This is a genomic window from Marinomonas sp. UCMA 3892 (assembly GCF_012726345.1).
Classification (GTDB): domain Bacteria; phylum Pseudomonadota; class Gammaproteobacteria; order Pseudomonadales; family Marinomonadaceae; genus Marinomonas.
On the sequence record NZ_PTXN01000004.1, the window covers coordinates 1 to 230,686 of the forward strand.

Consider the following 230,686-nt stretch of genomic DNA (forward strand, 5'->3'; position numbering starts at 1 on the left):
GTCCAATATTCCCCACTGCTGCCTCCCGTAGGAGTCTGGGCCGTGTCTCAGTCCCAGTGTGACTGGTCATCCTCTCAGACCAGTTAAAGATCGTCGCCTTGGTAGGCCTTTACCCTACCAACTAGCTAATCTTACGCAGGCTCATCTAATAGCGGAAGGCTCCGAAAAGTCCCCTCCTTTCCCCCTTAGGGCGTATGCGGTATTAGCATGCGTTTCCACATGTTGTCCCCCTCTACTAGGTAGATTCCTACGCGTTACTCACCCGTCCGCCGCTCGTCAGCAGGAGCAAGCTCCCCTGTTACCGCTCGACTTGCATGTGTTAAGCCTGCCGCCAGCGTTCAATCTGAGCCATGATCAAACTCTTCAGTTAAAAAGTTTGCTTACTCAAAATCTATTACACTAACAATAACTTAATCATTCCATCGTCCCGAAGAACAACAAAACAACATAAAGCGAATTGACGTGTTAGACGTTTCGCAAGACTTCAATTTTTTTGATCATCTCGAATCAGTTAAAAACTGATCCGGACAATCTTCTGAAGCCTCCAGCGAGCGCCCACACAAATTATCTGATTATCTATTTTAAAGAGCGGGCTGACTTGAATACTTAACCAGATCTTAATCTAGTTAGTTGAACTTGGTCTTCGTTGCTCTGAAGCCTTGTCCGTGTCAGCGAGGGCGTATATTAAGGATCTACAGATTTTGTGCAACCCTTTTTTGAGTTTTTTTATCATTTTGTCATATTTATTTGCTTCGCCCTCAAAAACTGATTAAGTAGCGATCAAAAGACACAAAAAAGGCCATTATTCGTACAAATAATGACCTTTCGATTTCAAATCTCTCTCTATTTCATTATGAATTAGTAGAAAGCTCTCGACGACGTTTTACCTCATACAGAATCGCCAACAAAATAGTGATAGAAATCATCACCAGACCTAATGCATTTACCGCTGGTGTTAAGCCCGTTCTCACTTTAGATGCTATATAGACAGTCAGCGTTGTGTCGTAACCTTTAACGAATAAGGTTGTGTTGTAGTTTTCAAACGATTGCAAGAAGGCAATTGCTGCCGCTGAGATAATAGCTGGCTTTAAATAAGGCAACAAAATTCTGCGAAATGCTTGCCATTGTGTCGCCCCCAAGCTTAACGCTGCATTTTCTAGTGTCCGATCAAAACGTTGTAATCGAGCCAATACCATCAGCATGACATAAGCAGCAATAAAGGTGGTTTGCGCAACAACCGTTAAAAACACACCACCACTTACAGACAAGCCTTTCCAAAAGATCAGCGTTGAAATACCTACGATCACACCAGGTGTTAATAGCGGTGACATCATCAAAGTATAAATAAAGGTTTTCCCCTTACCTTGCACAGTCGATAAAAACAAAGCACAGCAAATACCAATTGGCACGGCAATCACCAACACACCAGCCGCAACCAAGACGCTTGTCCATAAGGCAGTCCACATGGCGCCATCTTGAGCAAGCGCCTCAAACCATTTAAGCGTTGCTCCTTTCCACGGTGAAACGGTAGGAAAACGGCTGTCGTTAAAAGTCGCCAGTCCCATAATAATAAGCGGTGTAAATAGATAGACAAAAAACACACCAATATAGAAGCGCACGGCAAAGCGCATAATAGTTTCAGATTTCATTTTGCAATGTCCCCCAAACCTACTTTAAAAACGCGCATTACCAGGGCGATAAAGCCAATACAGATAATTAGCAACAAGAAGGCATATGCCGCGCCTTGGTTCCAATCTCCGCCCTCAAAAAACCAGTTGTAAATAATCTGTGTAAACCAACGACTACCTGGCGATCCTAATAACGCAGGAACAGCATAACTCCCAGCTGCCAACATGAAGGTCATAATACAACCTGTCGCAATACCCGGTTTAGCATGGGGAATAACTACACGCCAATGTGTCCGAATCCAACCCGCTCCCAAGTTACGCGCGGCTTTAATCTGGTTGGCATCCAAACTTTCAATGGCGTTATAAATAGGAAAGATCATAAATAAGATATAGGCGTAAACCATACCAATCAGCACACCACCATCACCCGATAAGAATCGAATGGGGCGGTCAATGATTCCAAGGCCTAATAGCAAAGCATTTAGCGGCCCTTTATAGGCGAGAATGATATACCAAGAAAACGTACGTAAAATTTCATTAATCCAGAAAGGAATAATCAATAACAACAAACATAACGCAGCTTTTTGAGGCGTGGCAACTTTGGCAAGATAAAAAGCAATCGGATAACTTACCACTAGCGTCAACGACGTCACCAACACACTAGACCAGATGGTTTTGAAGAAAATGGCCAAATGTATTTTATTACTAAACAAGGTCTCATAATTCATTAAGGAATACGTATCATTTGGCCCACCAATATCGGCAGGTAATAGATTCGGACGAAATGAGTAATCCACCATTAATATCTGTGGCAAAATGACCAAGCCAATCAGCCAAATGGCGATCATACCTATAATGCCAACTGCCAAGCTGCTACCAAATCTCGATTTTAGCTGACTAAACATGGCCGCCTCCGGCAATCACAATGGCATCCTGTTGATTATAAGAAAGACTAACCGGCGCGCCTTTTTTCAACGACTCAGAAAACTGATGTGTACCAAGCTGAATAGACAAAGGTAAGTTAGCAGGCGTATTGGCATTAAGAGTCAAATACGCGCCCTCAAAATTCACTTCATCAATAGTAGCTCGCAGAGTATGCATTCCGTCCTCTGCTTGTAATCTGAAGTGTTCAGGACGTATAAAAAGTGTGGCATCCGTCCCAATAGCTATATTGCCTTGCGAACGCCCTGTCAACTTACCAAGTGGCCCACAATCTAAAACGACAAGACCAGAATTGGCTTCGATTACTTTTCCTGGTACACCATTGTTTTCTCCAACAAACGAGGCGACAAACGCAGTATGAGGATCACGGTATAAGGTAATAGGATCGGCTACTTGTTGAATTCGTCCTGCAGACATAACCGCTACTCGATCAGACATGGTTAGCGCTTCGCCTTGATCATGGGTAATGTAGATAAAGGTAATGCCTGTTTTTCGTTGAATCGCTTTTAATTCAGTGCGCATATGTTGTCGTAGCTTTAAGTCCAACGCGGACAATGGCTCATCCAATAGCAAAACTTGTGGTTCAACAGCCAAGGCACGGGCAATGGCAATACGTTGCTTTTGTCCGCCAGATAACTCAGATACTTTCTTATTGCCACTACCTTCCAAAGCCACCAGCTCAAGCAATCGATCTGATGCTTTTTTGCGCTCACTTTTCGAAACACCGCGAACCTCTAAGCCAAATTCAATATTTTCGGCGACTGTCATTAAAGGAAAAAGTGCGAGGTTTTGAAAAATCATCGATGTAGGACGTTTATTCGCTGGCACGCCACGCATGCTCTTACCGCCAATTTTAATATCACCCTGTGTCGGATCTATAAAGCCACTTATCATGTTGAGGATTGTGGTTTTGCCACAACCAGAAGGCCCTAAAAAGCTAAAAAATTCGCCAGATTTTATTGTTAAGTCAGTTTGTTGTATGGCGGTAAACTCACCAAATTGCATAATGGTATTATCTAGATGAACACTACTATCCATATTTCTCTCGCTGATTGATTTTCTAACACAATCGTCTCGATACAAAAAAGCCCCTCGTAAGAATCACAAGGGGCTTTCGAGGTTTATGCAGACAAGTAACGGTCTTGGTATTCGTTACGTAATGCTACGTACCATGGTTCTTGGATTGGCCACCACCAAAGATTGGCAAGATCTTGTTTACTGTAAGAGTCTTGGAAAAACTGCTTAGTTTCCGCTGGCAATAGAGCATCGGCACCTTTCGCCGTGGAGTTGTATCCTGTCGCTTTGACGAACATAGCGCCCGCTTCTGGCGTGTAATACCAATTAATGAATTCATATACCGAATCCACATTATTCGCATTCTTTGGAATAACAAATCCTTCCATCCAAGCCAACGCACCTTCTTTTGGTGCGCCATAGGCAATAGGTTCCCCTTCGGATTGCAGTTTAAACGCGGTGCTGTCCCAAGTTTGACCTATGATAGCGCCATTAGTCCGGAAGGCACCTTGCGCTTCATTTTCTGTAGACCAGAACTGAGCAATCGCACCTTTATGTTCAACCGCAGTTTTCAGAATAACATCGAAATTCGCACGCATGGCTTTTTCGGTTTTATAGGAATCTAGCAATGGATAAGGAAGCTTACCCGCTTTTTCTAACCACAGACCAATACCAACAAGAGCTGAGTGGCCTCGAACCGTTACGCCACCAGAGTTTTCAGGTAACCAAAGATCGCCGTAGCTTAGCTCTTTACTGATTTTTGCATCATTCTTATTGTAAGCAATCGCTTCCGTACCCCAATCCGATGGTGCAAAATAACGCTTACCTTTTACAATCCCACCAACATCTGATCCTGACAGCGCGCTTTCTAAACAACCACTCCATTTAATTCTTTTAACATCAAGAGGCTGTACAAGCTCGTAGTCGACATAACCTGGTACGCGGTCAACAGTCGGCATAATAATATCGAAGCCCGTTCCATCTGTAGCACGTAGAGAGTTCATCAACTCATCGTTGGTGCCATATGGCGTAAACGTAGCATTAATGCCCGTTTTGGCTTTAAAATCCGCTAGCATTTCATCGGTAATGTAACCAGCCCACGCATAAATACGTAGCTCTTTATTAGCGGCAATGGCTTTATTAATGGAAAACGGGGTAGCGGCAACAGCACCTGCGATAGAGGCGCCTTTCACGAATTGGCGACGGGAAAGGGTCATTCTTGAGCTCCTTTATATTTTTATATAATTAATTGCTATTTCATGAGAAAAGCGGCTTAACAGCCAAAACACTCTTTTATTAAACGCTCGTTTAATATCCGTTTAAATCTAATACAAAATAATGACGAAAAAGTGACCATGGAAGGTTTTTTTTCCAATTAGACAGGATTCATTCCAATCAAGACGCAATTAGTCATTAACAAGTCGTTTTCAGATACATTAAGACTTTCTATGCTTCATCTGTTTCATATACCCCACACAATCTCAGTCATATTTTTGTCACATACTCATATTAAGGTAGTCGCATTCATCGATTTATGTAAATTAAAGTAGGCTCTGAATTGAAAATTTCCCATGTGACGCGCACCACTACCGTAAGTTATTTCATTATTGCCGCCATGTTGGTCGCGCTACTTCTTTGGAGTTTGATGAAATTTCGCAGCGCTTTTGAGCAAAGTGATACCTACACTCAAGTTTGGGAATATGCCTCTATCGACTTAAAGCAGCAAATTGAAGGCTATTTATCATCAGGTGAAGCGTCCGCACTGCAAACAGCGCAAGAGTTTATTGATAAAAAAATTCGCCCCGCACTTAGTTCACTTCCCAATACCATTAAAGACCCAATAAATGGACAATTAATTGAAATAGAAAAAAGTCTTCAATCTGATGTGAGAGCCGCTGGCAAGCTATCCGGAAACCCTTATGCATTGATTGAAAATAATGAAAGACAAACTTTGTTATCACTGGACACTCTAGCTGATAAAGTTGCTTTATTTCAATCACACCATGACCTACAGTCCGCAGCGATTTACTTAGCAAGCCAAGCATTGTTATACGCAGACCTTGCTCATGTGAGTGATGCAAAAGACAATTACCTAGCAAAAAGCACGCCTGAGAATAAGCAGCGCTTAGTTCAATCCATTGAAGTCTTTAAATCTCATATTGCTGATTTCGGTAAGCTTCCCATACTAGAATTAGACGAAAAACAAGACACAGAGTCTGCTAACGATTTATCGTCATTAATGGGGTGGGCAAGCGATTCAGAGAGCTCAACGGAAGTGGTTGATCCTCTTGAAGAAACCAAAAGTGAGCTGCACACTTGGTCAAGTCGCTATTTAAAAGACGTTGATTCTAGCCTAATTAATATCCAACAAGCGGTTACCGCCCAAAATAAGATTCGCTCACTTATCAATCAACTTGAAGAGATTTTAAAGGCTGGTACTGAAGACATTCAAAAAAGCGCTCAGGCCACTCAAGAACAAACTTTAGTCGCATTTTCTATCTTCGTCATTTTGATGATTTTAACTACTATCTCAGTACATATTTTTCAAAATAAGGTCGTGGTAAAAAGCGCTCTAGACTTATACACAGCGGTAAAAGATTTAGTCGAGCACCAAAACATCAACACCCTAAAAGTCGGCAAGAATAAAAACGAACTATCAGACGTAGCCCATTACTTAAACCGCTACTTGGAACAAATTGCTGTACAACGGCAACAACGAGATACCGAGTTAAGCAATATCTCAATCTCACTCAATGAGATGCTGAATGCCTTTGGACAAGTACACGAACTGAGCTCGGCTTCTAGACACGAACTGGACGACACACTGAACATGTCGAACCAAGTCGAAACGCTAGCGAGTAAAGCAGAAGTACGCGCTCAAGAAGTAGCAAATTATGCCTCTGAAACCAATACCGCTATGTCACACAGCGTGAATCAGGCAGCATCTCTGGCACTTGCTAACCAAACTACGGTTGAGCGACTTAATAGCAGTAAAAAGGCATTAACCAGCTTAAGCTCATCCGTTTCGAGCGCCTCCTCTATTGTTGGCGGCATCAGAGATATCTCAGAACAAACTAACTTACTTGCACTCAATGCCGCTATTGAAGCAGCACGAGCAGGTGAACATGGTCGAGGCTTTGCGGTAGTCGCCTCGGAAGTACGAAGCTTATCAACCAGAACCCAGCAATCCCTAGAGGAGATCACGAAGATATTTTCACAACTCACATCAGCAACTAATAAACTCACTCAGAATATAGATTTGATTGAAACGGCCTCAATTGAACAAATTGATTTGACCCACGCTCTTGGTCAATCGGCACAAAATATCTTGGAAAAATCTAAGCAATCTAGTCATTTAGCGAAAAAAGCAACCGGCTATGCTGCTGAACAGAAACTCGGTATGAACAAGTTAAACACCGCCGTCGTCAAAGTAAGAGAGCAAGCCAATGAATCGGAAGAATTTATGTCGGCCGTAACAAAGAACATCAAGCAAAAAATCCAAGACATTACGACAACCTTGGGTATTAGCTAACGCCCAAGGCCAACTGATCACCCAAAATGAAGAAGTCACAGATACAAAAAATCCAGCCGTAGCTGGATTTTTTAACAGTAAGAACCTATAGAAAGAGCTTAAAACAAAACGCGCGCTTTAATAGTTCCTTCCACTTCTCTCACTTTCTCAAGCGCCAATTCGCCCTCTTCTGCATCCACATCCATTACCATATAGCCAAGTTTCTCCGTGGTACGAAGGTACTGGCCTGTAATGTTAATGTTGTTTTCAGAAAAGATCGCGTTGATCTTAGAAAGCACACCAGGACGGTTTTCATGAATGTGAAGAATACGGTGGTTATCAGCTTGTGCAGGCAATGCTACTTCTGGGAAATTAACCGCCGCAGTAGTAGTACCAACATCAGAATATTTAATAAGCTTCTCAGCCACTTCAATACCGATGTTTTCTTGCGCTTCCATTGTGCTACCGCCGATATGAGGCGTTAGAATCACATTGTCTAAACCACGTAGTGGTGATACGAATTCTTCATCGTTGCCTTTAGGCTCAACAGGGAATACGTCAACAGCTGCGCCACCTAGATTTCCAGACTTGATCGCCTCAGCCACTGCATCAAGATCAGCAACTGTTCCGCGTGAAGCATTGATGAAGATAGCACCTTTCTTAATTTGAGAAACTTCTTTCGCACCAATCATCATCTTAGTGGAATTGGTTTCTGGCACATGCAAGCTGATAATATCACTGGTAGATAGCAATTCTTTCAGGCTCTTAATTTGACGCGCATTGCCCAATGGTAATTTGGTGACGATATCGTAAAAACACACTTCCATGCCTAACGATTCAGCTAAAACACTCAATTGAGTACCAATGCTGCCATAACCAATAATACCTAAACGCTTACCACGAGTTTCGAAAGAGCCCGCAGCAGACTTAATCCAACCACCACGATGACATGCCGCGTTTTTCGCAGGAATGCCTCGAAGCAATAGAATCAACTGACCAAGAACCAACTCGGCAACACTACGAGTATTTGAGTATGGCGCGTTGAAGACAACAATACCTTTCTCACTTGCCGCATCGAGATCTACTTGGTTTGTCCCAATACAAAAACAACCAATGGCCGCAAGTTTGTTAGCATGTTCTAAAACATTCGCAGTTAACTGAGTACGAGATCGAATACCAATGAAATGTGCTTCCGAGATTTTCTCAATCAGCTCATCTTCTGCTAATGCAGTTTTGTGGTATTCAATGTTGGTATAGCCTGCGTCATGCAATGCATCCAATGCAGATTGATGAACGCCTTCTAATAACAAGATTTTGATTTTGTCTTTGTCTAGTGAGTTATTACTCATGGCTCGTTCGACTTCTCTTTAGTGGTGGGGGAAATGTGTGCTTATATGTTACCACAGAACATTCTGTGTCGTATTCAAGATACAAGAATGTCTTTCATTATGATAAGAGCAAAACTCATACAAGGTTTGCTGCAAATAAACTCTAGAAACATTCAAAATCACAGTACGTGGCTCACTGTACTCGCTATAAACTCGCTGTATTCTATATAAAAAAGAGGCTTCTCAGCCTCTTTTTTATATTATCAACTTGCCTTACGTCGTAAAAAAACGCCTGTTTCCACGTGATGGGTATAAGGAAATTGATCAAACATCGCATATCGAACCACTTCATGGGTGTTCGATAAGGCTTCTAAATTCGCTTTCAACGTTTCAGGATTACAAGAAATATATAGAATAGAATCTATCTTGCGAATCAATTCAACCGTCGCATCATCTAAACCTGCTCGTGGTGGGTCCACTAACACAACCGAAGGAGTAAGTTCGCTAACTCCAGCTTGAACCAAGCTCTTAGGTAACTCTACGTCGCCATTCAAAGCCGCAGACACATCTTCACTGGCCATTTTTACCACTTGAACATTGTGCATACCATTAATAGCAATGTTAAGCTGAGCAGAGTTTACTGACACTTTGGAAATTTCGGTTGCTACCACTCGATCAAAACGACGAGCTAGCGGAATAGAAAAGTTACCATTACCACAATACATTTCTAGCAAATCGCCAGATGCTTCTTTAGTCACATCCAACGCCCATTCCAACATTTTTTCACTGATGCCAGCATTAGGCTGCGTGAAGCTATTTTCAACTTGTTGATAATGGAACTTTTGACCATTAACCGTTAGCGTCTCCATTACAAAATCGCGAGTGATAATTTGTTTTTTCTTACGGCTACGACCAATAAAATGACAAGCAGGAAAGGCGTCGTTTAACTGCTGGACAGCAGCATTCCATTCAGCATCAATTGGTTTATGGTAAAGCAAACTAATCAAGGCTTCACCAGTAGTCGTCGTTAAAAAATCCACCTGAAAGAGCTTGTAACGTAAAACGGGGACATCGCGAACTGCATCAAGCAGTTTTGGCATTAACTCATTTATCAGTCTCGACGCAGCCAGAAATTGATCAGTACGAATCGGCGTTCTAGGGTCTGCAGAATCAAACATCGCATAATATAAATCATCGCCATCATGCCAAATCCGAAATTCAGCTCGCATACGGTAATGAATCGGCTGACTTGCAAATACTTCCATCTCAGGCAATGACAAAGTCGCCATTAATTTGGCTAATTCAGCTTGCTTATCTTGCAGCTGCTTTTCATACATTTCTGGTTGGATTTGATCCGGTCTCATGGCTGATTCTCTTGGAGGCAATAGATACTTATAGAGCGCGGCATTATACGAGTTCCCCGTATACAAATCTAATCGCTTAGGCAAAAACAAATAAATAGAAGAGCTTATTAACGCAAACTCTTAACGCAGGTACTCAGGTCCAAGCAAAATGGCTAAAGACAAGGTAAGAGAAAACTTACCATCATAGTTATCCTCTGCTTCGTGGGTAAACTGAGGCTTAATTTGGCCAATTAGCCAATCTTTATAAAGCAGACGCTCATATTGAACATTGTATAAAAAGCTGTCTGACCCAAGAGAATGCTCTCCTGACTGCAGAAAACTCAATTGATACCCTAGACGGTTTTTTTCATCCAATCGATGCTGGATCGAGAAGTTTTCACGGGCATAAAATAACCCTTCTCTATCAAGCCAAGTCACGCCAAAATCTGTACCGAAATTTAATCTAGGGCTCACCGCGTAGCCTAATCCAACGCCATAACGAGCACCAATACCTTTGGAGTAATAAGCAAAGGCCTCTTGATTCTGCCACCAGCTCCATTGATCGGTAACTTCACCTTGCTTAAGGCGCAAGCGCAAAAAGGGATCAAGTGGAAAATCCACTCTTATACCTGCATCAATATCTAATCCTATATCGTCTTTTATATAACGTACGGCGGCCGAAATATTCGATTTCAAAGCAGAGTCAACCACCCCTTTTTGCTGAGATGATTCACCTCTCAAGCTCTCAGGAGCCAAAGAATCAGGCTCAGACTCAACAACTAAACGTAGTCGATCTTGAGTATTCGGCAATTTAAGCCGTGTACGAAAATCAAAAAAACCGGACCGATCACTGCCACTTAATACAGAACCAAATCGTATCTCAGCATAACTATCTGAAGGTTTGCTACTTTGTTCACCCGATAGAAAGGAATCTATATTCGTCGACCAATTACCAATCGTCTTTGAAATAGTTTCATGGGAACTCAACCACCAAGGAACTTCATCTCTCTCTGCTTGTTGACTAGCTTTTGCTTGAGTGTCGATATCTCTCGTTTCTTCTGCAGAAAGAGCGAACAAGGGCCAAGAAGTTACTAAGCAAAACGCAGTAATATAACCCTTGCTCCATGGCATACTTTAGTTGCCTTTCAGCATTTGTTGGATCATTAAAGAAGAGTTCTCAGCAGCAACTTTAAGGTATTCTTCAAAGCTTTGAGGGGATTCTTTACCTGCAATATCCGACAAAGAACGTACCACAACAAATGGCGTTCCAAATTTAAAACACACTTGAGCAACGGCTGCAGCTTCCATCTCAACAGCAACTAACTCGGGGAAAAGCGCTCGCACAGCTTCCACTCGAACAGGATCATTCATAAAGCTATCGCCCGTTCCAATCAATCCCACTTTTGCTTGTACTTGAGTGACTTTTTGTAAGGCTGCTTTAGCTTCAGCGACTAACGTTTCATCTGCAGCGTAAGTAGCGGGCATATTTGGAACTTGTCCCATTAGATAACCAAATCCGGTCACATCCACATCATGATGCACCACTTGATCGGATATCACCACATCGCCAACCTGTAACTCTGGATCAAAACCGCCCGCAGAACCAATGTTAATCACATATTCAGGCTCAAACTGAGATAACAACAAAGTAGTCGATACAGCTGCATTTACTTTACCAATTCCGGATTTAAGCAAAACAACGTCTTTACCTTCAAAACGCCCAACAAAAAAATCACAACCAGCAATAGTCTGTTCACGGACATCTGTCATCCATGCTTTGATAACAGCTACTTCTTCGTCCATGGCTCCAATTAATCCAATTACACTCATTCATTGCTCCTCAGGTTTGTATTCTGTTGTATAACATTTTGTGTAAATAACCGTATTTGATCACCAGAATAAGGCAATGTCATACTAAAAAATGACACATTATCCGGCATTTCAGACCACTTTTGCACCGAAAAAAAACGAACTTTCGGAAAAGCGGCCTGAATTGATAACAAAAGAGCTCGAGGTTGGGGCTCTAGTAATACGATAACAGCATCAGGGTGGTATGACAGCACTACGCGATAATTAGATAAATCTACCAACCACTGTGTCGCCACCTCATACTTTTCTAATTCGACATACCAAATTGCTTTTGTGATTCGACTGCCACCAATCATCACCCAAGATAATGCCTGCTCATGTGAATGAGTGGGGATAACGCCCTCCAACTCACAGGCTTTGACTAGCACTTGATGTAAATTGTAGTCGAAAGAACATCCTTGCAAAGTAAAAACATCTGGATCCACCTCCGACAGCAAGGTGCTATTAAGCCAAACGATAGGAAGCTCATCACGATTGTATTTAAGTTTAAGGGCTCGGGTCATATCTGCTTGTGCTTCAACGTCTTTATCACAACCAATTAAGACCGCATCAAATTTCAACACTGCACTGGATTGAGTAAAAAAGCTATCAGTTGAGACATATTCCTCCACCAGCAATCCAAGTCTAACTAAAGCCGCTTTGATAATATTGGGATTGGGGTAATCATTTGCGACCCAAGCCACAACCTGGTTCGGTCTTAACGGTTTGACTATCGGCTGATATTTCAACTCTTCCATGATCAAATTAATCTGCAAAGCATTATTTTGTAAGGTCTTTTGCTGCCCTCCAAGAGGTGCAAGTAACATTTTAATCATCCAGTAAAAAAGAGGCCTGAATGCCATATCATTCATCGCAATCATTTCAAGCTCTGCGCCATTGAAGCGAACAGTCAATCGACGTTCAGCCATATCATTCGACATTACCATCATGAGTAAAACACGAATCAGTCCTCTGAAACTTGCATCCACCGCAATGCTTTTTGCACCTACTTCGACAGAACAGTCCAACAGCGCCCTATTAGCCTCTACCCCCATTGCAGCCATAACTCGAGCACTTTCCTGACAAAAGATTTCTCCTATGGGCAAATAAGATACCTTACTGTCTAAGGTACTAATGTCATCTAATACAGATATTAATAACGCAAGCCAGCCCTGAAGATGTTTACTATCAATATAACCTGGCAGTGAAGAAAGATACGTCAACTCACTCAATATAGCGTCAGTATCTACTTTCTTTTGCTGCGCAGACGACAATGGCTGCAACTGCTCCAGTTGCCACATTAAACTAATTTCTTGAGTAACATTTCGCCCTACTAATAATAAGCCGCGGTAATTACTCTCGTTTTTAAAGGAATGAACTTGCCATTGATATATTCGACCTAAACTACTGTCTGTTAACTCAAAGGCAACACCAACTTCGCCCTTTAACGCTTCTTGAATCGATTGATGACAAGAAATAGGCATAAAATCAAAAAGCGTTCGCGCTTTATCAGCGTCAGGAAAAAGCAGCTTTGCTTCCGAATTGATTAACTCAACTTCCGCCACTTCGGTACAGAAAATAATGGCACTGTGTATCGATTCTGCAAGAAGCTTAAACCTATGCTCTTTGGACTCTATAAAGGCTTTATATTGATTGCTTTGCAACTGTATAGGCTGTAGCTCAGTATATGGCAATAGACCTTCCTCATGACGATAAACAATCGATTCAAGAGGTTGGAAAATAAGTGTTTTAACTTGGCGAAATAGCAGCAAACAAAAGCTAAATAAAACAAACCCAATCCCAGCAATCAAAGGCAATGCATTAGTTAAGATCGTAGAAGAAAATATACGTTTTTGGATAATATCTAATTGCAAATCTGCCTGAATAGGCGATACCAGTGGCAAGCGAGACTGTAATGTTTCTCCAGACAGATCTACACCAACTTTATGCTCTTCAAGCAAGACACGATTATGCTCTTTATCATAAACCCGCACAGCACTGACTTGGGCGCTCTCAAGTAACTCATTAGCTAAAGTTAAGTTATCGTTTAATGAAATAAAGCCATATAAAAAACCAATATTTTCTTGATCTGGCGAAAGCAGTTTCTTTTTAAACATCAGCAAAATGGAATCATCTGTTGTCACTATAGACGTCCATCGATTAATAAACCCTTCTCCCAATACTGACTGTAGATCCACTTTGGTAAATAGACGCGCTCTAGGATCCATCGAATACTTGCCATTTGCCCATTCAATATAGAAAAAATCCAACCCGCCAAAAAACAACACTTCGTGGTGGCTGAACAACAAATCCAATTCACGTCCAGCCGCATAATTACTCAATGAAAGATCCTGACCAATAAATTTCATTTCATCTTCAGCACGAGCCAAATAGCCATTAAAAGCTTGTTCAACAACACGATGCTTTAGTGCTAGGTTTTTTTCAGCGGCGGTTTGATTTAATGCTTCAATAAAATATAAAGACATAAAAGTCACAACTAAAAAAGCCACACAAGCTAATATAAGCACCTTGGAGCGTAATCGATGCTGCAAACTAACCGTTACTCCTGCCATAGTTCCACCGAATAATGATGAGCTTGCTGTACCATCAAGCGTAGACTTTCTGAATCTAACTCTGCGGGCACAAGCATAGAGTTAGCAACATAAAGGGTGGGCATATTTCTTCCTTCAAGATCCAACTTAATCGCTTCTGCTATCGCAATAGAAAGATCATCCTTCATAAAAAGCACACTCGCTTTTACTTTTCGACTCTCTAAATCTGCAATACCACTCGAAGATCCCCCCCATGCATTAGTCTGAATTTGCGTATCAAAACCTTCGGCTTGTAATGCTTCAATCACGCCTTCAGAAATATTCTGCGAGCAGCTAAAAATGAAGTCCGGTGAATTTTCTTTTAATATAATTCGAGCTGCTTCAAATGCACTACGCCTATCATCCGATACAGCCCTAATCCGACTGATATGGCGCTTATACTTCGCCATCTCATCAAGAAATAAATCACAACGCATATGCCCCAAATAGCCTGTCGGCAAAACCAATGCAGAAATCTTTGTCTCTTCAGGTAACTGGCGTTCAAGATAACTAGCAAGCATAGTCGTTGCCTTTTTTTGATCAAAACCAACGTACATTAATGGTGGATGATTCATCCAATGGGTCAATGGTGAGGCAAAGTCGTACAAAATAACTTTTGGCTTGCCTGAGTATAAAAAACGCTCCAAAAATCGGCGTTGAACAGAGCCCAATTTGGTCATAATAATATAATCTGGCTGAGCATTAGCCATCTTAAAATAAGATGTTAAATCACCATTAGACTCAAAACCGTCCATATAAGTATCTAGGCGATAATCAATATTTAGTTCACGCATTCGCTTTCTAAATGTTACTAAGATGGATCTATTTTCGAGGGAATTCATATCACCAAATAATAACAAAGCAATACGTACAGCCCGCTTTTGAGACACTCGTATTGGATTAGGAGGAGAATTAACTATCGTAGTGAACTGCTCAGCCAAAGGGCCTTGTCTTGGCGTCGACAGATAAAAATCTTGACTGTCCATAAGATCAAGCGCCATGTTGGCGGCTTGCACAGTGAAAGCAAGGCTCCCTAGCACAACCCATATAACAAAAGAATGTAGTCTTCGCATTACCGAACCCGATGAAACATCATAGAAAAAATCATTCTAACCAAGTTAACGAACTTTGGTGATAACAGGAACAAGAAAATACGCTTCAGTATGATAAATGTGCGCTGAATAGGCTTATATAACGAAGAAAATGGCCTGCAGTCCGTTTTAAAAACGGCTGATATAAAAAAGACAAAAAAAAGCTGACATAAAGTCAGCTTTTTTTAAATTTGGTGCGGAAGGAGAGACTCGAACTCTCACGCCGTGAAGCACTGGAACCTAAATCCAGCGTGTCTACCAATTCCACCACTCCCGCAAGGAATGGCGAGCATTATAGGTAATTGAATTTTCCGGTCAATAGTTTTTTTTGCTTTTTTATAAAAAAAACTAAAATATTTTTCTTTAACCTATATCTACCCACCATTTTTTAAGCCTTATTCTTTTCAAAGCAAGGCTTAAAAAACGCGACCACCAGAATATTCACCGCGCTCGTAACGAACAGCCATCTCTTCAAGATCCATAGTATGAATACGAGAAGCCTGGCCTGCAGAACCGAAAGCTTCATAACGATCAATACAAACCGCCTTCATCGCTTTGATACTTTCGGTTAAGTATTTACGTGGATCAAAGTTACCTTTGTGTTCAGCCAAGCTGCGACGAATAGCACCTGTTGCTGCCAAGCGTAAATCTGTATCAATGTTCACTTTACGAACACCGTAACGGATCGCCTTAACGATCTCATCAATCGGCACACCGTAAGTTTCAGGAATGTCGCCACCAAATTCATTGATAATAGACAACCAATCCTGTGGAACAGAAGAAGAGCCGTGCAACACAATATGTGTATTTGGTAATAATTCTACGATTTTCGCAATACGCTCAATATCAAGAATGTCACCTGTTGGTGGACGAGTAAACTTATATGCACCGTGGCTAGTACCAATCGCCACAGCTAATGCGTCAATACCGGTTGCATTAACAAAGTCTACCGCTTCTTGTGGATCAGTTAGCATTTGATCATGAGAAAGTGTGCCTTCTGCACCAACGCCGTCTTCTTCACCAGCTTGACCAGTTTCTAAAGAACCCAACACCCCCAACTCGCCTTCTACTGATACGCCACATGCGTGTGCGAATTCAACAGTACGACGAGTCACATCAACGTTGTAGTCATAGCTAGCCGGTGTTTTACCATCGGCCATCAAAGATCCATCCATCATGACCGACGAAAAACCAAGCTGAATAGAACGCTGACAGATAGCTGGAGACGTACCATGGTCCTGATGCATCACAACAGGAATATGCGGGTAATCTTCAATTGCAGCGGCAATCAAGTGACGTAGGAAGTGAGAACCAGCATATTTGCGAGCACCAGCTGACGCTTGCATGATTACTGGAGAGTTTACTTCGTGAGCAGCTTCCATAATCGCCTTAACTTGCTCCATGTTATTCACGTTGAAGGCTGGCAAACCATAGCTGTGTTCTGCTGCATGATCGAGCAGTTGACGCATACTAATTAAAGGCATAAAAGATTTCCTCTGACAATTTGTCTTATATTGTATTTATAACGAACAGAGTTATGGTGTTAGTTAACTCTATAATCTTGTAATCATGACGTTGCTTATCGCAGGCCATGTGGCTTACGCCTTATCGTTATTGTCATACCCGACTAGCGCCGAGTAGGTCACTCTCTAGTTTTGTTTTTCGACAACACCGTTTTCAGCACAAATCAGCTTCTAACGGTATTAACGAAATAGGCTTTTCGCCTTTTTATTACTTATAAAGTGCTTTAGAACGATCTTTGTCATTCTTTGATACTAATTTTGCGCGCGTGACTCCAACATCGCAACCGCTGGTAACACTTTTCCTTCAACAAATTCAAGGAACGCCCCACCACCAGTCGAAATATAAGAGACTTGGTCCGCAATATCATATTTATCAACGGCCGCTAATGTGTCACCACCGCCGGCAATTGAAAAGCCTTTGCTGTTCGCAATGGCCATCGCAAGCGCTTTAGTTCCGCCACCAAACTGGTCAAATTCAAAAACACCCACTGGACCATTCCAAATAATCGTCTGAGACTCTTCAAGCAAAGCCGCGAACGCAGCCGCCGCTTTAGGCCCGATATCCAAAATCATATCATCAGGTCCAACATCTGCTGCATCTTTTACTGTCGCCACAGCATCTGGCGCGAACGCGGTAGCTACAACAACGTCTTCAGGTAATGGGATACTAGTTTTTGCCATCAAAGCTTTGGCCTGAGGAATCAAATCTTCTTCGTACAACGACTTGCCCACAGGAAAACCAGCAGCAGCCAAGAAAGTATTGGCTATACCACCACCCACTATCAACTGATCAACTTTATCAGACAAAGATTCTAAAACAGTCAACTTAGTCGATACCTTTGAACCACCAACAATGGCCGCCATTGGACGAGCGGGTTTCGCCAAAGCTTTTTCTAATGCTTCAAGCTCAGCTGACAATAATGGGCCAGCGCAAGCGATTGGTGCAAATTTCGCGACACCGTGAGTAGACGCTTGGGCACGGTGAGCTGTACCAAATGCATCCATCACGAACACATCGCACAAAGCCGCCATTTTCTTAGACAAAGCTTCATCATCTTTTTTCTCGCCAAGGTTAAAACGTACGTTTTCAACCAAAACAAGCTGACCAGATTCAACTTCAACACCATCCAGCCAATCTTTTACTAACGGTACATCTTGTCCTAACAAACCAGCAATATGTGTCGCAACCGGTTGAAGCGAGTATTCTTCTTCGTACTGACCTTCTGTTGGACGACCAAGGTGAGACATCACCATGACTTTCGCACCTGCTTCTAACGCCATCTTAATGGTTGGCAAAGCAGCACGAATACGTGCGTCACTGGTTACTTTGCCGTCTTTTACTGGCACGTTTAGATCTTCTCGAATTAACACACGTTTATTCGCCAGATCTACATCTTTCATATTAATTACGGTCATGTACGATGTCCTCGTTATTTAACATTCGGGTGAATCAATCCAATTTTGATTGCTTAATCACACCAGCCCAATACTTAGCCACATCCAACATACGGTTAGCGTAGCCCCATTCATTATCAAACCAACACAATAACTTCACCATTCGCTGATCAATTACTTGAGTTTGCGTACTATCGATAATCACTGAACGCGGGTCATGATTAAAATCCACCGAAGCATGTGCTTCTTTGGTAAAGCCCATTAATCCTGCGTATTTCGAGTTAGCCGCTTGTTCTAACTGCGAATTGATTTGCTCGGCAGTAACATCTCGCTCTGTACGTAAAACGAAATCAATTAAAGAAACATTTAATGTTGGCACACGCACTGCGTTACAACCCATTTTTCCGTCAAGTTCTGGCATCATCCGTGTAATACCTCTCGCTAATCCCGTATCGACAGGAATAATCGAACTCAAAGCAGCACGCGTTAGACGTAGGTCTTTCGTGTGATAGCCATCAATCACTGGCTGATCATTCATCGCCGAATGAATTGTCTGTGTCATACCATGAACAACGCCTGAAAACTGCTTAACGATGTCCAAAACTGGAATCAAACAATTAGTCGTACAAGATGCAGCTGAAACGATATTGTGATTCGCCTGAATATCATGATGATTAAAACCATAGACAATCGTCGCATCAACATCTGCTGCAGCCGGCTGAGAAAGCAACAATCGCGGCACACCAGCATTCAGGTAAGCTTGAGCGCCTTCTCGCCCAGAAAAACTACCAGAGCACTCGAGCACCATATCTAATTCAAGAGATGCCCAATCAAGTTCATCGGGTGTCGCAGAAGAAAAACATAAAATAGCATCATCGCCGATAAGCAATGCATTGCCCTGAGTCGAAACAGGCAGAGGAAAGCGACCATGAGTCGTGTCATAGCGCGTAAGATAACTGATTGTCTCAAGATCAGACAATTCATTAATAGCAACCACTTGAATGTGATCACGGTAGCCGTTTTCATAAAGCGCTCGTAATACCGAACGCCCAATACGACCATAACCATTGATAGCGACTCGCAACATATTCCTACTACTTCATCGCAAAGAAAGTGACCTGAAAACCATCACCCTCTACCTTAATAAAGGGAAAAAGAGGCATACATGCGTACACCTCTTTTCTTATCAAGCAACGAGATTACGCGGCTAGAATTTTCTCAGCTGTCGCAACCACATTATCGACCGTAAAGCCGAAGTATTTTAGAAGATCGCCACCAGGAGCAGACTCACCGAAAGTCGTCATACCCACCATAGCGCCTTCAAAACCAACGTACTTGTACCAGTAATCAGTATGAGCCGCTTCGATAGCAACACGCTTAGTCACATTGCTTGGCAATACAGACTCTTTGTAAGCAGCATCTTGTGCATCAAATGTATTTGTTGATGGCATAGATACCACACGAACGTTCTTACCTTTCGCCGTTAGTGCGTCAGCAGACTCCATTGCTAGACCAACTTCAGAGCCAGTCGCAATCAAGATAAGATCTGGCGTACCAGCACAGTCCTTAAGGATATAAGCGCCTTTAGCAACATTGGCCAATTGCTCGGCATCACGTGATTGTGCTGGCAAACCTTGACGAGAGAAAACCAATGACGTTGGACCATCACGGCGTTCGATACCTGCCTTCCAAGCAACAGCAGTTTCTGCTGCATCACATGGGCGCCACACAGACATGTTTGGTGTCATACGCAAGTTAGCCAATTGCTCAACTGGTTGGTGAGTTGGGCCATCTTCGCCCTGACCAATAGAGTCATGAGTGTAAACAAATAGGTTCTGAATACCCATCAGCGCTGACATACGAACCGCATTACGCGCGTATTCCATAAACATCATGAAGGTCGCACCGTAGTTAATAAAACCACCATGCAAAGAAGCACCGTTCATAATGCCGCTCATACCAAATTCACGAACGCCGTAGTATATGTAGTTACCCGCTGGATCGTCTTGAATACCTTTAGAACCAGACCATAGCGTCAAGTTAGAACCAGCAAGGTCCGCAGAACCACCTAGCAACTCTGGCAGCATAGCGCCAAAGAAACCAATCGTATTTTGAGACGCTTTACGGCTAGCGATGTTTTCACCTTTGTCTTGGCACTCTTGAATGAAAGCTTGTGTTTTCGCTTCAAAATCGGCAGGCAATTCACCTTTAATGACGCGACGCTCAAATTCTGCAGCCAATTCAGGGTAAGCCGCTTTATACGCTTCAAACTGAGAATTCCACTGAGTTTCACGAGCAGCACCCGCTTCTTTAGCATCCCAGCCAGAGTAAACATCAGCAGGAATTTCAAAAGGAGCATAAGGCCAACCTAGGAATTCACGGGCCGCAGCAATTTCCGCATCACCAAGCGGTGCACCGTGACAGTCATGGCTACCAGATTTATTAGGAGAACCAAAACCGATAATAGTTTTACAGCAAATTAGTGTTGGCTTGGTCGTTTCTGCTTTTGCCGCTTCGATAGCCGCTTTAATGGCTTCTGGATCGTGCCCATCAACATCAGCAATAACATGCCAACCATATGCTTCAAAGCGTTGTGGCGTATTATCGGTAAACCAGCCTTCAACATGACCGTCAATAGAGATGCCGTTGTCATCCCAGAAAGCAACCAACTTACCTAAGCCTAACGTGCCTGCTAGTGATGCAGCTTCATGAGAAATACCTTCCATCAAGCAGCCATCGCCAAGGAAGCAATAAGTGTTATGATCAACGATGTTATGACCTTCACGGTTAAACTGTGCCGCCAACGTTTTCTCGGCAATTGCCATACCTACCGCATTACTGATACCTGCTCCCAATGGCCCCGTTGTGGTTTCTACGCCATCGGTATAACCGTATTCTGGGTGTCCTGGAGTTTTGGAATGAAGCTGACGGAATTGTTTTAACTCTTCGATAGGCAAATTATACCCAGATAAATGCAACAGTGAGTAAATCAACATCGAACCATGGCCGTTAGATAACACAAAGCGGTCGCGATCAACCCATTTTGAATTATTTGGGTTGTGCTTTAGGAAATCATTCCATAGTACTTCCGCAATATCCGCCATACCCATAGGTGCACCTGGATGACCTGAGTTGGCTTTTTGTACGGCATCCATACTTAATGCACGTATGGCGTTAGCAAGTTGTTTACGAGACGGCATGGTTATTCCACTCCTGATAGCTTAACGAACAAAATAGAAGAAACATTCTCTACAGGATAGAGCCACCTTGCAATGCTGGCACCACCGTGACACCCAAACATTGGGCAAAGAAAATGAAAATACATAAAAATCTGCACCATCGTAACAAAAAAATCGTCCTTTGCCTCATTAAAATCCACAGATCGGGTTGATATTTAAACAGCTCTAGTCCATTATTCTTGCCACTAACAGCGTCGATTTGTTTCGGCTTGCGGACGCTATATAAATTCAGCTAAACAGAAGCAGTATCACCTGTTTAGCTTTTTTGAAATATAAACATTGCTAAGCGGGTTTTTTATACCTATTTAGCGCTTATCCATCATTTTTGATAGAGGCACTAAACATGTCAGAATATTCTTTATTTACTTCAGAATCTGTTTCTGAAGGTCACCCAGATAAAATCGCGGACCAAGTTTCCGACGCTATCCTTGATGCCATTTTGGCAGAAGACCCAGAAGCACGTGTTGCCTGCGAAACCCTAGTAAAAACGGGTATGGTTCTAGTTGCAGGTGAAGTTCGTACTAACGCATGGGTCGACATTGAAGAAATCGCTCGTGGCGTTATCCGTGAAATTGGCTACAACAGCTCAGACATGGGTTTCGACTGGGAATCTTGTGCTGTTATGAACGCTATTGGTAAGCAATCTGCTGATATCGCAGTAGGCGTGGACGAAGCTGGCGAGCACGAACAAGGCGCTGGCGACCAAGGTTTGATGTTTGGTTTTGCCACTAATGAAACTGACGTGTTAATGCCTGCACCAATCACTTACGCGCATCGTTTGGTTCAGCGCCAAGCGGAAGTACGCAAAAACGGCACGCTCGATTTTCTTCGCCCTGATGCGAAAAGCCAAGTTACCTTCCGTTACGACGAAAATGGTAAACCATGCGCGATCGATGCTGTTGTGCTTTCGACACAACACAGTGCGTCCATTAAACAAGCCGATCTTCGTGAAGCTGTCATGGAAGAGATCATCAAACCTGTTCTTCCTGCTGAGTGGTTATCCAAAGAAACCAAATATTTCATTAACCCAACAGGCCAATTCATCATTGGTGGTCCAGTTGGAGATTGTGGCCTAACAGGTCGTAAAATCATCGTTGATACTTACGGCGGTATGGCACGCCACGGTGGTGGTGCTTTCTCTGGTAAAGATCCATCCAAGGTTGACCGTTCTGCTGCATACGCTGGTCGTTATGTAGCGAAAAACATCGTTGCTGCAGGTCTTGCAGATAAGTGTGAGATCCAAATCTCTTACGCAATCGGTGTGGCAGAGCCAACATCCATCAGTATCAATACTTTTGGTACGGGTAAAGTAAGCGACGCAGTAATTTCTCAATTGGTTCGTGAGCACTTTGAGTTGCGTCCAGCAGGCTTGATTAAGATGCTAGATCTAAAACGCCCAATTTACCTACCAACAGCGGCTTACGGCCACTTTGGTCGTGAAGGCGAAAACTTCACTTGGGAAAAAACAGACAAAGCCGACGCGCTACGTAAAGCCGCAGGTTTATAATTTTCTGATTTTCCGTTATAAAAGCCTTCTTCTGCCTTATTCTTTTATTAGATAAGATCTGCAGAAGAAGGTTTTTTTTATTTCTATCTTTATTACACTCGAAAACATAAGGCAAAGCATGCGTATTCCACGAATTTTTATCGACTCCGAACTCAATGAGAATACGACTATTCCCCTTCCTGACTCTGCCTTTCAGCATCTCTGCAAAGTACTGCGCTTAAAGTCAGACCACCCTATTCGCGTGTTTAATGGCCAAGAATTTAATGGTAAAAGCGGTCAATTTAACGCAACCCTGTGCGATGTCGAAAAACGCTCTGCTAATATTCACGTAGCAGACTTCGAAGCACTAGATAATGAATCCCCAATCCAAGTCACTATTGGACAAACTTTATCTCGTGGCGAACGAATGGATTACGCCATTCAAAAATCCGTTGAAGCTGGCGTGTTTGCTATTCAGCCACTTTTTAGTGAACGTTGTGAAGTAAAACTACAAGACGGCCGCGCAGAAAAACGCCAACAGCATTGGCAGCAAATAGCGATTAGTGCCGCTGAGCAATGTGGTCGAGGCGTCGTTCCAATAGTCTATCCTCCTATGGGGTTAAGCGAGTGGGTTGCCAATTGTAACGAAATGTTAAAACTTACACTCCACCATCACAGTGCAAAACCGATTCGACAATATGAAAAACCTGCTAACAATCAGGTTGCTTTATTGATTGGCCCAGAAGGTGGTCTGACCGAAAAAGAAGTGCAACTCTCTGAAAAATCAGGATTTAATGCAATCACTTTAGGTCCTAGAGTATTAAGAACAGAAACCGCACCTATTGTTGCGCTCAGTGTAATTAATGCTCTATGGGGTGATATCTAACCTATTCTTTGATAAAGCCCTAACTAACAGAATCGCTACATATTAAGACTATGAATGGCTTTACCATTCAAGCAGGACTTAATAAAGGACATATGATCACATGTTTAATCGAATAGTTTTGACTTGCACGGTTTATATAGGGGTAGCCCTTCTACCAGCAATAGCGCATGCAATCACTCTCGAAGAAGCGACATATACGGCAATAGAAAACAATCCTGCTGTAAGACAAGCTGTCGCAAAATATCGAGAGTCCAAAGAAAATGCAGATATTGCTCGTCGCTCTGGCTATTATCCAAGCGTGGATCTTTCCGCAGGCATAGGCCGAGAAACAACTTACGCCGACAATAGCAAACCGAATGATATTGATCTTACTCGTCGCGAACTGAAACTTGCGCTGAACCAGCCATTATTTAACGGGTTTTCAACAAAAAATGAGATAGAACGATTAAACAGCGAGGCGGAAGCCGATCGTTGGAGCGCACTAATTTCTGTTGAGAATACAGCCCTAGAAGTGGCTCAGGTTTATGCTAACATTCTACGTTACAGAGAGCTTGTCGGCCTTGCCGAACTGAACTTAAAAACCCATGAGCGAATTTATGGACAAATTAAATTAAAAAGCGACTCAGGTATTGGGCGTCAATCTGATCTTAGCCAAATAACCGCACGCCTCGCTAAGGCCCATGCCAATCACTTTGCTGCAATTAATAATCTCCAAGATGCCGAAAGTAACTACAAAAATATTGTCGGAGAAATGCCGCCGGAAGACTTAATCTATCCGATGCCAGATAAAGACTTGCTACCAAAAAACCTTGAGTCGGCAATCAATGAATCATTAAAGAAAAATCCGGCAATTGAAGGTGCACGATGGGACGTTGCTGCAACAGAAAGCTCTCAAAAAATTGCCGATGCAGACAAATATCCAACGATTAGTTTTGGCTTAGAGCGCACATGGAACAACAATATAGATGGTGATAGAGGCCCAAGCGAAGATTTATTAGCCATGGTGCGGTTGAACTACAATCTTTATAGCGGCGGCACACACAAACGCAAACAAGAAGTTGCCGTTCAACAGAACCTCCAAGCGTCTGAAATACGCCGTAACACAATAAGAGATACTGAACTCACTGTGCGATTAGCTTGGGCAGCGTTTGAAGCAACCACAGGTCAAAAAGAACAAATTCGTAAATATGTCATTGCGACAAAAGAATCACAAATTGCTTACGAAAAACAATTTCGCTTAGGCCGCCGTACTTTACTTGATGTATTAGATAGTGAAAACGAACTTTTCCAAGCACGCCAAGATTATGTCAATGCGGACTACGATGAACTTTTTTCAGAATTCCGTTTATTTAACGCTAAAGGTGAACTTATGCGCGCATTCCGTATTTATCGCCCGCAACTCCTTGGTTTTAATGACGAATTTGATAAGGCAAAAATACCTCCAACCCCAGAACCTAGCGCAACAGAAGAGCTGAAAGCAGCTGAAAGTACGGTGAAAGTTGATGATGTCTCCCTGTCACCTGAGGCTCCACCTGTGGACGACTCAGAGAAAGCACAAGAAAGTGAGCTATTCTTAGACGCTAATGGAAACACTGGAAACTGGTAGACCGAGAATATTCTTTTCCTAACAGAATCATTGGTAAAACATACCATTTTTACGACCAATGATTCTGCTTTTTAATGATCAAAATATAAGGCATTGAGTCGATAGTATTACAAACTCATTTTTCTATAGAGCCCACTCATTGTCATATTCTTATCCACCTAAGCAACTATCTTAAAATCATGGGTGTTTTTTCTTCTCAGCGCCCCCATATTTCTATAGCATCAACACCTATTAACAGATTAAACAAAGCACTAAAACGTTGCTTTCGCTTTTAGGAACCGCCTTATGACTATCAAACTCGGCATTGTTATGGATCCCATTTCTTCCATAAACTACAAAAAAGACACTTCTCTCGCCATGCTATGGGCTGCAGCAGAAAAAGGCTGGCAACTTATTTATATGGAACAAAAAGACCTGTTTCTAGACAATGGCAAAGCCTACGCAATGACGCGCCCATTAAACGTTTATAAAGATCCTGCGCACTTTTACGATCTTGGTGAAGAAACAAAAATGGCAATGGGTGATATGGATGTGATCTTAATGCGTAAAGATCCGCCATTTGATAGCGAATTCGTTTACAGCACCATGATTCTAGAACAAGCAGAAAGAGATGGCGCACTTGTGGTCAACGACCCTAAAAGTTTACGTGACTGCAACGAAAAGCTCTTCGCCACTCAGTTCCCTCATTGCTGCCCACCAGTCTTAGTGACTCGACGTGCAGACTTGCTGAAAAGTTTCCACAAAGAACATGGCGACGTTATTTTCAAGCCTTTGGACGGCATGGGTGGCAGTTCGATTTTCCGCATTAAACCGGATGACTCAAACATCAGCGTGATTATTGAAACCCTAACAAACATGGGCGTAGAGCAAATCATGGCACAAAAATTCATCCCAGAAATCAAAGATGGCGATAAGCGCATTTTGGTTGTTAATGGTGAACCTGTGCCGTTTGCACTAGCACGCATTCCGGCATCAGGTGAAACCCGTGGCAACTTAGCTGCAGGCGGACGTGGTGAAGGCAGACCTCTTACTGATCGCGATCGCTGGATTTGCGAGCAAGTGATTCCATCATTGAAAGAAAAGAACTTAATGTTTGTTGGCTTAGACGTAATCGGCGACTATCTCACTGAAATCAACGTTACCAGCCCAACTTGCGTTCGCGAACTAGATACTCAATTCGATCTGAATATCGCTATGATGTTGATAGAAGCCATAGAAAAACGTCTTCAGTAATATTTACATGCGAGTAACAGATAAATTTTCTATTGCGCTTTTCATCGCCATTAGCTTTCATGCGCTAATGGTGATGATTATTGGCTTCGATTTCGAGCTTCCCTCTCCCAAGTCTAAAACGCTAGAGGTGACGCTCGTTCAACACACGACAAAAGCACCAGTTGAGGCTGACTTTATTGCACAAGCCAACCAGCAAGCAAGTGGCACTGAACTACGTAAGCAAAAGCTCACCACTACAGAAAATGCGCGTTTTTTATCTGACACCATTCAAGAAATATCACCTCCTGTCCAGCCCCAACTTGCCTCTGCCGAACCTATTGACGAGCCAAGTCTACTCGCAACCAGAAACCAAGAAGCGGTATTTGAGATTATCAATGAATCAGAAAATGAACCCAAAACACTAGAAGAAAAATTCCGTGGTGAAACCCAGATCCCTAGTCATATATCCAACGATATAGCGACATTAGAAGCGTTATTGGATCAACAACGACAAGCCTACGCCAAACGCCCAAGAATCCGCCGTTTAACATCTGTCTCTGCCAAAGCCGCCATTGATGCCCAATACCTAGACGATTGGCGACGCCGCATTGAACGAATCGGCAATATTCACTACCCAGAAGAAGCAAAACGCAATCACCTTTATGGAGAGCTACGTCTAGCCGTTATTATACAGCCGAACGGTTATGTCGATGATATTGAAGTTCTGCACTCTTCAGGGATTCGTGTTTTGGATGATGCCGCCATGCGTATTGTCCGTCTAGCTGAACCTTTTCAGGTCTTCCCAAGCGAACTAAAGAAAGAAGTGGATAAACTGGAAATCATTCGAACATGGCGATTTGTTCCTGGCAATCAACTACAAAGTCGGTAAACACATAAAAGCCAGAGAATATAAAAATCAATAGACATAAAAAAGCCCTCCAAAGCGAGGGCTTTATTGCTTTTGCATGCTAACGATAACGATCAGTCAAACTGACCATCACCCATTGCAAGACGAATTTTCTTCATTGCGTTCTTTTCAAGCTGGCGAATACGCTCAGCAGAAACACCGTATTCATCGGCCAATTCATGCAAGGTAGATTTTGCATCAGACAACCATCGTTGCACTAGAATATTTCGGCTACGCTCATCAAGATCCGCCATAGCGACTTCTAAGCGCTGATTGGAATCTTCCTCCCAGTTACCATTTTCAAGCAAGGTTGCAGGATCTGAACGATGGTCCTCTAGATATTGAGATGGCGCTTGAAAAGCACTGTCATCATCGTCATCTGCAGAAGCATCAAACGCCATATCAGAAGAACTTAAGCGCCCTTCCATTTGACGAACCACTTCAGGTGTCACTCCTAAATCACTAGCAACCGACTCTACTTCTGAATTACTAAACCAAGACAAAGACTTTTTCGCGCTACGCAAATTAAAGAACATTTTGCGTTGTGCTTTTGTCGTCGCAACTTTAACAATGCGCCAGTTTTTCAGAATAAACTCATGAATCTCGGCTTTAATCCAATGCACAGCAAAGGAAACAAGGCGAACACCGACTTCTGGGTTAAAGCGTTTAACCGCTTTCATCAAGCCAACGTTACCTTCTTGAATAAGGTCGCCTTGCGCTAAACCATATCCAGAATAACTTTTCGCAATATGTACAACAAATCTTAAGTGCGACATAACCAAGGTACGCGCAGCTTCAAGGTCTTCTTGATAATAAAGACGTTCCGCCAACGCTTTTTCTTCGTCTGCGGTTAAAATCGGAATTCTGCTGACGGCTTGTATGTAAGACTCTAGGTTCTGACCAGGAATCATCATATCCGTAGGCTGGAGAGCTTTACCCATCTCTATTTCCACCTTTCTAATTGTTCATACTGTATATGACAAAATACTAACAAGTAAATTCTGCTTGTGTGTGACATAAATGTGAATAAACCATGGCTATTATCTTAGTAGTAATATTAGCCTTTCATTGTCACTGCAGTTCAATAGTCGCGATATGTCGGTTAACGGCAATCCAAGCACCAAACACACCAATAAATGCACTAATAGTTAAACATAAAATAATTTCATCCGCATTAAAAGTTTGCAGTTGAAATCCGCTTTGATAGAGATCAATCAATCGTTCTGCAGGAGCACTTACCCACCAGCTAAGCACGAGAATACAAAGGCTGGCAAAAAAGCCGCCCAATACCCCGAACCAAAAACCCATGTACAAAAATGGTCGGCGAATATAAGCATCGGTTGCACCAACCAATTTCATAACCAACACTTCATCACGACGACTTTCTACCGCCATGCGAATGGTATTGCCAACAATCAACAACACAGCAACGACTAACAAAACCGACAACGCATAGACAAATCGCTGCCCAAAACTCAGTATATTCGCAAGACGCTGTAACCATTGTGCATCAAGTTCTGCATATTCCACTTCTTTTTGTGCCGCTAGCTGGTTTCGTAAAGCCTGCAAACTCGATAACGTCGTAATATCTACCGTTTGTCTAGGAATAACTCGCAGTACAATTGGCAAAGGGTTCTCTGGCAAAGCAGACATAATCTGCTCGTAACCACTGGAACGCTCAAAATACCGAAGCCCTTCTTCCTTAGAAATATACTCAACTGACGCAATATCGGCTTGCGCAGAAAGTCGATGCGACAAGGCAAGCGCTTGCGTGTCTTCTAAGTTAGGAAAAAGGTACAAGGTAATAACCGATTGCTGTTCCCATTGATCCGTCACAGATTGCACATTTTTCAGCAAAACATACAAACCGCCCGGTAGAGACAAGGCAATCGCAATTACCATCACCGTCATCACACTGGCCAATGGATAATGCACTAGCCGCATAAAGCTTTCAGTTAAGGTCGTTTGATGCTGACGAAAATATTTACTCGGACTAAAAGACGTTCGCGTCGGCCAATTATGCTTAGTTGCTTTAATCGATTCCCTAGTCGCACCGCGTTGATTCGGCTTCTGTGCCATTTAGCCAAACCCTCCATCATTCACCATTCGCCCCTGGTTTAAAGTCAAAACACGATGACGCATGCGCGCAACCAGAGCTAAATCATGACTGGCAACCAAAACGGTCACTCCAACACGATTAAACTCTTGGAATAGATTCATGATTTCTGCTGACAATTTAGGATCCAAATTACCGGTCGGCTCATCGGCTAACAACAATTGCGGTTTATTCACCACGGCTCGCGCAATACCAACGCGTTGTTGCTCGCCACCAGATAACGCCATTGGATAGTACTTTTCTTTATCCAACAACCCAACTTTATCCAGCGCCGCACGTACTCGCTTAGCAATTTGTTGGGGATCCGCTCCGCTCACCAACAATGGCAAGGCAACGTTATGGAAAACACTTCTGTCTAATAATAACTGATGATTCTGGAACACGACGCCAACACGACGCCGATGATGAGGAATCGCTCGGCGGCTCAACGTACGTAGATCCACCCCATCGACCAAAATTTGGCCCGAGGTTTGACGCTCGATCATCATCATGAGTTTCATCAAAGTGCTTTTACCTGCACCTGAATGCCCAGTAAGAAAAGCCATTTCACCTTGCTGCAAATGAAAACTCACCTGAGACAGTGCTTCTTGTCCGCTCTCGTACTTTTTACCCACTCGTTGAAATTCGATTTCCACGCTAATCCAGCATCCTTAAATTAGAAAGAAGAAAGGTCTAATCACCACTTACTTTACCATCAAGCAGTTGACTATCGAGCTATTCGCTATCAAACAAGGCATCGACAAACTCTTGAGCGACAAATGGACGTAAGTCATCCGCTTGTTCACCCACACCAATATAACGTATAGGAATGCCGAACTGTTTAGCGATGGCGAAAATAATACCGCCTTTTGCGGTTCCATCCAGTTTAGTCAGTGTAATACCACTTACACCAACCGCTTCGGAAAACAGCTTAGCCTGACTGATAGCATTTTGACCAGTACAGGCATCCAAAACCAACATAACTTCATGTGGCGCGTTTTCATCTAGCTTTTTCATTACACGAACGACTTTAGACAGCTCGTTCATCAAATTCGCTTTGTTTTGTAGACGACCAGCAGTATCTGCAATAACGATATCGACGCCTTTCGCTTTGGCAGACTCAATCGCATCATAAATAACCGACGCCGAATCAGCACCAGTGTGCTGAGCCACAACAGGAACATTATTACGCTCACCCCATACTTGAAGCTGCTCAACTGCCGCTGCACGGAAAGTATCCCCTGCCGCCAACATAACACTTTTACCTTCAGCCTGATATTTTTTGGCCAGCTTACCAATAGTTGTCGTCTTACCGACACCATTCACGCCGACCATTAGAATAACAAATGGGCCATCTTTACTAACAGGCTCTAGCATTTGTTGTGATTGGCTAAGAATACCATTCATATCGGCTTTTAAATGGCTCAACAAGGTCGCTGAGTCTTTTAATTCTTTACGGTTTAACTTGTCTGTTAACGCACTTATCAAGGTCTGCGTGGCATCAATACCAACATCCGCCATCAATAACTGAGTTTCTAGCTCTTCCAGCAGATTATCATCTACTTTTTTATGACCGCCGATAACGGAAGACAAGCCGTTACCTAATCCGCTGCGGGTGCGAGACAAGCCCAATTTAAAACGCTGTGACCAAGATAACGCTGGCTGCACTGGCTCTGACTCTCTTGGTATTTCTTCGACTGCGTGTGCTTTAGTAGTTGTCGCCACTTCATCTGCAAGTTGTGCGTCATTAGCCACTGTTTCCGCTGAGATGGCTTCATCCTGAACTGAATCGGGCTTATCTATATCCTTTTTCTTAGCTGCGGCAATATCTGCATTCATTTTGTTCACAAAACGACGGCGAACAACGAAAGCAATAATGGCTAAAAGTGTTCCAATCGCAATAGGAACATAACGCGCATATTCACCAAGATATGGTGTAAAAAAAACAATAATTTGGTTAACAACTTCCATTAAATCAGTCTCTTTATTTTGACTGATGCGATAAACATCAGTGAAATGCTATGATTAGACACAACGCCACATACATGGACACTTAAAAACGGTTATTTTAACATCATTCTGGCTCGCAAACAGGCTTAGTTTTAACCAAAATATTCTTAACACGCACCACTCAAGGCTCATTATGTCCGACGATAGCAAACCTCTATTTAGCCGACCCGTTCTGGCGGCGGTCATGTTGTTCTGTACTTTGGCTATTTGGCTATTAAATTTAACCGCTCCGAGCAGTAAATTCCCCACACCTCAGATTGAGAAATGGACAACCACGTCAGGTATTCCTGTGATCTGGATAAAACAAACAGAATGGCAAGATAGCAACAAACTGGAGCTTCGTTTTTCATTTCGCTCAGTCACGACTAACATAACATTGATCCAAACCACGCTGGCCATGTTAATGAGCGACTCTTTACCACTTAGTACTGCTTCAATTAACCAAAGGCTCGCGCCCTTAGCTGCCAGCGCAAACAGCTATTATGATCATGAAAATCAAACCATTGGTTTGACTCTGAGTAATGAACCTAAGTATTTGGTGCCGACGCTGTCCTTAGCAACCAATTGGCTTAGACAGCCAGATTTCAAACCTCGCACTTTCGATGCTTGGCAAACCCAACACCAAGCTAATCCTCCTGTGCAACATGAACTAGAAAATGTTTTATTTTTCGATAAGACTAATAATCAAAACAACACCACAACTACTGTCTCTTTAAAACAAGTTTCCGACTATTACCAGAGCTTAAAATCGTCTGCCGCTACTATTTTTATCGTGGGTGAAATGTCTCCAGAAACTAAGCAAACCGTCAAAAATGCTATTAATGCTATCAGCCAAGATTATCAGCTTTCCAATGCGTCTGCTGAGGCTATTCATTACGAGTCTATTAGTTCAACAATTCAACAAAACGAAGGCGAACTTTGGCAAACTCGTAGCGCCATTGCATTAGTGCCAGTGTCTTCTATCAAAGAATGGATCAGTCTGCAAATTTGGGGCGCCGACTTGGTTTCTACACTCAACCAGCAACAGCATATTGATTTTGTTCAGCTCGCTTTTACGCTTTCACCCCAGCGCCCTTGGGCGTGGTGGAACATCCAATATGCTAACAGCATCACAGAAACAGTAAGCCAACCTAGCTATGATGCAAATCGCTTCATTAGTGCTAAAAGCCTAGTGTTTGTAGAACAAGTCCCTTCAGTCAATGACAAAAAAGCCTTTGACACGCTACTGGATAATTTTAAACATCAACTCGAACAACAAACGCTATCACCAACTTGGTGGAGCTATATTGCCACACAAGTCACCCATGAAGATGGCGCGCTCACCGTGGAACAGTTCGCCGAAGGTTACAAAGATGCCATCGACAGCTTCACCATAGAAGATTATCAAACGGCTCTGCAACACCTATTAAAACCATCGTCCTATCAAGAGATTCAGGTTTACCAATGAAGAAAAAAGTTCTAAGTAACGTCTCGAATAAAAGCAAAGCGAAGGCATCGAGACTTCGTATCATCGCCGGTGAATGGCGCTCTCGCCAATTGCCGATTCCAGATATTGAAGGCTTACGTCCAACACCTGACAGAGTACGAGAAACCTTGTTCAACTGGATTAATGCTTATATTCCAGGTGCTGTTTGTGGCGACCTGTTTTGTGGTTCCGGTGCGCTTGGGTTAGAGGCGCTATCACGCGGTGCAAAACACATGACCTTTGTCGATAACTCACGTGTAGTATCGCAGCAGATGCAAACAAACTTAGCGACATTAAATGCAACGGATAAAGCCAATGTGATCGCACAAAACGCGGCTGTCTTTCTTGATAGCGTAACACCACACGCTATGGATATTGTGTTTTTAGATCCACCGTTCCGCAAAGGCTGGTTAGCACAGATTATCCCTTTGCTTGAAAAAGGCTGGCTCGCAGATCGTGCGCTTGTTTATATCGAAATGGAAAAAGAAGCCGATTTACCCGCACTACCAAGCCACTGGTCTTTATTGAAAGAAAAAATCGCTGGCCAATTAGTTTATCGATTATTTGAAGTGTCTAAATAATTAAGTATTCAAGCCCTATCCAAAATAGGGCTTTCTGGCTCCCCCACACAAACATCGCACCAGAAATAAGCAAAACAATATTTCCCCTTCTATAATGTCTTAATCAAAACAAACCATATCAGCCGTTTTGATTTGAGCACGATACTTGCATAACCTAATAAAATATGTGCCATTAATGAGCACTTCACTTAAACATTGCCTCGCGATGGAAGGTACCTATGCTGTCAAACCTATCCTTTAAGACCAAACTGTTCATACTTCTTATCACTGCGATTACGGGGTTAATTATCGTCACCGCTGTAGCCATGACAGGGCTCTCATTCCAACAAAGCGCCAACAATGAGCTGAGAAACCTCTCAAAAATTCAAGCATCAAATGATCAGCTGAGCATTCACATGCTAGAAATAGCTGACAGTCTGCGCTCCATTTCTGTGGACAATTACCAAGATTACGTTGCAAGCGCGAAAGAACAAATTGCGCAGAACGCCAACACCATAGCTACAAATATTGAAAAAGCTCATAGCCAAAACTTGAAGCAAACTCTCGAAGAAAACCTAATAGAACTTAACGACTATAGCCAAGCACTCATCACGCTGATCGAAAAACGCTATGTTATTGGTTTCGATTCCTCTTCAGGTTTACGCGGTAGCGTAGATCAAATGGGGACAGAAATAAGCGAAGATATCCAAAAGCTTAGCTTATTAAAACGAGAGTTCACCAATGTGCGTAAGGCTGAGGCTGGCTATTTATCAGATCCAACCGAAAGCAATTTAGAAGAGTTCACCGCCAGTTTCGACCGCTTCGATAACCGAATTGAGAACTTTGGCTTTCAAGACACTCATGGTGTAAAAGCCCATGCATACCGCGATGCCATTCTGCAATACGGTAAAGAATACAAATCACTTAACGAGATTGAAAATTCTTTCACGACGCAAAAAAATCAATTTACCGAAAGCCAACTTAAAGCGAATCAACTGATTGAGGACAAAGTTCAGCAAGCAGAAAACAGCACAGAAAAAAGCTCTACTCAAGCCAACGCAACCCTACTGAGCGTTAGTATCGCAGTAATTCTAGTAGCTGCACTACTCATGCTTGCCATTGGCCGCAGCGTCAATAGCACGTTACAAAACATTATTACTGACCTTAATAAAGTTAAAAAAGGCGATATGTCATCAAAAGCGTCGGTTAACACTAAACGTAACGATGAGTTCGATCAATTGAGCCAATCCCTCAATGAAATGACTAGCGGCTTGGGTGACGTATTAAAAGATGTTGTTTCGACAACTGACAATGTCAGTACTATGTCTACTGATTTAAACAACACCATCAGCAGCATTGCCAACAGTAACCACTTAGTCAACCAGCGTACGCATTCATTGGCTTCTGCAACGGACGATATTTCTAGCCGTTTAACCGAATTGTCTAGCACCACAAATACACTTCAAGCGCACTCCAATGAAACCTACCAATCAGCTAAATCTGGCGCGGATACGATTAAATCAGTGTTAAGCAGCATCACCGACACAGTAAATATAGTGAATATGACAGGGCAACAGCTTGATGAACTAGGCCGTTTATCCAAAAACATCGATAGTGTCATTGCCATGATTAATGACCTTGCTAGCCAAACCAACTTACTCGCGCTGAACGCCGCGATAGAAGCTGCTCGCGCAGGAGAAGCGGGACGCGGATTCTCTGTGGTCGCAGATGAAGTTCGTGCCTTGGCCGAAAAGACCGTCGATGCCACCTCGAAGATCACAGACATAGTCAATACTATTCAGCAATCAACTCAAACCGCGATTAGCACTATGGAAAGCGGACAATCTAATCTAAAAATCATCAGTGAAAATGGCAGTAAGGCCGAAGAAGCAATGCGCGACATAGAGAGTAACGCCATGACCGGATCGAAATCTACTGATTCAATGGCAAGTGCTATTCAAGATGTTGCCAGTACCGCCATTCAAATGAGCACAGAGATGGAGGAAATTGCTCAACAATTAAACCAAGATACTCGCTCTATCGATATTTTGGCGGATAAAACTAAACAGATTCAAAAAATTTCCGAGCAACTTGCTGTTAAAACTCAGGTATTTACTCTCGTTTAACAACTTACCGCTCTTCGGATATCACTAATAAGTAAGACGCTCCTGCCATCAACTGATGACAGAAGCGTCTTACTTTCAAACTTCTAACGCCATACACAGATCGATGGCGGCATCCGCCTCTTGATGACACTGTGCACAAACGCTAGACTGTGTCACATCTTTCATCGATGAGCCTTCCCACGTTTCTGCACGGGAATTTGAGCACTTTCTTTAGGACTTTACTTTAGGATATAAACAAACCTATGCCGGACGTCATCCCAGCCGACTCTGTTGGTATTGTTACGCCACAGATTGCGCAATTCGACACACCATTGGCGCTTTCCTGCGGACAATCCTTGTCATCGTACCAGTTGATTTACGAGACTTATGGCACTCTGAACCAAAGCGCTTCTAATGCTATTTTGATTTGTCATGCACTCAGTGGAGATCATCACGCAGCGGGCTATCATGCCATGTCGGATAGCAAACCGGGTTGGTGGGACACCGCTATAGGGCCAGGAAAAGCCATCGACACCAATAAATTTTTTGTGATTGCTCTTAATAATCTAGGTGGTTGCTGCGGTTCAACGGGCCCTACTAGCATCAATCCAGAAACAGGACAGCGCTGGGAAGCCAGCTTCCCGATTGTCACAGTAGAAGATTGGGTCGAAAGCCAAGCACGCTTAGCCGATTTATTGGGCATCCAAACCTTTGCCGCTATCGTTGGCGGCAGCCTAGGTGGCATGCAAGTACTGGAATGGAGTATCCGTTTCCCCACTCGTTTGCAGTCTGCCGTAATTGTCGCGTCAGCGCCGAAACTATCCACACAAAACATTGCTTTCAATGAAGTAGCGCGCCAGTCCATTCGCCGCGATCCTGACTTTTTTGATGGCAACTATATAGACAATAATTCCGTACCAACCAACGGTCTTGGTTTGGCCCGCATGCTTGGCCACATCACCTACCTTTCAGACGATGCCATGGGCGCTAAATTTGGACGTCAGATGCGCCATGATAGCTACCAATACAATTACGGCATTGAGTTCGAGGTAGAAAGCTATTTGCGTTATCAAGGCGAAGCATTTACCAAACGCTTTGATGCCAATACCTACATGCTGATGACAAAGGCGCTGGATTATTTTGATCCCGCCTCACAAACCAATGGCGATCTTTCTGCTGTATTAAGCCGTGCGCAATGCGAATTTTTATTGGTTTCCTTTACCACCGACTGGCGCTTCTCTCCAGAACGTAGTGAAGAAATCGTCAACGCACTTGTCAAAGCCGGTAAATCAGTTTCTTACGCTAAGATCGAAGCAACAGAAGGCCATGACGCCTTTTTATTCCCGATTCCTCGTTACATGACTGTGTTAAACACCTTTTTAACCCGTGTTGCCAATCGCTTAACCACGGAGATCAAATAATGCGTTCTGATTTAGAGATAATCGACGAATGGGTTCAGCCCAATATTCGCGTGCTTGATTTGGCTTGTGGTCCCGGCGAATTGCTCCACCACCTTATTAAAAATAAGCAGGTGAACGGCTATGGTTTGGAAATCGGCCATGACGATTTGAATATCTGTATAGAAAAAGGCATTCCAGTTTTAGAGCAAAACATCGACGAAGGTTTGCAAAACTTTGATGACCAGAGTTTTGACTTAGTTTTGATGACTCATGCTTTGCAACAATTCCGTCGTCCTGATTTATTGATCGACGAAATGCTACGCATCGGCAAAGAATGCATTATCACTTTCCCGAACTTCGGCCATTGGCGCAGCCGTTTACATTTGGCGTTAAAGGGCAGAATGCCAGTGTCTGATTTCTTGCCATACAACTGGTACGACACACCGAACATTCACTTTTTTACCTTCCAAGATTTTGAGCGTCTTTGTAAAGAAAAAAATATCAAAGTGTTACGTTGGGCTGCCGTAGATGGCCAACTAAAAGACCATTGGTGGATTCGTTCTATGCCTAACTTATTCAGTGAAACGGCGATTTTCCATATCAGCCGTTAAACCACGGTCAATAACATAAATCGAACGATTAAAGATGACAACAAGGCGGCGAATCAGCCGCCTTTGTTTTAGAAAATGAAGGAAAAAACCGATGAACAAAACCATCGTATTAGCCAGCAACAATGCCGGAAAAATCAAAGAATTCAATGCGTTGCTTGGCGACATGGGCATTGATATTAAACCGCAAAGCGAGTTTAACGTCGAAGAAGCCGAAGAAACAGGCCTAAGTTTTATTGAAAACGCCATTTTGAAAGCCCGTAATGCCTGTGCTCATACAGGATTGCCAGCCTTAGCGGATGATTCAGGCATTGAAGTGGATTATCTTGATGGCGCGCCGGGCATTTACTCCGCTCGCTTTGCTGGTGAGCATGGTGATAATGATGCTAATAACAAGCTACTACTAGAAAAGCTAGAAGGTGTGCCTGAACTAGAACGTACTGCTCGTTTCCATTGTGTATTAGCCTATATGCGTCACAAAGACGACCCAACACCTCAAGTCTTTCATGGTGTTTGGGAAGGCCGCATTTTGACCTCCGCAGAAGGCCAAGAAGGCTTTGGTTATGACCCTATATTCTATGTTCCAGAATGCGCTTGCAGCGCCGCTAGCCTGCCAAAAGAGGTAAAAAATCAGATCAGCCACCGTGCCAAAGCCTTGAAACAACTTTTTGCTAACTTCCAGCAGTCTCAACAAGGTAAGCCATTTTGAGCACGCAACTTCCACCACTAAGTCTGTACATCCATTTACCTTGGTGTGTGCGTAAGTGCCCATATTGTGACTTCAATTCCCATCAAGCAGACCGCTTTGAAGACAATGGCAAGCTTCCAGAAGACGCCTATTTGGCACAACTTCTAGCTGATCTAGACGCCGATTTACCTTATGTTGCTGGACGAGAAATCCAAACCGCTTTTATTGGCGGCGGTACGCCAAGCTTAATGAGCGAAGACTTCTATTATCGTTTGATGGATGCGTTACGCGAAAAACTGGTTTGGGCAGACAACGCTGAAATCACCATGGAAGCGAATCCAGGGACGTTTGAGCAAGAAAAGTTTCGCCATTTTCGTCAGGCTGGTATTAATCGTTTATCGATTGGTATTCAGAGTTTCCAGCCAAACCTGTTGAAAACCCTAGGAAGAATCCACAACCGCGAAGAAGCAATACACGCTGTGGATAAGTCTAGAGCCGCTGGTTTTGACAATATCAACCTGGATTTGATGCATGGTCTACCAGATCAAAGCTTAGAAATGGCGCTGGAGGATCTGTCTCTCGCTATCGAATTGAACCCTGAGCATTTGTCTTGGTATCAATTAACGATTGAACCCAATACTGAGTTTTATCGCCGACCTCCGACGCTACCAGAAGACAACACCCTATGGGGCATTCAAGACGCAGGACAAGCACTATTGGCTAAACATGGTTACGTCCAGTACGAAGTTTCAGCAAATTCAAAAGAGAACCGACAAGCCGCACACAACCTTAATTATTGGCGTTTCGGCGATTACATAGGAATTGGCGCTGGCGCCCATGGCAAGATAACATTGATTAATGGTCAAATATTTCGTACACGAAAGACTCGTCATCCAAATCATTACCTAAACAATCTAGCTGAAGCGTTAGTTATCAAAGAAGCTATAGAACAAGAAGACCTGCCTCTTGAGTTTATGATGAACCGTTTACGTTTGTTCGAAACCTTTGATTTAAAGGATTACGAGCGTTTTGCCTATCAAAAAGTGCCGAATTCACTGGTCAAAGCCTGCGAAATAGCGCTAAAACAAGGCTTGTTAGATATAGACGAATGGAAAAAACAACGCATCAAAACAACCGAAAAAGGCAAATTATTTCTCAATGAATTGCTTGAATTATTCCTTCCATAGCACATCATTTTATTTACCATTATTTGACATCTAAGCATTTAGGTGTAACTCTTGTCTCGTTAAGAACAAAAAAGGCCATTCTTTAATGGCTTTTTTTGTTCTTAACGGCAACACAATATCTAGCGACTTTTTGACAAAAACAATCTTTTTAAACGAAAGGAATCGCCCATTTTTTCTTTCTAATTCAATAATTTATAGCACTCAATCTCTCGCATTCTTGTTGAATTATTGAGATGCAAGAAGACGCGTGCCGACAAGCAAACTTGTCAAACTAGATTATGCATAAATTGTGAAAATAGAACAAAATACGTCGTATTAAGAACAATCCAGAAATACGAATTCTTTTACGGTTAGGTAGCGGAATTGTGTAAAAAAACGCTCATGTTGATTTTCGTTTAAAAAGATTTGCAAAGACCTTTATTAAGTTCAGTAATTCAACAAAGGTCTTGGGAAAGTTTTCACTAATTCGGGAGAATGTTTATGAGTAATAAAGTACCTGACAATGGTCGGGCAGAATACAACACGTCGTATAAAGTAGGACAAGATAACATCCAGTTTCTTGGCCTAGACGTATTAAATCCAGTGTTTAGTACCAGCGCGCTTATTATTTTTGCATTCATCATTGGCAGTATCTTATTCCCTGCTGATGCGAGTGTAATTTTATCTGGTGCAAAAAATTGGTCGATCAATAATTTTGATTGGTTCTTTATGGTAGCTGGTAATATTTTCGTGATCTTTTGTTTGCTACTGATTCTCCTTCCTCTCGGTAAAATTCGCCTTGGTGGAACCGAAGCAAGTGCAGAACACTCAACTATTACTTGGTTCTCAATGCTATTTGCAGCGGGTATGGGTATTGGTTTGATGTTCTGGAGTGTGGCAGAACCTGTTGCTTATTATACAGGCTGGTACGGTACACCTTTTGATGTGGTTAAAAACACACCAGAAGCACGAGACCTAGCAATGGGGGCAACCATGTTCCATTGGGGTCTTCATCCTTGGGCTATTTATGCTGTTGTGGGTCTGTCATTGGCGTTCTTTGCATACAACAAAGGCTTGCCTCTTACTATTCGTTCTGCTTTTTACCCACTATTCGGTGAGAAAGTTTGGGGTGGTATCGGTCACGTCATCGACGTTGTCTCTGTCATTGCAACAATCTTTGGTTTAGCAACCTCTCTTGGCTTTGGTGCGCTGCAAGCGACTAGTGGTCTTAACTTCCTTTTTGATATTCCTAATACGCTAGCGACACAAATTGTTGTGATTTGCGTAGTAACTGCCGTTGCAATTATTTCGGTGGCACGTGGTCTAGAAGGTGGCGTAAAACTACTATCTAACGTCAACATGATCATCGCTGCGGTGTTGGCAATCTTCATTGTAATCGTGGGTAACACTGGTGCTATCTTTGCAGCAATGGGTTCTTACTTGCTGAACTATGTTGAATACATCATTCCTTTAAGTAACTGGATCGATCGAACAGACACAACTTTCTACCATGGTTGGACTGTGTTCTATTGGGCTTGGTGGATTTCCTGGTCACCATTTGTCGGCATGTTTATAGCGCGCGTTTCTCGTGGTCGTACTGTTCGTGAATTCCTTGTAGCAGTTCTATTGGTACCAACGGTTGTTTCTCTTATATGGATGTCTATTTTTGGTGGTTCAGCTCTAGATCAGTCCGCTAACGGCGTTGGTGCATTGGCAAACGGTATTACTGACTCGTCGTTGGCTATGTTCCAAATGTTTGCAAGCTTACCTATGACGTCTGTAATCTCCTTCATTGGTATTATTCTAGTATTGGTATTCTTTGTAACATCCTCTGACTCTGGCTCTTTGGTTAGCGATGGTATTACCGCTGGCGGTAAAACTGACGCACCAATGATTCAACGTGTCTTCTGGGCGGTTTTAGAAGGTATCATCGCAATTGCTCTGCTAGTGGGTGGTGGTTCCGAAGCTCTTGGCGCAATCCAAGCAGCAGCGATTACTATTGGCTTACCATTCACACTGCTTATGCTAATCATGTGTGTAAGCTTGTGGAAAGGTTTGCGTAGCGATATGCATCTTTATAAAAAAGCATAGATTTCTAGTAATTCCGTAGAGATCTATTACTACTAAAAACAACGTGAGTGGCTGTAACAGGGCATTCACGTTGTTTTCTTTTTGTAAATACTCTATTATCGGCGTCCTCTTAGGGGAGTAATCTTCTTTGCGTATACCAAGTGTATTGCAAAGATTCTTTGTCAACATAATCGAGCCTCAAGCTCGTGGCAAAGAAGTCCTGATCCGATAATATATCGCAGGGTTGATGAGACTTAAGACAATGACTTGGCTCAGGTGGGCTCAGGTTCGTTGTCTTTCGTTTATTGCCCACCTAGGACCTATCAAAAATGGAAGCACTACTCACTTCTATCTCTACTGTTGCTCTTGCTGAAATGGGTGATAAAACCCAGCTTTTAGCTTTATTCCTTGCTACGCGTTTCGCATCTAAATCTTCTATTGTTCTAGGTATTCTTGCAGCGACATTACTCAATCACGCCCTGTCTGCATGGCTTGGTGTCGAAATAGCTCAATGGATCCCCGAAAGTGCGATCAGTTGGGTAGTGGGTTTAAGCTTTATCGCTGTAGGCCTGTGGTTATTGATCCCAGATAAAGACGACAGTGAAGACAATAGCATGCTGAAATACGGTGCGTTTGGAGCAACGTTTGTCTTGTTTTTCCTCGCCGAAATCGGTGACAAAACTCAAATCGCGACCGTCTTATTAGGTGCTCACTATGGCAGTGTCTGGATGGTCTTGCTAGGCTCAACAATAGGGATGATGTTGGCTAACGTACCTGTGGTATTTGCTGGCAACTGGATAATGGAGCGAATCAATGCTAACCGTACGCGTCTACTTGCCTGTTTACTTTTTCTGATCATGGGAATCGTGACAATAGCGACACCTCTACTTCAATAGATAGATAAATAAATTGGCATTTCATAAACTTGCTAGGTAAACGGCCTCTTAATAAATAGGAATGGAATAATGGATGTTGAATTAACTGAAATACTCGAAGCACTTTGTCAGCATGCACCATTCAATGAAATTGCCGACGATCCGCAACTCAATGATATGACCAAAGAAATTGAAATACGTTATGTGCGTACTGGGGAGTGGGTCATTGCCCCAAGCGCACCTAACAATACTCTGTTTTTTATACGTAGTGGTGCGATTGAGGTTCTCAGTAAAGAGAATAAATTAATTCAACGCATGAACGAAGGTGAGTTATTTGGCTACTACTCACTTTTGCGTAGTGGTAAGTCTTCACAATCCATGCGCACCATCGAAGACAGTTTGTTGTATTGCATTCCGGCTCGCTGGTTTCTCAAACTATATGAAGAAAACGATATTTTTTCTGACTTTTTTGAATTGGCTCGCGAAGTACGTTTGCGTGCTGCGATGGAGTCGCAAAATTCCGATGTCTCCTTAATGACCTGTCCTGTGGTCAGCTTACTAAGACGACCTCCAATTAGTACAGACATCAGTTCAAGCATTCGTAATGCGGCTCAAATTATGGCTGAACACCGTGTCTCTAGCCTGCTAATCACAGATAAAGATGAACTAATTGGAATTGTTACCGACCGAGACCTACGCACTCGAGCTGTTGCCGAAGGACTTGCCTACGACACGCCTATTTCAGAGATCATGACCCGTGACCCGATAGTCATGGACAGTGGTGATTATGCATCAGAAGCGGTATTGAAAATGATGGACCGCAATGTCCATCATATCCCAATTGTGAAAAATGGGCGCCCTATTGGTGTAGTAAGTACTGGAGATATCATTCAGAAAGAAAGTCACGGCAGTGTATATTTGATCAGTGATATTTATAAACAAACCAGTATAGAAGGCTTACAAAGTATCAGCCGTAAGATGACGCATACTTTCACCCAACTTGTGCTTGCAGATGCCAATACACAAATGATTGGCAACGCTATGTCACACATCGGCACCGCTTTTGTAAAAAGGCTATTGCAGTTGGCCGAAGAAAAATACGGCCCACCACCAGTACCTTATTGCTTTATCGCCCTTGGTTCACAGGCAAGAGAAGAGCAAACCATTAAAACAGACCAAGACAATGCACTGATTTTAAGTGACAAATACAATAAAAAACTGCATGGCGAGTATTTTGAAGCATTGACAGATTGGGTTTGTAATAACCTAGATAAATGCGGTTATGACTTATGCTCTGGCGACATCATGGCATCGAATCCTCGCTGGCGCCAGCCACTAAATATCTGGAAAAATAACTTCAGCGAGTGGATACAAAAACCCAAGGCTGAAGCCTTACTACGACTGTCTATCTTTTTTGATCTACGTGGTATTTATGGCGATAAAACCCTTGCCCTACAACTAAACCAACACATACGCCAAGAGGCTCAAAAGCATTCTGGCTTCTTAACCTTTATGGCGCGAAATGCCAACCAGCGTAAACCGCCTCTGGGGTTTTTCCGACAATTTGTACTGGATGGGGAAGGCGAACAGTCACGTACTTTCAATCTAAAAGAGAGAGGTATCGCGCCAATTATCGATATTGTTCGAGTGCATGCCCTAGCCTGTGGTAGCGACAAGCTCAATACCTTAGAACGCATTGAAGATATTGAAGCTGCAGGCTTGTTGCCTAATGGACGCGCTAAAGACCTGACTCTTGCTCTAGAAATGATTGGCATGATTCGTATTCAACACCAAAAAGAACAAATAGAGAATGGTGAACAACCGAATAACCACGTAAACCCTGAGAATTTGTCCTCCTTTGAAAAGCGTAACCTTCGCGATGCTTTTCATATCGTTGCACGTCAACAGGAGTTTATTAAATTCCGTTACGCAGGGAAGCGCAGCTAAATGACAAAGCCTTTATTAAAGAAGCAAGAAGACCTTCAAGACTGGCAAGAAATGTTTGCCCAATGGGCAGAAGAAGCGCCTGAAGGCCCACTGAAACGCTATTATCAAGCGGGGATGATTGCACCACAAACAGCACTGCAAGATACACCTTTGCTGGCCTTAGATTTAGAAACAACGGGGCTTGATCCAAGCCAAGACGAAATTATCAGTCTTGGTTTAATTCCTCTCAATCACAAAATCATTCGTTGCCAGGGCGCAAAATATTGGATGGCAAAACCTGAGTGCTCATTGAATGCCGAGTCCGTTACGATTCACGAAATCACTCATTCTGAATTGGAAGAAGCACCTCGACTTCATGCTATTTTAGATGAAATTTTATTAGCACTCACTCATCAAGTCATCGTCGTGCATTGCGTTGCGATTGAACGTCAATTTTTGCTAAAAGCATCAATGAAAATTTACGGCTATCCGCTGTATTTTCCTGTGCTCGACACCATGGACATAGAACGCCAAGTCACCTTTAAACCTTGGTGGAAACGCTTTGGTAGACGCCCGTCATTACGCTTAGATGCATGCCGTCAACGCTACAAACTCCCGCGCTACAAAGCCCACCATGCGCTCACCGACGCTTTGTCATCCGCCGAATTACTACAAGCGCAAATTGCCTATCACATGGACCCTAAGGCCGATATTTCAAACTATTGGATTTAATTCAAGCCACCCAGCCTGCTTTTAGCAATTATACAAATGCAGGCTCGGCAAGCGTTGATTCAGCCACTTCAGAGAGTAAGGGACAGCTTTCACGAATCACTAATTCGGTTTCCAACACCACGTCTTTGGCTTCTCGAAGCCCTAAAAATACCTCAGCGGCAACACGGCCTTTTTCCACCGTGTGTTGATGTATGGTGGTGATCGAAGGATGAATATTGGCACTTTCAGGAATGCCATCAAAACCAACCACCTGCAAATCTTCCGGCACACGTAAACCTAAATGCAAGGCTGCTTGCACCGCTGCAATAGCAATACAATCACTCATGCAAAGTAATAATTGTGGACGCTTAGCCATAGTCAAAGCTTCACGGGCAGCCTGATAAGCTAACTTATGATTGTTCTCTGGGATATTCCAAATATGCTCAGATGCGACAGACAACTGATGCTCTTCCAATGCCTGAAAATAGCCATACAAACGCTGGATCGAAATAGACGCCGCGCGATCAAACAATTCGTCTTCACGGATACGACACACCCGATCTGTCGCCAAAAGGCTCAAACCTAAAATCGCTACGGCTTCAGGTTTATGTTGCAGAGCGTGAATGGCGATTCTATAGGCACCGCTGTGGTTTTCGATGTTGACAGAGGTAGTTCCAGGAATAAAGCTATCTACCGTAATGATGTTCTTATTCGGCATCAACCAAGGCGCATTAATACATTGCTGTGGTTTATGACCATAAACGATAAAACCATCTACCATAGAAGATTGCATACGGCTCTGAGCATCTTGCTCAACTTGGTCTGAAGACAACAACAACATATTGTATTCATTGGCTTCAAAGACTTCCGCCATGCCTTTTAGAAATTGATTGGCAACAGGATCGGTTAAGCTGTAACTCAAGTCATCAGACAACACAATGCCAACTATTCCCGTGCGACCAGTGCGTAAACTACGAGCAGCGGCATTAGGGCCAAAATAACCCATTTTTTCGCATTCGCTCAGAATGTTTTCACGCAAAGCGGCCGACAACTGATCAGGACGATTAAAGGCGTTTGAGATGGTTGCCGTGGATACTTCTAATCGTTCAGCAACGTCTTTTAAAGTCAGTTTTTTTATGTTTTTTGTCATACTAACTACTCGCAAACCAAAAGAACTTCGACAAACAAGCCGATTCACACAAAACGCAAATCGGCTTGAGATGACAAATGCCCAATTAAAAACTCAATTAACTGCGTAATACGACTTAAGACAACTTAGCAAAGAAGGCTTGATAAGCTGGCAAAGTCAATCCTGTACCGTCTAAAGTCGATTCGAAACCATGACCTTGCAACACTTCAGCAACACCCGTTTTTAATGTCGCATGCTGCTCTTCGCTCGTCATGTTTAACACAACCAAAAGTCGAACACCCTCGTATTCACGCACCAAAGCAATTAATTGCTCATTACCAAGATCAAGCTGAGACAATTCACCATTCACTAAAGCAGGTTGTTGCTGACGCCAATGAATCAGCTGACGCACTTTATGCAGCAAGGCATCTGGATTCGCTTCTTGTTCTGCAACACTAAGCGGTAAGTGATTTTTATCGACCGGCAACCAAGGTTCGATTATAGAAAATCCACCTAATGCAGATTTATCCCATACCATCGGCGTACGACAGCCATCACGGCCTTTAAATACTGGCCACAGCGGAATGCCATAAGGATCTTGAATGCGCTCAAACGGCACCTCAGCCTCTGGTAAGCCAAGTTCTTCACCTTGATACAAACAAACACTGCCACGTAGAGACAAAATCAACGCCAAAGCAATCAGTGGATAAGCTTTGCCATCTTCGTTTGCGCCCCAACGTGTGCGCGAACGCACCACGTCATGGTTCGATAACGCCCAGCAAGGCCAACCATCGCCCACGATGTTATTCATATCCGCCAAAGTTTTGCGAATATATTCTGGAGAATGAGGCGTATTCAGAAAATCGAAGGTATACGCCATATGTAGCTTATCGCCACCAGACGTGTATTCCGCCATGCGTTTCAGAGGAAAATCGTCACCAATTTCGCCTACCATAGTGCTACCCGGAAACTCATTCATCATGATGCGTAAATCTTTTAAGAAGTCCAAGTTTTCTGGACGGCTAAGATCGTACACATGACGCTGATAAGTGTAAGGATTATCGTGTGGCGCTCCCATAGTTTTTGGCTCCCCAGCTGGTACTGGAGGATTGTCTTCCAAACCTTGGCTGTGGAAGTAGAAGTTCACCGTATCCAAACGGAAACCGTCGACACCCAACTCTAACCAAAAACGCATGTTATCCAAATGAGCCTTACGGACTTCGGGATTATGGAAGTTGAAATCTGGCTGAGATTCTAAGAAGTTATGCAAATAATACTGCAAACGACGACTATCCCATTTCCACGCACTGCCACCAAAGATAGACAACCAGTTATTTGGCGGTGAACCATCAGGCTTAGGATCAGACCAAACATACCAATCTGCTTTCGGATTGGTTTTATCTTGACGACTTTCTTCAAACCAAGGGTGAACATCAGCTGAGTGACTAATTACCTGATCGATCATGACTTTCAATCCCAGTTCATGGGAACGATCAACCAAGACTTTAAAGTCCGCTAACGAGCCAAACATAGGATCAATGTCACAGTAATCGGATACATCGTAACCAAAATCTTTCATTGGAGAAGTAAAAATAGGCGACAGCCAAATCGCATCGACACCAAGGGAGGCAACGTAATCTAACTTACTTGTAATGCCCGCTAAATCGCCAACGCCATCGCCATTTGCATCCATAAAACTACGTGGGTAAATTTGATAAATAATCCCACCTTTCCACCAGTTCAGATTGGTTGTCATCAGACTCTCCAAAAAAGATAAAACGTGGGGCAACGCCAAAGCATTGCCCCATTTAAATACCAATATTACTAACTGCTCAATAACATACTAGCCAGTTAGCCTTTGCGTAAATAAGACTGCTCGTGCTCATCAAACAAATGCATTTTTTCAGCCGGGGCGGACAAATACACTTTATCCCCACGCTTAATGTTCAAGGTACCAGCTTGCTTCGCAATCACCATGTCGTCTGCGCCAGGGATTTTTACATAAAGCAAAGTCGCTTCGCCGAGAGATTCCACGAAGGATACTTCTCCCGAGAAAAGGCTTTCTTGTTCCGCAGACACAACCACCAAATCTTCTGGGCGAATACCGAAGAAAGCTGGTTTCGCTTGTTCACTTGATTCCGTCACGATAGGCGTTTGAATGGAGGCAGAAGCCGACAAAGACACCAAGGTTTGTGCGCCCGTTTGCTCAATGCGGCAAGGCACAATATTCATCGCTGGCGAACCAATAAATTTCGCCACAAATACATTCGCAGGATGCTCATAAAGATCCAATGGCGAACCCACTTGCTCAATATCACCGCCCGACAACAACACGATGCGATCAGCCAAGGTCATGGCTTCCACCTGATCATGGGTCACATAAATCATCGTAGAATCCGGCATGCTGTCTTTCAGATTAGCAATTTCCATTCGTGTCGCAACACGAAGTGCCGCATCCAAGTTAGACAAAGGTTCATCAAACAAGAATACTTTAGGACGACGTACAATCGCACGACCAATCGCCACACGTTGACGTTGACCGCCAGAAAGCGCCTTTGGTAAACGATCTAAATATGGTGTTAGTTGCAGCATATCAGCGGCTTTACGCACCTGCTGATCAATATCTGCTTTGCTAACCTTAGCGATTTGTAAACTGAACGCCATGTTGTCATAAACCGTCATGTGCGGGTACAAAGCGTAGCTTTGGAACACCATAGCAATACCACGCAATGCAGGCGGCACGTCATTTACCACAACACCATCAATCTCTAATGTGCCAGCAGAGATGTCTTCTAAACCAGAAATCATGCGCAATAACGTGGACTTACCACAACCTGATGGCCCGACGAAAACAATGAATTCGCCCTGCTTGATGTCCAAATTAATGTCTTTTAATACTTCAACATTATTGGAATAAATTTTCTTAACATTGGTGAGTTTTACATCAGCCATGATTCTACTGCCTCAATCTAAATTCATACCCTAAGTGAGGAGCAAATGCTCGACTCACCTGCCTAGGTTTTGTTATTTCACCGAGCCTGCTAGCAAACCGCGTACTAGATAACGCTGTAAGCCAAAGAAGACACATAAAGGAATAATGATCGTAATAAACGCCGATGCCGTCAGAATTTCCCAGTTACCACCGCGAGAGCCAAGCAATTCGCGAAGCTGGCCTGTTAACACCATGTGATCTGCATCATTACCTAGGAATACCATGGCAATCAGCAAATCATTCCATACCCATAAGAATTGGAAGATGGCAAATGACGCCAATGCAGGAAAAGACAGCGGTAATACAATCTTACGGAAAATATCAAAATCGGAAGCACCATCAACACGGGCGGACTCAATAATTTCTCTTGGTAGACCAACAATATAGTTGCGCAGTAGATAAATCGCCAACGGCAAACCAAAACCGGTATGCGCTAACCAAATCCCTACATAGGTTTTTGATCCGACACCAAAAAACTCACCAATCAGATTATAGGTTTTCAACAGCGGAATCAGTGACATCTGTAACGGAACAACCAATAAACCAACCACAGCCGCAACTAGCAATGCACGCCCAGGAAAACGCATCCAAGCCAGTGCATACGCGGCAAACGCAGCCACTAAAATAGGAATAATGGTCGCAGGTATGGTAACCGTTAACGAGTTAATAAAAGACTTACCCAACCCTTCGGCATTCAATACTTCGCGATAGTTTTCTAGCGTAAAACGCGGTGGCGTCTCGGCCGTATAGAAAATGCGGTCGCCACGGGAACCTTTCCACTCCACAGGAGAAGAAAATGCGTAGTCGCCGTTTTCCATGACTTGCAAAGTCTCACCTTTTTTAAGCTCAGCCACCGTTCCAACATCGAATTCATCGGGTCTTAATGAACTAGAGCCAAATTTGGTAACTTCTCCCGCTGAACCTTCGAATAGGTTACCGCGAATAACAAAGCGATCACCCTCTTGAACTTGTTTTTTCGGTTCATGGGCACGGGCCACTAAACGCTGTTCAGAGGTCGATAACGCCGTCCACCAGCCAGAAGTTGATAGCTGGTTTTTATCTCGAATTGAAGAAATAAACAAACCCGCTGTCGGAATAGTCCAGATAATCACCAGGAACAAAACTGTTGCATGAACTAAAAAAGTTAACGGAGTGCGTTTAGATGACGTAATCATATTAACGACCCTCCATTTCGGCATTAGCGCGGCGAATATTCCACACCATAATTGGGATAACCAGAACCATAATAACCAACGCAATCACCGCGCCACGACCAAAGTCGCCACCGCCATTAAACATCCAACTAAACATCTGATTGGCCAACACTTGAGTGCCCCATTGGGCGTTCGTCATAGCCAATACGATATCAAATACTTTCAATACCAAAATGGTAATTGTGGTCCAAACCACTGCAATGGTTCCCCAAATTTGTGGCACCATAATTTTGTAGAAGATTTGAAAGCCATTGGCACCATCTAACACAGCGGCTTCAATGGTTTCATCAGGAATACCACGTAGCGCGGCAGACAAAATCACCATAGCAAAACCGGTTTGAATCCAAATCAGGATAACCATCAAAAAGAAGTTGTTCCAAATTGGAATCGTCAGCCAGGTCTGCGGTTCACCGCCGAAGAAGACAACCAAGGCATTCAGCAAACCGATTTGATCTTCGCCACCTGTGCGAAAATCGTAAATGAATTTCCAAATAACCGACGCACCGACAAAGGAAATAGCCATCGGCATAAAGATTAAACTTTTGGCGATATTGCCCCACCAGATTCGGTCGGTCATGGTCGCGATAATCAAACCAAAAAATGTTGCCGCTGTTGGTACAACAATCAACCACAGCATGTTATTACGGAAAGATTCATAGAACTCATCACTGCTAAATAGCCATTTATAGTTCGCAAGGCCAACAAAGTCTTCACCGCTGCGTCCATAAAAAGACAAGCGAATGGAATCAATAACAGGATAGAAAAGGTAAAATGTCAGTAATAAAACGGCTGGCCCCAAAAACAGCCAAGGACGAATATTGTTCGCCACACGTAAATTACGAGCAACATCAGCAGCTGCGCCACTTTTTGTTGGAAAAATTTTATCTAAAAGGAAGTTTGAGCCGTAGAAATACGCGGCACACCCCATAACACCTAGAATCATGGTAACTAACGCCGAGGCAAGCTGTCCCATAGAATCTCCAAAATATATCAATGCAGTGACTATTAAAAAACGGCAACCGCTTTACTTATAAAACCAATACAAAAAGCCCCAGAGTGACGAAGCACCCTAGGGCTTAGCAAAGAATTACTTCAAGGCATCCCATGTTTTCTGGATGTCGTGAGCCACCTCTTTGGCATCTTTACCGCCAGTGTAGTCAACCATTCCTGTCCAGAAAGAACCGGCGCCGATTTTACCAGGCATCAAGTCAGATCCGTCAAAGCGGAAGGTTGTCGCGTAGCGTAAGATCTCGCCTTGTTTTTTCGCTGCTTCACTTGAGTAAACTTCAGGGTTTGCTTTCAAGTGTGCAGAGATAAAGCCAGTTTGCGCCATCCACAACTCATGAGCGATTGGCGAACGAATGAAATCAATAAACGCACGGGCGCCTTTAGAATCATTTGTCACACTCATCAAGGTTCCGGCGCCCAATACTGGGTTACCTAAATCCTTAGACGCATAAGATGGGAAGTAGAAGAAATCAGCGTCTAGACCCAACTTCGTTCCTTCAGGGAAGAAAGCAGGAATAAACGACGCTTGACGATGCAAGTAGCATTTAGGTGGTGAAGTGAACAAACCTTTTGGGCTGTCACGGAAATCCGTAGAGGCAACCGCTCCAGCGCCACCATCAACGAACTTGTCATTACGCGCGAACCAACCAAACTCTTCGATAGCACCTACGATACGCGGGTCATCAAATTTAATTTCATTGGTTACCCATTTATCGTAAACAGAAGCCGGTTGAGTACGAAGCAATAAGTCTTCTACCCAGTCAGTTGCTGGCCAACCTGTCGCCGCACCGGAACCTAAACCGATACACCAAGGTGTACCACCATCAGCGACGATTTGCTTAGTTAAGGCTTTTAAGTCTTCCATTGTCTCAGGTACTTCATAACCAGCATCTTCAAAGTTGTCTGGTGAGTACCAAACTAATGACTTCAAATCTGCACGGTAAAATACACCGTAAAATTCTTTTTCGCCTTTTTTATCTTTAAAGGTCGCTAGATCCACCCAAGACTGACCCGCTGCATAATCTTTTTTCACGCCTTCTTTTACCGTGTCGCTAAGTGGCGTCAAAAAGCCCTTAGCAGCTAAATCTGCTGCCAAACCTGGTTGAGGGAAAACAGAAATATTAGGTGCGCTGCCCGCTTGAGTATCAATAACGATTTGCTGTTCAAAAGAATCAGAACCCGCGTATTTCACTTTAGCGCCAGTGGCTTGTTCAAAGTAAGCAGCAACTCGTTCGAAATTAGTTTTCTCATCACCAGTCCAAGGACCAAAAATAGAGATGGTTTCACCAGATAGCTTATTCGATTTCAGAGCCTCATAGCTGCTCCAACTAAAACGAGAATCTTCACCAGGCTTAAACAAGAGGTCTGCTGCATGAACAGCATTTGCGGAAAATGTCAGGGCGACTGCCATAGACAAAAGAGATTTTTTCATCATTGCTCCTTACAGGCCCGCTTGGGAAACCCCTAGCACGCCTTTGTTTTTATTATCGTAGGTCGAAACAAGGTAAAACATGTCTTCTATAAGGATTAAGAAGGAATTCGATTATTAACAAACAAAACCCGCGCTTCAAGCACTTCGCCTCCTTAATATTGACTTAATTATTTTTTAAATTTAGTAGAACCTTCTAAAAATGCGAATCTTATTTACTCCACCTCATCTGTATAAAAAACCAACAATATAGGGTTTTTATCGTAAATTCAGTAAGTTGCTGAGCAATTTTCAATCATTATTTGTTTATTTTGTTCTTTATTTTTACTCATTTAGACCGCTTTTTTTAGCCATAAAAAAAGCGTGAACTAGCACGCTTTTCGTTCTAACAAACAGGCTTAATACTTTCTTAACCGTTTAACAAAAGTATATCCAGAAAGTAAAATCATACTATTAAAGCTTAAAACTGGCTTAACTGCGCTTCAGCTTCGCTCAACGAAGGCAAAGAAGGATAGGCACCCAGCTTTGTCACAGAATCTGCACCACAAGCCGCAGCAAAGCGCACAATATCCACTAGCTGCTGTTGAGATAAAGCCGCTAACGCTGCGCGATCGCCACCTTGTTCTGCCAATTTATAAAGCAAGCCGCCAACAAAAGCATCGCCAGCTGCAGTGGTGTCTTTTACTTCCACTTTTGGCGTAATCACTTCACTTACGCCATGAGTCGCCGTATAAAAACGAATCGGGTTGCCACCATCCGTTAATACAAATAAGGTCACACCCGCAGCAAGAGATTGTTCGATAAGAGCAAATGGATCTTCTGCTAACACTGCCAATTCTTCTAGACTGGCTTTCACTACATCACCACTTTGCATCCAATCAATAACACGCTTAATATCCACTTGCCCATTCGGCCAAAGGTTCATACGCAAGTTCACATCAATGCTGACGATCCAGTTTTCCGCACGAGCCATGCTCACTCCAGCCAAAGTAGCTTTGGTAATATCCGCATCGGTCAATGTATTAGAACAGGTATGGAACACTCCTTGGCTATCAGCAAACCAAGTGGCATCAAAATCACTTTCGCGGAACAAAATATCCGCAGAAGGACTGCGGTAAAATTCAAAGCTACGCTCGCCAGTTTGATCTAAGCTTACAAACGCCAAGGCCGTTTTGGCTTCCTTGGTCATCAGCATATTGCTCGTATTCACACCGTAACCATCAAGAGACTCTTTCAAAAAATGACCAAACGCATCGTCACCTACTTGGCCGACAAAATGACTGTTGCCACCTAAACGTGCCACAGCTACCGCAACGTTTGCTGGCGCACCGCCTGGGAACTTAGTAAAAGATTCAAGCTCTCCTGCTTTGGTTGCTCCATTAGAAAGGAAATCGATCAAGGCTTCGCCGAACGCCATTACTTTTGTTGTCATTATTGTGTTCTCTTTTTGGTTTGCAGACAGTATCTGCGCAGATCTAAATAAGGGTAGACGAAAAATTATGCAGGGGAGAAAGCATTAAATCAATTTAATTTATTTAAAGACTGTTCATATCAAGTCTATATGAGCAATTGGTTCACTGTAAGTTTCTTGCTAGACTCGAAACTTACATAACAATTTTATAATAACTAACAGACCTCAACCTTCCACTGAGCAAGATAATGACCCAAGCAAAATGTATCTATGTTGTAGATGACGACGACGAGATTCGCACCCTGCTCAAAACTTACCTAGAAAAGCACCAATTCACGGTGTTAACCGCTGATTCTGGTGAAACGTTTTTAGCCAATTTCCGAGCAGAGCAAGAAGTTGATCTGGTGATTTTAGACATCATGCTTCCGGGACAAGATGGCTTTGCAGTTTGTCGCTCCCTACGAACGCAATCACAGGTTCCGGTGATCATGTTAACGGCAAACTCCGACGAAATGGACCGTATCATCGGTTTGGAAATTGGCGCAGATGATTATCTTGCAAAGCCCTTTAACCCGCGAGAGTTACTGGCGAGAATCAAAGCTATTTTGCGCCGTATGGAACACACCGAAGTGGTCGAGATAGCACCGGTTACCCATCGCTTCTATCGTTTTGCGCAATTTACTCTGGATACACTGTCGCGTGAGTTGCACTTTAAAGACGAAAAAGAGTCGTTATCCGGCGCAGATTACAACCTGTTAATGTTGTTCTTAACTCATCCTGGCGCGGTGCTCACACGCGAACTTATCGCTGAAAATACGCGTGGACGTGATAGCGCTCCGCTTGATCGGTTTATTGATGTGCACGTTAGCCGCTTACGCCAGCGTTTACGCGAAGATGCCCGCCAGCCACAGTTGATCAAAACCATTCGTGGTCAAGGTTATATATTAACCGCTAGCGTCGAAGCCATTAGTGATGCCCGTTAATACACCGATCAGTAAACGCTCACGAATCAAGCGCTGGTCCCAGTCTCTGACAGGGCAAATTCTGATCATTATGGCACTGGGCGTGGCCAGCGCTCAGTTCATCAGTTCATCCATTTGGTTGCGTCAACTCGAATCCGATACCGAAGAAAACGTACGTGAAGTATCTAAACACATGGCATTTCGTATTGCTGCCACCGTTAGCTACTTCACTTCTTTGCCAACCAATTATCGCCATATCGTCATCGATCAATTACAAGACATGGGCGGAACACGCTTCTTTGTAACACTCAATAAAGAAGAGATTCTCATCAACAATATTCCCGACTCGCCGCTCAAAGACATTGTCAAAAACGAGGTTCAGTCGACGCTGGTCAAACAGCTAGGTATTCACAACGCAAAGATTGCATTTTCCAGCCCCAGTGATTTACACGTGATCAACAACCATACTCGCCTTGTGGATTTACCAGAGCGCTGGGGACATCACAGTTTATTAGTAAAGCCTCTCACGCCCCCCATTATCGTGATTCAAATTCCAATCAATGATAAAGACTGGCTGTATTTAGCAAGTCTGATGCCTGACCCTTACTTTTTGGATGGCACCACAGCACTCAGTGGGGATCGTTTGTTTTCCATGGCGATGTCAGTGATTACCGTACTGCTGCTGAGCATTCTTATTTTAAGGCGCGTGACACGACCGCTGGCCACCTTGGCACGTGCGGCGGAACGTTTTGGACAAGGCGATTGGCAACCAATAAAAGAAGTCGGCAGTGTCGAAGTGCGCAATACAGCCAAGGCTTTTAACGATATGCAGCGCCGCATTCAGCGTTATCTCAACGACCGAGAAAGGCTCTTTGCCTCCATTTCTCACGATTTAAAAACACCTATCACACGCTTACGATTACGCGCTGAAATGCTAGACGAAGATGATATCCGCGACGCCATGATTCGCGATCTAGAAGATTTAGATATGTTACTAAAAGGCGCATTGCAAAGTGTAAAAGAAACCGATATTCATGAAAATCGCGTCGAAGTGAATATTTCAAGAATGCTCAGAGACATGCAATCTACGGCCAACTTACATGGTGTAAAGCTGACCGTTGTCGGCGAGTTACAACATCCATTTATTGGCAAACCCTTTGCCATAAAACGCTGTCTTGGCAACCTTGTCGATAACGCCTTGTACTATGGCAAAACCGCCACCGTCTTCATTGAAGATGATGAAAATGAAGTCTGTATTCGGGTTTGTGACCAAGGCCCAGGCATCCCGATTGATAAAATGGACAAAGTTTTTCAACCTTACACGCGCTTAACGCCAGACCATTCAGGTCATCCTGGCGGCATGGGATTAGGTTTAAGTATTGCACGCAATATTGCCCGTGCTCATGGTGGTGAAGTCACCCTGGGTAACCATATGCCACAAGGCTTAGAAGCCAAACTTTGGTTGCCAAGACATTAATCTATCGTCACCAAAATGACGGTTTGTTCTTCACTGAAAAATGCATCAAATCGTCATTCAATAAGCAAACAAAAACCATTTCACCCAGTCATTTGCAAGACTTTGTTACAATAGGTTGCTCTACTTTACCCTCCCTTGTCAGATCCTTTGCTAAATTCTATCACTCGAACATTCGCTTAAGCTGATCTTCAGACCGCGAAGTCGATACAAAAATAACGCAACATCAAAGCCTATAAAATGTCTTTGGTTGGATGACATAACAATAACAAAGGTTCCTATCATGAAAAAAATTGCTTTCGGTTTAACCACAGTTGCACTTTCTCTAGCAGCGGCTACGGCTCACGCTGGTGAAGTAGAAGTTCTACATTGGTGGACATCAGGTGGCGAAGCCGCTGCGATCAATGTACTTAAAGAAGAAATGGTAGACGCTGGCCACACTTGGAAAGACTTCGCAGTCGCTGGTGGCGGTGGTGAATCTGCTATGACCGTTCTAAAATCTCGTGCCATTTCTGGCAACCCACCATCTGCTGCTCAAATCAAAGGCCCAACCATTCAAGAATGGGGTGACCTTGGCTTCCTAACAAATCTTGATGATGTTGCTAAAGCGGGCGAATGGGACGTTATCCTTCCTCAAGTTGTTAGTAACGTAATGAAGTACGACGGCCACTACGTAGCGGCTCCAGTAAACGTTCACCGTGTAAACTGGATGTGGGCAAACCCTGAAGTATTCCGTAAATCAGGCGCGTCTATCCCAACCACTTGGGAACAATTCATTGTTGAAGCGAAAAAAATTAAAGCTGCTGGTTTCACACCACTTGCTCACGGTGGTCAAAACTGGCAAGACGCTACTCTATTCGAAGCAATCGCTTTGGCTAAAGGCGCTAAATTCTACAACAGCGCGTTCATCGGCTTGTCTGATAAGACACTACGTAGCCAAGACATGATCGACGTATTTGATACCTTCAAACAAATGCGCGAATTCGTTGATCCAGGTTTCTCTGGCCGCGATTGGAACGTAGCAACCTCTATGGTTATCAATGGTGATGCTGCGATGCAAATCATGGGTGACTGGGCGAAAGGCGAGTTCACAGCAGCAGGCAAAAAAGCCGGTATCGATTACGTTTGTTACCCAGCGCCAGGCACAAGCGGTGCTTTCACTTTCAACATCGATTCTCTAGCGATGTTTAAAGTAGATGGCAAAGACAAACAAGCAGCTCAAAAAGACCTTGCTCGTTTGATCCTAGAACCTAAGTTCCAAGAAACCTTCAACTTGAACAAAGGCTCTATTCCAGTTCGTTTGAATATGCCTCGCGAAAAATTTGATACTTGTGCACATTCTTCAATGGATGCGTTTTTAGCAAGTTCAACGACTGGCAACCTAGTACCAAGTATGGCTCACGGCATGGCTGTGAACTCTATGGTTCAAGGCGCTATCTTTGACGTGGTGACTAACTTCTTCAATGACGAATCTATGACGTCTAAAGAAGCAGTCGACAAGCTAGCTCGCGCAGTTAAAGCCAGCATGTAAGATCTAAATCTGCAACGTCTTAATTTGCAGTAAACATAAGAGGCTGGTCATCTAGCCAGCCTCTTCTTAATCTCTCCAAATAGTGAAGCATCAACTATGAATACTAAAGCCGCCAATTCTGGGTCAGGACAGACTCAGTCAGGACGTCCTGCGCGCCTAAGCTTGGCCGATTGGATGCCTAAAATCGTCATGGCCCCAACGGTACTGGTTACCTTGGTGTGCATATACGGCTATATGATATGGACTGCCGTACTCTCTTTCACTGGCTCTCGTATGTTGCCGTCTTACAAGTTTGTCGGCTTCGAACAATACGAGCGTCTATTTAACAACGATCGCTGGATGGTAGCCCTATCCAACCTTGGGATTTTCGGCGGCTTGTTTATTGCTATCTGTTTGTTCCTTGGCGTGACTCTCGCCATCTTCTTGGACCAAAAGATCCGCGCAGAAGGCGCAATCCGCACCATTTACCTGTATCCAATGGCCATCTCTTTCATCGTAACGGGTACGGCTTGGAAGTGGTTACTTAACCCAACTAACGGTCTGGAAAAAATGATGATCGACTTTGGTTTTGTAAACTTTAAATTCGATTGGTTGATCAATCCAGACATGGTTATTTACTGTTTGGTTATCGCGGCTGTTTGGCAAGCATCTGGTTTCGTCATGGCGCTTTTCTTAGCAGGCCTTCGTGGCGTTGATGGTGATCTGATCAAAGCCGCACACCTTGATGGTGCCAGCACTTTTACCACTTACCGTCGTATTATCCTGCCTTCTTTGAAACCAGTATTCTTTAGCGCCTTGGTTGTGCTTTCACACATTGCGATTAAGAGTTTCGACTTGGTTGCGGCTTTGACCAATGGTGGACCGGGTTATTCGTCAGATTTGCCAGCTAACTTCATGTACACCTACACCTTTACTCGTAGCCAAATCGGCTTAGGTTCAGCGTCTGCAATGGTGATGCTAGGCTGTGTATTGGCGATTTTAGTTCCTTATTTGTACTCTGAATTGCGAGGTAAACGCCATGAGTAATAAAGCTGTTGGCCGTAAAACTTCTGGCCTAGACAAAGTATTACGCATTGCCTTGTACACGGTATTAATCGTCGTTGCGGCGTTTTATCTGATGCCGTTTATCGTCATGTTGATTACATCGCTAAAAGATGTGGAAGAGATACGCACAGGAACTCTGCTTTCTTTGCCTGCTTCCTTGCATTTCGATTCTTGGTCAAAAGCGTGGTCAAGCGCATGTACGGGCAGTAGTTGTGGTGGTATCTCACCTTACTTCATGAACTCCTTCCAAATCGTACTGCCTGCGGTTGCTATTTCAACGCTGGTAGGTGCTATTAACGGTTACGTTATTTCCCTATGGAAATTCCGTGGCAGTGACTTTTTCTTTGCGGCCATGTTAGTGGGTTGCTTTATTCCATTCCAAGTAATCTTGTTGCCAATGGCGCAAACACTGGGTTGGTTAGGTATTGCCAATACCACTTCAGGTTTAGTCTTCGTGCACGTGGTTTACGGTGTGGCATTTACAACCTTGTTCTTCCGTAACTTCTACCAGTCCATTCCTGGTGAATTGGTAAAAGCAGCTCGCCTTGATGGCGCAGGCTTCTTTACGATTTTCTACCGCATCATTTTGCCCGTTTCGACACCGATTATTGTCGTCACAGTCATTTGGCAGTTTACGCAAATTTGGAATGACTTCTTATTTGGTGTGGCCTTCTCTGGTTTTGATACTCAGCCAGTCACGGTTGCTTTGAACAACTTGGTAAACACCAGCTTTGGTGGTAAGGAATACAACGTTGATATGGCCGCGGCCATTATTGCGGCCCTACCGACACTAGCGGTTTATGTGTTTGCCGGAAAATACTTCGTCCGAGGCTTAACAGCTGGCGCAGTCAAAGGCTAATAACGCCGTTCAGCAACCTAGTTAATAAAGACAAAATGCACTCGTGCCTTTTTACCTAACACAGCACGAGTGAACTAAAAAATTCGGAGTAATAACATGGCAAACCTAGTCATTGATAATGTTAAAAAACGCTACGGCGAGACGGAAATTTTAAAAGGCATCAATATTTCTATCAAAGCAGGTGAATTCCTGATTTTGGTTGGGCCTTCTGGTTGTGGTAAATCCACGCTAATGAACTCCATTGCAGGCCTTGAAGACGTAACCGAAGGTCGAATTCTTATCGCAGATAAAGACGTGACTTACACTAGCCCTAAAGATCGTGATATCGCGATGGTGTTCCAATCTTACGCTTTGTACCCAAACATGACGGTAGAGCAAAACATCTCATTCGGTTTAGAAATGCGTAAAGTGCCAAAAGCAGAACGTGATGTGGAAGTTCAGCGCGTAGCGGAACTATTACAAATCAGCCATCTACTCGACCGTAAACCAGCGCAATTGTCTGGTGGTCAGCGTCAACGTGTTGCCATGGGTCGTGCCTTAGCGCGTCGCCCTCAGCTTTACTTGTTTGATGAGCCATTGTCTAACCTAGACGCTAAATTGCGTGTAGAGATGCGTACAGAGATCAAGAAGCTGCATAAAAAGCTGGGCACAACCATCGTTTACGTAACCCACGATCAGATCGAAGCCATGACCTTGGCCGATCGCATCGCCGTAATGAAAGATGGACAAGTTCAACAGCTTGGTACACCACAAGAAATCTATGACAACCCAGCAAACTTGTTCGTTGCAGGATTCATGGGCTCACCAGCGATGAACTTCATTCCAGCCAAAGTGATCGAACAAGATGGCGTGCCTATGTTGGAATTGGCAACAAGCACAACCGTTGCACTGCCATTCCCAAAACCAGAATCACTAAAAGATTACGTAGGCAAAACCATCCTGCTGGGCTTGCGTCCTGAGATGATTACCGAACCTCAGCCACACAAAGAAGGACAGCCTTTTGTCACCACAACCGATGTTGAAGTGGAAGTAACGGAGCCAATGGGTGCCGACACCATGATTCTGACTCGTGTTAACGATGCCGAGATCAACTGTCGTTCTAACCCAATGTACCCAGCAGAAGCAGGCTCAATTATCAAAATGATGTTTGATACCTCCAAAGCGGTGGCTTTCGATAAAGAAACGGGGCGTCGTCTAGATCTTTAATCATTTGCCAAGCTAAACGGTTAACCTTTTAAGCAAACCTGTCACAACCTTTTTACTGTGACAGGTTTTTTTGACTGAAAAATAACAAAAAATTAACTCAACCCTTACACCACCTTTCATTTACTACACAATTCCTTGCAGGGTAAAATCGTCCCCATTTCTCATATTTGATAATGAATGACAAGGATTTGTCCATGACATACCGTTTGATTAAGCTGGATAGCTTAATGGCAATGGATTTTGCGTACGTTGAAGGTCGCGACTTAGCGCATATTGATGAGCGCGAGCTGCAACCCGCCTTACCCAAAGGCTGGGATACCGCAACCCTGATCGATAAGATTCATTCTGGCGAATACGCTCTACTCACCGATCATCCCGCCCAATCGTTACTGGTTCAAGAGCGTAAGAAGTTTGGCAAGAGTGAGTGGCAAATTAACCCTGACACAAAAGACACTCTGCCAGCAGGATTATTAGGTGCGGTGACGCAACGCCTTAGCATGATGGGTCAAGGGTCAGGATCTTCCGAAGCCAATAATCGAGGCAACCTGCATTCTGCTATCGAACCTGATTACACTCCCGAGCCCGTTATTCGCGCACGGGATTCTTCACACGAGTCCACCGAGCCCGTTGCCGAATACAATCTGGAAATTACTTTTTCTAAGGACAAGCCCAAACATCCCGTTGAGCTCAGTGTGACGCTCTACGACACCAAGAACAAAATGACGAAAGAAGATTGGCAAGCCACCCCAACTCGATACGGCACCCGATACACCATCACCACTACGAATAAAAAGCCTCATCATTTACAGATCCAAGCGGTTCATCGGGCCATGGGAACCTCACGCAAAAACGTGGCCTTGGTGCCCATTGGTTCAGGTAAAATCGGGGACGCCTTTATTCCGGTCATGCCGCAAGTGCAACTTGGCGAGCGTTTGGCCTTTGCCACCGCGGGGTATGTGTACCATTTCAAAGGCACCGAGCTGGTTCAAAAATACCAATGCTTGGACGATGGCACACTAAGCCCTTTGCCGGATAACAAGAACACAGACGCCTTTCGTCACGCCAGTCTCTATCTACTCATCTATTGGAAAATCGCGGGTCAGGTCGTGACCGATCAACATCTGTTGTATCGAAGCGAATCCTTAACGGATGACGAGTTAAACCACCTTTCCAGCGACTGGCTAGACGAACAGGGAGTAAGACTGGACCCAGAAGCCATTTTAGCGGCTTCCGAAGCTGCCGAATTACCACGAGACGCTTACCAAAAAGCCGCCCCCAAAAGTAACCTGATTTATCATACCGTGGCAGAAAATCCCGCTACTCAGCAGCGTGAAACCTGGCCTGACATCGCCAGCCAATACGGTTTATCCGCCAAAGCACTACTTGAGCAGAACCCCAGTTACAATGCCAACCCCAGCGCGCTAAAAGTAGGCGATGTACTGACCATTACCCAAAATGAGGCCGAAGCGCCGGTCGAGTTCGAGCGTTTTGAAACGCCACCCGAAGCCCCCAGCACTTACAACAGCGCACAAAACAGTCATTACGTCAGTGATAAAAAACGCTTCACTTTCGCCTATGGCGCGCCGCTTCTGCCCTTAGAACAACGTAAGGTCAAAAAAGGCCTACCCTTAGTCAACGTCAAACCGGAACACATCTTACGCATCGGCGTTTTTTTTGATGGCACAGCGCAAAACAACCGAAATGACGCGTATAAAGAAGAACATGGCGACAAATCCCGTACCAACATCGCTAGGTTATTTGAAGCCTACCCAGAAAAAACAGGCGAATCGGCAAAGATTTATGTCTCGGGAGTCGGCACGGTGGATGGAGCATGGCAAACGCCCCAAATGATCGACGAAGGTAAAGACGAAAGTCGCTTGTCTGGTGCAACGGGTCTTTACGATGACAATGGCGCCTTTCAGAAATGGCAGACTTTACTCGATCAGCTACAACAAATTATTGTCGATTTGATCGATAAAAAACGATATCAATCGATTACACACTTTTCCTTTGATGTCTTCGGGTTTAGCCGTGGGGCTGCGTTAGCACGACACTTTGTCAATGCGTTAAAAATGGGATTGCCCGATTACACTAAGCATCGTTCAGGCAAAGATACGAACCGGATTACGCCTAATTTATTGGGCACAACGGAAGGGGATAAATACAATCCAAATACGGGTTACCAAGCGGACACCCAACGCAGTGCCAGTGTGCGTTTTTTAGGCTTGTTTGATACGGTAGGCTCATTTTACTTGCCAGGTAATAAGGATAACGGTGTATTTAACTTGCATATCAACTCCGCGGATGTGGGTCATGCGTTGCAGATCTGCGCTCACCATGAATACAGAATTAACTTCCCTCTTACTTCCTTGAAAACCCGCGGGCAACTCGCACCCAACTTTTATGAAGAAGTCTTCCCCGGGGCTCATACGGATGTGGGCGGTGGTTATCCTTTTGTGGAGCAATATAATAAGACCGATCTGCCAAAGCGTTACGGAATCCCTATAAAGAGTACCTACAACAGAGAGCTTATTAAGACCCTGTCTTATCAAGATCAAAAAGAGGAATATGCYTACAAAGGCAGACTTGTAGACTTTGATAAGTGGTTTTATCAAGAACAACTKCGCCACCAAAMAGAGTGGTCAACAGAATGCAAAGCCACCTATAAACAACATGGCAAAGTAGAGCAAGAAGACGCTACTTTATACTTCTACCGCCTACAGCCCATCGATGCCAGCCTTGCTGGATTGGCTCAAGAGCGAATGAAGCAGCAGGCGGAGCGTTTTGGAGTAGAATGGTTCGAACATGAATACAGACTACCGCACGATTATGAAGATAACTCTGCTCAAAAATCATTGTGGAATAAATTAGCGGCACGGCCTATAGGAAAAATTGCACCACAAGATTGGCTGACAAATCTACCCGATAACTGCATCCACCGTTCCCATGATAGTGTTATCAACCCCGGTTGCAGTGACCCAATCGATAGTCAAGTGAATGGTATTGCCAATGTTAAGGCCTTTAAACGCTATCAACCCAATGCGCCATTGAACACACCTACGAGAGAAATCTATGACAATGAATAAGCTACTCTTAATCCTCATCACGTTACTTATGCTTACAGGATGTGAAGAGAAACCCTTCTATGTCGCTAGCATTGGCAATGCGGGCAGTTTAGATGGGCAATACGGTATTCGAGATATGTCAGTGTCCGATGTATTAGGCGGTGGTGCAGGATTTGGTTATGGTGCGGTTAATGGCTATCCAGGAGCCAGTGCCGATATTGGTCATATGGGAGTGCCAAAATATATTGAGGGTTTTTGGGCCAAATATGAAGAGGATGTAACTACGTATTTTAGAATTTCCGCCGACATCGACAGCGAGTTAGCGGAGAAAAAGATTCGGACTCTACGGAACTATTATGAACACTTTGAACGAAAAAAAGGTACCATGCAGGTATTAGTTGAAAAAGAAAGAGTTCGATTATTCTATACACTTTACTGCTCTCCTAATCTGAATGATTGCACTCCCAAACCTGATGCTGACCCAAACAACTGGGTGGAAAAAGCACCGGAATCGGTTCGAAATGTAGTCGTCCTGTTCGACGGCAAAGGCGAGATGTCTCTTACCCCGTTCCCAGATTCGCCGTATGAAAATTAAGCTGCTCTTAATCCTCGCCACTTTACTTATTCTGACAGGGTGTGAGGAAAAAACCTTCTATGTCGCCAGTATTGGCAATGCGGGCAGTTTAGATGGCCCTTATGTTATAGGACCGATTAGTGTCGCTGATGTGTTAGGCGGTGGCGGCGGCTTTGGTTATGGCGCTGTCAATGGTTACCCTGGAAAAAGTGCCGATATTGGTCGTATGGGAGTCCCCAAGCATATTGAAGGCTATTGGGCGAAACAAAATCCCAATGCGCGTGGCTATGTCGCTTTTTATCGTATTTCCGCCGACATCGACAGCGAACTGGCGGAGAAGAAGATTCGAACTCTTAGGAATTATTACCAAAACTTTAAAGGCAAAACCGGCTCAATGCAGGTGCTGGTAGAGAGAGAGAGTTAGAGTTTTTTATACATTATATTGCCCTTCTCATCGTGCAGATTGTAGCGGTAAAGAAGGTGCTGACCCGAATGGTTGGGTGATTGACTCCCCAATAAAAGGTTTAGATGTCGTCGTGCTATTTGATGGCAAAGGCGAGATGTCACTTACCCCGTTTCCTGATTCACCTTATGAAGATTAAGTTTTTTTAACCCGCTTATTTGTGGTGTCCCAATTGATAGTCAATGCCATTGCTAATGTATCGGCCTTTAAACGTTATCAGCCTCATGCGCCACTCAACTTACCGACAAGAGAAATTTACGACAATGAATAAGCTGCTCTTAATCCTCACCACTTTACTTATGCTGACAGGGTGTGAAGAAAAACCTTTTTATGTTGCCAGTATTGGCAACGCCGGTAGTTTAGATGGCCCTTATTACTTAGTTTCTATTTCTGTGAGCGATGTGCTAGGCAGTGGCGGCGGCTTTGGTTATGGTGCGGTGAATGGTTACCCAGGTAAAAGTGCTGACATTGGCCGTATGGGGGTGCCCAAGCACATTGAAGGTTTTTGGGTAAAAGGCTGGAATAAAGAGGAAGCCTATTATCGCATTTCCGCTGACATCGACAGCGAACTGGCGGAGAAGAAGATTCGGACTCTTAGGAATTATTACCAGTTTTTTAAAGGTAAAACCGGCTCGATGCAGGTACTGGTAGAGAGAGAAAGAGTTAGAATTTTTTATACATTATATTGCCCTTCTCATCGTGCAGATTGTAGCGGTAAAGAAGGTGCTGACCCGAATGGTTGGGTGATTGACTCCCCAATAAAAGGTTTAGATGTCGTTGTGCTATTTGACGGCAAAGGCGAGATGTCACTTACCCCGTTCCCAGATTCGCCGTATGAAAATTAAGTGACCTTTAATCATTTGCCACGCTAAACGGTTAACCTTTTAAGCAAACCTGTCACAACCTTTTTACTGTGGCTGGCTTTTTTTAAACAAAAATGTCAAGTTATTGCACAAATGGTCAAAATTACTGCACAGTCTCTCGAACTTGTCACAAATTTGAGATACATTTTAGAACCGTAATCAAAAAAGCAACTCCATAGTGGCATTTGGTTATCTCGAATCGAAGAACTGCCGACTAATATCATGTAAAGGAATCAAACCATGAATTTTACCAAGCGTTTTATCACGCAACTGGCCATTACTGGTGTCGCATTATCTGTGACTGCGTGTTCTATGATGGGACCGCAAAAACCAGATTGGCAAGAAGACAAAGAATATCGAGTCACTATTTTGCACACTAATGACCATCACGGTCGTTTCTGGCAAAACGGCAATGGCGAATACGGCATGGCCGCTCGTAAAACCTTGATCGACAACATTCGTGAAGAAGTCGCGCTAGACGATGGTAATTCCCTATTGCTATCCGGCGGTGACATCAACACAGGTGTGCCAGAGTCTGATTTACAAGACGCAGAGCCAGATTTCCGTGGCATGAATATGTTGAAATACGATGCCATGGCATTGGGTAACCACGAGTTTGACAACCCGCTTTCTGTACTGAAGAAGCAACAAGAATGGGCAGGCTTCCCTTTCCTTTCTGCAAACATTTTGGATGCGAAAACTGGCAAACCTTTGTTTGAAGCCTATAAAATTTTCCAAGTGGATGATCTAAAAATCGCTGTCGTTGGTTTCACTACAGACGATACGGCGAAACTGGGCAACCCTGAGTTCCTAGATGGCATCAAAATCGAATCACCTATTACTGTTGCTAAAAAGTTGATCCCTGAACTGCGTAAAAAAGCTGACTTAGTGGTTGCGGTTACTCACATGGGTCACTACCAAGATGGTAACTACGGCGGCAACGCACCAGGTGACGTAACACTTGCACGTACTGTTCCTGGTATCGATGTGATTGTCGGTGGTCACTCTCAGAATCCTTTGTTCCAACCTGATGAGCAAAATGGCACTTTGATTCTTCAAGCCCATGAATGGGGTAAATACGTTGGCCGTCTAGATTTCGTCTATAAAAATGGTGAAATTGTTTGGTCTCAATACAAACTTATTCCGGTTAACCTGAAGAAAAAAGTCACTAATGCAGACGGTAAATCTGAACGTGTTTTCATTGAAGACGAAATCGCCCAAGATCCAACCATGCTTGAAATGCTAACGCCGTTCCAAGAAAAAGGTCAGAAGGAGCTTAATATCGAGATTGGCTTCTCTGACACAGACTTCGTTGGTGACCGCAGCGTGGTTCGTAATCAAGAAACCAATCTAGGTAACTTGATTGCTCTTGCCATGAAACAAAAAGTCAATGCTGATATCGGTGTAATGAACTCTGGCGGTATCCGCGACAACTTAGAAAAAGGCATTGTTACTTATAAGAGCGTATTGAAAGTTCAACCTTTCGGTAACATGGTCTCTTACGTTGACTTCACAGCTGACGAGCTAACTGATTACCTTTCTGCTGCCGCAGCAAAACAAGCAGGAACAGGTGCATTTGCCCAATTCAGCGGTGTATCTTTGACGCTTAAAGATGGCAAAGCGACGAACATCATGGTGAATGGTAAAGCGCTAGACACTAGCAAAACTTACCGCATCGCGATGAACAACTACTCTGCTTCAGGCGGTGATGGTTACCCTAAAATTGTTAATCATCCAAACTACGTTAACTCAGGTTATGTAGATGCAGACGTTCTAGTGGAATATATCCAAAAGAACTCACCACTTGATGGCGCTAAATTCGCTCCAAAAGGTGCTGTGAAGCGTTAATAGAAAGACAAAGCCCACTAGAAAGCCCCAATAGACATCTATTGGGGCTTTCTTATTAGTCACCTTAAGAGAAACAGCTTAGCAAAAGAGTTACTCCTTTTTATAGGACAAGGACCATGTCAAAGGTGTCGGTAGCTTTTCAGATTCTAATTTAACGGTGAACAGCAACTCGTTCTCGCCAACCTGTTTCCAGGTATTGGTGCGCTTGCCTCGCTCGGACTCAAGAATCACCACCACGGAATCTGCTGTTTGCTGGTAGGTGCCTGATATCTCAATATCTTCCTCGTCTTTCTTAATCACTTCGCCATTAGCGGTAAGCGGTATGTTATCGGCTTTAGCATCGTCACACTGCCACTGGAACTGTTCGGTTTGCCAACCTAAAGTCCATTGCTGACAAATTTGCGTTTGCTTTTTCAACACAGGTCGCGCCAAAGCACGAATAAAAAAATTCATCTCTTGCGCCACATTTTCAACCGCTTCGTCCAACTTGGCCTGCGTGCTATCTGCGTCTTGCAATATCCACTTCCCTGCCAAAACATCGCCCGATGCTTGCGCACCTGAACTAAGCGCCATAGCGGCAACTATTCCAACACCAATCAGTTTCTTCACCTTGCTTCTCCTTATTTTTATTGTGAATAGATAATCGCAGAGTCAATGAAACTTGTAAGGCGCAAAAACGCGCACAATGACTGACATTTAACGCCATTCTTGCTGTTAAACGTTTTGGTGATGTTACGGAAAAGTGATATCGCTAGAGAGATATTGAGTTGCCGTATCAGCTTTTACAGGTTTAGAGAAAAAATAACCCTGATATTTCGCGCAGCCCATGTTTTCCAGAATGTCTTTTTCTACCTGATGCTCTACGCCTTCTGCAAGTACTGACAAGTTCATATGTGTCGCCATAGACACTATCGTATTAATAATGACATGACTCTGAGGATCGCTAGTCAGATCTCGAACAAACGACTGATCAATTTTTAGCTGGTTAATAGGAAAATGCTGTAAATAGCGCAGCGAAGAATACCCAGTTCCAAAGTCATCAATAGAAAAACGGATATTATGCTCTTTAAGTCGCCACATTTTCTCAGCAACAGAAGCAATATTTTCGACCAACATACCTTCGGTGATTTCTAAATCGAGCAAGCTTGAGTCCACTTGAGTCCGGTCGATCACATCGCAGACGCTTTCAACAAAGCACTCCTTGGCAAACTGATACGGGCTGATGTTTATCGCCACACCTTTAAATGTCGGCGGAAGGCCAATATCTTGCCACGCCTTTAATTGCTGACAGACATTTTCTAGAACCCAGTTTCCAACGTCGTAAATTAAACCAATTTCTTCCGCTATTGGAATAAAACGATTTGGCGGCACTAATCCCAGCTCTTCATTACTCCAACGAATGAGTGCTTCAAAGCCTATCAATTGGCCATGCTCATTCACTTGAGGCTGATAAACTAAATAAAACTCATCGTTGCTAATCGCACGGTGTAGAGCTTTTTCTAACGCAGCTCGCTCGGCAACTTGCTGCTGCATTTCTTGTCGATAAAAACGGTATGCATTACGGCCGCTTTCTTTCGCTTCGTACATGGCAGTATCAGCTTGACGTAATATCTGCGCATCATTCGCACCATCAAAAGGAAACAAACTAATACCAATACTCGCAGAGATAAATAAATCCGTTTGCTCTAAACGAAACACCTGACATAGCTGTGACAGCAAGGTTTCTGCCAATAAAGTGACTCTGCTTTGAGCTTCTTCGGCGTTATCTCCCAATACAGGAATCAATAACACAAATTCATCACCGCCCATGCGGACCGCAATATCAGCTTGTGACAAACAGGCTAGAATACGTTTTGAGGCTTCCACCAAAAGCGCATCACCAACGTGATGCCCCATGGAATCATTGATATTTTTAAAGCGATCCAAATCGATAAACAACAAGCCACCAATATGGCCATTATTCTGCGCCGTGGTGATGACTTTCTCGATATTCTGATTTAAAAATCGTCGATTAGGCAAATTGGTCAAGGCATCGTAATAAGCCAAAAACTTAACCTGTTCTTGGTCTAATTTACGTTGTGTAATATCCCGAAAAGATGCCAAAAAATGCGCCTCATGATCCAGCGTAATAATGTTTCCGCACACTTCAACCGGAAAACTTACACCACTACTGCGATGATAGTGCGCTTCAAATATTTTGGGATCACCCAGTGAATTATCCGCCCACTCTCTAAGTAAATTAGGCGTTTGCTCAGGATCAATATCTTGAATGGTTAACATTAATAAAGTGGGCTTATCGTAAGCTAATAAACGGCACGTCTCGCTATTACAATCTAATATCTGGCCTTTCAAGTTCGTCAGCAACATACATTCACTGGACTGATGCAAAACCGCTTTAAAGTACGCCTCGCTTTTCGCCAGCTCAGTTTCGACCTTCTTCCGCTTATGCCAAAGCGCGGTAATAGTACGGGCTAAAATCCCTAATTCATCCTCTCGAGCCGTTTGTTTAAATTTCAACTGTGCGGGATCATTATCTTCTCTTTCTAACTGGCCCAATTGATCAATTAGTCGTGATAGTGGATGCGATATCTGCACATAAAACAGCATAAACATCGCTGCACCCAGTAAAAAGGCCGATATTAATGACGTTGTTATTAACCGAATATTGCGACGGATAAAGCTATTGGTTACCGTACCGCTGTCAATGGTTACCATAAGAGTTCCAACAGACAAATGGTTGTTACGCATCAATGGCAAACTAAAGTGTTGAGGTAAACCGCTAAATACTTTTTCAGATAACCAACGTAACGACAAAGGGTCTAAAGAGCGATATGTACTTGCTAATTCAGTACCTAAATCATCTTCCAAGCGCGCTTTATAAAAACTGTTTGAATGCATTAATCCAGTCAGTACTTTTTTAGCTAGCTCTTCATCTAAAGAATATGCCGCTTCCGTCGCGGCATTTTCGACAATATGTAAAGTCGACATGACTTGATTCTGGATAGTGGCTTTTTCATCCTGCCAATCAATAAAAATTTGAAAAGTACTCATCGACAGACTAAGCAACAATATCAGCACTAATGCCCATTTAGCTTGTTTGTAAGATAGACGTTTGTGCAGTGGTAGCATAATCCCTCGCGGTGTATAGGCTGCTAATTAGGCAAAGATGAAAATCCATATCGCTTGAATATTTCATCCCTTTTGCCGCTCTCATCCAACTCTTTCAACCCCTTATTTAATACATCACGCCATTTTTCAGCATCTGGATATTTTTTACTAAAACAGCCGGAGTAATAATCCAGCCCCAACTCAGCAACATCATAAAAACTAAGCTGATCTATTACACCCATGCGCTGGGCTGCAAAAATAGCACTGTCGCGTTCTGTCATGAAAATATCTTGGTTGCGTCGCAACACCAGATTAATCCCCTGATCCAATCCAGAAACAGAAGAATAAGGTATTTTGGCGCTGTCCAAGATATCGGTCTGAGACCAACCATTTACGGCAGATACATGGAATTTTTTTAAAACAGCTAAGGTCGAAACATCATCATCCAAGAAAGAACGACGAGTCACAAAGGCATTAGCTGAATCACTAAGAGGCGTTGAAAAAAAAGCGAATTTTTCACGTACAGGAAGCTGTCTACAGGACACAGCGCCCAATATTAAACCTTCCTCAACGTCACGCATAATACGCTTCCAAGGTGTTAACTCAATTCGCACTGTAACGCCTTGCGTTGCATACGCTGCGCGCAACACATCCACATCAAAACCATATACAGCTTCCACTTTCCCAAAATCTGATGGCGGTGGTAATTCAGCAGAATCAATAATATGAGGTGGTAAATGTATAGTATGTAAAACAATTTCTTCAGCGAAAAGAGAGCTAGCAGATATTAACAAACCGCCAAAAATACCAGCAATGAACAAATTATTAGCTCTTTTCATGAAACTCTACTTTCCTCTCTAATTCTAGGGAAGACTAGGTACTCTATCGTCGTTCAAATATGAAGCAGAAATCAAAGTGACTCAAGCTTTATACATCGTCCAGCTTGCTTCGTTGCAAATTGTTACATTGCAAAAGACTAACCACCAAGCCATATAACAGGCAAAAAAAATCTAGCCGTAGCTAGATTTTAAAAAAATGAATTAGAGTCCCGACTTTTTAGTCGAACACTTATATATCAACTTTTATTTGCTAAACAAAGCCACACGCTGTGCTTCCATGATTTCTGCAATGCCTTTACGAGCCACTGCTAGCATACCCATCATATGCTCGTCGCTGAAGGCTTCACCTTCTGCTGTACCTTGGATCTCAATGAAACCACCTTTGTCGTTCATGATGACGTTCATGTCCGTTTCGGCGTTTGAATCCTCTGGGTAATCCAAATCCAATACTGGAACGCCTTTGTAGACACCCACAGATATCGCAGCAATTTGTGACACGATTGGATTCTCTTTTACTTTTTTGTTCTCAACCAATACACGCATAGCATCAGCCAAAGCAACAAAGCCACCAGTGATAGACGCTGTACGAGTACCGCCGTCGGCTTGAATCACGTCACAGTCAATCGTGATCGTGTTTTCACCCAATTTCTTAAGATCCACAGCCGCACGCAAAGAACGACCAATCAAACGCTGAATCTCAACCGTACGGCCACCTTGCTTACCGCGAGCCGCTTCACGATCCATACGGCTGTGTGTAGAACGAGGCAACATACCGTATTCCGCTGTGATCCAACCTTGGCCCTTGCCTTTCAAAAAACGCGGCACACCAGAAACCACAGTCGCAGTACAAATAACTTTCGTGTCGCCACATTCGATCAGCACCGAGCCTTCGGCATGTTTGGTAAAATTACGTGTGATTTTAAGTGGACGTAATTGATCTGCTTCTCTTCCGCTTGGACGCATACTTGCTCTCTCTGTCGATAAACCATCATAAAGGCGCAATTATAACGAACCCACACAAAATTGCGCCCCCAGCGATGGGAAAACATGACATTTAGCAAACCTGTCGAACACAGTCTCATTAGGCTACAATATCGCCTCTATTTTTAACAAAGTATTGGCACGCACGGTAATCGTGCAAAGGTCTCTCTATTAATTTTTTACTTAGGTACTCAAGATGACAGCAAGCATGACAGCCTTCTCTCGCCAAGAAGCCGTATACGATTGGGGCACCATCAGCTGGGAAATACGCTCAGTCAATCAGCGTTACCTAGAACCTAGCTTTCGTCTACCAGAAAATTTCCGCGAGCTTGAGTTTGCTTTTCGTGACGTGCTGCGCAAAAAAATAAACCGCGGCAAACTAGAGTGCCAACTGCGCTTCCAAGGCATAGACAAAGCGGCTACCAACTTAACCATTAATCCAAGTAATGCCCAAGCCTTAGCAAATGCCATCGAAACACTTGGTACTTGGTTTAAAGATCTAGATCCTGCCAATCCACTCGATATCCTTCAATGGCCTGGCATTCTAAGTGACGAAGGCAGCGACTTTGAGATAATAAAAAAAGCCGTCGTAGAGCTATTTAATAAATCTGTCGATGAAATGATCCAAGTTCGTCTACGCGAAGGTGCGCAGCTGAAAGAAATCATCGAACAACGCTTAGACGCCATCGATGCCATCGTCATAGAAGTACAGGCCAAACTGCCAGAGATCATCGCTGCACAAAAGCAAAACTTACTGGATAAACTTGAAGCCGCCAAAGTCGACCTAGACCCAATGCGCGTCGAAGCGGAAATCGTCCTACTGGCCCAAAAAGCCGACGTGGCCGAAGAACTGGATCGCCTAGCGACGCACACCAAAGAAGTCCGCCGACAGCTACAACAAAAAGGCCCCATCGGCCGCCGACTCGACTTCCTAATGCAAGAACTCAACCGCGAAGCCAACACCCTATCGTCAAAATCCATCGTCGTGGAAACCACCCAAAGCGCCGTTGAATTGAAAGTGTTGATTGAGCAAATGAGGGAACAGATACAAAACATCGAATAATCATGCTCTGGGGAATGTAATCTGAAATGCAGATATTCCCCATACCCTTCTTAATTGTAGTGGCATAGTTAATATTTCCCCCTGTAAAAATTCATAGCAAGCGATAAATCTTTATAGGGGGCTTAATATTAGTAACTCATAGACGCATACAGTCCATATTGTTTACCAGAGACAATAGGCGCTATGACTAGATTTCTAGCGCTAAGCCCCATCTCTGTAATAACGTATTGAATTCCAACCGCCAATGCTGCACCAGCCGCGACATCATGCCAGTAATGGTAGTCACCATGAACGCGTGAGTAGCCCACAAAGCCAGCAGCTGCGTACGCTGGTAAACCGTATTCCCAACCGTAGCGCATTTGTAGAAAGGCTGCGCCTTGGAAAGCAGCAGATGTGTGTCCAGATGGGAAAGAATTATTATCATTTCTATTTGGACGTTCTTCGTCTACCGCAAGTTTCAATGTGTGCGTTGCAACCGATGTCCATAAAGCGCCCTCTGCCCACTCCCCCGTGCCAGCGAAATCACCTTTCATCATTGAAATCACACCAGCAACTATCGGAATCCCTATCTGTAGATTGTCACCAGCACGAATAATGCTGTCATCAGCATGAACTACACTGATATAAGAAACCGGAAAAACTAGTAAAGCGATCTTAGATATGACCTTAAAACCATTAAAAATGATGTTTTTTCTATTTTTGTTGAATTTTAGGCGCAAAAATCCGCCCCAGCTAGCCTCAGCAGGGTTATACAAAGAGAACATTCTAGTTACCTTATAAGGTTAAGAAATTAAGATTTTGAATATCACTTGGTCAGTGTTGTGAAATCATATCTTTAAAATCTTGTGAGATCAACAAAGATCCCACAAAATGATTTCACAATTTATTCAAAATCATTTTTACCCCTATGGAAATGGTGTAATAATGACAAAAGAATGGTTTACAGCTGCCGAATTGGCGGGAAAAAAAGGTATGCCTGCGCATGCCACAAATGTGACACGCAAAGCGAAAAGCCAAAATTGGGAATATAGGCAAATCACAGGGTTAAGAGGTGTAAATTTTGAATATCACGCAAGCAGCCTCCCCCAAGAAACACAAGAAGCACTTGGTTTAGAAGGCGTAAGCAAGCCTGTACAGGCTGAAAATAACGATTCAAATATGGTTACTATTCAAATCTACTCAGCAAAAGCTAAGACTTGGAGCAAAGCCAAGCCAGAAACTCACATGGTTCTGCCTAAAGGATATTTACCTAAATCTTTGTCTGAGCAGGAGCTTAGTAACCTTTTCGCTTTAGAAGTACCTGACAACACAATGCAGCCTACAATAAACGTAGGCGAAGTCGTTCTAGTTTCCAGAGTGGCTAACAAGACAGCTATATCTACTGGTGTCTTCGTTATTGAAACGAATATAGGTATTACGATAAAAAGGCTAAAGCCGAACCTTGCAGGAACAGAGATAAAGGTGTGCTGTGATTCAGACAAATTTGATGATGAGACATTGAAGCGGGAAGACTTTGATAAATCGATTAGATTAGTAGGTAAGGTAGCGGGGGCAGTCACCACAGAAATAAATTAAGATGATGACAATTCAAGCTCATAGCCACCACTTTTCTCTCATCGAAGCACAGCAATAATTGGCGCAAGCCGTTGACGGGAATACCTTCACCCTCTACAGAGGCCAAATGAACAGAGCAAACATCTACGTTAATAAACTGGAAATACTCGAAAGAGCGAAGCTACTCAAAAACGCTTCAACACCAGCCGAGGAATTAAGGCGAACAGCTCGAGCAAACCCCATGAAACAATGTCGTTATACAACATTGGAAATAGAGCATATTGAGGTGCTGACAAGGAATAAACTGAGCTACATCTGGAAGAGGAGCTAATGAGGTAAAGACCCCCCTATAAAAATCATAACAAGTGCTGAATCTTTTTAGGGGACTTAAAATTTAAATAATTCATGAATGAGAAGTAACATGATTGCTAAATAAATTGAACTCTACTCAACCTTTCGGGTTCTGCTCTACGATAAATTTAGAATTAAATAATTTTCCTAAATAATTTTTGCCCCATTCCAAGCCTATGCAGTATTACGCTGATAATTTCTGTCAGAAAATAGTCTGACTTTTACTAATAGCAGACCGCGCAAAACTGATATACGGAATCCCACATTTTTTAATGCCATCAACATTTAAGTTGAAAATTATGTTGACATAACAATAATATGAAATTGTTTGAGGATATAAGGGAATAATAGACAGAATGTGGCTATGAGTTAACTAAATTTTTATAGATAAATTACCTTATGTATAGCACTTAAAAGTGCGCAATAAATTCATTTAAAAAACGCATCCTATTTCATTATTTTTTCAAAGGGTTTATCAGTATAGTTGGTATATATTAAACGATTGATGATAAAAACGTCATCTCTCATCTGATAACCCAACTCAATGAGAAAGGGAATCAACATCTGTAAGCATAGGACCATTCAAATGAATTCGATAAAAATGACTGCGCTATTATTAGCAGTGTTTATGACAGGTTGCTCAACCATAAATTATTCAGATACGGCTAAAAGAGAATACTTTTCAGAGCCTCCAGTTGAGGAAGTAGTAGAAGTGTATGTAGGTGACTATATGCTAAACCAAGGGCTATCTACTACATCTGATTATCTAATTTTAGAGCGCTTTGTTGATGGTATTGCTTATAACATACCACAAGGAGCTTATAGCCGTATTGGTGACTATAAAGGTGTCCCTTACTTCTCTGTAACAACGACCACTGGACGAACTATCATTTATGCTGCTGGTCTAATCGACACACCTATTGCATTACACTCTAAAACAGGAGGAGAAGAACTTTGTGTTACATCCGTCTCCTACCAACAAGCCTCTTGTTATGATGCTTTATTTAAAATTGAAAAACGAACGATAACAGATAGCCAATCATTTCAGCAGACATTAATTTATAATGGCTCTGTAGGTAAGAAAATTAATATCTCGTATCGAGAGTTCGCTAAAGGTACAGCACGTGATGCATTTACCAATAGCGTAGAGTACGACATGAGTAAATCAAACATCATAAACTACAAAGGCGCTCGTATAGAGGTATTGGATTACGATAACTCCTCTATAAAATTCAAGGTACTCAAACACTTCCATGATGATTTCACTGCTGGTATCTAAATAAATTTTGGGAACCATTAGTATTTAATGGACTCGTCAAAGTCAACGTCAACCTATACGACTGAGGAAGTTGTCGGTTTTTCAATGAAACAGTTACTTTATCTAAAGTGGTGACATAAACGGTGACATATATTAAAAATAATCCTTATACATCAACATCATATTTAAATTTTAAACATTCAGATACAAAACATCGAATAATCACGCTCTGGGGAATGTAATCTGAAATGCAGATATTCCCCATACCCTTCTTATTATCTTCTTAATAACAGCGCTACAAATACAAACAATTCACACACGATCTTTTTTTGATCAATCGGTTAGAATGCATTCCTCAACGAACAATGCACAACACAGCTCTCGTTACGGAAGATGATTCATGACGTTTAATCGCCCACTACTTTTTACCCGTTTATTTATAATGCTGTGGTGCGTTTTGGTTTCTGCTGTGGCTCTGGCTGATATTCCTACGCAAGTCATTCAAGGTTCATCTGTAAAATTAGAGCAATTTCAGATGGGATACTTTGTTGATAAAACAGAGAAAATGCTTTTCTCGGATATACAAAAACAAGAGTTCCAGTTATCTCCAAATGGCGTGTCATTAGGCACAACATCAAGGATGACGTGGGCGAAAATCGAAATTGAGAACGAAAATACGACGCCAATTAAAGTGTATCTTCACCATCCTTATGCGTATCACAATCACAAAGTAGAACTTTATGAAATAGTAAACGGCACGCTAACCCGCGAGCGCGTACTTGATATGGACCGCAAAGAGACACAACAGTGGATGTATCGCGGTAGCGCTGTGTTTGATATCACATTAGAGCCGAACCAGCACAAAACATTGTTTGTCAAAAGCCAGTCTTTTTCGCATCAATGGTTCACTCTTAATCTATACGATGAAGACCAGTCTAAAAGAGCCTTATTGGGTTTATACACAGACATCGCCTTGCTCGTCGGCATGTTATTAGCACTGATAATCTACAACTTCCTGCTATTCTTTTCTTCGCGTTTAAGAGAGCACTTCTTTTACGCCTGCTATCTAGTTGCTGGTGGTTTTTGGGTTGCGCTCTCTTATGGATTACTCGCTGACCTTTTTAATGTGTACGGCTCGATCACCTTGAAATGGCATTTGTCGTTAGTTGCTATGCCTATATTCTTACTGCTGTTCATGATCAATATTTTTGAAACTAAGAAGAAATACCCCATAGAGCATTGGGCACTGCTGTCGATTCTGACCTTACTAATCTGTGATTTTGTTTATGGCATGTTTGATATGATAACGGCCCTTAACTACTCCAGTACTTTGGCAGCTATCATGATGGTCGTCAGTGTTTCTGTGACTATTTCTATGCTGATCCGAAAGCATCCTATCGCGCCTTTCTTTTTACTGGGTCACGGACTATTCGCCATATTTAGCACCATGGCCGTGTTATTTTACAAAGGCAAAGCCGAATTTACTTATATCAATAGCCACGGCGTTGGCATCGGTATCATGCTTGAGGCGCTGGTATTATCTCTCATCATTGCGCATCGCATTCGTTCATTGGAAACCATGAAGGCTGCACAAGATGAGCTGAAATTATTAGCGTCGACAGATTCACTCACTCAACTATTTAATCGGCGTCACTTCAATACCGAAGCAGAATATCTATTGCAGAAAGCCAAACAGCTCCAGCAACCCGCAGCCATAGCGATGCTTGATATTGACCACTTTAAGAAAGTCAATGACACACATGGGCACAGCTTCGGTGATAAGGTCATTATTCAAGTGGCCAATACCTTAATGGCGGAATGTCGGCAACAGGATGTATTAGCGCGTTATGGCGGCGAAGAATTTATTATCTTGATGACCAATACATCAATAGGAGAAGCATTCAACTTGGTTGAACGGATACGACAAGAACTAGCAAAAGCAACCGTAATACTCAATAACAATCAATCCGTTAACTTCACCATTAGCGCGGGTATTGCAGCTATAGATTTAGAAAACCCCATTCTAAAAAACAGCATAAACCAAGCTGACAAAGCCCTTTATCAAGCTAAAGAAAACGGCCGAAATCAATCTCTAGTATATAAAGTTTAGAGCCCCAACACGTTGAGAAAAGCGGCCTTACATCAAACATCCAATAAGTCGTAATAGCCTACAGATTTAATTTGGCTCGCCTTGTTATTCCTGCGGTTTATTAATGTCTCGACGCAATGCCTTTAATTCGAGTTGGAGTTGTTGCATTTGCTCCAATAGCTGTTGCTGGGCGGCTTTTTCTGTGTCGATCTCTTCTTTGTGTTCGTTGTCGTGCATGGTTTGTACAGCGTTAACTATGACGGCGATGAAGAGGCTGAACAGGGTTGGTGTATGGCTAAGTGTTGTTAACGAAGGATTTGCCCATACTGCCCCAAAAGCCCAAGGGATGGCGTACTACTTGGAAGCTTCCTACTCAAAGCCCAGTGTCGGTGAGTCGTATGGATTGAGCTTTGTTATGTCGATACCATCGACATAACAAGCCTTCATGTCGAAATTCTCCAACTTTTTCGACATGAAAATAAAAAATCCTGATGACATGTCTATTTTTTCGTATTTTTTATACATAACCCAGCAAACATTAATCGCTTCTTGTTTAGCAAGTTATTCGCTGAGGCGGATGCCGAGCTGGTTTGTGATGCTTTGCCATCAAAGTGCAGAGCAATGAACGGTTTCTCTCCGATAAGCTATTGATCTTGTGAGGATCTAGACCACTACGTTATGAGCAGCTCCAGAATATTGAGTCATTATTCTCTTGGCCTGTTCATTTCCCGACGCAGTTCCTTCAACTCCAGCTGTAGTTGTTGCATTTGCTCCAATAGCTGTTGCTGGGTAGCTTTTTCAGCGTCTAGCTCTTCTTTGTGTTCGTCGTCGTGCATGGTTTGTACGGCATTAACGATGACGGCGATGAAAAGGTTGAGCATGGTGAAAGTGGCAATAAGTATAAACGGAATGAAGAACGCCCAAGCGTAAGGGAAGGCTTCCATCACTGGTCGTGCGATGCCCATGGACCAGCTTTCTAGGGTCATCACTTGGAATAAGGTATACAAAGAAGCCCCTAGGCTGCCAAACCACTCTGGGAAAGCCTCACCAAATAGCTTGGTTACCATCACCGCAGCCACGTAATACACGAGTCCCAATACCATGGCGATGGACAACATGCCATTCAGAGATTTCACTAAGGCACCGACAATCTTTCTCATGGATGGCACGAAAGTAAGTACGCGTAATACACGTAATACTCTGAGCGCGCGCAACACAGCAAAAGGACCACTAGCAGGAACTAACGCGATCCCCACGACAATAAAGTCGAAAACATTCCAACCGTCCTTGAAAAAAGCAAAGCGATGTACGGCTAAACGAATCCCTAGCTCAACTACAAATACGGCCAGGATCGCCTTGTCCAATGCCATTAAAAACGGACCAGCGGTTGTCATCACCTCAGGCGAGGTTTCTAACCCTAGAATAACGGCATTGATTAAAATCAAGGCCAATAAAATACGTTGTACTAGCAAATTTTCAATAAAGGCCTTTAAACGCTGACGCATGGAATTCGTTGCAACCGCTGTTGAACTGGGCATCTATCACCTCAATACTAAATCATCCCTAAATAGGGCTAAATTGACGTCATTCTATGCTAGAGCCCAATAAGATCAATCTATTTTGATGTCAATACATGGACCTGCTTAAGAATTTTTCCTATAAGGTTTACAGTAAGCAGGGAATAGAAAACAGTCTGTAAAAAAACCATATGTTCTAAGTTAAATCAAAATAGTGGACCATTCTTTACAAAACTTTTTGCTAATCTGTAATGACTCATATTAAAGAGAGGTTTAAACATGAAGTTTCCATTATTAGCAATTGCGGTAACACTGGTACTAGCTGGCTGCTCCAATACTTGGGAAGGTGTGAAAGAAGATTCCTCAAAAGCCTACGAAAGCACAAAAGAAACGATTCATGACGCCACTGAATAAGTCGTTCTTTTAAGCAAAGCCACATTCTAAAAGCCCGCTTTTACACCATGTAAAAGCGGGCTTTTTCATCATCTACAGCACCAGCATGGTTTCATAAAGTAGCTGCTCAATGCTTTGTCGACTGTCTATCACAGCAATAAGTACAACCTTGTTCGCCTCTTCATCGACTCGATAGATAATAAAATTTAATTGTCGTTTTAAACACTGGCGTGGCGACAACTTGGAAAAGCTTAGACATCAAATGCCTCATCCAAAGACAGTTCACCCTTTTGATTCAAACTCCGCTCAGAAAGGTTAATCAGCTTAAGCAAAGCAATGGTTTCTCGCTGCTCATAGTAGGCCTTCGAGTCTTGTACAACATACACTTCTTTTCCGTTCTGAGTGATGTGCAAAGGATCATCTAAAGAGAGATTATTGGCGTTTGCTTTCAGGTATGACAGGGTTTGAATATTCATAAAGCTTCCACTAGCCTGCTTGAAAAGTTGTAGTGCTCTCGGTATTTGCAACAACCTGCAAACCAAACAGTATTCCTATTTGGTGTTCTTCATGGAAAGTACCCTCTTGCCCAATTCGGTTAGGCGATATTTTTGCAAACGGCTTTTTGGTTTATCAGGAATAGTCATTTCAATTAAGCCCAGTTGAATGGCGGCTTGCTGATAATATTCTCTAAAGTGTTTTTCATCTTTTAAACCCAACATGACCATCAATTCAGACCGACCCATTTCACCTTGGAGTACATTTAAAAGACGAGTGACTTCGGGGGTGACTTCGGGGGTGACTTCGGGGGTGACTTCGGGGGTGACTTCGGGGGTGACTTGCGGGGTAGTTGTTGCAACTTCAGTAAATCCCTCATGGATAGGCAGACGAATCAAGAAATAAGTCCGATCTTCATCTGTTTCAAACACTGGCGTGGGTGAGGCATTCGCCTTCATCACACGTAATATTTTAGGCACACCAGTAGAACGCCCCTCGGTCAAATCTAGCTCTTTTAGAAACTCACCAATTCGGCGGTTACGATAACGTCGACTCACAGCATTACCCGCCTGTAAATCAGCCAATCGAATGGATCGATCTGGGCCAGGGAAACTCAAAACAACCAGTTCTTTAGCATCGATACGAATTTCAATCGGCTCTCGTATTTCATAAGAGCGATGGTACACAGCATTCACCACCGCTTCTTCGATAGCCGCTAACGGATAATTCCAAAACCGCTCAGCTTCTGGTCGGTCTGGATGTTTAACAACGGCTTCTTTAAGATAGTTTCGGCCAATATAATCCAAAGCATCTCTGGTAATACGCCCAAGAGGGCCTTTGAATATTTTCTCTTCAAAGCGATCTCCACCAGCGCCATCAGGGAAATACACAACATCAATTTGAGTAGCAGGAAAAAACTGATCAGGCTGCTCATTAAAAAACAATAACCCTACATTTTTAGGAAAAGCCATTTCAGCAGGCCCACCAACCACATTCATTCTTCGACCTAACGATTCAATATCTAATTCACGGGCCTCGTTAGCTAACTCACTGTTAATGTCGTGCAAAAAATCGCGAATCAGATAAGGAGAGAGATCATTGAGTGTAGCCGTTTGTCTATAACGGTCATCAAAGGGAACCTTTGCCGCTAAGCTCAATAACTCTCGCTCATCTTCTCCAGAAGCTTTAATCGTACTAGTATGCTTTCGTAGATAATAAGCCCAGTCACTTTTCTTTCCACTTAAGCTAGTTTTAGCTTTATAAGGTCGTGATTCTCCACCCGGCGCCCATAGCACCAAAATGGTTTTTCCTTGGATCTCGTAAGTCGCCGTTAACGGATGGAAATGTGGTGCTATGGAGGAGTGACCAAGGTTCAACAATTCTTTTTGAATGGCATCAATGTGTGCAGGCTCTAAACCAACAGGAGGCAGCTTGGGTTGGCCATTCTCTTCAGCGACACCAATGACCACATAACCGCCGCCTAAGTTATGAAAATCGTTCGCGAAAGCGCATAAGGTATGCAAAACCACTTCAGGATTCCAACCTTCCTTGTACTCAATACGCTCACTCTCAACAGTACGTCGTCGAAGTAGATCGTCAATATTAATGGGAAGTTTAGGTGTCATGTTTTATCTACCTCTCGATTATTTGCCTTCAACCTCTCTGGGAATAACAAATTAAATGGCACCGGATAACGATAATGTCGGCAAGCCATCAAAACTAATGGCAAGTACCCTTGCTTCACAGCTGAAAGCTCCCAGAAAAAATTGGAATATTGGCTCTCTTCCTCAACATGCTCTAAAGCTGCTTTGCCATTTATGGGGAAATCAGTTGTTGCCACTCCGTGCTGATCTGTTCCTGAAAAAACATGCTCTTCAGAAGCTTCATTTGGATACCAATATTGAAGTGTACAATGCTTCAAATGCTCTGAGCTGAAGCCCTCTAGCTGCTTCGCTGCTTCCTCTCTGCCATACAACTCACAAAGTATCGTTAAAGTCGGATAGAGAATGCTCGCTTTTGTCACTGACTCTTTATAAGAAGAATCCGTTTTATCTTTATTTCGATGCTCTAGTAGTTGCTCATAAGAATGTAAGTTTGTGGGATACATACCATTTGTAATAAAAGAAAAAGTCACTCTATCAACCACTGCATCCAACCAACTTTCCGCAAACCCATCATCATTATTATCTTGATACAGAAGATGAAGTGCCATTGCTAACTCGATAGCATGCTCATCTTTGTAAGGTGAAAGCAGCAAAGGATTATTAATCACTAATTGATTTATCGCTCCTTTAACTTTTCGAAGCTGCTTTTTTATCGCCTTTTGTTCTTCACTCTCATATTTTTTCGATACGTCTTTTTTATACAGTTCAGATAGTTCAAATAGTAGCCACTGACCTTTGATGGTTAAACGTCCTAAAATATCGAATAATTTAAGATTGATACTGATAGAGCATGGCGCTGAAACCAACTGAGAAATAGCATGCTTTTTATCAACAAAAGGAAAGATACTTTTTTCTAAATAAGCATCAGAAATCGTATGGTAAGTTTTTAAAAAATTCTCAAAAGCACTTTTCACCGTTGTCTTTCGGGGGAATTTTTTGGCTGAATCCCACGCTAATAAAAGCGAATACTCAGCTGATATGTAGGCTGCCTCAAGGTTTTCTTCATCTCTACACCACGAAAAAAAAATCCAAAGCACTAAATTTAACTGTATTAAACTCTTAACTATTTTTTTATCTGTATCATTTTCGAGAATTAACCGGACTAATTCACAAAAATGACGACTTGATACAATAGGTTCTTCAATTAACGCCAATGATTTCCTCATTAGCGAAGACTGTCTATCCCAAGGCAATAAACTCCCTGACAGTAGATACTCAGAAACAAATGAAGCTAAAACATCCCCATTCCATATTTCATACGCAATACACTTTGTTGTATTTGACTTAGTATAAGAAACTACCCTATCAACCATTGACGATGGCATATCGCCACCAAAACAAATGCCAATAACAATAGGTTTATCTTTGTGTTGCTCTGGAATCCTATTTTCAATAAAAACATCTTTAATATCATTTAAAGATGGTCTTAGAGCTTGGTCGCCAGAATCCCAATGCGCTCTTGTTAAATCCCCTGACTTTACTGAGAACAAATAGACCTTTTCTTCCTTTCCTTTAAAAGAACCAACAGCTGCAATATCAACCCCATACTCAGGAACACCTCGCGTTGGAGATATAATTACATTTAGCCCCATTTGGCTAAGCAGATCAGGAAGGATAGCATCCAACTCTTCTCTTTCACGCAAAGATGCTAAATACTCCTTAAGAATCAGTTTCATTTTTTAGCCTCTTGGTACGAAAAACCCTAAGCATGATATCTAATCCTTCAGGATCAATAACACTAAGCTTGGGAAGTTCAGAAGAATGAGAAAAAGAATGCATTGTATTGATAGATCGCTTAGTTTCACTTCCCATATGGATATGACTCATTACATCATGACCATAAAGAATAGTCTGAGTCCCAATAAACTCCATTATTGAGCCTTTTTTAGACTTATCGATACTTTGAGACATTTTTGTATTAAAATTTTTCCAATAAAGGTCAATTTCTCTTTGCGGCGCTCTCAACTCCTTTACTTCAGAAGCATCTTTAATATCAGAACAATAGCCGTCTAAGTCTGAGAGAAGTTTATTTATGACTATCTGAATATCATCATCAAAACTCTCTAATTTTTCTACAAGGTAATCTTTTCCTTTTCCCATATAGCTAAGAAGTATTGGGTCATAAATTAACGTCCCTATTTTTGACTTTATATCTGGTGTTCCATGAGGAATTATTGAAAGTAAGTAGCTGATAGTCGAAATAGGGTGAAGATAAAAATAACCTACAGTTTTCTGAGCTAATAACATAAGCTCATTATCAGAGAGTGGTATAAATGACTTATCAATAGATAATTCACTGCCATTTAAGCCAGTATCTAAAACAATATCATGTAATGCTTTACAAAGTTGGACCTCTCCAATTAAAAACCATTTTGTCGTTATTCGGTTTAGAAAGGCCGAGCTTTGCTCATTTACAAGCTCATGAGTTAAAAACTGAAAATCGTCAATTCGAAGCTCTTCGTTTTTTAATAGTAAGGCTTCAAGTAATTCTTCTGCCATAGAAAAGTGATTCGCTTTTATTGCATCACTTATAAAGTAGGAAAGATTATTTAATATGCCACCGTGATTAGGTGAGGTTTGCTTTAGATAGGATAGCAATAATTGAACAGTGTCATCAGGAACGTCTTTCCTGCCATGAGCTAGCAAGTAGGAGGCCTCATACAAGAGTTCAACCTCTAACGCTTCAAGGCACTTGTCTAACAATAGATCAACGTGAGGCCAGAGAGATGGCGTTTGCTTTGCCAAAAAACCTGCAGCTCGAAAAATTCCTGACTTTGCTTTTGCCTCTGTCTCGTTAGTAAACGCTTTTTCTAATAACTCCAAACGTATTTTTGGTATCTCACCATCAGTTAGAGATACAAGCCCCGTTGCCAAATACGCTTGCCACCTTATGTCTGTACTGTGATGTTGAGCTAATACTGAAAGCTGATCCATTACCCACGTAGAATCAAACTCTTCCGCAGCCATTATAGTGTTTGATACCAACATATGGCACTGTTCTGATAGCTCTAAAAGATGGGGTAATGCAACTTTTGATCGATCTATATTTTGTTTACAAAATAGGAAAAAGGCTTGCTCAAAATCAGCATCAGGAATATTTTCTCTTTTAAGGCGGAGAAAGACGCTCACTACATCGGTGACAGAACAGTTTAATCTAGGAAGAGCCGAACAATAAATGAATATCAGACTATAAAAGTCTTGCCTATCCTCAGACCTCTTCAGCTCAAGAAACTGTGCATTTAAGTCCAAAATCGACTCATTATGCAGATTAACCAAAGCCTCAATTATGACGCTTTCTGCCACATGAATTGCTTTGAACTCAAACTCATCAAGTGTTTTGAAAAAACAATCTTTTTCAATCCCATCTATCAAAGCACTTCTTACTTCCGATTGTTCCATAAACAAATCCCTTATAAACAGGAGCGCATTCAACATTCCGTAGATAATGACATCGACATAACACGTTACCAAGCTGAAAAGCTCATGTCGAAATTATTCAACTTTTTCGACATGAAAGAACCAAATTCTTATGACATGTCTATTTTTCATGCTTTTTATACATAACCTAAAATCAGCCCAATAAACCTTTATTGTCTTGCCAGCAGGCATCCAGTTGTTTCTCTATCAGACGCACAGTATCGGCTTTCACACCTAGTGATAAAGCGGTATCACGAAAACCCGAGAGAAATTCTACAATTTCTTGTATTGCTTGTTGGGCTTGGTGCCAGTTCGCGAAGCTGGCGGTGGTGGCAAGTTTTTGAATGGCTTTTAACGGTGGTTTCTTTCCATAACCCATAAATGACGTAGCTTGTTCTCCAAACGGATGTGGGCTGAAGGTAACGTCATAGAAAGGCGCCGGCTGCCAATTGCCAGCGTCATCTTGTAAGAAGGCCCAGTTTTTACTGTGGTCGTCTTGGTTACAGGCAAACAGGTTAAACATGGCTCGACGAAATTGCATTTGGCCGATCATAGGCGACTTACAAAGATGTCGGCTCAGTTTGATTAAGTCTTCATAGTCTAAACTTGGTACTCGAAAGTCGGCGTCTAATAAGCCACAAGCGCTGTGCATATGTAAACGCCCCAAAGTCCCTTGTTTGTTTAGTACTCTGTCGAAGCGTTTTAAAGCTAGCCAATGGCTCGCACCGGATTTCGCAGGCGCTTCTATTAGTTTCCATTCCTGCGATTGAAGTCCTGCTTTTGCTGCTAATGAAAGATAAACGGCTTCACATAAGCCTTCTTCATGACCCAGTGCTAGGTTTTTTGAGGTGAACTTAACGAGCCAAGCTTCGTCATTTTTTTTAGCTTGAGTCCGCCAATGAGCCGGGTTATTTGAATCAAGATACACTTGGGCTTTTGGTCTTGCGCCACCTGAGCTACCAGCAGAGACTAAAGCCATCAACACATCTTCTGCTTGTCCATCAAACACACTCTGTGCTTCCAAGCCTAGCGTATGAATATCTATATCAGCGTCGTCATACTGTTTGAAATTCGATTCAGGGCTGAATGAAAGCGCGCCCATCGCAGAATCGCCGACAAACGCTAGCCGATCCATTGCGGTAATTTGCGCAGGTAAAATATCATTCTGACGAAATATTCTGTCTTGTAACAACAACCCCCAACCATCAGGTAAGCTATCGCCAAATACTCCATGAATTCCATGATGAGGTGCTTTTGGTGCCCGTTGTAAGTCCGTATTAGGCTTAAGAGTAATCGGAGATAAGTTACCAAATTGCTGAAGATAATCAGCCTTGTACTGAAAAAAAACGCCTTGTTGATTTTGAGCTAACATACCAACATCCATAATTTCTCCAGTTGAGAGTGTGCGCTGAACAAGCAGTTTTTGGATCGGTTTAAAAGCCATCTTTTAACACCTCTTCAATAGACGTTGGCATACTAGATTGATTATTTGCTGTATTTTGAGTCAAGGCAAAGAGCCGCGATAGATCATCTAGACTTTGCCAGAGTAACAGTAGCTGACGAAAGGAAATCTGCCCTGTCAGTTCGAACTTTTTGATGGTTGGAGCGGGGACGCCACTGCGAGCGGCTAACGCATCGCGAGACAGTTTTTCTTGTTCTCGCAATCGACGAAGATGAGCTGCAAAAGCTTGCTGTACATCGCTATCATCAAGCAATAGGAAATGACTCATAGAAACACCTCTTCGCATAAAAATAGACACCATGGTATCTAATTTAGACTAAAATAGAAATTTTTGGATATTATTATATCTATTTTATAAACATCACTCCCTCCCCCATCTCTCAATCCGATATTGTCTTGGAGATTTGCCCAATGCTTTTTTAAAGAAGGTGATAAAAGCGCTGACGGAGTCGTAGCCGAGTTCTTCGGATATGGTTTGGATGGGCTGGTTGATGGCGAGTTTTTGCAAGGCCAAGACTATGTGCAGCTGACTGCGCCATTGACCAAAGGTAAGTTGTACGTGGCGTTTGATCATACGGGCTAAAGTGCGTTCGCTCATGGCGAAGTCGCTGGCCCATTCACCTAAGGTACGTTTTTCATTGGGCCTGGCGATGAGTTCCAATGCCAAACGATTCAGGGTGGGTTCGTCTGGGATGGGGAAATCAAACTCTTCTCGCTCTAGTTGAATAAGTTGGTCGAGCAAGACATCGACGAGTCGATCGGTTGCCGGATCGGTTTTTTCGTAATCTTGCTGCGTATGCAGGTGCAGTATCAACTCGCGGACAAAAGGCGTGATCGTCAAGGTGCAAGTGATCTCTGGCAAAGCTAAATTGGTGCTGTCGACGAAGAGCATACAAACATCAGCATTCGGCGAAATCTGATTACGATGCATGACATTGCTGGGAATCCAAACTGCGCAACGTGGTGGCACAAGCCACATTTTGTCATCGATAAAACTGGTCACTACGCCAGTTAAAGGCAAGACAAGCTGGCCTTTTTGATGATGATGCCAAGGCGTTTCTTCACTGTGCGGTACCGATTGGGAACGCAATACCAAAACTCGATGCGGATAGTGATCAGCAAAGCAAAGGTCGGTAAGGGATTCAAAAATGGTTTTGTCTGTATTTCGCAATTTATTGTCCAAGTCTCTAAATTCAGCAAGCAGAGTAACTTATATAATAGCGAATCGACAATCTCTCACGACATCACTCTTTTTCTGAATGGACACCATGAAACGATTACATAAACTAGCGCAACACGATGCGGCATTTTTACTCTTGTTTATATTTTTGGTGGCGCTGAGTTTACGCGGCCCAGTGACGGGTCTTCCGCCATTATTAGATAGAATCAGTACAGACCTGCATTTAAGCAGCTCCCAATCAGGTTTGCTCACCAGTTTACCCTTGTTGGCGTTTGGCTTTTTTGCGCCTGTGGCGTCTTGGCTAACACGACATTTTCGCATTGAGCGTATTTTGGCTTCGGGCGTAGGCTTGATTGCCATTGGTATGATCATCCGTACTTTTGGTTCGATCAGTACCCTGTATATCGGGGCGATTTTTATTGGCGCGGGGATCGCCATCGGTAATGTATTATTACCGAGTTTGCTGAAGCGGGAATTCCCTAATTACGTTGTCCAGCTTACGGCGATTTATGTGCTGATGATGAGCATAGGCGGCTTTTTAATGTCGAGCCTTGCGGTGCCATTGAGCCTGTATGCGGAACAGCCCTCTTTTAACTTGCCGATGAGTGGTTGGTCGTTTGCTCTGGCTTGCCAAAGTGTGTTGATTTTGTTGCCTTTAGTAGTCTGGTTTAGCTGCAAAATAACTCAGCATCAACCGCCGCAAACCGGCAATGTCGAGATACCTACATCCGTTTGGCGTTCCATCACCGCTTGGCAAGTGGCGGGATTTTTGGCGGTCAATTCGCTGGTGAATTACGTAGTGGTGGCTTGGGTGCCTGCTATCTTGATGAACAACGGCTACACGGATTCCACGGCGGGCTTGTACCAAGGCTATTTGCAATTGGCCGGTGCGATTCCCTCACTAATTTTAGCACCCTTTATTAATCGCTTAGGCAGCCATCGACGACTCTGTTTATTCGCCACAAGCTTGACAACATTAAGCTTGGCTGGCTTTTTATTCATACCAAGTTGGTCTGGTGTTTGGTCAGTGTCTTTTGGGTTTGGTGTCAGCATGGGGTTTATCTTAGGCTTGTCTTTTGTCAGCTTACGAACCAACAGCCCAAAACAGGCAGCCGCGTTGTCAGGAATGGCGCAGTTAATCGGTTACACGCTCGCTGCGATTGGGCCTGTGTTGATTGGTGCGCTTTACGACTGGCAGCAATCATGGACGGCATCACTCTATGTCATGTTGAGTATTGGCGTAATTTGGATGGGATTAGGCTGGATGGCAAGCCCAAAACCAGACCGTTCCTAGCTCAAGGCGAAGTATAAGCTTGAGTCGTTCGGCTCAAGCGCCATAGGCCTAAACCACGAGCGGCAAATATTCCGCTGCATAAGCCATAAAGCAGAGATAATCCACCAACAACAAATGACAGAGTGAGAAAAGGACTCTGCATGCCTTCCATCACGCCAACCGTGTATTTAATAGTAAAAATACCCAAAATCAGAAACAGAGGTCGCCAGCTACCTTGAATAAAAAAGCATTGTATCGACTCATCAAAACGAGCCTGCTGGGGTGGGAAAATCAATACTCCAATCAATAACGTCGCCACAAAGCTAATGCCCCAAAACAACAAGGAATCAAAACTGCCACCAAAGCTTGATATCACTCCATGCAATGAAAATACGATCATCACGATAGGCAGAATAAAGGCTTTGTTTTTCGATACTTGACGGTCTCGGCTTTGTGTCACACCCAAATATATAAGCAAGATTAACAACAACCAAACCCACACTGGAGTATGAGTAAAAATAGCTAACATCTTAGACTCCTATAGAAAAACCTTATTTAAGAGGTAAATAAACATCGGTAATCAATTCATACTCAGCCACTTCTGGGAAATGGTTGTGATATTGAAAAAAACATGGCGCATCTCTCGGCTCTTCTCCACTCTCGGGTAACCATTCCCCATAAAGGAAGTACAAACAGCGACTGATACTGTCATAAGGACCAAAGTGGCGAACAACGGCGTAGCGACCACCAGCTAAGGTACTATTAATGACGCCGTACTCATTGTCATCCACTTCCTTCATCACTTCCGCTGCTAGGTCACAACGAAAGTCTTCTGCGACCACCACAGCTGGGTCTTCATAGATAATATTGAAGGTTCGACTTTTCGTTATGGGTGATAAGCCCGATGATTTGCGCCATTCTCTAAATATTGCGACCGATTCCATAATTCGACTAGGTGCCCCTCGGTGTTTTAACAAGGCAATTTTGGTGGTATCGAAATCGACAATATTCACCGTCATGCTGGGGGAAAGCTGTTTATCTGGTTTGTAGAAGTTCAAACCTAATTTTTCTAAATTGGGATGTCGACGAAAATCACTTGGGGATTGTGAATAGGCTTTTTTGAAAGCTCTGGAAAAGGACTCTGGATGATCAAATTTCGCACTCATGGCAATATCAATGATGCGCTTTTTTTCCATAAACACTAACTCATAGGATGCTCTTTTTAAACGTAGCTGCTGGACGAACTTAAACACCCCTACCCCCATAAAATGGGTGAACTGCCGATGAAAATGGTATTTAGAAAAACAGGCAACATCACATAACGCTTCGACGGTAAGATCATCGTCTAAATGCTTATATATGTAATCACATACTGCTAGCATGCGTTTTTCATAATGCTTTATTGATGTCACGCTCTTTGCTCATTCCGCCAATTCATTAAGTGTCGACAGAATAACCTGTTTCCAACAAACGATGCATGACAGAAGTTGCTAAAATTCGTCTGCTCGCTTACTTATCATCTTCATGTTGTTTTAGGGGAATTGTTAGAGTATATGTCGTTCCAACACCTAGCTCAGACACAACAGCTATACGTCCATTCATTAATTTATTAATCCACTGGTTCACTAGATGTAACCCTAATCCCGTATGTTGCTTAGTTCTACCTGTAGTAAAAAAGGGGTCAAATATATGCATTTTAATTTCTGGAGAAAGACCTCTGCCATTGTCACTAATAACAAGAATGAGGTTTTCTTGTTCTTTTTTAGCGATAAGGGTAATAACGCCTTTATCCAATCGCTGGAAAGCATGGTCTAGCGCATTGTCGATAAGGTTCTGAATGACCTGAGACATTGCTCCAGGATAACCCAGCATATCAATGTCATCTGGACATTCAACGTCAATACAAATACTAGGACGTTTTTTTAATATAGGTTTATAGGTAAATAAGATGTCATTGACGACATTATGAAAGAAAAAGGCCTGAACCTCCTGAGCGGTCCTATCAGACACAATACGCTTAAAACTAGAAACTACATCTAAAGCACGAACCAGATTTTTTTCCGCTATTTGCAAAGAGCTATCCATTTTTTCAAGCCCTTCGGAAGGCCGTTGCTTGGCTTCTTTATCCAACCAAACCTTACATGAAGATAGAGCCATTCTGACACCACCAAGCGGTGTATGCATTTCATGAGCTAAACCAGCCACCATAAGTCCTAGAGAAGATAATTTGCTGGTTTCTACTAACTCATCCTGAAGATCCACCAAGCGCTTATTCGTTAGATTCAGTTTACGGTTAACCTGCTCTGCTTGTGCTTTTTCTTGCTGAACTAGTTTAAGTAATCGATAGGTCTCAAATTGAGCTGTAATTTGCCGCCAAACTAACCACGCAATCACAGAGAAACTAATAACAGCAATACCAGCAATGGAAAAGATCAACTTGGTCCGCCATGACGCAAAAGCATCCGAATTTGAGCGCGCCACAAAATACAGAGATGGTGTTTGTGAATTCTGGATATCCGTTTCTTCATCTATATGCAGCTTCAAGAGGCTCCATAAACGACTACCATCAAAGACTCGTTCTAATCCATCCGCCACATCCATTTGTCGCCAAATAGCAGGGAAATGCGTTTTGATATTAAAATTCAAGTCATCAGAATGTAGAATCCCGCCCCATTCAAGATTTCTGTCCGCTGCTAATACCCAATCTCCATTAGTGTCTAATATTTCTAAATACACGCCGTCACTACTAAAAGTACGTACTAGTTCAAACAGTTTGCTCAAATCGTAATTCACTACCAAAAACCCAGGCATCTCACCATCAACTCTGACGACACCACGCACTGTTGGCTGAAAAGGACGGACAATTTCTTTATTTTCTATGTTCAAATCTAAAGAGGAGATGTATACATCATTGCTGTTAGTAGGTGCATTTTGTACATAATGCCTATCCGATTTGTTTTGCAGTTGTTCCTCTGGTACACGAGTAATGACACCAGCCTGAGAATTGATTCGAATGTGCTCTTGGCCATCTGGCATAATCCAGCGAACTTGGGAAATAAGGCTAGATGTTCGAGCAAATTGATTGAATTCATCCACCACCTGAGCCTCCCAATCAGCGGGAATTGATTTTTCGTTCTGTGGTAATGACAAGCCTTGAACCGGGGCTGAGTTTTTAGAAGCGGCATTCTGAGAAGATAGGCGAGCATTAATGCTGTTGCGTAGCAGCAAAGTAACTCGCTTAATATGCCCCATTTCACGGCTAAAAACACTGGCACTACGAGACAATACTTCTGATTCATTCCATGCTAACTGGCTAATTTTATTGTCTAAAAAAAATCGATAACTGCCCCAACTAAGCAAAACTATAAATACAAAAATACCCGACAAATAAATGCAAAGTAATGATTTTTGTGACATCCGTTTACCAAAAGCCATATTGTTACAAACCCGCTTTAATCCAACTAATTGTATCGTCTAATGACATAGGTTTAGCAAATAAGTAACCTTGGCCATCCTCACAGCCCAAAGCCAGCAAATGCGTTTTTTGTTGCTCAGTCTCAATACCTTCAGCAATAACACTTAACCCCAAAAAGTTTCCTAGTTCGATGATCATCTTCAGTATTTCCCAATCTTTCTCGGATTCTTCCATGCGCCACACAAAGCTGTGATCAATTTTGATAGTTGAAACCGATAAAGTAGATAAATACGCTAAGGAAGAATAGCCCGTCCCAAAATCGTCAATATTGACTCGTATACCTAATGTTTTGAGGTTCGATAAATGCTTGTTAATATTAATTTTTTCTTCAATGATTTGGGACTCAGTAATTTCTAACTCGATCATTTCATTCGAAACACCTTCTTCTGCGAGCAGTCGTTTAAAGTTTTCGAAGTAATTAGGACGAATGATTTCATTGCCTGCAACGTTCACAGAAATAGGCACGTTAATACCTAAATTTTTAAGTGTATTAATCGCTTTACAAGACTGCCGCAACATCTGCTGATCCAATTTATCAATCAGACCGCTGCTCTCAGCTAGCGCAATAAATTGATCTGGCGGAATAAACTGCCCATTTTTATGTACCCATCGCGCCAAGGCTTCAAATCCAATCAGCGTGTTATCTTTTAAGCTAAATTTAGGCTGGAAATAAGCGTGAATCTGATTATCCGAAATGGCTTCTCGTAGATCTTTTAATAACTCATAACGCCCAAACATCTCCGACGCAAGGGTTTCAGAAAAAGCCAAGTATGAAACACTTTCGTATTTTGCTCGTTCTAAGGTACTTTTTCCGACACTGACCAATTGCTCTGGTTCATAATTAGGAAAGTCTGAAAACTTCACCAAACTTACAGTCAAATCAAGAGAATGTAAGGAGTTTTCCACTTCAATGCTGGTGTGAATAATGTTCTCGAGTGATGCTTCGTTGTAATCCTGATCGTCATATACAATCAACACCAGGGTATCTCTCTCAAGCAAGGCTATATCGACCGTTTTGTCAAAAAAGTGGTTCAAATAATCGTACAGAGAAAGCGTTAGTTGATCGCAATACTTAGAACCTAAAACAGACTCGGTATAAGCCAAATCTTCCACGTAAAGCATCAACAAGGTAGCTTTTTCACGCTCCCACGAAAACATATTGCGTATTTCACGAACCAGCCAGTTTTTATTATGTATCCCTAAAGTAGGCTCAACATAAGCCAGTTCGGTTAGCTTATTATGTAAGGCGACATTGCGGAAACCGGCACTAATATTTTCACAAAATACCTGGAGTAAATTAATTTCATTGGCAGCAAGGTTTCGATCAAGCTTTACTACCACCATATATTCTCGATCTTCCAACTCTTTATTCGAAAAATACAGCACAGAAAAACCATCCTGAAAAACATGACTTTTCTGCGTATTAGCCAACTCTACTGCATCTCTTAACACACACTCTTGGATTGCCGATAAAAAATATTGATGAATATGAGACGAGAATTCCCCACAAGCCGCCACAATTAAGGCTTTTTCTAAATGTTCTTCTTCTGGGTGAAAAAAGCACACAATACCGCCACTGCTCATTTTTAGCAGCACCCCAATTTCTTCTAAAATAGAGTGTGTATAGTCAGTAATGTCGCTCTTTGAGGCGATACGTTGACTGGAAGCCAACAATAGTTGCATACCATGACGGGCTTCTTTCATATCAGAAAGGTGCTCCCAAGTACGCAAATTACTTAGCACTATGGTTTGTAGGTGCGCCTGTGTGAGATCGGATTTACACCAATAGTCGTCGATATCATATTGGCCAATAAGATCATCCACTGGTGCCATACCCGGTTGACCAGTTAACAAGACAATACGCACCAAGTCATTGCCAATAACGTCACGAATAGTACGAATTAAGCGCAACCCTGCTACATCAGTTTCCATGACAACATCAAGAAAAATAACCGATATATCAGGATTGGCGGCAATAACTGTCGCCGCTTCACTAGCGGATGATGCGGTAAGAAACTCCACCTGTTTACCGTCATAATTGAGCGCACTAAGGCCGTTCATTAGCGCTTCTTGGTAATCAGGGTCATCTTCAACGGATAAGACTTTACAGTAGTTTCTTTTTGTGGAGATTGCTTTCAGTGATTTTTTTTCATAGGGTAAATCCATTGCATTTCCCTTCCTGGTCTTCCATCATTTATCTGTTGAATGCTTATCATTGAAGCTTAGTCTTGTTTAAAAAAAATGCATCTAGAACAAAGAAAAACTTTGTAACGAATTATTACTGATCATCAAATCAATAGAATATTGTCAGTTAAATTCAATACTCGGCTTGAACATTCGACAACATACCTGTCAAAAAAAACTAATATCGACAATAATACCCAACTAACTAGCAGGCATTTTGTTTGTGATATAGTAAAACGCAACAAAGTCAAAAAGGCGGATTAAAAGAACCTCATGGACAAACATAAAGGCAATTTATTCATCTTATCAGCCCCTTCTGGAGCCGGTAAATCAACTTTATATAAGGCACTTCTTAGCCAAGACAATAACGTGCGGATTTCTATTTCTCATACCACACGTACGCCACGAACCGGCGAAGAACATGGCCGAGAATACTATTTTATCGATGATGAATCCTTCTTGGACATGATTGCTGAAGATGCTTTTTTTGAGCATGCTCAAGTGTTTGATCATTATTACGGCACATCAAAAGAGTCCATTTTTGGTATGCTGGAACAAGGCTTAGATGTAATTTTAGAAATAGACTGGCAAGGCGCTCGCCAAATACGTCAACTCTACCCTGAAGCCATTGGAATATTCATTTTGCCGCCGTCATTGCAAGCGCTAGAAGAACGTTTAAGAAAACGTGCCACAGACTCAGATGAAGTCATTCAGCGTCGTATGGCAAAGGCGGTTAATGAGATGTCGCATTATCACGAATATGATTTTGTTATTGTAAACGACGATTTTGATGAAGCACTTTCACAAATTTCGGCGGTTTTTACCGCAATGCGCTCAAAAACCCCAGTTATGCAGGAAAAATATGGCAATCTTATAAATGATCTCTTGTCATTGTGAGAAGCCGTTAAGTAGAATTACCCTTGGAAAAATAGATAACCGAACACAGAGGTCAAAATGGCTCGAGTTACCGTAGAAGATTGTTTAGAGAACGTTGATAACCGCTTTGAATTAGTTATGGTCGCCTCAAAACGCGCCCGTCAACTTGCTACTGGTGGTGAAGACGCAAAAGTGCCTTTAGAAGGCGACAAAGTTACTGTAGTTGCACTACGTGAAATCGCGGAAAATTTGATCAACGCAAAAAATGTTGATCAGCAAAAACGCCCATTGCACGAGTTTTAATCTTTATGGTGTCGCTCATAGCACAGCTGTCGCGCTTCCTTTTTGCCTTAGTGAGGTGAGCGATGTATACCATTGAAGATTTAGCCCTGACCTTGAGTCAGTATTTACCTTACGAGCAAATTGCTAAGGTAAAACGCGCCTACTATTACGCCGAGCAAGCCCACGATGGGCAGCGACGTAAAAGTGGCGAGCCCTATGTCACCCATCCTCTCGCTGTCGCCGAAATTCTGTCGGAACTTCGAATGGATTGTGATGGTTTGACAGCGGCACTTCTACACGATGTTATTGAAGACACAGGCATCAGCCGTGAAGCGCTTACCGAACAATTTGGTGAAGGCGTTGCGGGACTTGTGGATGGTGTTAGTAAACTAACGCACCTTGAATTCAATAGCCAAATCGAAAAACAAGCCCATAACTTCCAAAAAATGGCCATGGCCATGGCTGATGATATTCGCGTCATCTTGGTTAAGTTGGCTGACAGACTACATAACATGCGCACATTAGATGCCATGCCGGCCCACAAAAAACGTCGTATTGCCCGCGAAACATTAGACATTTATGCACCTATAGCAAATCGTCTGGGTATGTACAATGTGAGAGTCGATTTAGAGTCTCTCGCTTTTCAAGCTTATTACCCGATGCGTGCTCGCATGCTGCAAAAAGCCATCCATAAAAAATATGGTCAGCAGCGTATTAAAGACACGCAAAAGCTTGAAGACACTATTCGCTCGGAACTCGCAGCGGATTATATTGAAGCGACCATCAGTGTTCGAGAAAAACACATTTACAGCATTTATCAGAAGATGGACAAAAAGCGCCGCTCTTTAGATGAAATCATGGACGTAATGGGCGTACGTATTGTTACGGACCGCCATGACAGCTGTTATCGTATTCTCGGCGTTATTCACGCTCTGTTCAAACCTATCGAAGGTCGTTTCAAAGATTACATCGCCGTTCCTAAATCCAATGGCTATCAATCTCTTCATACAACAGTATTAGGCACCAACGGCATTCCGATGGAAGTTCAAATACGCACTGAAGAAATGGATTTGGTTGCTAACAATGGTATTGCGGCTCATTGGGCTTACAAGGTCAGTGGTACTTCTAGCATGCCAAGTAATCATGACCGGGCGACCAAATGGGTGAAAAGCTTATTAGAAATTCAACAAAAAGCACGTAACCCCGTGGAATTTGTTGATAACGTAAAAAGCGATCTATTCCCTGATGAGGTGTATGTCTTTACGCCAAATGGTCAGATCATTGAACTGCCTTCCGGTGCGACACCAGTGGATTTTGCCTATGGCGTTCATACGGAAATCGGCAACACCTGTATCTCTTGCCGAATTAATCGCCGACTCGCACCACTAAGCACACAGCTAGAAAGTGGGCAAACGGTTGAAATCATTACTGCGAAAAATGCACAACCAAATGTTGCTTGGTTAAGTTTTGCGATTACCGGCAAGGCACGCACCAACATTCGCCATTATTTGAAAGACAAACAGCGGGAAAATGCGATATCTATCGGCCATCGTCTGTTAACTCGTTCCTTAAACGCATTTAAAACCAACGTTGAAGAGCTAACAGCGGAGCAAATTGCACAAGTATTAGCAAACCACCAGCTAGAATCCATGGATGACTTATTAGAGTCCATCGGTAAAGGCCGTCATGTTGGTTATCTGGTTGCTCGTGAGCTATTTCCGAATATTGATGAAGACTCCTTGGTGACGCCAAAATCCTTTAAGGTGAATGGCTCAGAAGGTATGCTGATTTCTTATGCTAAATGTTGTGCTCCAATTCCTGGCGACCCAATTGTTGGTTATGTTCAGGTTGATAAAGGAATCATCATTCATCACCTCAACTGCCCTAACGTTCAAGATCATTTATCTAACCCTGAACGCTTTATCCATATGGCATGGGGCAAAGAGATCGAAGAAGAGTTACATATCAGCCTTATTGTCACCTACATCAACGAGCGTGGCGCTGTGGCAAAAATTGCCAGTTCGATCAGTGATACCGATTTCCAAGTATCAAATCTAGATATTATCGAACGCGGCCGCGTCAGTCGTTTACGGTTAAGCATTACTATTTCTAGTCGTATAGGATTGGCAGATGTTATGCGCCGTATTAAAGCAGTTCGTTGTGTAGAAAAAGTCTCACGCGAAACCATCGTTGGGCGCTAATCGGTATTAGTTTATTCTGTCACTTACCATTTCTTAGATGAAGGATACTTATTATGTCAAAGCAAGTGATTCACACTGAAAATGCACCAGCAGCAATTGGTCCATACTCACAAGCAGTACGCGCTGGCAACACTGTGTATTTGTCAGGTCAAATTCCTTTGGTTCCTGAAACCATGGAAATCATCAGCGAAGACATCGTTGAGCAGACAACTCAAGTATTCAAAAACCTACAGGCCGTTTGTGAAGCCGCCGGCGGTTCTTTAGAAAACGTTGTGAAATTCAACATTTTCATGACTGACTTGGGCAACTTTGCTACGGTAAACGAAGTAATGACACAGTTCGTTAAACAACCATACCCAGCTCGTGCTGCGATGGGTGTTCGCGCATTACCAAAAGGCGTTCAAGTAGAAATCGAAGGTATCATGGTGTTAGAAGACTAATCTCTTCACGCTAATGCGCACAAAATAAAAAAGAGGCTGCGGCCTCTTTTTTCGTGTCTATTTTTTATTTGGCGTTTATCGCTCTACTGATTTATCGCAAAGCATTAAACTCACACAACAGCTCATGATAGCCCGCCACATAACTCGGATATTGCAAACGCCAACCTTGTGACAATAAATATTGTCCTTGAATGCGTTTTCCTGAAGTAGGAACAAAACCTTCACCGCTGCTCACGGCAATTTCTGCTGCAAGGCAAGTTGCCAGCCACAACTTTACTTCCCACATAGAAACGGGTGTTTGATCCGTCACGATGATATGTGCTGGTATGACTTTCTTACTTAAAGCGCAGTTCGCCAATAATACCAAAGCAGAAACAACGTCATCTCGATGAATGCGATTAGTCCAGCTATTAGCTTCCCAATCTTTACCACTTAATACGGTTTCTAATAACCTAAAGCGGCCAGGGCCGTAGATACCTGAACAACGCACTGCCACGCTAGAAAATGCAGCCGCTAAAGCTTGTTCGGTTTCAATTAGAATCTTAGCGGTGGCTGAGATTGGTTGTGCTGGTGTGGTTTCATCAATCCACTCGCCTTGGCTTTGCCCGTAGACACTAGTACTTGATACAAAAAACACCTTCGGTTGCTTAGCCATGTCTCTGTAGCGGCGAATCAGCACCTGCGCTGTATCAAAATAAGCCGCACGATACGCCTCTTCATTGCGACCATTAGGCGTCATTATTAGAAACACCAGATCCACATCCGGCAAGGTGTGGTCGCTCATTTCAACAAGATCACCTGTTATGCCCATTACGCCATTAGGGAAATCATTTTTTGTGCGACGAATACCCGTAACTGTGTGGCCTTGTGAGACTAACTCAGTTGCCAAGCCAGAACCCAAGTCACCGCACCCAGCGATTAGAATCTTTGCCATTTATCCTCCCCAAATAACCTTAGACATTCTCACTAACTAAAGAACGAGTATACTTTATCAAATTATGTATTATCATAGTTATTAACAATGAATCAGCCCAAGTAAAAGGTGTGCTATGACATTAACGGAATTGAAATACATTGTAATGCTCGCCGAAGAGAAACATTTTGGTCGAGCCGCAGATCGCTGCTATGTATCACAACCAACGCTCAGCGTCGCGGTGAAGAAGCTGGAAGAAGAGCTTGGCACGGCGATTTTTGAGCGCAGTAAAAGCTCCGTTTATATCACGCCACTAGGTGAGCAAATCATCACTCAGGCCAAGCGAGTACTGGATCAAGCCAACATGATTAAAGAACTGGCGACCTCTGGTAAGAATCAATTAAAAGGTCCACTCAAAGTCGGTGCGATATATACCATCGCCCCCTACTTATTCCCTTTTATGATTCCAGCCTTGCATAGCGCAACATCTGGCATGCCATTGATCATTGAAGAAGATCTAACTGAAAACTTACGCCCTAAACTGCGTAACGGCGAGTTAGACGCCATCATAGTGGCGCTGCCATTCCGTGAACCAGATGTGGTGACACAGCCGATTTACGAAGAGGAATTTGTGGTTCTTATGCCAAAGAATCACCCATGGACAAAGTTGTCGCACATAGAAACGGATCAACTATCCACAGACAATTTATTGTTACTTGGCAAAGGTCACTGCTTTAGCGAGCAAGTACTAGAAGCTTGCCCTCTCGTAACAGAAGGCGAATTTAGTGATGGTAGAACTATCGTCAACGGCAGTTCGTTAGAAACCATCCGTTACATGGTAGCATCTGGTTTGGGTGTCACTGTGTTACCAAAATCTGCCGTCACCAATATTAATCACGACATGTTAGAAGTACGTCCTTTTACACACCCAGCGCCAAAACGTACCGTGGCTTTAGCTTGGCGAGCCAGTTTCCCGCGACCAAAAGCCATTGAAGCGGTAAGTCAGTCTATCCGTGATGCGTGCAAACATCTGAATTTATAGAGAGCCACATGATCAACGGATTAGACACTCAGGATGTTCGTGAGCTAAAAGGCGTTGGTGATGCGATGGCCGAGAAATTGGCCAAGCTTCATTTAAACACAGTGCAAGACCTGCTGTTTCATTTGCCTATTCGCTATCAAGATCGAACTCGCGTTGTTCCAATCGGCATGTTGCGCTTTGGTGACGAAGCCGTTATTGAGGGACAAGTGACTGGCGCTGAAATCAAAATGGGCAAACGTCGCAGCTTGCTGTGTCGTATCAAAGATCACACCGGCACACTATGTTTGCGTTTCTTTCATTTTTCTGCGGCGCAAAAGAAACAATTAGAATCCGGTAAGCGCGTTCGCTGCTTTGGTGAAATCCGTCGAGGCAGTACAGGGTTTGAAATCTATCACCCAGAATACAAAGTCATTGGTGAAGACGAAACACAAGAAGAAACTGCGCAACTTACGCCCATTTATCCGCTAACCGATGGCTTAACACAAACCAAGGTTCGCCAGTTGTGTGAGCAAGCCCTAGAGCGATTAACCCCATACAATCTGCAAGAATGGCTACCGGATGAGATTCGCAGCCAGTTCAGTTTACCACCACTAAGCGATGCCATTCATTTTCTGCATCACCCATCGCGAGAGGCCAATCTCGAATTACTAAGATCAGGCACTCACCCGGCGCAATATCGTTTATCTTTTGAAGAGCTTATGGCGCATCAGCTTTCCCTAATTGGTAAACGCATGAAGGCTAAGCAGGATGCCGCGATCAAAGTTCAAGCCGCCGGCGAATTAAGCCAACGACTCTTACAACAATTGCCGTTTTCTCCAACCAATGCTCAACAACGCGTGTTTCAGGAAATTCTCAATGACCTTGCTACAGGTCATCCGATGCTGCGCTTGGTACAAGGCGACGTAGGATCAGGGAAAACCTTAGTGGCTGCGTTAGCTGCGGCATCTGTCGTCCAGGCTGGCTATCAAGTTGCCATCATGGCACCGACGGAAATTCTTGCTGAACAGCATTATATTAACTTCACTCAATGGTTTGAGCCGCTTGGTTTAAAGGTGGCTTGGATGATCGGCAAACTCAAAGGCAAAACCCGCGAGAAAGAACTCGCCGATATTGCTTCTGGCGCAGCACAAATTATCGTCGGCACCCATGCATTATTTCAGGACACGGTTGAGTTTGACCGATTAGCGCTAGCCATTATCGACGAGCAACATCGCTTTGGTGTGCATCAGCGTATGGCCTTGCGTGAAAAAGGCATGAAACACGGTTTTCAGCCCCATCAGCTCATCATGACGGCAACTCCCATTCCTCGCACATTAGCCATGTCTGCTTACGCTGATTTAGATTGTTCCATCATTGACGAGTTACCACCAGGCCGCACGCCGGTAAACACCATAGTGGTATCGGATCAGCGCCGCCAAGAAGTGATTGATCGAGTAAAGAGCGCCTGTGAAGAAGGCAAACAAGCCTACTGGGTCTGTACCTTGATTGAAGAATCAGAAGCACTGCAATGCCAAGCTGCAGAAGACACGGCAATATTACTACAAGAACAATTGGGTAATTTATCCATTGGCTTGGTGCATGGGCGGCTTAAAGCTCAAGAAAAAGCCGACATTATGGCCAGATTTAAAGCCGGTGAGATTCAATTGCTTGTCGCCACGACAGTTATTGAAGTCGGTGTAGATGTGCCAAACTCTAGCCTGATGGTAATAGAAAACCCAGAACGTCTTGGCCTTGCTCAGCTTCACCAGTTACGTGGTCGTGTTGGTCGAGGTCAAACCGCCAGTCATTGTGTGCTACTTTATAAAGCACCATTAGGACAACAAGGCAAAGAGCGACTGTCCACCATGCGAGAAACCAGTGATGGTTTTAAAATTGCAGAGAAAGACCTTGAATTACGAGGTCCAGGCGAGCTACTCGGTACGAGACAAACTGGCCTTTGGGAGTTCAAAGTAGCGGATTTACAGCGCGATAAAAACTTGCTCGATGATGTCCAAAAAGCAGCGGCTCTGCTGCACAGCCGTTATCCTGATCGTGTCTCGCCTCTTTTATCTCGATGGCTGCCTAATCACGATCAATATTTAAATGTCTAAATACTCTTTTCATCTAAATAAACGGTATTTGCTTGCACATGTGTAAAATTTAATCAAAAATTCCATAAGCTAAAACGCCCAACTTAATCGATTCGCAAGAAGGAACTGACATGAATGCTTACAATCAAGCACATCTAACGATCCAAGGCTGCGGCTACCGAATCGAAAATGACAGAGTCATCATTTCCATTCAACGCATCTCTAATGATAGAGACGAAGGAAATCTTAGTGGCACGTTGCAACTACAGTTGTGTGCATTTCATCAAGGTATTGGGGATTCAGAAAAAATAGTCCTAGCGTCGACTATTCTTGGTGAAATGAAAGGGCAGCATTTTCTTTCCGATTGCTATTACGATTTGTTTTTTCAACCTCCACAGGTTGGCTCTTGGCAATTGGCACTGCAACTTAGCGAATGGAACGGAGTAGATTACACCTTGTGTGACTCAGCTTATTTCGACATGGCTTATCAAGTTGAAGCACCATCCGATCTCTCTGTCCCAGTGATGCAAATTAATGAACCAGAGAATGAAAAAGCAGCATCTACGCCGAAAACAGCAACAGATAACCTTGTCGCCAAAAAAACGAAAGAAGTAAAAAAAAACGCCACTGGTTACGCCGATGGCTATCTCGCCATTAATAAATCAAAAGTGAACAAGCTTCTAAAGGTGAAAGGCGTACCGAAAAAAGTACTAGAAAAGCTGGTAGCAGAGCGCCCTTTTCACTCAGAAAAAGCCGTACTCAATGTAAAAGGGATGGGGCCAGTAATGATGGGAAAAATACTTGCTGAATTAACAAAATAAGTAGCACTCAGCCTGCATAAGCAGGCCATTCACCAAGGTTATTCTTTAAGGGATATTAACCACAGTCGTATTCTTCACTTCTTCCATAGCTACATAAGTACGAGATTCTCGAACATGTGGCAGTGTCAGTAAGGTTTCTCCAAGCAAAAGGCGATAAGAGTCCATATTGGATACACGTGCTTTTAGCAGGTATTCAAAATCACCAGCTATCAAGTGACACTCCAAAATTTCAGGAATTTCAGTAACCGCTGTTTTGAATTCATTAAAACCTTCTGGAGATGTTGTCTTTAGACGAATTTCGACAAAAACAAGTAATCCGGCATCCACTTTCTTTGGATTAACCAAAGCACAATAACCCGTAATATAACCATTACGTTCTAAGCGGCGCACTCGCTCCAAACAAGGAGTAGCACTTAGCCCTACTCGACTAGCCAACTCTACATTCGATAAACGGCCATTAATCTGCAGCTCTCGAAGAATTTTTTTGTCTAAGCGATCAAGCGGTTTTGCTGAGTTATCCATCTGATGTGGATCTCCTTACATGACTTCAATTGATGCTTAAGTCTACCATGCAGATTACAAATTATGGAAAGCGCTTTATTCAATATATTGCGTATGGGTATTCAAATTAAACACAACAAAGCACATGAAAGCACCAAAATGATGCAAAAAAATCATCTAGCACAAAATAGATCCATCAACTTGATTTTATGCCCTATATTTGTGCAAAAAAATAACCTGCATTATCTCACAGAGCCTTGTTTTCCCTAGCTTTAATAAAAGAGGATATTCAACTAAGCTAATTAAACAGTATCCCTTTTTACACTCAGAAAGTGCAAAAATTTAGCATTCAACACAGCTTTTTTGACACTTTATCCTTGACTACTCCTCAAAAGAGTAATTCTATAGGGGTATGTGATGATCTTTTAGAGGAATCGTCTACATATACCTAACAACAAGAATAATTAAATGTTGGCACTAACTTTGCTAGTTTTTAAAAGACGAATTATAAAATCTTAAACATAGAATTAAGCAAGATAACAACATATATAAAAACGCCTGGGAGGCTCAATATAATGAAATCGAATGTTTGTAAATTACTTTCGACCGCTGCAATCGCCGCAACTATCAGCGCTGGTGCTGCGGCGTCAACACTTGAAGATGTTAAAGCAAAAGGCTTCGTTCAATGTGGTGTCAGTACTGGTGTTCCAGGTTTTTCTAATGCTGATGATAAAGGTAATTGGACTGGCTTAGATGTTGATGCATGCCGTGCAGTTGCTTCCGCTATTTTTGGTGATGCTCAAAAAGCCAAGTTCACTCCCCTTTCAGCGAAAGAGCGTTTAACAGCTCTACAATCTGGTGAAATTGATGTTCTTACTCGTAACACCACTTGGACTTACACCCGTGACGCTTCTTTGGGTCTAGACTTCACAGCTGTTAACTTCTATGACGGTCAAGGTTTCATGGTACGTAAGGACCTAGGCGTAAAATCTGCGATGGATCTTGATGGTGCAACCGTTTGTACAGAGCAGGGTACAACAACAGAATTGAACATGGCGGATTTCTTCCGTAAAAACAAACTGTCATACGTACCTGTTGTGGTCCAGAAAGCAGACGAAGCACTAGCGGCTTATGATTCTGGCCGTTGTGACGTATATACAACAGATAAATCAGGCCTAGCGGCTCACCGTACTAAACTAGCCGATCCTTCTGCTCACGTTATTCTTCCAGAAACCATTTCTAAAGAGCCTCTAGCTCCTGTTGTTCGCCACGGCGACAACCAATGGAAAGACATTGTCACTTGGGCTTTGTTCGTGCAAGTTAACGCAGAAGAAATGGGTATTACTTCTAAAAACGTGGCTAAAATCAAAGCAGAAACAAACGATCCAAGCATTAAACGCCTACTAGGTGTTGAAGGTGATATGGGATCTCAGCTAGGTCTTCCTGCTGATTGGGCCTATAACATTATCGCTAAGGTAGGCAACTACGGTGAAGTATTTGATCGCAACATTGGTCCATCAACGCCTTTAGATATTCCACGTGGCCTTAATGCACTATGGACTGAAGCTGGCGGTATCATGTACGCGCCACCAGTTCGTTAATACCTAAAGCAAACTATTCTCTGCTTGGGTATTTACCCAGCGACTAAAATGTCGCTGGGTTTCTTCCCCCTTTCTTACACATCTGACGAGCATTCCATTGCCTGAACCAAGATGAGCGATAATACAACTCCGAGCAACAACAGCTTTTTGAATGACGCGGGTAATCGCGCTCTAATTTTTCAAATTTTGCTGCTAGCGATGGTGGTCTTTGCCGGTTATTACTTATTTAGTAACCTTCAAGCCAACCTCGACAATCGAGGGATTTCCACTGGTTTCTCATTTTTCAATGAGCCTGCTGGCTTTCCAATTCTTATTCACTTAATTGAATACACAGAGGCCAATACTTACGGACGAGCGTTCGTTGTTGCCTTAATCAACACTTTCGTAATCTCCCTACTGGGGATTATATTAGCCACCATAATTGGTGTGATAATGGGTCTAGCCCGTTTATCAAAAAACTGGTTAGTGGCTCGTTTAGCAACGGTCTACATTGAAACGTTGCGTAATATTCCATTATTGTTGCAGATGTTTTTTTGGTATTTTGCAGTACTTGCCGCATTACCAGCACCACGTGATAGTTATGAGTTTGCCGATTTTCTACTTAACAAACGTGGCATTTACTCACCAAATCCACTCATTCAAGATGGCTTTGGATTAGTAATCTTCGGTTTCATCCTGTCGATTGTTGCATCTATTGGTGTCATCATTTGGGCAAAAAAACGTCAAACTAGAACAGGATTATGGTTTCCTGCTTACTGGACGTCATTAGGTGTCATTGTTGGTATTACCTTTATCTTTCTTGCCATGGCAGGATTTCCAATCGAGTTTGATTTACCACAGAAAAGTCGCTTTAACGTAACTGGAGGCATGGTTCTGCCACCTGAATTCGTTGCGGTATTAGTCGCTTTATCAACTTATACTGGCGCCTTTATTGCCGAAATCGTCCGTGCAGGTATTTTGTCTGTTAACTGGGGGCAAACCGAGGCAGCCCGTTCTTTAGGCTTACGCGATAGCATGACACAGCGTCTAATTGTCTTGCCTCAAGCGTTGCGCGTTATTATTCCGCCACTAACAAGCCAATACCTTAACTTAGCGAAAAACTCTTCTTTAGGGGCTGCTATTGCATACCCTGAATTGGTCGCTGTCGTAATGGGCACAACGCTGAACCAAACAGGTCAAGCTATTGAAACCATTGGTCTTTGTATGTTGGTTTACGGTTCATTGAGTCTATCGATTTCGGTATTCATGAACTGGTACAACAATAAAATGTCATTAATTGAGCGCTAGGAGGCAGATCATGGCTATTATCTTTAAACCATCACCAAGCCTCCCACCACCAGTTACATCGGTCGGTGCTGTGGCATGGGTACGTCAGAATTTATTTTCGTCCCCACTTAATATTTTTCTAACCTTATTCAGTCTGTACATTTTGTATCTACTGGTTCCACCTGTTATCGAGTGGGCTTTCATTAATGCTACTTGGGAAGGCTCTTCTAAAGCGGCCTGTACCGCTGGTGGTGCTTGCTGGGCCTTTATCGGCGTGTACTTTGACCAGTTCATGTACGGTTTATATCCAGAAGCAGAAACATGGCGTATTAATTTAGCCGTGATTCTATTAGTAGTTATGGTTGGTGCTTTTGCCGTTAAGACGATTAATAAGCTGTATCTTTCGATCGCTATTCTCGTTGTTTACCCTATTGTGGCTTACTTCTTATTTGCTGGAGGAGTATTTGGCCTTGAAGTTGTAGAAACTTCTTTATGGGGTGGTCTTTTCCTTACTGTATTACTGGGTGTTATCGGCATCGTAGCGTCGTTCCCCCTAGGGATTGTATTGGCGCTTGGTAGACGTTCGGAAATGCCAATTGCGAAATCAGTTTGTGTGGTCTTTATCGAAACCATTCGTGCGGTACCGCTTATAACTATCTTGTTCATGGCATCTGTAATGATTCCATTGTTCTTGCCGGAAGGTTTGAACTTCAACAAGTTATTACGTGTTCTGATTGGTATTACTTTGTTCTCTGCAGCCTATATGGCCGAAGTGGTTCGTGGTGGTCTACAAGCCATTCCTAAAGGCCAATATGAAGCTGCTGACGCAATGGGTTTAACCTACTGGCAGTCAATGATTTTAGTTATCTTGCCACAGGCACTAAAACTGGTTATTCCTGGCATAGTAAACTCATTCATTGCTTTGTTTAAAGATACGACCTTGGTGTATATCGTTGGTATGTTTGACTTCTTAGGTCGAATTCAGGCTGCCAACCATGATTCAAACTGGTTAGGAACCACCATTGAAGGTTATGCCTTCGCAGCCTTGATTTATTGGGTTATCTGCTTTGGTATGTCGCGTTATAGTATGGCACTAGAGCGTAAGTTAGAAACTGGGCACAAGCGAAATTAGTTAGGAATTTGAGGTCTTTATCATGACGAATACAAATATGGCTCGTGCCCAACTTGCGCAGGGCGAAGAAGCAATCATCGAATTTAACGATGTAAACAAGTGGTACGGTGACTTTCACGTACTAAAAAATATCAATTTCAGCATCAAGAAAGGCGAGCGCATCGTTGTCTGCGGCCCTTCTGGTTCTGGTAAGTCAACCATGACGCGCTGTATCAACCGTCTAGAAGAACACCAAAAAGGTACGATTCTGGTTGATGGCGTAGAGATGAACAACAACCTAAAGAACATCGAAGCGATCCGTAAGGACGTGGGCATGGTGTTTCAGCACTTTAACTTGTTCCCTCACTTAACTATTTTAGAAAATCTGACTTTGGCACCAATTTGGGTGCGTAAAACACCTAAGAAACAAGCAGAAGAAATGGCTATGCATTACTTGGAGCGGGTAAAAATCGCTAACCAAGCGCTGAAATATCCAGGTCAGTTATCTGGTGGTCAGCAACAACGTGTAGCGATTGCGCGAGGTTTATGTATGCAGCCTCGTATCATGCTTTTTGATGAGCCAACATCAGCACTTGACCCTGAAATGATCAAAGAAGTATTGGACGTAATGGTTCAGTTAGCAGAAGAAGGTATGACCATGGTGTGTGTAACACACGAAATGGGCTTTGCTAAAACCGTTGCTGATCGCGTTGTTTTCATGGATGCAGGCGAAATCGTAGAAGCGAATGAGCCTCACGAATTCTTCGACAATCCTCAACATGACCGTACGCAAATGTTCTTAAGTCAGATTTTGAATCACTAATCACTTACTATTCAGAACTAGTACTTAAAATCTGTTATATTGACAAAGCCCCTTATCGGGGCTTTTTTGTGTCAGCCATTTTAACAGGGAAATGTATGGAATCTTCCGTAGACCTTCAGCCCAACCAAAGATTACGCGTAGTTCATTTAGCGGATCATACAGGTCGTCTTCAGGTTATTTTTCCTGAAAGTAACATGCTGGATATTTCTGCTGTTTCCCGTATTACTAAGCGTCGCTTTGAACCCGTCAGCAATTTTCAAAGCTCAGGCGACCCGCTAATCAAACCAAACAGCATAACGACTATTCTAGAAGCTAGCATGCTAAAGGACGCAGTGTTTTCGATACGAACTAAAGTAGATGGCCAATATCATGACATTAGCTCTGTAGAATTAGCCGAGATGTTCTCTGGCCCATTGAACCGTTTTGAGACTATTTCCATCAATACACAGTTCATAAAGCGCCCTGTTGATAATCACGAAAACGACGAAGAACAGATTCTCCAAGCACTTGGGCGCTTTCAGTCCATTCGACTCAAACAGCGTATCGAAGAGACATTAGAAATCCCCCCTCTGCCTGCGTCATCTCATCGCATTATTCGCCTTTCAACAGACAATACTGCGGGAACAGATGAACTGTGTGAAGTCATTGCGCTGGACCCAAGCCTGGCAGCTCAAGTCATCAGTTGGGCATCATCCGCCTATTATGGTGCACCGGGCACCATAGAATCGGTAGAAGACGCAATTATTCGAGTGTTAGGCTTTGATATGGTGATGAATTTGGCTCTTGGACTTTCGATGAGCAATGCGTTTCAAGCACCAGAAGACGGCCCGCGTCACTATGAAGATTTTTGGTTCGACTCCGTATCAAATGCCGTCTTGATGGAATCCTTAGTAAAAACTATGCCAATTCCAAACCGTCCAAAACTAGGCCATGCCTATCTTGCGGGTTTACTACATAACTTTGGTTACTTGGCGATTAGCACTATTTTACCACCACATTTTTCGATTCTGTCACGCTATCAAGAAGCCAACGCTCACTTGCCTTCTGAATTAATAGAAATGCAAATACTGCACTTTACCAAGGAGCAATTAGGCTCTTGGCTATTGCGCTATTGGAGTTTGCCTGACAACATCTGGACGGCCATTCGCTATAGTAAAAAACCTCATTATTATGGTGAGCACGCCATTTTGGCAAGATTGCTGTATGTATCATATCAGCTGCGTAATAACGCAATCATTGAGCCATCTGTGCTGTTAGAAATTGGCTTGACCCAAGAGGAAGCCGAAGCCTGTAGAGATAATATTTACCAAAAATCTACCGAGCTTCATAAGATGGTCGCTTTAATCAATAAAATGAATACCTAGTTAATTATGACGTTAATGAACTCTTCTGCCGCACAGCAATTTGACTACCGATGGTCGCCCGTAGATCAAATTAATAAGGTAAAAGTACCTAAAAATCTATGGCATTGGCTTGTTACTGAAGATTCCTTAACGGCAAAACTTAAAAGCCTAGGAACATTAACAGTTGATGTCCTTGAAGATACTTGGGGAACACCTACAGCGAGAGAACGAAAACGCCTAACGTTACGACCAAGAGAAGCCGCACGTATTCGCACCGTCTTGCTCAAAGTCGACGACAAAGCCGTGATTTATGCCCGCTCGATTATTCCGGCAAGATCTTTAAAAGGCCATTGGCGTCACGTAAAAAATTTAAAAGAGAAGCCATTGGGTGGTTACTTATTTCAACATAAGGGGCTCTCTAGAAGCCGTATTGAAGTCACTCAACTACCAAAGCGCATGTTTCCAAACCAACCTAGTGCGCTATGGGCAAGGCGCTCTGTGTTCCACCAGTTTGGCCCTGGGATATTGGTCAATGAAGCTTTCTTTGATGAGATTAACCAACTAAAAACGCCGTTTGGATTGTTATGAACAAACTTAAAGACTACGCAGAATTAACTCGATTCAACCGCCCTATCGGCTCATTTTTGCTGATGTGGCCAACATTGTGGGCGCTATGGCTGGCTGCCGATGGCATGCCTCAATGGCATTTGGTGATTATCTTTATTTTAGGCGTTTTTAGCATGCGCTCAGCAGGCTGTGTCATTAACGACTACGCAGATAGAAAAGTCGATGGCTTTGTTGATCGCACCAAAAATCGTCCTTTGCCTTCTGGTAGAGTATCCGAGAAAGAAGCGCTGATGCTGTTTTGTGCTTTATCGATTTTAAGTTTCATCTTGGTGCTGTTTACCGACCTGAGGACAATTTTACTATCGTTTGTAGGTTTGGGCCTTGCTGCACTGTATCCATTTATGAAACGATATACCCATCTGCCTCAGCTTTTCCTTGGTTTGGCCTTTTCTTGGGCGATCCCTATGGCCTACAGCGCACAAGGTGGGGATTTAACAGATCCCAAATTATGGATGTTGTTTGTTGCCAATTGCTTTTGGACCATTGCTTACGACACATATTACGCCATGACGGATCGTCCAGACGATCTAAAAATCGGCATCAAATCCACCGCCATCTTATTTGGCCAATACGATTTATTCGTCATTATTTGCTTACAAGGGCTAACCTTATCTTTATTGACGTGGATTGGCCTACTAGCAGGACTGCATTGGCTATACTTTGTATCACTAATCGTTTGTGTCGGACTCTTTTATCAACAATTTAAACAAGCAAAAGAACGCGACCGCCAAGCTTGCTTTCGATCTTTTTTAGACAACAACCGCGTTGGTTACTGTGTCTTCATTGGTCTAGTCGCAAGCTATTTTATGTAATATATGGCAAAGTTGTGACAATGTAACCGAATTGTCACATTAGATCGCTTTAATGAAACCGTTCCTGAGATGAGGATAAATCCTGTGACCGGTAAAAAAGTATTAATTATTGACGACGAATCTTCCATACGCGAAATGATCGCCATCGCACTTGAAATGGCAGGCTACGAGTATTTGGAAGCAGAAAACATTCAGCAAGCCCATGAAATCATTGTGGACCACCGTCCAGATCTAATTCTTGTAGATTGGATGATGCCCGGTGGTAGTGGCATCGAGCTTACTCGCAGATTGAAAAAAGACACTACGACGGCGGAAATTCCGGTCATTATGCTGACCGCGAAAAGTGAAGAAGACAACAAAATCCAAGGTTTAGAAGTCGGTGCTGATGATTACATCACCAAGCCTTTCTCACCTCGTGAATTAGTTGCACGACTCAAAGCTGTCTTGCGCCGCGCGACACCTCAAGGGGTTGATGAGCCAATCGAAATCGAAGGTCTGACCCTTGACCCAATTAGTCAACGCGTTACCATAGGCAGCCGTCCTTTAGATATGGGGCCGACAGAATACCGTCTACTAAAATTCCTTATGACCCATCAAGAGCGAGCCTATTCAAGAGCGCAATTGCTGGATCAAGTATGGGGTGGAAATGTCTACGTTGAAGAACGTACCGTTGATGTCCATATACGCCGTTTACGCAAAGCCATTGGTAGTACTCATGATTTCTTGATACAAACCGTACGAGGAACAGGCTACCGCTTCTCAGCAAAAAGGTCCGTATGAAAACAGTTTGGCGAAACACCATTATTACTTGGCTCGCGGGGCTAGCAGCCTGCATTGTAATAGGACTAATCATTGGTCAGTTGTTGGGTGTTTTGCTGTTGTACACTTTAGGTTCTTTATACTGGCAGCTTTATCAGCTATACCAATTTCATAATTGGCTGCGTCATTCTGGTCGTGCAGCCCCACCAGAAGCCAGCGGTATTTGGGGCGAAGTGTTCGATGCTGTTTATCGCCTGCATAAGAAGCAACGTAAATCTAAGCGCCGTATGCGCCAAGCGCTCACAAGAATTGAAAGCTCCACCACCGCTTTAAAAGAAGGCGTTATCATGGCAGATAACCAAGGCAACTTGGAATGGTGGAATAACTCGGCGGCACATTTTCTTGGATTAATGCGTCCTGTCGATCGCGGCCAAGTGATTACCAATATTGTCCGTAGTCCTGAGTTTTTCCGTTACTTCAGCCAAAAACGCTTCGGTGAACCTTTGGTCATCAAGTCACCAGCCAAAGACGGTGTGTATTTAGAAATTCAAACCACGCTATATGATAAAAACGATCACTTGATTTTCGTTCGTGATGTGACCCGCTTGCATTTGCTAGAGCAGATGCGCAAAGACTTTGTCGCTAACGCATCACATGAGCTAAAAACACCGCTAACGGTCATTAAAGGCTATCTAGAGACCCTAGACATGTTTAAGGACAGCCTGCCCAAAAGCATGCAAAAAGGCATTGTAAATATGTCTGAGCAGTCTGAGCGGATGGAACAACTGATCGAAGATCTGTTACTGCTGTCTCGATTAGAAAGTAATGACAAGCGTGAAGAGAACCAATGGCACAAGGTCTCAGACCTAGTAAGAACTATTACCAATGCCACCACGCCTGTCTTGACTGACAAACACACCATTGTCTTGGATATTCCTGAGGAAGCTAGACTGTATGGCTCTTATAAAGAGCTATACAGTGCTTTTTCGAACCTGATTTTTAACGCCATAAAATACTCACCCGATGGTGGAGAGATAGCTATTAAATGGGAATCCAGTGAGTTTAACGGTGTATTTTCGGTAAAAGACTCTGGACTGGGCATAGAACCAAGATACATTCCTCGCCTCACAGAACGGTTTTTCCGCGTCGACAAAGGAAGAGGCTCAAAAACCGGTGGTACAGGCCTTGGCTTAGCCATCGTAAAGCACGTGTTACTGCATCACGATGCCAAACTACAAATCCGTAGTCAGCCAGGTTTCGGCAGCACGTTTTCTTGTCACTTCCCAGCGAATCGAACCAGAAACGATACAATTCCGGCGATAGCATTTAATACCGACGACACACCGCCAACAGATCAATAATAAAAAAAGGGACGCATGGCATTCATGCGTCCCTTTTTACATCATTCAAATCAAACCCGAAAATACTTATAGGCTATCAAACAACTGGCTAATAAACGCCTCTTTCTCGCTATCCTGATCGATTAAACTCAAGATAACCGTCAAAAAAGTAGAGTCGTGTTTTTTCTCTGTGGTAGCGACGGATTGGACATAATAATTCAAACGGTTAACCGCGCCCTTATGTTCCAGATCCAATACCGCCTGCCCCAAGACTTGTGGCACAACATCATCACTCTTTATAAACATTGTTGCTTCAGTTTTACTAAACTGAATAATCATGCAGCGAAATTGTTTTCCCTCAAAACGCACTTGAGTTGGAATTTTAACGTCTTTAACTGTCACAACTGGTGCGTCTGGATTCGTAAACTTGGTAGCCTTCACAGGAGTGCTTTTGCCTGCTCCCATTAATACATCCAGCGATGCCGAACTGACGCCACCAGGCGAGACAGATTCACGGGCTTTTTGAGACGTCAGCTTCTTTTCAAGTCCATGCTTTTTCGCAGCCGATATGACTTTGTTAGCGAGCTGTTCACTAGAAAATGGTTTGCCTAGATAATCCGTCACACCTGATTGAACAGCTTCCACCACATGGCTTTTATCACCACGGCTAGTAATCATCACAAATGGCACGTCTTCTTTTTTGTATTTCGGTTGTTCTCGGCACCACTTAAGCAGCTCAACGCCTGTCATTTCAGGCATTTCCCAATCGCACAACACCATATCAAACTGAATTTTATTTAACATTTGTTGTGCTTTACGTCCATTCACCGCCTCTTCAATTTCAACCGCAGGAAACTGCTTACGCAATGTGCGCCGAATCAAGTCACGTGTAAAAGAGGCATCATCTACTACCAAAATTTTTAACGACATCACAAAGTTCCATTAGTACGATCTAACAAGGCAGAAAAATCCCCATGTTGTGATCTGAAAACCGAAATCCACAATAATGTGGCAGCTACAACAGCAATCGGCATAACGAATAGGTTAAAGAAAGGAATCGTCAAACCAACCATTACTATGCCGCCAAATGTCCAACATAACAAAGGTTTGGAGCGTAATGCCATTCTCATATCATGAAATTTAACCTTATTATTATCAAAAGCATAATCCATATATTGCAGGGATAACATCCAAGCCGAAAACAATAGTAATAATACTGGAGCAATAACATTAACAAGAGGGATAAAAGACAATAACAGTAACAAAATAAAACGAGGTAAAAAATACAATATTTTCTGGCATTCTCGCTGTAAACTGCGACCAACTATCGCGATAAGAACGCCAGCCGTCAGCGTTTCATCAAAAACCTTCCCTGTTTCCTTTTCTTCTACTTTTTCTGCTAGAAACGCCATAAAAGGCGCCGCCAAAATATTCACACCTACTGAAAAACTATAGAACAAAAGTACACTAATAATAGCGGCAAATATCAAATAAAACAGCCAATTTAAAAAGGAAACCCACTCAGGTAGATATCCCATTGCCGAGTCCATTAAGGTCTGAAAATAGCTAAAAGCGACCATATATAATAAGCCGACTAAAACAAAATTCGCCAACAAAGGAGCCAATATAAACAGTCTTAAGTCTTTCGAAAAAACCAAGGGAAACGCTTTTAAAAAAGCCCCAGCGGCTTTAAATGGGTGTGTGATCACGATGCTGTATTACTCCTGAATTTAAACCTTTTCATCAAATTTATCTAAGAACCAGAGAATATCATGACGACTTTCTCGGCTCCACAAAGCCTTTCAAAATGAAGGTTCATAAACTGAAACCGCCACACCTTCAAGCCTTACAGACGCCAAACATGTAATTTTCACCGCTCTTTTATAAAGCTTACATTTATTAGACGCATGACCTGATACGCAATTTCGATTGTGACCTTTTGTAAATTGATGAACTATGGAATCGTAAGACGAATACGAGCCAGTGCAGGTATCGCGTCTGAATATAAAAAGCACATACACAAAAGCTAACTCACTAGGGACCAGATAAAAATGAAAATGACATTACTCGCCAGTGCTATCATGGCTACATCTATCTTCGCTCTACAAGCTCAAGCTGCAGACGTACCAGCAGGCGTAGAATTAGCGGCTAAACAAGAACTTGTTCGTGGTGGTGGTGCAGAACCAGCAACCCTTGATCCACAAAAAATGGAAGGCACACCAGCTTCTATCCGTTCTAAAGATCTTTTTGAAGGTTTATACAACCAAGATGGTGACGGTAACCAAGTACCAGGTGTAGCAGAAAGCTATGACGTAAACGCCGACAACACTCAATACACCTTCCACCTTCGCAAAGATGCCAAATGGTCTAATGGTGACCCAGTTACCGCTGAAGACTTTGTTTACGCTTTCACTCGCGCAGTTGATCCTAAATTGGCATCTCCATACGCTTGGTTTATGGAAATTCCTGCGATTACTAACGCCTCCAAAATCATTGCCGGAGAAGCCGACCCTTCTACTCTTGGCGTTAAAGCACTAGACGACCATACTTTCCAAGTGACGCTTGAGCGTCCAGTCCCTTACTTTGTAAAAATGACCTCTCATCAAACCATGTTCCCTGTACCGAAAAAAGTGGTCGAGAAATGGGGGGATAATTGGACAAAACCAGAGCATATGGTATCTAACGGTGCCTATAAAATGGACGAATGGGTCGTTAACGAAAAAATGGTGTTTACGCGTAACAAAAACTATTGGAATGATGCAAAAACCATCATCAACAAGGTTACCTATTTACCAATTGAATCCCCTAATGCTGAGCTAAAACGCTTCCAAGCGGGTCAAATGGATCTTAGCTACGAGATTCCAAATGATCACTTCAAACAACTCATGCGAGACATTCCTGATGAAGTTGTCGTAACACCAAAACTAGGCACCTATTACTACCAATTCAACATAACAAAAGCACCATACAACGATGTCCGAGTACGTAAAGCGTTGTCCTATTCCATTGATCGTAACGTGATCACAAAGTTTGTAACGGGCACAGGTGAACTACCTGCGTATTCTTTCACACCAGAAGTAGTAAACGACTTTTCACCGGCAACACCTGAATACGCAACTTGGTCACAAAAAGAACGTGACGATAAAGCCAGAGCGTTACTAGAAGAAGCGGGCTATGGCAAAAGCAATCCACTGTCTTTCAGCTTGCTTTACAACACCAACGAAAACCATAAAAAAATCGCCATTGCGATCGCTTCTATGTGGAAAAAAACCTTAGGCGTGAACGTTACTCTGGAAAACCAAGAATGGAAAACTTACCTAGAATCGAAAAAGCATCAGCAATTTGATATTGCACGTGCCGGTTGGATTGGTGACTACAACGAAGCCTCTACTATGTTAGATCTTCTAACCACTACTCACGGTAATAACGACGGTAAATACAGCAACGCAGAATACGACAAGCTATTGCACGATGCGCGTACCATGCAGCACCCTACAGAGAACTACAACAAAGCAGAAGAAATCGCTATTGAACAAGATATGGCGGTTGCCCCTATTTATCAATATACCGAAAAACGTTTAGTAAAAAGCTACTTAGGCGGTTATATGCCTAACCCAGAAGACAACGTTTACGTGCGCGATATGTACATCATCAAGCACTAAGACGCTGTTTTATCGACTAAATAGTACTTAGAAATTAAAAAGTACTTTGTGTTAAACCATGCCCAGTGCTTTTAGCGCTGGGCATCTCTTGAATTCTCACAGGTTCCTAGCATTAGCCGTTATTTGTAGCGCCTAATCCGGTAATTTTTATGCTGACATTTATTTCAAAACGCATTTTAGAAGCCATTCCAACATTGTTGATTTTGATTACGGTTTCTTTTTTCTTAATGCACTCGGCTCCCGGCAGCCCATTCTCCAGCGAGCGTGCTTTACCCCCAGAAGTATTGGCAAATATTAACGCCAAATACCATTTAGATGAGCCGGTAATTAACCAATATTTTTACTATCTTGGTGGCTTACTTCAAGGCGACCTAGGACCTTCTTTCCGTTATAAAGATTTCACTATCAACGAGCTGATTGCACAGAGTTTTCCCGTCTCTGCTGAGATCGGTATCTGGTCTTTTCTTGTTGCTCTACTCGTTGGTGTGGGTTGCGGAATTATCGCGGCACTGCGCCAAAACTCTTGGTTAGATTACAGTGTTATGGGCTTTGCAAACCTTGGTATCGTGCTGCCAAATTTTGTTTTGGCTCCTTTGTGTATCCTGTTTTTCTCTATTTATAACCATTGGTTACCGCCCGGTGGCTGGAATGGTGGAGCTTGGCCTTACTTAGTAATGCCTGTCATTGCCATGTCCACCAGCTACATTGCGCAAATCGCACGTATTACTCGTGGCAGCATGATTGAAACCATGCATTCCAACTTTATTCGTACTGCGCGAGCCAAAGGCTTGCCGAAATATCGAATTATTTTCCAGCATGCTTTACGCCCAGCTATGCTGCCGGTTATTTCCTATCTGGGTCCTGCGTTCGTCGGCATCGTGACAGGTTCTGTGATTGTCGATGTGTACTTTGGTACTGGCGGTATTGGTCAGCACTTTATTAATGGCGCATTGAATCGCGACTACTCCATGGTCATGGGCGTCACCATTTTGGTAGGTACATTAACGATACTATTCAATGCGGTTGTCGATATTTTATACGCTGTTATTGATCCAAAAATTCGCTACTAAGGCCGTACTATTATGATTACTACAAAAGACAAAATTCAGGCCGTCGAACAATTCGCCGAAAAAGTGGTTGAAGTCGAAGGTCGCAGTTTATGGCAAGACGCTCGTCGTCGATTTTTTTCTAACCATGCCGCTGTAACCAGCTTAATTGTACTCGCCATTATTACGGCAATTGCTTTGATAGGCCCGTTTTTCAGCCAATGGAATTACGACGATATCGACTGGGAAGCACTATCTGATATTTCTACTTTGGGCCGCCCAAACATTGAAAACGGTCATTACTTTGGTACCGACACTCTAGGCCGCGATATTTTTGTTCGTACCATGCAAGGCGGGCAAATCTCTCTATTGGTCGGCATCATGGGCAGCGCGGTAGCTATTGTAATAGGTACCCTTTACGGCGCAGCATCGGGGTACATTGGTGGACGCGTTGACAGTATAATGATGCGTTTCTTGGAGATTTTGAACTCCTTCCCTTTCATGTTTTTCGTAATCATTTTGATGACTTTGTTTGGTCGTCATATCTTCTTGATCTTCGTCGCCATTGGCGCAATTTCTTGGCTCGACATGGCGCGGATCGTACGCGGTCAGACCTTAAGCTTGAAAAACAAAGAATACATCGAAGCGGCTTACGCTTGTGGTGTCTCTACACCAAAAATCATCTTGCGCCACATTGTGCCAAACGTACTAGGCATCGTGGTTGTTTATGCCACGTTGTTGGTACCGAATATGATTTTGCTTGAGTCTTTTATCAGCTTCTTAGGACTCGGTGTCCAAGAACCGATGACCAGCTGGGGCGCGTTGATTTCTGAAGGCGCTCAGAACATGGAAATTGCCATTTGGCAATTAGCTTGGCCTCTTGGTTTCCTAGTTGTGACTCTGTTTTGTTTTAACTTCCTCGGCGATGGCTTACGCGATGCGCTTGATCCAAAAGACCGCTAAGGAGATTTTATGAGCTTATCAAATTCTAAAAATTTGTTAGAAGTTAATAACTTACGCGTTAACTTCAGAACACCAGATGGTCTTGTGACTGCGGTAAATGATCTGAACTTTACCTTGGCGCAAGGCGAAACTCTCGGTATCGTGGGTGAATCTGGTTCTGGTAAAAGCCAAACGGCATTTGCCCTTATGGGCTTGTTGGCAGGCAATGGCATTATTGAAGGGGAAGCACGCTTTAACGAGCAAAACATTCTGACCCTGAATGAAAAAGCCATGAACCGCATCCGCTCCAAAGAAATTGCGATGATTTTCCAAGATCCAATGACGTCATTGAATCCTTATATGAAAGTCGGCAAACAGCTGATGGAAGTCTTAATGCTGCACAAAGGTATGAGCAAAGCCGAAGCGTTTGAAGCATCGGTTAAAATGCTTGATGCCGTGAAGATGCCTGAAGCACGCAAACGCATGAACATGTATCCACATGAGTTTTCTGGCGGTATGAGACAGCGTGTGATGATCGCTATGGCTTTGTTGTGCCAACCGAAACTCTTGATTGCGGATGAGCCAACCACCGCTCTAGACGTGACGGTACAAGCACAGATTCTCACCTTGCTGAACGAGTTAAAAGACGACTTCAATACTTCCATCATTATGATTACTCATGATTTGGGCGTGGTCGCAGGCTTATGCGACAAAGTACTGGTTATGTATGCCGGACAAACCATGGAATACGGCACAGCAGAAGACGTGTTTTATCGCCCTACCCATCCGTATACTCAAGGTTTGTTAAAAGCGATTCCACGCCTAGATGCCGATGACGAGAAGCTATCAACCATTCCGGGTAATCCACCAAACCTGTTACAGATGCCATCTGGTTGCCCGTTCCAAGCCCGTTGTGAGTTTGCTAAAGATCGCTGTGGTGAAAGCATGCCACCGCTTGAAGAATATGCACCGGGCCAACTACGAGCTTGTCATAAATCCGTTGATGGATGGGTCGTCTAATGAACACCGAAAATAACATCTTAATGGAAGTGAATAACTTAAAAGTTCACTTCAATATCAAGTCTGACAATGCATGGCCATGGGAAAAAGGCCAAGCACTAAAAGCCGTGGATGGCGTTAATTTAACTATTTATGCTGGGGAAACTCTCGGTGTAGTAGGCGAATCTGGTTGTGGTAAATCCACACTGGCACGCGCTTTACTTCGCCTTGTTCCAATTACCGAAGGCAATGTGGTTTGGCTTGGACAAGATCTGACGGATCTAGACAAAAAACAAATGCGCGACAAACGCCAAGAGCTACAAATGATCTTTCAAGATCCATTGGCATCTCTTGACCCTCGTATGACAGTAGGCGATATCATTGCGGAGCCACTTAAAACCTTTCGCCCAGAACTATCAAAAGAAGCCGTAAAAACTGAAGTTCGTAACATAATGGATCGCGTGGGGTTATTGCCTAACGTGATTAACCGTTATCCTCATGAATTTTCTGGTGGCCAGTGTCAGCGTATCGGCATTGCTCGTGCCCTGATTCTTAAACCCAAATTAGTGGTGTGTGATGAGCCAGTATCGGCTCTGGATGTGTCGATTCAAGCTCAGGTCGTAAACCTGCTAAAAGAGCTACAAGCGGAAATGGGCTTGTCTTTGGTGTTTATTGCTCACGATTTGAGTGTGGTAAAACACATTTCAGATCGCGTATTGGTGATGTACTTGGGCAATGCGGTCGAGTTAGCTAGTAAACGCGCCCTGTACGAAAACCCTCAGCACCCATACACCAAAGCCTTACTATCTGCGGTGCCAGTACCTGATCCAAAAGTAGAACGTGGCAAAAAAATCCAGTTATTAACGGGAGACTTACCCTCTCCGATCAGCCCACCATCTGGTTGTGTTTTCCGTACGCGTTGCCCCCATGCAAATGAAGGTTGCGCGCAACAAAAACCGACTTTACAAGTGTTATCGAATGAGCACCAAGCCGCATGCTCACGTCTTGCTGACATAACTTAATACATCTATTAAGTACGAAGAAGATACAGGCAAAACCAATTAAGCTGTTTTGAGGTTTCTCAATTAAGAGCACCAAAAACAGCTTAATTGTCTATAAAACCCGCTATTCTTTCATTTCAAAGCGAGTATTCATCACACAAGTTCATATTTTTGTCTATCATAGAGTAAAAATCAGTCAAGCAACTAAGTTAGGCTCTTATTCATGCGTTTATACTCTTTCTATACAAATCTAAATCCTCTTGTATTACTGTTGTTAGGTGTTATTTCTATTGCGTCCTACGCAGCGGATAAACCTAAAGGTAGAGTAATACTGACTGTATCTGGGGCGATTAATACTTCAAATTCAGAGCAGGAATTGGCTTTTGATTTAGCCATGTTAGAGACTTTGCCACAATATTTCATAACTACTCATAATCCATGGACAAAAGGTAGTCATACTTACCAAGGCTTTTCTGCCGTGGACCTATTAAAACAGTTAGGCAGTACAGCCACATTTTTACAGGTTACCGCTCTTAATGAGTACATGACTGAAATCCCCCTTAGTGACTTTACGGAAAACGGCGCGATTTTAGCAACTCATCTAGACGGAAAGCCGATGAGTGTTAGGAATCTCGGTCCTATTATGGTGATCTATCCATTCGATGAACGTGAAGAGCTTAAATCAGAGATGTATTATGGTCGCTCCATCTGGCAAATTGATCGCATCAAAGCTGTTGTGGTAACGGAGTAAAAATGGAGCGCTTGTTTAAAGGAAATACTTGGCTATCCAAATTCAAGCTATGGGTCCTGTATGGCTTTATAGCTTTTATTATTGCCATCACCATTGCTGTATTCGGCATTATCACTTACACCAGTGATAGCTCAAAAAACAACAGTCGGCGCGTTTTTGAAAGCTCTTTATGGAACACTCTACAACTGCAAATACAGTCATATCGTTTTCTCAATTACTTAATAGCATTAAAAGATAGCGATTACCCTCTGAACGGCAATGCCTTTTTTGAATATGACTTACTAATGAGTCGCGTAGATTTGCTTAGACAAGGCGATGTTGGCTCTCTGATTCGCACTTTTGAAGGCGGACGTACCACCAGACTGTTAAATATTATTAACGGCGAGTTAGAGTTACTCAGTTTCAATTTATCTAAAATAGAAAGTGGCGATACTTCCTATCTACCAGATTTAATTGAACGTATTCAACGTATCGAAGATCAAATTAATGAATTTGTCACGTTAGTAAACAAAGGTAGCAATGAGTTCATCAGTAACCAACATCAAGCATTGCAGAAAAATCTAGATCATATACAACTGCTCTCAATGGCACTGTTAGCCTGTTTACTTTGCTTATGCTTTTTTACCATAAAAGGGTTAACTGAACTCAAAAATGTCATTAGGCGTAATGAAGAACTACAATTAGATATCCAAGCGGTTAATGAAGATAAAGCCCATTTACTTTCCTTCGTGAACCAAGAAATACGCTCCCCCATAAATGCTATTTTAGGAACCGCTAAAACACTAAATGGTGCAACGTCAAAAAGTGACATAGAGGTGCTATCAAAGCATATTGACGAATCAGGTCATCAATTACTGCAAACTATAGAAATGCTCTCAGACTTAGCATTAATTGATGCCAAGCAGCTAACACTTAACCCAACGACCGAGTGCTTACAAAAGAGTATTGAAGATTGCCTTGCTATTTTTGAGCCTCAGATGACTCGAAAAAACCTACAAAGCATCCTCTATATCGACCCTCTTTTGCCCAAAGATATCAGCCTAGATTTTATCAGGACGAAAGAAATCATTGTTGCGCTGCTGCAAAATGCCATCACACATACGCCATCAGGTAGCATTAGTTTGCAAATTAGACCCTCAGCACTAAGTGCGCCTCAAATACCACTAGCTACAGATACAAAAGATATCCGAGTACTACAAATTGCCCTTAGAGACACAGGGCTAGGTATGCCAAGTGAGTTACAACAAAATCTAAGAGTAAACCCGTCTTTGCCTATGCAAAAAGAAGGACCGCTGCCCAGTAAAGTCGGCTTAAGTCTGGCGTTATGCCACAAATTGGTTTATCTAATGCAAGGTGAGATGCATTTTTCCTGCGCACCGCAAAAAGGCTGTGAATTTTGGGTAGATATACCTTTTTATGTTCCCAACGATTGCCCGTCGACAAAACAGCTAAACTACTTTCAATGCCAAGATCAAACACAAGCATTGATCATTGAAACAGACATACATCTAGCTAAAATTATTAGTTTGCAGCTTACAGCATTTAATATCGACGCAGTTATTTCAAAAGATGGTAGCCTGCAAGAATACAAAAACTACGATATGGTTATTCTGGGTAATACTCCTAGATTCGAACGCGATGGCAATGATGCACTACAACAATGGAAAACAAAGTCATGCCCTATTCTTAGCTATCATCCTCAAGCGGTTAACAATCCAGAATACCAAATCATACCTTTACATTTTCCACTTACGCAGACCCAACTAGAGCCACTTCTTGCAGGCCTCTTTTCATCTCAAAAAACAGCATCCCAAGAAACATCGTCAAAGGCCCATAAAAATGATTGATCACGCCCATCTAGATTCTCTTATTCAGCTACTAGGAAAGGACACAATTAACACAATACGCTTGGAGTTTGTTGACGACAGCAATGAAAAAATGGCGCAGCTCATGCAAGCTTGGGAAAAAAGAGACCATCAAGAATTGAAGCAAGTGAGTCATTCACTCAAGTCCGCCAGTTTAAATATGGCTATGCAGGTATTTGCTAAACAATGCCAGTTGATAGAAACAGCAGCAACACAGCATAGTGAACAAGGTATGCAAGCCATCATCGATGGCCTGCCCGCCATTCATCAAGCATCATTAGACGAGCTTGAAGCGTACTTTTTATAACAAAAATTTAACGCGGTTAAATTGACCAGCTAAAATCTGTAGCTTCAATAAAAGTCGCTACAAAAGACTCTAAACCGGCTTGGTCAACAGCAGAGAATCGACCTACTTTTGGGCTGTCCATATCAAACACTGCGATCAGCTGGCCATTGACGACAACAGGGATGACAACTTCGCTAGCAGAGGCAGCATCACAAGCGATATGACCATCAAACGCATGTACATCTTCAATTCGTTGAGTTTGCAAGGTAATTGCTGCCTTACCACATACACCGCGACCGAGTGGAATACGAGTACAAGCCACCTTACCCACGTACGGCCCAAGCACTAATTCTTCACCTCGAGCAAAATAGAACCCCGACCAATTCAGATCCGTTACGGTTTGCATAACAAACGCTGAAAATTGCGCAGCATTGCAGATAAAATCACGCTCTCCGCTTAACAAAGCTGCTAGTTGGATATTGAGTTCTTGATAAAACTCTTCAGAAGAGCCTGTAGAATGAGTTTCTATGGTAAACATCGTATTTCACACCAGTTAAAACGAAAAACTGATGATAGCAAAGTCAGTCGAATAGCCCACTAGAAAACAAGAAGAATTAATTCCGAAAGGATCAAAGAAGACAAAATAAAAAAAGAGAGAATCAGGAAAAGTCGATCCCTTGGTTTTATAAACAAACCAAGGGATCGACAACAGCACCACTTATTACTTTTTCATTTCTGCAGAAAGATCATTCACGTTCACATGACGAACATCGACGCCTTTCACCATGAAAATCAAATGCTGGCAAGTATGACGAGCATGATCGCCGATACGCTCTAAAGAACGTAATACCCAAATCACATTAATCACACGAGAAATACTGCGAGGGTCTTCCATCATATAGGTCACCAAAGAACGCATTGCGGTATTGTATTCTTGATCCACAGTTCGATCTTGTTTCGCCACCTTAATAGCCGCTTCGATGTCTAAACGCGCATAGGCATCTAAAGAATCATGAATCATGCGAGATACCATCTGACCGATGCGATTAATCTCAACATAACCACGAGGAGATTCACCTTCATTGATCAGATTCAATGTCAGATTAGCTATTTTCTTCGCTTCATCGCCAATACGCTCTAACTCACTCACCGCTTTACTAATCGACAAAACCATACGCAAATCAGATGCCGCAGGTTGGCGCTTAGCCAAGATACGACGGCACTCTTCGTCAATCAAACCATCTAACTGATTTACCGTAGAATCTTGGTTTTTCACGTCTTCTGCTAAAGAGCCGTTCGCGTCTAATAAAGCCTGTACCGCATCTTGTACTTGGTTTTCAACAACACCACCCATAGTCAAAAAGTGTTGGCGAAGCAGTTCCAGCTCATTGTTAAACTGCTGGGAAATATGATCCGTTGTTAATTCTTTCATAATGCGTCCTCCGCCTAGCCGTAGCGGCCCGTGATGTAGTCTTCTGTTTGTTGTTTGCTTGGGTTAGTGAACAAAGTGTTCGTATCGCCAAACTCAATCAAATCACCCATGTACATAAACGCTGTGTAATCAGATACGCGCGCTGCTTGCTGCATGTTGTGTGTCACAATCGCGATAGTGAACTCGTTTTTCAACTCATGAATCAACTCTTCGATCTTCAAGGTTGAAATAGGGTCCAACGCTGAAGCAGGCTCATCAAGCAATAGAACTTCTGGTTTTACCGCAACCGTACGAGCAATAACCAAACGCTGTTGCTGACCACCTGACATACCCAAAGCGCTTTCATGTAGACGATCTTTTACTTCGTCCCATAACGCCGCAGAACGAAGTGCCCATTCAACCGTTTCATCAAGCAGACGCTTTTTGTTAATACCCTGAATACGAAGGCCATAAGCGACGTTTTCATAAATACTTTTGGGGAACGGGTTTGGCTTCTGGAACACCATGCCAACACGACGACGTAGCTCAGCAACGTCTGTGCCCTTAGCGTAGATATTCTCATCACGTAAGTTAAGCTCACCTGTAATACGGCAACCATCTACCAAATCATTCATGCGGTTAAAACAACGTAATAACGTCGATTTACCACAACCAGAAGGTCCGATAAACGCAGTTACCTTCTTCTCTGGAATGATCATGTTCACACCTTTCAGCGCTTCTTTTTCACCGTAATACAGGTGCAAATCGTTTACAGATAGGCAAACGGTTTCATCTTCAATGCGCAACGCCTGTTGGCTACGCTGCATTGCTGAAATATCAATTGAGTGTGTTTTAACGTCGCTCATAATAATCTCTTCTCCGCCGCTTACATTTCCAGCGATTTGTATTTTTCACGTAAATGATTTCGGATCGTTACTGCTGACAAGTTTAGCAAAGCAATAACCACCACAAGCAATAAGGCTGTTGCGTACACAAGAGGTCGTGCCGCTTCCACGTTAGGACTTTGGAAACCAACGTCATAAATATGGAAGCCTAGGTGCATGAATTTTTGATCTAAATGGATGTAAGGGTAATTACCATCCAATGGCAATGATGGCGCTAGTTTCACTACCCCAACCAACATCAATGGTGCCACTTCACCTGCCGCACGAGCGACCGCCAAAATAACCCCAGTCATAATAGCCGGACTCGCCATTGGCAACACCACCCGCCACAAGGTTTCAAACTTAGTTGCACCCAAAGCCAAGCTGCCTTCTCGCACGTTGCGAGGAATACGCGACAAACCTTCTTCGGTTGCTACAATCACTACAGGCACAGTCAATAGCGCTAACGTGATAGACGCCCACATTAAACCACCGGTACCAAAGGTTGGTGACGGTAACGCTTCTGGGAAGAACGCTTGGTCAATGCCGGAGCCTAAGAAGTAAATAAAGAAGCCAAGACCAAACACACCGTAAACGATAGAAGGTACACCCGCTAAATTGTTTACCGCGATACGAATGGTACGTGTCACCCAACCTTGAGAAGCATATTCCCGTAGATACACCGCAGCTACCACACCAAATGGCGTTACCAGAACCGTCATCAGCAGAACCATCATGACCGTACCGAAAATGGCTGGAAACACACCGCCTTCTGTATTCGCTTCACGTGGTTCGTCAGACAAAAACTCCCATACTTTGGTGAAGTAGAAGCTCATCTTCTGCGGCACATTCATAGCGTTTGCACGGTAGGCGTGAACAATCTTGGCCACTGGCATTTCATGCACAGAGCCGTCCATCACTTGCACAACAAAAGTATCGCGGTTGATTTTGGCATAAAGGTCGATCAGGCTTTGCTGAAGGCCTTTGTACTCTTCATCGTATTGACCACGTTCTGCTGCAAGATCTGCCGCTGCCGCTGGTGTTAGCTTGTTTTCTAGCTCTAAACGACGTTGCTCAAGACGAATACGCTCCAATGCGTAGTTGATCTTACCAATGTCTTTTTTCTCAATTTCATGGATCTCATCGAAAAGAACGGCTGCACGTTCAATGCTCTTCTCAAACGCATTCCATGTCGCCATAGCAGAATCAGTTGGCGTCAGGTCTGTGGTTTCAGAAACAATCTTGCCATCTTCTTTCACTGCTTTAAGGTAGCCATATAAGTTACCCCATTCACGACGCTCAGCGGTGAATAACATTTCTGGACGTTTAGTGTCGGTTAGATATTCATCGATGACCCAACGAAAATCCGAACCGTACACATCACGGTTACCAGTTTTCATGAGAGTACGTTGCATCAACTGATGTTGATCTGGAATAGCAATTCCCGCTTCACGTAATTGAGCAGCAGGAACTTCCACGCTCTCGACACGTTCTGCAACAATGTTGTATTCGGTTTCACCTGGCAAAGCATACTTAGCTTCCACCACATCCGCAGGCCAAAAATGCCCTAAACCACGCACTGCAATAAGCAGTAACAAACCTACAACCATAATGACTGAAATAGCCACTGCGCCTGCGTTTAGCCACACCCATGGATCACCAGACTTGACCCATTCAGATACGGATTTTTTCTTCATTTTCATTTCAGTACTCATTATAGCGACCCGTATTTTTTGCGTAGGTGCTGACGCACGGTTTCAGCGATTGTGTTCACCACAAAGGTGAAGATAAAGAGCACAAACGCCGCTAAGAACAAGATACGATAGTGAGAACTTCCCACCTCAGACTCTGGTACTTCTACCGCCAAGTTGGCTGCTAGAGTCCGCATACCCTCAAAGATGTTGAAATCCATAATCGGCGTATTACCCGTTGCCATCAATACAATCATGGTTTCGCCCACCGCACGGCCCATACCAATCATTACCGCGGAGAAAATACCAGGGCTTGCTGTTGGCAATACCACACGAGTCATGGTTTGCCAGTAAGTCGCACCCAACGCCAATGAGCCTTGAGTTAACGCTTTTGGCACACTAAAAATGGCGTCTTCAGTAATCGAGAAGATAGTCGGGATAACCGCAAAACCCATGGCAAACCCCACCACCAGCGCGTTACGTTGGTCAAAAGTGATCCCTAGATCATGAGTAATCCAGCCACGAATATTGCCATCAAAAAAGTTCAGCTCAATAATTGGGCTCATCGCCAAACAGAACCAAGCCAAAAATATGATGACAGGGATCAGCAACATTGGTTGCCAACCTTCTGGAACCAACCAGCGAATTTGCTGAGGCAAGCGAGACCAAATATAAGCAAACAATAGAATACCGATTGGCAAGACGACGAAGATACTAAACGTCGCCGCTAGATTTTCTTCTAAGAAAGGAGCAAAGAACAAACCGGCTAAGAAACCCAAAATTACCGTAGGCAAGGCTTCCATTAATTCGATCACGGGTTTGATCTTACGACGTAATGCAGGCGCCATGAAGTAAGCGGTGTAGATAGCACCACAAATTGCCAATGGTACTGCCATCAACATCGCATAAAACGCTGCTTTCAAAGTACCGAATGCCAATGGCATCAAGCTGTATTTAGGTTCGAAGTCATTGTTCGCCGCAGAAGACTGCCAAGTGTAAGTCGGCTCTTGGTAACCTTCGTACCACACCTTGCCCCACAAAGAGGACCAAGAAACTTCAGGGTGTTCATTTTCTACGTGGAAGAAATGCACACCTTTACTGTCTTCTAACAGCAAACCGTTTGCACGTGGTGCAAAGCTGATTAGACGAGCAGTTTTATCACTCAATTTTTCATTCAGTACTTGGCGAGTCGATGTTGCATTGTAGATAGCGACCAAACCACGCTCATCCAAGGTAGCAAAACCTTTGCGACGTTGCTCCATTGCCAAATCAACTAAGGCTACAGGTTGTTTTACGTCACGAATAAAGGTGAGTTTTTCTTCGTTTGTTTGGTCGTTGCGCACGTTGAACCATTGGCTCACTCGACCAGAAGAATCCGCCACCATAATAGAAGACTTGCCTAATAGATAAGTCATCGAAACCAGCTTGGTATTAGCATCTTTCAGCAGTGCTATTTCATCTTTAAGCTCGATGTTATCGAAATCTCGAAGATCAAATTCACTCATGGCGCCAGAACGCGTCGCCACATATAGATAACGCTGATCACCACTAAGTAGCATGCTAACCACATCAGGAACAAAAGGTAATGGCTCGCTCTGCGAACTCAATTCCACTTCATCAGTGATAAAGTTTACGTCTTTCGTTACTTTAGTAATCGCGCTTTTTTGGTCGCCAATCGCCGCCATGGTTAAACTGTCGCTACCATCACGAAGCGCTAGCTTCTTGATCGCGAAATCCGCCACATCAACAGGTTCTTCACCATATGGGTATTCAACCACTGGCGTGATTTTACGTTCGCCACCAGGATAAGAAGTCTTGTAATCGTGTTTTACAATCAGCGCTTTACCGTCTTCATAACCAAACGCCATTAAATGGCTAGTATCTGATTCAACAGCAAAGGCGGTTACTTTTTCAGTACGAAGATTTTTGACAATATCGATCACGCTGCCATCAGCAACAGAGAAGAAGACAATACTACCATTACTCGCCACTCGCATACCGATTTCAGCTTGCTCTTCGGTAGTTAAGTAAAGGCTTTCACCTTGATCCTGTGCAGGCAAGGTGTAGCTCGCCTTAGGATCAATACTAGCGCTAGAAAACAATGGCGCCACTTCATAAAGTAAATAGAAGCAAATCAGCAGCACAGCCAAAATAACACTGCTGCCACCCACGGCAATACCCATTCCAGCCATACGGTCTTTCAGGGCGCGAATTTTACGATGACGCTTTAAAGCTGGCGTATTGAAATCCAGTTCAGGCATCTGATGGTCAGTTGATTTAGTCATCCGCATTCATCTTTGTTGTGTGACATTTTTTTATGTGACAGTAGTGTGACAGCCTACTGCACAGAGAAAAGTAGGAGAGCGTTTCGGCCCTCCTACTTTAAGCATCTAATCCGTAGCTCACTACAGCGCTGCTTAGTTAATACCTAGATCTTTCAGATATTTACTAGCTACTTTCGCTGGAAGAGGTACATAACCGTCTTTTACAACAACCTCTTGGCCCATTTTAGAAAGAACCATTTTCACGAACTCACGTTGTAGTGGTTCAAGCGGCTTATTAGGCGCTTTGTTTACGTAAACGTAAAGGAAACGAGATAGTGGGTATTTGCCAGATGCCGCATTTTCTACAGTCGCATCGACGAAAGCACCACCTTCTTTCTTAGTCAAAGGAACAGCACGTACAGAAGACGTTTTGTAACCGATGCCAGAGTAACCAATACCGTTAAGAGAAGTTGATACAGACTGAACAACAGAAGCAGAACCAGGTTGCTCGTTTACACTGTTTTTGAAGTCACCTTTAAAAAGCGCGTGCTCTTTGAAGTAACCATAAGTACCAGATACTGAGTTACGACCAAATAATTGAATGTCGCGTTTAGCCCAAGCACCGTCTAGACCAGCTTTGCCCCAAGTAGTGATGTCTTCGCTGTGACCACCCTTACGAGTAGAAGAGAAGATTGCATCCACTTCTGGAAGAGACAAACCTTTGATTGGGTTATCTTTATGTACGAATACCGCTAGAGCATCGATAGCCACTGGGATAGCTGTTGGCTTGTAACCGTACTTTTTCTCAAACGCTGCGATTTCTTTGTCTTTCATTGTACGAGACATAGGACCGAAGTTTGAAGTACCTTCAGTCAATGCTGGTGGCGCAGTAGAAGAACCAGCTGCTTGAATTTGAATATTTACATTTGGGTATAGACGCTTGAAGTCTTCTGCCCATAATGTCATCAAGTTTGCTAGGGTGTCAGAGCCAACACTTGAAATATTGCCAGAAACGCCACTTGCTTTGCTGTAAGACATCAAATTTGAATCAACATCTGCAAAAGCGTTAACAGAAACGCTTACTGCCGCTGTCATCGCTAAACCTGCAACTAGTTTTTTCATCACATAAACCTCAGTGGTTGTAGTCAAATATTTATGAGCAACTGCCCATAGCTCGTTCGATGTTTTGTACTATAGGAAAGATATGTGACAGAAATGTTAAACAATGAAATATTTCAAAAATAAATTATGCGTCTTGACAAAACCAAAAGGAAATCGACACGAGCAAACAGCAAGTTTCTTTGTCCATACGATTTTAATCGCTGTAACATATTCCAACACTACGCCATTGAAAGGGCTCATTAAGTTGTTCAAACGTCAAAATAAACGCTTATCTAATCGTTACTTACTATTGTCTTTAGTAGTAGCGCTTGTGCCCTTATTGGTTTTTTCCGGACTCTATGACACTTATCTGAATCAGCTAGTTATAAAAATATCAAGTGAACAATTAAGCACGCGCGTAGCGACTGTTCAGAATGAATTTCAGGCCAATCTTCGTGAGAGACTTTATCAGCTTGATGTCCTTGCCGATGAATTAGACAACCCCCAAATTTATACGCTTGATGGAGCTCAGTCGTTGTCTTCTGAATTGCAAACTTTGCTAAGAATTCAAACAGATTTACAAAATGTCTATGGCATTGCATTTTTTGATGAACACAAACAATACTTGTGGAGTTTTCCTGAATACGCCTACTCGCAAAATCGCTACGATCAATCCTTGATCTATCCTGTTACACAATTTGAAGACGCTGGCATTTATGGTCCAGAAAACTATTCATTTGATCGCCCTTCTTCGGTCTTATTATTAAAACAAATCAATACCAGCAGCTTTGCCATCGAACATGCGCCATACATCGGCATCATTCTGCGCTTTAATTCACTCGCTTCTATACCCAAGATACTTGGTGTCGATGGTATTTATACACCATTATTAGATGTTCCTGGTGATCGTTTATTTGATATCGTCGGTCAGCCTGTAGACAAAGATACAAGCATTAATACCAGTTATGATTTGCTGCCCAACTGGTCTCTCAAACTGCGTCAAAACAAAGATCTTTCTAGCCCACCAAGTGCAGAAATGCGTTACTGGCTGATTCTCTTGGTACTATTTACCGCCGCAGGCCTATTACTGCTGCATTGGTATATTTCAAAACGCTTAAACCGACAACTGGATAAACTCATTGATCGCGTCGAAAGTATTGCTGCTGGCGATTTAGACTCACCAGTGCCATTGCAACCAGGAACAGAATTAAAACGATTAACCTTAGCCATTGATCGCATGCGCTTACAACTACATCACGTAATTCAAGCATCAGTAGAAATGGAGAGACAAGCCTCATTAGGACAACTGGCGGCAGGATTAGCTCATGACATTCGCAATCCGCTGACCATTATCCGTATGACGATACAAACTTTAATTAAGCGAGAATCCAACCCGCAACATAATGAAATGCTGGTGATGGTTGAAGAAGAAATAGAACGCGTTAATCGAGTCATTGAAAACTTGCTAAACTTCGCTCGACCGACACAACCAAAATTAGAGAAGATAAGCTTAATAGAACTGCTAGAAGGTATTCGAGCACTGGTAAATGCGTCTGCCAGAAAACAAAATGTTGGGATTACGTTAGACTGTGACCCTTTACTTGAGATAACTGCGGATTTGTCTCATATTCGACAGATTTTAATGAACTTAATACTCAATGCGATTCAGGCAATGCCAACAGAAGGTGGCCAAATCACCTTGCTTGGCTCAAAGAAAGATGGGCAAATCATTTTATCCGTAATCGACAATGGTAAAGGCATTCCAACCTCTCTCATGCCACGAGTATCGGAACCTTTCTTTACTACTAAGTCTGCTGGCACAGGATTAGGATTAGCAATCTGTCATGTATTAGCCAAGTCCAACCATGCTGAACTTTCCATTGAAAGTCAGGAGAATGCTGGCACTAAAGTTCAATTATGTTTTCAAAACGACCGGATAGAAGAAGATAAATATGAGTAGCCTAACTGTTTTGGTAATAGATGATGAACCCAACTTGGTTCGCAGCATCCAGTTCTCCCTTAATGACCAAAACATAGATCTCCACGCAGCGTATTCTGGAACCGAGGGTATAAAAACGTTTACAACCTTAGTTCCAGACGTCGTGTTATTGGATTTAGGTCTACCAGATATGTCCGGCTTAGACGTATTAACTCAGTTAAAAAGCCTATCTGCTGACACGCCAGTCATCATGATTTCCGCACATGGTGATACTAGAACCGCAGTAAAAGCAGTAAAAGAAGGCGCACTCGACTACATCACCAAACCGTTTGATATTGATGAGTTAGAACTTTTAATTCGTCGCTGTGGTGAACAGCAAAAGTTATCAAAAGAACTGCGCTTTTTGCGCTCTAAGCAAATCCATACGCATCGTATTATTGGCAATAGCCATAACACCCAACAACTCCGTGACATGATAGAACAAGTAGGTAGGAGTGCTGCCAAAACCATTTTGATCTCAGGGCAATCCGGAACAGGAAAAGCCTTAATTGCGCGCAGCTTGCACGATGCTCGTTTTGATGATGCTCCTTTTATCGAAATAAATTGCGCTGCACTACCTGAACAGCTTATCGAGGCAGAGCTATTTGGTGCAGAACGCGGTGCCTATACTGGCGCAGTACAAAAGCGAGATGGTCTTATTTCATTGGCAGATAATGGCACATTATTTTTAGATGAAATTGGCGAAATGCCATTAGCCATTCAAGCAAAATTACTGACGTTTCTAGAGAATCGCGTTTATCGCTCCATTGGTGGAGGAAAAGAACGCAAAGCCAATGTCGTGGTTATTGCCGCCACCAACAAAGACCTTAAAGAGGCCGTTGATGCCGGTACTTTCCGCGCCGATTTGTACTACCGACTCAATGTGGTACCAATTAATGCCCCAGCGCTAAGAGAGAGAACGGAAGACATTGATTTATTAGTAAGTTTCTTCAGTGAGCAGTTTGCAAAACAAGAAGGCTGTAACCCGCCAATTTGGAGCGATGACGTTATTTTTCAACTTAAAGCCTACTCGTGGCCGGGTAATATTCGGGAACTCAAAAACTTAGTCGAACGCATTACTATTTTGTATCCAGGCCAAGCAGCCATGCCAAAACATTTACCAAGCGAATATCGACAAAACCCACTGCCCCCTAAAATAGAGGACTCAAATTACTCTTCGTCAGTAGAAAACAAAGAACGAGAGCTAATTCTCAGTGCTTTAAGCAAATGTGGCGGCAGAAAAGGCCTTGCGGCCGAACAACTCGGCATATCTAGGCACGCGTTAAAACGCAGAATACAAAGACTTCATATAGATATTTAAACTCAGAAAAAATAACAATAAGAACGCCCTTATGAAAAAATTAACCTGGTTACTCGCCCTATTAGGATGTTTCACCATAACAAACAGCCAAGCCGAAATAGTGCTAGGCAATCAAGACAAAGCAGACATAAATGTTGGCTGCCTTTTTCCACTTACTGGACGTGGCGGTTTATATGGCGAAGACAGTAAAATTGGTATTCAGCTAGCACTGGAACAGTTGGCAAACAAAACTGATCACTATCCTAGTTTAAAAATCATTATTGAGGATTCTAGATCGAAGGCCTCACGAGCCACACGTTTAGTAAAAGAATTGGTAAGAAACCATCAAACACGTTTCATTTGTGGCGTGGTGAATTCATCTATTGCGTGGCAAGTTGCCCAAGTTGCAGAGCAAGAAAACGCCTTTTTTATTGGCACTGATCACGCTTCATCTCGCATGACAGATACAGGCAAGCGCCCTTTATATTTTCGAGTCAGTAATAACACCCAACAAAGTATGCTGGCAGGAGCCAAATATATTCGTGAGCATTTTCCGTCTTCCGCCAGCAAACCCATTAAAATTTCCTATATTGGCCCAGACTACGAGTACGGCTACACCATGTGGGATGATTTAGAAGATGCCCTTAAACAGCAACAAGTTAACTATGAAGTCGTCACTACTTTATGGCCTAAACTTTATGAACCAAACTACTTTACCTTTATTCAGGCACTACTAGAGAAGCCAACAGATTTGATCGTAAATGCCATGTGGGGGGGCGATCTTGTCACCTTCATTCAACAAGCCAATAGCACTAATCTTTTCCAACATGCACGTTTTGCTAATTTCGACACTGGCGCCAACTTTGAAGTCCTTGCAGCATTAGGCGAAGACATGCCCGAAGGACTCATTTTGGCATCTCGTCATCACAATAACTGGCCAGACACAGCATTTAATCAATGGTTTGTATCACGCTTCCATGAGTTAAGCGGACGCTATCCTTCTTATGCTGCAGAAGGTGCGTACTCAGGCATTATGGCCATTGCTGAAGCCGTTCACCTTGCGGGGGTCGATGCAACTAACGAAGAGTTACAAACCGTACTTGAAAACTTAGTAATTAAACTACCTGAAGATCCCGTAGGTTTTTCGTCCTACATGGACGCAAACACTCACCAACTTCAGCAAGTTATTTCCATCGGAACCTCGACTAAAGACACCTCCCTTCCCCCAGCAGCACGTTTGCTGCATAACTGGTCGGTTTACTACCCTGATCGTCGTCAATCACACTAGTTTTATGAGCGGTTACCGATCATAAAATGGCGATCGTCATGATCGGTAACCGCTCAAAAACATCCTTTTAGGCATACCGAAAAAAAACATTTTTTATATTTATCAAATAGATAGATATTATTAAAAAACTGGCATCCTGCTTGCTCTTATCTAAAAAGCAACATTGTTCTTAGTAAAAAAATAATAAGAGCGCGCATTAACACAAATGCCATCCTATCTCATAAGACCTCCCAGCGACTTGAGTGGCCTCTTATTGATTATTTATTTTGAGCAATGACGTGTTCGTCATCTGTTTATGGGTCCTTTGTGATCCTAGCAACGACAAAAACAGAGCGTCTTAAAATAACCAATATAAAGGTGATACTCATGTTAAAAGACATGTCACTTCTAAAAACTCGCTGCTTAGTCAATGGCGAGTGGGTCGAAGCCAAAGCAAAAACCACACACCCTGTCACGAATCCTGCGACCGGTGAAGTCATCGCAGAAATTCCTCACCTTTCACCTGAGGAAATCCCGGCCGTTATAGAAGCGTCTCGCATTGCACAAAAAAAATGGGCAGCACTCACCGCCAAAGAACGTTCAGTGATTTTAAGACGCTGGTTTGAGCTGATGATCGAGAATACCGACGACCTAGCCCTATTGATGACATCAGAACAAGGCAAACCGTTAGCTGAAGCAAAAGGCGAAATTGGCTACGCGGCTTCTTTCATTGAATGGTTTGCTGAAGAAGCAAAGCGCATTTATGGCGACACGATTCCAGCACCTCGCGCAGACCAGAGACTAACCGTTATCCGTCAACCTATTGGTGTAACCGCCGCGATTACCCCATGGAACTTTCCAGCCGCGATGATTACACGTAAAGCCGCGCCAGCACTGGCTGCAGGATGCTCAATGATCGTTCGTCCTGCGGACTTAACGCCGCTTACTGCGTTAGCCATAGGCGAATTAGCACAACGTGCCGGTATTCCTGCAGGCGTTTTTCAAGTCATCACGGGCTCTGCTAGCAAACTCGGCAAGGTTCTTACCGACAGCCAAGTCGTTAGCAAGCTGTCATTCACAGGATCAACGGAAGTCGGTCGCTTATTAATGGCGCAATGCGCGCAAACCATCAAAAAAGTCTCTTTGGAACTTGGCGGCAACGCGCCCTTTATCGTCTTTGATGATGCAGATCTTGATAAAGCGGTCGAAGGCGCTATGGCTTCTAAATACCGTAACGCGGGACAAACCTGTGTTTGCGCAAACCGTATTTTGGTTCAGCGCGGTGTTTATGAAGCATTCACTACGAAACTAACCGAAAAAGTCAAAGCGTTAAAAGTAGGTAGCGGTGTTGAAGCTGGCACCGACATTGGTCCTATGATCGAAGAAAAAGCCATCACTAAAGTAGAAGATCATATCCAAGACGCCATAAGCAAAGGCGCTAAGCTGGTCTTTGGTGGCGAACGTTTGGGAGGACTCTTCATACAGCCAGCGATTTTGACCGGTGTCACTGCTGACATGAAAGTCGCACAAGAAGAAACCTTTGGTCCGATGGCGCCGCTGTTTGCGTTTGACACCGAAGAAGAAGCCATCGCCATGGCAAACGATACGATTTTTGGACTCGCCGCGTATTTCTATACTCGCGATCACGGCCGCATGATCCGCGTATCAGAAGCGCTGGAATACGGCATGGTTGGTCACAACACAGGGTTGATTTCAAACGAAGTTGCACCTTTCGGTGGCGTCAAACAGTCTGGTCTTGGACGCGAAGGCTCTAAGTATGGCATCGAAGAATATCTCGAAATGAAGTACGTATGCAGCGCTCTATAAGCCAGCAACAGTAGCCAACAACAATAAACTGGAGATCATTATGACTGACGGCATCAAACCTTTTTCTTTTAATACGCCCGGCTCCATGCACCTTGAATGGGGTGGCGCAAAGCGTCTTGGTGAACTGCTTGGCGAGTGGTTCAAAGAACGTAACTTATTAATCGTCACTGACAAATTTTTGAATGAAAGCGGCCTATTGGAACAAACCAAAGACTCGCTAAAAAAACACGGTTTCACGGTAACGGTATTTGACGATGTGGTCGCGGATCCACCAGAACACGTGCTAATGGAATGTGTCGAGCAAGGCAAGAAAAGCCATGCCGATATCGTTCTAGGCTTGGGTGGCGGGTCTTCTATGGACATAGCCAAATTGGTTGCTGTCATGCTGACATCGGAACAACCACTCTCTGAACTGTACGGCATAGGTAAAATCACTGGCACCAGAACACCATTGGTACAAGTTCCTACTACGGCAGGCACAGGTTCGGAAGTGACCAACATCACCATTCTTACCACTGGCGAAACCACCAAAATGGGCGTGGTATCGCAGCAGTTGTACGCAGATCGCGTCTTGTTGGATGCCGAGTTAACTGTTGGTCTGCCAGCGTTACCAACTGCAGCAACCGGCATTGATGCCATGGTTCATGCTATTGAAGCCTACACGTCGGTTCATCTTAAGAATCCGTTGTCAGATGCCTTGGCGAAAGAAGCTTTACGTTTGTTGAGCAAAAATCTAGTCACGGCGTGCCAAGATGGGCAAAACCGCGCGGCCCGTGAAGCCATGTTATTGGGGGCAAACTTAGCGGGCCAAGCCTTCTCTAATAGCCCAGTGGCCGCAGTTCACGCCCTTGCTTATCCATTAGGCGGTCATTATCACCTACCTCATGGCTTAACGAACGCTCTCATGCTTGGTCCAGTCTTACGCTACAACATGGCAGTTGCTGCGCCATTGTATGCGGAACTTGCCGATGTCGTTCTGGGTTATTCAGATGAAGAGATGGAAATACGCTCAGCGAAATTCGTCGATTTCATGCAAAAACTGATGAACGAATCTGGCGCACCGCAGCGCCTACAAGATGTTGGTGTCACCGAAGAAAGCCTACCAACACTTGCCAAAGACGCCATGTTACAAACCCGTCTGTTAGGCAACAACCCTGTTCCCGTCACTGAAGAAGATGCATTGGCTTTGTATCAAGCTGCTTTCTGATTCTAAACAACCTTGCCCCATGAAAATGGGGCTAATAACTAAAAAAATAAAAGGAAATAACCATGAGAGAAGAACGCATTGATGGCCAAGAAACACCCTATTGGAAAATGGGGCCTTTTAAAGTCAGACTGCCTTTTGTCCATTATCGTTTCGAATGGCCGGATTACTTTCAAGGCCTACTAATGTGTGCGGTCGACTTAGCCGCCATTCCGTTAATGACTGAATTACTCGGGATGCCATTTGAAGTCGCATTGGCAGTCGTCATGCTGAATGGCTTGTTCTATTTGTTACACCATTTGTTAGGCGACCCTGTCGTACCTGGTTGGATCACACCAGCGATTCCACTACTTATGGCATATTGCTCAACCTTTCCTGAAGGGCCTGAACGAATACATGCTCTGGTGTCATTCCAGTTACTCTTAGGGGTATTTGCGATTTTTATTGGGGCCTCGGGATTGGCACACAGGGTAGTATCACTCATACCACAGGCAATAAAATCTGGCATTATCATAGGTGCCGGTATTGCTGCTGTCATGGCGGTATTTAAAGTCGACGGACGTTTTGATACTTACCCTGTGACTATTACCCTTGCGGTTGGCGTAGCGTTCTATGTGATATTTTCGCGTCATTTTGCGGAACTAAAGCAAAACAATGCCTTGTTTAATCTTATTGGTAAGCTGGGTATTTTCCCTATCGTTGTTTTAGCAATTGTCATTGCACCAACTGTTGGTGAAACCTCTTGGCCGACAATTCAGTGGGGATTCTCATCTCCAGACTTTGTTACTCTTTGGAAAGAGTACACAGTATTCGGTCTCGGTATGCCGCCAATTATGATGTTTATTACCGCAATACCAACCGTCCTTGCAGCCTACATTGTGTTGTTTGGCGATGTGTTACAAAGTAAAGCGATTTTAGATGAAGCTGATCTAATTCGTACTGACGAAAAAATTGATTATAGTCCAGACCGTGCACACATGATTTTTGGTGCAAGAAACTCAGCAATGTCAATTCTTGGGCCTGATGTCGCGATGTGTGGACCTCTTTGGGCGGCTATGCACGTAGTAATAACAGAGCGTTTCAGCCAAGGTAAAAAAGCTATGAACTCCATCTTTGGGGGCGCGGGCTCTTTCCGCTGGGGAACCAATACAGGTTTACTATTCATGCCTATCGTCACACTGGTTCAACCTATTCTGGGTGTAGCTTTGGCACTTACTTTGCTGATTCAAGGCTATGTATCAGTGAAAATCGGTATCATGGAGGCTAGATCTCAACGTGACCTTGGTATCGCAGGTATCGTTGCCGCTGTTCTGGCGACTCGTGGTGCAACATGGGCATTCGCTGTTGGCGTAGTATTATGCCTTCTAGTCTACGGTCGTGATTTCTTCAAGGGTGAAAAAGACACCACTTTTGTAAAAGATCAAACAAAGTAAAGATCCAATCAACAGACACGGCTCCGTCGTGTCTGTTTTTGAAAAACCAGAACCGTTTCCTCCTTGTTATTGACTGACTCAACAACAAAAGTACTTACTTAAAAAAAACAGGCACTCTCTCGTTCTCTATATTTTATTGTCAATAATCCACCTAATTTCCGTTATATGCCTTCTAACTTGCCTTTCACGCCGTCTGGAATATTCCCAAGCGTGGCGTTATCCAATAGACTAACCGTCCGGATTTTCTGGGCTTTAAGGCCTTACTAAACTTCCGATAATAATGTTTAAAACTGTGGGTATTTTAATGTTAAACAAACTGGTCAGTTCAGCTGAGGCGATTTCCCATTACATGGGAAGATGCGTTGCTTGGCTTACGTTAGCGATGATGCTACTTACCTGCCTCATCGTGCTGTTGCGTTATGGCTTTGGTATCGGTGCGAGCGCTCTGCAAGAGTCCGTGCTTTATATGCATGCCATGGTCTTTATGTTGGGCGCAGCGTACACATTTAAAGACGATGAACATGTTCGCGTTGATGTTTTTTATCGTGACTTTTCTGTCACTAAAAAAGCGTGGGTAAATATCATTGGCGGTCTTTTCTTTCTTTTGCCATTCACGCTTTACACCGCATATTTGAGCTTTGATTACGTGAGTGCTTCTTGGCGAGTATTAGAAACCTCTCCTGAACCTGGCGGTTTGCCTTTTGTGTATCTGCTAAAAACACTTATTCCTATCATGATGATTAGCCTGATCATTCAAGGTACGGCTGATATTTTGAAGAATATTGGCGTTGTGACTACGGCTCGCTCCCTCATTAATAAACAGGCTAAAGGACAAAACTAATGGCTGAATTTATTCCTTTATGGCTGTTTGCTGGCGTTTGTGTCTGCTTGCTTTTTGGTTACCCTGTAGCATTTTCTTTGGGCGGCACTGCGCTTATTTTTGCCGCGGTTGGCTCTATGTTCGGCACCTTTGATAGTGTTTTCTTAGAAGCCTTACCAAACCGTTTATTCGGTATCGTCGGCAATGAAACCTTAATCGCAGTACCACTGTTTGTCTTGATGGGCGTTTTGCTCGAAAAATCCAAATTAGCTGAAAAACTACTCGACTCCATGGCCATGTTGTTTGGCACATTGCGTGGTGGTTTAGGCATTTCGGTTATTTTGGTGGGCATGTTACTGGCGGCGAGTACAGGCATTGTTGGTGCAACCGTGGTTACCATGGGCATGATTTCGTTACCAACCATGTTGCGTCGTGGTTACGATCCAGCGTTAGCCGCTGGTACTATTTGTGCAACTGGTACGTTAGGTCAAATCATTCCACCATCCATTGCCTTAGTTCTATTGGGCGATGTCATGTCCAATGCTTATCAAAAAGCACAATTAGAAATGGGGATCTTCTCGCCTAAAACCATCTCTGTGGGAGATTTGTTTGTTGGTGCACTGATTCCTGGCCTAATCTTGGTTGGGCTTTATATCCTTTACGTCATCATGGTAGCTTGGTTGCAACCGCACAAAGCACCTGCTGTACCTCGTGACGAATTACGTAATGGCTCAAACGAATCCTTAGCTGTTCAGCTATTTAAAGGATTGGTGCCTCCTTTAGTACTTATCTTCGCTGTATTGGGCTCCATTCTTAGCGGGATTGCGACACCAACCGAAGCCGCTGGCGTTGGCGCACTTGGTGCTGCTCTATTGGCGTTAGGCAGCGGTAAACTAAACTTTCCTACCTTAAAAGACGCGGTATATTCGACAGCCAAAGTTACCTGCATGGTGTTTATGATCCTAATCGGCGCCTCTTTATTTTCGTTGGTGTTCCGTGGCTTTGGTGGCGAAGAGTTGATTCAAGACTTCTTCTCGCAACTTCCTGGTGGCGTTGTTGGCGCAATGATCGTCGTGATGCTGCTAATGTTCTTTCTTGGCTTCATCCTAGACTTCATTGAAATCACCTTTGTGGTTGTGCCAATTGTTGCGCCAGTATTGTTAGCAATGGGCTTAGATCCAGTGTGGTTGGGTATTATGATGGCAATCAATTTACAGACATCATTCCTCACTCCACCATTCGGATTCGCGCTGTTTTACTTGCGTGGCGTAGCGCCTCCAGAGCTTAAAACTCAGTCTATTTATAAAGGCGTAATACCTTTTATTCTTATCCAGGTTTCTGTGTTAATCATGTTATCTATCTGGCCAGAGATAGCTACTTGGCTACCTGAACAAGTCTACGCAGACTAAGGACATCAATATGAAAGCAATGCAAATAAAAGACTACGGCCCAGCCAGCGATTTATCGCTGGTTGATACCAAAACGCCAAGCATTAATGATGATCAAGTTTTGGTTCAAATTGGTGCCGCAGGGGTAAACCCTGTCGACACTTACATTCGCTCAGGCACCAATAACTATTCCACGACATTTCCGCATACTCCGGGATCGGATGGCGCTGGAACTATTGTTGAGTTGGGTGCCAATGTTACAGGTTTCGAAGTGGGGCAACGTGTCTACTTTAGCCGTAACCTAACCGGCTCATCTGCTGAATTTGCCGCCTGCGCAGCAACTCACACCTATCCGCTGGCTGATGCCTTGTCTTTCGAAGAAGGCGCTTGCGTTGGTATTCCTTACACAACGGCTCATCGTGCCTTGTTTGGTCGTGCTAACGGCAAAGCCGGCGACAAGGTATTAGTACATGGTGCAACTGGCGCAGTAGGTATTGCTACTGTGCAATTAGCCTTAGCAGCAGGAATGGAAGTGGTTGCCAGTTCAGGCACAACCGCTGGCGCAGATTTATTACGCCAGCAAGGCGTAAAAACTATCATTATGCACAATGAAGCTGATCATCTTGCGCCTTATCAGTCGTTAGAGACGGGTTTTGATATTATTATCGAGATGCTTGCCAATCACAACTTAGATCAAGACTTAAAAGCCTTGGCCTTTGGTGGTTGTGTTAGTGTTGTGGGAAACCGCGGCACGGTTGAAATTAATCCTCGTGACTTAATGGCTCGTGATGCTTCTGTCGTCGGTGTAGCATTAGCTAATGTGAAGCCAGCCGAGCTGACTTTGATTGCGAAATCCTTACGCCCGCTGTTTGAAAAAGGCGTACTTAAGCCCGTTATTCGTCATAGCTACCCGCTTACCGAATTAGCGAAAGCACACGAAGATGTCTTAAAATCTGGTGCGCTAGGCAACCTTGTTATTCGCATAAACTAGAACAAATCAATACAACTCAAACATGACGCTTCATAAGCTCTTTTATAGGCTTTTTATAAGCTCTAAAAAAAGAAAAGCGTCGTGTTTTTTTCACCTTCAATCTGCCTCTATATGCACTCCAAGCCCCTATTTATGCAGTAAAATCCGACATCTTCAAAAAAATACGCTACTAAAGCCGCCTTAAGGTCGCTATACTTTCTTACTTATGTTTATTCAAAAGGCACATTTTGACTCAGTCTGATTCCGATGTTTTCAGCCTACCTACCGAAGCGGACGCCCACGATCATGATTACCATCAACTGGTGGTTGTGCTAGATGGTAATACCGATTTCGATATAGAAGGCAAAAGCAAGCAGTTGCATACTGGCGAAGGTTGTATCCTTCCGTCAGAGAACAGCCATGCGTTTGCGGGTCTGGGTGAAAATCGCATCATGGTGGTCAATCTGCCTATTCCGCCGCAAAAAGGTATTACCGACGAAGAATACGAAGTCGTATCACGTTTGTTTGACCAAGCAGCGTATTTTCAGCTTAATCCGCGTTTACAGATATTGGCCTCTGCCCTGTCTGGTGAATTACAGCAGTATCCAAATGATATGATTCTGGCTCGCGCTTGCGGCAACACTTTATTGAGCGCCATTCGCCACCAAATAAACAATAAAGATGTACGTTCTCGTGGCAACCATCTTGATATCGATAAACTGGACCAGTTTATCGAGCTAAATTTATCTCGCCGTGTTCATATCGATCAGTTGGCAAACTTCTGCTTTTTAAGTGTTAGCCAGTTTCACGAGCGCTTCAAAGACCGCACCGGCATGACACCACATCAATACTTAATGCGTAAACGTCTAGAACGCGCCCAAAGCTTACTCGCTGAAGGTTTCCCGCCTATTCAAGTGGCCGAAATGTGTGGTTTCTCTAGCCAAAGCGCCATGACCAATGTGTTTTCTCAAACCCTTGGCATTACGCCATTAAAATACCAAAAGCAATTTGGTAATCGCTAATTCTCTTTCTTCCTAAAACACCATAAAACGCCCTATTTATAAGCATTTCGATCATTTCTTCAGATCTTCTGCACAAGAATGAATATATGTCCCATTTATTCTTATCCAGTCGGACTTTCTTATAAAAAAAAACGATTTTTTCGAAAGACAATTTATCCCTTCTGTCACTAAAGTGTCAGCATTATCCAGACATGCATTTTTTTGATTATGCAGAGTGAAAAGTAGTCAAAAAAGCGCTTAATGCTCTATAACAATATGCGGCCTTAATAAAAAGTCATTTGGTTTTTTATGTTAACGCGGGAGAATCCAACCATGTTTAAAGCGATTGAGGTGTTACAACCTAACTTCATTCAGCGTCCACTCAATGAATTGTGGCAGCTGATTTCCCCTCTTTACAATATGGATGAAGAGAAGTGGTTAAATGAGTTATTACCTTTGGCAAGACCCACTGAAGGTGAGCTAGAAACCCAAACCAATGCCGCTGCAAATTTGATTGCCGAAGTCCGCAAAGACGACGATAGCATGTCAATGATCGACGCTTTGCTATTGGAATACAGCCTAGACACCAAAGAAGGCATTTTGCTGATGTGTTTGGCAGAAGCGCTAATGCGCGTGCCAGATAAAGAAACGGCAGATGCTTTCATCAAGGACCGTTTGAGCGTTGCCGATTGGGCATCTCACGCTAAAAACTCGGATTCTTTCTTCGTTAATGCTTCTACTTGGGGCCTATTGTTGACGGGTAAAATCGTCACTATGGACGAGAAAAAAGACGGTACGCCAGCTAACTTGGTTAACCGTATGGTAAACCGTGTTTCTGAGCCGGTGATTCGTAAAGCGATGAACCAAGCGATGAAAATCATGGGACACCAGTTTGTTCTAGGCCGCAGCATCGAAGAAGCTTTGTCTCGTGGCAAAAGCTACCGTGACAAAGGTTACACCTATTCTTTCGATATGCTAGGTGAAGCCGCATTAACTGCAGCTGACGCAGACAAATACCTAACGTCTTATATGAAAGCGGTCGAATCTGTTGGCAAAGACACTTATAGTCAGAAACATCGCCCAACCATTTCTATCAAGTTATCTGCGCTACACCCGCGTTATGAAGTGGGTTGTGAAGAACGCGTAATGACAGAACTGTTCGACAGCGTTAAAGGCTTAATTATCAAAGCTCGCTCGTTAAACGTTGGCATTACTATAGATGCAGAAGAAGCTGATCGCTTAGAACTGTCATTGCATTTGTTTGAAAAACTATTCCGTGATGAATGCACCAAAGGCTGGGGCTTATTTGGCCTTGTGGTTCAGGCTTATTCAAAACGCGCTCTGCCGGTTTTGGTTTGGTTGGCAGCACTATCTAAAGAGCAAGGCGACCGCATCCCTGTGCGTCTAGTGAAAGGCGCTTACTGGGACTCTGAGATCAAGCTTTGCCAACAACGCGGTATCAATGGTTACCCTGTTTACACTCGCAAAGAGTCAACAGACGTTTCTTACTTGGCTTGCGCTCACTTTTTACTGAGCGAACACACTCGTGCGAATATCTTCCCGCAGTTTGCCAGCCATAACGCACACACTATCGCGACGATTAGCTGTTTAGCTAAGCAATTAGGCGCGACAACACAAGAATTTGAATTCCAACGTCTACACGGTATGGGCGATGCCCTTTACAACCGTTTGATCAAAGGCAGCGACATCTGCGTACGTATTTACGCGCCTGTAGGTAGCCATAAAGACTTACTTCCATACTTGGTTCGTCGTCTACTCGAAAACGGCGCGAACAGCTCATTCGTTCACCGTTTGATTGATGCCAGCTACCCAATTGCCGATTTGATTAATCACCCAGTCACGACTCTTGAAAGCCGTAAATCATTGGCGAATCCGCATATCAACTTGCCAGCCAACTTGTTTGACGACCGTAAAAACTCTTTTGGTCCGAACATCGAAATTGAATCTGATTGGACGCCTTTCAAAGCTAAAGTTGATGCCTTTATGGGACAAGACACCCAGTGGCGTGCTTTCCCTATCGTTGGTGGTGAGAAAGTAGCAACAGGTCAAACGCATTCTATTGAAAGCCCATACGATCACAACCAAACCGCAGGACAAATTGATTGGGCAGACGCAGCAACCGTCACCAAAGCAATTGATCTAGCCGAAGCTGCTTTCCCTGCATGGTCAGCGCGCCCAGCGACAGAACGTGCTGATTGCCTAGATAAAATGGCTGACTTGATGGAAGAAAACTATGCGGAATTAATGGCCCTTTGCCACCGTGAAGCAGGAAAAACCATTCAGGACAGTATCGACGAAGTTCGTGAAGCGGTGGATTTCTGTCGCTATTATGCGCAACAAGCTCGTAGCCACTTTGCTAACCCAACACATTACACGGATTTCTTAGGCAATGAAAAACAAGCTAAGCTAAACGGCCGTGGCGTATTTACTTGTATCAGCCCTTGGAACTTCCCATTGGCAATCTTTACAGGCCAAGTGGTTGCCGCTCTTGTGGTTGGTAACACAGTGGTTGCGAAACCGGCTGAGCAAACTAGTTTAATCGCTTTCCGTGCCATCGAAATGCTCCATCAGGCAGGCGTTCCGACAGACGTTCTTCACTTGTTACCAGGTGACGGCGCGACGGTTGGTGCTCCACTTACTAGCGACAAACGCATTGCTGGTCTTGCCTTCACAGGTTCCACTGGCACAGCACAATTGATCAACCGCACGTTAGCGGCTCGTGGCGTGGCACCTGTGCCAGTAATTGCGGAAACCGGTGGTCAAAACGCTATGTTGGTTGATTCAACCTCTTTACCTGAGCAAGTGGTTCGCGATGCAGTTCGTTCGGCGTTTGCGTCTGCTGGACAGCGTTGTTCTGCATTACGCGTATTGTTCGTGCAAGCTGACATCGCCGATCGTGTTATTCCGATGATAAAAGGTGCCATGGCTGAACAAAGCGTTGGCTTGCCTTACCTACACAGCACGGATGTGGGCCCAGTTATCGATAAAAAAGCACAGAGAATGCTGCTAGATCATATCGAATACATGAAAGCAGAAAGCAAATTGATTGCCCAAACCGAGCTTCCAGACTTTGCTAAAAACGGTACTTTCGTTGCACCAACGGCGTTTGAAATTGCCAGTATTGATCAGTTAACAGATGAGAAATTTGGCCCTATCCTTCACGTTGTACGCTACAAAGCACGTGATTTGGATAAGATCATCGACACCATCAATAACTCAGGCTTTGGTTTGACTATGGGTGTTCACAGCCGTAACGAAACCACTTGTGCACGCATTGCTAGTCGCGCTCGTGTTGGCAACCTTTACATTAACCGCGACCAAGTCGGTGCGGTAGTTGGTGTTCAGCCTTTCGGCGGACAAGGTTTATCCGGCACAGGGCCAAAAGCTGGCGGTCCACATTACCTTCAACGCTTCGCTATTGAGCAAGACCTTTAAGGGAGACATTACTATGACTATCGTACAACCTATCCAAATTCAGGTCGCTCAAAAAGTCTTCGAAGCATGGGACAAGCTTGGCGTAAACGGTCGTGCAGAAAAACTGCAGAAAGCCCTTAACGCCTTCCCTAACGAACAGAGAAAAATGGCTGCTTGGCAAATCAATAATGCTAAGCAATCTATTGCAGAAACACGCGTCATGCCTGGGCCAACTGGCGAACGCAATGAGCTATCAAACCAAGGCCGTGGCGTGTTCCTTTGCATGTCGTTTATCGAAGGTGATAAGGCAAAAGTCGGTTTAGTAGGCCAAATTTTTGCTGCACTTATTGCAGGTAACCCAGTGATTACTGTTGGTCCAATAGGCCAAGAAATCATGGATATGATTTCTTCATTTGTGGCTGAAGGTGTCGTGCAGAACATTGCAGAATCAGCGCAAGATTCTTTGATCGAAGCCAATCACCTAGCTGGTATCGCAACGCTTTGCGACCCTATGCAAGCGCAACAGCTTAGCCAACGTCTTGCAGCGAAAAGTGGCCTAATCTGTCAGTTGGTTGAAGAAACCGATGCGGAAAATTTAAGTGTTATTGCTAAGCCGCATTACGTTCTGCGCTTTGTTACTGAACGCACTGTGTCCAACAACACAACAGCGATCGGTGGCAACGCGACACTGCTTGAATTAGGCAGCATGAACGACTAATCCTCGCTCTGACAGAATACATATAAAATGAAAAAGTCCTTCTTGATAACAAAAAGGACTTTTTTTATATCACTCAGAACTTGATGGTAACAACGCATTTTCCCACGCTTTAATAAAACGTCGACGCTTAGAGTCATCAAGATATACCATCAAAGCCGGCCCTAATGGAATGGGATGAAAATTAATCGTCTGATCTTGTACATCTTGTTGTGATACCAAACTATCAATATCCGGGAATAAAGCCACCAGCTCGCTTTTTTTCGCAATCACATCCTGCCCTTCCTTAGATATCAAGAAATTCACAAAGCGCTGCGCATTAGATACATGTTTGGCTTGTTTGGATATAAACACAGCGCGGCTCACCACTAACGCATAATCTTGCGGAATCACCACACCAATTCGGCTATCTCGTTTTTCACGTCCCAAAGAGTAGGAACCCAATAAGTTATACCCAAACAATAATTTTCCTGACGCTATATCATCCAATAAAATAGCGGTGTGCCCATACACCTTGGTGCGAGCACGGCCTAAGCTTTCTTGTAGACGCCCGCTAATACTTGATGTTACTTCATCTTGTGTAGCAACCAAGTAGCCAATACCTGAACGACGCGCATCATAAGAGCCCACTTTATGAATAAAAAAATCATGCTCATTACGCATCACACTGGCTAATGATTCATGGGTCAAAGGCACTGTCTTACCTTGAAAGGCTTTTTTGTTGTAAACAAAGACAATCGGCTCGTAGGTAAACCCTATCACTTCATTACGCCAATTAGCCCAACTAGGTAAGGCCGCAACAGCTTCGCCCAACACGGGCTGGGCATAACCATCATTAACAAGTCGAACCTGCAGGTCCATGGCAGAGCTAATCACCACATCCGGCTGATTTGCTAAGGACTCAGCTCTTATGGTCTGATCCAATTCTTGAGTATCAAACTCATGGTATTCTAGCGCTATCTGAGGATTTTGTATTTTAAAGGCTTCAAGTACAGATTCGATTGCGTTTAAATCCGTCGCGCTGTATATGATTAATTTGTCGCTTTCCCGCACGGTTTCCAATGCCGCCGACTCGGCAAAGGTTTTGCTGGTCAGCAGTATAATCAAGATGCTTAATAGCTTCATGATAAAGCCTCATTGGGAAAGTGTAGCCGCGCCCGAAGCCCACCTAACGGACTGTCTTCTAAGTAAAATTCTCCACCATGTGCTTCAGCCACACTGGTCACAATAGACAAGCCGAGACCTGAACCATTAAGTCCATTTTCCAAGCGCTGAAAACGTTCTAAGGCTTTTTCTCTCAATTCGATAGGAATGCCTGAACCAGCATCGTCAATAATAATATCAATACCTGAGGAATCCATTTGTAAGCAAATCTCAATCTGATTCTGCTCAGGACCGTAATAAATAGCATTATCCAAAAGGTTGCGAACGGCTTCTCGTAAGCTAATGGAATCGCCCATAAACAAAGGTAGTTGCTGCTCGCATTGGTAAGAAAAATCTATCATACGATGGGCATTGTCTCGTACACATTCAGTTAATAACTGCTTCATGACTCTCTCGATATCCATCTTTTCGGTAACCACCGTATCACCTCGATGTACCACCATAGCGTGGGTGAGCAACTGATTGGTTAAACGCGTCAAACGTTCATGTTCTTTACGAATTTTACTTAAATGTTCTGGCAAGTCCGCCAAATTTTCGCTTTGGCTAGCAATGTCTAATTGAGCTTGAGTCGCACTTTGTGCAGTACGAATTTGATGACTAGCATCGGCAATAAAACGTTTCATCACAGCTAAATTGGATAATAGTTGCACTTGATAATCATTGATTGCATTTACTAATGGCGAAACTTCTTGAATGGGCGTTGCTTGAACAGGCTTGGCCGATATCAATGAGTGAGATGCTAGGCTCTTAGAAATAGAACTCAACGGCTCAAGGGCACGATTAATCGCCACCCACAAGACAATCATCACACAAGCCATAATACCAAACAGTACAGCGAAGCTTCGATATAGAATGTCATTCATCATCTTATGTCGCGCTCTAAGTGTTTGCGCCAGCACCACAGTGACCCAACCAGACACCGCAGGCTCTGATAGCCTTTTATGGCGAATTACGACACGAACCTCTTCAGATAAATAATGCGCATTATAAAAAACGATAGCCGAATCTTCGTTAAATTCATTAGGTAAAGGCATGTCTGGATAACCGGTAATCAGCTCGCCTTGAGTACCTAGCGCCTGATAAAACACCTTGTCTTCATCGGCAAGCTGCATCATTTCAAATGCGGCGTAAGGCAAATCGAGATCCACTTGTTTACCATAAACATGCAGGCCTTCCATGATGGACAAGCTAGCGCTGTTGAGTAGTCGATCATAGGAATAATTGGCTGACTGACGAGCGTAGTGCCAAACTCCCAGACTTAAAATCAGAAAAATTGACAGTAATAACAAGGCTGAGCGGCCTAGCATTCTCGTGCGTATTGAGTAGCTTTTCTCAGTCATTAACATGTGCCAAATACCCTAAGCCACGTATAGTTTTAATGATTAGCGTCGAACCATCTAGCTGCTTTCTTAAACGAGTCAGAGTTTGCTCAATAGCATTAGGAGTATAAGCTTCATCATAACTATAGAGCCGATTGGAGATGTCATCTTTGGTAAGAACACGATCAAGGTTTTTTAGAAAAAGCTCCAACAATTGCAGCTCTCTTGGTCGTAAATCTAAGGTTATGCCATTCACTTTGGCAGAATGCGCAGCCAAGTCATAAACTAAATTGCCGCATTGTATTTCGTTACTGGCTCCTCCTCGCTCACGTCGATAAAGTGCACGACAACGGGCTGCTAATTCACGAAAATCAAAAGGTTTTGCTAAGTAATCATCAGCCCCAAAGTCCAACGAACTAACTCTATCATCAACTTCGGTTCGAGCTGTTAAGACCAAAACAGGGATGCGATTCCCCTTGCTACGTAAGCTCTGCAACAGTTGGAAGCCACTTTTGCCAGGTAAATTTATATCTAAAATCAACAAATCAAAGTCGTCAAAAGACAGACTCGCTTCGGCTTTTTCAACTGAACCAATCCAATCGATAGGATGACCTAAATTCTTAAAATACACACGAATCGAGTCGGCCAAGCTCTCATTGTCTTCAATCAATAACATACGCATGACGGAACCCTATCTCTTCTTCTTGTCAGGTTAGTGTCAGTTTAAAGGAGTAACTTTGCTCACTCCTGTGCAACTTTGTACAGCAAAATAAAACAAAAATAAATTTGGAGAATAATAAATGAAATCCAATATTGCCTCTTTATTACTAGTAGGCGGTCTTACCGCTGCCCTAAACGCCAGTGCTTTTGAACCAAATAAACCAACTTGTATTGCTCCTGCTAAACCAGGTGGTGGCTTCGATTTAACCTGCCGTATTTTATCAACTGGTTTTGCCAAAGCTGAAATCACTAAGATCCCAATGGCCGTGACCTTTATGCCTGGTGGTATCGGCGCCGTTGCTTATAACTACATCAATTCCACGACGCCAGACGATCCAAACAAACTCGTCGCGTTTAGCTCTGGATCTTTGCTTAACATCGCTCAAGGTAAATTCGGTAAAGGATTAGACGAAAATAATGCTCGCTGGGTGGGCACAGCTGGTGTTGATTATGGTGCAATTTTGGTAAAAGCCGATGCTCCATGGAATACATTGGGTGAATTAGTAGACGATATCAAAAAAGACCCAAGTAAATTTGTGCTTGGTGCTGGCGGCGGTGTTGGTAGCCAAGACTGGATGAAAGCAGCAATTCTCATGAAATCTTCTGGAGTAGATCCTAAGAAAATGCGCTACGTTGCTTATGAGGGTGGCGGTGAAGCGTTAGCCGCACTACTTGGTGGACACATTAAAGTTTTCCCTGGTGATGTAGGCGAAATGGAAGGCTTAGTTGAGTCTGGCAAAGTGAAAGTACTTGGCATCATGTCTCCTGAGCGCTTAAAAGGTAAGTTCTCCAAGTATCCAACAGCCATTGAACAGGGCTATGACGCCGAGTGGACCATTCTTCGTGGTTACTATTTAGGGCCTAAGGTTTCAGACGAAGCCTACAACTACTGGGCAGCTCAATTCCAAACAGCCTATAAAAACCCTGCTTTTGAACAAGTTGTGGTCGACCAAAACCTTGTACCATTTAACATGTCTGGTCAGGTTCTAGATAGCTACATTAAAGAACGAGTCGCTTATATGCGTGGTTTAGCAAAAGAAGCTGGCTTAATTAAGTAGTGAATTGGGGCAATAATATGTTGTATGACCGCATTTTTGCGGGCGCATTATTGGTACTGTCCGGGCTTATTGCCTGGACAGCTTTCCATTTCGATGTCCCGTTTCAATATGAACCATTAGGGCCAAAAGCCTTTCCTATTATCTTATCAATTGTTTTAGCCGCATGTTGTGTTTGGATGATAGTAAAACCCGATAAAAACTCTTGGCATCCGACCAAAGAGATTCTAACCAAGATAGTCATAGGTCTGGTGATAATGGTGTTGTACGCCGCCCTATTTGAAGAAGCGGGCTTCATTATTGCCACAACCATAGTGGGTGCTATTTTTAGCTGGTTATTTGGTGAAAAGCCTCTTAAAGCCTTCTTGTATGCCCTCGCCCTAAGCTTAATTAGCTATTTCTTATTAGCCGATTTAATGGAGCTTAATGTCCCAACTGGCCTACTTCTCGGAGACTTATAATGGACGTTTTACATTATTTATCGATTGGCTTCTCTGTTGCACTAACGCCTCTTAACTTAGGGTTAGTTTTAGCAGGATGCTTTATCGGCACCTTAATTGGTTCACTACCCGGTATTGGTCCAATCAATGGCGTGGCTATTTTATTGCCATTAGCTTATTCCGTTGGCTTACCACCGGAGTCCGCCTTAATTTTATTGGCAGGTGTTTATTACGGCGCAGAATATGGCGGCCGAATTTCCAGTATTTTGCTCAACGTCCCAGGTGACGCTGGCGCAATAATGACCACTTTAGATGGCTATCCTATGGCCAAACGTGGCGAAGGCGGCAGAGCGCTTGCCTTATCGGCCGTATCGTCCTTCTTTGGTAGTATGGGGGCTTTATTGTTAATGGTGATTTTTGCGCCATTACTTAGCAAATTAGCAATCCAATTTGGCCCTTCTGAATACGTTTGGTTGATGATTTTCGCCTTCACCTGCTTAGCAACTATGGTGGGTAAACGCCCAATAAAAACCGTCGTTGGCGTGGTAATTGGTCTATTATTCGCGACGGTTGGTATTGACTCAGGTACTGGTATTTTGCGTTTCACCATGGGCATTCCAAATTTATTCGACGGCGTGGATTTTCTGGTTGTTGTAATCGGAATGTTTGCCATCAGTGAAGTACTCATCCTGCTAGAAAGCTGGGCACGCAATGACTTGAAACTCACACCAGTAGGCAAAAGCTTCATTAGTTTCTCAGACATCATGGCGGTGAAATGGGTGATTTTGCGCTCTACGCTATCTGGTTTCTTGATCGGGGTGTTACCAGGAACTGGCGCTTCGATTGCCAGTGCCGTTGCCTACGGTACTGAAAAACGTTTCGCAGAAGGAAAAGACGATCATTTTGGCGATGGCGATATTCGCGGTCTTGCTGCACCAGAAGCTGCAAACAATGCATCAGCAGCAGGCTCGATGGTGCCTATGTTGACATTAGGGATTCCAGGCAGCGGCACGACAGCCATCCTATTGGGTGCACTATTAATGTTTAACATCACACCTGGTCCGCTATTGTTTGAACAACAACCTAATATTGCTTGGGGTCTAATCGCTTCTATGTTCATTGGTAATATTGCCTTGTTAGTAATGAACTTACCGCTGATTGGCTTATTTGTTCGACTACTCTCTATCAAACAGTCTTACCTCGTGCCTATCATTGTGATGCTGACATTCGTCGGAATCTACTCCATTCATGGCGACACGTTTGACCTGTTCTTCATGATTGTATTAGGTGTTTTTGCCTTCATCTTACGCAAATTAGGCTTCTCTCTTGCACCGGTTATTTTGGGCTTGGTATTAGGAGAAGTGTTAGAAGAGAACTTACGTCGAGCACTGTCTATCAGTGGCGGTGATTGGTCTATCTTACTAAATGGCACCATGACTTATGTCTTAGCTTTCGCAACTGTTGCGGCGCTTACAGCACCGAGAATACTAAAAGCACTGAAAAAATAAACGTCATACACGAAATCGCTTATATAAAAAGCCTTCATGGTCAATCTAACCATGAAGGCTTTTTTGTTTTATAACGCACAGTTATATAAAACTTGGGTTACTCAAGTTCACGAGCATTGATAAAAGCCCGCTCCGACACTTCATGCCATGCTCTGACTTTTCCGTTGAACTCTTTGAACGAGTTGTAAACTTTTTGGCTCATTGGATCCGCGGCAGCCACTTCATCTAATGTTTCAGCTGCGGCTTTTTTCAATGCTACCAATACTTCTTTTGGAAATGGTTTCAAAACCACGTGATGCTCATTTACTAAGGTTTCTAACGCGGCGTTGTTACGCGCGGTAAATTCATCCAACATATCAGCATTCACCTGACGAGTTGCTGCTCGAACAATCAGCTGAAGATCGTTTGGCAAAGCTTCAAACGCTTCTTTGTTGTAGATCGCTTCCATGGTTGAACCCGGCTCATGCCAACCTGGGTAGTAGTAGAATTTGGCAGCTTTGTACAAACCAAATGCTAGGTCATTGTATGGACCAACCCATTCTGTCGCATCAATGGTGCCGGTTTGCAGTGCAGTGAAGATATCACTACCTGGCAAGTTAACAGGCGTACCACCGACCTTTTTCAACACTTCACCACCTAAGCCAGGAAGACGCATTTTTAGGCCTTGGAAGTCAGCAAGGGAGTTAATCTCTTTATTGAACCAGCCTCCCATCTGAACCCCAGTATTGCCTGCTGCCATCGGGATAAGGTTAAAAGGTGCATAAGTCTCTTCCCACAATTTCAGGCCGCCACCATAGTGCAGCCATGAGTTCATTTCTTGTGCGGTAAAGCCAAAAGGAACAGCCGAGAAAAACTGTGCAGCTGGAGCCTTACCTTTCCAGTAAAAAGCACCACCATGACCCACTTGAGCGGTACCACGAGATACCGCATCAAACACTTCCAACGCGGGTACTAGCTCGCCTGCAGCATACACTTTTACCACTAAGCGCCCATTAGACATTGCGGTAATATTTTCCGCTAAATGTTCTGCCGCTGTGCCTAAACCGGGGAAATTTTTCGGCCAAGTAGTGACCATTTTCCAATGAATGACATCCGCCGCTTTCTCAACCTTTGCCGTTGCTTTCTCTTCTGATCCACCACAAGCCACCAAGCTCGCCGCCGTCAAACTAACTAATGCCAGTTTGCCCCACATTTTTATTGTTCTCATTGATTATCCCTAAAAGACTGAATGACTTTATTTTTATAAAAGCTTTGCTTGAAGTTACTCACAAAGCGAAGACGAGTTGATTAACCACTCTATAGCCATAAATTATGCGCTAAGTATTTTTGATAGTATTAATTGCAATATCAAGGCTCAAGACTTTTTGGGTTTTATTTTTAAATAGTATTTATTAGTCGAACAATTAACGTCCTATAAGCAAATAAACTTAAAACTTCAGGCTAGTCAGCGCATCTGTCGCTTCCCACTCGGTTAATGCACCAAAACCGAACCTAAGGTAACCATTCTGTTTATGATTAAAGAAATATGAATTTAAAGCTAAATCTGTAAGATCCAACTGTGATGAGTCCCCTAAATTCAGCCAAAAAGCTAAGCCTCCAGCAGGAACATGGAAACTAACCCTGTCACCAAACAGCCGATTTAGCTCAGTAATACAGTGATCACGACGGGCTTTATAAAGTTTTTTACATTTCCTAATATGGCGCTTTACTTCACCTGATTCTAATAATTCTGCCAAGGCAAGCTCTGTTAACGTATTACCTTGTCTATCAATCATTAAAATCTCCTGCACGGCTTGTTTTATTAATTCAGGATTCGCCACTAAATACCCAACTCTAAGCCCTGGGGCAAATACTTTAGATAACGAACCTATATGCAGCACCCGTTCGGCACCAGGCAAACTCGCTAATGGCGGTATAGGCCGGCTGTCAAAATGAAATTCATGATCATAATCATCTTCCACAATGTAAAAGCCGTAACGAATTGATAGCTGCAGTAATAATAAACGCCGCTCCATCACCATAGTGACGGTAGTAGGATAATGATGATGAGGGGTCGTAAAAATAGCCGCTACTTTGTGATTAGCCAATAATTTTTCTAGATGTAAAACATCAAGGCCTTTACTGTCAGTTCTGCAGCGTAATATAGTAAAACCTGCCGCTTCAAAAGCAGCCAACGCAGGAGCGTAAGTAAGCTCCTCAAATATCATTACACCATCAGATGGCTTAATAATACGGGATGCCAAGTAAATGGCCATCTGACTACCTCGAACGGTACAAATATTAGCAGTCGTCAAATGCAGGTAACGCTCCTGAACAAGCATTCTCTGTAAGGCGCTACGTAATTCTATCGTTCCCTGAGCATCCCCATAACCCAAATATTGCTTACGACTGGCTGCAATTAATGCCCTTCGATACGCCCTCGCTAATAACTCATAGGGAATAAGGCGAGCATCTGGAATGCCGTCATTATCTACGTTTGTACAACTGTCCAAACTTAACGAAGTAGGAACAGCCTCAATGTCTACCGTAGCAGTACGTGTCACTAAATGTTGATACTGTTCTGATAAATGTTGCTCCGGCAATCGTGCTGAAACAAAGGTTCCGCGTTTTGCTTCAGCCACCAGCCAGCCTTGTGCAATTAGTTCGTCATACGCCACTTGAACCGTCTTACGATTTAATCCCAATATAGCCGCTAATGATCGCGAGCCAGGTAAAAGAGCACCAGACTCTAGCCGCCCATTTAAAATATCCTCTATAAGTCTATTGACCAACCGAGCATGAGTCGTATCACCAACACTATTCTCTAACCACAACTGCGTTTGCCATGGACGTAGCATAACCCTTCCTCTATCTGGACCATTGCTAATTATAAATCTGGATGTTATCTCTGGTCCAGATTAGTTTTATTCTGCCTACTCAAGCATGAACTAGGAGTTAAAACACGATGAAAACCGCACACCTAGATAAACAACAACTGATGGCTAATGCGCAACAACAAATGGATCGATTGGTAAATGAAGGTCAATTTAGCGACAGGCAAAAGCTGGCCTTAACTTGTCGTATTTTATATGAGCACGGTCATGATGCAGGTTTAGCAGGACAGGTCACTGCCCGTACTGAATCCGGCAATACATTTATCACACAACAATTCGGACTAGGATTCGATGAGATCACCGCTGACAATTTGCTGGAAGTAAATCAGGATTTGGAACCTATTGATCAACAAGCAATGCCAAACCCCGCCAATAGATTCCACACCTGGATTTACCAACAACACCCTGAAGTGAATTGCATTATTCACACTCACCCAACTCATGTAGCAGCACTGTCTATGCTCAAAGTTCCGCTGATGGTTGCACAAATGGATACCTGCAGTTTATTTGATGACTGCGCCTTTTTAAGTGATTGGCCAGGAGTTCCTGTTGGTAATGAAGAAGGCATCATTATTTCTAATGCTCTGGGTAAAAAAAGAGCCGTTTTGTTGGCCCATCATGGTCAGCTAGTTGTAGGTAAAACCATTGAAGAAGCCTGTAATCTCGCATTGATGATTGAGCGCGCAGCACGATTACAACTACTAGCAATGGCAGCTGGACAGATTCAGCCTTTACCAACTGAATTAGCAAAAGAAGCCCATGACTGGCTAACGACTGACCGCCGTAGCAAGGTCAACTTTGCGTATTACGCCAGAAAAGCACTGAAGTCCCACCCTGAATCCATCTAAGGAGATGAAAATGAAACTAACAGGCATTATCGCGTACCCAATTACCCCTTTTACTGTAGATACTAATCAACCCGATTTAGAGAAACTGGGACAAAGTTTAGAACTACTGTTACAACATGGCTGTGATGCTATAGCTCCTCTAGGGAGCACTGGTGAAAGCGCATATTTAAGCCTTTCCGAATGGAAAGAAGTCGCAGAACATTCAGTCAAAATTGTAGCGAACCGAGTGCCAGTGATTATTGGTATTTCAGAGCTAACAACAGAGCAAGCTATTAATAAAGCGCGTTTTGCAGCTCAGATTGGTGCCGATGCTATTATGGTGATACCTGTGTCGTACTGGAAACTCACAGACGAGGAAATCTTCAGTTATTATGAGGCTATTGCGGCAACAGTGCCCTTACCAATTATGATTTACAATAATCCGGCTACCAGTGGTGTAGATATGTCGCCTGAATTAATCGTCAAAATGTTTAAGGAAATTCCTAACATCACCATGGTAAAAGAAAGTACTGGTGATATTCAGCGAATGCACAAAATACATCAATTATCAGCTGGCGAGTTACCTTTCTACAATGGTAGTAATCCGTTAGCTTTAGAAGCCTTATGCGCAGGAGCTAGTGGTTGGTGTACTGCCGCCCCAAATTTATTGGAGACATTACCAAAAGAGCTTTATACCTTAATTAAAGCGAATGATCTTCAATCTGCGAAAGACTGTTTTTACCGTCAATTACCTGTACTAAGCTTTATTGTTGCTGGCGGATTGCCTAAAACAATTAAAGCAGGCTTGGCGTTAAAAGGCCTTCAAGTCGGCGAGCCTCGTAAACCTCTGACGGCTGCTAATGAGAAAGATAAAGCTACATTAGCAAAATTACTAAGTATTTAATTTCATACATAAAAAAAAGCTCCGTTATCAAAAATAACGGAGCTTTTAACTGTGCTAATCGACTATCAAGCAAAAACGCTTAGAAGCTTAATCGTCTGCGCGTGCATTAATATAAGCGCGCTCAGAAATATCATGCCACTCACTCACAGGTGCTAAAAAGCTCTTGAAAGAATCATAGACTTTTTGGCTCTCAGGATCATTCGCAGCCACTTCTTCTAGAGTCTCTGTAGACGCTTTCTTAAGTGCTTCCAACAAGTCTCGAGGGAAAGGCTTAAGAATCACATGATGCTCATTTACCAAGGTTTGCAGCGCAGCATTATTAAGCGCAGTAAACTCGTTGATCATGTCTAAGTTAGCTTGTTGAACCGCAGAGCGCACAATGGCTTTTAAGTCTTTTGGCAAAGCTTCAAAAGCGTCTTTATTAAAGATAGCTTCAACAGCAGAACCTGGCTCATGCCAGCCTGGATAATAGTAATATTTCGCCGCTTTATACAAACCAAACGCAAGATCATTATAAGGCCCAACCCATTCTGTAGCATCGATTGTCCCAGTTTGAAGCGCGGTGAAAACTTCGCTAGCAGGTAAAGTAATAGGCGATGCACCGACTTTTTTCAGTACCTCTCCACCTAACCCTGGCATACGCATTTTCAAGCCTTGGAAATCGGCTAACGAATTAATCTCTTTATTAAACCAACCGCCCATTTGCACGCCAGCATTACCAGCTACCATAGGAATTAAGTTAAACGGAGCGTAGATTTCTTCCCACAGCTGTAAACCACCGCCATAGGCAATCCAAGAGTTAAATTCTTGCGCGTTAAAACCAAAAGGAACCGTAGAGAAAAACTGCGCTGCTGGCACTTTTCCTTTCCAGTAATACGCAGTGCCGTGGCCCATTTGCGCTGTGCCACGAGATACCGCATCAAATACCTCTAATGCTGGAACAAGTTCACCTGCGGCATAGACTTTAATATCCAAACGGCCGTTAGACATTTCTTTGATATTATCTGCCAGCGCTTGTGCACCTGTGCCCATTCCAGGAGTATTTTTCGGCCAAGTTGTTACCATTTTCCAATGAATGACATCAACTTTTTGTTCTACCTTTGCGGTTTCTTTTTCTTCAGATCCACCACAGGCAACCAAAGTAGCTGTTATTACACCGACCAGTGCCACTTTTGCCCATATTCTTATTTTGCTCATTCACTTTATCCATTAAGAGACGAATTACATTTATAACTAGCGCTTTGCCCGATACGCTTTATCCAATAAATCGATCAAAACCAACGTGATAAATTAAGCCCTGTTACCAACAGATAGCAGGGCTTAATAGTGGCGCTAGTTCTTTATTCCATTAATAACAAACTAATTAATCTGTAGCGCGAGCATTGATAAATGCGCGCTCAGAAATATCATGCCACTCACTAACAGACGTTAAGAAACCAGTGAAGGAGTCATAGACTTTTTGGCTCATTGGATCGTTAGCAGCCACTTCTTTTAGTGTTTCATCAGAAGCTATACGCAAAGCTTCCAAAAGGTCTTTCGGGAACTTTTTCAAAATAACATGATGCTCATCGACCAAAGTCTTCAAGGCAGCGTTGTTACGAGCTGTTAGTTCACTCAACATATTCAAGTTAGCTTGTTGTGCAGCTGAACGAACAATCTCTTGTAGGTCTTCTGGTAATGCATTGAAAGCGTCTTTGTTAATAAGCGCCTCAACTGCAGAACCTGGCTCTTGCCAACCAGGGTAATAGTAATATTTCGCTGCTTTGTACAAGCCAAACGCTAGGTCATTGTATGGACCTACCCATTCAGTGGCATCGATAGTGCCAGTTTGAAGAGCAGTAAACATTTCACTGCCAGGAAGGTTAACCGTCACAGCACCAACTTTCTTCAGTACTTCACCACCAAGACCTGGCATACGCATTTTTAAGCCTTGGAAATCAGCTAAAGAGTTAATCTCTTTATTGAACCAACCACCCATTTGTGCGCCGGTGTTACCAGCAGCCATCGGAATGATATTAAACGGTGCGTAAACTTCTTCCCACAGTTGTAAACCGCCACCATAAGTAATCCAAGAGTTAAACTCTTGCGCCGTCATACCAAAAGGCACAGACGAGAAAAACTGTACCGCTGGCGCTTTGCCTTTCCAATAATACGCAGAGCTGTGACCCATTTCTGCAGTACCACGAGATACAGCATCAAACACTTCCAACGCAGGAACAAGCTCGCCTGCGGCATAAACTTTAATATCCAAACGACCGTTAGACATTTTAGTAATATTTTTCGCTAGCTCTTCAGCACTCGTGCCCAAGCCAGGAAAGTTTTTGGGCCAAGTCGTGACCATTTTCCAATGAATTGTTTCTACTTTCTTTTCTACTTTTGCCGTTTCTTCCGCTTTCTCTGATCCGCCACAAGCGACCAAAGACAAAGCAAACAAACCAGCAAACGCCAATTTGCCCAATACCATTAAATTACGCATTATTTTCCCTCAGAGAGCCAGTTACTTGATTACTATGAAACCCATGGTCTCAATAGAATCTATCTGTGATATGAAAATAGGGGCTATTAAAACATCGGTTAAATGCCACCTATTTCTGTATTTTTATAATAAATCAGACAGAAAATTGCCCTTAAAATGCATAAAACATTAAAAGGGCAAAAGATGATAAGAATTGTAGGAATCTTGCTCAACTCTTTTTTACAATTTCTCGCGACTAATTCACTTAACAGAGAAATTAGGCGTATAACTCCATGACATACGCTGACCACTTTCAGCAGACTGCTCCGCCAAACAGATCAAGTAAATCAACTGACAAGCCTGCTCCATCGCAACCGGAGCCTCACCTTTACCCAGAATCGCATCGCGTAATTGCGCATAGAAAGCTGCATAATCGCCTTGTGTTGCAGCCTCTTGAATGCTTTCAATATCATCTTGAGAATGCGCGACAAAACGAGTGATTTTTTGCTGGGCGGCTTTCGAAGGAAACTCATCCTGCCATGGCATTTGCCCAGCTCGCAGCGCTTCTTCTTGAGGATCTAAACCCACACATTGCCAGCTGCCTTTAGTAAATCTTGCATTAAAGCGGCGCATGTCACCTGCTTCAAATGGCGTCGACGCTAAACGCACGCGTTTGTCATCATAGCCCAACTCCACTTCAAACCAATCATGCGTTTGGCTACCGTCGCGTAACTTATCGATACTTGCATGCAACCACTTCGGCGGCCCAAATAAACTCAATGCCTGATCCAGAATATGCGGCCCTAAATCCCAAAAAATCCCCGTACCAACACCCGGCTCTTCACGCCAGCGCGCTTGCGTTGTTGGACGAAAACGGTCAAAACGAGAATCTAAGTGCTTCAACTCACCCAACTCAGCGCTTTCAATTAACGCTTTGAGACGCAAAAAGTCGCCATCAAAACGACGATTCTGATAAACACAAAACACCAAGCCTTTTTGCTGCGCCAAGGCACACAACGCCTCTATCTGAGATAAACGAGTGACAGAGGGCTTTTCCAACAAAACATGCTTACCGTTTTCCAACGCCAGCTTTGCCTGATCAAAATGCAACGCGTTCGGCGTCGTGATCACCACTAAATCCACATCCGGCGCCGCAAACACAGATTCAGCAGACGACACCACCGACACATCAGGCAGAACCGCCCTCACCTCATCCGCCTTCGAACTGCAAACATACGCCATCGTCATGCCAGGATCATTCATCACAAAAGGCGCATGAAACACCCGCCCAGACAAACCAAAACCAATCAAACCAACACGAATCGCCATGTCCCACTCCTTTTCAACTAAATCATTACAGCTCTAAACAGTTTACAGCCAATTTAAAAAAATTGCCGCAATTAAAAACATTTACTAGATTACAATTGGACAAACGAGAGAAATGGGAAAAAGCAGAACAATGGAATCTACTAAGAAAAACACTAAAGAATGGCAGCAAACACTCGATGCTTTAGAGTCAGTCGCCAAAGGCAAGGTTCTCGACGCGAACGAAGTACACAAATGGCTAAACAGCTGGGGAACAGACAATGAACTTAAAGCCCCAACATTCAAAAAAGACGATGAGATTTAGGGCAACTATACAAAGGTAAGCTGAGTCTTATTCCTGCTGACGCACTAACCCGCTTTGCTGCAGGCTAAGCAGTTTAATTTAAAGGACGCTGGTCTTATTCCTGCTGACGCGCTGAGCTTGCGAAGCAGGCGCAAAGGAATAAGACTCAACGTCCTTTTATCAAAAAGTTAAAGCACTTCCAATTTAGCAAACGACAACACCAGCCATTTGGTGCCTTCATCGTCAAAGTTAACCTGTACCCGAGCTTGTGGGCCTTGACCTTCGTAGTTGATCACTAAGCCTTCACCAAACACGGGATGATTAACTCGATCACCCATGTTCACGGTAACTTCTGGCGCTTTGTAATTGTTCAACACGCTACTGTTCTGCAGTTTGTTCTTTTCAAAGTTGTAATCAGGACGCTGCAAAGACACAGGACGGCTTACTTGTGAGCGAAGACGCACTTCTTCCAAGCATTCCGGTGGCAACTCTTTAATAAAGCGTGATGGGCTATTAAATGACTCGCTACCAAACAAACGACGAGACTCAGCGTATGTGATGTAAAGCTTCTCCATTGCTCGAGTAATGCCCACGTAGCAAAGACGACGTTCTTCAGCGAGTCGACCCGGCTCTTCGAAAGACATCTTGCTGGGGAAAATATTCTCTTCCACGCCCGTTAGGAACACCAATGGAAACTCTAGACCTTTTGCTGAGTGCAATGTCATCAACTGCACGGCGTCTTGGTATTCGTCAGCTTGCGCATCGCCCGCATCCAACACGGCTTTGTCCAAGAATGCCATCAGCGGGGAACTAAACTCTTCGTCTTCATCGCTCCAACTAAAACCACCAGCCGCACCAACTAGCTCTTTTAAGTTTTCGATGCGAGCTTCGCCCTTCTCGCCTTTCTCTTTTTCATGGAAAGGGATCAAGCCAGCTTCTTCGATAATCTGCTCAAAAATATCGTTCAGGTTCAAATCAGGCTGCTGCACCGTGGTACTTAAACCTTCAATTAGATGCAAAAACGCTTTAATCGCATTAGTCGCACGGCCAGGCATCAAAGACTGACGCACCACTTCTTGCGCGGCTTGCCACATAGAGCAGCCATTATCGCGGGCGATCTCACGCAAGGTTCCAATGCTGCGCTCACCAATACCACGAGGAGGCACGTTGATAACCCGCTCCATAGCGCCATCGTCATTTGGATCCAACGCCAAACGTGCATAAGCCAAGGCATTTTTGATTTCAAGGCGGTCGTAGAATCTGTGTCCACCATAAATTCGATAAGCAATCTGTTCCCTAACTAAGCATTCCTCAATAACCCGCGACTGAGCATTGGAACGATACAGAATCGCCATATCTGTCAAAGAGGTTCCCTTGTCGCGCCATTGTTTGATGATGCCAATGATAAAACGCGCTTCGTCTTGTTCATTGAAGCCTGCGTATAGCGAGATTGGATCGCCTTCGCCACTGTCGGTCCAAAGCTCTTTACCTAGGCGATCGTCATTATGTTTGATCAAGCCATTGGCTGCTTTCAGGATATGACCGGTTGAACGGTAGTTTTGCTCCAAGCGAATGGTGCTAACGTCTTTAAAATCTTTGGTGAAGTTTTGGATGTTTTCAATTTTTGCGCCACGCCAACCGTAAATCGATTGGTCATCATCGCCTACAGCAGTAATCGTACCTTGGCTGCCTACCATGATACGCAACCAAGCGTATTGGATGGTGTTGGTATCTTGGAACTCGTCCACCAGCACATGGCGAAAGCGCTCTTGATAATGGCGTAACAAGGCTGGTGTGCTAAGCATTAGCTCATGAGCGCGCAATAGCAATTCACCGAAATCTAATAATCCGCCACGTTCACAGGCTTCTTCGTAATGGTAATACAACTCGCGCATGCCTTTGGAGAAAGGATCATGACTATCTGGTACATGAGCTGCTCGTCGTCCTTCGTCTTTTTGCGCGTTTATAAACCAAGACACTTGCTTCGGCGGCCAGCGAGTATCATCGATATTCAATTCGCGCATGATACGTTTGATTAATCTCAATTGGTCGTCGCTGTCCATGATCTGGAAGTTTTCTTTTAGTCCAGCATCACGCCAATGGGCACGTAAAAGCCTATGCGCTAAACCATGGAAGGTGCCAACCCACATGCCTTGCGGCGGAACTCCCACCAGCTGTTCGATACGGCCTTGCATCTCGCGAGCGGCTTTATTGGTAAAGGTTACCGCCATCAGGCTATAGGGAGATAACTCGTAAGCGTGCATTAACCATGCGATCCGGTGCACTAGGACTCGGGTTTTTCCTGACCCAGCGCCAGCCAAAACAAGGCTATTCTGCAAAGGCGCTGCGACGGCTTCACGCTGCTTGTCATTCAGTGAGTCAAGGATAAAAGAAACGTCCATTACATTCCGCCATAATAATTAATAAATTTGTCACAAAAAACGCGTAAAAATAGGTTGATTTTCAATCTATTTGGGTTTTTTATTAGCTTGAAATAAGTTATCTGTCTATTTTGACTTTTTTTAACTGTCGATGACAGTGATCAATGCACTTCAATGTCGTCGAACGTCCAAAAGGGTATAACGATGAGCGATTTTGCTGAAACACTAACTGAAGTAAAAACCGACATAATGCACGCTTCCATTAGTTTGGATAATGAAACAAAAGAACGGAATCAAAAGGAAGATGCAGCACGTATGTTAAAAGCCAGACGTGCAATTGAACAGCATTTAGAAGAAAAACGTTTGCACCATGATATCTCTAACGGTTGGGACGATTAATTTCCCTACTCATTAGTTGATACTTAAAGTGAACTAAATACGACCTAGCTATCTTGCTAGGTCAATGTCTTTTTTCACTCAAAAACCCCTCTCTCAGCAACCGACGTGTTGTGACCTCACTCTATCAGCTTAAAAAAGCGGCCTTTTTTATGACAAACAACAGCATTTTATACAGTTAATTCTTACCCTTTTTCGCCAACTTATAGCGGTTACTCACATGTTGGAGTAACATACGGTCTGATTTTTATATCTTCTAATCCATAATAAAAAAAGCAAATAACCCTCTTGGGGGAGTTACCATGTTTGAACATATCCAAGCTGCTCCGGCAGATCCAATTCTTGGCCTGAATGACGCTTACAAAAATGATCAAAATCCGAATAAAATTAATTTGGGCGTTGGCGTTTACAAAGATGAACAAGGCAATACGCCTATCTTAAAATCAGTCAAACAAGCAGAAGAACGTTTGTTGGCTCAAGAAAAAACCAAAAGCTACCTAAGTATCGAAGGCGCACCCGCTTATCGATCTGCCGTGCAAACGCTTTTATTTGGTAAAGAACACAATATTATTACCAAACAGCTTGCTCAAACAGCCCATACCCCTGGCGGCACAGGCGCATTACGCGTCGCAGCAGAATTCATTAAAAAGCACTTACCCGAAGCGACAATTTGGGTCAGTAATCCAACTTGGGCTAATCATCAATCGGTCTTTCAATCCGTTGGGTTAGAAGTTGGCAGCTATGCTTACTACGATGCTGATAATAAATCTCTAGACTTTGAAGCCATGCTTGCAAGCTTGTCTCAAGTCCCTGAAGGCGATGTAGTGTTGTTTCATGGCTGCTGCCACAACCCAACTGGTATAGATCCAACACCAGAACAGTGGTACCAATTGGCTAAGCTATGTAGCAAACAAGGCTTCTTGCCATTGTTTGACTTTGCTTATCAAGGCTTTGGCCAAGGCTTAACGGAAGATGCTCAAGGCTTACGTACTTTCTTAGAGCACGTTCCTGAAATGCTGATTGCTAGTTCTTTCTCCAAGAACTTTGGTCTGTACAACGAACGTGTTGGCACACTGACTATTTTGTGTGAAACCGCCGAACAAGCGGAAACAGCGTTCACACAAATCAAACGCTGCATTCGCACCAACTACTCAAATCCGCCTTCTCATGGTTCTGCAGTTGTGGCCGAGATTCTGAATGATCCAGAGCTATTTGCTCTGTGGGAAAGCGAAGTCAAAGCAATGCGTACTCGTATCCATGAAATGCGTAGCTTGTTTGTGAATACGCTACGAATCAAAGGCGTTAGCCAAGATTTTTCGTTTATTTCACATCAGCAAGGCATGTTCTCTTTTTCTGGTCTAACACCAGATCAAGTTGCTCAGTTGCGTAAAGAGTACGGCATTTATATTGTTGGCTCAGGACGCATCAGTGTTGCTGGTATGACTCATGAAAATATGGGCCCACTTTGTGATGCTATTGCCGCGATTTTAAAAGGCTAAGCTAACATTTAGTCGCTACAGCACAATTCAAAAAAACGGCTTCAATTTTCATATTGAAGCCGTTTTTTTATGTCGGTTGTTTTTGTTTGTTGTTTTACAGCTAAAGAGACTGTTACCTTATGGGTCCGCTTTTTTATATGTACAGAAGTCATCTATGACCGCCACACTGATTTACTGCTACGACCCAATGTGCAGTTGGTGTTGGGGATTTCGTCCTACTTGGACCAAGTTACAAAAAGCTTTGCAAGATTTGATCGATGCCGATCAACTCATCATTCAGCCTATGCTGGGCGGTCTTGCCGTTGATTCCGATGTGGCTATGCCAAATGAGATGAAAGCTAAGCTGGAAGGCACTTGGCAGAATATTCAAGCATCATTAGGAACCAATTTTAATTTTGATTTCTGGAAAACAGCTGCTCCACGACGCTCGACTTACCCAGCATGCAGAGCCTGTTATGTCGCCAGAGACACGGGATTAGAGGAAGAGATGTATCACGCCATACAAGAGGCGTATTACCTGCAAGCCAAAAACCCTTCGGATCTAAATACTCTCGTCGAATGCGCTGAGCAAATAGGCATGAATGCAGACGGTTTTCAGAAAACCATGCAGCACGTTAAAAATGAGCGTTTATTGGAAGAAGAAATAGAGCAAGCTCGACATCTTGGCTTAAATTCATTCCCTTCTTTAGCCTTGCTTATAGGCGATAAACTCACGCCTATTCCACTAGACTACAAAGACCATTCAAGCATGTTAAATGCCATAAAAAAGGCGCTGTCTTAGCGCCTTCGTCACTTAAATCACATCAGTCCTATAAATCAACGAACTAAAATATAACTCTTCACTGTGCGTGCTATCGCAGCGGCTGAAACAACATATAACAAAGGTAAAGCGAGCTTATAATCGTTACCATCTACAAACACCATAATGCATGCAATAACTAGCAGGCTCAGCGTAAATAGGTGCACATAGGCACACAAACCAAACTTCCATTTTGCTGTGATCATCACACCACCAACACCTAAAACCACACCCAATGCGCCACCAACTAAAACATCCATTGGCCAATGCACACCAATCAACACTCGACTCAAGGCAACCAATACCGCCAACAGGATAAACGTCGCTTTAGCATAAGCATTTTGAACGTAGCAGAAACACACACTTGCTAATAAAAATGCCGTTAAACTATGGCCTGAAGGAAAACTACGTGCTTTATAGGCTCTACCCAAAAGATTAAAGGTTTCAGGATCAAGCACTGCCGGTGGACGCGGCATCGCAAAATAATCCTTAAGCAAGTTAACTACGATGGCACCAAGTAATGTGGTGAATAGAACTGTCCAATGAAAACGAATATTGCGGCAAGAAAATAACAACACTAAGGCCAACAAAAATACGCCATCTCCAAATACCGTCATATTTTCCAATAAGAAAGAAGGTATGTAGGTGCTAAAGCTATTTATTTCCATAAAGCCAAAGTGATAACCACCAAGAACATTACCAATCATGGCAGTACTTGCTAATACAACGGCAACCAAAAGCAAAATTTGAATACTAGATTGAGGAACTGTCATGCTGCTTGCTCTAGCTTGATCTAGCAGCGATTTATAATTGGTCGACATTTTAATTAAGTGACAACGCATAAAACCCTCATTTCTTTTGGCAAAAAGAGATATAACTTCGATGGTCACATTTTATGCACATTGAGTGAAAAATAAGTGAAATATGAATTAGAGATATGTAGCGAAAGGAATGTTTATCTTTTTTTTTGTGATTTTGTGTAAGGTTAACAAACAAAAGGTAAAAGAAGGATTGATGATCATGATGAAATCCCCGTTAATAGGCGAATAATCACGAGTTATTTTTCCATCTAGTTTTTCTTCTCTAGATTTTCCTTAATCTAGGAACAACAAGGTCGACAGGAACACATATCCCACATGAAGCGCAACCACACTATTTTGTCCCGATTAACTTCGGGGCTATGTTCTTTCTTCAGACAGGGTTTTAGAACAAAACCTAGTACTTCAAGCTTTGTTATTTTGCTAACGCTACTAAATACAGTGCTATATAACTGGCCTTTGTTTTCTTTTTCGATAAAAAATCTAGATGGCTTTACGCTGAATAGCTTGCAAACTCTTATGACCGTTTTTGCCGCTATTTATCTAGTCACCACTCTTGTGCTTTATGTTTTGTTTATTTTATCTAGACGCTTAGGTAAAGCTGTGTGTGTGGTGTTTGCACTTGCAAACTCATTGGCAGTGTATTTCGTGGTGACCTATAACGTCATCTTAGATAGAACCATGATAGGCAATATTTTTAACACCCAATATTCAGAATCTGGACAATTTTTAAGCCCAAAGCTGGCCATTTATTTTATTCTGCTTGGCGTCTTACCAGCTTGGTTAATCATTCGTGCATCGGTTCAAAAAACCTCAAGAATACGATTATTCGCGCATCTTATTATCACCGTCATAGTCACGTCTACTTGGATTTGGCAGTCACAAAGTCATTGGCTATGGATTGATGATCATGCCAAACAATTAGGTGGCCGAATCATGCCATGGTCTTACGTAGGGAATACGATTCGCTATCAAAACCAGTTAGCGAAAGAAAATGTGGTACAAACGCTATTACCAGATGCGACTTTTGGCTCAAATGAAAAAACCGTTGTAGTGTTAGTTATTGGTGAGTCAGCACGAGCGGAGAATTTTTCCCTATACGGCTATGACAAACCAACCAATCCTTTGCTAACCGCATCAGAAAATGTCATTACCTTAAAAAATGCGACCTCTTGTGCCACTTACACTACCGAATCGGTGAAATGCATTCTTTCACACAATAACCCAAGTGGTAGTTTCTCTGAGCAGTTCGAACCTTTGCCAAGTTACCTGCAAAGACAAGGCATTGACGTTTTTTGGCGCACCAAAAACTGGGGAGAGCCGCTAATTAAAGTAGCTAGCTATTTAAGTTCAGGGGATTTGAAAAAGAACTGTGAAGGCAGTGAATGCGACTATGATGGCGTGTTATTAAGCCATCTAGCCGAGCAAATTCAGGCATCGGATAAACAAAAAGTCTTTGTGGTTCTGCATCAAACAGGTAGTCATGGACCATCTTATTACAGTAAATATCCGAAGGAGTTTGAGGTTTTTAAACCTATTTGTCGTTCGGTCGAGCTTAGTAACTGCACGCAAGAGGAGCTAATTAACGCCTACGATAATACCATCTTATATAACGATCATTTCTTAGATCAGTTACGCAAAACTTTAGAAGGATTGAAAGACACCTCCAGCGCTTATCTTTATGTATCTGACCATGGAGAATCACTTGGCGAAGGTGGTATTTATTTACATGGAACACCTTATTCAATTGCACCTGAGCAACAATTTAAAGTGCCATTCTTTGTGTGGATGTCGCCATCTTTTATTGATCAGAAGCATATCTCTATCGATAAACTAAGAGCACGAGAACAAAGCACCCAAGCGAATATTTTCCATAGCGTCATGGGCGCCTTTGATATGAACAGCGAAATCTATAATAAAGACCTAGATATGTTCAGGGCCGCGCGCCAACAATAGCCATAGACAAGCGAACAAACAATAAAAGCCAGTAAACCTGGCCTTTATTGTTTTTATCATTTTCTAGAAAAAATGACTCTTTTTGGGCTCTAACCAAAGTCGTGATTAATTAAATCCAACATCGGGTTATAAAGTGGTTCGGTTGTGGCATTACGAGACTTTTTAGCTTCCTTCTCAGGCTGCGCTAAATCGCTTTCTATCGCTTCGACAAGCTCTTCTGTCTGCTTGTTTTCTTCCACTGGCTCAAGAGTCTCTACAGCTTGTTCTTCTATCTTTTCAATGACTGGTTCTACAGGATCAGTAACCAGCTCAACCTCATCAACGACTAAATGCTCCGCTAAGGCTTTTGCCAATGGTTCCACATCGTCCAAGGTGACATTCACCGCCAGCCAATTATTGGCATCGGCTTCATGACTAACCAAGGCTCCGGGCACAATCGCGTGACGGAAACTGGCTAGCAATGCAGTCATACTGGCAACATCTAATGGTTTTGATAAACGCATCCAAAGTGACATGCCACCTTTGCTGGCAGCAAAACTAACATGCTCGCCGAGACGCGTTTCCAGATGCGCTTTAACACGCTCAGAATTCGCCCAAACCTCTCTCGCACGTTTCATTAATGAGCGCTTACTATTTGGCTGTAACGCATCACTCAAGGCCATTTGTTGTGCATCGCTTAACGCCATATCAGCGCCTAAAAAAGCGCCCTCCAATAAAGATTGATGCTTACCAGGCAAACACCAGCTTGCAGAGCGATCTACGCCTTTTGATTCCACGCCGCCGATATAAACAATCTGATCAGAAGAATCCAGTGACTTGTAAGTCATCATAGACCCAGCGCGATACGCCAAATGTGAGCACAAATCCCACTCAATCACTGGCAGCTTGGTTTCTTCAATAATGGCTAACCAGCGACGCAAGCTTAAATTACTCACCAACTGGCCAGCTGGAAACGAGAACTGCCCCGGCAATATAATCAGACGAATGGATTTATCTCGTAAACAACGAATCGCTAAATCTAAATCGACGCCGCGTTCACCTGCTGTCAAGGCAATTACTTGTCGTCCTAAGCTTTGCAATGTAGTAGTAATCCGAGGATCACAAGGCGTTAACACCAATACGCTATCACCACGTTGAGTCAGTGTTTGTACGGTTTGAGTGAAGATTGCTAAAGGAGAACGCCCTAACCAAAGATGTGATGCATGAGCTTTAATACCAAGCCCTTTTAAATGCTCACTAACGGCTTCACGAGCCGCCAAATGGCCTTTGCCCAATACAGGCAGATGGACTTCTTCCTGACGCACTGCTGGACTTAAAAAAGTATCGCTTTGATCAACCAAAGCCGCTCGATGCGCAAGACACGACCAAGCAGGCTTAGTACCGTCTTTGGCGAGTTCACGTAATTCGTCACCAGCCAATAGCAACGCAGGTTTTGTCTCACTACGATGACAAACAAAGTAACCAGATTTAGGCCGAGACTCGATCCAACCGTCTTCACTCAATAATTCATAACCATGTATGACTGTGTTTAAGCTCAGACCCAATTGTTTCGATAAAGCTCGTAAGGACGGCATTTTATCACCGGGCACTATGGCCTCTTGTGACATCTGATCCAAGAACCAATCCACCACACCTTTATATAAAAAATCCGCCACCGTTTTGTACCTTTTCTAGTTTGTCATCTAGTATCTGTTATCAATCATTATAGTTGTCTTAAAAAAACGCAAGTAAAAGCCCAATAATTCCCGATTTTAGTGGGAGTTAAGGTACAATTTCTCTTATTTCAGGCTGATTCAAACGCAGAGTATTCATGGCTTTCGACCCGTTATTGCTTCGTCCCCTTTTTCCTATTTTGGCGCAATCAGCCTACGATCATCCATTAACCTACTTGGATAATGCCGCCACGACACAAAAACCGTTACCCGTGTTGGATGCCATTCAGGACTATTACCGAAGCTTTAACGCCAATGTTCATCGTGGCGCGCACTTCCTTAGCGACCGAGCAACCAACCGTTTTGAGCAAGCCCGAGATACGGTCGCAAACTTTATCAATGCGCCAGAACAAAGCCATGTGATTTGGACAAAAGGCGCGACAGAAGCCATCAATACGGTCGCTTTTGGTTTAGAGCATCTGCTCGAAAAAGGCGATGAAATTCTCATCACCAGTTTAGAGCACCACGCCAATCTTGTACCCTGGCAGCAATTGGCCTTTCGCACTGGCGCTCGGCTTAGAGTTTTACCCTTAACCTCTAATGGGGAATGGGAGCCCGAATTCAATCGCTATTTTACCGATCGCACACGTATTTTTGCGGCGACGCAGATTTCCAATGCCATCGGCGTAAGCACACCACTGCAAACCATGCTCGATCACGCCAAGCAACAAGGCGCTTTTACCCTTGTTGATGGCGCTCAAGCCGTGGCGCACTATCCTATTGATGTGCAAGCATTAGACTGTGACTTCTATGTCTTCTCTGGCCACAAAATGTATGGCCCAACTGGCATTGGTGTTTTATATGGCAAAAACCACGCTTTAGAGGTTCTGCTGCCATACCAAACGGGCGGAGAAATGGTGCGTCATGTTTCGTATCAAGCCACAGAGTTCAATGTTTTACCGTATCGCTTGGAAGCAGGAACGCCACATATCGAAGGCGTTATTGGCTTGGCTGCAGCTTGTGATTTTCTTAACTCTCAGGATCGCTTGGCGTTGTTAGCTTGGGAACAATCCCTAGCTACACATGTTTATACGAGATTGCATAAAGAAGGCGGTATCGAGATTTATTCGCCTGAGAAAAACACCACGTTAGTATCCCTAAGTGTACCCAATATTCATATTTTGGATTTGAATGCTTACCTAGATAGCCAAGGTGTAGCGGTTCGAGCTGGTAGCCACTGTGCCCATCCATTAATGGCACAACTTGGTGTTGCCGGAACCTTGCGTGCCTCTTTCGCCTGTTACAACACCATGGAAGAGGCCAATCGCTTCTGCGATGTTCTTCTAGAAGCCATAGACCTATTAAATGACGAGTAACAAGCAATGACAGACTCTTTAGGACAACAAAAGCCAGTAAACATAAAAGCCCTGCTGCAAGCTTGCCGAAACAAAGAAGAAACTTTTAAGACATTAGTGGCACTCAGCAAAACCTTACCGCGACTGTCCGTTGAAGAAAAAACCGAAGAAAACAAAATAAAAGGTTGTGAAAGCGCCGTTTGGCTCATCATGGAAGAAAACAATGGCACACGCCACTTCAAAGCCGACAGCGACGCCAAACTTATGCGCGGCGTACTGGTCGCCATCTTGAGCTTGGTAGAAGGAAAAACCCAAACAGATATCCAACAAATGGACCTAAAGGCAGAGCTGGCCGAGCTTAACTTATCAAGCTATCTAACCAGCTCGAGAACCAATGGTGTGTTGGCGATTTTGGATAAAATAAACAAGGCATAACATTTCTTTTGCTTCAAAATGCCTGCCACTTAGCTTTTATTTACAAATATCAATGACAATCCAAAGCCAATAAATATTCCACCTGTTAATCGATGAAAAAGTCGGTTAATGTTCTCTCTCGCTAGATACTGACTAATTGATGTAGTTGCTAATGCATAAAGACCCAAGCCAACCATAGAACAACAGGCAAATGTCCCAGCTAATAAACAAAATTGCGGCAGGACGGCTTGATTCAAGTCGATAAACTGAGGGAATACGGCAGTGTAGAATGCAATGGCTTTAGGATTACTCATACCAACCACATAAGCTTCAGTAAAAAGCTTTTTACCTGTAGTTAAAGGTTTAGAATCCTTTTGTAGAGCAGGCTTTGTATATCGAGTATTCCAAGCTTTAACTCCAAGGTACATTAGATATAAACCACCCAAGACTTTAATCAGGCTAAACAGTAAATCAGAAGCAAGAATAATGGCTCCCAACCCTGCAGCCGATAAACTGGCAAGGGTCATTACAGCCGCAACGTTGCCTGCAATCCCCTTCATGGATTGCCAAACACCAAAATTAGCGGAGTTCTTTATAGCGAGCAACACCGCTGGACCGGGGGAAAAAGTCGCTACCAAGCAGATCAGCAAAAACAACCAATAATCCATCTTCATTCTCCCTACTGATATCTGAATTAAAATTTTTCGTTATCTATTTGTTTTAGATTATTAATCTTAGGTTTCCCTAAAATTTTCAATAACACATTACGGCATGATCTTAATATTGGATACAAAATAGCAGCGACCTTTTTGGAGCTAAACAGCCAATAATTCAAGCGGTTAAACACGCCAGATCGGCCGCTAGTGCATTGATAGATCCCCTTCCTATTACATTTGTAGCAACCAGATAATTAGTGATAGTAACTCTTCTTATTTCTGCATAACAACACAATCGTTATTAAACTCTCGCATTGTTTTAGCGACTTTTTGAATGCTCTGAGTAAAACTATATAAGGACTTATGTTGTCGAGCGTTTGTTGGATACGCCAGTCCATAAGGATAATAAATCGCAGGCTCAAAAGGACGAATTACTACACCATTTCCTTCCCACACTCGTGCCGCAAAAGGCTCTAAAACCGCCACAGCTAAACCAGCCGCAATCATGGCATAGCCAGTATGTGATGTGTCTATCATGATACGCTGTTTAATCTGTGATTTTACGGAGTTTAATACTCCACCTAACTCGCTCCAATAAACAGGCGAACTGTCGACCACAGTAAGTACGGTTTCACCGATCAAATCTTGCGCGCAAATCACTTCTTTTTTAGCTAACGGATGATTAGACCTTGCTGCAAAGACAAATCGAGCATTACCAATAAACTCTCGCTCGATGCCGATTAATTGAGGCAATTCCAACCCTATTGCTAAATCAACTGAGTTGGTTTGTAGTTTCATCACCAGCTCAGCCATGCTGTCGGTATGAATGGTCACGCGTTCCTCTGGAAAGAACTTTTTATGTTCCTGCAAAGCAAGCGGTAATAGAGAGGTCGCAATAGCCGACGTACTGGCTATTTTTAACTCACTTGGTGTTCTTGTCCGAATTTTTGACGCTACCGATTCGAGCTTTTCTAGCCCTAAAAAACTTTCTTCTACGGAACGAAAAAACTCAGCAGCTTCATGAGTTGGATGCAGTCGTCCTTTACGGCGGTCGAACAAAGAAAAACCTAGCGAATGCTCAAGATCACTGAGTAAACGACTCACAGCAGGCTGAGAGACATGCATTTCGGCCGCTGCAGCCGCTGTTGTTCCTCGCAGCATGATGTAACGAAACGCCTCTACTTGCCTGAATTTCATACAGCCTCCCCCTTATTCAATAATATTTGATTATCAAGCATACGATAATATAAGTGGAAGTCATCGTATTAAATAAACATTATGAAAGTAGGTAAAGAATAAGAACTTAAAAAAATAGCTTAGATAGTTTGCCAAACACTCACTTAAACAGGTTGTGATTAGACAAAAAGAGCCTGGAGCAAATGCATCTTGATAGTAAGGATTATTTAGTGACAGACATCTCATCCGCTCCAATACTGACCGTCGAAAATTTATCGGTGGAATTCGGTCAATCTCGCGTTATTGATGATCTTAATTTTTCTGTCATGGCTGGCCGAACACTCGCCATCGTTGGAGAGTCTGGATCTGGGAAGTCTGTTACGTCTCAATCTATTATGCGCTTAGCTGAAAGTACCGGCGCTAGCTACCCAACTGGTCGCATACTCTTCTCCACTGAAAAAGGCGAAGTGGATCTGCTCTCGCTTTCGCAAAAAGAAATGCGCTCAATCCGTGGTAAAGACATTGCGATGATTTTTCAAGAACCAATGACCTCTTTAAATCCAGTTTTCACTATTGGCGATCAAATTTCAGAATCTCTGTCTTTGCACAAAAAAGTCACCAAAGACGAAGCCATTGAAGAAAGTATCAGGTTATTAAAAATGGTTCGTCTCCCTGACGCCGAAGATATGCTTAAACGTTACCCTCATCAACTATCTGGCGGTATGCGCCAACGAGTTATGATCGCCATGGCGTTAGCTTGCCGTCCAAAAGTGTTGATTGCCGACGAGCCGACAACAGCACTTGATGTCACCATTCAAGCGCAAATCTTAACCATCCTTAATGACTTGCAAAAAGAGCTCGACATGGCGGTGATTTTTATCACTCATGATATGGGTGTCGTTGCCGAAATAGCGGACGACGTTGTCGTCATGTGGAAAGGTAAAAAAGTTGAGCAAGGCGCAGTGAAAGAGCTGTTTGCCAACCCTCATCATCCTTATACCAAAGCCTTATTATCCGCGGTTCCAAAGCTAGGCAGTATGGCTGGCGAAGACTTTCCAAAACGCTTTCCAATTACCGTGATGGATGGCGAAAATCCACGCGTAATAGGTGAAGAAAAAATACAGGATACCGCTCGATATAATGACGGACCTCTGTTATCGGTACGAGATCTAGTCACTCGCTTTGATAGCAAGAAAGGCTTTTTTGGCGGCGTTACGCATCGTGTACATGCCGTAGAAAAAGTCAGCTTTGATATTTTTCGTGGCGAAACACTCGCTCTTGTCGGCGAGTCAGGTTCAGGCAAGTCAACAATAGGCCGAACCATTCAACAACTGCAAAAAGCCACCAGCGGTGATATTAGCTTTGAAGGCAATCCATTTGCCACAATGAGTAAAGCTGATAAGCAGCGTTTACGTCAGGAAATTCAATACATTTTCCAAGACCCGCTAGCGTCTCTTGATCCACGAAAAACCATTGGCTTCTCTATTGCTGAACCTATTAAAACCCACGACTTAATTCGCGGTGAAAAGAACATTCAGAAAAGAGTCCATGAGCTATTAGAGCGAGTTGGATTAACCGCCGAACACGCAAAACGCTATCCTCATCAGTTTTCAGGAGGTCAACGTCAGCGTATCTGTATTGCTCGAGCACTTGCCTCAAACCCTAAACTGATCATTGCTGATGAGGCGTTATCTGCTCTTGATGTATCTATCCAAGCACAGATCATCAACCTCTTTATGGAGCTACAAGAAGAACACGGCATCGCGTATTTGTTTATCAGTCACGATATGGCAGTAGTCGAAAAAATGAGCCATCGTGTCGCTGTACTGTATCTGGGACAAGTCGCTGAATTAGGCTCTCGCCAGCAAATTCTTGAAACTCCATCTCATCCCTACACACAACGTTTACTCAGCGCTGTGCCTATTGCTGACCCAACCATTAAGCGTGATTTAGGTCGCTTAAGTGGCGAAATTCCAAGCCCTGTTAGACGTGTAGGAGACGAGCCTCGCATCCTACCACACAAAGAAATCGCGCCAGGACATTTTGTGGCTGACGCTTCATAAAAATAACAATTTATCCAACTATCACAAAAGAACGGAGAGTTGAAAATGAACAGTAAAAAATCATTAGGGACGGTATTAAAAACCCTAGCTATTACCAGCAGCTTAACCGCTGCAAGTTTAAGCTTTGCCAATACATTAACCGTATCTTCACCACAAGATCCGGGGAGTTGGGACCCAATCGACACATTTTTAGTTAATTGGGCTTCCGTCGCAACCAATATCTATGATGGTTTAACCTATCGTGGTCCAGACCTAAAATTACAACCAGGACTTGCTACCTCTTGGAAGCAGTTGGATGACGGAAAGCGTATTCGTTTTACATTACGCCAAGGTGTTAAATTCCATGATGGCGAAGACTTTAATGCTGCAGCCGTGAAATTTACTTTTGATCGCTTAATGGGTGATGAAGGTAAAAAAGGCCCACAGCGTTCCAATTATTCCGCGATTGATTCAGTCGAAGTCATTGATGACTATACTGTCGACTTCCATCTAAAAGCGGCGGATCCTGTATTACTTACCAAGCTGGCAGGTTATGGTGCCATGATAGTGCCGCCAAAATACATTCAAGAAAAAGGTGAAGACTTTTTCAATACGCATCCGGTTGGTACTGGGCCATTTAAATTTGCTTCTTACGAGCCAAAAGTCGGTATCAAACTAGAGGCCTACACGGACCATTGGGGTGGCGCGCCGAAATTAACAAACCTCAATTATCGCTTTATCAGCGAACCGTCTACGGCGGTTGCCGAGCTGCAATCTGGACGCGTTGATTTGGTCATTCCGCCAACAATTCCAATTGGAATGATTACCACGATTGAAAAAGATCCAAATCTTAAAGTGGCTACCACCATCAGCCCTACGGTATACGCATTACGTTTCAATACTAAAAATGGCATTACCAAAGACGAAAAAGTCCGTAAAGCATTGATTTATGGTGTAGATCGTCAGGCAATCATTGATTCCATTTTAGGTGGTCAAGCAGCTCAAATTGCTAGTTTCCAAAGTGCTATTTCATTTGGTGACGATCCATCCATGAAGCCGCTGCCTTATGATCCAAACAAAGCCATGCAGCTTCTTAAAGAAGCAGGCATTAAACCAGGCACCAAGATTCAAATCGATATCCGTGGTAATGACGCCACATTTAATGAAGTCTCCCAAGCCGTTGCCAGCTATCTACAAATTGTCGGTCTAAACGCCACGATTAAACCTTATGAAACCAACGTGCTGCTCAATGACATTATTCCTGCAGGTAAGACAGGCGAAATGTTCCAACAATCTTGGGGTGGATGGACACTGGATTACGACAATACAGCGTATTTCATGTACCACACAGGCGAAAAGTGGAATCCATACGACAGCGATCCAACGCTAGACAAACAATTAGAGTCTCAACGCTCTATTACAGATCATGCTAAGCGAGAAGAGATACTGCAGTCTATTGCTAACTACACGGCAAACCGCGCCTTGGAAATGCCACTGTACAACTTAAATGCTATTTTCGGTGTGTCTAAAAGAGTGAAGAACTTTACTCCTGTACCCGATAGTCGTTTGCGCTTAACCGATGTAACTGTCGAATAAGCTCTTCTACTTAATCTTAGCTAACTAAAGTAAGCAGCATTGCTCAGTCGATTAATCGCTGAGTAATGCCCATTGTTTTTAAAAGGAAAAGTCATGGCGAACTTTTTAATGAAACGATTTCTGCAAGCAGTATTTGTACTACTTGCAGTCACCTTAATCGTTGCTTTTGCTATACGTTTAACAGGAGATCCAGCTTTGATGCTGACTCAAGGTGCAGGTAGTGTGACCGAAGCCGATCTGATGTTAATTCGAGAAGCACTAGGCATCAATAAGCCCTTTTTTGTTCAGTATTTTGAGTTTCTTAAAGGCTTATTTAGCTTCGATTTTGGTCGTAGTTTCATGGGTGGAACGCCAGTATCGGAACTTATCAGCAAATCCTTACCAGCAACGCTAATGCTTGCAGCATCCGTTATGTTTGTGTCTATCGCTATTTCCATTCCCCTAGGTATCAAAGCTGCTGTATCAAAAGGTAAATGGGCTGATCAAACCATACGCATCTTGTCATTAATTGGTCTGTCATTTCCAAACTTTTGGTTAGGACTTATGTTGGTCTTGGTATTTTCTATTTGGCTGCAGTGGTTACCACCAAGTGGTATGGATGGCTTTACTAGCTTCTTAATGCCAGCTATTACAATGGCGATTATTCTGACCGCAACCAATGTTCGTCTGGTTCGCTCGTCTATGCTTGAAACCCTTCAAGCACAATACATAATGGTCGCTAGAGCAAAAGGTCTTAGCGAAAACAAAGTGCTCTATAAACACGCTTTGCGTAATTGTGCGATTCCACTGATTACCTACTTTGGTCTGCAATTCGGTGGGCTATTAGGCGGGATAGTCATTATTGAACGCGTATTCAATTGGCCAGGTCTTGGCACTCTTGCCTTCGATGCAGTAAGTGGCCGTGACTATCCAGTACTACAAGCCGTTATCACCATCCTCTCCATGCTTATCGTGAGCGTTAACCTGTTGGTTGATATTGCGTATGGCTTGATCGATCCACGCATTCGTACGGAGTAATAACACTATGTCAGCGAATCGTTTTAGTGCCTCTTTTTCTCGCTATAAAAGCTTAGAGTTTATTCTCGGTATTTTACTGACCGGAAGTATTTGTTTTTTAGTCGTGTTTTCTGACTTTCTGTTTCACGGAGCCGATAAAATCAATTTATCTGCCCGCTTACTAGAGCCGTTTACTCATGTAGGCCATTTTTTTGGTACAGATCCTCTAGGTCGAGATGTTATGGCCCGAGTTGTGTCTGGTGGCAAGATTTCTCTTCAAGTCGGCTTTTTATCTGTCGCTGGCGCTGTAATATTCGGCGTCATTATGGGATTAGTCTCAGGCTACTATCGTGGTTTCTGGGATGTAATTGTCATGCGCTTTGCGGATGTTCAGCTTGCAATGCCATTTATTCTTTTGGCTATTACCTTTATCGCTATTGTCGGTGGTGGTTTAGCGAATATGATTTTTCTATTGATCATTTCCCAATGGGTTCAGTACGCAAGATTAGTACGCGGCTCGGTTCTATCTCTTCGTGATCGTGAGTTTATCCAGTCCGCACAAGCAATTGGCGTAAGCCACTTTAGTATTCTGTTCCGTCACTTACTGCCTAACCTTATTGGTCCCGTCATTGTTTTAATGACACTTAATGTGGCAAACAACATCTTGCTAGAAAGTAGTTTGACCTTTCTAGGTCTTGGTGTTGATCCATTAACGCCAAGCTGGGGCGGTATGCTCGCTGATGGCCGTACTTATATTCAAAATGCTTGGTGGGTCAGCGTCTTCCCGGGCCTTGCTATCTTGTTAACCGTTCTAGGATTGAACCTTTTGGGAGATTGGCTTCGTGACAGCCTTGATCCAACCGGTAGGACTTCACGATGACTCATATTTTCTCCACTAACATTACGCAAACAACTCACAAGTTAGTCGAACAATTTGGCAAGCCTGAGTATCAAGGACAACTTATTGAAGCTTGGGTCTTTGCCGATCAAACACATCGCTTACAAGCTGAGGCAGCGCTATTAGATTGCGGAGTAAAAGCTAAACTACGCAGTGCCTATAAGCCGCTATTACACTTCTTTTTAGAAGATATTGATGTGTTATCGAGCCAAATCACACGTATTGAAGTGCATTATCCTACGCATGAAGCCGCTTCAGAGAAACGTTTTTTACTTGAGTCATATCCTCTTTCTACTCTAGTCGGTAAAGCAAACATTCATTTCATTGCCAATCCGAAATCAAGCGAATGTTATGAAGTCATTTTACGATCAGCGACGGGAGTACAAACACAGCATAAGGTTTTTGCTCCTAATCATCTGCACCTAGATCTTATCGGCCAAACTCATCTATCACCAACAGGTTGGCTAAAGGTAACGGATTCGGAAGGCAAACTAGCGTTTAACGAGCGCCTTGTTACTGATTATGAATCTTTGTTCTTAGAGGGTATGAGGGCTATTTCACAATACGCTTGGACAGGTTCCGAACCATATTTTGAAGAGCTTAATATCCAAGTATGTTTACCTTGGAAAGCGCAGAAACTGGAACACAAACAAGAAGTAATCAGCTTAAGTGAAGCCCTACATGAAGATTTTTATTTTTCATTGCAGGAATGGTTTAAAACCAAAGCAGGTTATCTTCCTAATGAAAGAGAGGGCAAACCAGGTCAGATCGTACCAGAGATAGGATATACCACTGAAAAAAACCTCACTATCAAAGTCGAAACACGACCTTATCAAATACAATATTCAACAGGACAGCAGACTCTAGAAGTTGCTGAAACTCCGATCAGTATGGAGCAAGTAGAAGTAGAGCTAGCAAAAATAATCGGTGATACTTTTACCGCCAACACAATTACAGGGAGAAAAGTCAGTGCTCGCTATCATAAAGGTACAGACTTCCCTGTCATGATCAGTGGCGGACAGCATGCCAATGAAACAACCGGTGTGGTTGGTACCCTACGTGCTGCTCAAATTCTTAATCATCAAAAAGACAGCCACTTTACTATCTCGCCATTAGAAAACCCTGATGGCTACGCTCTGCATCAGAGGTTGATCAAAGACAACCCTCATCATATGCATCATGCAGCTCGCTATACTGCGTTAGGGGATGATTTAGAGTATCGAGTAAAAGGGGAACTTTATGAAAAAGAGATCCGCCATAAAGCACGAGAAATAAGCCAAGCACAGTTGCATATCAACCTACATGGTTATCCATCTCACGAATGGACTCGCCCGCTTTCTGGCTACGTTCCTCGTGGTTTTGATATGTGGACTATACCGAAAGGTTTTTTCTTAATCTTACGTCACAGCGCCGATAAAAAATGGACAACTTATGCAGAAGAGTTCGCACACCTAGTCACTTTAAAGCTGATTAAAATCCCAGGTGTATTAGCTTTCAATAATGAACAGGTTGAGCTATATAGAAAGCATGCAGGAGAAACTAACTTTCGCATAATAAACAGCTTCCCTTGCCTGATTTCTCAAGGTAAACAAGAAGACATTCCTATGCAGCTTATTACTGAATATCCCGATGAAACTATCTATGGAGAACACTTCATTACCGGCCACGACGTACAAACAGCTACTGTTCTAGCGGCTTATGAAGTGCATCAGTTACTGTCTGCTAATCAATAACAAATATCTAGGCCGGACAAGCGTGACCTGTCCGGCCTAATGTCTAAAACCGTTCGTTACCATCTTGCTTCAAATTATTAATCTTCGTTTCACTAATTCGCCTTCTGCGCCAGTTTTTCCAATACTCGACTGACAGCCACAAAACCAAACGTGGCCGTGACAACCGTGCTAGCACCAAAACCGGTATCGCAATTCATCTTGGTTTCTGTATCCCCTTTTTGGCGCTGCTCGCAAACTGTGCCATCCAACTGTGGGTATTTCAATTGTTCTAAAGAGTACACACATTCAATATCAAAACGACGCTTGGTATTACGTGAAAAATTATAATGACGACGAAGGAAATTACGTAATTTAGCCGCCAAGGGATCCTGCTCTGTACGCGATAAATCAGCAATTTGAATCTGTGTTGGATCAATTTGACCACCAGCACCACCAACCGTGATGATTTTTCGCTTATTGCGCTTACACCAAGCGATTAGAGCGGCTTTTGGCTTTAAGCTGTCAATCGCATCAATGACATAATCAAATGGCTCTGAAAGCAGCTCTGGGATGTTTTCGGGAGTGATAAAGTCTTCAATGCAAGTCACTTGGCAATCAGGATTAATCAACTTTATCCGCTCCTCCATGGCCTCTACTTTGGCCTTTCCTATGTTGCCATCCAACGCATGAATTTGGCGATTGGTATTAGTGACACATACGTCGTCCATATCGATCAGTGTAATTTTACCTATGCCTGAGCGCGCCAAAGCTTCCGCAGCCCAAGAACCAACACCACCAATGCCAATGACACACACATGAGCTTGAGCGAAGTATTCATAGGCGGCATGTCCATACAAACGGCGAATGCCACCAAAGCGTTGATCATTTGACACTTTTATCTCCTCGCGAAGGGTCTACCCTGCGCTTTTAATGCTAATACGTGTATTCTTGCACTTAGAAAATTGGAATTTAACTCTATCAATCATTCTGTACTGTGAGCGCTATGATTCAGCAAGCTTTTGAAATGCTTGGTTTAACACCAAGGGAAACGCAACTTTATCAAACGTTATTAAAGCTCGGACCTTCTTCTATTCGAGATATTGCCGAACATAGTGGCATCAATCGCGGAACAGCCTATGAGTCACTAAAGCAGTTACAAAGCAAAGGGATTGTTAGCTATTTTCCAAAGGGAAAACGCCGACTGTTTACCGCAGAAAATCCCGATATTTTATTGAATCTCGCGGAAGAAAAACGCAACCGCTTAGACAAAACCATCGACAATCTTAAAAATACGATTATTCCGAACCTACACCAACAACAGCCAGATTATCACCAAACCCATGTGCGTTATTATGAAGGCGATGATGGTATTGAGTGGGTGTTGCGCGATATTTTAAACGTGGTCTCGCAACAAGACCACAAAGAATATTGCGTGTTTTCATCCAAACCCATTCGTCCCTTTTTGTACCGCCCATTTCCTAACTACACCAAGCAACGAGTAAAGCTCGGCATTAACGTAAAAGTGATCGCGCTTGGCGATGGTGGTGAAGAAGCACAATTATCGGAACGTAAGTGGATTAAAACAGAAGGTTCTGTGGATGCCAGCTACATAGCAATCTATCCGCCCAAATGTGCCATCATCTCACTAGCCAGTAACAACTTTCCTTCCGCCGTGGTATTGGAATCTAAAGACATAGCCAAAGCACAACAGATTATTTTCGACACTCTGTGGAAGATGCTTTAAAACCAATCGAGCAAGCGGAATTTCAGCCAATAAAAAAGCAGCTCGAAAGCTGCTTTTTTTGACTTCAAATTCAATATTACCGCTTATTTGTTATTGCGGAACTGCTGAATAGTACGCAAACGGGCCATAGCTTCCACTAGTTCCGCTGTCGCACGAGTGTAGTCGACGTCAGGTTTTTGGTTAGCCAAAAGCTCTTTAGCATGTTCCTGAGCTTTTAGTGCCGCCTCTTCGTCCAGATCTCTTGCACGAGTGGCTGTGTTAGCCAAGACGGTGACGCGGTGCGGTTGAACTTCTAGGAAGCCACCGGACACGAAGATTACCTCTTCGTCACCATTTTCTTTAACCACACGAACAGGACCTGCTTGCAGAGTCGTCAACAATGGCGCGTGACCAGGCATAATGCCCAAATCGCCATAGCTGCCTGCAGCCACAAGAGATTGAACCGTACCGGAAAAAATCTCTTGCTCAGCGCTTACGATATCGCAGTGTACTGTGATAGCCATAAGTTGCCTCTCTTAGTCATACTTAGCAAAAGCGCCTTACAACGCTTTTGCTACGCGTGATGGTTAAAGTTTCTTAGCTTTCTCGACAGCTTCGTCGATGCTACCAATCATGTAGAACGCTTGCTCTGGAAGGTCATCAAACTCACCATCCAAGATGCCTTTAAAGCCACGAATAGTGTCTTTCAAAGAAACATACTTACCTGGAGAGCCAGTGAATACTTCTGCTACGAAGAAAGGCTGAGACAAGAAACGCTGGATTTTACGAGAACGGTTAACCGTTTGTTTATCTTCTTCAGATAACTCGTCCATACCCAAGATTGCGATGATGTCTTTCAATTCTTTGTAACGTTGCAATACCATTTGTACGCCACGCGCTACGTCGTAGTGCTCTTGACCGATAACAAGTGGGTCAAGCTGGCGAGAAGTAGAATCAAGTGGGTCGATCGCTGGGTAGATACCCAAAGATGCGATGTCACGAGACAATACAACCGTTGCGTCCAAGTGAGAGAACGTTGTTGCTGGAGAAGGGTCAGTCAAGTCATCCGCAGGTACGTATACCGCTTGAACAGACGTGATAGAACCAGTCTTAGTAGAGGTGATACGTTCTTGAAGAACACCCATCTCTTCAGCAAGTGTAGGCTGGTAACCTACCGCAGATGGCATACGACCTAGCAATGCAGATACTTCGGTACCAGCAAGCGTGTAACGGTAGATGTTATCTACGAAGAAAAGTACGTCACGACCTTCGTCACGGAACTTCTCAGCCATAGTCAAACCAGTCAAAGCAACACGTAGACGGTTACCTGGTGGCTCGTTCATTTGGCCGTATACAAGAGATACTTTGTCGATTACGTTCGAGTCAGTCATCTCGTGGTAGAAGTCGTTACCTTCACGAGTACGCTCACCAACACCTGCGAATACAGAGTAACCGCTGTGTTCGATAGCGATGTTACGGATAAGTTCCATCATGTTTACGGTTTTACCTACACCGGCACCACCAAACAGACCAACTTTACCACCTTTCGCGAAAGGACAAACAAGGTCGATAACCTTGATACCCGTTTCTAGCAATTCGTTGCTAGAAGACTGCTCAGCATAAGAAGGAGCAGAACGGTGAATTGACCAACGCTCTTCTTCGCCGATTGGGCCTTTTTCGTCAATCGGATTACCTAGAACGTCCATAATACGTCCTAGTGTTTTAGTACCAACTGGCACAGAAACTGGTTTGTTTGTATTTTCTACAACCAAGCCACGTTTAATACCGTCAGTGGAACCCATTGCGATGGTACGAACAATACCGTCGCCTAGTTGTTGTTGAACTTCCAACACCAACTGTTTACCCTCAATGGTCAGGGCATCATATACTTTTGGCACGCTATCACGTGGGAATTCCACGTCCATAACCGCGCCAATAACCTGTACGATGTGTCCGCTACTCATGTTCGGATCCTCTTAAATACCTAAATACCTTAAACCGCTGCCGCGCCGCTGACTATCTCAGAAATTTCCTGAGTAATCGCTGCTTGACGAGCCTTGTTGTACACCAACTGCAATTCATCAATGATATCGCCGGCGTTGTCTGTTGCGTTTTTCATCGCAAGCATACGAGCTGCTTGTTCACACGCAATATTCTCAACCACTGACTGATATACTTGAGATTCAATATAGCGAACCAATAATTCGTCCAAAATTTCAACGGCTTCAGGTTCATAAATGTAATCCCAGTGGTGCTTTAACTCTGTATTCTCTTCCGCTTTTAAAGGCAAAAGTTGCTCAACCGTCGGGTTTTGAGTCATGGTATTCACGAACTCATTTGAAACCACATAAAGACGATCAATGCGACCTTCGTCAAATGCGTCTAGCATCACTTTAACACTACCGACTAGGTCGTCAGCTTTTGGTGCATCACCTAAGCCTGTGTGTGCTGCTGTTACATTTCCGCCGTAGTTACGAAAGAATGAAACGGCTTTACTACCGATTGCACAGATGTCGATTTCAACACCAGTATCAGCAAACTGTTTCATATCTCTAATGGCTTTTTTGAACACGTTAACGTTCAAACCACCACATAAACCACGATCAGAAGAGATTACGATATAACCAACACGCTTCGCCTCACGCTCGGTAAGGTAACGGTGTTTATACTCAGGATTCGCGTTGGCCAAATGACCAACTACTTGGCGAATTCGTTCCGCATACGGACGAGAAGCGGCCATACGATCCTGAGCTTTACGCGTTTTACTTGCAGCTACTTTTTCCATAGCACGAGTAATTTTACGCGTATTGTTAATGCTCGAAATCTGAGTACGTATCTCTTTTCCGACTGCCATAATAGAACTGCCCTTGTGAGAATGTTATTTCACAAACTGCAAGAAAGTGGTGACAAGCTTTAATTGCTTGTCACCAAACTCATTACCAAGTTTGCGTCGCTTTAAACTTCTCGATTGCCGCTTTAAAGGTCGCTTCAATCTCGCCGTTAAAATTACCAGTTTTGTTAATGTCAGCCATAAGATCAGTGTGTTCACTGTTCATGTAGCTCAACAAAGCAGTTTCAAAACTACCAATTTTGCTTGTTTCAACATCTTCAAGGAAGCCATCATTAGCAGCGTAAAGAACTACGCCCATATCAGCTACAGACATAGGAGAGAACTGCTTTTGTTTCATCAGTTCAGTAACCTGTTTACCGTGCTCTAACTGCTTACGAGTCGCTTCGTCTAGGTCAGATGCGAACTGAGCGAAAGCCGCCAATTCACGGTACTGAGCCAATGCAAGACGAATACCACCGCCAAGTTTCTTGACGATCTTAGTTTGTGCTGCACCACCTACACGAGATACCGAAATACCTGCGTTCATCGCTGGACGAATACCGGCGTTAAACGAGCTCGTTTCCAAGAATATCTGACCATCTGTGATGGAGATAACGTTGGTTGGTACGAATGCAGATACGTCACCACCTTGAGTCTCGATGATTGGCAATGCGGTCAAAGAACCAGTTTTGCCTTTCACTTCACCATTGGTGAATTTCTCTACGTAATCAACGTTTACACGTGATGCACGCTCAAGAAGACGAGAGTGAAGATAGAATACGTCACCTGGGTAGGCTTCACGACCTGGTGGACGACGAAGAAGCAAAGAGATCTGACGGTAAGCCCAAGCTTGCTTGGTCAAATCATCATAAATGATCAACGCGTCTTCACCGCGGTCACGGAAATATTCACCCATAGTACAGCCAGTGTATGGCGCTATGTAAAGCATTGCTGCTGGATCAGATGCGCCAGCTGCTACTACAGTGGTGTATTCCATTGCGCCAGCTTCTTCAAGCTTACGCACGACGTTAGCAATAGTAGATTGTTTTTGACCAATCGCTACGTACACACACTTAATGCCAGAATCTTTCTGAGCAATAATGGTGTCGATTGCTAATGCAGTCTTACCAATCTGACGGTCACCGATGATCAACTCACGTTGACCACGACCAATTGGCACCATAGCGTCAATTGCTTTATAACCAGTTTGAATCGGTTGATCAACTGACTGACGTTCAATAACGCCAGGAGCCACTTTTTCAACTTTATCAGTTAGTTTTGCATTGATAGCGCCTTTGCCGTCGATTGGGTTACCCAATGCGTCAACAACACGACCAAGCAATTCAGGACCAATTGGAACTTCCAATATACGACCTGTACATTTCACTTTTTGACCTTCTACAAGGTCTTGGTATTTACCAAGTACTACTGCACCTACAGAGTCACGCTCTAGGTTCAAAGCAATACCGTAAACACCACCAGGGAATTCAATCATTTCCCCGTACATAACATCTGCCAAGCCGTGGATCAGAACGATACCGTCTGCCACGCTGACAATTGTGCCCTCATTTTGGGCATCAGAAGATACATCGAGGTTCTCGATGCGCTTCTTGATAATCTCGCTGATCTCAGATGGATTCAGTTGCTGCATGCTAAATTCCTCAACCCTGGTTTCGATTTAACGAAACACTAGGAGTTTATCGCCTCGGCCAGTTTCGCTAATTTACCGCGCACTGAACCGTCGATGATTAAGTCACCTGTACGAATAACCACGCCACCAATTAGGCTTGCGTCTGTTTCACTGGTTAAGTTGACAGTACGGTCCAACTTTTTCGCCAATGAAGCGGCTAATGCTTGTGTTTGTTCTGCTGTTAATTCAAATGCAGACGTAAATTGAACATTTACGGCTTTTTCGAAATTCAGTTTGAACTGTAAAAATAACTCAGAAATAGCCGGAAGAAGCGATAAACGCTTATTCACAGCAAGAGCTAGCAAAAATGCTTTGCCTTGTTCTGTTGTTACTTCTGCACAAACGTCCGCTAGAGCGTTTGCCTTCTCTTCCGCACTAAAAGCAGGATTTCCAAGTGCTTTTTTAAGCTTTGGCTCAACTGTTACAGAAGCTAATACGTTTAACATATCAGCCCACTCAACAATGTGACCTTGCTCTCTAGCAACTTCAAAAACCGCTTTCGCGTACGGTCGCGCGACTGTTTTTAATTCAGCCATTAGACCCTCGCTTAAAGCTCTTTGGCGAGCTGTTCAACGATCTCGCTATGTGCTTTTTCGTCAATGGTGGCTCCCAAGATCTTCTCGGCACCAGCAAATGCAAGAACGGACACTTGTGCACGCAATGCTTCTTTAGCACGCATTACGTCTTGTTCGATCTCTGCTTGAGCTGCTTCGCGCAGACGCTTGCCATCGGCAATCACCTGCTCTTTTGCCTCGTCGACCATTTGGTTCGCACGTTTGTTGGCTTGTTCAATAATCTCGGCCGCGTTCTCTTTGCTTTCACGTAAGATTTGAGAGGCTTGTTCTTGTGCCAACTCAAGGTCACGTGAAGCACGGTTCGCTGCTTCCAAACCGTCTGCAATTTTTTTGCTACGCTCTTCGAGCGCAGCAATAACTGGTGGCCACACATATTTCATGCAGAACCAGACAAAAATAGCAAACGAGATAGCTTGGCCTAGAAGTGTGAGATTTAAGTTCACGCTAATATCCTCGCTTTTAGTCGTTTAAAAATTATTTCCGCAACGTTTTGCAGAATATTAACCAGCGACCAAAGCAACAAAAGGATTCGCAAAAGTGAAGAACAATGCGATACCTACACCGATCATTGTTACAGCGTCTAGAAGACCCGCTACGATGAACATTTTAACTTGCAGCATTGGAACCATTTCTGGTTGACGCGCAGCGCCTTCCAAGAATTTTCCACCCAAGATACCAAAACCAATCGCAGTACCTAGGGCACCTAGACCGATTAGAAGGGCTACAGCGATCGCAGTAAGACCAACTACAGTTTCCATTTTAACTCCTACATTTTCACAGTTTTAGATAAGGTTTAAAAAATATTACTTTAAAGAACACACTTTTAGTGATTTTCGTGCGCCATACTCAAGTAGACGATAGTCAACATCATAAAGATGAAGGCTTGAAGCACGATGATCAAAATATGGAAGATCGCCCATGGCACGGATAGCGCCCATTGAACGCCCCAAGGCAATATAGCGATCAAAATAAAGATCAATTCACCAGCATATAAGTTACCGAACAATCGCAATGCTAATGAAACAGGTTTCGCAAGTAGACCAACACCTTCAAGCAATAAGTTGAAAGGGATCATCCATTTGCCAAATGGCTGTAACGTCAGTTCACCAACAAAACCACTTATGCCTTTTACTTTGATGCTGTAGAAAACAATCAAAACAAAAACAGACAGTGACATGCCTAGTGTGGCATTAATATCTGTTGTTGGAACAAATTTGAAATACACATGATGAGGATCAGCACCAAATAAGGTAACACCAATCCATTGTGCAGTGGCTGGCAAGAAGTCTACAGGGATCAAATCCATGAAGTTCATCAAGAAAACCCAAACAAAGATAGTTAGAGCTAGAGGCGCAATGACCTTACTCTTACCATGAAAGGTTTCTTTCACACTGCCATCAACAAATTCAACCATAAGTTCTACAAAATTTTGTAGACCTGACGGTGTATCTGCTGAAATTTTCTTTGCGGCCTTACGGAACAACCATAAAAACAAGAAACCCAAAGCAATCGAAATCGCCATAGTGTCTACATGAATTGCCCAGAATCCCATATCTGCTGCTTCTTTAGCATCATGGGCAAGACCCCATGTTCCATCAGGATGTTGACCGTAGGTCAAATTCTGAAGGTGATGCTTTATATATGAAGAAGCTGTTGGACTTTCAATACCCATACTTATATCCACGCTCTCTCAATGATTAAAATCCTATCGCCTACCATGCTAGGTATTTCTTAGCACGATAGGACTGAGCCAATGACTCAAAATTGCACCGCCAAAACCTGCAAAGAAAGCCCCTGCAGCTAATGGTTTTATCAAAAGAAAAACCAGCGACAATAAAACCACTGTCATAGCTAATTTACCGGCTTCTCCTCGATAGAATGATCTAACGACATCTTTTGCTGGACGAGTACCTTTGTAACCAAAGATTCTCCAAGCCATATAAACACTCGGTAATATGCTAGTTAAAGCACCCAATATAAACGAGTACCCATACAGACAACCAGCAATGTAAAAAATTCCCAAAGAAACTAAAAAAGTGAGTAAAAATTGCAATAAAAGGAAACGAAATATAGCCTTCTTTTTAGCGCTAATAATTGCACTCGCGCTTAGTGGCTTTTTTGTCTCCATTACCCAACTCTCTTTCCGCACTATAAAAGTGCAATCAATGTGATGATTTACAAAATTCGAGGCATTATAGGGGTAATAGCTGCCTTGTTCAACTTAAACCGATACACACGATCACTTTCAAGGCATCTTGTCTAGATAGAAAAAAGCACTTGTCACGAATTGCTTCATTTCCCCGCAAGCAATTCGCTGATCAAGAGTTCTAGGTGTTCTGGGTTACGATACTCAATAACCAACTTACCTTTTCCTTTGGCTGAAGGTTGTATTTTTACCGCCGCATTAATTTTTTGACTAATGCGCTCTGCTTCTGCACTTAAATCTGGCAGGGTAGGTTTGCTATCTTCATTTTTTTCAATAACTTGGAAGTTTTTCACTAATCTTTCCGTTTCACGGACAGACAAAGATTTAGTGACAACTTGTGACGCTGCTTGAATTTGCTTGTCATGCTCTAAAGGCAATAAAGCTCGCGCATGACCCATTTCAATATCGCCATGTTCTAACAAACGACGAACTTCAGGCGTCAATCCTAACAAACGTAATAAATTCGCGACAGTTGAACGAGATTTACCAACAGTATCGGCAACTTCTTGTTGGGTAAGGTGAAAATCTTCAACTAAACGCTGTAATGCCAATGCTTCTTCTACTGGGTTTAGGTCTTCACGTTGAATATTCTCAATCAAAGCTAGAACCACGGCATCCGCATCTTCAACATGACGAACAATGACAGGAACCTGCTTTAAATCGGCCAATTTGGCTGCTCGCCAACGGCGTTCACCCGCAATAATTTCATATTGATTGTGACCACTTGGTCGCACAACGATAGGCTGCATAATACCTTGGGTACGAATTGAAGAAGCTAAATCTTCTAATTGCGCAGGGTTCATGTCACGACGAGGTTGGAATTTACCTTTAGAAAGCCATTCTACCGGTAAATAAGTCAGGCCTTTTATTTGTTCACTATTAGAGCCACTTTCAGCCTCATTGGTTGGCGTTGATTGTGGTGCTAATAATGCATCTAAGCCACGACCTAGACCTCTTTTTTTCATCGTCATTTCATTAACCCTAATTGGTATTAAACTACGCTTATAAAACAGTAATTATGCAACAGATTTTCGAATAAACTCACCCGCTAATGCGAGATAAGCGATTGCTCCACGTGATTGTTTCTCATAATGCAAAACAGGCAATCCATAACTTGGAGACTCTGCTAATCGAATATTTCTTGGAATAACAGTATCGTAGACTTTATTGCCAAAATGCTTATGAAGTTGGCTAGATACATCATGCGTTAAACTTGGACGAGGATCATACATGGTTCGTAAAATACCTTCGACCTCTAGAGATGGATTTAACGCTTGAGTAATACGATTGATCGTTTGTAATAACGCTGTTAACCCTTCTAACGCATAATATTCACACTGCACTGGAATCAATACACCTTGAGAAGCAGCTAAAGCATTTACCGTCAGCATATTCAATGCAGGAGGACAGTCTAGTAAGATGTAATCGAAGTCATTTTCAACTTCGTATAGGCCAGCTCGCAGACGGGTTTCTTTACTCGGTAAATCAAGTAAAACTACCTCTGCACCAGTCAAATCACCATTTGCAGGCAATACCCAGTAATCTCCAGGCATGCTTTTTTTCATGACTTCTTTTACGCCATGAGAACCAATCAATACGTCGTAAACGCTAGTGTCTAATTCTTCTTTAGTAAAGCCACTTCCAGTGGTTGCATTACCTTGCGGATCTAAATCAATTAATAATACTCGGCGCTTCATTGCCGCCAGCGATGCCGCTAAATTGACACAGGTGGTGGTTTTGCCCACACCACCTTTTTGGTTGGTAACTGCGATGATTCTTGCCATGATTTATCCTTTACGCGTCATCACTACCATGTGACGCTCCGCTTGAACATTTGGCACATTAAGAGGCTCTACAGATACTAAACCAACCTCTTTTGGTAGCGCCGCTATTTCTTCACTAGGGTAAACCCCTTTCATGGCTAGAAAATTACCGGTATCTTTGGGAAGAGGTAAAGTCCAATTAATCATATCTTGTAAAGATGCAAAAGCTCGAGAAATGACGTGATCATATTCCCCTTGGTGACTATGTTTTTCAACCCGTTCGTTTGCCACTGTGGCGTTATGAATGCCCAACTCCATTTTAACTTGCGTCAAAAATCGAGTTTTCTTACCGTTACTGTCGAGTAAAGTGAAACGTTTTTCAGGGTAACATATAGCAAGCACCATACCAGGTAAGCCAGGTCCTGTACCAACATCTATAATATTGTCCCCAGTGATATAAGGTAAAGTCGCTAAACTGTCTAATAAGTGCAAAGAGATCATTTGCTCAACATCACGAATAGCAGTCAGGTTATAAGCTTTGTTCCACTTTTCTAGCATGGCTAGGTATTTTACAAGAGTCTGAATCGTTTCATCAGATAAAGCAGCGCCCATTTGTTGGGCGCCTTTTTGAATAGTGTCAAAGTGTGTCACAGTCGATCCATTTCTATAAAGATAGCAATTAGGGGTTATCGGCTGATGATTCTAGGCACTTTTGCGTGCAATCGCACGTTTTTTCAAGTGAATTAATAGTAAGGATACCGCAGCAGGCGTTACACCTTGGATTCGAGATGCTGCAGCAAGCGTAGCAGGACGTAATTGAGTTAGCTTTTGCTTGATCTCATTTGACAGACCTTCCATTTTTGAATAATCCAGATCGTCAGGCAATTCGGTATTTTCCTGACGACGCAGACGTTCGATATCTTCTGCTTGACGAGAAATATATCCAGCGTATTTTACGGCGATCTGCACTTGTTCAGAAACTTGCTCATCGACAGGCTCATCAAGACCGTTTTTTAAATTCGCAATATCGGAATAAACAATATTCGGACGTTTAAGCAAATCTAATAAACTGTACTCATGAGTAATCGGCGTTTCTAGTTTTGGATTAATGCTATCTGCTTCTGGCGTATTTGGCACAATCCAACTGGATCTAAGACGCTGTGTTTCTAATTCAATCGCTTCGCGTTTTTTACAGAAGGCAGCCCAACGCTCATCAGAAACCAAGCCAAGTTCACGGCCTTTTTCTGTCAAACGCATATCCGCATTGTCTTCACGTAAAATCAAACGGTATTCAGCACGGCTGGTAAACATACGGTATGGTTCTTTTGTTCCCATACTGATTAGATCATCTACCAATACGCCTAAATAAGCTTCATCACGACGAGGTGTCCAAGCGTCTTTTTCTTGCGCAAGTAAAGCTGCGTTTAATCCGGCAAGCAAACCTTGAGCGCCTGCTTCTTCATAGCCTGTTGTACCATTGATTTGTCCCGCAAAGAACAAACCAGGCATGTGTTTGGTTTCTAAAGAATATTTCAAATCTTGCGGATTAAAATAATCATATTCAATGGCATAGCCAGGTCGAATAATATGGGCGTTTTCCATACCTTTCATCGAACGAACTAACTCAATTTGCACATCAAAAGGCAAAGAGGTCGAAATTCCATTTGGGTATAGTTCGTGAGTAGTTAAACCTTCTGGCTCGATAAAAATTTGGTGAGAGTTTTTATCGGCGAAACGTACGATTTTATCTTCTATTGAAGGACAGTAGCGAGGACCAACACCTTCAATAACACCTGTGTACATTGGTGATCTATCCATACCAGCACGAATAATGTCATGAGTTCGCTCATTAGTATGAGTGATAAAGCATTCGATTTGGCGTGGGTGCATTGCACGGTTACCCATGTAGGACATTACCGGATCAATGTCATCACCTGGTTGCGCCTGCATTTGTGAGAAATCGACAGAGCGAGCATCAATTCGAGGTGGTGTTCCTGTTTTTAAACGATCTACACGAAATGGCAAAGCACGTAACTTTTGCGCTAGGCCAATAGACGGCGGATCACCAGCACGGCCACCCGAGTGGTTCTCTAATCCAATGTGGATCACACCACCTAAAAAAGTACCAGCGGTTAGAACAACCGTTTTACTATTAAAACGTATACCCGTTTGAGTAATAACACCACGAGCGGCACCATTTTCAACAATAAGATCTTCTGCTGATTGTTGGAAAAGCCAAAGATTTTCTTGGTTTTCTAGTTTATGACGAATAGCCGCTTTATATAATATACGGTCTGCTTGAGCACGAGTGGCCCGAACAGCAGGGCCTTTTCGAGAATTCAAAGTTCGAAATTGAATACCAGCTTGATCCGTTGCTAATGCCATAGCACCATCTAAAGCATCAATTTCTTTTACAAGATGGGACTTCCCAATACCACCAATGGCAGGGTTACAGGACATTTGTCCTAAAGTTTCAATGTTGTGGGAAAGTAACAAAGTTTTAACGCCCATACGTGCTGCAGCTAAAGCCGCTTCAGTACCGGCATGTCCGCCACCAACCACAATCACATCAAAGCGACTTGGGAAATCCACAGGAACCTCGGTATTACTAATAAATAGAAAATGAATAAAAAACGATCAACCATCGATTGAGGCCGCTTAGTATATAGGCAAATTTCCAAAAAGAAAGAGATCGAAAACCACTTATCCCGGTCATCAATATTAATATATTTAAGTAAGTATATAAGTTCTTTTATGTTTGTTATGTTTATATAGCAAGTAAATATCTGTGTATAAGGATAAAAAAACTTTATTTATTATATATTTATGTAGATAACATCTTGTTAAGACAGGGCTGGTTATCTTGTGATGTGGATAACCTGAACCTGTGTATAAAATAGCTACTTATACAGAGTCGATTTTTTTGGCCTAAGTTGTTAAAAACTGTGCAAAACTTCTTATCAACCTATTACCATACTTATCAACAGACGTTTTTTGAGCTTGTTAATACATTAAGATATTGTTTAAAAAGGAATTTTTTGATTTTCAACACAAAATTCTGCTTTTTTTTAAAGAATTTAATCCACAAGTAAATAAATAAAAAAATTCCATTTAGGCGCATTTTTTCTATTTCACCAATGTGAATAATTACGCTAGCCCCTGCTTTTTGCTGGTGTGTGAGTCATTGTGGAGAAAGAAAGACAATTAAAAAATATCCACCTGTGAGTAACTACTTTGCTGTTGTGGTAATTTTTATCAGATAAACGACAAAGTTGAGGATTGCTATGATTGAGCGAGCGGCTTGGATTCAATCACCTAAAGCGATATTGGCATCCAAGCGGATAGTGTTTTTCAAATTGAATGAACTGTGCGTTCGTGCAGCCATGGCCGCTTTTAGCAGTGCTTTTAATATACGGGGTTATAAAGCTAACCCGAGTAATGATGGCGGGAAAATGGACTGTAGAAATCGGCTATGTGATTAGAATTGATAGATAACTATAGAAATAGAGCAAAAAAAGCGCCCAAGGCGCTTTTTAACTATTAATCTATTTGAAGACAACAAAAAAGCTATAAAGCTCGATTAAGCTTCTTCTTTTAAGCTTTTCATATCAATGATGAAGCGGTATTTCACATCGCCTTTTTTCATTCGTTGGTAAGCTTGATTAATGTCTTGGATTTTAATCATCTCTGCGTCACATTCAATATTGTGTTCAGCACAGAAATCCAGCATTTCTTGTGTTTCAGCGATACCTCCGATCAAAGAGCCAGTAAGGATGCGACGTTTTAAGACTAAATTAGCCGCATGAACAGCAGGCTCCATTGGTTCGATAAGACCAACTAAAATGTGTGTACCATCGACTTTTAAGCAGCCAAGGTAAGGGTTCAAATCATGTTGAACAGGGATGGTGTCTAATAGATAGTCGAAGGTCATGGAAGCGGCTTTCATCTGTTCTTCATCTGTCGACACAATGACATGATCTGCGCCTTGCTTTTTGGCTTCGGCTATTTTGCTTTCTGAGCGAGTGAAGATAGTCACTTCCGCGCCAAAGGCTTTGGCGAATTTCACCCCCATATGACCCAAGCCGCCCATACCCAACACGCCTACTTTGTCGCCCGCTTTGATATTGTGATGGCGAAGTGGAGAGTACGTAGTGATACCTGCACATAATAGAGGAGCTGCTTTGCTTAATTCCAATGTTTCCGGAATCGATAGAACAAATTTCTCTCTTACAAGGATATGATCAGAATAACCGCCGTAGGTTAAGGTACTGTCGATTAAATCGTAAGCACCATAAGTTCCAACTGGGCCATTATCACAATATTGCTCTAAGTCTGCGGCACAATGGGAACAATGTTGGCAAGAGTCGACCATGCAACCCACCCCGACAATATCACCCACTTTATATTTAGAGACTTTACTGCCGACTTCCGTGACTTTGCCTATAATTTCATGACCAGGAACGATTGGGTAATTACTCGGTCCCCAATCACTTTCTGCAGTATGAATATCTGAATGGCATACACCACAGTAAAGAATATCTATATTTACATCGTCTTCACGAAGGGCGCGGCGTTCAAATGAAAAAGGTTCTAAAGGGGTTGTTGCAGACAGCGCAGCATAGGATTTTGCTTGGCTCATAAATTGTTACTCCAGTGTTTGAATATGAAATACTTGACACCTAGTGTAGATTAAAAGCCTTTATTTTGTGTTGTGCATTCTTGCTATTGTTTTGCCTATTTCTCCAAATTAGTGAAACTTAACTTTTCCTACACAATCTTGTATGCATAATAACTTCATTGATTTTTATAGGTGGATGGATCAAAGGTGAGTAATAAAAATTTAGTAGATTTGATCAAACCTCTAGTGAGTGAAGATGGCTTCTGCGATACCTTGATTGCTAATGTTCGTCTAATGAAGTGCGCAAAATCATTACCTAGAATGCCACTTATCTATCGACCAGGATTGACGATTATTGTTCAGGGACAAAAGATTGGTTATTTAGGTGATCGTGAAATTCACTACAATTCTGGCCACTACTTGGTTCAAACCTTACCTCTACCTTTCGAATGTGAAACTTTTGCAAGTCAACAAGAACCGCTTTTAGGTGTCTCTATAGATATCGACCCAGTGCTATTATCTGAGTTAGTTTCTGCACCTTCTGAAGAGAAGTTAAATCAATCTATATCTTATTTTCCTATGTCATCTGTCCCAATGAGTGATGAGATGGTCGAATCTGTTTCTCGCCTAATTAAAGCACTACATGATCCGTATACCGCAAAAATCATGGGACAAAGTCGGGTTAGAGAGGTCATTTTTGAAGCGCTGCAAAGCCCACAAGGTGATGCTTTACGCGCCTTAGTGTTAAACCAAGGGCGCTTTTCATTGATTGTGAATTCTCTTAAGCAGTTACATCTGCAGTTGGATCAAGAAGTTCGTGTTGAACAACTTGCTGAAGACGCCAACATGAGTGTTTCTAGTTTTCACCATCATTTTAAAAATATCGCTGGGTCTTCTCCTCTGCAGTATTTGAAGCGTTTACGTCTTTTAAAAGCACAAATGCTGTTAAACCAAGGTCATCTGAATGTCAGTCAGATTTCTTTAGAAGTTGGTTATAAAAGTGTGCATCAATTTAGTCGAGATTATAAACGCTACTTCGGCGCACCGCCGACAAAAGATAAGTTAAGAGAAGATACCGTTATATAAGACTTTTAAGTTCTTGAATTTAACTTTCTTGAATTTAATAGACGAGTGGTCTAAATTAATAAGCACGAATTCATTGCTTAGGTATTAGACATTGCAATCAGAAACTACTACTTCTCTAAATCAGCCTATAAAACCTCGTCGTGGGCGTCCTAAAAAACAACCAAATGATTCTTTGGACACCAAAGAGGCCTTATTGCGTGCTGGCATGCTGATGTTGACGGAGTCTGGTTTTACCCTCAGTGGTATAGATCCCATTTTAAAATCGGTTGGCGTACCTAAAGGCTCTTTTTATCACTACTTCACCAGTAAAGAAGCCTTTGGTTTAGCCGTTTTAGAGCGTTACCGCCGTTATTTTGAAGCAAAACTTGACTGTTTTTTACTCGATGACAGTTTTTCTCCGCTAGAAAGACTGCAGCGTTTTGCTCATGACGCCCAAGAAGGCATTGTCCATCATGAGTTTAAACGCGGCTGTTTGGTAGGAAATTTGGAGCAAGAGTCTAGTTTATTGCCAGACGTTTTTCGGGAGCAATTACAACGGACTTATCAAAGTTGGCAAACACGTGTTGCAGCGTGTTTATTGGAAAGTCAAAAATTAGGTGAGATTCATCTACATGACGGCATTGAAGAAGCCTCCCAAGCATTTTGGATTGGGTGGGAAGGTGCAGTGCATCGAGCTAGATTGGTAAAAAGCACGCAGCCATTAAGCTTGTTTATGAAATTTTTCATCCAAGCGATTCAAGTAAAAACACATTAATTACGAGAGCGATTTATTCGCATGATGTGCTCGTATTTTTATTTAACTGTTACTAGACGATCGGTCTAAAATTGGAGGACATATGTTTAAAGGTGTATTGATTACCCAAGAAGAGAAAAAAAGCATCGCATCAGTGGTTGATTTAAACGATGACCAGTTACCGGAAGGAGATGTGCTCGTCGAAGTGCATTACAGCACCTTGAATTATAAAGACGGTCTAGCCATCACAGGAAAGTCTCCTGTGGTGCGCTCTTTTCCCATGGTGCCAGGGATAGATTTGGTCGGTAAAGTTTTACAAAGCGATTCTGATCGCTTTTCAGAAGGCGATTTGGTTGTACTGAATGGCTTTGGTGTGGGTGAAAACCATTGGGGTGGTTTGGCTGAGAAAGCGCGCTTGAAAAGTGACTGGTTAATCCCTCTTCCAAAAGGTATAGATGCTAAGCACTCTATGGCAGTAGGTACAGCTGGATATACCGCCATGTTGTCCGTACTTGCTCTTGAAAAACAAGGTGTTACGCCTGACTCTGGCGAAGTTTTAGTGACGGGTGCAAACGGTGGTGTAGGCAGTTTTGCGATTCGTCTACTTAATCGTCTTGGTTATCATGTGGTTGCTTCGACAGGACGTATGGAAGAAAGCGATTATCTGAAGAGTCTTGGAGCAAGCGACATCATTGATCGAAATACCCTATCTGAGCCAGGCAAGCCTTTGCAAAAAGAGCGCTGGGCTGCTGTGGTTGATTGTGTCGGTAGTCACACTCTAGCCAATGCTTGTGCAAGTACAAAATATGGCGGTGTGGTGACAGCTTGTGGTTTGGCCCAAGGAATGGACTTCCCTGCTTCTGTAGCGCCCTTTATTTTGCGGGGTATTAAATTAATCGGTATCGACAGCGTCATGCGCCCAATTGCGGACCGTCTTGAAGCGTGGCAACGACTAAGCGAATTACTGCAACCAGAAGACTTTGACAGCATCAGTGAAGAAATTGGTTTGGAAGACGTGGTAGAAACGGCCTATAAATTACTCGATGGAAAGGTCCGTGGTCGGGTATTAGTAAATATAAAAGCTTAATAACTATATTTCTGCTTTATTGACTAGTACTAGAGAATATCACCTCAACTACCCAATTAGATCGTTTGATCGGGTAGTTGAGGTGATGGCCTAATGAAAACGTTACGGTTTTTTTACGCGCCAATACCTCTGCCCTTTGCTACAGTCTTGCTTGTACTCTTCTTTATTTAAAGGCGTTGACAAGCGACACCATGAAAATGAAAACACCAACAATCCCTTCTCACTATTTAGCCGTGCTTGCTGTTAGCACGGCTTTGCTGATCAGCTATGGATTGGATATTTGGCTTGGTTCCAATATTGCCGTTTTGCTGATTTTGCAGCTGGCGGTGGTGGTAGTCGCTTTATCCTGTCGTTCCCGATGGGTGTATGGCGTGGCGCTGTTTGAAGCGCTTTGCTTCAACTTCCTTTTTACTGTGCCGCGTTATTCGTTCGAGATGTTTAATGGCGATGACATGGTGAATTTACTGGTATTTCTGCTGGTGGCGGTAATCACCAGTAAGCTGGCAGAGTTATATCAACATCAGCAAAACCAATTAAAACAAGAGCAGCTGCGTAACAGTATTTTATTGTCGGTTTCTCATGATTTACGCACTCCGTTAGCGACCATTATTGGTACTTTGAGCACCTTAAAAGAATACATGGCTAAGCTCTCTGAGCAGGAAAAGCAAGAGTTGCTAGACAGCGCCACTATTGAAAGTCATCGTCTTCATCAATACATCGAGAATTTACTGCAAGCAACAAAACTGCACCATGGCGTGGTTGTCCCAAAAATGTCTGAGCAATCTGCCGTTGCCATTATACATCATGTTATGGATCGTTTTAGTCAGCAAAAATCCCGTTTAATTCTGCAAATAGACGATAAGCTGCCGCTGGTTTTAGTGAGTGCTTCGCTTATTCAGCAGGCAATTTTTAACGTCATTGATAATGCCTTACGATATTCACCAATAGACAAAACTGTCACCATTTCAATAAAGACATTAGACACAGATAACAAGCACTCTCAGGTGGTTATTGATGTACGAGATCAAGGGGTTGGTATTAGTTCAATCCACTCTGATACTGTCTTTGAGTTGTTTTATTCAGTCGACTCTTTCAAGCGAAATGACAGCGGCACAGGTTTAGGTTTGGCGGTATCAAAAGGCATTATTGTGGCTCACCATGGTTCTATTCAATCCGTTCCTGTCGAGCAAGGCTGTCTAATTCGTATCTGCCTTCCTGCGTGCTTTGAGACCTCAATTAACGGAAAAGGTAGCTTATCATGACCTCTTATAAAATCTTGGTGGTTGACGACGAGCCTCAAATCCATACCTTCATTCGAATTTCATTAGCAGCAGAAGGTTTTGAGTACCTTGGTGCGGAATCCATCGCCGCTGCAAAGCACGTGATTGAACAAGATTCACCGCATTTGTTGGTATTGGATCTAGGCTTACCTGACGGCGACGGCATGGATTTGGTCAACTATGTGCGAGCCACCAGCAACACACCTATTTTGATTCTGACTGCTCGGGATGAAGAAGATGAAAAGATTCGCCTGCTTGAAGCGGGCGCGAATGATTACCTGAGCAAACCCTTCGGCATTCGAGAATTAATTGTTCGAGTGAAAGTCTTGTTACGGGATTTAGTGAATACCCACTCACCGGTAGATGTCCTAGAAACCCAAGATATTAAGTTGGAAATCAGCAGCAATCAGGCTTGGTTGCAAGGTTCCCCTTTGGCGCTAACTAAGAAGGAATTCGCCTTTTTACGCATGCTGATGACCACGCCAGACAAGCTGGTGATGCAAGAAGAGTTACTGGTCAAAATTTGGGGCGTGACTCATACCCGGGACTCGCATTATTTACGGATTTTAGTTAGCCAGTTGCGTAAGAAACTCAATGATAATGCCAATGATCAGCGTGTTATCAAAACGGAACCTGGTCTGGGTTATCGGTTGTTATCCGATCGTTAACCTAGCAAAATTTTTTTTATAGGCTCTTAAAAGGCATAAATAAAAGGTAATCAATATGGCGCATTTTACAGTGATTGGTTTAGGGCGTTTTGGTGTTGCAGCAAGCATGGAGCTGATTTATTTAGGTCATACGGTAACCGGTGTAGATCGAGACGCAAAAATTGCGGAAAAGTACGTTGATGACTTCACTCAAGTAATGATTTGTGACTCCACCGATGAAAATGCGTTAAAAGAGCTCGACCTAATTAACAGTGATGCTGTGCTGGTGGCCATTGGTGAAGACATGGAATCCAGCCTGTTGTGCATCTTGGCACTGAAAAAGCTCGGCGTAAAAGAAATCTGGGTCAAAGCCAGTAGCCGCGCACATCATACCATTGTCTCTAAACTAGGCGTGGCACGTATCATTCATCCAGAAGAAGAAATGGGCGTGCGAGTAGCGCAAGCACTGAATTACCCGATGGTGAACGATTATTTGTCTATAGGCCATGGCTTGTACGTGGTGGAGATTCACATCAAACCACAGCTAGACGGACGTCCTCTTGGTGATGTTTTAGACCCAGCAAAGGGAAAAGTCGATGCGGTGATGGTTAAACGTGAGCAAGAGACATTTTTGCAGTTAGACAAAACCTTTGTCCTAAAAGAGAAAGATATCTTGTTGCTGTGTGGTCCTCGCAGTGAACTAAAACATATCGCACCAAGGTTGGCTTGATATGGTGAATTGGGATCCTGCTGTTACCGTTATCGAGCGTCATCCAAAAGCGGCGAAAAAAATCATGGCGGCGCCACCTTTGATTTTATGTGGTGGTTTCTTATTGTTGATTATTATCGGTACCTTGCTGCTTAAATTACCGATTGCCACCACACAACCGATTTCTTGGTTACACAGTGTTTTTACCGCAACGTCTGCGGTCACTGTGACGGGCTTAGTGGTAGAAGACACAGGCACAGCTTTTACTACGTTTGGGCAAGTTGTGATTGCGATTTTGATTCAATGTGGCGGTCTTGGTTTAATGACCTTTGCTATTGTTACTCTCGTCGCGCTGGGCGGTCGTATTGGCTTTTTACAGCGCACGGTAGCCATTGAAGCATTTAATCAAACAGACGCCTCCACCATCGTTTCTACCGCTAAGTCTGTGTTATTGTTTTCCTTGATCGTAGAAGTCATCGGCATACTCATTCTCGCGATACATTGGAGTGAAACCTTGGGTTGGAAAACCAGTTTATTCCATGGTTTCTTCTACACTATCAGTGCCTTTAATAACGCTGGATTTGCGCTCTCCTCAGCTAGCTTAATGCCCTACGTGGCTGACCCTATTGTGAATTTTACCATCAGCGGCTTGTTCATCATTGGTGGTTTGGGTTTTTCCGTATGGATTGATCTGATGAAAAATCGCCGCTGGGCGCGGCTTTCGCCCTACAGTAAAATGATGATTACCGGCACCATTATCATTAACCTTGTTGCCTTGCTTGCCATCTATTTTATTGAATACAGCAATCCCAATACTCTTGGTCCATTGAGCGAAACAGGCAAATGGCTGGCGTCTTGGTTTCAAGCGGTTACACCGCGCACGGCGGGTTTTAACACTCTTGCCATTGAAGAACTAAGAGACGCCACGACATCGTTGATGTTAGTACTGATGTTCATCGGTGGTGGGTCCTTGAGTACCGCCAGTGGCATCAAGGTGGTGACTTTTATGTTGCTGGTTTTAGCAACTTACGCTTATCTACGCCGTGATGAAGAAGTAAACGTGTTTAAGCGCGAAATTCCTAAGGAAGTAATCAGCAAAGCTCTGGCCTTGAGTATGATTTCTATCGGTGTCACTTGGTTGGCTATATTCGTATTATTGGTGAGTGAAAAACACGCACAAATGATCGATGTGGTGTTCGAAGCTGTATCGGCATTGGGCACAGTTGGCCTTTCTCGTGGCTTAACCGGATCATTGAGTAACACTGGGGAAGGCATCATCATCTTCTTGATGTTTATCGGCCGACTTGGACCGCTGACGCTCGCCTACTTCCTCGCTAGCCCAAGAAGCAAAAAAGTCCGCTACCCGAAAGTCAAAATGACCGTGGGTTAAGAGGCTTTTTCGAGCATTAAACCTTATGGTTTAGAGCTCGAATGCTTTTTACTTGTTTATCACTTTCCGATACAGAAACTAAAAATGTAAAACTATTCAAATTGTTAGAAGAATATTGGCGCACATGTGGAGTGCAACTCATTTGTCGGGTTTTGTCATGGAAGTATCTATTCTAGGGGATTATCAACATTTTTAAAGTGGGATATCTGGGAAAGTGGGAAAAGAATATAAACTGCTATTGTTACCCATTTTGAAGTTTGTATTGTCAGTACAAACTATTGATTTTTAATAATTATTTATCAAAACAGCTTGCATTTTACTACCTCCATGCGAATCTTTATAAAGCAGGAGGTAATCATGAAAAAATACCCATCTTTATCATTAATCGCTTTATGTGTGTCCTTGTCTGGTTGCGTAACTGGACCCCGTCATTATGCTCAAGATGAATCTCGGGCTTTAAATCTAGCGCGAGCCGGAGGCATCTACGATTTGGATTTGAGAGATTCCCACGATGGTGTCCACTCTTATAGCAAGGGTATGTTGGTTCCATTGCTTGATCTCGCCAGGCTAACGACTTCATTTGATGATCCGCTTAGGCGTCTTTCTGGTACGCAGACGTTCGCGTTTAACGCTACCGATATAATGATGACACCAGACAATCCCTCGGCTAGACCAAGTCTAATGGGATGGATGCCCGCATCTGCTGCTACTTCAGAATCTCAGGCTTATGAGAAATACGTGCATCTTGTCGACCAGGCTATCCAGCATGTGGCCGATGATATGGCGTTGAATGTCACTAAACTGAGTAATGTAGAAACACCGGAAATTGATGGCCATCCCATGATTCTTTGGTCTGTTGAAAGCGCTGAGCATGGATGCGGTATTGGTCAATGTGTGGTTGCTTACAACATTACGACTCCTTATCTCTGGAAGAGCCCGCTCTATATTAAAGGTGGTGAGTCCGAAAGCTATAACATCGTCGCCAATCACTCGAAGAACTATTCTCGCTTTGTTTTCCGCCAGTCAGGCCAACAAGACTTTCCAGTTGATGAGTTTTATAGAGCCGTCAGTGCTGCATTGCCATCGTGGATGGTGATCTATTACCCACCTAACCTTGTGGTTCAGGACGGCCAATCTCTCCCATATCCAGTGCTGTATGAACAAGGAAAACAACTGTTGTTTAAGGAGCCTGCTTTATGAATAGTGAATATCAGGATCTAGACAATATTGTTCTGGCGATGGATGAACTCCAAACGGACCCCATAATTATTACCTACCTGATCAGTCATCTACTGACGAGAGATTCGGTGTTTCATCAACCTAGAGTGGGATGTGTCAAATGCAAGAGCACGGGAGAATTAGTCTATCCACATAGTTGGATTGAGCTTCCTGGCGGTTGGATTGTTGATCTCAGACTGAATCAGACTTTCAACACATTAGACAGCTATCCGCACGGTATTTTTGAGCCATCATCCTATCGTAACCTTCAGTATTTTGGCATGCCTCTTATAGTCCCTGAATTCGAATTATCTGAACTCGATGAAATGACTGATTCTATGTTTTCCAAGTTATTCAGTTTACAGGGAATGGATATTCGAGTGAGCGGAGGTCGTTATGACTGCATTTGACTGGGGAATGCTTGGGATATTCCTATTTTTTAGTTTGGTCACCTTCTGGTGTCTTTACAGCTATAGCGCCAATCAGAAATTGTCAGGCCAAGACAAACCTCAAACCGAAGAGTTGGAGGGGAAACATGAGTCAAAATCTCAAAAATGATTTAGTAAATATAGTGTTGCTTGGTGTTTTGCTGCTGGGATTGATGCTAGCTCAAGACTCTGGATGGGGATTCTTGCTCGCAGGTTTGCCATTGGTCATTTGGTGCTTTAAAGCTTTCGCATTTATCCAACGCAGATGGTGGTTAGCCGTTCCTTTTTGGTGTGCGCTCACTTATTTGTGTTGGCAAATGTCCTTGGCACTTTGGGCTGGCTATCTATTCGTTGCGTTTGTCAGAAATATGATGAAGTTAAATAAAACCTACCCAATACCAAGTCGTCATAAACGAATGAAACCAGATAGTTCCGTTTTTATGGATAGTTTTGATTACGACTATAGAAACCATATTGGGTTTGATGACTGATTTTGGCACTTAGCTGGTTCCTTTTGAGTACACATCAACGGAACTAGCCATCAGACTGGTTTTACTACCAACAGAACCACCTAAACCAGACCAGAGATAAAGCACGACTTATAACAGACTGTGGAGACCTAGATGTTCATTCGAGCTTACCTTCGTGCATCAACCAAAGAACAAAATGCTGAACGGGCACGCGAATCACTCATTCAGTTTGCTGCTCAGCATGGCCAGCGAATCGCCGCTTTTTATATCGAGAATGTTTCTGGGGCCACGTTGCACAGGCCTGAGTTGATGCGTTTGATTGCCGAGTCAGGCGAGGGTGACATTGTGCTAGTTGAACAAATCGACCGCCTGGCGCGGCTTAAACAAAGTGATTGGGATACGTTGAAACAAAAATTGGCCAGCAAACGCCTAGCCATTGTTTCACCGGAACTGCCAACCAGTTGGCTGGCTTTGCAACAACATAGCGAAACTGACTTTACCGGTGCTATTTTACAGGCGGTGAATGCCATGATGTTGGACATGCTCGCTGCCGTTGCCCGCAAAGATTATGATGACCGGCGACGTCGTCAATCACAGGGGATCGCAAAGGCTAAATCCGATGGTAAATATAATGGGCGTCAACCTGATCTCAAACGGCATCAGCACATAGCTAGCCTATTGAAGACTGGCCATAGCTACAGCGCTATCCAGGATATGCTTGGTTGTTCAAGACATTTGATTTCTTGCGTGGCAAAACAGCAGAGAAGCGTGACATAAAAAGCTAGTTAACAGGATTAGATATTTGTATTTTTACATGGTGATTAATATTTATGCTGTGATATAAATGTATATACATATGTAATTGAGTCGCAAAAGGAAATGCAAATGTCTGGTTCTGGCGGTAGCTACTTCGGTCCTTCCTCTCCCACCACTTCATGTGAGGCTCTCCAATTTGTCACCCAGCTTGCTTCACCCAAAGCGCTGGTGATAGAAGAATTAAATGTTGATGATATTCTCGATGTTGTTTTTCAGCCCAGTAGTGTACAGGTTGTTGTTGCTCTCTGGCATGGAAATGAGGCAGGAGGTATTGTCGATCCACATCTAGCGCAGCTGCGTAATTGCATGAATCAAGGTGAACAGTTTCAGGCAAAGGTGTTGGCACTGAGTGGTGGCCAAGTTCGTCTTCGGGTCTACCACGTCTAAAGTCCATATTTAAACAAGGAGGTTAAATGATCACTGTCGTTGGAGGCGTCTACCGAGAGAGATGCATGCGCCCAGTATGGGATGATGTTTATGGTTCGGCAGGCAGGGCTGCCACGGCTATTGCCCGTTTTGGCGGGCAAGTTGAGCTGCAGGCTAGTGTGGATGAGGACACCCAAGTTGTTATCGAAGCTCGTGCTTCTGCTGAAGGGTTTAAGTTTAAGCCATCTATTGCAGATTCAAGTGTTACCTTTGAATACATTCATGGACTATCAACTCCTATTATCCATCGTAAAAAACATATCCAATCAAATTTGCAAGTTCGAGCCGAGAAAGTTCTTCGATTCGGAATGATAGATGGAACGGCAGTAGTGGATGCCGAGTACGCAGTCTTTGATCCACAGAATGCTGATAATCCAGAATCCTTTAAGGCCAATGGATCTAGTGCCAAACACTTCGCTCTGGTACTAAACCGTCATGAGGCTAACTTGCTTATTTCAAATTGTAGCTTTATACCCCCAAATGAGCTTGCAACCCAGTTAGCTAAGCAAGAAAACGCAGAGGTTGTAGTTATCAAAATGGGCCCACTTGGGGCTCTAATATACGATAAGGGGGATATTACTACTGTGCCAGCTTATCGGACACAGCGAGTTTGGAAAATTGGCTCTGGGGATACATTTGCCGCCCACTTCGCTTTAGGGTGGATGGGAAACGGTCTTTCTGCTCATGATGCTGCTGCATTGGCATCGCTAGCAACTGCCTTCTATTGTGAACATCAAGGTTTTCCAGACCAAGCATTACTCAACAAATTTAAGCCAAATCCACTACAACCTTCTGCCCGTTTTCGAGATGGTTTTATACCCAATGTATACCTAGCAGGTCCGTTTTTCACCCTTGCCGAGCTGTGGATGGTCGGACAGTCTCGCAGAGACCTGATGGCTATGGGGCTGAAAGTATTTTCCCCATACCATGATGTTGGTCTTGGTGCTGCTGAAGATGTGGTAGAGAAAGATATTGATGGTATACGCAATTGTGATGTTCTTTTTGCAATTACCGATGGACTTGATTCCGGCACGATCTATGAAATTGGTTACGCACGAGCTCTTGGTAAGCCAGTTATTTGCTATGCGGAGAATGAATCGGAGCAGGACAAAAAAATGATGGAAGGCTCCAACTGTTTGATCACCGATGATTATGTAAGTGCAATTTATCAAACTGTTTGGGAAGCCATTATTTTATGAAAACAGGACTTTTACTTTCTGGCGGTATGGACTCTCTGACACTTGCTTGGTGGAAACGCCCTGATATGGCTTTCACGTTGAATTATGGTCAGCTAGCTGCACAAGCTGAAATTCAAGCTTCAAGCATCATATGTCAACGACTACAAATTCCTCATCATGTTATTGAGATTGACTGTCGGCAACTAGGCTCGGGTGACATGGCGGGTAGCAAAGCGGAGCACTTAGCCCCCGCTTCAGACTGGTGGCCTTATAGAAATCAGATGTTAGTTACGTTAGCTGCAATGAAAGCTATTTCATTCGGTGTTACTCATCTTTGGTTAGGTACTGTAAGGTCAGATAGCCTCCATAAGGATGGAACTCCAGAGTTTATGTCTGCAGTAAGCCAATTACTATCCATACAAGAAGGCGGAATGGTGGTAGAGGCGCCTGCAATCGAGCTTTCTACAGTAGAATTAGTTCGCAAATCAGGCATTCCTGCTGAACTTCTTGCATGGGCTCATAGTTGCCATAAGTCTAATGTAGCTTGCGGTGATTGTCGTGGCTGTAATAAATACATGGAGGTATTTCATGAGGTAGGATATGACTTGGATCGACTTGGGTAAACCTGTTCCAAGACAACATCCTGAAAGGTATGAGTTAATCCAATGGGATGTAGGAGAGATATTCACACTCCCAGCATTATCAGAGGAGCTTGATTGGCCATTCAGCAAAGTACTAAACGCACGTATATCACAACGTGAATTTGGTACTTTAGATGATAAACAACTAGGGACATTTCTGTGGAACGCTTGTAGAACTCGAGCTATTGCTGTCTCAGAACTAGGTTTTGATTTGGAGCATCGAGCTTCTCCTTCAGCCGGAGCCATTCATCCGATACATATCGTCATAAAAAGGCCCGGGGATGGTCGTTGGTGGTTGTATCAACCCAAAACACACGAAATGGCTGAACTCAAAAACGTACAAAGCAAACTTAGTCCCCTTTATGAACACAGCTTGTCTGTTTTGGAAGGCAATAATGCGACTCGTATATTATTTTTGGCTGAAACAGGCAAAACTTTAGGTAAGTACCAAGATGGTTGCAGTCTCATTTGGCGAGATGCAGGTGCTTTACTTGCTGTAATGGCTTTTGTAGCTGCTGCCCAGGGACTTAACTTCTGTCCTCTGGGCATAACTGGTGAGCCGTGGGCTAGCAATTTAGCCGAGAAGGGAAAGTTGGCTGGAGTTGGACTCGCGCTTCTTGGTTCGCCGTTGGGAGATTGATTCTGACGTATTACGTCCGCCCCCTATTATGTTATGAACAGTGGTTGGAGACGACATCATCTCCAGCCACATCAGTGCATCGAGCTCGGATGCTCTGACCCCCAGCCCTTTACTGAAGCGAATAAATTGCTCTTCAAGCCTCAAATAGTGACGTTCAACCGTCAAGTTGCTCTCGAAGAATTTACCTAGCAATCCTGCCCGAAGAATATGTATGTCGAGGATAGCAACATCATCAGCGTCTAACCAATTACGTGCAATCCATGAAGCTGTTTTGTATCCTATACCCGGAATATCAAGTAACCAGTCACGAAGAGCCTTGCCTGTATGAAGTGGGGGCAATTCTTCGGATAGCTTATTAAGAGCCGCACTTAGATAGTGAGCTTTCTGCTTAGCAAACCGGTACCTTATGTGACGACCTTCAATTTCCAAAGGCTGTTTTAGCCACTCAAGTAATGTATCTTCTGGCGGTGGCGTATCTCCGAAAGCTCCGCAATCTTTTATATGGTGAAAGGCCGCGAGGCCAACCGCTGCTGGTATACCATGTCCGCCCAACAAACAGGCTCCAACTTCTTCTTTTAAAGTTGCTCCTAGTTTGTAGTTAATGCGATCACCTGTGAGGCGGCGAGCATATACTTGATAAGCCCAATACGCTGGAGTAGGGAATGCTTCCATTGATCCCCAAGGGACACCAGGAATAACTTCGTCATCAGCTTTGGGAAGCTCGACGTTAAAGACCGCTTGGCCCATGAAGATAGCACCTAGTTGCATTAGGCGACCTCCTCAGCATTACCGTAGTGTTCCTGCATCCATTCCAGTAACTCATGCCGTTCAATTGGATTTAAGTTATTGATACGAGTTCGAAGTCTTTCTTGTCGCCGTTGAATTGTTTGTCTTTCACGAAATGTTCCGCCTAAATAGCGACTGTCGTGCAAACGACCAATAGGTTCAAAGTTCATCCAAATAGTTTCAGTACGAACTTCTACATGAGTCTTAGCAGGAAAGTTCACCTTTTGCCATCCAACGAGTACGCGGTTATAAAGGTCATTGTCATATCCAGAAAGCATTACTTTACAAGGCAATGCAATTAAGCACTTTAGTAAGCGGATGTGGTCTTTTTCTGTATAGTCACAGCGATAGACCTTCTTCCTCCTGCGTGTTTCCGATAGGTAAGGGGGATCGACATACACTAACTCATGACCCTCAAAGGAATACTCTTCTAGAAACACAATAGCATCAACTTGGTAGAGTTCGCATAAATCTGGAAACTCCGTTTTCCAAAGCTTTATAACCTTTGGATCAAGGTCTAAACCAATATTCCGCAGGGCAGCTTTTTTGTTGCGCATAACAGCGCCCCCGCCAAGATGGGATTCTATATAAGTCTGATGTGGAGGCATCAGATTGATCAAGTGCTGATAGCACTTACCTTTTCCGCCTGGATATCTCATGTGATACATCATCGTCAAAAATGACGATGATGTCAATACACCATTTATATACTATCTTTGTTACTAAACTCCTAGGTTCTATTAGAATATTCAATCTTTTCAATTAGATTTTTATTATTCCAGTTGCAAAGTTGCCTAACGCGCATCAGGTTAGCGTTAGCTCTGCGGATGACGGCAAAGTTGTCTTCAACGAATTCGATGACTGGCTTTTCCCAGTCTTGAGCTAGGGAAAAAGTTGAGCGTAAATAGCGATAGTGGTCGCCACGAGACAGATAATGGCTGATGACGTTATAGCCATCAGCTCCTCTTTTACGAGTGAATTCATTGTAGAACCAGTACATTTCAAACTTTCTATCTCGTAGTCGTACTCTACAGCCGTAGTGTCCTGGATAACCGGGTGTTTCCTTACCTCGATGAGCTTTGTTATGTTGCCAAAATAGATCTGAAATCCGGCGTGCTACGTAGTAATAACGCAGTTGTTCCAGCTCAACAGACTTGTGTACGTAACGTAAATACTGTTGTGATGACAAATGGGTGAAAAGCATTGCCTCGTCGTGATCTATCTTCTCGTCATCGCTTGAGACAAAAGTATTCCAAGCAGTAATTTGTTTTTCCAAAGTCGTAAATGGATTCGAAGTGTCAGTCATAGAATTATCCTCTGTGTCGTGAATACAGATTGAGTCTATTGTCTCATGATCTAATTCATCGCCTGTCTTTATGCCTTTTTTGGGCGCTTAGGTCTTTTGTTGTTACGTTTTGACCAAAAAGACCCTGCCAATTCCTTTCCAGATAATTATCTGATGGGGGACCTAGGCAGGTTTATTCCATACAACCACTATCTTCTTCAAAAGACCTAATCCAAACGATTCCACTTTTTATGGGGGACCTAGCTTTGTTCAGTGTAAATCGTCAGGTCTCTAAACTTTCACATGTGAAAGTTTTTCTCTGGGTATTCACTGGCGCACAAATTGATACGGTAATGTCGGCCAACTCATTAATGGCTTAGCTTTTTGCTCTTCAGAGGCTGTTTTTAATCTATATGTTGAATAAATATCATTAAATATCAGCGTCTTGAAATTTATTGTTGAAGTTCCAAAAAAGGGCAGTTCCAGCGGTCTGTTTAGCTAGCCTTTTTCGAGATGATTACTCCTGCAATCTAGAGAATAAACAGGAGCCATCATGACGGGTAATAACCAACCTAAAGAAGAACGGTTACTAACTTATGCAGAAGTGTGTGACGTTTTGCAAACCTCGCAGGCGACACTTCGTCGCTACGTGCGAGATGGACGCTTTCCTCCTCCAATAAAACCTAATCCCAATGGTCGCTCTGTGCGGTTTAGGTACAGCGATATTGCCGCATGGTTGAGTGATTTGTGATGGGGGTTAGTGATGCAATATAAGTTGCAGGATGATGGGCTCTATTGCTTGTCCTCTGATCGCTGGCTGCGAATAGGCGGTTGGATTCAGGTTTTGGCTCGTACTCGTTTAACTGACAAACGGCACGGGCATGGGGCTTTGCTGGAATGGCTGAACTTCGATGGAGTAATGCTACGTGAAGTTGTCTATGCCCGTGATCTTAACAGCGATAACGCCCGCCAGATCAGGGATATGTTGGTTGATACCGGTTATCCCTTAACTCCAGGTCAGTCAAGTTGGAGTCGGCTTCAACATTTTCTAATAGAGCAGATGGCTCTTGCTGCTCCGGCAACTGTGGTGAATCGCACTGGCTGGCACGGGCCCATATTTGCCACAAGCAATTGGACTATTGGAACTGCTGATGAACCCCATCATTTCGTGGGTCAGCTATCCGGTTCAGCGTTGTTAGAAGAGTCTGGGGATTTGAGTGATTGGCAAAACCATGTTGGAAAGCTGTGCAGTGGGAATCCGCTGGCTATTTTTTGTGTAGGAACTGGGTTGGCCGCACCGTTACTCGCGCCAGCGGGCATGGAAAACGGAGCCTTTCATTTCGTTGGCGCTTCTTCCGCCGGTAAAACAACTTTGTTGCAGATTGCGGCAAGCTTATATGGCAGCGATAGCTATAGACGTAGCTGGATCTCGACAAGCAATGGATTAGCGGCTGTTTCGTCGGAGCATAACGACATGTTGCTGACGTTGGATGAGATAGGAATGGCTCGCCCTGAAGACGTTGATACCGCCATTTATCAGATCATGAATGGTTCAGGAAAACTGCGCGCTAACGTGTCAGGAGAGTTGGCCGCGACGTCACAATGGCGAACGCTGGTGCTCAGTAGCGGGGAAGTTTGGATTGCCGAATTACTTCAGCAGATAGGTAAGCCACTTAGGGCTGGTCAGCAGATACGACTGGTGGAGATCCCAATTTTTGGTATACATGGCGCTTTCGATGAATTACATGACCGTAAGAGCGCTCAACAATTTGTTGATGAGCTTAAAATGTCTTGTCAGTGCTTTCATGGCACAGTAATCCGAGAGTGGTTATCGCTACTTACAGGGCAGCATAATGAGCTTAGCCGCTACCTCAGTTATGAAATAGGTCGTCTTAGCAACGCTTGGACAAGCGACTCAATGGCCTCTCAAGTACAGCGAGTCGTTAGACGATTTGCACTGATTGGTACTGCACTATGCCTCGCTAGTCGAAATTTCATCTTGCCGTGGTCTGAGGAAGAGTCACTCGATGCGGTACATAAAGTCCTTAGTGCTTGGCTCGCTAATCGTGGGCATTCTAGGAATTCCGAAGAGTTTAGGCTACTTCGGTCATTGGAAAAAGCGATGCGCAACTGGGAACGCAATATCGGTGAAATTGATCAGGATTCAGGCAAGGGAATGCCTGGTTACCGCCGTTCACTGGATGGATGCGAATTGTGGCTTATCAACAAAACACATTTCCTGCAAAAACTTGAGCTTCCCACCCACTATATGCGAGAAGTGGAAATCTTGCTGCAACGCGGTTGCTTGGTAACGAACGAGCGCTCTAGGGGAACCTATAAGACGCGGATTAATGGTGAGTTTCAACGTTTTTTTGCGCTCAAACCAGACCAAGTTAGGCGCCACCTTGAAGATTTAGAGAGGGTTGAACATGACGACTAGCTTAGTGTTCCCAGTTTCCCGTTTATCCCACTTTAACTTGGCAGTGTAGGAGAGTATCAACATGACTGAAAAAGAGATGCTTCAGCGCATGCTGATGGATATGTCATTGCTTAAAAAACTGATTACCGATCATATCAAAAACGAGCAACGTCCTGACACAACAAAGGAAATCCTCACAGTTGAGGAATGTGCTGAGCTGACGGGGTTAAAGAAAAGCACTTTGTACCGGCTGACCCATGAACGCAAGCTCCCATTCTTCAAACCTAATGGTAATCGGGTGTTCTTCAGGCGAGCCGATATATTGGCTTGGTTGCAGAGTAATCGTGTGGCGTCTTCTGATGAGATTGATAAAGCCGCTGCTGATCATCTAGTTGCTAACCGAAAATTTTATGGTCGGAGATATTGAGTAGCTATTTAAGCTGCTGAAAGTAAAAATTAATCATTAGATGCGTTACATGTCACGTTCTCTAACTGTGACATGTAACGGTTGCTATTTAAATTGACAGATTAGGTTTTAATGACTAAGTCTTAATGTGCTTACGCGCTATCAAAAACACATCATTAACTATGGACGGTAAATATGTCTGTCAAACATACTCCAACAGGTGTAGTACACAGCGGTGCTAAAGGCGGCACTACTGGCTGCGGCACAGATACGAAGAAAAATGCAGATCATTGGGTTAATTCCCATGAGAAAATCACATGTGATAAGAACGGCTGTAAAAACTAACGATCTTATGTGGTTGATGGAGGGCACCGTTGATGTGCCCTTTATTTTGGCTTTGAAAAGACTTATTCGTTTGGCTGCGAAAACGTGTAGGAGAGGAATAAAGTTTCAGACTAGTCGAAACATTGTGGGACAAAAGCGAGTTAGGTTTTCAGTTCGAATTCGTGACTGTCGGATTAAAATTTCTATGGGGTGCGCTTCATAAAAAGTCAAAAAATATTGAGTTAAAATGAATCGCAGCGAAAAAGCTCAATGTTTTTAGTCCTGATTAAATGATTTGTTATGCGTATTTTCAACTAACATATTGAGCTTACAAACGACAGAAGATATTGCTTTTGAAAAACGTGGTATTTCGAGTACTTTGTCGAAGTAATACGGCATATAGCTCTCAATTGGGACTCTATTTTCTTCAATAAATATTCTTGCTATTGGATGTGATTTTTCACAATATATTGGCTTGTGGTATTCATCAAATTGATCAAGTGTGAGATCAAAAACTTTACCACTTATTTCCAACCATAAGTGGTATTCGATGCCATGGATCGATTCGTTGCGACCACTAATCACATCAATTTCTAAATCTGGGAATTTGAGATTGACATAAAACCCCAAAAACACAGACGTATGCTCACAGCAATTTTTGGGGAAATCTTCAAAAATCGGCAATTCTTCAGCTATATTACTGACTTCTATAGCTTCTCTAAAACTTCTTGCTAGTTTAGTCATGTCTTCCATTTGACTCCTTACACATACATTGCATTAGTACGTATGCGTGTTTTCTCAAATCTATCATCCAACCTTTTAAAATCTTAATGCTTTGATTTTAATTTTTTTATTTTTATTCTTATTCGATTGAGGTGGATCGCACAAGAACTGACTTCAAAACCAATTAAGTTTTAATATGATCGTATACCTATCCGGTTTCGATATCTCCTGATAAAGCGCTAATAGCAGGGTTAATCGATAAGAATTTATTGGGCGAGTTGTTCGTATGATTACGATTCACAGGTCAAGTGCTAAAAAGCGTTGGGATAACGCTCGTTAAAAAATAGACAATTGTTTGCAGTTCTATGTTAGTAAGAATAATGTGTTTATCGGGAAATATTTATAGATCGACATATAAACGATAGCCAACTCCAGGCTCAGTTCGTACATATTTGGGCTCACTGGGAGAGTCGCCTAGCTTTTGCCTTAAGTGGCTGACCACAATTCTCAAGTAATGAGTATCCTCTATATGACCTGGCCCCCATATCTCCTTAAGCAATTGAGTCTGAGTAACCACACAATTGGGTGATGAGGCCAGTTTAGACAATACTGCATATTCCTTCGGTGTGAGTTCGACAACTTGGTTATCAACTTTTACTAACCGACGACTTAAATCAATCTGTAATTTACCGTCATCTAATATAGGGAGTTTTTCAGGTTTGATATGATCCCTTAAAATTGCCCGCACTCTAGCCAGTAACTCTTCAACGCTAAAGGGTTTAGTCACGTAATCCTGCGCGCCTGCATCTAATGCTGCCACTTTTTCTCTATCTTGATTGCGAACCGACAATACAATCACAGCAACGTCGGACCATCCCCGCAACTCTTGTAGCACTTGATGCCCTTCCATATCCGGCAAGCCTAAATCCAAAATGACTAATTCAGGTTGCTGGCGAGCAACAGCTGCAAGTCCTTGCTGACCATTTTCTGCTTCAGTAACGTCATAGCCTTCACTAGTGAGGGCTATACGCAACATACGGCGAATTTGGGTCTCATCATCGATAACCACGATTTTTATTGCCACGTATCTAGTCCATTCTGTGGTTTATTAAAGATATTTTGGCTAAAAATGATTAGCCAGGAACGGGATAGTCTAACGGCAATTCAACTTCAAAACGAGTGCCTTGCCCCTGTAGGCAATCGGTAACGCGAACACTCCCGCCGTGTGCAGCTATCATGCCTTTACAAATAGCCAGCCCCATACCCGTGTTCTGTTTCTTCTGATCTCCATCGGCAACCACATAAAACATATCGAAAATTTGATCCCTATGACTTGCAGGGATCCCCGGCCCTCTGTCTTCTATTGCAATACAACAGCGATGATTTGAGATGGATAATTCAATACTAATAGGCTCTTCTGGTGGTGAAAATCGAACAGCATTTTCAAGAATGTTAAATAATCCTTGTTCAATTAGCGCCGCATGGACAAATAGGAGTGGTGGTTCTTTTTCCCTATGGTATTCAACGATAGCCCTAGGAAAATAGCGTTTGAGTCTACCGAGTACACTGCCAATAATGTCATCTGCCGAAACCCAATCACGCTCAATACTCAAAGTGCCATGACCAAGGCGAGTCATATCGAGTAAATTTTGAATATAACTGTCTAAACGCCGACTTTCCTGCAAGATAGTATCGAGTAACTCGTTGCGATCAGATTCTAGCAATTGCTTATTCAGTAACTTGAGGCTCTCCGCTGCCCCCATCATGGCTGAGAGTGGCGATTTTAGATCGTGGGATACTGACGATAATAATGCTGAACGTAATTGCTCTATCTCAGTTTTTACCCGTGCAGATTCTAAATCTGACACCAACTGAATACGCCGCCAAGTATTTGCGCCTTGCTGTAACATTGCCAGAATAAGCTCTCGATCAAACGGACTGAGTTCGTTGACTGTGGGTTGCCAATCTAAAATCGCCGCGCCAATCGTCGTCCCTTCAAGTTCAATAGGGAACACACTCACACCCGAAGCACTCAAGGTATCACTCAAACGCCCCGCTGCTTGCCCATGCCGTAACGTCCAATCAATGGCGGCTAAATCGAGATCATTGAATGGCGTATTAAGTATGGGTAAATAGGACCGCTGACCATCTTTATGTTGTAGGACAATATAACAATCGGCATTAACTGAAGCCGCAATCTTGCGCCCTATCGCTTGCCAAAGGGCTTTTTCATCATCAGCAACTGATAATTCTTGGGCAACATCCTTTAACGTTTCTGCATAACGATTTGATTCACGTAATAAAATAAACTGATGTCTAATTCTGGAGGCAGCTGGACCACTGATGAGCCCTATACAAACTAAAAAAATTAAGGTGGCGATGTCATCTTGGCTATTAACATTAAATGTAAATTTGGGGTCTGTAAGAAAGAAATTAAAGCTAAAAAATGACCACACCGCAGTTGCCATAGCAGGCCTAGCTCCATAGGTTAAGCCAATACCAACTATCAAGAAAACATACAAGAGCACGAGATTGCCATTGCTGAGCCAAGCATCTATAAATGCCACAATCGGAAAAATAACCACAACACCAATTAGCCCTAAGAGATGGCCCCGTAAATCACCAAAACTGGCTTTAGGCGTAATGGGATCTCGTACTTGTACTTGGTTGTCGGGAGCGTGATATACACTGACTTCAACAGGTAAACCGGATTCGATCAAACGTTGGTACAGCCTTTTACGCCACCAAGGATAGGTGCGTTTCACGCCAGCGCCGACCAATACAGTGTTAATTCGATGTAGTGCAACGTAAGGTAAAATGGCCTGATAACTGCTTGTGCCGCGTAATACTTCGGTCTGCGCACCAAGTTCTTTAGCTAAGGCAAAGGCCTCATTTAGCCTTTTTCTCTGATAAAGCCCCAGCGCTTTGCCGGTATCAACCCACAGCACTAACCATGGAATTTGCCGCCGCTCAGCAATCTGCCGACCAATGCGGATCAAGTATTGATGATCACTGTTATTGCTCACTAAAACCAACAATCTGTCTTTAAGAACAAAATCGGTTCCCTGCGCTTTTGCATCGAGCTCACAAATCAGTTTTGCATCGACTCGCTCTATGACTTTTTTCATTGCCAGTTCGCGCAGAGCCGTCAAATTCGATACCGAAAAAAAAGCATCCAAGGCTGAGCGAGCATACTCCGGCAGATAAACTTTGCCTTGCTGCAAGCGTTCGATGAGTGTTGATGGCGGTAAATCGACAAATATAATTTCATGGGCTTCATCAAGGAAGCGATCAGGTACGGTCTCCCGTACCCGCACTTGAGTAATCTGCAACACCAGATCATTCAAACTGACCAAATGCTGAATATTAACTGTGGTATAGACATCTATTCCTGCAGCTAATAATTCAGCGACATCTTGGTAGCGCCGTTTATGGCGGCTACCGGGGATATTCGTATGGGCCAATTCATCGACCAAGATGAGCTTCGGCTTGCGAAGCAGCGCCGCATCTAAATCAAATTCCGTTAAACGATTATTATGATAATCAATGGGTTTACGCGCCAATACCTCAAAACCCGCTAACATAGCCTCGGTATCGGCACGACCATGGGTTTCAACCAGTCCAACCAGCAAATCTACACCTTGTTGAGCTATTTCCCTTGCAGCACTGAGCATTGAATAAGTCTTGCCTACGCCAGGTGCCGCCCCAAGAAAAACCGTCAGTTTACCTTTATCATTTTGCTGTATCTGACTTAAGAGCGCATTGGCTTGCTGTGTTTGACTGATTGGTACCACGATTAGAAACTCCTTGAAAGACTCACTATCCAGCGCGCATCACACAGGGACTGGCACTGACTCTGCGATAAATCCGTATCGACATAACCAACACTCAACACATCCTGCTCAGTCACATTGAGGTTCACCCCAACTCGCCAATCTAAATAGTGGCTATTGCTTGCGGCCATAGAACCTAAAAACAGTGCCATATCTTGCTGAGAAGCAAAAAAATTGCTCCCAAGATGCAGTACTAGGCTTACGTTAGAGAACAGTTGCGGCTCATAACTGGCGTAAACATACTGAAAATCGTCCACATTCTCGCCAAAATAATCAGGAGAATAAACCAGCCCTAGCTTAGCATCGGCGTAGCTTACCACAGCATAAATTTCGTTATAACTCAGGTCTGTATCGTCCTGCGAGTATTGGTAACGTATCACGCCTAGGTCCGTTGTTAAGCCATTATCCCAATCCTTTGCCCAGCCAGCGGACAAGTCGAGTTCTAAACTTCCATCCCCAAATTCGATGTTACTGCCCCAAAGCGAGCCATACCAGCCAGAATCATGACTTAAGGTATATCCTGCTTGAACTGCAGGTCCTTCATCAGTTTGAGAAATACCGCGAAACGCATAATCACTGATGAGCATCACACTCCCTTGACTCTGCCAAGAGGCATTGCCCCCATGAGTCTCAGTGCTGGCAAGCGCGCCCATCGATAGTGAAGATAATGCCATCATCACACCCGCACAGAGGCGCGAACAAGGAGCAGACTTAATCGGTAACATAAAAATTTATCCTTAAATTCAGTAGAATATTGTTTTATTGAGCGTGTTTAGCAATCTGGTCGAGAGCGAGGTTGAGCTTGAGCACATTGACGCGCTCTTGCCCAAAAATGCCCCACTGCGGTGGTTCGATAAATTGCGCCACTAAGGTCAACACTTGTGGTTCGGCTAACTGTCGAGCCTGAGCCACGCGTGCGACTTGCAGTTTGGCTGCAGCGGGTGAAATATGAGGATCCAGTCCCGCCCCCGATGTAGCGAGTAAATCGACTGGGATATCAGCGGCCTGAACAGATTCTCTGGCTTGGATTTCTTGGCTCGTTGCCATCACACGTTCACGTAGCGCCGGGTTACTCGGCGCAAGGTTACTACCACCGGTCGCCATAGGATCGTAACCGACAGCGCTCGGCCGACTATAAAAATAGGCTGGATTAACAAAGGGCTGAGCGATGAACTCAGAACCCATCGCGACATTATCCCTGTGGATCACACTGCCCTTAGCTTGAACGGGAAATAAAGCGCCACCGAGCTGAGTCACAGTGCCGGTATAGACAACGCCACACACAAATAACAGGGCGAGACTGGCTCTCAACCCCATAACGGCATGCTGGGTTTTAGTGGGATATACGATTGAATTCATTACTGTCTCCTAGAGCATAAGTGCAATGATTGAGTCGAGCGCTTTAATGCCGACAAAGGGTAAAATCACCCCACCCAAGCCATAAATCAGCATGTTATTTCGCAGTAATTTTTCTGCACTTATGGGTCTGAGCTTGATGCCTTTTAATGCCAATGGAATTAAGGCGGGAATGATAAGAGCGTTAAATACGAGCGCTGCGAGTACGGCTGAGGTTGGGCTGTGAAGCTGCATCAGATCCAGTGCGCCAATCGCAGGCAAAGCCCCCGCAAATACCGCAGGAATAATGGCAAAATACTTAGCCACATCATTAGAAAGGGAAAATGTAGTCAAGGCGCCGCGGGTGATCAGCAATTGTTTTCCGACTTCAACGATAGCCAGTAATTTAGTGGGATCTGAATCCAAATCCACCATGTTGCCAGCTTCTTTAGCAGCTTGGGTACCCGAGTTCATCGCAAGACCCACATCGGCCTGCGCTAATGCTGGCGCATCGTTAGTGCCATCCCCTACCATAGCCACTAATCGACCTTTGGCCTGCTCTGCGCGAATAAGGGCAAGTTTATCCTCAGGTTTAGCTTCAGCGACAAAATCATCGACCCCAGCTTCGGCGGCAATCACGCCAGCCGTTAGCGGATTATCCCCTGTCACCATGATGGTCCGCACACCGAGCGCTCTTAAACGGGCAAACCGCTCCGCAACGCCTGGCTTAATCACGTCACTTAAGGCTATAACCCCTAAAATGTGCGTGCCACTGGCGACGACTAAGGGAGTTCCCCCCTGCAAAGCCACTTTACGGATAAGCGCGTTAACAGATTCAGGCCATTGCATTTGATGCTGCTGCGCCCAAAACTGCATCGCATCGCCCGCGCCTTTTATGCCTTGAATACCATCCTTTAAAATCACCCCAGAAACCCGAGTCTCTGGCGTAAAAGGAATAAAAGTCGCATCCGTAGGCTTAACAGGTAATACCGCTCCCAAATCAACAGCCAATTTGAGTACAGATTTCCCTTCAGGGGTGGGGTCATCTAGCGAGGAAAGCACTGCCGCATCACGCAGCATCTCAGGTGCAATGCCTTTCACGGGTAAAAACGCAGTTGCTTGGCGATCACCAAAAGTAATAGTGCCCGTTTTATCTAGCAGTAACGTATCGATATCGCCGGCAACTTCCACGGCTTTACCAGACTTCGCGACCACATTGGCGGCTAAGGCGCGGTTCATACCTGCAATACCAATAGCGGGTAACAAGCCACCAATCGTGGTTGGGATCAAACACACTAACAGTGCAATTAACATAGTGTAATCAAGGCTTGCACCAACAAAACTTGCTAGCGGCGGCAAAGTAACCACCACGAGTAGGAAAACCGCAGTTAATGACGCAAGTAGTACGGTTAACGCCGTTTCGTTCGGTGTCTTTTGGCGTTTAGCCCCTTCGACGAGCCCTATCATTCGGTCTAAAAAGCTATTACCGGGATCATTCGCAACCAGCACGGTAATTTCACCCGTAAGTACCTTAGTGCCGCCAATCACACCGGAATGGTCTGTGCCAGCTTCGCGCAGCACAGCCGCAGATTCACCGGTAATCGCCGATTCGTTGATAGTGGCTATCCCTTCGATGATTTCACCATCGGCAGGAATATAGTCACCCTGTAAAACCTTCACCTTATCGCCTTTAGCAAGCTGAGTGGCGGATATTAACTCCAACTCACCATGGCGTATTCGCCTAGCTTGTAATGCCTCTTTTGCAGACTTTAAACTGGCCGCTTGCCCGCGACCTTTTGCCTCTGCCACAGATTCAGCAAAGTTAGAAAACCACACAGTAAGCAAAAGGATAAGGGTCGTGGCTAACTCAAAACCGACGGTATCTCCGTTAAGGAACCTTTGCACGGTGATCAGTCCAGCGAGCAAAGCACCAACGAGGACCACAAACATCACTGGGTTACCAGCCATGCTCACTAAGGACATTTTTTTTACAGCACCAAAGGCAGCTTGCTTCACGCCGGCGCTATCTAATATTTGAGCAGGTTTATGCATGACTATTTCTCCAGACTCATAGTGGCAAGTTGTAATGCTTCGCCAATAGGCCCTAATACTGCCGCAGGTAAGAAAGATAGGAAGTTAATGATCAAAATCACGGCAATGAGGGTGAAACAGAAGGTGGGACTTTCAAGCTTAAGGCTCGCGTTACTGTCGGGGCTAACCCTTTTACTCGACATCATCCCCGCAATCGCCAGCGGTAAAAACAGTGGCAGGTATCGACCAAGCAGTAAGGCGATAACGCAGCTGATATTCCACCAAGGCGTGTTATCACCTAAACCTTCAAAACCCGAACCGTTATTAGCAAAAGCGGAGGTGTATTCGTAAAAGACTTGCGAAATCCCGTGAAAGCCGGGGTTGCTGTTGCCCGTAATACTCGGAATAGCCACAGTGATCGCCGTCAAACCTAAGACGCACAAGGTAGGTAAAACTAATAGACTTCCCAAAAGGGTGATTTCACGGGTTTCGAGCTTACGACCAAATATCTCTGGCGTACGGCCAATCATCAATCCCGATAAGAACACAGCAATCCACACATAAACGATAAAGTTAACAAAACCGCAGCCAATACCGCCCCATATCGCATTGAGTAACATGCCTGATCGCGTCATCAATCCCCCTATTGGATTGAAGGAATCGTGCATGGCATTGACCGAACCGTTAGAGGTTTGCGTGGTAAAAGAAGCCCATAGCGCCGAAAGCTCAGGTCCAAAGCGAACTTCTTTCCCCTCCATATTCGGCCCTTGGGCGCTTAATCCCGCAAAGGCGGCGTTAGGTTGCAACTCGCTGTACACTGTCGCCCCCAGAAAACTGACGCTCAATAGGCCCATAGCAACCAGAGCCATCAGGGTAAATTTTTTGCGTCTTAACATTCCGCCAGCCATAAAGACGACGGCCATAGGGATCAGCACTAAGGCAATGGTCTCGATTGCATTACTTACTGGCGTTGGGTTTTCAAGCGGGTTACTACTGTTGGGGCCATACCACCCGCCACCATTAGTGCCTAACTGCTTGATGGCCACCATAGATGCGACGGGGCCGATCGGAACAATTTGCTCAGTGATAGGCGATGCAGAATCTAAGGTATTCACTTTTTGCGCACCATCAAAACTACTCGGTACGCCTTGCCAAGTGAGCAATAGCGCAACAATAGCCGCTAATGGCAGCATAAGTCTGAGTACACCGCGCACTAGGTCAACATAATAGTTACCCAGATTTCGAGCCTCGCCTTCTTTGGCGCTGTCATTATTCAACCCGCCTAACATTCCCCGCAAAATCGCCACACAAACCGCCAGCGCCATGGCTGGAGTGACAAATTGCAGCGTGACAATTAAAAATCCTTGGGATAGATAACTGAGCTGAGCCTGCCCAGAATAGTGCTGTTGATTGGTATTGGTGAGGAATGACACCGCAGTGTGCAAAGCCAGATCCCAAGATAATGGCCCTATACCATCAGGATTTAGTGGCAACAGATGTTGGAATTTAAGGATAAGGAACGCCAAAATTCCAAGCACTAAGTTACTGATAAGAAAAGCCGCACCGTAGGATTTCCATGTCATCCCCGAATTGGCATTTACACCGATTGCCCGATAAACCCACTTTTCAATGGGATTAAATAAACGATCTGAAAAATGGGACTGACCAGAGAAAATCCCTGTCATATATGATCCCAACAACCATGCGAGCCCAAGCGCAGTAGTAAAAATAAGGGTAATTTCAAACATAACGACTCCTAAAACTTATTAGGGGCAAACATTGCCACTGCTAAGTAAATGAAAAGTGCTATGGAAAGTATTAGAAATATCCAGTCCATATAATTTGTCCTTAAGAAAGTGAGTAACAGCACAAATATATGAATTAACGGCGTAAAGTCTCTAGAGCTCAAATGACTAATCCCGTAAAGAATACGTAAAAATCATAAATACTCAGAGAGCCAACGTGATTAGCAACATGCAAAACAGGTGAATCTTGCGGATGACTAAGTAACAGATTCATTAGATGAAAATAAACTTGTAACTTTAACCATAATTTACATAGTGTTACGCTAAATTTGAGGAGGCCAATAAAATCGTCATATACTGCGAAAATAATGCGACTACAACCATAGGATTAACTGTAAAAGTTAAATAAAAAGCCAGCTAGAGATACTAACTGGCATTGGACGACGTTCACTTATTTAATACACTTAGCATTCAGCATAATGAGCGCTCGCACATTATGAAAACTTCATTATATCTTAGGTTAGTTGAGCTCTATATTTTTCATTTTTTTATAGCTATCCGTCTTAATTTCTTTAAGCACGCCTTTATTATCATCAATAAATAATGCTTTTATTCCATTACCATTTGCGACAGCTATCCCTTCTTGGCTTCCTAAACATAACAGGGCAGTTGACCAAGCATCAGCCCAAGAAGGATCGCTTGCTAACACAGTTACAGATACCGTGTTGTGTGTTACGGGCTTGCCAGTTCGAGCATCAATAATATGTGAATAACGCTGCCCTTGATGATCAAAATAATGACGATATGTGCCAGAAGTCATGATCGCTTGAGGGAAATCAATAAGTAAAACTTTTTGCATTGTACGTTGTTCAGGAAGCGGTTTTTCAATCGCAATTTTCCAAGCAGAGCCATCAAGTTTAGTACCGTGCACGACCATTTCGCCGCCAATCTCCACTAAGTAATTATCGATATTGTATCGCTTTAGCACATCTGCAACTTTGCCAACACTGTACCCCTGTCCAATCGATGACAAATCAAGGTGTACTTCAGGTGAATCTTTACTCAACGTTTGATTAGCAATGGTTAAATGGTGTAGGCCCACATAGGTTAATGTCTGTTGAAGCGCACTTTCTGTCGGTATGGTTAGTTGGTTATTGGTGAATCCCCACAAATCGAATAATGGTTTGATGGTTAAATCATAGCAACCATCAGTTTTCTTAGTCACGTCTTTAGCTATCTGGATAAGTCCTAAAATATCATCCCCTACTGCCATAGTAGAGTTCATAGTGTTAAAACGAGAGATAACTGAATCAGGACGATAAGTAGACATATGAAGATCTATTTCTGCTAATTGCTGATCAATCTCACGATTAATCTCAGCATTATTAATATTCTCTTTGCTCCAAAATGTAACATGCCAACTAGTACCCTGTGCAAGGCCTTCTAATTTGACGTAATTTGGAGGGTTCTGACATCCTTCCAGCATAATGAGTAATATAAATGTTAATAGCCACTTCATTTAATGATCCTTCCAATCAATTCGGCATAATAGCCGTGAACTAAAATTAGGTTTAAAATCGCCAAAATGCCCGAGAGAAAATAATCAATACTGGAAATATTTCTAATCGTCCAAAAAGCATAGCCACACACATCAGCCATTTGGCCGCATCTTTTAAAGTGCCAAATCCAGATGCAGTATCACCGTAACCAATCCCCATATTATTAATACACGCGGCTACAGTTCCAAAAGCGG

At 43.3% G+C, this 230,686-nt stretch carries 200 protein-coding genes, 1 tRNA gene, 1 rRNA gene and 1 pseudogene (1 of these 203 cut by a window edge); 108 read left to right on the forward strand and 95 right to left on the reverse strand.

Annotated features, from left to right (window positions below; genetic code table 11):
• From B6N13_RS06640 to B6N13_RS06660, 5 genes are all read right to left on the reverse strand, one after another.
• Positions 1-370: ribosomal RNA gene (locus B6N13_RS06640) — 16S ribosomal RNA — on the reverse strand; the annotation flags it as partial.
• A gap of 481 nt (positions 371-851) precedes the next feature.
• Complete coding sequence (locus B6N13_RS06645) at positions 852-1,649, reverse strand: ABC transporter permease (protein ID WP_012071965.1); 798 nt, start codon at positions 1,647-1,649, stop codon at positions 852-854.
• Positions 1,646-2,533 (reverse strand): ABC transporter permease, encoded by an 888-nt coding sequence (locus tag B6N13_RS06650; RefSeq protein WP_012071966.1) that lies wholly within the window; start codon positions 2,531-2,533, stop codon positions 1,646-1,648. Before B6N13_RS06650 ends, B6N13_RS06645 begins: the two co-directional genes overlap by 4 nt.
• Entirely contained in the window at positions 2,526-3,608 is a 1,083-nt protein-coding gene (locus B6N13_RS06655; RefSeq protein WP_012071967.1) for an ABC transporter ATP-binding protein, read from the reverse strand. Before B6N13_RS06655 ends, B6N13_RS06650 begins: the two co-directional genes overlap by 8 nt.
• 83 nt (positions 3,609-3,691) lie before the next feature.
• On the reverse strand, positions 3,692-4,801 hold the full coding sequence (locus B6N13_RS06660; protein WP_012071968.1) for an extracellular solute-binding protein: 1,110 nt from the start codon (positions 4,799-4,801) through the stop codon (positions 3,692-3,694).
• A 341-nt stretch (positions 4,802-5,142) separates the two neighbouring features.
• On the opposite strand from B6N13_RS06660, the gene B6N13_RS06665 reads away from it, so the two are divergent.
• Positions 5,143-7,116 (forward strand): methyl-accepting chemotaxis protein, encoded by a 1,974-nt coding sequence (locus B6N13_RS06665; protein WP_248280256.1) that lies wholly within the window; start codon positions 5,143-5,145, stop codon positions 7,114-7,116.
• Between the two features lie 98 nt (positions 7,117-7,214).
• Here the strand turns inward: B6N13_RS06665 and serA are convergent, their stop codons facing one another.
• The 11 genes from serA to tkt form a co-directional block, all read right to left on the reverse strand.
• Positions 7,215-8,444: a phosphoglycerate dehydrogenase gene (gene serA, locus B6N13_RS06670; protein WP_012071970.1), complete on the reverse strand. Its 1,230-nt coding sequence runs from the start codon at positions 8,442-8,444 to the stop codon at positions 7,215-7,217.
• A 242-nt stretch (positions 8,445-8,686) separates the two neighbouring features.
• Entirely contained in the window at positions 8,687-9,787 is a 1,101-nt protein-coding gene (gene trmA, locus B6N13_RS06675; RefSeq protein WP_169458920.1) for a tRNA (uridine(54)-C5)-methyltransferase TrmA, read from the reverse strand.
• A 120-nt stretch (positions 9,788-9,907) separates the two neighbouring features.
• On the reverse strand, positions 9,908-10,897 hold the full coding sequence (locus tag B6N13_RS06680; RefSeq protein ID WP_012071972.1) for a hypothetical protein: 990 nt from the start codon (positions 10,895-10,897) through the stop codon (positions 9,908-9,910).
• Positions 10,898-10,900: 3 nt separating this feature from the next.
• Positions 10,901-11,596: a 5'-methylthioadenosine/S-adenosylhomocysteine nucleosidase gene (gene mtnN, locus B6N13_RS06685; RefSeq protein ID WP_012071973.1), complete on the reverse strand. Its 696-nt coding sequence runs from the start codon at positions 11,594-11,596 to the stop codon at positions 10,901-10,903.
• Positions 11,593-14,187: a hypothetical protein gene (locus tag B6N13_RS06690; protein ID WP_169458921.1), complete on the reverse strand. Its 2,595-nt coding sequence runs from the start codon at positions 14,185-14,187 to the stop codon at positions 11,593-11,595. Before B6N13_RS06690 ends, mtnN begins: the two co-directional genes overlap by 4 nt.
• Complete coding sequence (locus tag B6N13_RS06695) at positions 14,175-15,278, reverse strand: autoinducer 2-binding periplasmic protein LuxP (protein WP_012071975.1); 1,104 nt, start codon at positions 15,276-15,278, stop codon at positions 14,175-14,177. The genes B6N13_RS06690 and B6N13_RS06695 overlap by 13 nt, the downstream gene beginning before the upstream one ends.
• A 210-nt stretch (positions 15,279-15,488) precedes the next feature.
• A tRNA-Leu gene (locus tag B6N13_RS06700) sits at positions 15,489-15,573 on the reverse strand.
• A gap of 139 nt (positions 15,574-15,712) precedes the next feature.
• Positions 15,713-16,780 carry a class II fructose-bisphosphate aldolase gene (gene fba / locus B6N13_RS06705; RefSeq protein WP_012071976.1) on the reverse strand — a complete coding sequence of 356 codons (1,068 nt, stop codon included), beginning with the start codon at positions 16,778-16,780 and terminating at the stop codon, positions 15,713-15,715.
• Between the two features lie 291 nt (positions 16,781-17,071).
• Positions 17,072-18,235, reverse strand: coding sequence for a phosphoglycerate kinase (locus B6N13_RS06710; RefSeq protein WP_012071977.1), 1,164 nt, complete (start codon positions 18,233-18,235; stop codon positions 17,072-17,074).
• Between the two features lie 34 nt (positions 18,236-18,269).
• Positions 18,270-19,301: a glyceraldehyde 3-phosphate dehydrogenase NAD-binding domain-containing protein gene (locus tag B6N13_RS06715; RefSeq protein WP_012071978.1), complete on the reverse strand. Its 1,032-nt coding sequence runs from the start codon at positions 19,299-19,301 to the stop codon at positions 18,270-18,272.
• A gap of 112 nt (positions 19,302-19,413) precedes the next feature.
• Entirely contained in the window at positions 19,414-21,414 is a 2,001-nt protein-coding gene (gene tkt, locus B6N13_RS06720; protein WP_012071979.1) for a transketolase, read from the reverse strand.
• Between the two features lie 382 nt (positions 21,415-21,796).
• Here tkt and metK point away from each other — a divergent pair, with 382 nt between their 5' ends.
• From metK to B6N13_RS06745, 5 genes are all read left to right on the forward strand, one after another.
• Entirely contained in the window at positions 21,797-22,960 is a 1,164-nt protein-coding gene (metK, locus tag B6N13_RS06725; protein ID WP_100636282.1) for a methionine adenosyltransferase, read from the forward strand.
• Positions 22,961-23,078: 118 nt separating this feature from the next.
• On the forward strand, positions 23,079-23,825 hold the full coding sequence (locus tag B6N13_RS06730; RefSeq protein ID WP_169458922.1) for a 16S rRNA (uracil(1498)-N(3))-methyltransferase: 747 nt from the start codon (positions 23,079-23,081) through the stop codon (positions 23,823-23,825).
• A 100-nt stretch (positions 23,826-23,925) separates the two neighbouring features.
• Positions 23,926-25,431: a TolC family outer membrane protein gene (locus B6N13_RS06735; protein ID WP_169458923.1), complete on the forward strand. Its 1,506-nt coding sequence runs from the start codon at positions 23,926-23,928 to the stop codon at positions 25,429-25,431.
• 285 nt (positions 25,432-25,716) lie between these two features.
• On the forward strand, positions 25,717-26,664 hold the full coding sequence (gshB, locus tag B6N13_RS06740) for a glutathione synthase (RefSeq protein ID WP_012071983.1): 948 nt from the start codon (positions 25,717-25,719) through the stop codon (positions 26,662-26,664).
• Between the two features lie 7 nt (positions 26,665-26,671).
• Positions 26,672-27,532 (forward strand): energy transducer TonB, encoded by an 861-nt coding sequence (locus B6N13_RS06745; protein WP_012071984.1) that lies wholly within the window; start codon positions 26,672-26,674, stop codon positions 27,530-27,532.
• A 92-nt stretch (positions 27,533-27,624) separates the two neighbouring features.
• Here the strand turns inward: B6N13_RS06745 and rpoH are convergent, their stop codons facing one another.
• From rpoH to ftsY, 4 genes are all read right to left on the reverse strand, one after another.
• Positions 27,625-28,491: an RNA polymerase sigma factor RpoH gene (gene rpoH / locus B6N13_RS06750; protein ID WP_012071985.1), complete on the reverse strand. Its 867-nt coding sequence runs from the start codon at positions 28,489-28,491 to the stop codon at positions 27,625-27,627.
• Positions 28,492-28,621: 130 nt separating this feature from the next.
• The gene (gene ftsX, locus B6N13_RS06755; RefSeq protein WP_012071986.1) at positions 28,622-29,629 is read right to left on the reverse strand and encodes a permease-like cell division protein FtsX; all 1,008 of its coding nucleotides are present in this window, start codon (positions 29,627-29,629) and stop codon (positions 28,622-28,624) included.
• On the reverse strand, positions 29,630-30,301 hold the full coding sequence (gene ftsE, locus B6N13_RS06760; RefSeq protein ID WP_012071987.1) for a cell division ATP-binding protein FtsE: 672 nt from the start codon (positions 30,299-30,301) through the stop codon (positions 29,630-29,632). It lies immediately after the preceding gene.
• Between the two features lie 79 nt (positions 30,302-30,380).
• Entirely contained in the window at positions 30,381-31,616 is a 1,236-nt protein-coding gene (gene ftsY / locus B6N13_RS06765) for a signal recognition particle-docking protein FtsY (protein ID WP_169458924.1), read from the reverse strand.
• A gap of 172 nt (positions 31,617-31,788) precedes the next feature.
• On the opposite strand from ftsY, the gene B6N13_RS06770 reads away from it, so the two are divergent.
• The 11 genes from B6N13_RS06770 to B6N13_RS06820 all read left to right on the forward strand — a co-directional run bounded on the left by B6N13_RS06770 (position 31,789) and on the right by B6N13_RS06820 (position 45,250).
• The gene (locus tag B6N13_RS06770; RefSeq protein WP_169458925.1) at positions 31,789-33,102 is read left to right on the forward strand and encodes an insulinase family protein; all 1,314 of its coding nucleotides are present in this window, start codon (positions 31,789-31,791) and stop codon (positions 33,100-33,102) included.
• A complete protein-coding gene (rsmD, locus tag B6N13_RS06775) occupies positions 33,099-33,701 on the forward strand; it encodes a 16S rRNA (guanine(966)-N(2))-methyltransferase RsmD (protein WP_012071990.1) in 603 nt (200 codons plus the stop codon). The genes B6N13_RS06770 and rsmD overlap by 4 nt, the downstream gene beginning before the upstream one ends.
• A 218-nt stretch (positions 33,702-33,919) precedes the next feature.
• Complete coding sequence (locus B6N13_RS06780; protein WP_169458926.1) at positions 33,920-35,806, forward strand: methyl-accepting chemotaxis protein; 1,887 nt, start codon at positions 33,920-33,922, stop codon at positions 35,804-35,806.
• A gap of 242 nt (positions 35,807-36,048) precedes the next feature.
• On the forward strand, positions 36,049-37,206 hold the full coding sequence (locus tag B6N13_RS06785) for a homoserine O-acetyltransferase (protein ID WP_012071992.1): 1,158 nt from the start codon (positions 36,049-36,051) through the stop codon (positions 37,204-37,206).
• Entirely contained in the window at positions 37,206-37,796 is a 591-nt protein-coding gene (gene metW / locus B6N13_RS06790) for a methionine biosynthesis protein MetW (RefSeq protein WP_012071993.1), read from the forward strand. The genes B6N13_RS06785 and metW overlap by 1 nt, the downstream gene beginning before the upstream one ends.
• Positions 37,797-37,887: 91 nt before the next feature.
• Positions 37,888-38,502, forward strand: a complete 615-nt coding sequence (rdgB, locus tag B6N13_RS06795; RefSeq protein ID WP_012071994.1) for an RdgB/HAM1 family non-canonical purine NTP pyrophosphatase — start codon at positions 37,888-37,890, stop codon at positions 38,500-38,502.
• Positions 38,499-39,668, forward strand: coding sequence for a radical SAM family heme chaperone HemW (hemW, locus tag B6N13_RS06800; RefSeq protein ID WP_169458927.1), 1,170 nt, complete (start codon positions 38,499-38,501; stop codon positions 39,666-39,668). Before rdgB ends, hemW begins: the two co-directional genes overlap by 4 nt.
• Positions 39,669-40,148: 480 nt before the next feature.
• Positions 40,149-41,738 (forward strand): BCCT family transporter, encoded by a 1,590-nt coding sequence (locus B6N13_RS06805; RefSeq protein WP_169458928.1) that lies wholly within the window; start codon positions 40,149-40,151, stop codon positions 41,736-41,738.
• A 308-nt stretch (positions 41,739-42,046) separates the two neighbouring features.
• Positions 42,047-42,613 (forward strand): TMEM165/GDT1 family protein, encoded by a 567-nt coding sequence (locus B6N13_RS06810; protein ID WP_012071997.1) that lies wholly within the window; start codon positions 42,047-42,049, stop codon positions 42,611-42,613.
• A gap of 69 nt (positions 42,614-42,682) precedes the next feature.
• Positions 42,683-44,539 (forward strand): DUF294 nucleotidyltransferase-like domain-containing protein, encoded by a 1,857-nt coding sequence (locus tag B6N13_RS06815; protein WP_012071998.1) that lies wholly within the window; start codon positions 42,683-42,685, stop codon positions 44,537-44,539.
• Positions 44,540-45,250 carry a 3'-5' exonuclease gene (locus tag B6N13_RS06820; RefSeq protein ID WP_012071999.1) on the forward strand — a complete coding sequence of 237 codons (711 nt, stop codon included), beginning with the start codon at positions 44,540-44,542 and terminating at the stop codon, positions 45,248-45,250.
• A gap of 28 nt (positions 45,251-45,278) precedes the next feature.
• On the opposite strand, the gene B6N13_RS06825 is transcribed toward B6N13_RS06820, so the two are convergent.
• The 7 genes from B6N13_RS06825 to B6N13_RS06855 all read right to left on the reverse strand — a co-directional run bounded on the left by B6N13_RS06825 (position 45,279) and on the right by B6N13_RS06855 (position 54,433).
• Complete coding sequence (locus B6N13_RS06825; protein WP_169458929.1) at positions 45,279-46,379, reverse strand: LacI family DNA-binding transcriptional regulator; 1,101 nt, start codon at positions 46,377-46,379, stop codon at positions 45,279-45,281.
• 115 nt (positions 46,380-46,494) lie between these two features.
• Complete coding sequence (locus B6N13_RS06830) at positions 46,495-48,114, reverse strand: alpha-glucosidase family protein (protein ID WP_169458930.1); 1,620 nt, start codon at positions 48,112-48,114, stop codon at positions 46,495-46,497.
• Positions 48,115-48,209: 95 nt separating this feature from the next.
• Complete coding sequence (gene ugpC, locus B6N13_RS06835) at positions 48,210-49,310, reverse strand: sn-glycerol-3-phosphate ABC transporter ATP-binding protein UgpC (RefSeq protein WP_012072002.1); 1,101 nt, start codon at positions 49,308-49,310, stop codon at positions 48,210-48,212.
• A gap of 72 nt (positions 49,311-49,382) precedes the next feature.
• Positions 49,383-50,525, reverse strand: a complete 1,143-nt coding sequence (locus B6N13_RS06840) for a carbohydrate ABC transporter permease (protein ID WP_012072003.1) — start codon at positions 50,523-50,525, stop codon at positions 49,383-49,385.
• Between the two features lies 1 nt (position 50,526).
• Positions 50,527-51,537 carry a sugar ABC transporter permease gene (locus tag B6N13_RS06845; protein WP_012072004.1) on the reverse strand — a complete coding sequence of 337 codons (1,011 nt, stop codon included), beginning with the start codon at positions 51,535-51,537 and terminating at the stop codon, positions 50,527-50,529.
• Positions 51,538-51,651: 114 nt separating this feature from the next.
• Positions 51,652-53,004, reverse strand: a complete 1,353-nt coding sequence (locus B6N13_RS06850; protein ID WP_012072005.1) for an ABC transporter substrate-binding protein — start codon at positions 53,002-53,004, stop codon at positions 51,652-51,654.
• A gap of 457 nt (positions 53,005-53,461) precedes the next feature.
• Positions 53,462-54,433, reverse strand: a complete 972-nt coding sequence (locus B6N13_RS06855; protein WP_012072006.1) for a carbohydrate kinase — start codon at positions 54,431-54,433, stop codon at positions 53,462-53,464.
• A gap of 227 nt (positions 54,434-54,660) precedes the next feature.
• On the opposite strand from B6N13_RS06855, the gene B6N13_RS06860 reads away from it, so the two are divergent.
• The 11 genes and pseudogenes from B6N13_RS06860 to ushA all read left to right on the forward strand — a co-directional run bounded on the left by B6N13_RS06860 (position 54,661) and on the right by ushA (position 68,301).
• Positions 54,661-55,395, forward strand: a complete 735-nt coding sequence (locus B6N13_RS06860) for a response regulator transcription factor (protein WP_169458931.1) — start codon at positions 54,661-54,663, stop codon at positions 55,393-55,395.
• Entirely contained in the window at positions 55,385-56,851 is a 1,467-nt protein-coding gene (locus tag B6N13_RS06865) for an ATP-binding protein (protein WP_169458932.1), read from the forward strand. The genes B6N13_RS06860 and B6N13_RS06865 overlap by 11 nt, the downstream gene beginning before the upstream one ends.
• 280 nt (positions 56,852-57,131) lie before the next feature.
• Positions 57,132-58,379, forward strand: coding sequence for an ABC transporter substrate-binding protein (locus B6N13_RS06870; RefSeq protein WP_012072009.1), 1,248 nt, complete (start codon positions 57,132-57,134; stop codon positions 58,377-58,379).
• Positions 58,380-58,553: 174 nt separating this feature from the next.
• Complete coding sequence (locus tag B6N13_RS06875; RefSeq protein WP_348981528.1) at positions 58,554-59,405, forward strand: sugar ABC transporter permease; 852 nt, start codon at positions 58,554-58,556, stop codon at positions 59,403-59,405.
• The gene (locus tag B6N13_RS06880; protein WP_012072011.1) at positions 59,398-60,282 is read left to right on the forward strand and encodes a carbohydrate ABC transporter permease; all 885 of its coding nucleotides are present in this window, start codon (positions 59,398-59,400) and stop codon (positions 60,280-60,282) included. The genes B6N13_RS06875 and B6N13_RS06880 overlap by 8 nt, the downstream gene beginning before the upstream one ends.
• A 96-nt stretch (positions 60,283-60,378) precedes the next feature.
• Positions 60,379-61,488, forward strand: a complete 1,110-nt coding sequence (gene ugpC / locus B6N13_RS06885; RefSeq protein ID WP_012072012.1) for a sn-glycerol-3-phosphate ABC transporter ATP-binding protein UgpC — start codon at positions 60,379-60,381, stop codon at positions 61,486-61,488.
• A 194-nt stretch (positions 61,489-61,682) separates the two neighbouring features.
• Positions 61,683-64,574, forward strand: coding sequence for a DUF2235 domain-containing protein (locus B6N13_RS06890; RefSeq protein ID WP_169458933.1), 2,892 nt, complete (start codon positions 61,683-61,685; stop codon positions 64,572-64,574).
• Entirely contained in the window at positions 64,561-65,148 is a 588-nt protein-coding gene (locus tag B6N13_RS06895) for a hypothetical protein (protein WP_012072014.1), read from the forward strand. Before B6N13_RS06890 ends, B6N13_RS06895 begins: the two co-directional genes overlap by 14 nt.
• A pseudogene (locus B6N13_RS06900) lies at positions 65,138-65,729 on the forward strand (hypothetical protein). The gene B6N13_RS06895 and the pseudogene B6N13_RS06900 overlap by 11 nt, the downstream one beginning before the upstream one ends.
• A gap of 124 nt (positions 65,730-65,853) precedes the next feature.
• Positions 65,854-66,435: a hypothetical protein gene (locus B6N13_RS06905; protein WP_048814160.1), complete on the forward strand. Its 582-nt coding sequence runs from the start codon at positions 65,854-65,856 to the stop codon at positions 66,433-66,435.
• A 258-nt stretch (positions 66,436-66,693) separates the two neighbouring features.
• Positions 66,694-68,301: a bifunctional UDP-sugar hydrolase/5'-nucleotidase UshA gene (gene ushA, locus B6N13_RS06910; protein ID WP_169458934.1), complete on the forward strand. Its 1,608-nt coding sequence runs from the start codon at positions 66,694-66,696 to the stop codon at positions 68,299-68,301.
• A gap of 90 nt (positions 68,302-68,391) precedes the next feature.
• Here ushA and B6N13_RS06915 read toward each other — a convergent pair whose 3' ends face one another.
• The 4 genes from B6N13_RS06915 to rph all read right to left on the reverse strand — a co-directional run bounded on the left by B6N13_RS06915 (position 68,392) and on the right by rph (position 73,211).
• Positions 68,392-68,910, reverse strand: coding sequence for a hypothetical protein (locus tag B6N13_RS06915; protein WP_012072018.1), 519 nt, complete (start codon positions 68,908-68,910; stop codon positions 68,392-68,394).
• Positions 68,911-69,033: 123 nt separating this feature from the next.
• The gene (locus B6N13_RS06920; RefSeq protein WP_169458935.1) at positions 69,034-71,430 is read right to left on the reverse strand and encodes an EAL domain-containing protein; all 2,397 of its coding nucleotides are present in this window, start codon (positions 71,428-71,430) and stop codon (positions 69,034-69,036) included.
• A 23-nt stretch (positions 71,431-71,453) separates the two neighbouring features.
• Complete coding sequence (locus tag B6N13_RS06925; RefSeq protein WP_169458936.1) at positions 71,454-72,248, reverse strand: transporter substrate-binding domain-containing protein; 795 nt, start codon at positions 72,246-72,248, stop codon at positions 71,454-71,456.
• Between the two features lie 243 nt (positions 72,249-72,491).
• Entirely contained in the window at positions 72,492-73,211 is a 720-nt protein-coding gene (rph, locus tag B6N13_RS06930) for a ribonuclease PH (protein WP_169458937.1), read from the reverse strand.
• 214 nt (positions 73,212-73,425) lie between these two features.
• On the opposite strand from rph, the gene B6N13_RS06935 reads away from it, so the two are divergent.
• On the forward strand, positions 73,426-74,292 hold the full coding sequence (locus B6N13_RS06935) for a YicC/YloC family endoribonuclease (protein ID WP_169458938.1): 867 nt from the start codon (positions 73,426-73,428) through the stop codon (positions 74,290-74,292).
• Between the two features lie 128 nt (positions 74,293-74,420).
• Here B6N13_RS06935 and B6N13_RS06940 read toward each other — a convergent pair whose 3' ends face one another.
• Positions 74,421-75,056, reverse strand: a complete 636-nt coding sequence (locus tag B6N13_RS06940) for a phosphatase PAP2 family protein (protein ID WP_169458939.1) — start codon at positions 75,054-75,056, stop codon at positions 74,421-74,423.
• 106 nt (positions 75,057-75,162) lie between these two features.
• Here B6N13_RS06940 and B6N13_RS06945 point away from each other — a divergent pair, with 106 nt between their 5' ends.
• The 3 genes from B6N13_RS06945 to B6N13_RS06955 all read left to right on the forward strand — a co-directional run bounded on the left by B6N13_RS06945 (position 75,163) and on the right by B6N13_RS06955 (position 79,565).
• Entirely contained in the window at positions 75,163-75,867 is a 705-nt protein-coding gene (locus B6N13_RS06945) for a DNA-binding protein (protein ID WP_169458940.1), read from the forward strand.
• A 931-nt stretch (positions 75,868-76,798) separates the two neighbouring features.
• Entirely contained in the window at positions 76,799-77,476 is a 678-nt protein-coding gene (locus B6N13_RS06950) for a hypothetical protein (RefSeq protein WP_198135035.1), read from the forward strand.
• Positions 77,477-77,855: 379 nt separating this feature from the next.
• Complete coding sequence (locus B6N13_RS06955) at positions 77,856-79,565, forward strand: diguanylate cyclase (RefSeq protein ID WP_169458941.1); 1,710 nt, start codon at positions 77,856-77,858, stop codon at positions 79,563-79,565.
• Positions 79,566-79,649: 84 nt separating this feature from the next.
• Here the strand turns inward: B6N13_RS06955 and B6N13_RS23540 are convergent, their stop codons facing one another.
• Both B6N13_RS23540 and B6N13_RS06965 read right to left on the reverse strand, forming a co-directional pair.
• Complete coding sequence (locus B6N13_RS23540) at positions 79,650-79,781, reverse strand: hypothetical protein (RefSeq protein ID WP_282434071.1); 132 nt, start codon at positions 79,779-79,781, stop codon at positions 79,650-79,652.
• A 467-nt stretch (positions 79,782-80,248) separates the two neighbouring features.
• On the reverse strand, positions 80,249-81,082 hold the full coding sequence (locus B6N13_RS06965; protein WP_169458942.1) for an ion transporter: 834 nt from the start codon (positions 81,080-81,082) through the stop codon (positions 80,249-80,251).
• Positions 81,083-81,340: 258 nt separating this feature from the next.
• Between B6N13_RS06965 and B6N13_RS23545 the strand changes: the two genes are divergently transcribed.
• Positions 81,341-81,475, forward strand: a complete 135-nt coding sequence (locus tag B6N13_RS23545; protein WP_169458943.1) for an entericidin EcnAB — start codon at positions 81,341-81,343, stop codon at positions 81,473-81,475.
• A gap of 230 nt (positions 81,476-81,705) precedes the next feature.
• On the opposite strand, the gene B6N13_RS06975 is transcribed toward B6N13_RS23545, so the two are convergent.
• The 7 genes from B6N13_RS06975 to B6N13_RS07005 form a co-directional block, all read right to left on the reverse strand.
• On the reverse strand, positions 81,706-81,930 hold the full coding sequence (locus B6N13_RS06975) for a type II toxin-antitoxin system Phd/YefM family antitoxin (protein ID WP_169458944.1): 225 nt from the start codon (positions 81,928-81,930) through the stop codon (positions 81,706-81,708).
• A 75-nt stretch (positions 81,931-82,005) separates the two neighbouring features.
• The gene (locus B6N13_RS06980; RefSeq protein ID WP_169458945.1) at positions 82,006-83,574 is read right to left on the reverse strand and encodes a Fic family protein; all 1,569 of its coding nucleotides are present in this window, start codon (positions 83,572-83,574) and stop codon (positions 82,006-82,008) included.
• Entirely contained in the window at positions 83,571-85,289 is a 1,719-nt protein-coding gene (locus B6N13_RS06985) for a hypothetical protein (RefSeq protein WP_169458946.1), read from the reverse strand. Before B6N13_RS06985 ends, B6N13_RS06980 begins: the two co-directional genes overlap by 4 nt.
• Positions 85,273-87,012 carry a hypothetical protein gene (locus tag B6N13_RS06990; protein ID WP_169458947.1) on the reverse strand — a complete coding sequence of 580 codons (1,740 nt, stop codon included), beginning with the start codon at positions 87,010-87,012 and terminating at the stop codon, positions 85,273-85,275. Before B6N13_RS06990 ends, B6N13_RS06985 begins: the two co-directional genes overlap by 17 nt.
• Positions 87,013-87,184: 172 nt before the next feature.
• Positions 87,185-88,474, reverse strand: coding sequence for a type II toxin-antitoxin system HipA family toxin (locus B6N13_RS06995; protein ID WP_169458948.1), 1,290 nt, complete (start codon positions 88,472-88,474; stop codon positions 87,185-87,187).
• Complete coding sequence (locus B6N13_RS07000; protein WP_012072037.1) at positions 88,464-88,760, reverse strand: helix-turn-helix transcriptional regulator; 297 nt, start codon at positions 88,758-88,760, stop codon at positions 88,464-88,466. Before B6N13_RS07000 ends, B6N13_RS06995 begins: the two co-directional genes overlap by 11 nt.
• A 93-nt stretch (positions 88,761-88,853) precedes the next feature.
• A complete protein-coding gene (locus B6N13_RS07005; protein WP_248280257.1) occupies positions 88,854-89,663 on the reverse strand; it encodes a helix-turn-helix transcriptional regulator in 810 nt (269 codons plus the stop codon).
• Positions 89,664-89,760: 97 nt separating this feature from the next.
• On the opposite strand from B6N13_RS07005, the gene B6N13_RS07010 reads away from it, so the two are divergent.
• Positions 89,761-90,966 (forward strand): MFS transporter, encoded by a 1,206-nt coding sequence (locus tag B6N13_RS07010; RefSeq protein ID WP_248280258.1) that lies wholly within the window; start codon positions 89,761-89,763, stop codon positions 90,964-90,966.
• Position 90,967: 1 nt separating this feature from the next.
• Here the strand turns inward: B6N13_RS07010 and B6N13_RS07015 are convergent, their stop codons facing one another.
• The 4 genes from B6N13_RS07015 to B6N13_RS07030 all read right to left on the reverse strand — a co-directional run bounded on the left by B6N13_RS07015 (position 90,968) and on the right by B6N13_RS07030 (position 96,586).
• Positions 90,968-91,474, reverse strand: a complete 507-nt coding sequence (locus B6N13_RS07015) for a DUF6622 family protein (protein ID WP_169458950.1) — start codon at positions 91,472-91,474, stop codon at positions 90,968-90,970.
• 22 nt (positions 91,475-91,496) lie between these two features.
• Complete coding sequence (locus B6N13_RS07020) at positions 91,497-92,357, reverse strand: AraC family transcriptional regulator (RefSeq protein ID WP_348981525.1); 861 nt, start codon at positions 92,355-92,357, stop codon at positions 91,497-91,499.
• Positions 92,358-92,454: 97 nt separating this feature from the next.
• Positions 92,455-94,362 carry a HAMP domain-containing sensor histidine kinase gene (locus B6N13_RS07025; RefSeq protein ID WP_248280259.1) on the reverse strand — a complete coding sequence of 636 codons (1,908 nt, stop codon included), beginning with the start codon at positions 94,360-94,362 and terminating at the stop codon, positions 92,455-92,457.
• Between the two features lie 22 nt (positions 94,363-94,384).
• Entirely contained in the window at positions 94,385-96,586 is a 2,202-nt protein-coding gene (locus B6N13_RS07030; RefSeq protein ID WP_169458952.1) for an EAL domain-containing protein, read from the reverse strand.
• A 291-nt stretch (positions 96,587-96,877) separates the two neighbouring features.
• Here B6N13_RS07030 and gmk point away from each other — a divergent pair, with 291 nt between their 5' ends.
• The 4 genes from gmk (at position 96,878) to B6N13_RS07050 (ending at position 100,403) form a co-directional block, all read left to right on the forward strand.
• Positions 96,878-97,501, forward strand: coding sequence for a guanylate kinase (gene gmk, locus B6N13_RS07035; protein WP_012072044.1), 624 nt, complete (start codon positions 96,878-96,880; stop codon positions 97,499-97,501).
• Positions 97,502-97,558: 57 nt separating this feature from the next.
• Positions 97,559-97,783, forward strand: coding sequence for a DNA-directed RNA polymerase subunit omega (rpoZ, locus tag B6N13_RS07040; protein WP_012072045.1), 225 nt, complete (start codon positions 97,559-97,561; stop codon positions 97,781-97,783).
• 62 nt (positions 97,784-97,845) lie between these two features.
• Positions 97,846-99,963, forward strand: coding sequence for a bifunctional (p)ppGpp synthetase/guanosine-3',5'-bis(diphosphate) 3'-pyrophosphohydrolase (locus tag B6N13_RS07045; RefSeq protein ID WP_012072046.1), 2,118 nt, complete (start codon positions 97,846-97,848; stop codon positions 99,961-99,963).
• A 53-nt stretch (positions 99,964-100,016) separates the two neighbouring features.
• Positions 100,017-100,403: a RidA family protein gene (locus tag B6N13_RS07050; protein WP_012072047.1), complete on the forward strand. Its 387-nt coding sequence runs from the start codon at positions 100,017-100,019 to the stop codon at positions 100,401-100,403.
• A 91-nt stretch (positions 100,404-100,494) separates the two neighbouring features.
• Here B6N13_RS07050 and B6N13_RS07055 read toward each other — a convergent pair whose 3' ends face one another.
• Positions 100,495-101,337, reverse strand: a complete 843-nt coding sequence (locus B6N13_RS07055) for an NAD-dependent epimerase/dehydratase family protein (protein WP_169458953.1) — start codon at positions 101,335-101,337, stop codon at positions 100,495-100,497.
• Positions 101,338-101,452: 115 nt separating this feature from the next.
• Here B6N13_RS07055 and B6N13_RS07060 point away from each other — a divergent pair, with 115 nt between their 5' ends.
• The 3 genes from B6N13_RS07060 to B6N13_RS07070 all read left to right on the forward strand — a co-directional run bounded on the left by B6N13_RS07060 (position 101,453) and on the right by B6N13_RS07070 (position 105,248).
• Complete coding sequence (locus B6N13_RS07060; protein WP_169458954.1) at positions 101,453-102,358, forward strand: hydrogen peroxide-inducible genes activator; 906 nt, start codon at positions 101,453-101,455, stop codon at positions 102,356-102,358.
• Positions 102,359-102,366: 8 nt separating this feature from the next.
• Positions 102,367-104,448, forward strand: a complete 2,082-nt coding sequence (recG, locus tag B6N13_RS07065; protein ID WP_169458955.1) for an ATP-dependent DNA helicase RecG — start codon at positions 102,367-102,369, stop codon at positions 104,446-104,448.
• Between the two features lie 110 nt (positions 104,449-104,558).
• Positions 104,559-105,248 carry a hypothetical protein gene (locus B6N13_RS07070; RefSeq protein WP_169458956.1) on the forward strand — a complete coding sequence of 230 codons (690 nt, stop codon included), beginning with the start codon at positions 104,559-104,561 and terminating at the stop codon, positions 105,246-105,248.
• 45 nt (positions 105,249-105,293) lie between these two features.
• On the opposite strand, the gene lrp is transcribed toward B6N13_RS07070, so the two are convergent.
• Positions 105,294-105,770 (reverse strand): leucine-responsive transcriptional regulator Lrp, encoded by a 477-nt coding sequence (lrp, locus tag B6N13_RS07075; RefSeq protein WP_012072052.1) that lies wholly within the window; start codon positions 105,768-105,770, stop codon positions 105,294-105,296.
• 554 nt (positions 105,771-106,324) lie between these two features.
• Between lrp and B6N13_RS07080 the strand changes: the two genes are divergently transcribed.
• The 9 genes from B6N13_RS07080 to phoR all read left to right on the forward strand — a co-directional run bounded on the left by B6N13_RS07080 (position 106,325) and on the right by phoR (position 115,452).
• Positions 106,325-107,350: an amino acid ABC transporter substrate-binding protein gene (locus tag B6N13_RS07080; RefSeq protein ID WP_169458957.1), complete on the forward strand. Its 1,026-nt coding sequence runs from the start codon at positions 106,325-106,327 to the stop codon at positions 107,348-107,350.
• A 111-nt stretch (positions 107,351-107,461) separates the two neighbouring features.
• The gene (locus B6N13_RS07085; protein ID WP_012072054.1) at positions 107,462-108,637 is read left to right on the forward strand and encodes an amino acid ABC transporter permease; all 1,176 of its coding nucleotides are present in this window, start codon (positions 107,462-107,464) and stop codon (positions 108,635-108,637) included.
• Between the two features lie 10 nt (positions 108,638-108,647).
• Positions 108,648-109,748, forward strand: a complete 1,101-nt coding sequence (locus B6N13_RS07090) for an amino acid ABC transporter permease (protein WP_012072055.1) — start codon at positions 108,648-108,650, stop codon at positions 109,746-109,748.
• A 22-nt stretch (positions 109,749-109,770) separates the two neighbouring features.
• Entirely contained in the window at positions 109,771-110,550 is a 780-nt protein-coding gene (locus tag B6N13_RS07095) for an amino acid ABC transporter ATP-binding protein (RefSeq protein WP_012072056.1), read from the forward strand.
• Positions 110,551-110,645: 95 nt separating this feature from the next.
• Positions 110,646-111,914, forward strand: a complete 1,269-nt coding sequence (locus tag B6N13_RS07100) for an HDOD domain-containing protein (protein ID WP_169458958.1) — start codon at positions 110,646-110,648, stop codon at positions 111,912-111,914.
• Positions 111,915-111,920: 6 nt separating this feature from the next.
• Positions 111,921-112,481, forward strand: a complete 561-nt coding sequence (locus B6N13_RS07105; RefSeq protein ID WP_169458959.1) for a chorismate lyase — start codon at positions 111,921-111,923, stop codon at positions 112,479-112,481.
• Positions 112,478-113,332 (forward strand): 4-hydroxybenzoate octaprenyltransferase, encoded by an 855-nt coding sequence (gene ubiA / locus B6N13_RS07110; RefSeq protein ID WP_012072059.1) that lies wholly within the window; start codon positions 112,478-112,480, stop codon positions 113,330-113,332. Before B6N13_RS07105 ends, ubiA begins: the two co-directional genes overlap by 4 nt.
• An 84-nt stretch (positions 113,333-113,416) precedes the next feature.
• Positions 113,417-114,112, forward strand: a complete 696-nt coding sequence (gene phoB / locus B6N13_RS07115; RefSeq protein WP_048814168.1) for a phosphate regulon transcriptional regulator PhoB — start codon at positions 113,417-113,419, stop codon at positions 114,110-114,112.
• Positions 114,109-115,452 (forward strand): phosphate regulon sensor histidine kinase PhoR, encoded by a 1,344-nt coding sequence (gene phoR, locus B6N13_RS07120; protein ID WP_169458960.1) that lies wholly within the window; start codon positions 114,109-114,111, stop codon positions 115,450-115,452. The genes phoB and phoR overlap by 4 nt, the downstream gene beginning before the upstream one ends.
• Before the next feature lie 66 nt (positions 115,453-115,518).
• Here phoR and B6N13_RS07125 read toward each other — a convergent pair whose 3' ends face one another.
• Positions 115,519-116,361, reverse strand: coding sequence for a response regulator (locus B6N13_RS07125; RefSeq protein ID WP_169458961.1), 843 nt, complete (start codon positions 116,359-116,361; stop codon positions 115,519-115,521).
• Positions 116,361-117,140, reverse strand: coding sequence for a sulfate transporter CysZ (gene cysZ / locus B6N13_RS07130; protein WP_100187276.1), 780 nt, complete (start codon positions 117,138-117,140; stop codon positions 116,361-116,363). Before cysZ ends, B6N13_RS07125 begins: the two co-directional genes overlap by 1 nt.
• Before the next feature lie 342 nt (positions 117,141-117,482).
• Between cysZ and B6N13_RS07135 the strand changes: the two genes are divergently transcribed.
• The 8 genes from B6N13_RS07135 to B6N13_RS07170 all read left to right on the forward strand — a co-directional run bounded on the left by B6N13_RS07135 (position 117,483) and on the right by B6N13_RS07170 (position 126,004).
• Positions 117,483-119,093 carry an ABC transporter substrate-binding protein gene (locus tag B6N13_RS07135; protein ID WP_012072064.1) on the forward strand — a complete coding sequence of 537 codons (1,611 nt, stop codon included), beginning with the start codon at positions 117,483-117,485 and terminating at the stop codon, positions 119,091-119,093.
• A gap of 149 nt (positions 119,094-119,242) precedes the next feature.
• Complete coding sequence (oppB, locus tag B6N13_RS07140) at positions 119,243-120,163, forward strand: oligopeptide ABC transporter permease OppB (RefSeq protein WP_012072065.1); 921 nt, start codon at positions 119,243-119,245, stop codon at positions 120,161-120,163.
• Between the two features lie 12 nt (positions 120,164-120,175).
• Positions 120,176-121,102, forward strand: a complete 927-nt coding sequence (gene oppC, locus B6N13_RS07145) for an oligopeptide ABC transporter permease OppC (RefSeq protein WP_169458962.1) — start codon at positions 120,176-120,178, stop codon at positions 121,100-121,102.
• 9 nt (positions 121,103-121,111) lie between these two features.
• A complete protein-coding gene (locus B6N13_RS07150; protein WP_012072067.1) occupies positions 121,112-122,101 on the forward strand; it encodes an ABC transporter ATP-binding protein in 990 nt (329 codons plus the stop codon).
• Positions 122,101-123,102, forward strand: a complete 1,002-nt coding sequence (gene oppF / locus B6N13_RS07155; protein ID WP_012072068.1) for a murein tripeptide/oligopeptide ABC transporter ATP binding protein OppF — start codon at positions 122,101-122,103, stop codon at positions 123,100-123,102. Before B6N13_RS07150 ends, oppF begins: the two co-directional genes overlap by 1 nt.
• A gap of 202 nt (positions 123,103-123,304) precedes the next feature.
• Positions 123,305-123,832 carry a molybdopterin-dependent oxidoreductase gene (locus B6N13_RS07160; RefSeq protein WP_012072069.1) on the forward strand — a complete coding sequence of 176 codons (528 nt, stop codon included), beginning with the start codon at positions 123,305-123,307 and terminating at the stop codon, positions 123,830-123,832.
• A 2-nt stretch (positions 123,833-123,834) separates the two neighbouring features.
• Entirely contained in the window at positions 123,835-125,679 is a 1,845-nt protein-coding gene (locus B6N13_RS07165) for a HAMP domain-containing sensor histidine kinase (RefSeq protein WP_169458963.1), read from the forward strand.
• Complete coding sequence (locus B6N13_RS07170) at positions 125,672-126,004, forward strand: Hpt domain-containing protein (protein ID WP_169458964.1); 333 nt, start codon at positions 125,672-125,674, stop codon at positions 126,002-126,004. The genes B6N13_RS07165 and B6N13_RS07170 overlap by 8 nt, the downstream gene beginning before the upstream one ends.
• A 16-nt stretch (positions 126,005-126,020) precedes the next feature.
• On the opposite strand, the gene B6N13_RS07175 is transcribed toward B6N13_RS07170, so the two are convergent.
• The 6 genes from B6N13_RS07175 to B6N13_RS07200 all read right to left on the reverse strand — a co-directional run bounded on the left by B6N13_RS07175 (position 126,021) and on the right by B6N13_RS07200 (position 133,355).
• On the reverse strand, positions 126,021-126,521 hold the full coding sequence (locus B6N13_RS07175; protein ID WP_169458965.1) for a GAF domain-containing protein: 501 nt from the start codon (positions 126,519-126,521) through the stop codon (positions 126,021-126,023).
• A 183-nt stretch (positions 126,522-126,704) separates the two neighbouring features.
• Positions 126,705-127,415 carry a phosphate signaling complex protein PhoU gene (gene phoU / locus B6N13_RS07180; protein WP_012072073.1) on the reverse strand — a complete coding sequence of 237 codons (711 nt, stop codon included), beginning with the start codon at positions 127,413-127,415 and terminating at the stop codon, positions 126,705-126,707.
• Positions 127,416-127,429: 14 nt separating this feature from the next.
• A complete protein-coding gene (gene pstB / locus B6N13_RS07185) occupies positions 127,430-128,260 on the reverse strand; it encodes a phosphate ABC transporter ATP-binding protein PstB (RefSeq protein ID WP_012072074.1) in 831 nt (276 codons plus the stop codon).
• A gap of 20 nt (positions 128,261-128,280) precedes the next feature.
• A complete protein-coding gene (gene pstA, locus B6N13_RS07190) occupies positions 128,281-129,993 on the reverse strand; it encodes a phosphate ABC transporter permease PstA (protein WP_248280260.1) in 1,713 nt (570 codons plus the stop codon).
• Positions 129,993-132,254: an ABC transporter permease subunit gene (locus tag B6N13_RS07195; RefSeq protein ID WP_169458966.1), complete on the reverse strand. Its 2,262-nt coding sequence runs from the start codon at positions 132,252-132,254 to the stop codon at positions 129,993-129,995. The genes pstA and B6N13_RS07195 overlap by 1 nt, the downstream gene beginning before the upstream one ends.
• Before the next feature lie 132 nt (positions 132,255-132,386).
• Positions 132,387-133,355 (reverse strand): phosphate ABC transporter substrate-binding protein PstS family protein, encoded by a 969-nt coding sequence (locus B6N13_RS07200; protein WP_012072077.1) that lies wholly within the window; start codon positions 133,353-133,355, stop codon positions 132,387-132,389.
• A gap of 244 nt (positions 133,356-133,599) precedes the next feature.
• Between B6N13_RS07200 and B6N13_RS07205 the strand changes: the two genes are divergently transcribed.
• The 12 genes from B6N13_RS07205 to B6N13_RS07260 all read left to right on the forward strand — a co-directional run bounded on the left by B6N13_RS07205 (position 133,600) and on the right by B6N13_RS07260 (position 150,675).
• Positions 133,600-135,294: a sensor histidine kinase gene (locus B6N13_RS07205; protein ID WP_169458967.1), complete on the forward strand. Its 1,695-nt coding sequence runs from the start codon at positions 133,600-133,602 to the stop codon at positions 135,292-135,294.
• A complete protein-coding gene (locus B6N13_RS07210; protein ID WP_012072079.1) occupies positions 135,287-136,633 on the forward strand; it encodes a sigma-54 dependent transcriptional regulator in 1,347 nt (448 codons plus the stop codon). Before B6N13_RS07205 ends, B6N13_RS07210 begins: the two co-directional genes overlap by 8 nt.
• 31 nt (positions 136,634-136,664) lie before the next feature.
• On the forward strand, positions 136,665-137,900 hold the full coding sequence (locus B6N13_RS07215) for an ABC transporter substrate-binding protein (RefSeq protein WP_012072080.1): 1,236 nt from the start codon (positions 136,665-136,667) through the stop codon (positions 137,898-137,900).
• A 366-nt stretch (positions 137,901-138,266) separates the two neighbouring features.
• Positions 138,267-139,706 (forward strand): NAD-dependent succinate-semialdehyde dehydrogenase, encoded by a 1,440-nt coding sequence (locus B6N13_RS07220; protein ID WP_211172801.1) that lies wholly within the window; start codon positions 138,267-138,269, stop codon positions 139,704-139,706.
• A 40-nt stretch (positions 139,707-139,746) separates the two neighbouring features.
• The gene (locus tag B6N13_RS07225; protein WP_211172802.1) at positions 139,747-140,913 is read left to right on the forward strand and encodes an iron-containing alcohol dehydrogenase; all 1,167 of its coding nucleotides are present in this window, start codon (positions 139,747-139,749) and stop codon (positions 140,911-140,913) included.
• A gap of 62 nt (positions 140,914-140,975) precedes the next feature.
• The gene (locus B6N13_RS07230; RefSeq protein ID WP_169458968.1) at positions 140,976-142,343 is read left to right on the forward strand and encodes a hypothetical protein; all 1,368 of its coding nucleotides are present in this window, start codon (positions 140,976-140,978) and stop codon (positions 142,341-142,343) included.
• A gap of 304 nt (positions 142,344-142,647) precedes the next feature.
• Positions 142,648-143,184: a TRAP transporter small permease subunit gene (locus tag B6N13_RS07235; RefSeq protein ID WP_169458969.1), complete on the forward strand. Its 537-nt coding sequence runs from the start codon at positions 142,648-142,650 to the stop codon at positions 143,182-143,184.
• The gene (locus B6N13_RS07240; RefSeq protein WP_012072085.1) at positions 143,184-144,572 is read left to right on the forward strand and encodes a TRAP transporter large permease subunit; all 1,389 of its coding nucleotides are present in this window, start codon (positions 143,184-143,186) and stop codon (positions 144,570-144,572) included. The genes B6N13_RS07235 and B6N13_RS07240 overlap by 1 nt, the downstream gene beginning before the upstream one ends.
• A gap of 10 nt (positions 144,573-144,582) precedes the next feature.
• On the forward strand, positions 144,583-145,542 hold the full coding sequence (locus B6N13_RS07245) for an NADPH:quinone reductase (RefSeq protein ID WP_169458970.1): 960 nt from the start codon (positions 144,583-144,585) through the stop codon (positions 145,540-145,542).
• 227 nt (positions 145,543-145,769) lie between these two features.
• Positions 145,770-146,543: an AraC family transcriptional regulator gene (locus B6N13_RS07250; RefSeq protein ID WP_012072087.1), complete on the forward strand. Its 774-nt coding sequence runs from the start codon at positions 145,770-145,772 to the stop codon at positions 146,541-146,543.
• Between the two features lie 312 nt (positions 146,544-146,855).
• Positions 146,856-149,978: a bifunctional proline dehydrogenase/L-glutamate gamma-semialdehyde dehydrogenase PutA gene (gene putA, locus B6N13_RS07255; RefSeq protein ID WP_169458971.1), complete on the forward strand. Its 3,123-nt coding sequence runs from the start codon at positions 146,856-146,858 to the stop codon at positions 149,976-149,978.
• A 13-nt stretch (positions 149,979-149,991) separates the two neighbouring features.
• Entirely contained in the window at positions 149,992-150,675 is a 684-nt protein-coding gene (locus B6N13_RS07260) for a 1-pyrroline-5-carboxylate dehydrogenase (RefSeq protein ID WP_012072089.1), read from the forward strand.
• Positions 150,676-150,744: 69 nt separating this feature from the next.
• On the opposite strand, the gene B6N13_RS07265 is transcribed toward B6N13_RS07260, so the two are convergent.
• From B6N13_RS07265 to B6N13_RS07275, 3 genes are read right to left on the reverse strand one after another with little or no spacing between them, the layout of a single operon-like run.
• Positions 150,745-151,797, reverse strand: a complete 1,053-nt coding sequence (locus B6N13_RS07265) for an ABC transporter substrate-binding protein (RefSeq protein ID WP_169458972.1) — start codon at positions 151,795-151,797, stop codon at positions 150,745-150,747.
• Positions 151,794-153,182 (reverse strand): sensor histidine kinase, encoded by a 1,389-nt coding sequence (locus tag B6N13_RS07270; protein WP_169458973.1) that lies wholly within the window; start codon positions 153,180-153,182, stop codon positions 151,794-151,796. Before B6N13_RS07270 ends, B6N13_RS07265 begins: the two co-directional genes overlap by 4 nt.
• Positions 153,169-153,837, reverse strand: coding sequence for a response regulator transcription factor (locus B6N13_RS07275; protein WP_012072092.1), 669 nt, complete (start codon positions 153,835-153,837; stop codon positions 153,169-153,171). The genes B6N13_RS07270 and B6N13_RS07275 overlap by 14 nt, the downstream gene beginning before the upstream one ends.
• 118 nt (positions 153,838-153,955) lie before the next feature.
• Between B6N13_RS07275 and B6N13_RS07280 the strand changes: the two genes are divergently transcribed.
• From B6N13_RS07280 to B6N13_RS07290, 3 genes are read left to right on the forward strand one after another with little or no spacing between them, the layout of a single operon-like run.
• Positions 153,956-154,933 carry a tripartite tricarboxylate transporter substrate-binding protein gene (locus tag B6N13_RS07280; protein WP_012072093.1) on the forward strand — a complete coding sequence of 326 codons (978 nt, stop codon included), beginning with the start codon at positions 153,956-153,958 and terminating at the stop codon, positions 154,931-154,933.
• Positions 154,934-154,950: 17 nt separating this feature from the next.
• Positions 154,951-155,391 (forward strand): tripartite tricarboxylate transporter TctB family protein, encoded by a 441-nt coding sequence (locus B6N13_RS07285; RefSeq protein ID WP_012072094.1) that lies wholly within the window; start codon positions 154,951-154,953, stop codon positions 155,389-155,391.
• Entirely contained in the window at positions 155,391-156,878 is a 1,488-nt protein-coding gene (locus B6N13_RS07290) for a tripartite tricarboxylate transporter permease (RefSeq protein WP_012072095.1), read from the forward strand. The genes B6N13_RS07285 and B6N13_RS07290 overlap by 1 nt, the downstream gene beginning before the upstream one ends.
• Before the next feature lie 97 nt (positions 156,879-156,975).
• On the opposite strand, the gene B6N13_RS07295 is transcribed toward B6N13_RS07290, so the two are convergent.
• Both B6N13_RS07295 and B6N13_RS07300 read right to left on the reverse strand, forming a co-directional pair.
• Entirely contained in the window at positions 156,976-158,085 is a 1,110-nt protein-coding gene (locus B6N13_RS07295) for a TRAP transporter substrate-binding protein (protein WP_012072096.1), read from the reverse strand.
• A 220-nt stretch (positions 158,086-158,305) separates the two neighbouring features.
• The gene (locus B6N13_RS07300; RefSeq protein WP_169458974.1) at positions 158,306-159,715 is read right to left on the reverse strand and encodes a PLP-dependent aminotransferase family protein; all 1,410 of its coding nucleotides are present in this window, start codon (positions 159,713-159,715) and stop codon (positions 158,306-158,308) included.
• A gap of 107 nt (positions 159,716-159,822) precedes the next feature.
• On the opposite strand from B6N13_RS07300, the gene B6N13_RS07305 reads away from it, so the two are divergent.
• Positions 159,823-160,599, forward strand: coding sequence for an aldolase (locus tag B6N13_RS07305; RefSeq protein WP_012072098.1), 777 nt, complete (start codon positions 159,823-159,825; stop codon positions 160,597-160,599).
• 10 nt (positions 160,600-160,609) lie between these two features.
• Complete coding sequence (locus tag B6N13_RS07310; protein WP_012072099.1) at positions 160,610-161,482, forward strand: dihydrodipicolinate synthase family protein; 873 nt, start codon at positions 160,610-160,612, stop codon at positions 161,480-161,482.
• A gap of 87 nt (positions 161,483-161,569) precedes the next feature.
• Here the strand turns inward: B6N13_RS07310 and B6N13_RS07315 are convergent, their stop codons facing one another.
• The 3 genes from B6N13_RS07315 to B6N13_RS07325 form a co-directional block, all read right to left on the reverse strand.
• On the reverse strand, positions 161,570-162,679 hold the full coding sequence (locus B6N13_RS07315; RefSeq protein ID WP_012072100.1) for a TRAP transporter substrate-binding protein: 1,110 nt from the start codon (positions 162,677-162,679) through the stop codon (positions 161,570-161,572).
• A 166-nt stretch (positions 162,680-162,845) separates the two neighbouring features.
• The gene (locus B6N13_RS07320) at positions 162,846-163,958 is read right to left on the reverse strand and encodes a TRAP transporter substrate-binding protein (protein ID WP_012072101.1); all 1,113 of its coding nucleotides are present in this window, start codon (positions 163,956-163,958) and stop codon (positions 162,846-162,848) included.
• A 240-nt stretch (positions 163,959-164,198) separates the two neighbouring features.
• Entirely contained in the window at positions 164,199-165,266 is a 1,068-nt protein-coding gene (locus B6N13_RS07325) for an oxidoreductase (protein WP_169458975.1), read from the reverse strand.
• A 112-nt stretch (positions 165,267-165,378) separates the two neighbouring features.
• Here B6N13_RS07325 and B6N13_RS07330 point away from each other — a divergent pair, with 112 nt between their 5' ends.
• Entirely contained in the window at positions 165,379-165,567 is a 189-nt protein-coding gene (locus B6N13_RS07330; protein WP_169458976.1) for a hypothetical protein, read from the forward strand.
• Positions 165,568-165,734: 167 nt separating this feature from the next.
• Here B6N13_RS07330 and uvrD read toward each other — a convergent pair whose 3' ends face one another.
• Positions 165,735-167,948: a DNA helicase II gene (uvrD, locus tag B6N13_RS07335; RefSeq protein ID WP_169458977.1), complete on the reverse strand. Its 2,214-nt coding sequence runs from the start codon at positions 167,946-167,948 to the stop codon at positions 165,735-165,737.
• 183 nt (positions 167,949-168,131) lie between these two features.
• Here uvrD and B6N13_RS07340 point away from each other — a divergent pair, with 183 nt between their 5' ends.
• The 3 genes from B6N13_RS07340 to B6N13_RS07350 all read left to right on the forward strand — a co-directional run bounded on the left by B6N13_RS07340 (position 168,132) and on the right by B6N13_RS07350 (position 170,603).
• On the forward strand, positions 168,132-168,326 hold the full coding sequence (locus B6N13_RS07340) for a hypothetical protein (protein ID WP_048814171.1): 195 nt from the start codon (positions 168,132-168,134) through the stop codon (positions 168,324-168,326).
• Between the two features lie 299 nt (positions 168,327-168,625).
• Positions 168,626-169,822, forward strand: a complete 1,197-nt coding sequence (locus B6N13_RS07345) for an amino acid aminotransferase (protein ID WP_169458978.1) — start codon at positions 168,626-168,628, stop codon at positions 169,820-169,822.
• A gap of 154 nt (positions 169,823-169,976) precedes the next feature.
• Positions 169,977-170,603, forward strand: a complete 627-nt coding sequence (locus tag B6N13_RS07350) for a DsbA family protein (protein ID WP_012072106.1) — start codon at positions 169,977-169,979, stop codon at positions 170,601-170,603.
• 35 nt (positions 170,604-170,638) lie between these two features.
• On the opposite strand, the gene B6N13_RS07355 is transcribed toward B6N13_RS07350, so the two are convergent.
• Positions 170,639-171,463: a phosphatase PAP2 family protein gene (locus B6N13_RS07355; RefSeq protein ID WP_012072107.1), complete on the reverse strand. Its 825-nt coding sequence runs from the start codon at positions 171,461-171,463 to the stop codon at positions 170,639-170,641.
• Positions 171,464-171,757: 294 nt separating this feature from the next.
• Here B6N13_RS07355 and eptA point away from each other — a divergent pair, with 294 nt between their 5' ends.
• Positions 171,758-173,395, forward strand: coding sequence for a phosphoethanolamine--lipid A transferase EptA (eptA, locus tag B6N13_RS07360; RefSeq protein WP_169458979.1), 1,638 nt, complete (start codon positions 171,758-171,760; stop codon positions 173,393-173,395).
• An 89-nt stretch (positions 173,396-173,484) separates the two neighbouring features.
• On the opposite strand, the gene B6N13_RS07365 is transcribed toward eptA, so the two are convergent.
• Entirely contained in the window at positions 173,485-175,050 is a 1,566-nt protein-coding gene (locus B6N13_RS07365) for a GntR family transcriptional regulator (RefSeq protein ID WP_169458980.1), read from the reverse strand.
• Positions 175,051-175,205: 155 nt separating this feature from the next.
• Here B6N13_RS07365 and B6N13_RS07370 point away from each other — a divergent pair, with 155 nt between their 5' ends.
• Complete coding sequence (locus tag B6N13_RS07370; protein ID WP_169458981.1) at positions 175,206-176,423, forward strand: cysteine desulfurase; 1,218 nt, start codon at positions 175,206-175,208, stop codon at positions 176,421-176,423.
• A gap of 6 nt (positions 176,424-176,429) precedes the next feature.
• Positions 176,430-176,837: a SufE family protein gene (locus B6N13_RS07375; protein ID WP_169458982.1), complete on the forward strand. Its 408-nt coding sequence runs from the start codon at positions 176,430-176,432 to the stop codon at positions 176,835-176,837.
• A 29-nt stretch (positions 176,838-176,866) separates the two neighbouring features.
• Here the strand turns inward: B6N13_RS07375 and B6N13_RS07380 are convergent, their stop codons facing one another.
• Both B6N13_RS07380 and B6N13_RS07385 read right to left on the reverse strand, forming a co-directional pair.
• On the reverse strand, positions 176,867-177,484 hold the full coding sequence (locus B6N13_RS07380) for a LysE family translocator (protein WP_169458983.1): 618 nt from the start codon (positions 177,482-177,484) through the stop codon (positions 176,867-176,869).
• Positions 177,485-177,745: 261 nt separating this feature from the next.
• Positions 177,746-178,669, reverse strand: coding sequence for a LysR family transcriptional regulator (locus tag B6N13_RS07385; protein ID WP_012072113.1), 924 nt, complete (start codon positions 178,667-178,669; stop codon positions 177,746-177,748).
• 209 nt (positions 178,670-178,878) lie between these two features.
• Between B6N13_RS07385 and B6N13_RS07390 the strand changes: the two genes are divergently transcribed.
• The 5 genes from B6N13_RS07390 to B6N13_RS07410 all read left to right on the forward strand — a co-directional run bounded on the left by B6N13_RS07390 (position 178,879) and on the right by B6N13_RS07410 (position 185,913).
• Positions 178,879-180,711, forward strand: a complete 1,833-nt coding sequence (locus tag B6N13_RS07390) for an ABC transporter ATP-binding protein (RefSeq protein ID WP_348981526.1) — start codon at positions 178,879-178,881, stop codon at positions 180,709-180,711.
• Between the two features lie 45 nt (positions 180,712-180,756).
• Complete coding sequence (locus tag B6N13_RS07395; RefSeq protein ID WP_100636232.1) at positions 180,757-182,286, forward strand: ABC transporter substrate-binding protein; 1,530 nt, start codon at positions 180,757-180,759, stop codon at positions 182,284-182,286.
• A 93-nt stretch (positions 182,287-182,379) separates the two neighbouring features.
• Positions 182,380-183,303 (forward strand): ABC transporter permease, encoded by a 924-nt coding sequence (locus tag B6N13_RS07400; RefSeq protein ID WP_012072116.1) that lies wholly within the window; start codon positions 182,380-182,382, stop codon positions 183,301-183,303.
• A gap of 7 nt (positions 183,304-183,310) precedes the next feature.
• Positions 183,311-184,162: an ABC transporter permease gene (locus B6N13_RS07405; RefSeq protein WP_012072117.1), complete on the forward strand. Its 852-nt coding sequence runs from the start codon at positions 183,311-183,313 to the stop codon at positions 184,160-184,162.
• Positions 184,159-185,913, forward strand: a complete 1,755-nt coding sequence (locus tag B6N13_RS07410; protein WP_169458984.1) for a M14 family metallopeptidase — start codon at positions 184,159-184,161, stop codon at positions 185,911-185,913. Before B6N13_RS07405 ends, B6N13_RS07410 begins: the two co-directional genes overlap by 4 nt.
• Before the next feature lie 92 nt (positions 185,914-186,005).
• Here B6N13_RS07410 and tcdA read toward each other — a convergent pair whose 3' ends face one another.
• Positions 186,006-186,785, reverse strand: a complete 780-nt coding sequence (tcdA, locus tag B6N13_RS07415) for a tRNA cyclic N6-threonylcarbamoyladenosine(37) synthase TcdA (RefSeq protein WP_012072119.1) — start codon at positions 186,783-186,785, stop codon at positions 186,006-186,008.
• 110 nt (positions 186,786-186,895) lie between these two features.
• Here tcdA and B6N13_RS07420 point away from each other — a divergent pair, with 110 nt between their 5' ends.
• A complete protein-coding gene (locus B6N13_RS07420; RefSeq protein WP_012072120.1) occupies positions 186,896-187,636 on the forward strand; it encodes a helix-turn-helix domain-containing protein in 741 nt (246 codons plus the stop codon).
• Positions 187,637-187,719: 83 nt separating this feature from the next.
• Here B6N13_RS07420 and B6N13_RS07425 read toward each other — a convergent pair whose 3' ends face one another.
• From B6N13_RS07425 to B6N13_RS07490, 14 genes are all read right to left on the reverse strand, one after another.
• Complete coding sequence (locus tag B6N13_RS07425) at positions 187,720-188,139, reverse strand: F0F1 ATP synthase subunit epsilon (protein ID WP_012072121.1); 420 nt, start codon at positions 188,137-188,139, stop codon at positions 187,720-187,722.
• A 63-nt stretch (positions 188,140-188,202) separates the two neighbouring features.
• A complete protein-coding gene (atpD, locus tag B6N13_RS07430; protein WP_012072122.1) occupies positions 188,203-189,579 on the reverse strand; it encodes a F0F1 ATP synthase subunit beta in 1,377 nt (458 codons plus the stop codon).
• Between the two features lie 29 nt (positions 189,580-189,608).
• Entirely contained in the window at positions 189,609-190,469 is an 861-nt protein-coding gene (gene atpG, locus B6N13_RS07435) for a F0F1 ATP synthase subunit gamma (RefSeq protein WP_012072123.1), read from the reverse strand.
• Between the two features lie 82 nt (positions 190,470-190,551).
• Complete coding sequence (gene atpA, locus B6N13_RS07440; protein ID WP_012072124.1) at positions 190,552-192,096, reverse strand: F0F1 ATP synthase subunit alpha; 1,545 nt, start codon at positions 192,094-192,096, stop codon at positions 190,552-190,554.
• Positions 192,097-192,134: 38 nt separating this feature from the next.
• Positions 192,135-192,671: a F0F1 ATP synthase subunit delta gene (locus B6N13_RS07445; RefSeq protein WP_012072125.1), complete on the reverse strand. Its 537-nt coding sequence runs from the start codon at positions 192,669-192,671 to the stop codon at positions 192,135-192,137.
• Between the two features lie 11 nt (positions 192,672-192,682).
• Positions 192,683-193,153, reverse strand: a complete 471-nt coding sequence (locus B6N13_RS07450; protein ID WP_012072126.1) for a F0F1 ATP synthase subunit B — start codon at positions 193,151-193,153, stop codon at positions 192,683-192,685.
• 57 nt (positions 193,154-193,210) lie between these two features.
• Complete coding sequence (gene atpE / locus B6N13_RS07455) at positions 193,211-193,468, reverse strand: F0F1 ATP synthase subunit C (RefSeq protein WP_012072127.1); 258 nt, start codon at positions 193,466-193,468, stop codon at positions 193,211-193,213.
• Positions 193,469-193,533: 65 nt separating this feature from the next.
• Entirely contained in the window at positions 193,534-194,382 is an 849-nt protein-coding gene (gene atpB / locus B6N13_RS07460) for a F0F1 ATP synthase subunit A (protein WP_012072128.1), read from the reverse strand.
• A 48-nt stretch (positions 194,383-194,430) separates the two neighbouring features.
• Positions 194,431-194,838 (reverse strand): ATP synthase subunit I, encoded by a 408-nt coding sequence (locus B6N13_RS07465; protein ID WP_048814172.1) that lies wholly within the window; start codon positions 194,836-194,838, stop codon positions 194,431-194,433.
• A gap of 164 nt (positions 194,839-195,002) precedes the next feature.
• Positions 195,003-195,887, reverse strand: a complete 885-nt coding sequence (locus tag B6N13_RS07470) for a ParB/RepB/Spo0J family partition protein (RefSeq protein WP_012072130.1) — start codon at positions 195,885-195,887, stop codon at positions 195,003-195,005.
• 45 nt (positions 195,888-195,932) lie between these two features.
• Positions 195,933-196,700: a ParA family protein gene (locus B6N13_RS07475; protein WP_169458985.1), complete on the reverse strand. Its 768-nt coding sequence runs from the start codon at positions 196,698-196,700 to the stop codon at positions 195,933-195,935.
• Between the two features lie 3 nt (positions 196,701-196,703).
• Entirely contained in the window at positions 196,704-197,330 is a 627-nt protein-coding gene (gene rsmG / locus B6N13_RS07480) for a 16S rRNA (guanine(527)-N(7))-methyltransferase RsmG (protein ID WP_169458986.1), read from the reverse strand.
• 51 nt (positions 197,331-197,381) lie between these two features.
• Positions 197,382-199,271, reverse strand: a complete 1,890-nt coding sequence (gene mnmG, locus B6N13_RS07485) for a tRNA uridine-5-carboxymethylaminomethyl(34) synthesis enzyme MnmG (protein WP_012072133.1) — start codon at positions 199,269-199,271, stop codon at positions 197,382-197,384.
• A gap of 988 nt (positions 199,272-200,259) precedes the next feature.
• On the reverse strand, positions 200,260-201,318 hold the full coding sequence (locus tag B6N13_RS07490) for an NAD(P)-dependent alcohol dehydrogenase (RefSeq protein WP_169458987.1): 1,059 nt from the start codon (positions 201,316-201,318) through the stop codon (positions 200,260-200,262).
• Between the two features lie 186 nt (positions 201,319-201,504).
• Between B6N13_RS07490 and B6N13_RS07495 the strand changes: the two genes are divergently transcribed.
• The 16 genes from B6N13_RS07495 to B6N13_RS07565 all read left to right on the forward strand — a co-directional run bounded on the left by B6N13_RS07495 (position 201,505) and on the right by B6N13_RS07565 (position 214,046).
• On the forward strand, positions 201,505-202,383 hold the full coding sequence (locus B6N13_RS07495) for an AraC family transcriptional regulator (RefSeq protein ID WP_348981527.1): 879 nt from the start codon (positions 201,505-201,507) through the stop codon (positions 202,381-202,383).
• Between the two features lie 91 nt (positions 202,384-202,474).
• A complete protein-coding gene (locus B6N13_RS07500; protein ID WP_012072136.1) occupies positions 202,475-203,137 on the forward strand; it encodes a TetR/AcrR family transcriptional regulator in 663 nt (220 codons plus the stop codon).
• A gap of 82 nt (positions 203,138-203,219) precedes the next feature.
• Positions 203,220-204,203, forward strand: a complete 984-nt coding sequence (locus B6N13_RS07505; protein ID WP_012072137.1) for an MDR family oxidoreductase — start codon at positions 203,220-203,222, stop codon at positions 204,201-204,203.
• A 191-nt stretch (positions 204,204-204,394) separates the two neighbouring features.
• Complete coding sequence (locus B6N13_RS07510) at positions 204,395-205,465, forward strand: ATP-binding protein (RefSeq protein WP_169458989.1); 1,071 nt, start codon at positions 204,395-204,397, stop codon at positions 205,463-205,465.
• Positions 205,462-206,151 (forward strand): response regulator transcription factor, encoded by a 690-nt coding sequence (locus B6N13_RS07515; protein ID WP_169458990.1) that lies wholly within the window; start codon positions 205,462-205,464, stop codon positions 206,149-206,151. Before B6N13_RS07510 ends, B6N13_RS07515 begins: the two co-directional genes overlap by 4 nt.
• Positions 206,152-206,206: 55 nt before the next feature.
• Positions 206,207-206,860: a TrkA family potassium uptake protein gene (locus tag B6N13_RS07520; RefSeq protein WP_012072140.1), complete on the forward strand. Its 654-nt coding sequence runs from the start codon at positions 206,207-206,209 to the stop codon at positions 206,858-206,860.
• Between the two features lies 1 nt (position 206,861).
• Positions 206,862-208,229 carry a TrkH family potassium uptake protein gene (locus tag B6N13_RS07525; protein ID WP_169458991.1) on the forward strand — a complete coding sequence of 456 codons (1,368 nt, stop codon included), beginning with the start codon at positions 206,862-206,864 and terminating at the stop codon, positions 208,227-208,229.
• A 357-nt stretch (positions 208,230-208,586) separates the two neighbouring features.
• A complete protein-coding gene (locus tag B6N13_RS07530; RefSeq protein WP_011920338.1) occupies positions 208,587-209,429 on the forward strand; it encodes a hypothetical protein in 843 nt (280 codons plus the stop codon).
• Positions 209,426-209,857 (forward strand): hypothetical protein, encoded by a 432-nt coding sequence (locus B6N13_RS07535; RefSeq protein ID WP_011920339.1) that lies wholly within the window; start codon positions 209,426-209,428, stop codon positions 209,855-209,857. The genes B6N13_RS07530 and B6N13_RS07535 overlap by 4 nt, the downstream gene beginning before the upstream one ends.
• A complete protein-coding gene (locus B6N13_RS23180; RefSeq protein ID WP_211172803.1) occupies positions 209,844-210,005 on the forward strand; it encodes a hypothetical protein in 162 nt (53 codons plus the stop codon). Before B6N13_RS07535 ends, B6N13_RS23180 begins: the two co-directional genes overlap by 14 nt.
• Positions 209,983-210,366, forward strand: a complete 384-nt coding sequence (locus B6N13_RS07540) for a hypothetical protein (protein WP_049766862.1) — start codon at positions 209,983-209,985, stop codon at positions 210,364-210,366. The genes B6N13_RS23180 and B6N13_RS07540 overlap by 23 nt, the downstream gene beginning before the upstream one ends.
• Positions 210,367-210,498: 132 nt before the next feature.
• A complete protein-coding gene (locus tag B6N13_RS07545) occupies positions 210,499-211,122 on the forward strand; it encodes a recombinase family protein (RefSeq protein WP_169458992.1) in 624 nt (207 codons plus the stop codon).
• Positions 211,123-211,230: 108 nt separating this feature from the next.
• The gene (locus B6N13_RS07550; RefSeq protein WP_169458993.1) at positions 211,231-211,548 is read left to right on the forward strand and encodes a hypothetical protein; all 318 of its coding nucleotides are present in this window, start codon (positions 211,231-211,233) and stop codon (positions 211,546-211,548) included.
• 26 nt (positions 211,549-211,574) lie between these two features.
• On the forward strand, positions 211,575-212,786 hold the full coding sequence (locus B6N13_RS07555) for a PfkB family carbohydrate kinase (protein ID WP_169458994.1): 1,212 nt from the start codon (positions 211,575-211,577) through the stop codon (positions 212,784-212,786).
• Positions 212,783-213,388, forward strand: a complete 606-nt coding sequence (locus tag B6N13_RS07560) for a 7-cyano-7-deazaguanine synthase (RefSeq protein ID WP_169458995.1) — start codon at positions 212,783-212,785, stop codon at positions 213,386-213,388. The genes B6N13_RS07555 and B6N13_RS07560 overlap by 4 nt, the downstream gene beginning before the upstream one ends.
• Positions 213,366-214,046 carry a nitroreductase family protein gene (locus B6N13_RS07565; RefSeq protein WP_169458996.1) on the forward strand — a complete coding sequence of 227 codons (681 nt, stop codon included), beginning with the start codon at positions 213,366-213,368 and terminating at the stop codon, positions 214,044-214,046. Before B6N13_RS07560 ends, B6N13_RS07565 begins: the two co-directional genes overlap by 23 nt.
• Here B6N13_RS07565 and B6N13_RS07570 read toward each other — a convergent pair.
• Genes B6N13_RS07570 through mobI form a run of 3 tightly spaced genes read right to left on the reverse strand, consistent with a single transcriptional unit; the run spans position 213,981 to position 216,138 of the window.
• Positions 213,981-214,793, reverse strand: coding sequence for a hypothetical protein (locus tag B6N13_RS07570; RefSeq protein WP_211172804.1), 813 nt, complete (start codon positions 214,791-214,793; stop codon positions 213,981-213,983). The two genes, B6N13_RS07565 and B6N13_RS07570, sit on opposite strands and share 66 nt — an antisense overlap.
• A gap of 20 nt (positions 214,794-214,813) precedes the next feature.
• Positions 214,814-215,503, reverse strand: coding sequence for a DNA adenine methylase (locus B6N13_RS07575; protein WP_348981529.1), 690 nt, complete (start codon positions 215,501-215,503; stop codon positions 214,814-214,816).
• A 59-nt stretch (positions 215,504-215,562) separates the two neighbouring features.
• Positions 215,563-216,138: a conjugative transfer protein MobI(A/C) gene (mobI, locus tag B6N13_RS07580; protein ID WP_169458999.1), complete on the reverse strand. Its 576-nt coding sequence runs from the start codon at positions 216,136-216,138 to the stop codon at positions 215,563-215,565.
• Positions 216,139-216,670: 532 nt separating this feature from the next.
• On the opposite strand from mobI, the gene B6N13_RS07585 reads away from it, so the two are divergent.
• The 4 genes from B6N13_RS07585 to B6N13_RS07600 all read left to right on the forward strand — a co-directional run bounded on the left by B6N13_RS07585 (position 216,671) and on the right by B6N13_RS07600 (position 219,287).
• Positions 216,671-216,868 carry a helix-turn-helix domain-containing protein gene (locus B6N13_RS07585; RefSeq protein WP_000147415.1) on the forward strand — a complete coding sequence of 66 codons (198 nt, stop codon included), beginning with the start codon at positions 216,671-216,673 and terminating at the stop codon, positions 216,866-216,868.
• Between the two features lie 12 nt (positions 216,869-216,880).
• Positions 216,881-218,557, forward strand: a complete 1,677-nt coding sequence (locus tag B6N13_RS07590) for a DUF927 domain-containing protein (RefSeq protein WP_169459000.1) — start codon at positions 216,881-216,883, stop codon at positions 218,555-218,557.
• Positions 218,558-218,618: 61 nt separating this feature from the next.
• Positions 218,619-218,963: a helix-turn-helix domain-containing protein gene (locus tag B6N13_RS07595; RefSeq protein ID WP_169459001.1), complete on the forward strand. Its 345-nt coding sequence runs from the start codon at positions 218,619-218,621 to the stop codon at positions 218,961-218,963.
• Positions 218,964-219,137: 174 nt separating this feature from the next.
• Positions 219,138-219,287 carry a hypothetical protein gene (locus B6N13_RS07600; RefSeq protein WP_014611895.1) on the forward strand — a complete coding sequence of 50 codons (150 nt, stop codon included), beginning with the start codon at positions 219,138-219,140 and terminating at the stop codon, positions 219,285-219,287.
• Between the two features lie 255 nt (positions 219,288-219,542).
• On the opposite strand, the gene B6N13_RS07605 is transcribed toward B6N13_RS07600, so the two are convergent.
• From B6N13_RS07605 to B6N13_RS07650, 9 genes are all read right to left on the reverse strand, one after another.
• A complete protein-coding gene (locus B6N13_RS07605) occupies positions 219,543-220,019 on the reverse strand; it encodes a hypothetical protein (RefSeq protein ID WP_169459002.1) in 477 nt (158 codons plus the stop codon).
• Between the two features lie 370 nt (positions 220,020-220,389).
• Positions 220,390-221,073: a response regulator gene (locus B6N13_RS07610; protein WP_169459003.1), complete on the reverse strand. Its 684-nt coding sequence runs from the start codon at positions 221,071-221,073 to the stop codon at positions 220,390-220,392.
• 49 nt (positions 221,074-221,122) lie between these two features.
• The gene (locus B6N13_RS07615) at positions 221,123-223,783 is read right to left on the reverse strand and encodes a sensor histidine kinase KdpD (protein WP_169459004.1); all 2,661 of its coding nucleotides are present in this window, start codon (positions 223,781-223,783) and stop codon (positions 221,123-221,125) included.
• Between the two features lie 2 nt (positions 223,784-223,785).
• Complete coding sequence (locus B6N13_RS07620) at positions 223,786-224,547, reverse strand: TorF family putative porin (RefSeq protein WP_169459005.1); 762 nt, start codon at positions 224,545-224,547, stop codon at positions 223,786-223,788.
• 34 nt (positions 224,548-224,581) lie between these two features.
• Positions 224,582-225,181, reverse strand: coding sequence for a potassium-transporting ATPase subunit KdpC (gene kdpC, locus B6N13_RS07625; protein ID WP_169459006.1), 600 nt, complete (start codon positions 225,179-225,181; stop codon positions 224,582-224,584).
• 9 nt (positions 225,182-225,190) lie between these two features.
• Positions 225,191-227,209, reverse strand: a complete 2,019-nt coding sequence (gene kdpB / locus B6N13_RS07630; RefSeq protein WP_169459007.1) for a potassium-transporting ATPase subunit KdpB — start codon at positions 227,207-227,209, stop codon at positions 225,191-225,193.
• A gap of 2 nt (positions 227,210-227,211) precedes the next feature.
• On the reverse strand, positions 227,212-228,936 hold the full coding sequence (gene kdpA / locus B6N13_RS07635) for a potassium-transporting ATPase subunit KdpA (protein WP_169459008.1): 1,725 nt from the start codon (positions 228,934-228,936) through the stop codon (positions 227,212-227,214).
• Positions 228,937-229,453: 517 nt separating this feature from the next.
• Positions 229,454-230,452 carry an FAD:protein FMN transferase gene (locus B6N13_RS07645; RefSeq protein WP_169459009.1) on the reverse strand — a complete coding sequence of 333 codons (999 nt, stop codon included), beginning with the start codon at positions 230,450-230,452 and terminating at the stop codon, positions 229,454-229,456.
• A gap of 52 nt (positions 230,453-230,504) precedes the next feature.
• Positions 230,505-230,686, reverse strand: the end of a protein-coding gene (locus tag B6N13_RS07650) for a TrkH family potassium uptake protein (RefSeq protein ID WP_248280261.1). 1,300 nt of this gene lie beyond the right edge of the window; 182 of the gene's 1,482 nt are visible here — the last part of the coding sequence; the start codon falls outside the window, past its right edge; the stop codon is at positions 230,505-230,507.

Excerpts from the sequence above, each read along its gene's own strand:
- B6N13_RS07560 (WP_169458995.1), top strand. The coding sequence starts at position 212,783 with ATGAAAACAGGACTTTTACTTTCTGGCGGTATGGACTCTCTGACACTT.
- rph (WP_169458937.1), bottom strand. The coding sequence starts at position 73,211 with ATGCGTCCAAGCGGAAGAGAAGCAGATCAATTACGTCCACTTAAAATC.
- B6N13_RS06825 (WP_169458929.1), bottom strand. The coding sequence starts at position 46,379 with ATGACAAAAAACATAAAAAAACTGACTTTAAAAGACGTTGCTGAACGA.
- B6N13_RS07425 (WP_012072121.1), bottom strand. The coding sequence starts at position 188,139 with ATGGCTATCACAGTACACTGCGATATCGTAAGCGCTGAGCAAGAGATT.
- B6N13_RS07290 (WP_012072095.1), top strand. The coding sequence starts at position 155,391 with ATGGACGTTTTACATTATTTATCGATTGGCTTCTCTGTTGCACTAACG.
- mobI (WP_169458999.1), bottom strand. The coding sequence starts at position 216,138 with ATGACTGACACTTCGAATCCATTTACGACTTTGGAAAAACAAATTACT.
- B6N13_RS06920 (WP_169458935.1), bottom strand. The coding sequence starts at position 71,430 with ATGCTACCACTGCACAAACGTCTATCTTACAAACAAGCTAAATGGGCA.
- B6N13_RS07260 (WP_012072089.1), top strand. The coding sequence starts at position 149,992 with ATGACTATCGTACAACCTATCCAAATTCAGGTCGCTCAAAAAGTCTTC.
- B6N13_RS06975 (WP_169458944.1), bottom strand. The coding sequence starts at position 81,930 with ATGAATATTCAAACCCTGTCATACCTGAAAGCAAACGCCAATAATCTC.
- B6N13_RS06880 (WP_012072011.1), top strand. The coding sequence starts at position 59,398 with ATGAGTAATAAAGCTGTTGGCCGTAAAACTTCTGGCCTAGACAAAGTA.
- gmk (WP_012072044.1), top strand. The coding sequence starts at position 96,878 with ATGGACAAACATAAAGGCAATTTATTCATCTTATCAGCCCCTTCTGGA.
- oppB (WP_012072065.1), top strand. The coding sequence starts at position 119,243 with ATGCTGACATTTATTTCAAAACGCATTTTAGAAGCCATTCCAACATTG.
- B6N13_RS07535 (WP_011920339.1), top strand. The coding sequence starts at position 209,426 with ATGAATAGTGAATATCAGGATCTAGACAATATTGTTCTGGCGATGGAT.
- atpG (WP_012072123.1), bottom strand. The coding sequence starts at position 190,469 with ATGGCAGTCGGAAAAGAGATACGTACTCAGATTTCGAGCATTAACAAT.
- B6N13_RS06870 (WP_012072009.1), top strand. The coding sequence starts at position 57,132 with ATGAAAAAAATTGCTTTCGGTTTAACCACAGTTGCACTTTCTCTAGCA.
- B6N13_RS07210 (WP_012072079.1), top strand. The coding sequence starts at position 135,287 with ATGAGTAGCCTAACTGTTTTGGTAATAGATGATGAACCCAACTTGGTT.
- B6N13_RS07175 (WP_169458965.1), bottom strand. The coding sequence starts at position 126,521 with ATGTTTACCATAGAAACTCATTCTACAGGCTCTTCTGAAGAGTTTTAT.
- rpoH (WP_012071985.1), bottom strand. The coding sequence starts at position 28,491 with ATGGGTAAAGCTCTCCAGCCTACGGATATGATGATTCCTGGTCAGAAC.
- kdpA (WP_169459008.1), bottom strand. The coding sequence starts at position 228,936 with ATGTTTGAAATTACCCTTATTTTTACTACTGCGCTTGGGCTCGCATGG.
- B6N13_RS07405 (WP_012072117.1), top strand. The coding sequence starts at position 183,311 with ATGTCAGCGAATCGTTTTAGTGCCTCTTTTTCTCGCTATAAAAGCTTA.
- B6N13_RS07375 (WP_169458982.1), top strand. The coding sequence starts at position 176,430 with ATGACAGACTCTTTAGGACAACAAAAGCCAGTAAACATAAAAGCCCTG.
- B6N13_RS07350 (WP_012072106.1), top strand. The coding sequence starts at position 169,977 with ATGACCGCCACACTGATTTACTGCTACGACCCAATGTGCAGTTGGTGT.
- B6N13_RS07385 (WP_012072113.1), bottom strand. The coding sequence starts at position 178,669 with ATGAAATTCAGGCAAGTAGAGGCGTTTCGTTACATCATGCTGCGAGGA.
- B6N13_RS06660 (WP_012071968.1), bottom strand. The coding sequence starts at position 4,801 with ATGACCCTTTCCCGTCGCCAATTCGTGAAAGGCGCCTCTATCGCAGGT.
- B6N13_RS07080 (WP_169458957.1), top strand. The coding sequence starts at position 106,325 with ATGAAATCGAATGTTTGTAAATTACTTTCGACCGCTGCAATCGCCGCA.
- B6N13_RS07200 (WP_012072077.1), bottom strand. The coding sequence starts at position 133,355 with ATGAAAAAACTAGTTGCAGGTTTAGCGATGACAGCGGCAGTAAGCGTT.
- B6N13_RS07620 (WP_169459005.1), bottom strand. The coding sequence starts at position 224,547 with ATGTTACCGATTAAGTCTGCTCCTTGTTCGCGCCTCTGTGCGGGTGTG.
- B6N13_RS07370 (WP_169458981.1), top strand. The coding sequence starts at position 175,206 with ATGGCTTTCGACCCGTTATTGCTTCGTCCCCTTTTTCCTATTTTGGCG.
- phoR (WP_169458960.1), top strand. The coding sequence starts at position 114,109 with ATGAAAACAGTTTGGCGAAACACCATTATTACTTGGCTCGCGGGGCTA.
- lrp (WP_012072052.1), bottom strand. The coding sequence starts at position 105,770 with ATGGATAACTCAGCAAAACCGCTTGATCGCTTAGACAAAAAAATTCTT.
- B6N13_RS06850 (WP_012072005.1), bottom strand. The coding sequence starts at position 53,004 with ATGAAAAAATCTCTTTTGTCTATGGCAGTCGCCCTGACATTTTCCGCA.
- ushA (WP_169458934.1), top strand. The coding sequence starts at position 66,694 with ATGAATTTTACCAAGCGTTTTATCACGCAACTGGCCATTACTGGTGTC.
- eptA (WP_169458979.1), top strand. The coding sequence starts at position 171,758 with ATGAAGCGCAACCACACTATTTTGTCCCGATTAACTTCGGGGCTATGT.
- B6N13_RS07235 (WP_169458969.1), top strand. The coding sequence starts at position 142,648 with ATGTTAAACAAACTGGTCAGTTCAGCTGAGGCGATTTCCCATTACATG.
- B6N13_RS06905 (WP_048814160.1), top strand. The coding sequence starts at position 65,854 with ATGAATAAGCTGCTCTTAATCCTCACCACTTTACTTATGCTGACAGGG.
- B6N13_RS07010 (WP_248280258.1), top strand. The coding sequence starts at position 89,761 with ATGAAACGATTACATAAACTAGCGCAACACGATGCGGCATTTTTACTC.
- B6N13_RS07520 (WP_012072140.1), top strand. The coding sequence starts at position 206,207 with ATGGCGCATTTTACAGTGATTGGTTTAGGGCGTTTTGGTGTTGCAGCA.
- B6N13_RS06785 (WP_012071992.1), top strand. The coding sequence starts at position 36,049 with ATGCCGGACGTCATCCCAGCCGACTCTGTTGGTATTGTTACGCCACAG.
- B6N13_RS07125 (WP_169458961.1), bottom strand. The coding sequence starts at position 116,361 with ATGTCGTTAAAAATTTTGGTAGTAGATGATGCCTCTTTTACACGTGAC.
- B6N13_RS07050 (WP_012072047.1), top strand. The coding sequence starts at position 100,017 with ATGTCAAAGCAAGTGATTCACACTGAAAATGCACCAGCAGCAATTGGT.
- B6N13_RS07330 (WP_169458976.1), top strand. The coding sequence starts at position 165,379 with ATGGGAAAAAGCAGAACAATGGAATCTACTAAGAAAAACACTAAAGAA.
- B6N13_RS06805 (WP_169458928.1), top strand. The coding sequence starts at position 40,149 with ATGAGTAATAAAGTACCTGACAATGGTCGGGCAGAATACAACACGTCG.
- B6N13_RS07025 (WP_248280259.1), bottom strand. The coding sequence starts at position 94,362 with ATGTCACAAAAATCATTACTTTGCATTTATTTGTCGGGTATTTTTGTA.
- atpE (WP_012072127.1), bottom strand. The coding sequence starts at position 193,468 with ATGGAAACTGTAGTTGGTCTTACTGCGATCGCTGTAGCCCTTCTAATC.
- B6N13_RS07230 (WP_169458968.1), top strand. The coding sequence starts at position 140,976 with ATGAGAGAAGAACGCATTGATGGCCAAGAAACACCCTATTGGAAAATG.
- B6N13_RS06780 (WP_169458926.1), top strand. The coding sequence starts at position 33,920 with ATGCTGTCAAACCTATCCTTTAAGACCAAACTGTTCATACTTCTTATC.
- B6N13_RS07165 (WP_169458963.1), top strand. The coding sequence starts at position 123,835 with ATGGAGCGCTTGTTTAAAGGAAATACTTGGCTATCCAAATTCAAGCTA.
- B6N13_RS07280 (WP_012072093.1), top strand. The coding sequence starts at position 153,956 with ATGAAATCCAATATTGCCTCTTTATTACTAGTAGGCGGTCTTACCGCT.
- B6N13_RS07345 (WP_169458978.1), top strand. The coding sequence starts at position 168,626 with ATGTTTGAACATATCCAAGCTGCTCCGGCAGATCCAATTCTTGGCCTG.
- B6N13_RS07565 (WP_169458996.1), top strand. The coding sequence starts at position 213,366 with ATGACTTGGATCGACTTGGGTAAACCTGTTCCAAGACAACATCCTGAA.
- uvrD (WP_169458977.1), bottom strand. The coding sequence starts at position 167,948 with ATGGACGTTTCTTTTATCCTTGACTCACTGAATGACAAGCAGCGTGAA.
- B6N13_RS07220 (WP_211172801.1), top strand. The coding sequence starts at position 138,267 with ATGTTAAAAGACATGTCACTTCTAAAAACTCGCTGCTTAGTCAATGGC.
- B6N13_RS07325 (WP_169458975.1), bottom strand. The coding sequence starts at position 165,266 with ATGGCGATTCGTGTTGGTTTGATTGGTTTTGGTTTGTCTGGGCGGGTG.
- B6N13_RS23540 (WP_282434071.1), bottom strand. The coding sequence starts at position 79,781 with ATGCACGACAACGAACACAAAGAAGAGATCGACACAGAAAAAGCCGCC.
- B6N13_RS07310 (WP_012072099.1), top strand. The coding sequence starts at position 160,610 with ATGAAACTAACAGGCATTATCGCGTACCCAATTACCCCTTTTACTGTA.
- B6N13_RS23180 (WP_211172803.1), top strand. The coding sequence starts at position 209,844 with ATGACTGCATTTGACTGGGGAATGCTTGGGATATTCCTATTTTTTAGT.
- B6N13_RS23545 (WP_169458943.1), top strand. The coding sequence starts at position 81,341 with ATGAAGTTTCCATTATTAGCAATTGCGGTAACACTGGTACTAGCTGGC.
- B6N13_RS07555 (WP_169458994.1), top strand. The coding sequence starts at position 211,575 with ATGATCACTGTCGTTGGAGGCGTCTACCGAGAGAGATGCATGCGCCCA.
- B6N13_RS07135 (WP_012072064.1), top strand. The coding sequence starts at position 117,483 with ATGAAAATGACATTACTCGCCAGTGCTATCATGGCTACATCTATCTTC.
- B6N13_RS07645 (WP_169459009.1), bottom strand. The coding sequence starts at position 230,452 with ATGAAGTGGCTATTAACATTTATATTACTCATTATGCTGGAAGGATGT.
- B6N13_RS07240 (WP_012072085.1), top strand. The coding sequence starts at position 143,184 with ATGGCTGAATTTATTCCTTTATGGCTGTTTGCTGGCGTTTGTGTCTGC.
- ftsX (WP_012071986.1), bottom strand. The coding sequence starts at position 29,629 with ATGGCACAGAAGCCGAATCAACGCGGTGCGACTAGGGAATCGATTAAA.
- B6N13_RS07270 (WP_169458973.1), bottom strand. The coding sequence starts at position 153,182 with ATGTTAATGACTGAGAAAAGCTACTCAATACGCACGAGAATGCTAGGC.
- atpB (WP_012072128.1), bottom strand. The coding sequence starts at position 194,382 with ATGGGTATTGAAAGTCCAACAGCTTCTTCATATATAAAGCATCACCTT.
- B6N13_RS06815 (WP_012071998.1), top strand. The coding sequence starts at position 42,683 with ATGGATGTTGAATTAACTGAAATACTCGAAGCACTTTGTCAGCATGCA.
- serA (WP_012071970.1), bottom strand. The coding sequence starts at position 8,444 with ATGAGTAATAACTCACTAGACAAAGACAAAATCAAAATCTTGTTATTA.
- B6N13_RS07590 (WP_169459000.1), top strand. The coding sequence starts at position 216,881 with ATGCAATATAAGTTGCAGGATGATGGGCTCTATTGCTTGTCCTCTGAT.
- B6N13_RS07320 (WP_012072101.1), bottom strand. The coding sequence starts at position 163,958 with ATGCGTAATTTAATGGTATTGGGCAAATTGGCGTTTGCTGGTTTGTTT.
- ubiA (WP_012072059.1), top strand. The coding sequence starts at position 112,478 with ATGAACAAACTTAAAGACTACGCAGAATTAACTCGATTCAACCGCCCT.
- tkt (WP_012071979.1), bottom strand. The coding sequence starts at position 21,414 with ATGCCGTCTCGTAAACAACTTGCTAACGCCATACGTGCATTAAGTATG.
- B6N13_RS06845 (WP_012072004.1), bottom strand. The coding sequence starts at position 51,537 with ATGGGACAGCTTGCCTCGGCGTTAGTTACCATGATTCTAGGTGTTATG.
- B6N13_RS07275 (WP_012072092.1), bottom strand. The coding sequence starts at position 153,837 with ATGCGTATGTTATTGATTGAAGACAATGAGAGCTTGGCCGACTCGATT.
- B6N13_RS07315 (WP_012072100.1), bottom strand. The coding sequence starts at position 162,679 with ATGAGCAAAATAAGAATATGGGCAAAAGTGGCACTGGTCGGTGTAATA.
- B6N13_RS06745 (WP_012071984.1), top strand. The coding sequence starts at position 26,672 with ATGCGAGTAACAGATAAATTTTCTATTGCGCTTTTCATCGCCATTAGC.
- B6N13_RS06715 (WP_012071978.1), bottom strand. The coding sequence starts at position 19,301 with ATGTTGCGAGTCGCTATCAATGGTTATGGTCGTATTGGGCGTTCGGTA.
- rdgB (WP_012071994.1), top strand. The coding sequence starts at position 37,888 with ATGAACAAAACCATCGTATTAGCCAGCAACAATGCCGGAAAAATCAAA.
- B6N13_RS07055 (WP_169458953.1), bottom strand. The coding sequence starts at position 101,337 with ATGGCAAAGATTCTAATCGCTGGGTGCGGTGACTTGGGTTCTGGCTTG.
- B6N13_RS06980 (WP_169458945.1), bottom strand. The coding sequence starts at position 83,574 with ATGACACCTAAACTTCCCATTAATATTGACGATCTACTTCGACGACGT.
- ftsY (WP_169458924.1), bottom strand. The coding sequence starts at position 31,616 with ATGGAAGTTGTTAACCAAATTATTGTTTTTTTTACACCATATCTTGGT.
- pstA (WP_248280260.1), bottom strand. The coding sequence starts at position 129,993 with ATGAGTACTGAAATGAAAATGAAGAAAAAATCCGTATCTGAATGGGTC.
- B6N13_RS07530 (WP_011920338.1), top strand. The coding sequence starts at position 208,587 with ATGAAAAAATACCCATCTTTATCATTAATCGCTTTATGTGTGTCCTTG.
- B6N13_RS06940 (WP_169458939.1), bottom strand. The coding sequence starts at position 75,056 with ATGTTCTCTTTGTATAACCCTGCTGAGGCTAGCTGGGGCGGATTTTTG.
- B6N13_RS07605 (WP_169459002.1), bottom strand. The coding sequence starts at position 220,019 with ATGGAAGACATGACTAAACTAGCAAGAAGTTTTAGAGAAGCTATAGAA.
- B6N13_RS07505 (WP_012072137.1), top strand. The coding sequence starts at position 203,220 with ATGTTTAAAGGTGTATTGATTACCCAAGAAGAGAAAAAAAGCATCGCA.
- B6N13_RS06645 (WP_012071965.1), bottom strand. The coding sequence starts at position 1,649 with ATGAAATCTGAAACTATTATGCGCTTTGCCGTGCGCTTCTATATTGGT.
- B6N13_RS07510 (WP_169458989.1), top strand. The coding sequence starts at position 204,395 with ATGAAAATGAAAACACCAACAATCCCTTCTCACTATTTAGCCGTGCTT.
- recG (WP_169458955.1), top strand. The coding sequence starts at position 102,367 with ATGATCAACGGATTAGACACTCAGGATGTTCGTGAGCTAAAAGGCGTT.
- B6N13_RS06770 (WP_169458925.1), top strand. The coding sequence starts at position 31,789 with ATGTCCGACGATAGCAAACCTCTATTTAGCCGACCCGTTCTGGCGGCG.
- B6N13_RS07340 (WP_048814171.1), top strand. The coding sequence starts at position 168,132 with ATGAGCGATTTTGCTGAAACACTAACTGAAGTAAAAACCGACATAATG.
- B6N13_RS07470 (WP_012072130.1), bottom strand. The coding sequence starts at position 195,887 with ATGACGATGAAAAAAAGAGGTCTAGGTCGTGGCTTAGATGCATTATTA.
- B6N13_RS07100 (WP_169458958.1), top strand. The coding sequence starts at position 110,646 with ATGGAATCTTCCGTAGACCTTCAGCCCAACCAAAGATTACGCGTAGTT.
- metK (WP_100636282.1), top strand. The coding sequence starts at position 21,797 with ATGTCAGAATATTCTTTATTTACTTCAGAATCTGTTTCTGAAGGTCAC.
- B6N13_RS06650 (WP_012071966.1), bottom strand. The coding sequence starts at position 2,533 with ATGTTTAGTCAGCTAAAATCGAGATTTGGTAGCAGCTTGGCAGTTGGC.
- B6N13_RS07475 (WP_169458985.1), bottom strand. The coding sequence starts at position 196,700 with ATGGCAAGAATCATCGCAGTTACCAACCAAAAAGGTGGTGTGGGCAAA.
- B6N13_RS07265 (WP_169458972.1), bottom strand. The coding sequence starts at position 151,797 with ATGAAGCTATTAAGCATCTTGATTATACTGCTGACCAGCAAAACCTTT.
- B6N13_RS07090 (WP_012072055.1), top strand. The coding sequence starts at position 108,648 with ATGGCTATTATCTTTAAACCATCACCAAGCCTCCCACCACCAGTTACA.
- putA (WP_169458971.1), top strand. The coding sequence starts at position 146,856 with ATGTTTAAAGCGATTGAGGTGTTACAACCTAACTTCATTCAGCGTCCA.
- B6N13_RS07300 (WP_169458974.1), bottom strand. The coding sequence starts at position 159,715 with ATGCTACGTCCATGGCAAACGCAGTTGTGGTTAGAGAATAGTGTTGGT.
- B6N13_RS07095 (WP_012072056.1), top strand. The coding sequence starts at position 109,771 with ATGACGAATACAAATATGGCTCGTGCCCAACTTGCGCAGGGCGAAGAA.
- B6N13_RS07515 (WP_169458990.1), top strand. The coding sequence starts at position 205,462 with ATGACCTCTTATAAAATCTTGGTGGTTGACGACGAGCCTCAAATCCAT.
- B6N13_RS06935 (WP_169458938.1), top strand. The coding sequence starts at position 73,426 with ATGACAGCAAGCATGACAGCCTTCTCTCGCCAAGAAGCCGTATACGAT.
- B6N13_RS06955 (WP_169458941.1), top strand. The coding sequence starts at position 77,856 with ATGACGTTTAATCGCCCACTACTTTTTACCCGTTTATTTATAATGCTG.
- trmA (WP_169458920.1), bottom strand. The coding sequence starts at position 9,787 with ATGAGACCGGATCAAATCCAACCAGAAATGTATGAAAAGCAGCTGCAA.
- B6N13_RS06895 (WP_012072014.1), top strand. The coding sequence starts at position 64,561 with ATGACAATGAATAAGCTACTCTTAATCCTCATCACGTTACTTATGCTT.
- B6N13_RS07285 (WP_012072094.1), top strand. The coding sequence starts at position 154,951 with ATGTTGTATGACCGCATTTTTGCGGGCGCATTATTGGTACTGTCCGGG.
- B6N13_RS06965 (WP_169458942.1), bottom strand. The coding sequence starts at position 81,082 with ATGCCCAGTTCAACAGCGGTTGCAACGAATTCCATGCGTCAGCGTTTA.
- phoU (WP_012072073.1), bottom strand. The coding sequence starts at position 127,415 with ATGAAAGAATTAACAACGGATCATATTTCCCAGCAGTTTAACAATGAG.
- oppC (WP_169458962.1), top strand. The coding sequence starts at position 120,176 with ATGATTACTACAAAAGACAAAATTCAGGCCGTCGAACAATTCGCCGAA.
- B6N13_RS07550 (WP_169458993.1), top strand. The coding sequence starts at position 211,231 with ATGTCTGGTTCTGGCGGTAGCTACTTCGGTCCTTCCTCTCCCACCACT.
- B6N13_RS07305 (WP_012072098.1), top strand. The coding sequence starts at position 159,823 with ATGAAAACCGCACACCTAGATAAACAACAACTGATGGCTAATGCGCAA.
- B6N13_RS07170 (WP_169458964.1), top strand. The coding sequence starts at position 125,672 with ATGATTGATCACGCCCATCTAGATTCTCTTATTCAGCTACTAGGAAAG.
- B6N13_RS06945 (WP_169458940.1), top strand. The coding sequence starts at position 75,163 with ATGATTTCACAATTTATTCAAAATCATTTTTACCCCTATGGAAATGGT.
- B6N13_RS07030 (WP_169458952.1), bottom strand. The coding sequence starts at position 96,586 with ATGGATTTACCCTATGAAAAAAAATCACTGAAAGCAATCTCCACAAAA.
- B6N13_RS06820 (WP_012071999.1), top strand. The coding sequence starts at position 44,540 with ATGACAAAGCCTTTATTAAAGAAGCAAGAAGACCTTCAAGACTGGCAA.
- rpoZ (WP_012072045.1), top strand. The coding sequence starts at position 97,559 with ATGGCTCGAGTTACCGTAGAAGATTGTTTAGAGAACGTTGATAACCGC.
- B6N13_RS06735 (WP_169458923.1), top strand. The coding sequence starts at position 23,926 with ATGTTTAATCGAATAGTTTTGACTTGCACGGTTTATATAGGGGTAGCC.
- B6N13_RS07395 (WP_100636232.1), top strand. The coding sequence starts at position 180,757 with ATGAACAGTAAAAAATCATTAGGGACGGTATTAAAAACCCTAGCTATT.
- B6N13_RS06730 (WP_169458922.1), top strand. The coding sequence starts at position 23,079 with ATGCGTATTCCACGAATTTTTATCGACTCCGAACTCAATGAGAATACG.
- B6N13_RS07575 (WP_348981529.1), bottom strand. The coding sequence starts at position 215,503 with ATGATGTATCACATGAGATATCCAGGCGGAAAAGGTAAGTGCTATCAG.
- B6N13_RS06875 (WP_348981528.1), top strand. The coding sequence starts at position 58,554 with ATGCCTAAAATCGTCATGGCCCCAACGGTACTGGTTACCTTGGTGTGC.
- B6N13_RS07585 (WP_000147415.1), top strand. The coding sequence starts at position 216,671 with ATGACGGGTAATAACCAACCTAAAGAAGAACGGTTACTAACTTATGCA.
- fba (WP_012071976.1), bottom strand. The coding sequence starts at position 16,780 with ATGCCTTTAATTAGTATGCGTCAACTGCTCGATCATGCAGCAGAACAC.
- B6N13_RS07160 (WP_012072069.1), top strand. The coding sequence starts at position 123,305 with ATGCGTTTATACTCTTTCTATACAAATCTAAATCCTCTTGTATTACTG.
- B6N13_RS07150 (WP_012072067.1), top strand. The coding sequence starts at position 121,112 with ATGAGCTTATCAAATTCTAAAAATTTGTTAGAAGTTAATAACTTACGC.
- B6N13_RS07490 (WP_169458987.1), bottom strand. The coding sequence starts at position 201,318 with ATGAGCCAAGCAAAATCCTATGCTGCGCTGTCTGCAACAACCCCTTTA.
- B6N13_RS06865 (WP_169458932.1), top strand. The coding sequence starts at position 55,385 with ATGCCCGTTAATACACCGATCAGTAAACGCTCACGAATCAAGCGCTGG.
- ugpC (WP_012072002.1), bottom strand. The coding sequence starts at position 49,310 with ATGGCTGATGTAAAACTCACCAATGTTAAGAAAATTTATTCCAATAAT.
- B6N13_RS07465 (WP_048814172.1), bottom strand. The coding sequence starts at position 194,838 with ATGGAGACAAAAAAGCCACTAAGCGCGAGTGCAATTATTAGCGCTAAA.
- B6N13_RS06950 (WP_198135035.1), top strand. The coding sequence starts at position 76,799 with ATGACTGCGCTATTATTAGCAGTGTTTATGACAGGTTGCTCAACCATA.
- B6N13_RS07195 (WP_169458966.1), bottom strand. The coding sequence starts at position 132,254 with ATGACTAAATCAACTGACCATCAGATGCCTGAACTGGATTTCAATACG.
- atpD (WP_012072122.1), bottom strand. The coding sequence starts at position 189,579 with ATGAGTAGCGGACACATCGTACAGGTTATTGGCGCGGTTATGGACGTG.
- metW (WP_012071993.1), top strand. The coding sequence starts at position 37,206 with ATGCGTTCTGATTTAGAGATAATCGACGAATGGGTTCAGCCCAATATT.
- B6N13_RS06710 (WP_012071977.1), bottom strand. The coding sequence starts at position 18,235 with ATGACCGTAATTAATATGAAAGATGTAGATCTGGCGAATAAACGTGTG.
- B6N13_RS06830 (WP_169458930.1), bottom strand. The coding sequence starts at position 48,114 with ATGACAACCAATCTGAACTGGTGGAAAGGTGGGATTATTTATCAAATT.
- B6N13_RS06855 (WP_012072006.1), bottom strand. The coding sequence starts at position 54,433 with ATGACAACAAAAGTAATGGCGTTCGGCGAAGCCTTGATCGATTTCCTT.
- B6N13_RS06925 (WP_169458936.1), bottom strand. The coding sequence starts at position 72,248 with ATGAAAAGAGCTAATAATTTGTTCATTGCTGGTATTTTTGGCGGTTTG.
- B6N13_RS07245 (WP_169458970.1), top strand. The coding sequence starts at position 144,583 with ATGAAAGCAATGCAAATAAAAGACTACGGCCCAGCCAGCGATTTATCG.
- B6N13_RS06990 (WP_169458947.1), bottom strand. The coding sequence starts at position 87,012 with ATGGAACAATCGGAAGTAAGAAGTGCTTTGATAGATGGGATTGAAAAA.
- B6N13_RS07060 (WP_169458954.1), top strand. The coding sequence starts at position 101,453 with ATGACATTAACGGAATTGAAATACATTGTAATGCTCGCCGAAGAGAAA.
- oppF (WP_012072068.1), top strand. The coding sequence starts at position 122,101 with ATGAACACCGAAAATAACATCTTAATGGAAGTGAATAACTTAAAAGTT.
- B6N13_RS07355 (WP_012072107.1), bottom strand. The coding sequence starts at position 171,463 with ATGCGTTGTCACTTAATTAAAATGTCGACCAATTATAAATCGCTGCTA.
- B6N13_RS06860 (WP_169458931.1), top strand. The coding sequence starts at position 54,661 with ATGACCCAAGCAAAATGTATCTATGTTGTAGATGACGACGACGAGATT.
- gshB (WP_012071983.1), top strand. The coding sequence starts at position 25,717 with ATGACTATCAAACTCGGCATTGTTATGGATCCCATTTCTTCCATAAAC.
- B6N13_RS07225 (WP_211172802.1), top strand. The coding sequence starts at position 139,747 with ATGACTGACGGCATCAAACCTTTTTCTTTTAATACGCCCGGCTCCATG.
- pstB (WP_012072074.1), bottom strand. The coding sequence starts at position 128,260 with ATGAGCGACGTTAAAACACACTCAATTGATATTTCAGCAATGCAGCGT.
- atpA (WP_012072124.1), bottom strand. The coding sequence starts at position 192,096 with ATGCAGCAACTGAATCCATCTGAGATCAGCGAGATTATCAAGAAGCGC.
- B6N13_RS07295 (WP_012072096.1), bottom strand. The coding sequence starts at position 158,085 with ATGAGAACAATAAAAATGTGGGGCAAACTGGCATTAGTTAGTTTGACG.
- ugpC (WP_012072012.1), top strand. The coding sequence starts at position 60,379 with ATGGCAAACCTAGTCATTGATAATGTTAAAAAACGCTACGGCGAGACG.
- B6N13_RS06655 (WP_012071967.1), bottom strand. The coding sequence starts at position 3,608 with ATGGATAGTAGTGTTCATCTAGATAATACCATTATGCAATTTGGTGAG.
- B6N13_RS06995 (WP_169458948.1), bottom strand. The coding sequence starts at position 88,474 with ATGGCTTTTAAACCGATCCAAAAACTGCTTGTTCAGCGCACACTCTCA.
- B6N13_RS06810 (WP_012071997.1), top strand. The coding sequence starts at position 42,047 with ATGGAAGCACTACTCACTTCTATCTCTACTGTTGCTCTTGCTGAAATG.
- kdpB (WP_169459007.1), bottom strand. The coding sequence starts at position 227,209 with ATGCATAAACCTGCTCAAATATTAGATAGCGCCGGCGTGAAGCAAGCT.
- B6N13_RS07045 (WP_012072046.1), top strand. The coding sequence starts at position 97,846 with ATGTATACCATTGAAGATTTAGCCCTGACCTTGAGTCAGTATTTACCT.
- B6N13_RS06695 (WP_012071975.1), bottom strand. The coding sequence starts at position 15,278 with ATGCGAAGACTACATTCTTTTGTTATATGGGTTGTGCTAGGGAGCCTT.
- B6N13_RS07600 (WP_014611895.1), top strand. The coding sequence starts at position 219,138 with ATGTCTGTCAAACATACTCCAACAGGTGTAGTACACAGCGGTGCTAAA.
- B6N13_RS06680 (WP_012071972.1), bottom strand. The coding sequence starts at position 10,897 with ATGCCATGGAGCAAGGGTTATATTACTGCGTTTTGCTTAGTAACTTCT.
- B6N13_RS06840 (WP_012072003.1), bottom strand. The coding sequence starts at position 50,525 with ATGATTACGTCATCTAAACGCACTCCGTTAACTTTTTTAGTTCATGCA.
- B6N13_RS07595 (WP_169459001.1), top strand. The coding sequence starts at position 218,619 with ATGACTGAAAAAGAGATGCTTCAGCGCATGCTGATGGATATGTCATTG.
- kdpC (WP_169459006.1), bottom strand. The coding sequence starts at position 225,181 with ATGAATTCAATCGTATATCCCACTAAAACCCAGCATGCCGTTATGGGG.
- B6N13_RS07105 (WP_169458959.1), top strand. The coding sequence starts at position 111,921 with ATGACGTTAATGAACTCTTCTGCCGCACAGCAATTTGACTACCGATGG.
- B6N13_RS07525 (WP_169458991.1), top strand. The coding sequence starts at position 206,862 with ATGGTGAATTGGGATCCTGCTGTTACCGTTATCGAGCGTCATCCAAAA.
- B6N13_RS07015 (WP_169458950.1), bottom strand. The coding sequence starts at position 91,474 with ATGTTAGCTATTTTTACTCATACTCCAGTGTGGGTTTGGTTGTTGTTA.
- B6N13_RS07070 (WP_169458956.1), top strand. The coding sequence starts at position 104,559 with ATGAATGCTTACAATCAAGCACATCTAACGATCCAAGGCTGCGGCTAC.
- B6N13_RS07420 (WP_012072120.1), top strand. The coding sequence starts at position 186,896 with ATGATTCAGCAAGCTTTTGAAATGCTTGGTTTAACACCAAGGGAAACG.
- B6N13_RS07410 (WP_169458984.1), top strand. The coding sequence starts at position 184,159 with ATGACTCATATTTTCTCCACTAACATTACGCAAACAACTCACAAGTTA.
- B6N13_RS07215 (WP_012072080.1), top strand. The coding sequence starts at position 136,665 with ATGAAAAAATTAACCTGGTTACTCGCCCTATTAGGATGTTTCACCATA.
- B6N13_RS07445 (WP_012072125.1), bottom strand. The coding sequence starts at position 192,671 with ATGGCTGAATTAAAAACAGTCGCGCGACCGTACGCGAAAGCGGTTTTT.
- B6N13_RS07540 (WP_049766862.1), top strand. The coding sequence starts at position 209,983 with ATGAGTCAAAATCTCAAAAATGATTTAGTAAATATAGTGTTGCTTGGT.
- B6N13_RS07570 (WP_211172804.1), bottom strand. The coding sequence starts at position 214,793 with ATGGGCCAAGCGGTCTTTAACGTCGAGCTTCCCAAAGCTGATGACGAA.
- B6N13_RS07380 (WP_169458983.1), bottom strand. The coding sequence starts at position 177,484 with ATGGATTATTGGTTGTTTTTGCTGATCTGCTTGGTAGCGACTTTTTCC.
- B6N13_RS06690 (WP_169458921.1), bottom strand. The coding sequence starts at position 14,187 with ATGGCAGGAGTAACGGTTAGTTTGCAGCATCGATTACGCTCCAAGGTG.
- B6N13_RS07000 (WP_012072037.1), bottom strand. The coding sequence starts at position 88,760 with ATGAGTCATTTCCTATTGCTTGATGATAGCGATGTACAGCAAGCTTTT.
- rsmD (WP_012071990.1), top strand. The coding sequence starts at position 33,099 with ATGAAGAAAAAAGTTCTAAGTAACGTCTCGAATAAAAGCAAAGCGAAG.
- B6N13_RS07085 (WP_012072054.1), top strand. The coding sequence starts at position 107,462 with ATGAGCGATAATACAACTCCGAGCAACAACAGCTTTTTGAATGACGCG.
- B6N13_RS07545 (WP_169458992.1), top strand. The coding sequence starts at position 210,499 with ATGTTCATTCGAGCTTACCTTCGTGCATCAACCAAAGAACAAAATGCT.
- B6N13_RS06985 (WP_169458946.1), bottom strand. The coding sequence starts at position 85,289 with ATGAAACTGATTCTTAAGGAGTATTTAGCATCTTTGCGTGAAAGAGAA.
- B6N13_RS07400 (WP_012072116.1), top strand. The coding sequence starts at position 182,380 with ATGGCGAACTTTTTAATGAAACGATTTCTGCAAGCAGTATTTGTACTA.
- mtnN (WP_012071973.1), bottom strand. The coding sequence starts at position 11,596 with ATGAGTGTAATTGGATTAATTGGAGCCATGGACGAAGAAGTAGCTGTT.